The 179,768-nt window shown below is 66.1% G+C and carries 179 protein-coding genes, 1 tRNA gene and 2 pseudogenes; 96 read left to right on the forward strand and 86 right to left on the reverse strand.

Features of this window, described 5'->3' with window-relative positions; translation table 11 throughout:
* Positions 1-188: 188 nt before the first annotated feature.
* The 4 genes from H7J93_RS26250 to H7J93_RS26265 all read right to left on the reverse strand — a co-directional run bounded on the left by H7J93_RS26250 (position 189) and on the right by H7J93_RS26265 (position 6,936).
* A complete protein-coding gene (locus H7J93_RS26250; RefSeq protein WP_267309211.1) occupies positions 189-1,106 on the reverse strand; it encodes an alpha/beta fold hydrolase in 918 nt (305 codons plus the stop codon).
* Positions 1,107-1,238: 132 nt separating this feature from the next.
* Positions 1,239-4,085: an MMPL/RND family transporter gene (locus H7J93_RS26255; RefSeq protein ID WP_267309212.1), complete on the reverse strand. Its 2,847-nt coding sequence runs from the start codon at positions 4,083-4,085 to the stop codon at positions 1,239-1,241.
* Positions 4,086-4,099: 14 nt separating this feature from the next.
* The gene (locus tag H7J93_RS26260; RefSeq protein WP_267309213.1) at positions 4,100-5,467 is read right to left on the reverse strand and encodes a condensation domain-containing protein; all 1,368 of its coding nucleotides are present in this window, start codon (positions 5,465-5,467) and stop codon (positions 4,100-4,102) included.
* A gap of 23 nt (positions 5,468-5,490) precedes the next feature.
* Complete coding sequence (locus H7J93_RS26265; RefSeq protein ID WP_267309214.1) at positions 5,491-6,936, reverse strand: condensation domain-containing protein; 1,446 nt, start codon at positions 6,934-6,936, stop codon at positions 5,491-5,493.
* Between the two features lie 158 nt (positions 6,937-7,094).
* Here H7J93_RS26265 and H7J93_RS26270 point away from each other — a divergent pair, with 158 nt between their 5' ends.
* Entirely contained in the window at positions 7,095-8,783 is a 1,689-nt protein-coding gene (locus tag H7J93_RS26270; protein ID WP_267309215.1) for a sensor histidine kinase, read from the forward strand.
* Positions 8,765-9,463: a response regulator gene (locus H7J93_RS26275; RefSeq protein ID WP_267309216.1), complete on the forward strand. Its 699-nt coding sequence runs from the start codon at positions 8,765-8,767 to the stop codon at positions 9,461-9,463. The genes H7J93_RS26270 and H7J93_RS26275 overlap by 19 nt, the downstream gene beginning before the upstream one ends.
* On the opposite strand, the gene ipdC is transcribed toward H7J93_RS26275, so the two are convergent.
* Genes ipdC through echA20 form a run of 4 tightly spaced genes read right to left on the reverse strand, consistent with a single transcriptional unit; the run spans position 9,426 to position 12,878 of the window.
* Positions 9,426-10,493 (reverse strand): (3aS,4S,5R,7aS)-5-hydroxy-7a-methyl-1-oxo-octahydro-1H-indene-4-carboxyl-CoA dehydrogenase, encoded by a 1,068-nt coding sequence (gene ipdC, locus H7J93_RS26280; protein WP_267309217.1) that lies wholly within the window; start codon positions 10,491-10,493, stop codon positions 9,426-9,428. The genes H7J93_RS26275 and ipdC overlap by 38 nt on opposite strands.
* Positions 10,490-11,236 carry a cholesterol ring-cleaving hydrolase subunit IpdB gene (gene ipdB, locus H7J93_RS26285; RefSeq protein WP_267309218.1) on the reverse strand — a complete coding sequence of 249 codons (747 nt, stop codon included), beginning with the start codon at positions 11,234-11,236 and terminating at the stop codon, positions 10,490-10,492. The genes ipdC and ipdB overlap by 4 nt, the downstream gene beginning before the upstream one ends.
* On the reverse strand, positions 11,236-12,126 hold the full coding sequence (gene ipdA / locus H7J93_RS26290; RefSeq protein ID WP_267309219.1) for a cholesterol ring-cleaving hydrolase subunit IpdA: 891 nt from the start codon (positions 12,124-12,126) through the stop codon (positions 11,236-11,238). Before ipdA ends, ipdB begins: the two co-directional genes overlap by 1 nt.
* Complete coding sequence (echA20, locus tag H7J93_RS26295) at positions 12,123-12,878, reverse strand: (7aS)-7a-methyl-1,5-dioxo-2,3,5,6,7,7a-hexahydro-1H-indene-carboxyl-CoA hydrolase (protein WP_267309220.1); 756 nt, start codon at positions 12,876-12,878, stop codon at positions 12,123-12,125. The genes ipdA and echA20 overlap by 4 nt, the downstream gene beginning before the upstream one ends.
* A gap of 64 nt (positions 12,879-12,942) precedes the next feature.
* Between echA20 and H7J93_RS26300 the strand changes: the two genes are divergently transcribed.
* Positions 12,943-13,716 carry an SDR family oxidoreductase gene (locus tag H7J93_RS26300; RefSeq protein ID WP_267309221.1) on the forward strand — a complete coding sequence of 258 codons (774 nt, stop codon included), beginning with the start codon at positions 12,943-12,945 and terminating at the stop codon, positions 13,714-13,716.
* Between the two features lie 33 nt (positions 13,717-13,749).
* Positions 13,750-14,655 (forward strand): SDR family oxidoreductase, encoded by a 906-nt coding sequence (locus H7J93_RS26305; protein ID WP_267309222.1) that lies wholly within the window; start codon positions 13,750-13,752, stop codon positions 14,653-14,655.
* 3 nt (positions 14,656-14,658) lie between these two features.
* On the opposite strand, the gene H7J93_RS26310 is transcribed toward H7J93_RS26305, so the two are convergent.
* From H7J93_RS26310 to H7J93_RS26325, 4 genes are read right to left on the reverse strand one after another with little or no spacing between them, the layout of a single operon-like run.
* On the reverse strand, positions 14,659-15,102 hold the full coding sequence (locus tag H7J93_RS26310) for a nitroreductase family deazaflavin-dependent oxidoreductase (RefSeq protein ID WP_267309223.1): 444 nt from the start codon (positions 15,100-15,102) through the stop codon (positions 14,659-14,661).
* Between the two features lie 38 nt (positions 15,103-15,140).
* Positions 15,141-15,593, reverse strand: a complete 453-nt coding sequence (locus H7J93_RS26315; RefSeq protein WP_267309224.1) for a nitroreductase family deazaflavin-dependent oxidoreductase — start codon at positions 15,591-15,593, stop codon at positions 15,141-15,143.
* A 10-nt stretch (positions 15,594-15,603) separates the two neighbouring features.
* Complete coding sequence (locus tag H7J93_RS26320) at positions 15,604-15,990, reverse strand: DUF8021 domain-containing protein (RefSeq protein ID WP_267309225.1); 387 nt, start codon at positions 15,988-15,990, stop codon at positions 15,604-15,606.
* Positions 15,990-17,153: a steroid 3-ketoacyl-CoA thiolase gene (locus H7J93_RS26325; protein ID WP_267309226.1), complete on the reverse strand. Its 1,164-nt coding sequence runs from the start codon at positions 17,151-17,153 to the stop codon at positions 15,990-15,992. Before H7J93_RS26325 ends, H7J93_RS26320 begins: the two co-directional genes overlap by 1 nt.
* Before the next feature lie 132 nt (positions 17,154-17,285).
* On the opposite strand from H7J93_RS26325, the gene H7J93_RS26330 reads away from it, so the two are divergent.
* From H7J93_RS26330 to ltp2, 6 genes are read left to right on the forward strand one after another with little or no spacing between them, the layout of a single operon-like run.
* Positions 17,286-18,551 (forward strand): cytochrome P450, encoded by a 1,266-nt coding sequence (locus tag H7J93_RS26330; protein WP_267309227.1) that lies wholly within the window; start codon positions 17,286-17,288, stop codon positions 18,549-18,551.
* 51 nt (positions 18,552-18,602) lie between these two features.
* Positions 18,603-19,601 carry an acyl-CoA dehydrogenase family protein gene (locus H7J93_RS26335; protein WP_267309228.1) on the forward strand — a complete coding sequence of 333 codons (999 nt, stop codon included), beginning with the start codon at positions 18,603-18,605 and terminating at the stop codon, positions 19,599-19,601.
* Positions 19,602-20,765, forward strand: a complete 1,164-nt coding sequence (gene fadE29 / locus H7J93_RS26340) for an acyl-CoA dehydrogenase FadE29 (protein WP_267309229.1) — start codon at positions 19,602-19,604, stop codon at positions 20,763-20,765.
* 27 nt (positions 20,766-20,792) lie between these two features.
* The gene (locus H7J93_RS26345; protein ID WP_267309230.1) at positions 20,793-21,770 is read left to right on the forward strand and encodes a bifunctional MaoC family dehydratase N-terminal/OB-fold nucleic acid binding domain-containing protein; all 978 of its coding nucleotides are present in this window, start codon (positions 20,793-20,795) and stop codon (positions 21,768-21,770) included.
* Positions 21,767-22,168 (forward strand): MaoC family dehydratase, encoded by a 402-nt coding sequence (locus H7J93_RS26350; RefSeq protein ID WP_267309231.1) that lies wholly within the window; start codon positions 21,767-21,769, stop codon positions 22,166-22,168. Before H7J93_RS26345 ends, H7J93_RS26350 begins: the two co-directional genes overlap by 4 nt.
* Complete coding sequence (gene ltp2 / locus H7J93_RS26355; RefSeq protein WP_267309232.1) at positions 22,165-23,328, forward strand: 17-hydroxy-3-oxo-4-pregnene-20-carboxyl-CoA lyase; 1,164 nt, start codon at positions 22,165-22,167, stop codon at positions 23,326-23,328. Before H7J93_RS26350 ends, ltp2 begins: the two co-directional genes overlap by 4 nt.
* A gap of 9 nt (positions 23,329-23,337) precedes the next feature.
* On the opposite strand, the gene chsH3 is transcribed toward ltp2, so the two are convergent.
* Positions 23,338-24,198 carry an enoyl-CoA hydratase ChsH3 gene (chsH3, locus tag H7J93_RS26360; protein ID WP_267309233.1) on the reverse strand — a complete coding sequence of 287 codons (861 nt, stop codon included), beginning with the start codon at positions 24,196-24,198 and terminating at the stop codon, positions 23,338-23,340.
* On the reverse strand, positions 24,198-25,910 hold the full coding sequence (kstD, locus tag H7J93_RS26365; protein ID WP_267309234.1) for a 3-oxosteroid 1-dehydrogenase: 1,713 nt from the start codon (positions 25,908-25,910) through the stop codon (positions 24,198-24,200). Before kstD ends, chsH3 begins: the two co-directional genes overlap by 1 nt.
* Positions 25,911-26,060: 150 nt before the next feature.
* On the opposite strand from kstD, the gene H7J93_RS26370 reads away from it, so the two are divergent.
* The 5 genes from H7J93_RS26370 (at position 26,061) to H7J93_RS26390 (ending at position 31,428) form a co-directional block, all read left to right on the forward strand.
* Positions 26,061-26,846 (forward strand): 2-keto-4-pentenoate hydratase, encoded by a 786-nt coding sequence (locus tag H7J93_RS26370; RefSeq protein ID WP_267309235.1) that lies wholly within the window; start codon positions 26,061-26,063, stop codon positions 26,844-26,846.
* Between the two features lie 13 nt (positions 26,847-26,859).
* Positions 26,860-27,789 carry an acetaldehyde dehydrogenase (acetylating) gene (locus H7J93_RS26375; RefSeq protein WP_267309236.1) on the forward strand — a complete coding sequence of 310 codons (930 nt, stop codon included), beginning with the start codon at positions 26,860-26,862 and terminating at the stop codon, positions 27,787-27,789.
* Complete coding sequence (dmpG, locus tag H7J93_RS26380) at positions 27,786-28,841, forward strand: 4-hydroxy-2-oxovalerate aldolase (protein WP_267309237.1); 1,056 nt, start codon at positions 27,786-27,788, stop codon at positions 28,839-28,841. Before H7J93_RS26375 ends, dmpG begins: the two co-directional genes overlap by 4 nt.
* Positions 28,842-28,872: 31 nt before the next feature.
* Positions 28,873-30,951, forward strand: a complete 2,079-nt coding sequence (locus H7J93_RS26385; RefSeq protein WP_267309238.1) for a RecQ family ATP-dependent DNA helicase — start codon at positions 28,873-28,875, stop codon at positions 30,949-30,951.
* Between the two features lie 84 nt (positions 30,952-31,035).
* Positions 31,036-31,428: a hemophore-related protein gene (locus H7J93_RS26390; RefSeq protein WP_267309239.1), complete on the forward strand. Its 393-nt coding sequence runs from the start codon at positions 31,036-31,038 to the stop codon at positions 31,426-31,428.
* 66 nt (positions 31,429-31,494) lie between these two features.
* Here H7J93_RS26390 and H7J93_RS26395 read toward each other — a convergent pair whose 3' ends face one another.
* Positions 31,495-32,394 carry an IclR family transcriptional regulator gene (locus H7J93_RS26395; RefSeq protein ID WP_267309240.1) on the reverse strand — a complete coding sequence of 300 codons (900 nt, stop codon included), beginning with the start codon at positions 32,392-32,394 and terminating at the stop codon, positions 31,495-31,497.
* Positions 32,395-32,478: 84 nt separating this feature from the next.
* Between H7J93_RS26395 and H7J93_RS26400 the strand changes: the two genes are divergently transcribed.
* From H7J93_RS26400 to H7J93_RS26415, 4 genes are all read left to right on the forward strand, one after another.
* A complete protein-coding gene (locus H7J93_RS26400) occupies positions 32,479-33,606 on the forward strand; it encodes a hypothetical protein (protein ID WP_267309241.1) in 1,128 nt (375 codons plus the stop codon).
* Positions 33,603-34,382 carry an SDR family oxidoreductase gene (locus H7J93_RS26405; RefSeq protein ID WP_267309374.1) on the forward strand — a complete coding sequence of 260 codons (780 nt, stop codon included), beginning with the start codon at positions 33,603-33,605 and terminating at the stop codon, positions 34,380-34,382. The genes H7J93_RS26400 and H7J93_RS26405 overlap by 4 nt, the downstream gene beginning before the upstream one ends.
* Complete coding sequence (locus tag H7J93_RS26410; protein WP_267309242.1) at positions 34,382-35,527, forward strand: sulfotransferase family protein; 1,146 nt, start codon at positions 34,382-34,384, stop codon at positions 35,525-35,527. Before H7J93_RS26405 ends, H7J93_RS26410 begins: the two co-directional genes overlap by 1 nt.
* A gap of 232 nt (positions 35,528-35,759) precedes the next feature.
* On the forward strand, positions 35,760-38,009 hold the full coding sequence (locus tag H7J93_RS26415) for an acyltransferase family protein (protein WP_267309375.1): 2,250 nt from the start codon (positions 35,760-35,762) through the stop codon (positions 38,007-38,009).
* Positions 38,010-38,077: 68 nt separating this feature from the next.
* Here the strand turns inward: H7J93_RS26415 and H7J93_RS26420 are convergent, their stop codons facing one another.
* The 3 genes from H7J93_RS26420 to H7J93_RS26430 are packed head-to-tail and all read right to left on the reverse strand — an operon-like array spanning position 38,078 to position 40,352.
* Positions 38,078-38,719, reverse strand: coding sequence for a sensor domain-containing protein (locus tag H7J93_RS26420; protein ID WP_267309243.1), 642 nt, complete (start codon positions 38,717-38,719; stop codon positions 38,078-38,080).
* 17 nt (positions 38,720-38,736) lie between these two features.
* Complete coding sequence (locus tag H7J93_RS26425; RefSeq protein ID WP_267309244.1) at positions 38,737-39,198, reverse strand: hypothetical protein; 462 nt, start codon at positions 39,196-39,198, stop codon at positions 38,737-38,739.
* Positions 39,195-40,352 carry a 3-ketosteroid-9-alpha-monooxygenase, oxygenase component gene (locus tag H7J93_RS26430; RefSeq protein ID WP_267309245.1) on the reverse strand — a complete coding sequence of 386 codons (1,158 nt, stop codon included), beginning with the start codon at positions 40,350-40,352 and terminating at the stop codon, positions 39,195-39,197. Before H7J93_RS26430 ends, H7J93_RS26425 begins: the two co-directional genes overlap by 4 nt.
* A 127-nt stretch (positions 40,353-40,479) precedes the next feature.
* On the opposite strand from H7J93_RS26430, the gene H7J93_RS26435 reads away from it, so the two are divergent.
* The gene (locus H7J93_RS26435) at positions 40,480-41,013 is read left to right on the forward strand and encodes a gamma carbonic anhydrase family protein (RefSeq protein WP_267309376.1); all 534 of its coding nucleotides are present in this window, start codon (positions 40,480-40,482) and stop codon (positions 41,011-41,013) included.
* A 2-nt stretch (positions 41,014-41,015) separates the two neighbouring features.
* On the opposite strand, the gene H7J93_RS26440 is transcribed toward H7J93_RS26435, so the two are convergent.
* Complete coding sequence (locus H7J93_RS26440; protein WP_267309246.1) at positions 41,016-41,675, reverse strand: hypothetical protein; 660 nt, start codon at positions 41,673-41,675, stop codon at positions 41,016-41,018.
* 104 nt (positions 41,676-41,779) lie between these two features.
* On the opposite strand from H7J93_RS26440, the gene H7J93_RS26445 reads away from it, so the two are divergent.
* Positions 41,780-42,760, forward strand: coding sequence for an MOSC domain-containing protein (locus H7J93_RS26445; protein ID WP_267309247.1), 981 nt, complete (start codon positions 41,780-41,782; stop codon positions 42,758-42,760).
* Here H7J93_RS26445 and H7J93_RS26450 read toward each other — a convergent pair.
* The 5 genes from H7J93_RS26450 to H7J93_RS26470 are packed head-to-tail and all read right to left on the reverse strand — an operon-like array spanning position 42,757 to position 47,324.
* A complete protein-coding gene (locus H7J93_RS26450; protein ID WP_267309248.1) occupies positions 42,757-43,173 on the reverse strand; it encodes a nuclear transport factor 2 family protein in 417 nt (138 codons plus the stop codon). The two genes, H7J93_RS26445 and H7J93_RS26450, sit on opposite strands and share 4 nt — an antisense overlap.
* Before the next feature lie 2 nt (positions 43,174-43,175).
* A complete protein-coding gene (locus H7J93_RS26455; protein ID WP_267309377.1) occupies positions 43,176-44,054 on the reverse strand; it encodes a TIGR03619 family F420-dependent LLM class oxidoreductase in 879 nt (292 codons plus the stop codon).
* A gap of 5 nt (positions 44,055-44,059) precedes the next feature.
* Positions 44,060-45,241: a thiolase family protein gene (locus H7J93_RS26460; RefSeq protein ID WP_267309249.1), complete on the reverse strand. Its 1,182-nt coding sequence runs from the start codon at positions 45,239-45,241 to the stop codon at positions 44,060-44,062.
* Positions 45,241-46,320, reverse strand: coding sequence for a thiolase family protein (locus tag H7J93_RS26465; protein WP_267309250.1), 1,080 nt, complete (start codon positions 46,318-46,320; stop codon positions 45,241-45,243). The genes H7J93_RS26460 and H7J93_RS26465 overlap by 1 nt, the downstream gene beginning before the upstream one ends.
* 11 nt (positions 46,321-46,331) lie before the next feature.
* Positions 46,332-47,324, reverse strand: a complete 993-nt coding sequence (locus tag H7J93_RS26470) for a Zn-ribbon domain-containing OB-fold protein (protein ID WP_267309251.1) — start codon at positions 47,322-47,324, stop codon at positions 46,332-46,334.
* Positions 47,325-47,382: 58 nt separating this feature from the next.
* Here H7J93_RS26470 and H7J93_RS26475 point away from each other — a divergent pair, with 58 nt between their 5' ends.
* Genes H7J93_RS26475 through H7J93_RS26485 form a run of 3 tightly spaced genes read left to right on the forward strand, consistent with a single transcriptional unit; the run spans position 47,383 to position 50,396 of the window.
* Entirely contained in the window at positions 47,383-48,414 is a 1,032-nt protein-coding gene (locus H7J93_RS26475) for an LLM class F420-dependent oxidoreductase (RefSeq protein WP_267309252.1), read from the forward strand.
* 55 nt (positions 48,415-48,469) lie between these two features.
* Positions 48,470-49,189 (forward strand): acetoacetate decarboxylase family protein, encoded by a 720-nt coding sequence (locus tag H7J93_RS26480; protein WP_267309253.1) that lies wholly within the window; start codon positions 48,470-48,472, stop codon positions 49,187-49,189.
* 1 nt (position 49,190) lies between these two features.
* Positions 49,191-50,396: a cytochrome P450 gene (locus H7J93_RS26485; RefSeq protein ID WP_267309254.1), complete on the forward strand. Its 1,206-nt coding sequence runs from the start codon at positions 49,191-49,193 to the stop codon at positions 50,394-50,396.
* Between the two features lie 72 nt (positions 50,397-50,468).
* Here H7J93_RS26485 and H7J93_RS26490 read toward each other — a convergent pair whose 3' ends face one another.
* Positions 50,469-51,278: a crotonase/enoyl-CoA hydratase family protein gene (locus tag H7J93_RS26490; protein WP_267309255.1), complete on the reverse strand. Its 810-nt coding sequence runs from the start codon at positions 51,276-51,278 to the stop codon at positions 50,469-50,471.
* A 71-nt stretch (positions 51,279-51,349) separates the two neighbouring features.
* On the opposite strand from H7J93_RS26490, the gene H7J93_RS26495 reads away from it, so the two are divergent.
* Both H7J93_RS26495 and H7J93_RS26500 read left to right on the forward strand, forming a co-directional pair.
* Positions 51,350-53,011: an acyl-CoA synthetase gene (locus tag H7J93_RS26495; protein ID WP_267309256.1), complete on the forward strand. Its 1,662-nt coding sequence runs from the start codon at positions 51,350-51,352 to the stop codon at positions 53,009-53,011.
* Positions 53,011-54,132 (forward strand): NAD(P)H-dependent flavin oxidoreductase, encoded by a 1,122-nt coding sequence (locus H7J93_RS26500; RefSeq protein ID WP_267309257.1) that lies wholly within the window; start codon positions 53,011-53,013, stop codon positions 54,130-54,132. The genes H7J93_RS26495 and H7J93_RS26500 overlap by 1 nt, the downstream gene beginning before the upstream one ends.
* Before the next feature lie 10 nt (positions 54,133-54,142).
* Here the strand turns inward: H7J93_RS26500 and lpqN are convergent, their stop codons facing one another.
* A complete protein-coding gene (gene lpqN, locus H7J93_RS26505; RefSeq protein WP_267309258.1) occupies positions 54,143-54,862 on the reverse strand; it encodes an envelope biogenesis lipoprotein LpqN in 720 nt (239 codons plus the stop codon).
* Between the two features lie 175 nt (positions 54,863-55,037).
* On the opposite strand from lpqN, the gene H7J93_RS26510 reads away from it, so the two are divergent.
* From H7J93_RS26510 to H7J93_RS26520, 3 genes are all read left to right on the forward strand, one after another.
* Complete coding sequence (locus tag H7J93_RS26510; RefSeq protein WP_267309259.1) at positions 55,038-56,564, forward strand: PucR family transcriptional regulator; 1,527 nt, start codon at positions 55,038-55,040, stop codon at positions 56,562-56,564.
* Between the two features lie 134 nt (positions 56,565-56,698).
* Positions 56,699-57,964 carry an NAD(P)/FAD-dependent oxidoreductase gene (locus H7J93_RS26515; protein WP_267309260.1) on the forward strand — a complete coding sequence of 422 codons (1,266 nt, stop codon included), beginning with the start codon at positions 56,699-56,701 and terminating at the stop codon, positions 57,962-57,964.
* A 96-nt stretch (positions 57,965-58,060) separates the two neighbouring features.
* Positions 58,061-58,531 (forward strand): GreA/GreB family elongation factor, encoded by a 471-nt coding sequence (locus tag H7J93_RS26520; protein WP_267309261.1) that lies wholly within the window; start codon positions 58,061-58,063, stop codon positions 58,529-58,531.
* 55 nt (positions 58,532-58,586) lie between these two features.
* On the opposite strand, the gene H7J93_RS26525 is transcribed toward H7J93_RS26520, so the two are convergent.
* Genes H7J93_RS26525 through H7J93_RS26540 form a run of 4 tightly spaced genes read right to left on the reverse strand, consistent with a single transcriptional unit; the run spans position 58,587 to position 63,404 of the window.
* Complete coding sequence (locus H7J93_RS26525; RefSeq protein WP_267309262.1) at positions 58,587-59,561, reverse strand: NAD-dependent epimerase/dehydratase family protein; 975 nt, start codon at positions 59,559-59,561, stop codon at positions 58,587-58,589.
* A 33-nt stretch (positions 59,562-59,594) separates the two neighbouring features.
* Positions 59,595-61,115: a long-chain-fatty-acid--CoA ligase FadD17 gene (fadD17, locus tag H7J93_RS26530; protein ID WP_267309263.1), complete on the reverse strand. Its 1,521-nt coding sequence runs from the start codon at positions 61,113-61,115 to the stop codon at positions 59,595-59,597.
* Positions 61,112-62,209: an acyl-CoA dehydrogenase family protein gene (locus tag H7J93_RS26535; RefSeq protein ID WP_267309264.1), complete on the reverse strand. Its 1,098-nt coding sequence runs from the start codon at positions 62,207-62,209 to the stop codon at positions 61,112-61,114. The genes fadD17 and H7J93_RS26535 overlap by 4 nt, the downstream gene beginning before the upstream one ends.
* Before the next feature lie 13 nt (positions 62,210-62,222).
* Positions 62,223-63,404, reverse strand: coding sequence for an acyl-CoA dehydrogenase family protein (locus H7J93_RS26540; RefSeq protein WP_267309265.1), 1,182 nt, complete (start codon positions 63,402-63,404; stop codon positions 62,223-62,225).
* 162 nt (positions 63,405-63,566) lie between these two features.
* Here H7J93_RS26540 and H7J93_RS26545 point away from each other — a divergent pair, with 162 nt between their 5' ends.
* The 12 genes from H7J93_RS26545 to H7J93_RS26600 all read left to right on the forward strand — a co-directional run bounded on the left by H7J93_RS26545 (position 63,567) and on the right by H7J93_RS26600 (position 75,392).
* A complete protein-coding gene (locus H7J93_RS26545; protein ID WP_083156720.1) occupies positions 63,567-63,758 on the forward strand; it encodes a ferredoxin in 192 nt (63 codons plus the stop codon).
* 12 nt (positions 63,759-63,770) lie between these two features.
* Complete coding sequence (locus H7J93_RS26550) at positions 63,771-64,679, forward strand: 3-oxoacyl-ACP reductase (protein WP_267309266.1); 909 nt, start codon at positions 63,771-63,773, stop codon at positions 64,677-64,679.
* A 267-nt stretch (positions 64,680-64,946) separates the two neighbouring features.
* Entirely contained in the window at positions 64,947-65,708 is a 762-nt protein-coding gene (locus H7J93_RS26555; protein ID WP_267309267.1) for an MlaE family ABC transporter permease, read from the forward strand.
* Positions 65,705-66,559, forward strand: coding sequence for an MlaE family ABC transporter permease (locus tag H7J93_RS26560; protein WP_267309268.1), 855 nt, complete (start codon positions 65,705-65,707; stop codon positions 66,557-66,559). Before H7J93_RS26555 ends, H7J93_RS26560 begins: the two co-directional genes overlap by 4 nt.
* 11 nt (positions 66,560-66,570) lie before the next feature.
* On the forward strand, positions 66,571-67,761 hold the full coding sequence (locus tag H7J93_RS26565; protein WP_267309269.1) for an MCE family protein: 1,191 nt from the start codon (positions 66,571-66,573) through the stop codon (positions 67,759-67,761).
* Positions 67,761-68,795, forward strand: a complete 1,035-nt coding sequence (locus H7J93_RS26570) for an MCE family protein (RefSeq protein ID WP_267309270.1) — start codon at positions 67,761-67,763, stop codon at positions 68,793-68,795. Before H7J93_RS26565 ends, H7J93_RS26570 begins: the two co-directional genes overlap by 1 nt.
* Entirely contained in the window at positions 68,788-69,834 is a 1,047-nt protein-coding gene (locus H7J93_RS26575; RefSeq protein ID WP_267309271.1) for an MCE family protein, read from the forward strand. Before H7J93_RS26570 ends, H7J93_RS26575 begins: the two co-directional genes overlap by 8 nt.
* Positions 69,831-71,246 carry an MCE family protein gene (locus H7J93_RS26580; RefSeq protein ID WP_267309272.1) on the forward strand — a complete coding sequence of 472 codons (1,416 nt, stop codon included), beginning with the start codon at positions 69,831-69,833 and terminating at the stop codon, positions 71,244-71,246. The genes H7J93_RS26575 and H7J93_RS26580 overlap by 4 nt, the downstream gene beginning before the upstream one ends.
* The gene (locus H7J93_RS26585) at positions 71,243-72,439 is read left to right on the forward strand and encodes an MCE family protein (protein ID WP_267309273.1); all 1,197 of its coding nucleotides are present in this window, start codon (positions 71,243-71,245) and stop codon (positions 72,437-72,439) included. The genes H7J93_RS26580 and H7J93_RS26585 overlap by 4 nt, the downstream gene beginning before the upstream one ends.
* Positions 72,439-74,208 (forward strand): MCE family protein, encoded by a 1,770-nt coding sequence (locus H7J93_RS26590; RefSeq protein WP_267309274.1) that lies wholly within the window; start codon positions 72,439-72,441, stop codon positions 74,206-74,208. Before H7J93_RS26585 ends, H7J93_RS26590 begins: the two co-directional genes overlap by 1 nt.
* Entirely contained in the window at positions 74,209-74,904 is a 696-nt protein-coding gene (locus H7J93_RS26595; protein ID WP_267309275.1) for an Rv1363c family protein, read from the forward strand.
* On the forward strand, positions 74,904-75,392 hold the full coding sequence (locus H7J93_RS26600) for a mammalian cell entry protein (protein WP_267309276.1): 489 nt from the start codon (positions 74,904-74,906) through the stop codon (positions 75,390-75,392). Before H7J93_RS26595 ends, H7J93_RS26600 begins: the two co-directional genes overlap by 1 nt.
* Here the strand turns inward: H7J93_RS26600 and H7J93_RS26605 are convergent.
* From H7J93_RS26605 to H7J93_RS26620, 4 genes are all read right to left on the reverse strand, one after another.
* Positions 75,379-76,845, reverse strand: coding sequence for an alpha,alpha-trehalose-phosphate synthase (UDP-forming) (locus H7J93_RS26605; protein ID WP_267309277.1), 1,467 nt, complete (start codon positions 76,843-76,845; stop codon positions 75,379-75,381). The genes H7J93_RS26600 and H7J93_RS26605 overlap by 14 nt on opposite strands.
* On the reverse strand, positions 76,846-77,010 hold the full coding sequence (locus H7J93_RS26610; RefSeq protein WP_110810588.1) for a hypothetical protein: 165 nt from the start codon (positions 77,008-77,010) through the stop codon (positions 76,846-76,848).
* A gap of 53 nt (positions 77,011-77,063) precedes the next feature.
* Entirely contained in the window at positions 77,064-77,453 is a 390-nt protein-coding gene (locus H7J93_RS26615) for an intersectin-EH binding protein Ibp1 (RefSeq protein ID WP_267309278.1), read from the reverse strand.
* 94 nt (positions 77,454-77,547) lie between these two features.
* Positions 77,548-77,898 carry an intersectin-EH binding protein Ibp1 gene (locus tag H7J93_RS26620; RefSeq protein ID WP_267309279.1) on the reverse strand — a complete coding sequence of 117 codons (351 nt, stop codon included), beginning with the start codon at positions 77,896-77,898 and terminating at the stop codon, positions 77,548-77,550.
* Between the two features lie 525 nt (positions 77,899-78,423).
* On the opposite strand from H7J93_RS26620, the gene H7J93_RS26625 reads away from it, so the two are divergent.
* The 3 genes and pseudogenes from H7J93_RS26625 to H7J93_RS29525 form a co-directional block, all read left to right on the forward strand.
* Positions 78,424-79,398, forward strand: coding sequence for an enoyl-CoA hydratase (locus H7J93_RS26625; protein ID WP_276022468.1), 975 nt, complete (start codon positions 78,424-78,426; stop codon positions 79,396-79,398).
* A gap of 45 nt (positions 79,399-79,443) precedes the next feature.
* Positions 79,444-80,280 (forward strand): SDR family oxidoreductase, encoded by an 837-nt coding sequence (locus tag H7J93_RS26630; RefSeq protein WP_267309281.1) that lies wholly within the window; start codon positions 79,444-79,446, stop codon positions 80,278-80,280.
* 106 nt (positions 80,281-80,386) lie between these two features.
* A pseudogene (locus tag H7J93_RS29525) lies at positions 80,387-81,812 on the forward strand (HNH endonuclease signature motif containing protein); the annotation flags it as partial.
* A gap of 199 nt (positions 81,813-82,011) precedes the next feature.
* On the opposite strand, the gene H7J93_RS26640 reads toward H7J93_RS29525, so the two are convergent.
* The 7 genes from H7J93_RS26640 to H7J93_RS26670 all read right to left on the reverse strand — a co-directional run bounded on the left by H7J93_RS26640 (position 82,012) and on the right by H7J93_RS26670 (position 89,833).
* Positions 82,012-82,938: an NAD(P)-dependent oxidoreductase gene (locus H7J93_RS26640; RefSeq protein ID WP_267309282.1), complete on the reverse strand. Its 927-nt coding sequence runs from the start codon at positions 82,936-82,938 to the stop codon at positions 82,012-82,014.
* Between the two features lie 34 nt (positions 82,939-82,972).
* Positions 82,973-83,443, reverse strand: coding sequence for a (2Fe-2S)-binding protein (locus H7J93_RS26645; protein WP_264073180.1), 471 nt, complete (start codon positions 83,441-83,443; stop codon positions 82,973-82,975).
* Positions 83,436-84,311, reverse strand: coding sequence for an FAD binding domain-containing protein (locus H7J93_RS26650; protein ID WP_267309283.1), 876 nt, complete (start codon positions 84,309-84,311; stop codon positions 83,436-83,438). Before H7J93_RS26650 ends, H7J93_RS26645 begins: the two co-directional genes overlap by 8 nt.
* Positions 84,308-85,036: an SRPBCC family protein gene (locus tag H7J93_RS26655; protein WP_267309284.1), complete on the reverse strand. Its 729-nt coding sequence runs from the start codon at positions 85,034-85,036 to the stop codon at positions 84,308-84,310. Before H7J93_RS26655 ends, H7J93_RS26650 begins: the two co-directional genes overlap by 4 nt.
* Positions 85,036-87,336 carry a xanthine dehydrogenase family protein molybdopterin-binding subunit gene (locus tag H7J93_RS26660; protein ID WP_267309285.1) on the reverse strand — a complete coding sequence of 767 codons (2,301 nt, stop codon included), beginning with the start codon at positions 87,334-87,336 and terminating at the stop codon, positions 85,036-85,038. Before H7J93_RS26660 ends, H7J93_RS26655 begins: the two co-directional genes overlap by 1 nt.
* Before the next feature lie 108 nt (positions 87,337-87,444).
* On the reverse strand, positions 87,445-88,566 hold the full coding sequence (locus H7J93_RS26665; protein ID WP_267309286.1) for an XdhC family protein: 1,122 nt from the start codon (positions 88,564-88,566) through the stop codon (positions 87,445-87,447).
* A 43-nt stretch (positions 88,567-88,609) separates the two neighbouring features.
* A complete protein-coding gene (locus H7J93_RS26670) occupies positions 88,610-89,833 on the reverse strand; it encodes a cytochrome P450 (RefSeq protein WP_267309287.1) in 1,224 nt (407 codons plus the stop codon).
* 100 nt (positions 89,834-89,933) lie between these two features.
* On the opposite strand from H7J93_RS26670, the gene H7J93_RS26675 reads away from it, so the two are divergent.
* Positions 89,934-90,596, forward strand: a complete 663-nt coding sequence (locus tag H7J93_RS26675) for a M15 family metallopeptidase (protein WP_267309288.1) — start codon at positions 89,934-89,936, stop codon at positions 90,594-90,596.
* Positions 90,597-90,820: 224 nt separating this feature from the next.
* Here H7J93_RS26675 and H7J93_RS26680 read toward each other — a convergent pair whose 3' ends face one another.
* Together H7J93_RS26680 and H7J93_RS26685 are read right to left on the reverse strand one after the other, a co-directional pair.
* Positions 90,821-91,291 (reverse strand): hypothetical protein, encoded by a 471-nt coding sequence (locus H7J93_RS26680; protein WP_267309289.1) that lies wholly within the window; start codon positions 91,289-91,291, stop codon positions 90,821-90,823.
* On the reverse strand, positions 91,288-93,384 hold the full coding sequence (locus H7J93_RS26685) for a glycoside hydrolase family 183 protein (RefSeq protein ID WP_267309290.1): 2,097 nt from the start codon (positions 93,382-93,384) through the stop codon (positions 91,288-91,290). The genes H7J93_RS26680 and H7J93_RS26685 overlap by 4 nt, the downstream gene beginning before the upstream one ends.
* Before the next feature lie 25 nt (positions 93,385-93,409).
* Here H7J93_RS26685 and H7J93_RS29335 point away from each other — a divergent pair, with 25 nt between their 5' ends.
* Complete coding sequence (locus tag H7J93_RS29335; protein ID WP_267309291.1) at positions 93,410-93,571, forward strand: hypothetical protein; 162 nt, start codon at positions 93,410-93,412, stop codon at positions 93,569-93,571.
* A gap of 180 nt (positions 93,572-93,751) precedes the next feature.
* On the opposite strand, the gene H7J93_RS26695 is transcribed toward H7J93_RS29335, so the two are convergent.
* Complete coding sequence (locus H7J93_RS26695) at positions 93,752-94,120, reverse strand: hypothetical protein (protein ID WP_267309292.1); 369 nt, start codon at positions 94,118-94,120, stop codon at positions 93,752-93,754.
* A gap of 72 nt (positions 94,121-94,192) precedes the next feature.
* Between H7J93_RS26695 and H7J93_RS26700 the strand changes: the two genes are divergently transcribed.
* The 3 genes from H7J93_RS26700 to H7J93_RS26710 are packed head-to-tail and all read left to right on the forward strand — an operon-like array spanning position 94,193 to position 97,237.
* Entirely contained in the window at positions 94,193-95,461 is a 1,269-nt protein-coding gene (locus H7J93_RS26700; RefSeq protein WP_267309293.1) for a spinster family MFS transporter, read from the forward strand.
* Positions 95,462-95,471: 10 nt separating this feature from the next.
* Positions 95,472-96,494 carry a zinc-binding dehydrogenase gene (locus H7J93_RS26705; RefSeq protein ID WP_499893133.1) on the forward strand — a complete coding sequence of 341 codons (1,023 nt, stop codon included), beginning with the start codon at positions 95,472-95,474 and terminating at the stop codon, positions 96,492-96,494.
* A 38-nt stretch (positions 96,495-96,532) separates the two neighbouring features.
* Complete coding sequence (locus H7J93_RS26710) at positions 96,533-97,237, forward strand: cutinase family protein (protein ID WP_267309294.1); 705 nt, start codon at positions 96,533-96,535, stop codon at positions 97,235-97,237.
* Positions 97,238-97,243: 6 nt separating this feature from the next.
* On the opposite strand, the gene H7J93_RS26715 is transcribed toward H7J93_RS26710, so the two are convergent.
* A complete protein-coding gene (locus H7J93_RS26715) occupies positions 97,244-98,461 on the reverse strand; it encodes a cytochrome P450 (RefSeq protein WP_443677675.1) in 1,218 nt (405 codons plus the stop codon).
* 91 nt (positions 98,462-98,552) lie between these two features.
* Between H7J93_RS26715 and H7J93_RS26720 the strand changes: the two genes are divergently transcribed.
* Positions 98,553-99,179 (forward strand): TetR/AcrR family transcriptional regulator, encoded by a 627-nt coding sequence (locus tag H7J93_RS26720; RefSeq protein ID WP_267309295.1) that lies wholly within the window; start codon positions 98,553-98,555, stop codon positions 99,177-99,179.
* Here H7J93_RS26720 and H7J93_RS26725 read toward each other — a convergent pair.
* Positions 99,176-99,877, reverse strand: coding sequence for a cutinase family protein (locus H7J93_RS26725; protein WP_372508047.1), 702 nt, complete (start codon positions 99,875-99,877; stop codon positions 99,176-99,178). The genes H7J93_RS26720 and H7J93_RS26725 overlap by 4 nt on opposite strands.
* 147 nt (positions 99,878-100,024) lie before the next feature.
* Between H7J93_RS26725 and H7J93_RS26730 the strand changes: the two genes are divergently transcribed.
* Together H7J93_RS26730 and H7J93_RS26735 are read left to right on the forward strand one after the other, a co-directional pair.
* Complete coding sequence (locus H7J93_RS26730) at positions 100,025-100,405, forward strand: carboxymuconolactone decarboxylase family protein (protein WP_267309296.1); 381 nt, start codon at positions 100,025-100,027, stop codon at positions 100,403-100,405.
* 9 nt (positions 100,406-100,414) lie between these two features.
* Entirely contained in the window at positions 100,415-101,299 is an 885-nt protein-coding gene (locus tag H7J93_RS26735; RefSeq protein ID WP_267309297.1) for an NAD(P)-dependent oxidoreductase, read from the forward strand.
* Here the strand turns inward: H7J93_RS26735 and H7J93_RS26740 are convergent.
* The 4 genes from H7J93_RS26740 to H7J93_RS26755 form a co-directional block, all read right to left on the reverse strand.
* Positions 101,277-102,167: a hypothetical protein gene (locus H7J93_RS26740; protein ID WP_267309298.1), complete on the reverse strand. Its 891-nt coding sequence runs from the start codon at positions 102,165-102,167 to the stop codon at positions 101,277-101,279. The two genes, H7J93_RS26735 and H7J93_RS26740, sit on opposite strands and share 23 nt — an antisense overlap.
* An 18-nt stretch (positions 102,168-102,185) precedes the next feature.
* Complete coding sequence (locus tag H7J93_RS26745; RefSeq protein ID WP_267309299.1) at positions 102,186-102,614, reverse strand: cupin domain-containing protein; 429 nt, start codon at positions 102,612-102,614, stop codon at positions 102,186-102,188.
* An 87-nt stretch (positions 102,615-102,701) separates the two neighbouring features.
* The gene (locus H7J93_RS26750; protein WP_267309300.1) at positions 102,702-104,432 is read right to left on the reverse strand and encodes an L-aspartate oxidase; all 1,731 of its coding nucleotides are present in this window, start codon (positions 104,430-104,432) and stop codon (positions 102,702-102,704) included.
* Between the two features lie 42 nt (positions 104,433-104,474).
* On the reverse strand, positions 104,475-106,037 hold the full coding sequence (locus H7J93_RS26755; protein WP_267309301.1) for a phytoene desaturase family protein: 1,563 nt from the start codon (positions 106,035-106,037) through the stop codon (positions 104,475-104,477).
* Positions 106,038-106,145: 108 nt separating this feature from the next.
* Between H7J93_RS26755 and H7J93_RS26760 the strand changes: the two genes are divergently transcribed.
* Entirely contained in the window at positions 106,146-106,745 is a 600-nt protein-coding gene (locus H7J93_RS26760; RefSeq protein ID WP_267309302.1) for a TetR/AcrR family transcriptional regulator, read from the forward strand.
* 294 nt (positions 106,746-107,039) lie between these two features.
* On the forward strand, positions 107,040-107,303 hold the full coding sequence (locus H7J93_RS26765) for a hypothetical protein (RefSeq protein ID WP_267309303.1): 264 nt from the start codon (positions 107,040-107,042) through the stop codon (positions 107,301-107,303).
* Between the two features lie 57 nt (positions 107,304-107,360).
* On the opposite strand, the gene H7J93_RS26770 is transcribed toward H7J93_RS26765, so the two are convergent.
* Entirely contained in the window at positions 107,361-107,762 is a 402-nt protein-coding gene (locus tag H7J93_RS26770) for a hypothetical protein (RefSeq protein WP_267309304.1), read from the reverse strand.
* Between the two features lie 214 nt (positions 107,763-107,976).
* Here H7J93_RS26770 and H7J93_RS26775 point away from each other — a divergent pair, with 214 nt between their 5' ends.
* On the forward strand, positions 107,977-108,672 hold the full coding sequence (locus H7J93_RS26775; RefSeq protein ID WP_267309305.1) for a cupin domain-containing protein: 696 nt from the start codon (positions 107,977-107,979) through the stop codon (positions 108,670-108,672).
* Here the strand turns inward: H7J93_RS26775 and H7J93_RS26780 are convergent.
* The gene (locus tag H7J93_RS26780) at positions 108,669-109,073 is read right to left on the reverse strand and encodes an HNH endonuclease (RefSeq protein WP_267309306.1); all 405 of its coding nucleotides are present in this window, start codon (positions 109,071-109,073) and stop codon (positions 108,669-108,671) included. The genes H7J93_RS26775 and H7J93_RS26780 overlap by 4 nt on opposite strands.
* A gap of 47 nt (positions 109,074-109,120) precedes the next feature.
* Positions 109,121-109,195, reverse strand: a tRNA-Thr gene (locus H7J93_RS26785).
* A 50-nt stretch (positions 109,196-109,245) separates the two neighbouring features.
* On the opposite strand from H7J93_RS26785, the gene H7J93_RS26790 reads away from it, so the two are divergent.
* Positions 109,246-109,566 carry a hypothetical protein gene (locus tag H7J93_RS26790; RefSeq protein WP_267309307.1) on the forward strand — a complete coding sequence of 107 codons (321 nt, stop codon included), beginning with the start codon at positions 109,246-109,248 and terminating at the stop codon, positions 109,564-109,566.
* A 2-nt stretch (positions 109,567-109,568) separates the two neighbouring features.
* Here the strand turns inward: H7J93_RS26790 and H7J93_RS26795 are convergent, their stop codons facing one another.
* Positions 109,569-110,402 (reverse strand): hypothetical protein, encoded by an 834-nt coding sequence (locus tag H7J93_RS26795; RefSeq protein WP_267309308.1) that lies wholly within the window; start codon positions 110,400-110,402, stop codon positions 109,569-109,571.
* 94 nt (positions 110,403-110,496) lie between these two features.
* Between H7J93_RS26795 and H7J93_RS26800 the strand changes: the two genes are divergently transcribed.
* Together H7J93_RS26800 and H7J93_RS26805 are read left to right on the forward strand one after the other, a co-directional pair.
* Positions 110,497-111,219 carry a response regulator transcription factor gene (locus H7J93_RS26800; RefSeq protein ID WP_267309309.1) on the forward strand — a complete coding sequence of 241 codons (723 nt, stop codon included), beginning with the start codon at positions 110,497-110,499 and terminating at the stop codon, positions 111,217-111,219.
* The gene (locus H7J93_RS26805; protein WP_267309310.1) at positions 111,197-112,696 is read left to right on the forward strand and encodes a sensor histidine kinase; all 1,500 of its coding nucleotides are present in this window, start codon (positions 111,197-111,199) and stop codon (positions 112,694-112,696) included. Before H7J93_RS26800 ends, H7J93_RS26805 begins: the two co-directional genes overlap by 23 nt.
* Positions 112,697-112,699: 3 nt before the next feature.
* Here H7J93_RS26805 and H7J93_RS26810 read toward each other — a convergent pair whose 3' ends face one another.
* The 11 genes from H7J93_RS26810 to H7J93_RS26860 all read right to left on the reverse strand — a co-directional run bounded on the left by H7J93_RS26810 (position 112,700) and on the right by H7J93_RS26860 (position 122,434).
* The gene (locus H7J93_RS26810) at positions 112,700-113,104 is read right to left on the reverse strand and encodes an HIT family protein (protein WP_267309311.1); all 405 of its coding nucleotides are present in this window, start codon (positions 113,102-113,104) and stop codon (positions 112,700-112,702) included.
* Between the two features lie 36 nt (positions 113,105-113,140).
* Positions 113,141-113,959 (reverse strand): SDR family NAD(P)-dependent oxidoreductase, encoded by an 819-nt coding sequence (locus H7J93_RS26815; protein WP_267309312.1) that lies wholly within the window; start codon positions 113,957-113,959, stop codon positions 113,141-113,143.
* Positions 113,960-113,996: 37 nt separating this feature from the next.
* Positions 113,997-114,440 (reverse strand): nuclear transport factor 2 family protein, encoded by a 444-nt coding sequence (locus tag H7J93_RS26820; RefSeq protein WP_267309313.1) that lies wholly within the window; start codon positions 114,438-114,440, stop codon positions 113,997-113,999.
* A gap of 17 nt (positions 114,441-114,457) precedes the next feature.
* Positions 114,458-116,362, reverse strand: a complete 1,905-nt coding sequence (locus H7J93_RS26825; protein ID WP_372508048.1) for an FAD-dependent oxidoreductase — start codon at positions 116,360-116,362, stop codon at positions 114,458-114,460.
* 51 nt (positions 116,363-116,413) lie between these two features.
* Positions 116,414-117,544, reverse strand: a complete 1,131-nt coding sequence (locus tag H7J93_RS26830) for an NDMA-dependent alcohol dehydrogenase (protein WP_267309381.1) — start codon at positions 117,542-117,544, stop codon at positions 116,414-116,416.
* 96 nt (positions 117,545-117,640) lie between these two features.
* Positions 117,641-118,180, reverse strand: coding sequence for a nuclear transport factor 2-like protein (locus tag H7J93_RS26835; protein ID WP_267309315.1), 540 nt, complete (start codon positions 118,178-118,180; stop codon positions 117,641-117,643).
* 2 nt (positions 118,181-118,182) lie between these two features.
* Positions 118,183-118,398, reverse strand: coding sequence for a ferredoxin (locus tag H7J93_RS26840; RefSeq protein ID WP_267309316.1), 216 nt, complete (start codon positions 118,396-118,398; stop codon positions 118,183-118,185).
* A 2-nt stretch (positions 118,399-118,400) separates the two neighbouring features.
* Positions 118,401-119,759 carry a lanosterol 14-alpha demethylase gene (gene cyp51 / locus H7J93_RS26845; RefSeq protein WP_267309317.1) on the reverse strand — a complete coding sequence of 453 codons (1,359 nt, stop codon included), beginning with the start codon at positions 119,757-119,759 and terminating at the stop codon, positions 118,401-118,403.
* The gene (locus tag H7J93_RS26850; protein WP_267309318.1) at positions 119,756-120,580 is read right to left on the reverse strand and encodes an SDR family oxidoreductase; all 825 of its coding nucleotides are present in this window, start codon (positions 120,578-120,580) and stop codon (positions 119,756-119,758) included. Before H7J93_RS26850 ends, cyp51 begins: the two co-directional genes overlap by 4 nt.
* Positions 120,581-120,614: 34 nt before the next feature.
* A complete protein-coding gene (locus H7J93_RS26855; RefSeq protein ID WP_267309319.1) occupies positions 120,615-121,829 on the reverse strand; it encodes a cytochrome P450 in 1,215 nt (404 codons plus the stop codon).
* The gene (locus tag H7J93_RS26860) at positions 121,826-122,434 is read right to left on the reverse strand and encodes a TetR/AcrR family transcriptional regulator (RefSeq protein ID WP_267309320.1); all 609 of its coding nucleotides are present in this window, start codon (positions 122,432-122,434) and stop codon (positions 121,826-121,828) included. Before H7J93_RS26860 ends, H7J93_RS26855 begins: the two co-directional genes overlap by 4 nt.
* 142 nt (positions 122,435-122,576) lie before the next feature.
* Here H7J93_RS26860 and H7J93_RS26865 point away from each other — a divergent pair, with 142 nt between their 5' ends.
* From H7J93_RS26865 to H7J93_RS26885, 5 genes are read left to right on the forward strand one after another with little or no spacing between them, the layout of a single operon-like run.
* Positions 122,577-124,046 (forward strand): aldehyde dehydrogenase, encoded by a 1,470-nt coding sequence (locus H7J93_RS26865; protein WP_267309321.1) that lies wholly within the window; start codon positions 122,577-122,579, stop codon positions 124,044-124,046.
* Positions 124,047-124,056: 10 nt separating this feature from the next.
* Positions 124,057-124,821: an SDR family oxidoreductase gene (locus H7J93_RS26870; protein WP_267309322.1), complete on the forward strand. Its 765-nt coding sequence runs from the start codon at positions 124,057-124,059 to the stop codon at positions 124,819-124,821.
* Positions 124,818-125,672: an NAD(P)-dependent oxidoreductase gene (locus tag H7J93_RS26875; protein ID WP_267309323.1), complete on the forward strand. Its 855-nt coding sequence runs from the start codon at positions 124,818-124,820 to the stop codon at positions 125,670-125,672. The genes H7J93_RS26870 and H7J93_RS26875 overlap by 4 nt, the downstream gene beginning before the upstream one ends.
* Before the next feature lie 2 nt (positions 125,673-125,674).
* Positions 125,675-126,127 (forward strand): carboxymuconolactone decarboxylase family protein, encoded by a 453-nt coding sequence (locus H7J93_RS26880; protein WP_267309324.1) that lies wholly within the window; start codon positions 125,675-125,677, stop codon positions 126,125-126,127.
* Positions 126,117-127,343 carry a hypothetical protein gene (locus H7J93_RS26885; protein ID WP_267309325.1) on the forward strand — a complete coding sequence of 409 codons (1,227 nt, stop codon included), beginning with the start codon at positions 126,117-126,119 and terminating at the stop codon, positions 127,341-127,343. Before H7J93_RS26880 ends, H7J93_RS26885 begins: the two co-directional genes overlap by 11 nt.
* On the opposite strand, the gene H7J93_RS26890 is transcribed toward H7J93_RS26885, so the two are convergent.
* Both H7J93_RS26890 and H7J93_RS26895 read right to left on the reverse strand, forming a co-directional pair.
* Positions 127,282-127,950, reverse strand: a complete 669-nt coding sequence (locus H7J93_RS26890; protein ID WP_267309326.1) for a TetR/AcrR family transcriptional regulator — start codon at positions 127,948-127,950, stop codon at positions 127,282-127,284. The two genes, H7J93_RS26885 and H7J93_RS26890, sit on opposite strands and share 62 nt — an antisense overlap.
* A 13-nt stretch (positions 127,951-127,963) precedes the next feature.
* Positions 127,964-129,193: a cytochrome P450 gene (locus H7J93_RS26895; RefSeq protein ID WP_267309327.1), complete on the reverse strand. Its 1,230-nt coding sequence runs from the start codon at positions 129,191-129,193 to the stop codon at positions 127,964-127,966.
* Between the two features lie 86 nt (positions 129,194-129,279).
* Between H7J93_RS26895 and purD the strand changes: the two genes are divergently transcribed.
* Complete coding sequence (gene purD, locus H7J93_RS26900; RefSeq protein WP_267309328.1) at positions 129,280-130,548, forward strand: phosphoribosylamine--glycine ligase; 1,269 nt, start codon at positions 129,280-129,282, stop codon at positions 130,546-130,548.
* Positions 130,549-130,562: 14 nt separating this feature from the next.
* Here purD and H7J93_RS26905 read toward each other — a convergent pair whose 3' ends face one another.
* On the reverse strand, positions 130,563-131,378 hold the full coding sequence (locus H7J93_RS26905) for an alpha/beta hydrolase (protein ID WP_267309329.1): 816 nt from the start codon (positions 131,376-131,378) through the stop codon (positions 130,563-130,565).
* Positions 131,379-131,475: 97 nt separating this feature from the next.
* On the opposite strand from H7J93_RS26905, the gene H7J93_RS26910 reads away from it, so the two are divergent.
* Genes H7J93_RS26910 through H7J93_RS26920 form a run of 3 tightly spaced genes read left to right on the forward strand, consistent with a single transcriptional unit; the run spans position 131,476 to position 134,560 of the window.
* Positions 131,476-132,105: a TetR/AcrR family transcriptional regulator gene (locus H7J93_RS26910; protein ID WP_267309330.1), complete on the forward strand. Its 630-nt coding sequence runs from the start codon at positions 131,476-131,478 to the stop codon at positions 132,103-132,105.
* 42 nt (positions 132,106-132,147) lie between these two features.
* The gene (locus H7J93_RS26915) at positions 132,148-133,140 is read left to right on the forward strand and encodes an SDR family NAD(P)-dependent oxidoreductase (protein WP_267309331.1); all 993 of its coding nucleotides are present in this window, start codon (positions 132,148-132,150) and stop codon (positions 133,138-133,140) included.
* Positions 133,133-134,560 carry an APC family permease gene (locus H7J93_RS26920; protein ID WP_267309332.1) on the forward strand — a complete coding sequence of 476 codons (1,428 nt, stop codon included), beginning with the start codon at positions 133,133-133,135 and terminating at the stop codon, positions 134,558-134,560. The genes H7J93_RS26915 and H7J93_RS26920 overlap by 8 nt, the downstream gene beginning before the upstream one ends.
* Here H7J93_RS26920 and relZ read toward each other — a convergent pair.
* On the reverse strand, positions 134,557-136,302 hold the full coding sequence (gene relZ, locus H7J93_RS26925; RefSeq protein ID WP_267309333.1) for a bifunctional ribonuclease/(p)ppGpp synthase: 1,746 nt from the start codon (positions 136,300-136,302) through the stop codon (positions 134,557-134,559). The genes H7J93_RS26920 and relZ overlap by 4 nt on opposite strands.
* Positions 136,303-136,381: 79 nt before the next feature.
* Here relZ and purB point away from each other — a divergent pair, with 79 nt between their 5' ends.
* From purB to H7J93_RS26940, 3 genes are read left to right on the forward strand one after another with little or no spacing between them, the layout of a single operon-like run.
* Positions 136,382-137,800 carry an adenylosuccinate lyase gene (gene purB, locus H7J93_RS26930; protein ID WP_267309334.1) on the forward strand — a complete coding sequence of 473 codons (1,419 nt, stop codon included), beginning with the start codon at positions 136,382-136,384 and terminating at the stop codon, positions 137,798-137,800.
* A gap of 5 nt (positions 137,801-137,805) precedes the next feature.
* On the forward strand, positions 137,806-139,032 hold the full coding sequence (locus tag H7J93_RS26935) for a cytochrome P450 (RefSeq protein WP_372508049.1): 1,227 nt from the start codon (positions 137,806-137,808) through the stop codon (positions 139,030-139,032).
* Positions 139,029-139,937: a tellurite resistance/C4-dicarboxylate transporter family protein gene (locus H7J93_RS26940; protein ID WP_267309336.1), complete on the forward strand. Its 909-nt coding sequence runs from the start codon at positions 139,029-139,031 to the stop codon at positions 139,935-139,937. Before H7J93_RS26935 ends, H7J93_RS26940 begins: the two co-directional genes overlap by 4 nt.
* Position 139,938: 1 nt before the next feature.
* Here the strand turns inward: H7J93_RS26940 and H7J93_RS26945 are convergent, their stop codons facing one another.
* Positions 139,939-140,799 (reverse strand): type IV toxin-antitoxin system AbiEi family antitoxin domain-containing protein, encoded by an 861-nt coding sequence (locus H7J93_RS26945; protein WP_267309337.1) that lies wholly within the window; start codon positions 140,797-140,799, stop codon positions 139,939-139,941.
* 102 nt (positions 140,800-140,901) lie between these two features.
* Complete coding sequence (locus tag H7J93_RS26950) at positions 140,902-141,513, reverse strand: hypothetical protein (RefSeq protein ID WP_267309338.1); 612 nt, start codon at positions 141,511-141,513, stop codon at positions 140,902-140,904.
* A 30-nt stretch (positions 141,514-141,543) separates the two neighbouring features.
* Here H7J93_RS26950 and H7J93_RS26955 point away from each other — a divergent pair, with 30 nt between their 5' ends.
* Together H7J93_RS26955 and H7J93_RS26960 are read left to right on the forward strand one after the other, a co-directional pair.
* Positions 141,544-142,437: a phosphoribosylaminoimidazolesuccinocarboxamide synthase gene (locus H7J93_RS26955; RefSeq protein ID WP_267309339.1), complete on the forward strand. Its 894-nt coding sequence runs from the start codon at positions 141,544-141,546 to the stop codon at positions 142,435-142,437.
* Between the two features lie 26 nt (positions 142,438-142,463).
* A complete protein-coding gene (locus H7J93_RS26960; RefSeq protein ID WP_267309382.1) occupies positions 142,464-144,581 on the forward strand; it encodes a S9 family peptidase in 2,118 nt (705 codons plus the stop codon).
* Here the strand turns inward: H7J93_RS26960 and H7J93_RS26965 are convergent.
* Positions 144,537-144,989: a DoxX family protein gene (locus H7J93_RS26965; protein ID WP_267309340.1), complete on the reverse strand. Its 453-nt coding sequence runs from the start codon at positions 144,987-144,989 to the stop codon at positions 144,537-144,539. The genes H7J93_RS26960 and H7J93_RS26965 overlap by 45 nt on opposite strands.
* An 82-nt stretch (positions 144,990-145,071) precedes the next feature.
* Between H7J93_RS26965 and H7J93_RS26970 the strand changes: the two genes are divergently transcribed.
* From H7J93_RS26970 to H7J93_RS26985, 4 genes are all read left to right on the forward strand, one after another.
* A complete protein-coding gene (locus H7J93_RS26970; RefSeq protein ID WP_267309341.1) occupies positions 145,072-145,638 on the forward strand; it encodes a TetR/AcrR family transcriptional regulator in 567 nt (188 codons plus the stop codon).
* Positions 145,639-145,648: 10 nt separating this feature from the next.
* On the forward strand, positions 145,649-146,146 hold the full coding sequence (locus tag H7J93_RS26975) for a glutathione peroxidase (protein ID WP_267309342.1): 498 nt from the start codon (positions 145,649-145,651) through the stop codon (positions 146,144-146,146).
* A gap of 67 nt (positions 146,147-146,213) precedes the next feature.
* Positions 146,214-146,918, forward strand: coding sequence for a DUF2334 domain-containing protein (locus H7J93_RS26980; RefSeq protein WP_267309343.1), 705 nt, complete (start codon positions 146,214-146,216; stop codon positions 146,916-146,918).
* Between the two features lie 24 nt (positions 146,919-146,942).
* On the forward strand, positions 146,943-148,586 hold the full coding sequence (locus tag H7J93_RS26985) for an FAD-binding dehydrogenase (RefSeq protein ID WP_267309344.1): 1,644 nt from the start codon (positions 146,943-146,945) through the stop codon (positions 148,584-148,586).
* A gap of 75 nt (positions 148,587-148,661) precedes the next feature.
* Here H7J93_RS26985 and H7J93_RS26990 read toward each other — a convergent pair whose 3' ends face one another.
* Positions 148,662-149,315: an MBL fold metallo-hydrolase gene (locus H7J93_RS26990; RefSeq protein WP_267309345.1), complete on the reverse strand. Its 654-nt coding sequence runs from the start codon at positions 149,313-149,315 to the stop codon at positions 148,662-148,664.
* A gap of 44 nt (positions 149,316-149,359) precedes the next feature.
* On the opposite strand from H7J93_RS26990, the gene H7J93_RS26995 reads away from it, so the two are divergent.
* From H7J93_RS26995 to purQ, 3 genes are read left to right on the forward strand one after another with little or no spacing between them, the layout of a single operon-like run.
* Positions 149,360-150,025, forward strand: coding sequence for an ATPase (locus H7J93_RS26995; RefSeq protein ID WP_267309346.1), 666 nt, complete (start codon positions 149,360-149,362; stop codon positions 150,023-150,025).
* 35 nt (positions 150,026-150,060) lie between these two features.
* Entirely contained in the window at positions 150,061-150,312 is a 252-nt protein-coding gene (gene purS, locus H7J93_RS27000; protein WP_267309347.1) for a phosphoribosylformylglycinamidine synthase subunit PurS, read from the forward strand.
* A complete protein-coding gene (gene purQ / locus H7J93_RS27005) occupies positions 150,309-150,983 on the forward strand; it encodes a phosphoribosylformylglycinamidine synthase subunit PurQ (RefSeq protein WP_267309348.1) in 675 nt (224 codons plus the stop codon). Before purS ends, purQ begins: the two co-directional genes overlap by 4 nt.
* Here purQ and H7J93_RS27010 read toward each other — a convergent pair.
* Genes H7J93_RS27010 through H7J93_RS27020 form a run of 3 tightly spaced genes read right to left on the reverse strand, consistent with a single transcriptional unit; the run spans position 150,980 to position 153,597 of the window.
* Positions 150,980-151,726: an SDR family NAD(P)-dependent oxidoreductase gene (locus H7J93_RS27010; protein ID WP_267309349.1), complete on the reverse strand. Its 747-nt coding sequence runs from the start codon at positions 151,724-151,726 to the stop codon at positions 150,980-150,982. The two genes, purQ and H7J93_RS27010, sit on opposite strands and share 4 nt — an antisense overlap.
* 45 nt (positions 151,727-151,771) lie before the next feature.
* Positions 151,772-152,569 carry a family 1 encapsulin nanocompartment shell protein gene (locus H7J93_RS27015; protein ID WP_267309350.1) on the reverse strand — a complete coding sequence of 266 codons (798 nt, stop codon included), beginning with the start codon at positions 152,567-152,569 and terminating at the stop codon, positions 151,772-151,774.
* Positions 152,569-153,597: a Dyp-type peroxidase gene (locus H7J93_RS27020; RefSeq protein ID WP_267309351.1), complete on the reverse strand. Its 1,029-nt coding sequence runs from the start codon at positions 153,595-153,597 to the stop codon at positions 152,569-152,571. Before H7J93_RS27020 ends, H7J93_RS27015 begins: the two co-directional genes overlap by 1 nt.
* Positions 153,598-153,649: 52 nt before the next feature.
* Between H7J93_RS27020 and H7J93_RS27025 the strand changes: the two are divergent.
* Positions 153,650-154,904 (forward strand): annotated as a pseudogene (locus H7J93_RS27025) (M18 family aminopeptidase).
* On the opposite strand, the gene H7J93_RS27030 reads toward H7J93_RS27025, so the two are convergent.
* Positions 154,865-155,308, reverse strand: coding sequence for a nuclear transport factor 2 family protein (locus H7J93_RS27030; RefSeq protein WP_267309352.1), 444 nt, complete (start codon positions 155,306-155,308; stop codon positions 154,865-154,867). The pseudogene H7J93_RS27025 and the gene H7J93_RS27030 sit on opposite strands and share 40 nt — an antisense overlap.
* Positions 155,309-155,394: 86 nt before the next feature.
* Here H7J93_RS27030 and H7J93_RS27035 point away from each other — a divergent pair, with 86 nt between their 5' ends.
* The 6 genes from H7J93_RS27035 to H7J93_RS27060 all read left to right on the forward strand — a co-directional run bounded on the left by H7J93_RS27035 (position 155,395) and on the right by H7J93_RS27060 (position 162,457).
* Positions 155,395-155,742, forward strand: a complete 348-nt coding sequence (locus tag H7J93_RS27035) for a VOC family protein (RefSeq protein ID WP_267309353.1) — start codon at positions 155,395-155,397, stop codon at positions 155,740-155,742.
* Between the two features lie 63 nt (positions 155,743-155,805).
* Positions 155,806-157,014, forward strand: coding sequence for a cation:proton antiporter (locus tag H7J93_RS27040; RefSeq protein WP_267309354.1), 1,209 nt, complete (start codon positions 155,806-155,808; stop codon positions 157,012-157,014).
* Positions 157,015-157,034: 20 nt separating this feature from the next.
* Positions 157,035-159,329 (forward strand): phosphoribosylformylglycinamidine synthase subunit PurL, encoded by a 2,295-nt coding sequence (gene purL, locus H7J93_RS27045; RefSeq protein WP_267309383.1) that lies wholly within the window; start codon positions 157,035-157,037, stop codon positions 159,327-159,329.
* On the forward strand, positions 159,326-161,050 hold the full coding sequence (locus tag H7J93_RS27050) for an alpha/beta hydrolase (RefSeq protein WP_267309355.1): 1,725 nt from the start codon (positions 159,326-159,328) through the stop codon (positions 161,048-161,050). Before purL ends, H7J93_RS27050 begins: the two co-directional genes overlap by 4 nt.
* The gene (locus H7J93_RS27055) at positions 161,050-161,679 is read left to right on the forward strand and encodes an Rv0804 family intramembrane glutamic endopeptidase (RefSeq protein WP_267309356.1); all 630 of its coding nucleotides are present in this window, start codon (positions 161,050-161,052) and stop codon (positions 161,677-161,679) included. Before H7J93_RS27050 ends, H7J93_RS27055 begins: the two co-directional genes overlap by 1 nt.
* Complete coding sequence (locus tag H7J93_RS27060) at positions 161,666-162,457, forward strand: SDR family NAD(P)-dependent oxidoreductase (RefSeq protein ID WP_267309357.1); 792 nt, start codon at positions 161,666-161,668, stop codon at positions 162,455-162,457. The genes H7J93_RS27055 and H7J93_RS27060 overlap by 14 nt, the downstream gene beginning before the upstream one ends.
* Here H7J93_RS27060 and H7J93_RS27065 read toward each other — a convergent pair.
* The 3 genes from H7J93_RS27065 to H7J93_RS27075 all read right to left on the reverse strand — a co-directional run bounded on the left by H7J93_RS27065 (position 162,432) and on the right by H7J93_RS27075 (position 165,461).
* Positions 162,432-163,679, reverse strand: coding sequence for a hypothetical protein (locus H7J93_RS27065; RefSeq protein WP_267309358.1), 1,248 nt, complete (start codon positions 163,677-163,679; stop codon positions 162,432-162,434). The genes H7J93_RS27060 and H7J93_RS27065 overlap by 26 nt on opposite strands.
* A 113-nt stretch (positions 163,680-163,792) precedes the next feature.
* The gene (locus tag H7J93_RS27070; RefSeq protein WP_267309359.1) at positions 163,793-164,215 is read right to left on the reverse strand and encodes a PPOX class F420-dependent oxidoreductase; all 423 of its coding nucleotides are present in this window, start codon (positions 164,213-164,215) and stop codon (positions 163,793-163,795) included.
* Positions 164,216-164,255: 40 nt separating this feature from the next.
* Positions 164,256-165,461, reverse strand: coding sequence for an MCE family protein (locus tag H7J93_RS27075; RefSeq protein WP_308204972.1), 1,206 nt, complete (start codon positions 165,459-165,461; stop codon positions 164,256-164,258).
* A 16-nt stretch (positions 165,462-165,477) separates the two neighbouring features.
* Between H7J93_RS27075 and H7J93_RS27080 the strand changes: the two genes are divergently transcribed.
* The gene (locus H7J93_RS27080; RefSeq protein WP_267309360.1) at positions 165,478-165,870 is read left to right on the forward strand and encodes a sterol carrier family protein; all 393 of its coding nucleotides are present in this window, start codon (positions 165,478-165,480) and stop codon (positions 165,868-165,870) included.
* A 219-nt stretch (positions 165,871-166,089) separates the two neighbouring features.
* Complete coding sequence (gene purF, locus H7J93_RS27085) at positions 166,090-167,622, forward strand: amidophosphoribosyltransferase (RefSeq protein ID WP_267309361.1); 1,533 nt, start codon at positions 166,090-166,092, stop codon at positions 167,620-167,622.
* On the opposite strand, the gene H7J93_RS27090 is transcribed toward purF, so the two are convergent.
* Positions 167,619-168,602 carry an NADPH:quinone oxidoreductase family protein gene (locus H7J93_RS27090; protein ID WP_267309362.1) on the reverse strand — a complete coding sequence of 328 codons (984 nt, stop codon included), beginning with the start codon at positions 168,600-168,602 and terminating at the stop codon, positions 167,619-167,621. The genes purF and H7J93_RS27090 overlap by 4 nt on opposite strands.
* Positions 168,603-168,695: 93 nt before the next feature.
* Between H7J93_RS27090 and H7J93_RS27095 the strand changes: the two genes are divergently transcribed.
* Genes H7J93_RS27095 through H7J93_RS27115 form a run of 5 tightly spaced genes read left to right on the forward strand, consistent with a single transcriptional unit; the run spans position 168,696 to position 173,228 of the window.
* Complete coding sequence (locus H7J93_RS27095; protein WP_267309363.1) at positions 168,696-169,994, forward strand: acyl-CoA dehydrogenase family protein; 1,299 nt, start codon at positions 168,696-168,698, stop codon at positions 169,992-169,994.
* The gene (locus H7J93_RS27100; RefSeq protein WP_267309364.1) at positions 169,991-171,010 is read left to right on the forward strand and encodes a phosphotransferase family protein; all 1,020 of its coding nucleotides are present in this window, start codon (positions 169,991-169,993) and stop codon (positions 171,008-171,010) included. The genes H7J93_RS27095 and H7J93_RS27100 overlap by 4 nt, the downstream gene beginning before the upstream one ends.
* 1 nt (position 171,011) lies before the next feature.
* Positions 171,012-171,866 carry an SDR family NAD(P)-dependent oxidoreductase gene (locus H7J93_RS27105; RefSeq protein WP_267309365.1) on the forward strand — a complete coding sequence of 285 codons (855 nt, stop codon included), beginning with the start codon at positions 171,012-171,014 and terminating at the stop codon, positions 171,864-171,866.
* Entirely contained in the window at positions 171,866-172,474 is a 609-nt protein-coding gene (locus H7J93_RS27110; RefSeq protein ID WP_267309366.1) for a TetR/AcrR family transcriptional regulator, read from the forward strand. Before H7J93_RS27105 ends, H7J93_RS27110 begins: the two co-directional genes overlap by 1 nt.
* 4 nt (positions 172,475-172,478) lie before the next feature.
* Positions 172,479-173,228: an SDR family NAD(P)-dependent oxidoreductase gene (locus H7J93_RS27115; RefSeq protein ID WP_267309367.1), complete on the forward strand. Its 750-nt coding sequence runs from the start codon at positions 172,479-172,481 to the stop codon at positions 173,226-173,228.
* A gap of 2 nt (positions 173,229-173,230) precedes the next feature.
* On the opposite strand, the gene H7J93_RS27120 is transcribed toward H7J93_RS27115, so the two are convergent.
* A complete protein-coding gene (locus H7J93_RS27120; RefSeq protein ID WP_267309385.1) occupies positions 173,231-174,118 on the reverse strand; it encodes an NAD(P)H-binding protein in 888 nt (295 codons plus the stop codon).
* Positions 174,119-174,249: 131 nt separating this feature from the next.
* Positions 174,250-174,687: a cupin domain-containing protein gene (locus H7J93_RS27125; protein ID WP_267309368.1), complete on the reverse strand. Its 438-nt coding sequence runs from the start codon at positions 174,685-174,687 to the stop codon at positions 174,250-174,252.
* Positions 174,688-174,795: 108 nt separating this feature from the next.
* On the opposite strand from H7J93_RS27125, the gene purM reads away from it, so the two are divergent.
* Positions 174,796-175,866 carry a phosphoribosylformylglycinamidine cyclo-ligase gene (gene purM, locus H7J93_RS27130; protein WP_267309369.1) on the forward strand — a complete coding sequence of 357 codons (1,071 nt, stop codon included), beginning with the start codon at positions 174,796-174,798 and terminating at the stop codon, positions 175,864-175,866.
* Between the two features lie 3 nt (positions 175,867-175,869).
* On the opposite strand, the gene H7J93_RS27135 is transcribed toward purM, so the two are convergent.
* Together H7J93_RS27135 and ygfZ are read right to left on the reverse strand one after the other, a co-directional pair.
* Positions 175,870-176,046 (reverse strand): DUF3073 domain-containing protein, encoded by a 177-nt coding sequence (locus H7J93_RS27135; RefSeq protein ID WP_267309370.1) that lies wholly within the window; start codon positions 176,044-176,046, stop codon positions 175,870-175,872.
* A 164-nt stretch (positions 176,047-176,210) separates the two neighbouring features.
* Entirely contained in the window at positions 176,211-177,284 is a 1,074-nt protein-coding gene (ygfZ, locus tag H7J93_RS27140) for a CAF17-like 4Fe-4S cluster assembly/insertion protein YgfZ (RefSeq protein WP_267309371.1), read from the reverse strand.
* A gap of 32 nt (positions 177,285-177,316) precedes the next feature.
* Here ygfZ and H7J93_RS27145 point away from each other — a divergent pair, with 32 nt between their 5' ends.
* Positions 177,317-178,207 carry an aminodeoxychorismate lyase gene (locus H7J93_RS27145; RefSeq protein WP_267309372.1) on the forward strand — a complete coding sequence of 297 codons (891 nt, stop codon included), beginning with the start codon at positions 177,317-177,319 and terminating at the stop codon, positions 178,205-178,207.
* A 344-nt stretch (positions 178,208-178,551) separates the two neighbouring features.
* Entirely contained in the window at positions 178,552-179,376 is an 825-nt protein-coding gene (locus H7J93_RS27150; RefSeq protein ID WP_267309373.1) for an ABC transporter substrate-binding protein, read from the forward strand.
* Here H7J93_RS27150 and H7J93_RS27155 read toward each other — a convergent pair.
* On the reverse strand, positions 179,373-179,645 hold the full coding sequence (locus H7J93_RS27155; protein WP_267309386.1) for a hypothetical protein: 273 nt from the start codon (positions 179,643-179,645) through the stop codon (positions 179,373-179,375). The genes H7J93_RS27150 and H7J93_RS27155 overlap by 4 nt on opposite strands.
* Positions 179,646-179,768 lie beyond the last annotated feature (123 nt).

Consider the following 179,768-nt stretch of genomic DNA (forward strand, 5'->3'; position numbering starts at 1 on the left):
TTCACACCTGATGCCGACAAAACGCATGCACGCCAACCCGAAGGCGGCAGCGAGCCTATGAGCCAGACACCAGATGATCAGGATCCAACCACCGCAAGAAGCGGTGCCCTCACCCTGACACTGAGCCCGAGCTTAGGAAAAACGGCGGCCGGATTGGGCCGAATCGAAAGCCTTACAGTGAGGCACTGCTACGCCGCGATCAGGAACTCGTCGATGAGGTTCGCCACCTTCTCCGGTTCTTCCGTCGGTGGGTGATGGTGGACGCCGGGCAGCACGTGCAGGCGGCTGTTCGGCAGGGTGGCGTGCGCGGCGTGGGCATGCTCGACGGGGATGACCCGGTCTTGGTCGCCGCTGATGATCAGTGCGGGCAGATCGTCACTGCAGCACAGCCGGTTGATGGCCGACACCGCCTGCCCGTGGTAGTCGACGACGGAGCGCAGCGTGCGCAGGAACGCCCTTCTGTGGTCGCGGTTGGACAGCGCCGGTTTGGTGGCGAAGCGCTCGGCCGACCCGGCCAGCGCCCGCAGCAGATTGCCCGCGGCGACGGCCGGCCTCGAGGCGACCACCGGCAGTACGAACTCGGAGCCGGGTAACGACAGCAGTCGCAGCGCCCGGCCGACGTCGGCGCCGAAGCCGCCGCTGCTGATCAGGACCAGCCGATCGCAGTACTGGCGATGCTGATGGGCGAACTGCATGGCGATGCCACCGCCGAGTGAGTGGCCGACCACCGTGACCTTCTTGATTCCGAGCTCATCCAGCAGGTCACGCAGCACCACGGCGAACGCACCGACCGAATAGTCACCTCGCGGCTTGTCGGATTGCCCGTGGCCCAGCAGATCTAAGGCGATCACGCGGTACCTCTTGGCCAGCAACGGAATCACACCACTCCAGGTCTTCGAACTGCCGCCCATACCGTGGATCAGCAGCACGACCTCGCCGCGGCCCTCGTCGCGGTAGGCGATGCGGTCGCCGTGCAGCGTGATCGTCTTGACGTCCTCGGTGTCGTCCGTGGTGATGCCGCTCGCCGGCGCCGCCGTCAAGACAGGCGCGGCCACGACGGCTGCAGCCGTCGCTGCGCTGACCAACAGGGCCTTCAGGGCTTTCATCTCATCGCTCCGGTGTGTGGTTCAGATGATCTTCTTGATCACTACAACCAGGCTATGTCGAAGGGGGCCAGCACTTCTCGCTTGTGCTCACTAGTCACGCAAGCGACGATTTGCGAGTTTTGCGCATTCTGTTCAGCGCGTTGCCCTCGACGGCCACCAGTTCGCAGTACCGACGAGCGAGGCCAGGGCCGGCACGGTGATGGTTCGGACCACAAAGGTGTCGATCAGGAGCCCCATCCCGATGATGAATCCCGTCTGCACCATCGTGGACAGGGTTCCGAACAGCAGGCCGAACATCGAGCCGGCGAAGATGATCCCGGCCGAGGTGATCACGCCGCCGGTCGAGCGGATGGCCCGGATGATGCCCGAGCGAATGCCGTTGTGGGATTCCTCGCGAATACGGCTGATCAGCAACAGGTTGTAGTCGGCGCCGACGGCGACGAGAACGATGAACGCCATCGCGGGGACGTTCCAGTAGATCTGCTGTTGCAGGATGAACTGGAACAGTACGACACCCAAGCCCAACGCCGACAGGTATGAGATCACCACCGAGGCAATGAGATACAGCGGTGCGACAACGGCCCGCAGCAACGCGACTAGGATGAGGAAGACCACGGACAGGGTGATGATGACGATGAGTCGGAGATCGTGGTCGTAGTCGCTGCGGATGGTGCTGTACATCGGCGTCGTTCCGACCATCGAGATCGTCGCATCAGATAGCGCGGTGTTCGGCTGTGTCGCCCTGGCCGTGTCGAGGATCGGCGCAACCTGATCCATCGCCTCGGTGCTGAACGGATCGAACTTCGACTCGACGAGATAGCGCGCGGAATGACCGTCAGGCGAGATGTACAACTTCGCGGCATTCTTGAAGTCGTTGGTTGTCAGCACTCCCGGCGGTATGTACATGCCCGCCATCGACGGTGTGGACGCACCCTGCTCGATCGAGTTGAGCAGGCTAGCAGCCTGATTCATCCCGACGCCCATCTTCTTGGTCTGGTCGACCAGCGTCTGCACACCGGTGGCGAGTTGCCTGCTACCCTCGGCCAGCTGGTTCGCTCCCTGCTCCATCTGTGCGATCTTCTGTTGTGCGGCAGCGGGATTACCGACACCGGCCGACTGTAGATCGGCGCCCGCCGACTGCAGCAGACCGGCGAGCTGCTCGATCTTGGCCAGCACATCCTGCGCGGGTCCCGCGGCGGCGAGCTGCTGCAGTTTGGCCCGACCGTCGGCGCACGCGGGGTCGGCGTCGCACTGCGGGCTGTTGTTAAGCACGTTGAGCATCGCGGTGGCGTTGTCGGTCAGGCCGTCGTTCGCATATGACCGGATGCTGTCGATGAGTTGGGTGGTCTGCGGGCTGGAGAGCTGCTGTTGGACCTGCTTCAGCGTGTCCGTCATCGCGGTCACCGACGTTGCGGTGGAGCGAATCTGGTCACGAATGTTACCGAGGGTGTCGGCAAGTTTGTTGGCGCCGGCGCTCAACGCATCGAGATCGGTTGTCCTGCTGCTGATCTGTGAGGAGGCATCCGCGAGCTTCGTCCCGACCTGCCCGGCCTGGTAGCTGATCTTGGTCTGGTCGAGTGGCTGCCCCGCCGGACGGGTGATGCCGCGCACCGCTGCGATGTTCGGCAGCTGGGCCACCCGCTGCGCCAGTTGTTCCATATCGGCGAGTGATTGAGGGTTGCGGAGATCGTGCGGCGACTGGATGTAGATGTATTCCGGAAGCAGCGCGCTGGTGGAGAAGTGTGCGGCCATCTCGGAGAAACCTTGATTGCTCTCCGCCGATGCGGGCAACTGCATACGGTCGTTGAAGGTCGGGTGCATCATCAGCGCGCAGGCGCCCAGCCCGATCAGAACGCCCAGGCTCACGAAGAGATGCGACTTGGGCCGACGGACCAGATTGATCGCCGAGCGTTGCCAGAGCCGACTCGTCAGCGGCGCCCTTGGCGCGATCCATTTGCGCCGACCGGCCAGCACGAGGACGGCTGGCAGCAAGGTGATCGCCGCGAAGAACGCGATTGAGATCGAAATCGCGAGCGCCGGACCGACACTGGTGAATGCGGGCAGGCGGGTGAAGATCATGCCGAGGAACGTGATGGCCACCGTAGCCGCGGAACCCGCGATCACCTTGCCGATGGACGTCATCGCCTTTGCCACCGCCACGTCGGAGTCGACGCCGGCCCGCAGGTATTCGTGGTATCGGCTGATGAGGAAGACCGCGTAATCGGTGCCCGCGCCGACGATCATGGCCGTCATCAGCACCACGGTCATCGCCGTGACATGCAGCCCGACGTGGGTCAGTGCGGACACCACTCCCTGTGCGGCCGCCACGGAGATGCCGATGGTGAGCAGTGGCAGCAGCGCCGTGACCGGTCGTCGGTAGATCACCATCAGGATGACCATGACCAGGATCGCCGTCGCGATGCCGATCAGTTGCATGTCGCGGGCGCTGACGATCGACATGTCGCCGATCACCGCGGCTTCCCCCGTCACGTGGGTCTCCAGATCGGATCCCGCCGTGGCTTGGGTGATGATCTGGCCGACCCGCTTGTAGGCCTCCGACGATTCCGGTGATCCGGCAGGCGCCTTGAGCGTCACCGCCATGTAGAAGGCCTTGTTGTCCTTGCTGACCATGAGCTGACGCAACGCCGGAGTGCTGACGAAGTCCTCGACCGCCCCGACGTCCCCGCTGTCGGCGCGCAACTTGTCGGCCAGCGTGCGGTAGGTGTCGTTGTCGGAGGGCTGCAGCCCGCGGTCGTTGGCCATGACGACCACCACGATGTTCTGCTCCGACTCGCCGAAGTCGGCCGCCATGTGCTCGGTGGCCGACATCGCCTGCGGCGGCAGCACCTGCAGAGTCTGGTTCGCCACGATCTTCGTCAGAGGTGCGAACGCGATCGACAGCACCACGACAAGCGCCACCCACGCGGCGATCACGAGCCAGGGGACCCGCACCACGATGCGGCCCAACGTGTTCAGCACCCGATCACCTTCTGCTATGCGGCGATCGCTATGCGGCGATCGTCGTCCAGCTGAGAATCCCACTGCACGGTCGCGGTGAGCGAGAATTCAGCGAGAGTGCTGAAAATTGCCTCGCGCAGCTGCTCATTGGTGCGTGGCCGAGCCGGGTCGTAGGCCAGGACGGAGACGAAGACCTGCCCGTTGACGCGGCCGGAGAGCATCCCCATCAAGCCGCCGGCGCGGTGCATCATCCCCCGGGTCACGCGGGGATACAACGAGCGCATCGAGAAGGAGTCGGCGTCGGTACCGTCCGGACGATTGGCGGCTGCGCGGACGTCACCCAGATTGGACGAGCAGACCGCCGTCGTGCTGCCCGCGGCGACGCTGACCATCCGCTTGATGAGCCGTTTCGGCAGGAAGGGAACGACCGGCAGTAGCGCGAAGCGTTCGTCGGGAATCTCGTTCGCCCGGATCAGCGCTGCCTTGACGGCGGCGCGGACCTCGCGAAGATCGGTCGTCACCTTCGTCGGATCGATCGTCAGGTCGGCGTTGTCCACCGCATTGGCGCGGGTGTCGCCGTCGAAGCGTCGGTTGATGGGCATCGCCAAGGTGGCCAGCCCGCTTCCGGCCGTCATCCGGCCGGCGCGTGCCGCGAATCGCGCGGCCAACCCGGCGAGCAGTGAGTTGGGTGTCCCGCCGAGTGCCTTGGCGACGGCGTCCCACTGGTCCATGTCGACGTACACGGTGGCGGCGGGCAGGTCGATCTGTTCGTCCGGGGCGACGATGGGTGCCGACATGGGCGCGGAGGCGACGGCCTCCCGCCGGGCACGCCGGGCCATCCGCGCGCCGGCGACGATCGCCCGTCCGACCGACGGCATGTCGCGCGCGGTCTGCCGGGCATCCTGGCGCAACGCACGCCACCGACGTCGCGATCCTGCGGCCGGCCAGACGATGGAATCGTCACGACCAGAGGCGGCGTCGGCGATCGCGGTGCTGAGCCCGACCCCGTCGGCCAGGCCGTGGGAGATGATCAGGCTCAGTCCGGTACCGCCGTCGGTGAACGGCAGCACTGCGAGATGCCAAGCGGGGCCGTGCTCGTAGTCCAGTTCAATGGCGGTCTGCTCGCGCAGCCAGTCACCGAACTCCGCGCGGGGCCGCGCCACCGCGATCTCGATGGCGGGTCCGTCATCCGGCGCCACCCACCGATGACGCCCGAACGGCAACGGTGACCGCTCGACGTGACGGGACAACCGGCCCCGCAGCAGATGGTGGTGAAAGCGCCGCAGCCCGTCCATGTCGATGGCGCCGTTGTACGTCCAGACGCACTGCAGCAGATTGGTCGCCCCCGTCGCGCGTTCACCCTGGAACACGACCTGGTCGGCCAGATCGAGCATCGTGTTCATCTCAACTCTTCCTTTCATGTCGATCACAGGCTCTGCTGGTGCACGGCGGTGGAATTGGCATGGCGGGCAACCTCTTCGATCCAGTCCTCGGTGGTGGTCTTCGCGACATCGGTGAAGGCTTCGCTCAATGCGGCGATGTAGCGGTGCACCGAATCCCGCGCGACGGAGTTGTCGGGGAAGGAGACCGTGACAGTGGTACGGCCGGCGTGCCGGTTGATCCACATGTTGATCCCGCCGTGCGAGAGGGTGTCGCCGTAGGTGCCGAAGTTGGTCTCTTCCCACATCGACGCCAGCGGGATCTTGCGGAAGTCCAGGTAGGAAACCATCATCGTCGGCTTGTTCGGCAGCTTGATGCCGAGCTGGTCGACGGGCGCCACCTCCAGCACCCGATCCAGGGGCACGTTCGCCAGATTCCTGTTGGAGTCGAACGATTTCTGCGCCGCGCGGGCCGCCTCGCCGAAGCAGCCGTCACCGATCGGCACCGTGACGGGGAACAGGCCGGCGAACCACCCGACCGACAACGTCTCACCCGGCATCCGGGTGTCGGACGGAGTGAAACCGTGGTACGTGGTGTTGCCGGTCAGCTGGTGCTCCGCCAGCGCCGCGCAGGCCATCACGCCGCCGGAGAAGCGGGCGCCGACATTACGGCACGCGGCGTCGAACGCCTCCGTCTCTTCACCGTTGAGCAGTTCCACGGTGATGAAGTCACCCTTGTTGTGCGACCAGGTGTTGCCCAGCTCCAACGGGAAACTCGGCCAGTCGCCGTCGGTGTCCTGGGCGAAGGTGATCCAGTCCCGGATCTCGGGGGAGGACAGATCCATCGCGGCGACTTGCTCGCTCTGCCGAGCGGTATAGCCGCGGTACCCGTCGACCTCTGTCTGGGTGACCGGCCGCCCCGCGATCAGATCCTGATACGCCAGATGGATGTCGAGGAAGATGATCCCCGCGGACATTCCGTCGATGTGCAGATGATCGGCGCTGGCATAGAACGTGAAATGGTCGGGCTTGGCGATGACGCCGAACGTGATGCAGTCCCAATTCAACGTATCCGGCGTGGACGTCAATGCGTGTTCGCGAATGTCGTCTGCGCCCATTTCGCCGTAGGAAAAAGGCACGAATTCGATCTGTTCCGGATCGGCGACCGTCCGGCGGAAGATGTTGCCGTTCTCGAACCCGAACGAGCTGTGATAGGTGTCGTGGCGGCGGACGTGCATGTTGATCGCGGTGGTCATCGCGACGATGTCGCACGTGCCGGGGATATCCCAGGACACCACCATCAGTCGAGGTAGTTGGCGTCCCAGGGCCCGGCTGTAGAAAGCTGCGCGCAGATGCGACGCCTGCTGGAAGCTCGGGGGCAGCGGATCACGATCGGCCTTCGCCATGATTTCGCGCGACGCGTCCGATGCGGTCCAGGTGGTAACTGGGCCCTCTGCCGGCTGCCATGAATTGATGGGGCCCAGTGCGACCATTTCGGTAACTCCTTTTGTCCTCGATGACTTTTCGTCATCCCGATGCATTCGAAGCTACGGAGCCACTAACCCGATGGCTCGCTTGTGCGCACTAGTCGCGAAGTGAGCGATTTATCGCTTTTGCGCATTCTGCTCACGCGCGGGTCTACGCTCTGCGCATGCCGTTCATGCCCCGCTTTGACCTGCGGCTGGCCACCCAGGTGCTGCTGCTGCAAGTCGCCGTTGTGGTGCTCACGCTCGGTATCGCGGGCGGCCTACTGGCATTCCTCAGCCATGAGCGGATTCACTACCAAGTCGGTCAGCGAGCGCTCGACGTCGCGCGCGTACTCGCGTACGCACCCGCCGTGCGCGCGGACGTCGCGCACTACGACGACACCGGAGTACCGCAGGGGGAGGCCGCCGCCGACGAACTGGCCAATGGGCAGCTGCAGTTGATCGCGTCGGAGGTGCAGAAGCGGACCGACGTGTTGTTCGTGGTCATCACCAACAACCACGGCATCAGACTCGCGCACCCGAACAGGGACGAGCTCGGAAAGCCGGTGAGCACGGATCCGGACGAGGCACTCGCGGGACACGAGACGGTGGTCGCGCAGTCCGGCACACTGGGTCCGTCAGTACGCGCCAAAGTGCCTGTCCTGCGGCCGAATTCGGAACAGGTGGTGGGCGAGGTCAGCGTGGGCATCTCGACCGCGGCGGTGCACAAGCAGCTGTGGACAGATGTCCGGACCGCGGCTCTGCTTGTCGGAGTGGCGCTGCTGATCGGTGTCGTCGGCTCGCTGCTGCTGGCCCGACGTTGGCGCGCACTGACATTGGGGCTGCAGCCCGCCGAGCTCGCTGAGATGGTCCGCGGTCAGGCGGCGATTCTGCACGGAATCGGCGAGGGCGTCCTAGCCGCCGACACTTCGTGGAAGACGACGTTCGTCAACGATGAAGCGTGCCGACTGCTCGAGATCGACGACCAGCATGGCCGCCCGATTCAGGAGACCGGTTTGACGCCACGGGTTCTCGACGTGTTCTTTTCGGCGGATCCGACTCCGACCATCGCCACCGTCGGCGACCGCATCGTCGTGGTGTCCGCCAGGAAAGTGTCGCGCGACGGACACGACCTCGGCACGGTGCTCATCGTGCGGGATCGCACCGATGTCGAGTCACTGACCCGCCAACTCGATGCCGTCCAGTTGATGAGCACCGCGCTGCGCGCGCAGCGTCACGAGTTCGCCAATCGGCTCCATCTGCTCAACGGGTTGTTGCAGAGCGGCCATGTCGACGAGGCCGAGGAGTTCTTGGGGGAGCTACTCGGTTCGGGGCCGCTCGGCTCGGCGCTGCCCGGCATGGACGCCATCCGCGACCCGTTCCTGCAGGCTTTCTTGGCGGCGAAGGCCGCCACCGCCCGCGAGGCCGGGGTGACGTTGCGGATCGGCGAGAACACCTGGGTGTCGGGCCGCCTTGCGCTGCCCGTCGATGTGACCACGGTGCTCGGCAATCTGATCGACAACGCGATCGACGCCGCACGCACGGGCACCGCCGACACGAAGATGGTGGAAGTTGAGCTGCTGCAGGATGGTTCGACACTGCACATCACCGTTGCCGACAGCGGCGACGGCGTCGCGCCAGACTTCGTCGACCATGTGTTCACCGAAGGCAAGTCAACGAAACCCCAGTCGGGAATTCCCGGCGGCCGCGGGATCGGCATGGCGCTGTCCCGTCAGATCAGCCGTGCCCTCGGGGGAGACGTGCGACTGTCGAGCACGGGCAACCCCGATGCGGAGTTGCGTGGTGCGGAGTTCATCGCCCGGTTGCCGGGTGTGATGGTCGAGGAGGAAGCCCAATGGGTGACGCAGAACTGACGGTGTTGGTGGTCGACGACGACTTCCGTGTCGCCAACATGCACGCCGGCATCGTCGAGGCGCTGCCAGGTTTCACCGTGTCGGCCACGGTGAACAGTCTCGCGGCCGCACGGGAGGCCGCCCCCGTGGACCTCGCACTGGTCGACGTCTACCTACCCGACGGGTCGGGGGTGGACTTCGTCCGTGAACTACATTGCGACAGCTTCATTCTGAGCGCAGCGACCGAGGCGGACACCATCCGGGCTGCGGTCGCCGCCGGTGCGCTGAGCTATCTGGTGAAGCCGTTCGTCCCCGCTGATCTGGCCGCCAGGCTGGCCGGCTATGCGCGCTACCGCAAGATTCTGTCCGGCCCGAACCTGAGTGCGCAGGACGTCGACGCCGCACTCGATGCGCTTCGACCGAGAGTCGCCGAACAGAAGACCTCGGTCACCGCCACATCACCCACCAAACAGCTTGTCCTGCAGGCGTTGCGCGCCGCAAACGGACCGATGTCGTCGGCGGAGGTTGCCACGGCGATCGGGGTGTCACGGGCGACGGCGCAACGGTACCTGGCGACGCTGGCCGCCGCCGGTGAGGTCAAGACTCGGCTGCGTTACGGCAGCACCGGGCGTCCGGAACAGGAATTCATTGCCGCCGAACGGCCTACTCGATCAGGGCAGCCGCGGCCTGCAGGTGCTTGACCGCATCGTTGACGATGGTGTCGATCAACTCCGCGCACGACGGCAGATCCTGGAGGATGCCTGCGACCTGGCCCGACGCCAGCACGCCCGCGTCCGTGTTGCCCTCGACCAGACCCGCCTTCAGCAGCATGGGGGTGTTGGCCGCCATGACGACCTGAGACCAGGTCAGTTCCTTACCGTGCCGCATCTCCATGCCGTCGCGGATCATCGAGCGCCACGTCATACCGGACATCTTCTTGAACTTCTGGGCGTTGCGCACCGCGGCCGTGAATCCGCGTAGCCGCGAACCGCTCTCGAGCTTCTCGACCAGCCCGGTACGCAGCACTCGATGCGGCATGCCATCGACACGTGTGGATACCACGGTGCCGTCCAGCCCGGCCTCGAGGTACCGCCGCTTTACCGCATCGGGCACGGTGGAATCCGAGGTCAGCAGGAAGCGGGTGCCCATCGCGACACCCGCCGCGCCGTAGGACAGTGCCGCCGCGAGTCCGCGGCCGTCGAAGAATCCGCCCGCCGCCACGACGGGGATGTCTTCCCCCTTCAAAGCATCCAGGACCGACGGCAGCAGCAGCGTCGTGGCGATCGGACCGGTGTGGCCACCGCCCTCGCCACCCTGGACGATCACCGCGTCGGCACCCCACCCGGCGACCTTCTTGGCGTGCTTGGCCAGCCCGACCGACGGAATCACCACCACGCCCGCGTCTTTGAGCTTCGCGATCAGGTCGGGTTTGGGCGCCAGCGCGAACGACGCCACCCTGACTCCCTCGCGGATCAGCAGGTCGATGCGCTCGTTGGCGTCGCCGGCGTCGGCGCGGATGTTGATGCCGAATGGCTTGTCCGTGGCGGCCTTCACCTTCGTGACGGCCGTCTGCAGTTCCTCGAGTGTCATCGTGGCCGACGCGAGGATCCCGAGACCGCCGGCGTTCGAGGTTGCCGCCACCAGGCGCGCACCCGCCACCCAGCCCATCCCGGTCTGTACCACCGGGTGTTCGATGCCGACCAGTTCGGTCAGCGGTGTGCGGAGACTCATTGCCGAATTTCCTTATCCCGCAGACCCTTAGGATCGATCACCTCGCGAATCAGCTTCTGCTCTTCCTCGGTGGGCAGCCGCGTCGTCTCGGCGGAGTCGAGGCCGTGCACTTCGAACGACGTGTTCTCCGCGACCTGGTCGGCCTCGACGCCCGGATGCAGCGACACCGCGCGCATCTGATGGTCGGGGCCGTTGAAGTCGAACACGCCGAGGTTGGACACCACCCGGAAGACGTTGACGAAACGGAAGGCCGGGTTTTTCGGATCGACCTTGTCCCATCCGATTCCGGAGACCACGTCCACCGAATCTCCGAACACCCGCTTGGAGTGATTGCCGACCCAGTAGCTCGTCGCGTGGTTGATGGTGTTGCCGGGCGCGCCGCGCACGCCGAACATCTGCCGGGTGGGATGCTGCAGAGGCCCGAATGCCGAAAGGTTCTGATTGCCGTACCGGTCAATCTGATTCGCGCCCATGACCACGTGGCGGCGGCCCCACGCCAGTGTCTCGAAGACGCGGCCGAACGGCATCCACCCCTCGATCGCTCCGGCCGCTCCGAGGGCGGGTGTGTCGGCCAGCAGCCGGGCTTCACCGTCGGTCAACAGGATGTCGGGGGAGAAGGTCAGACGGGCCAGCCTGGCGCCGATCGACACCATGTTCGCCATTGGGTTGACCATGATCTCGCCGGCATCGCGGAACAGTTCGGCGCAGGCGACGGCGCACACCTCGGCACGGGTCACTGACATCACTTCGCCGCCTCCTTCGCCGCTTCTGTGAATTTCCGCACCGCCGCTTGATAGTCCGCTTCGCTGCCGGACAGGTATGTCTTCACGAATTCGGCCCAGGTCTCCTCGGACGCCGCGGCCTCGGCGTAGTGCCGCTGGAACTTCTCGTCGCGGCGGTAATCCGGTTCGGCCGTGGTGAAGTGTGCGCCGTTGGGTGCCTCCACCACCTTGTCGACCATCATCCGGTTCACCAGCAGCGCCTGCGGCGGCACGGCTTTCACCAATTCGTCTGTGGGCACCACCCGTTCGACGGACAGGTAGCGTCGTTGCGCCGCCATCAGGAACAGGTCGTCGAAGTACGGATCGATGCCGGTGTAGGCCGCATTGCCCGCAGCATCACCGAGATTCATGTGGACGAACGCCGCATCGAGCGTCAGCGCAGGCATGGCAATCAGTTCCTCGTAGCCGTCGCCGGTGGGGTAGGGCGACGTCACGGTCTTGAGTTCGTCGCCCCAGAACGTGCGCACATCGCTGCCCAGCCCCGCGCGGATCGGCAGGAACGGCAGGCGTTGCGCCGCGGCTTGCAGCCCACAGCGCAGCATGCCCTCGTCCATCTCACGGGCCTCGATGGAGCCGCTGGTGCGGGCCTTGGCGAACCACGGGTCGTAGAACGGCGGCGAATCGAGCGATACGAAACCGTAGTAGACGCGTTTGACCTTGCCCGCCGAGCACAGCAGTCCGAGGTCGGGACCGCCGTAGGTGACGACGGTCAGATCCTTGACATCGGTGCGCAGCAGGGCCCGCACGAACGCCATCGGTTTGCGCCGCGATCCCCAGCCGCCGATGCCGATGGTCATGCCGCTCTCGATGCCGGCGACGGCGTCGGCCAAAGTTGTTCTCTTGTCGGTCATTTCCCGCCCTTGTTCGTCCCCGCGAACGCGTCCCGATGCTCGTCGGCCACGCCTGCGAGGTTGAGCTCGAACGTGAAACCCTGCTCCATGCGGTAGCTCGAGTTCACCCGTTGCACGTCGATGAAGTTCAGCGCCTCCTTGGCCGCCCGAATGACCCGGGTGTCCTTTGCGGCGATATCGCGCGCCACCCGGAGTGCAGCCTCGTCGAGTTCGGCCCGCGGCACGACCTCGTGCACCGAGCCGAAGTGGTGCAGGGTGGCCGCGTCGACGGTGGCGGCGGTGAAGAACAGTCGCCGCATCATGTGCTGGGGCACCAACCTCGACAGGTGCGTTGCGGCACCAAGAGCGCCACGCTCGACCTCGGGCAGGCCGAACGTCGCATCGTCGGAGGCGACGATGACGTCGGAGTTACCGACCAGGCCGATCCCTCCGCCGACGCAGAACCCGTTGACCGCGGCGATGACGGGCACCTCGCACTCGTAGACGGCGCGGAACGCATGGAAGCAGCCGCGGTTCGCGTCGATGAGCGCGGTGAAGCCCTCGGTGTTCTGCATCTCTTTGATGTCAACGCCTGCGTTGAACCCGCGGCCCTCCGCGCGCAGGATCACCACGTGGGTGTCCATGTCCCTGCCGGCGGCGGTGATGGCATCGCCGAGCTCGAACCAGCCGCGCGACGGAATCGCGTTGACCTTCGGATAGTCGACGGTGACCGAGACGATGCCCGGTTCGACCGTCTTGGTGGTGATCGTCATGCGGATACCTCGGTTACTCTGGGGGTCGCTACCTAAGCAAGCACTTGCTTGGTACGCTAGCACAGTGACTGACCGCCCAGAGATAGTCCTCGGACTGCACGGCAGGGTCGTCCTGGTGACCGGTGGAGTGCGGGGCGTCGGGGCCGGCATCAGCTCCGTATTCGCAGCGCAGGGCGCAACCGTGGTGACGTGTGCGCGACGACCGGTCGAGGGCCTGCCCTACGAGTTCCACAGCTGCGACGTACGCGACGACGACGCGGTGGCCGCGCTAATCGAGACGGTCGCCGACAAGCACGGACGCCTGGACGTCGTCGTCAACAACGCGGGCGGATCGCCCTACGTCCTGGCCGCCGAGTCGTCGGCGAAGTTCAACACCAAGATCGTCGAGCTCAACCTGCTTGGACCGCTGTCGGTCTCGATCCACGCGAACGCGGTGATGCAGGCGCAGCCCCACGGCGGCTCGATCATCAACATCGCCAGTGTGAGCGGCCGTCGGCCGACGCCGGGCACGGCGCCGTACGGTGCGGCCAAGGCGGGCATGGAGAGCATCACGAGCACGCTGGCCGTCGAGTGGGCACCGAAGGTGCGGGTGAACTCGGTGGTCGTCGGGATGGTGGAGACCGAACAGTCCGAATTGTTCTACGGCGACGCCGATTCCATCGCAGCCATCTCCAAGAACGTTCCGCTGGGGCGGCTGGCCAAACCGGACGACGTCGGCTGGGCGGCGGCGTTCCTGGCGTCCGACGCCGCGTCTTACATCAGCGGCGCCTCGCTCGAGGTGCACGGCGGCGGCGAACCGCCGCACTACCTGGCGACCACGACCGCCGACATCAAGTAGCGCATACACCGAACAACGTAGGAGATAAGAGATATGGGACTGCTCGACGGCCGTGTTGTCATCGTGACGGGTGCAGGCGGGGGCATCGGCCGCGCACATGCGCTGGCGTTCGCCGCCGAGGGCGCGCGGGTGGTGGTCAATGACATCGGCGTCGGGCTGGACGGCTCACCCGCGGGAGGCGGCAGCGCGGCCCAGGCAGTGGTCGACGAGATCACCGCTGCCGGAGGCGAAGCCGTCACCAGCGGCGCCAACGTCGCGGACTGGGCGCAGGCCGAGGGGCTGATCCAGACCGCGGTCGACGAGTTCGGCGGCCTCGATGTGCTGGTCAACAACGCAGGCATCGTCCGCGACCGGATGTTCGCGAACACCAGCGAGGAGGAGTTCGACGCCGTTGTTGCCGTCCACCTCAAGGGCCACTTCGCGACCATGCGCCACGCGGCCTCGTACTGGCGCGCACAGTCCAAGGCCGGCAACACCGTCGACGCGCGCATCATCAACACCAGTTCGGGCGCGGGTCTGCAAGGCAGTGTGGGACAGGCCAATTACAGTGCGGCCAAAGCGGGAATCGCGGCCTTGACCCTGGTTGCCGCGGCCGAGATGGGCCGCTACGGGGTCACCGTCAACGCCATCGCGCCGTCGGCCAGAACGCGGATGACCGAGACGGTGTTCGCGGAGATGATGGCCACCCAGGACAAGGACTTCGACGCGATGGCGCCGGAAAACATCTCCCCGCTGGTGGTTTGGCTCGGCAGCGTCGAATCCAAGGATGTCACCGGAACGATGTTCGAGGTCGAGGGCGGCATCATCCGGGTGGCCGAGGGTTGGGCGCACGGACCCCAGGTCGACAAGGGCGCCCGCTGGGATCCAGCCGAACTCGGACGCGTCGTGAGAGATCTGCTGGCCAAGGCACGTCCGGCGGTGCCCGTCTACGGCGCCTGACAGTTACGGTTCGCAGACGACCATCGGAATCACCCGGTCAGCCGCCTGACGATAGCCCCGGTACGGCGGATACATCCTGATCAGCTTGGGCCAGTAGCGCTTTCGCTCTTCCTCAGTCGCATCGCGGGCGATCAGGTCGAGATGCCGGTCCCGGATCTGAAGGTGTATCTGCGGATTCGACTCGATGTTGAGGTACCAGGCGGGATCGGAGTCCCGCCCACCGAACGACGCCGGCAGGATTACCCGATCGCCGTCATCCAGATACAGCGTCGGCGTGGTACGCGGGCGGCCGGACTTGCGTCCCGTGGTGGTGACCAGCGCCGCCGGGAACCAGAGCAGTTTGGCGCCGATGCGGCCATCGGTGCGCCGATATGCCCAGATGTGTGCGCGGGCGAAGTACTTCATCGCCAGCCGAAGCGGCCGCGAGTTGCGGATTACGCCTGCCATGCCGCATGACTAGCCGCCCGCCAGTCCTGGCAAACCGGTCATGGTTCGCAGATCACGAGCGGGATCTTGCGGTCGGTCCAGGACTGATAGTCCTCGTACGTGGGATACATCTCGACCAGCTTCGGCCAGTACTTTTCGCGTTCCTCTTCAGTCGCGTCCCGCGCGGTCAGGTCGAGGATCTCTTTCTTGATCTGAACCTGGACCTTCGGATCGGCCTTGAGGTTCAGGTACCACATCGGGTGCTTGTCGCTGCCGCCCTTGGACGCCGCGAAGACGACGGTGTCGCCGTCGCGGTAGAAGTACAGCGGGCTGACCCGTGGCTCGCCGGTCTTGCGCCCGGTCGTGGTCAGCAGTGCCACCGGAATGCCCTGGAACTTGCCGCCGAGGCCTTCACCGCCGCCGCGACGGTATGCCCACGTGTTGAGCTTCGACATCCACTTGATGAAGGTGTCGGACGCCTTCGTATCTATGAAGCGCGGGCGATTGGCCATACACGCGATCCTAGGCCGCGGTGACGAACGGGCGAATCCCCGCGCGAATATGGTGGATCAGGCCGTCGGAGGCGGGGATGTGGAATGTCTCATCGATATGGGCACCGACCTTGCGGCCCAGTAGCGACGGCTTCGTCACAAGGTCGAACTTCGCGCGGACGGTATCGCCGTCGACCCTGAACTCAGGCACCGTCGTCGCCTGGATGACCCGGTACTGCAACCCGCCATTCAGACTGCGGCGCAAGTGGTTTCCGGAGAACCCGGTCTTCAGCCCGACCTCGATGCGGGTGCATCCCGGCGCGAACGGAACCTTGTCCGCGTTATGGGACACCAGCGCGTCGATGTAGGCCTGCGCGGCGGCGATGCGCTCGGCATCAGAGACCGGGGACGCCGGCATCAGATTCGCTCGATGATCGTTCCGGTGGACAGCGCGCCGCCGGCGCACATGGTGATCAGCGCGGTGGTTTGATCGGTCCGCTCCAGCTCGTGCAGCGCGGTGGTGATCAGGCGGCTGCCGGTGCTGCCGACCGGGTGGCCGAGCGCGATCGCGCCGCCGTTGACGTTCACCTTGTCCATGTCCGGGTTGTGCACCCGTGCCCACGACAACACGACCGACGCGAACGCCTCGTTGATCTCGGTGATGTCGATGTCGCCCATCTTCATCCCGGCCTTCTCGAGCACCCTGGCGGTGGACTGGACCGGACCATCGAGGTGGTAGTAGGGCTCGGCGCCGACGAGCGCCTGGCTGACGATCCGCGCCCGCGGCTTCAGCCCGAGGGCCTTCGCCTTGTCCTCGTCCATCCACAGCACCGCGGCGGCGCCGTCGGAGATCTGCGATGACGTGCCTGCGGTGTGGATGCCGCCCTCGATCACCGGCTTGAGCGAGCCCAGGCCCTCCAGGGTGGTTTCACGCAGGCCTTGGTCGCGGGTCACGACGTGCCGCTCGCTCGTCGGTTGCTTGTTCTCGTCGAGCACCGGGGCCTCGATACCGCTGATCTCCCGGTCGAACCGGCCCTCCGCCCAGGCCTGCTGGGCTTTGCGCTGGGAGTCGAAGCCGAACTGGTCGATCTCCTCGCGCGTGATACCGCGGCGCTGCGCGATGCGCTCGGCGGCGGTGAACTGGTCCGGCAGATCGATGTCCCACGACTCGGGCCGCAGGATCCCGCGGTCGGGGCCGGCATTGGCGCCGAGCCCGACGCGGCTCATCGCCTCGATGCCGCACGCGATGCCGATGTCGATGGCGCCCGCGGCGATCAGGCCGGCGATCAGGCCGTTCGCCTGCTGGCTGCTGCCGCACTGGCAGTCCACCGTCGTCGCGCCGACGTGCTCGGGCAGCCCGGCGACCAGCCAGCTGACCCGGGTGATGTTGTTGGACTGCTCGCCGAACTGCGTGACGCAGCCGCCGATGACCTGCTCTACATCGCCGGCATCGATGCCGGCTTTCTCCACCAACGCCTTCTGCGTCGCGCCCAGGAGCTCGGTTGCATGAAGGCCGGACAGCCACCCCATGCGCTTGCCGATCGGGCTGCGGGTGGCTTCAACGATGACAGGGTTACCCATTCCGTCAGGCTAGAACACGTTTCATTACTCTGACAAGCGAGGATGGTGACCTGCCTTTTATCTGCGGAGAAGGCATGTTTTACTGGCACTAGAACACGTTGCAATTAGCGGTTTTCAAGGAGCGCACCGTACATGGCACCCCTCAACAAAGATCTGAGTATTCCCTCAGACTTCGACTTCCTCGACCCCGACATCAACCTCGCCGGACTGCCCGTCAAGGAGCTCGCCGAGCTGCGCAAGGCAGAGCCCGTTCACTGGGTCGACGTCCCTGGCATCACCGGCGGCTTCGAGGACAAGGGCTACTGGCTCGTGACCAGGCACGCTGACGTCAAGGAGGTGTCGCGGCGCAGCGACGTCTTCTCCAGCTGGCAGAACGGGGCGATCCCGGTCTGGCCGAAGGAGATGACGCGTGAGCAGGTGGAGCTGCAGCGCAGCGTCATGCTCAACATGGACGCGCCGCACCACACCCGGCTGCGCAAGATCATCTCCCGCGGTTTCACCCCGCGCGCCATCGGCAGGCTGGAGGACGAACTCGCGCAGCGCGCCCAGAACATCGTCAAGACCGCGGCGGCAGACGGCTCAGGCGACTTCGTCGAACAGGTCTCGTGCGAGCTGCCCTTGCAGGCCATCGCCGGACTGCTCGGGGTGCCCCAGGACGACCGCGACAAGCTTTTCCGCTGGTCCAACGAAATGACCGGCGGCGAGGACCCGGAGTTCGCCGACGTCGATCCGGCGCAATCGTCGATGGAACTGATCATGTACGCGATGGCGATGGCCGACGAGCGGGGCAAGAACCCGACCGACGACATCGTCACGACGCTGATCCAGGCCGACATCGACGGCGAGAAGCTCTCCGATGACGAGTTCGGCTTCTTCGTGGTCATGCTCGCCGTCGCGGGCAACGAGACGACCCGGAATTCGATCACTCACGGCATGATCGGGTTCTCGCAGCATCCCGACCAGTGGGAGCTGTTCAAGAAGGATCGCCCGTCGACCGCGGCTGACGAGATCATCCGTTGGGCCACACCGGTTTCGGCGTTCCAGCGGACTGCGCTCGAGGACGTCGAGCTGGGCGGCGTGACGATCAAGAAGGGTCAGCGCGTCGTGATGTCCTACCGGTCAGCCAATTTCGACGAAGAGGTATTCGAAGAACCGCATCGGTTCAACATTCTGCGCGATCCGAATCCGCACGTCGGGTTCGGTGGCACCGGCGCTCACTACTGCATCGGCGCGAACCTGGCCAGGATGACGATCAACCTCATCTTCAATGCGGTCGCCGACCACATGCCCGACATCAAGCCGATCAGCGAACCCGAGCGGCTGCGATCTGGTTGGCTCAACGGCATCAAGCATTGGCAGGTCGACTACACCGGCAAGAGCGCGGTCGCCGCGGAGTAGCGCCAACGGATCACCGCACGCGGGGCGTGCAATCGGATCGAGGAGGATTCGGTGGACTTCAGTCCGGACGAAGGGCAGCAGGCTGTCGCCGATGTGGTGACATCGGCGCTGGGGCGGGAGAACAGTTGGGAGGCGCTCGTCGGCGGCGGGATCGTCGCATTCGGCGTGCCCGAACGCCTCGGTGGCGACGGCCTGGGGTTGGCCGAGGTGAGCACCGCGCTGACCGAGATCGGTCGGCACGGCACCGTCAGCCCCGCGTTGGCCACGCTGGGCTTCGGCCTGTTGCCGTTGCTCGATCTGGCCTCTGACGAGCAGCAGGACCGCTACCTCGCAGGCGTGGCCAAGGGGGCGGTGCTGACGGCGGCGTTCAACGAGCCGGGTGCACCCCTTCCGGATCGGCCCAGAACCTCACTGGTTGACGGCAAGCTCAACGGCACCAAGATCGCCGTTCCCTATGCGGAGCAAGCGGATTGGATCGTCGTCACGGTGGAGAACGCCGTCGCCGTCATCTCACCCAAGGCTGCCGGCGTGCAGATCACCAAGACCCCGACCTCCAACCATTCGGACGAGTACACGGCGACGTTCACCGACGCAGAGGTCGACGGTGTGCTCGACGGCGCTGTGCCACATCGTGTCAACCAGTTGGCGCTGGCCGCGATCGGCGCCTTCGCCGCCGGCCTGGTCGCCGGTGCACTGCGCCTGACGGCGGACTATGTCGCAAACCGCGAACAGTTCGGCAAACCGCTGTCGACGTTCCAGACGGTGGCCGCGCAGCTCGCCGAGGTCTATATCGCCTCTCGCACACTGACATTGGTGTCGACGTCGGTGGCATGGCGACTGTCGCAGGGGCTGGACGCCGACGACGATCTCGCGGTGCTCGGCTACTGGCTGGCCTCGCAGGCGCCGCCGGTGATGCAGCTCTGCCATCACATGCACGGCGGGATGGGAATGGACATCGACTACCCGATGGACCGCTACTACTCGAGCATCAAGGATCTGACCCGGCTGCTGGGCGGGCCGTCGCACCGACTCGATCTGGTGGGAGCGTAAATGTACATCGAACTGACTCCCGAACAGCGACAGCTGCAAGCCGAACTGCGGGAATACTTTTCGAACCTCATCTCCCCCGAAGAAGCCAAGGAGATGGAGAAGGACCGCCACGGCAAGGCCTACCGCGCGGTGATCAAGCGCATGGGTTCGGACGGCAAGCTGGGTGTCGGCTGGCCAAAGGAGTTCGGCGGGTTGGGGTTCGGCCCCATCGAGCAGTCGATCTTCGTCAACGAGGCGCAGCGCGCCGACGTGCCCCTGCCCGCTGTCACGCTGCAGACCGTCGGGCCGACCTTGCAGGTATTCGGAACCGAACTGCAGAAGAAGAAGTTCCTGCCGGCCATCCTGGCGGGTGAGGTCCACTTCGCGATCGGCTACACGGAGCCGGAAGCGGGAACCGACCTCGCGTCGTTGCGGACCACCGCGGTGCGTCACGGTGACGAGTACATCGTCAACGGCCAGAAGGTGTTCACGACCGGCGGCCATGACGCCGACTACATCTGGTTGGCATGCCGTACCGATCCGGAAGCCGCCAAACACAAGGGCATCTCGATTCTGATCGTCGACACCAAGGATCCCGGCTACTCCTGGACGCCGATGATCCTGTCCGACGGCGCCCACCACACGAACGCGACCTACTACAACGACGTCCGCGTTCCCGCCGACATGCTGGTCGGTGAGGAGAACGGGGGCTGGCGACTGATCACGACTCAGCTGAACAACGAGCGTGTGATGCTCGGTCCGGCAGGACGTTTCGCCTCTCTGTACGACCGGGTGCACGCGTGGGCGTCGAAACCCGGCAGCAACGGCGACACTCCGCTGGACCACGACGACGTGACGCGTTCGCTCGGCGAGCTCAAGGCGTTGTGGCGGATCAACGAGTTGCTGAACTGGCAGGTCGCCGCGTCGGGAGAAACCATCGACGTCGCGGACGCCGCGGCGACGAAGGTGTTCGGCACCGAGAGGATCCAGTACGCCGGACGGCTCGCCGAGGCGATCGTCGGTAAGTACGGCAACCCGGCCGATGAGGAAACCGCCGAGCTGCTCGAGTGGTTGGATTCGCAGACCAAGCGCAATCTGGTGATCACGTTCGGTGGAGGTGTGAACGAAGTGATGCGGGAGATGATCGCGGCGTCAGGTTTGAAGGTCCCGAGGGTGCCGCGATGAGCGCCTGCGAAAGAGCCGAGGACTGAGATGAGTGCCATTGAGGACATCCAGAAGGCCGCCGAGCGGGTCAAGGCCGAGGGCAAGAGCAAGCCGCGGGTCGGCCGTCATCCGGTGAACCAGCCGATGATCGACCACTGGCTCGATGCGATGGGGGATCGCAACCCCATCTATGTCGACGAGGCGGCAGCCAAGGCGGCCGGCCATCCCGGCATTGTCGCTCCGCCCGCGATGATCCAGGTGTGGACCATGATGGGCTTGGGCGGCAACCGGCCCGACGACGACCCGCTGGGCAAGATCATCGGATTGTTCGACGACGCAGGCTATATCGGCGTCGTCGCCACCAACTGCGAGCAGACCTACCACCGCTACCTCCGGCCCGGCGAGGAGGTCAGCGTCTCCGCAGAGCTGACCGACGTCGTCGGCCCCAAGCGGACCGCGCTCGGCGAGGGCTTCTTCATCACGCAGAAGATCTCCTGGCAGGTCGGCGACGAGGACGTCGCCGAGATGATGTGGCGCATCATGAAATTCCGGCCCGCCGAGGCCGACAAACCGGCCGCTTCACAGGTGCCCGAGGACCTGGACGCGAATTCGATGATGCGGCCAGCGTCGTCGCGCGACACAAAGTTCTTCTGGGACGGCGTAAACGCACATGAGCTGCGAATCCAGAAGCGGCCCGACGGCACCCTGGTGCATCCGCCGGTGCCCGCCCTCTGGCAGGACAAGGAAGCGCCGATCGACTACGTCGTCGCCTCCGGTAAGGGCACCGTGTTCAGCTTCGTGGTGCACCACGCGCCGAAGGTGCCCGGCCGCACGTTGCCGTTTGTCATCGCGCTGGTCGAGCTCGAGGAGGGGGTGCGGATGCTCGGTGAGCTCCGCAACATCGACCCCGCCAAGGTGAAGATCGGATTGCCTGTCCGGGCAACGTATATCGACTTCCCCGAGGGGGATACGGGTCCGGCCTGGACCCTCTACGCGTGGGAGCCCAGCGAGGAGGCCACCGCATGAGTGCACCGACTGTCGAGGTCGGCACGAAACTGCCGGAGCTGTCGCTGTACGGCGATCCGACGTTCATCGTGTCGACCGCGATCGCCACGCGCGACTATCAGGATGTCCACCACGACCGGGACAAGGCGCAGGCCAAGGGATCCAAGGACATCTTCGTCAACATCCTCACCGACACCGGTCTCGTTCAGCGCTACATCACCGACTGGGCCGGCCCCACCGCGATCATCAAATCGATCGGGTTGCGATTGGGAGTGCCGTGGTACGCCTACGACACCGTGACTTTCAGAGGTGAGGTGACGGCTGTCGAGGACGGCCTGATCTCGCTGAAAGTGACTGGCAGCAACAGCCTCGGCGACCACGTGATCGCCACGGCGACACTGACGATCGGAGATGCATGAGCGGCCTGTCCGGTAAGGCGGCGATCGTGGGGATCGGCGCCACCGACTTCTCCAAGAACTCCGGCCGAAGCGAACTGCGGCTGGCGTCCGAAGCGGTGCTGGATGCACTCGACGATGCGGGACTGACGCCTGCCGATGTGGACGGCATGGTCACGTTCACCATGGACTCCAACACCGAGGTGGCGATCGCTCGCGCCACCGGCATCGGCGACCTGACGTTCTTCTCCAAGATCCACCACGGTGGCGGCGCGGCCTGCGCGACGGTTCAGCAGGCGGCGATCGCGGTGGCCACAGGTGTCGCGGATTGCGTTGTGGCATACCGGGCTTTCAACGAGCGGTCGGGAATGCGATTCGGCCAGGTGCAGATGCGGTTGGTGGAGAACGCCGACAGCACCGGGGTGGACAACTCGTTCTCGTATCCGCACGGTCTGTCGACGCCTGCCGCACAGGTGGCGATGATCGCCCAGCGGTACATGCACTACTCCGGTGCGACGAGCCGGGACTTCGGTGTCGTGTCGGTGGCCGACCGTAAGCACGCGGCGAAGAACCCGAAGGCGTACTTCTACGAGAAGCCGATCACCATCGAGGATCACCAGAACTCGCGGTGGATCGCCGAGCCGCTGCGGTTGCTCGACTGCTGCCAGGAGACCGACGGCGGTGTGGCGCTGGTGATCACCTCCGTCGAGCGCGCCAAGGACCTCAAGCATCGACCCGCTGTCATCGAGGCGGCCTCTCAGGGCTCCAGTCCGAATCAGTACTCGATGACGAGCTACTACCGGCCGGAGCTCGGTCTGCCGGAGATGGGGCTGGTCGGCAGGCAGCTGTGGGATCAGTCCGGTCTGACGCCGGAGGACATCCAGACCGCGATCCTCTACGACCACTTCACGCCGTTCACCCTGATTCAGTTGGAGGAGTTGGGATTCTGCGGTCGCGGCGAGGCCAAGGAATACATCGCCGACGGCGCCATCGAGATCGGCGGCAGACTGCCGATCAACACTCACGGCGGTCAGCTCGGTGAGGCGTACATCCACGGCATGAACGGCATCGCGGAAGGTGTCCGGCAGCTGCGGGGAACGTCGGTGAACCCGGTGCCCGACGTCGAGCACGTCCTCGTCACGGCCGGAACCGGGGTGCCTACCTCAGGACTCATCCTGGGCTGAGCACGGCTGTCAGGCCGGAACGAGCTCCACACCGGCCAGCGCGACGGCGTTGTCACGCTCGGGTGCGGTGACGACGGCAGCGAAGCCGTCGCCCTCCTTCCAGATGCTGGCCTTCAGCGTTTCGCCGGGGAACACAACGCCTGCGAAACGCGCTCCGTAACTGGCGATCCGGGCGGTATCGCCGTCGAGGAGGGTGTCGACCATCGCCTTGCACGTCATGCCGTAGGTGCACAGTCCGTGCAGGATCGGCTTCGGGAAGCCGGCCGCGGCGGCGAAGTCGGGATCCGAGTGCAACGGGTTGCGGTCGCCGCACATGCGATACAGCAACGCCTGCTGCGGTGACACCGCGATGTCCACCTCGAAATCCGGTGCGCGCTGCGGCGGTTCGGATGACGTCGACGGGCCGCGCTCGCCGCCGAAGCCACCCTCGCCGCGCGCGAAGATCGACCGCTTCTGCTTCCAGAGCAGGGTGCCGTCGGGCGCGGAAACCGTGGTCTCCGACCAGATCACCGCGGCCTTGCCCTTGTCCCAGATATCGGTGAAGCGGGTGACCGCGATGCCGGTGCCCGACGGTGGGATCGGCCCGGGCACCGAGACCGCCTCGCTGGCGTGCAGCACCTTCGACAGCTCGATGTCGATACCGGGGAACTGGACCGTCGGCGGCTTGGTGTCGTGAAACGTCGCCGCGACATTGCCGAACGTCGGCAGCACCTGCGGAGTGTCGTCGGTCAGGTAACGCAGCTCGCGCTTGTCCATCGGGTCGGCGCCCGCACCGAGGCCCAGGTGGTAGAGCTGGATGTCGCTGCTGCTCCACGAGAATTCGTTGGGCGGCAGTTCGGCGCCGAGCGCCTCGTCCAGATTGATGGGCATCAGTTCTTCCCCGTGCTCGATGTCGTCGTCTTCGCGGCTTCGGCGATGTGCAGTGCGGCGAGGTATCCGAAGGTCATCGCCGGGCCGATCGTTCCACCAGGACCGGGATAGGTGTGGCCCATCACCGGTGAGCTGACATTACCCGCCGCGTAGAGCCCCTCGATGACCGAGCCGTCGTCCCGCAGCGCGCGGCCGTGAACGTCGGTGCGCACGCCGCCCTTGGTGCCCAGGTCGCCGGGCACCATCTTCGCCGCGTAGTACGGGGCCTGGTTGATCTCACCGAGGTTGGGGTTCGGTTTGTTCGTCGGGTCTCCGTAATAGCGGTCGTAGGCGCTCTCGCCGCGCTTGAAGTCCTCGTCGACACCGGATCGCGCGAACCCGTTGAAACGTTCGACGGTCGCAGACAGCGTATCGGCGGGCACGCCCGTCTTCTCCGCCAATTCCGCGATCGTGTCGGCCTTGACGATGACACCGGACTCGAGCCACTTCGTCGGAATCCGTTGTCCGGGCTGCAAACCCGCGAAGATGTAGCGATCTCGGTACCTCTGGTCGAAGATCAGCCACGCTGGAATGTTCTCGCCGGGGCCCGGGCCCTGACCGTACTGACCGCCGTACATGTGGTGGCAGGCCTCGACGTAGGGCATCGACTCGTTCATGAACCGTTTACCCGACATGTTCACGATGATCGACCCGGGGGAGTTGCGTTCGGAGAGCGCGAACCACGGAGCGCCGACGAGGGGGACAGTCGGTCCCCACCAGGCGTCCTCCATGACCTCCAGTGCGGCGCCGAGCTTTTCGGCGGCGATGATGCCGTCGCCGGTGTTGGCCCTGGCGCCCACCGTCCACTCGGTGGTGATGGGTGCGCGCTGGTACTTCACCCGCATCTGCTCGTTGTGCTCGAAGCCGCCGCAGCCCAGAATCACGCCGCGGCGGGCCCGGATCAGTTCGGGCTCAGCGCTTTCCGGTGCATTGGTATCGCGGACATAGATGCCGCACACCCTGCCGTCCTCGACGTAAAGATCGGTCAGCGCGGTGTTGAGCCGCACCGGCACGCCCGCCTTCTGCAAACCGATGCGCAAAGGTGCGATCAGCGCGCGGCCCATGCCGACGAGGTTCTTGCGAGTCGCGTTGGCCCATACCGAACGGATGCCGACCTTCACGCTGCGCAGCACTCCGCGGGGGTGGCGCTTGAGCTGGTTCAGCCGGACGTAGTCCTGCTGCATGACGACCATGTTCAGCGGCACCTTGCCGTACGGCGGCTCCAGACCCTTCTCGTCGGGCCCCAGCTTGCGCGCGTTGAACGGCTTCGGCTCGATCGAGCGGCCGCCAGGCCTGCCGCCGGGTGTCTCGGGGTAATAGTCGGAGTAGCCGGGCACCCAGCACATCTTCAGCGGTGAGTTCTTCAGGACGAACGAAAGCATCTCCGGCCCGCGTTCGAGATACGTGTCGATCTTCTCGGCGGGCACCACATCGCCGATGATCGCGTGCAGGTACTGGCGTGCGGCCTCGGGGGTGTCCGTGACGCCGTCCCGCTTGAGCACTTCGTTATTCGGAATCCACACGCCGCCGCCGGACCGCGCCGTCGATCCGCCGTAGTGCGGCGCCTTCTCCACGACGATCGCCGATAATCCCTGGTGAGCCGCCGTAAGAGCGGCGACCATCCCGGCGGCGCCGCTTCCGACGACCACGACGTCGTATGCCTCATTCCTCATAACTAGAACACGTTATAGAATTGCACTGTCCGGGCGCCACTGACCCCGCATTTCGGTCAGCGGAACGCTTAGTTCACCGAGGCCCAGACCGCACTACTATTTCGTTAACCGGGCCTCATTCGCCCCGGTAAACAGAGGGAGATACCCGGAATGTTGAGCGTCGAGACGCGCGAGAAGTTGGCCGCTGACCTGGCCGAGGCTGAGCGCAGCCGGGTTCCGATCGCCCCGCTGACGGACGTTCATCCGGACATCGATGTCGTCGACGCCTACGAAATCCAGCTGATCAACATCCGGCGACGGGTGGCCGAGGGCGCCCGCGTGATCGGGCACAAGGTCGGCCTCTCGTCGGAGGCCATGCAGAAGATGATGAACGTCGACGAGCCCGACTACGGGCATCTGCTCGACGATATGGCCGTCTTCGAGAACGTGCCGGTGCAGACCGACAAGTACCTCTATCCGCGCGTGGAGGTGGAGGTCGGCTTCATCCTGGCCGACGACCTGCCCGGCGCCGGGTGCACGGAGGACGACGTGCTGGCGGCGACCGCCGCGTTCGTCCCGGCGCTGGAGTTGATCGACACCCGCATCACGGAATGGAAGATCTCGATCTGCGACACCATCGCCGACAACGCGTCGTCGGCGGGCTGGGTGCTCGGCGAGGCGCGGGTGTCGCCCAAGGACGTCGACATCCGCAACATCGGCGCCGTGCTGTCCCGCAATGGCGAGGTGGTCGCGAAGGGCCGCAGCGATGCGGTGCTGGGAAACCCGGTCACGGCGGTGGCGTGGCTGGCCCGCAAGGTGGACGGCTTCGGCGTCCGGCTGAAGGCCGGCGACATCGTGTTGCCCGGGTCGTGCACCAAAGCCTTCGACGCCAACCCCGGCGATGACTTCGTCGCCGACTTCGAGGGATTGGGCGCCGTCCACTTGAGTTTCGAGTAACGAGGAGCACACCATGCCGCACAAGGCATCCGTCGCGATCGTCGGATCGGGAAACATCAGCACCGACCTGCTCTACAAACTGCTGCGCTCGGAGTGGTTGGAGCCTCGGTGGATGATCGGAATCGACCCCGAGAGCGAAGGCCTGGCGCGGGCACGCAAGCTCGGTCTGGAGACCTCACACGAGGGGGTGGACTGGCTGCTCGCGCAGAGCGAGAAGCCCGACATGGTCTTCGAGGCCACCAGTGCCTACGTCCATCGCGATGCGGCACCGCGATACGCCGAGGCCGGCATCCGCGCGATCGACCTCACCCCGGCCGCCGTCGGGCCCGGCGTGATCCCGCCCGCCAACCTGCGCGCCCATCTCGACGCGCCGAACGTCAACATGGTCACCTGCGGCGGTCAGGCCACCATTCCGATCGTCTACGCGGTCTCGCGGGCGGTAGAGGTGCCGTATGCCGAGATCGTGGCGTCGGTGTCGTCGGCGTCGGCCGGGCCGGGCACCCGCGCCAACATCGACGAGTTCACCAAGACCACCAGTGCGGGTGTGCAGAACATCGGCGGCGCCAAGCGGGGTAAGGCGATCATCATCCTCAACCCCGCCGAACCGCCGATGATCATGCGCGACACCATTTTCTGTGCCATCCCCGAGGATGCCGACCACGACGCGATCACCCAGTCGATCAAGGACGTCGTCGCCGAGGTGCAGACCTACGTGCCGGGCTATCGCCTGCTCAACGAGCCACAGTTCGACGAACCGTCGGTGGTCAACGGTGGTCAGCACGTGGTGACCACCTTCATCGAAGTGGAGGGTGCGGGCGACTATCTGCCGCCCTACGCTGGAAATCTGGACATCATGACCGCAGCGGCGGCCAAGGTCGGCGAGGAGATCGCGAAGGAAATGGCCGGGGCATCCCTCGCCTCATCAAAGGGAGGCCAGGCATGAGCACCGACGGCATCTATTTCAACCCGATCTGGGACGTCCGGATGACGGACACGTCGCTGCGCGACGGCAGTCACCACAAACGGCACCAGTTCACCAAGGAGGAAGTGCACGCCATCGTCGCGGCACTCGACGCCGCGGGTGTGCCGGTCATCGAGGTCACCCACGGTGACGGTCTGGGCGGGTCGAGCTTCAACTACGGCTTCTCCAAGACGCCCGAGCAGGAACTGATCAAGCTCGCGGCCGAAACCGCCAAGGAGTCGAAGATCGCGTTCCTCATGCTGCCCGGTGTGGGCACCAAGGAGGACATCAAGGAGGCGCAGAACAACGGCGGCGTGATCTGCCGGATCGCCACCCACTGCACCGAGGCCGACGTGTCGATCCAGCACTTCGGGCTGGCCCGAGAACTCGGTTTGGAGACGGTCGGCTTCCTGATGATGAGCCACACCATTCCGCCGGAGGCGCTGGCCAAGCAGGCGCGCATCATGGCCGACGCCGGCTGCCAGTGCGTGTACGTGGTGGACTCCGCGGGCGCGCTGGTGCTCGAGGGGGTGCGTGACCGCGTCGCCGCGCTGGTCGCCGAGCTGGGCGACGACGCGCAGGTGGGCTTTCATGGCCATGAGAACCTCGGGCTCGGCGTGGCCAACTCCATCGAGGCGGTACGGGCGGGCGCCAAGCAGATCGACGGATCGTGCCGCCGCTTCGGCGCAGGTGCGGGCAATGCGCCGGTCGAAGCCCTGATCGGCGTGTTCGACAAGATCGGCGTCAAGACCGGTATCGACTTCTTCGACATCGCCGACGCCGCAGAAGAGGTGGTCGCGCCCGCGATGCCGGCCGAGTGCCTGCTCGACCGCAACGCGCTGATCATGGGATATTCGGGCGTCTACTCCAGCTTCCTCAAGCACGCGATCCGCCAGTCCGAGCGCTATGGCGTGCCCGCGCACCAGTTGCTGCACCGCGCCGGCCAGCGCAAGCTGATCGGCGGCCAGGAGGACCAGCTCATCGACATCGCGCTGGAGATCAAGCGCGAACAAGAAGCGGCTGCCGTCAAATAGCTTGTCGGGCGCGCCGGGCACGATGGGGCGCATGACAACTCGCGACGAGGCGCAGGCCCTGCTCGAAAAGCTGGCGGGCCCGACGGCCAGCCTGCGCGACGACCAGTGGACGGCCATCGAGGCGCTGGTTGTCGCGCGTCGACGGGCCCTCGTCGTACAGCGCACCGGCTGGGGCAAGTCGGCGGTGTACTTCATCGCCGCCAAGCTGCTGCGGGACGCCGGGCGTGGCCCGACGGTGATCGTGTCGCCGCTGCTGGCGCTGATGCGCAACCAGGTGGCCGCCGCGGATCGGGCGGGGGTGCACGCCGCCACCATCAACTCGAGCAATGTCGCGGAGTGGGACGAGATCAACGCGCGTGTGCACCGTGGCGACCTCGACGTCCTGTTGGTCAGCCCAGAACGATTGAACAATCCCGACTTTCGCGATCAGGTGCTGCCCGCTCTGGCGCACGACGCCGGTCTTGTCGTGGTCGACGAGGCGCACTGTGTATCCGACTGGGGTCACGACTTCCGGCCCGACTATCGACGCATCCGCACCCTGATCGCCGAACTGGGTGCCGACGTCCCGGTGCTGGCCACCACGGCGACGGCCAACGACAGGGTCGTCGACGACGTCGCCGCCCAATTGGGCGTCGGAGGGCAGGACACCCTGGTGTTGCGGGGCGGGTTGGATCGCGAGTCGTTGCGGCTGTCGGTGGTCGACGCCGGAAACCCGGCGCAACGCGCGGCTTGGCTTGCAGCGCATATCGATTCGCTGCCAGGCTCCGGGATCGTCTATACGCTCACAGTTGCCCAGGCGCATGACGTCGCATCGCTGTTGCGTGAGCAAGGCCATCAGGTTGCCGCCTACACCGGTGCTACCGAAGCCGCGGAGCGTGAGCAACTCGAGGCGGATCTGCTGGCCAACAACGTCAAGGCCCTGGTGGCCACGTCGGCGCTCGGTATGGGTTTCGACAAACCCGATCTCGGTTTCGTCGTGCATCTCGGTGCGCCGTCGTCACCCATCGCCTACTACCAGCAGGTCGGCCGCGCCGGGCGGTCGACCGAGAGTGCGGAGGTCATCCTGCTGCCCGGTCGCGAGGACCAGGATGTCTGGCGGTACTTCGCGTCGGTGGCGTTTCCGTCGGAAACCATGGTGCGCAACGTGATTCGTGCACTGGATCCCGACCGGCCACAATCGACACCCGCGCTGGAACCGCTCGTCGACCTGGGCCGGTCCCGGTTGGAGATGGTGCTCAAGGTGCTCGACGTGGACGGTGCGGTGCGGCGGGTCAAGGGTGGTTGGGTCAGTACCGGCGCGGAATGGGAGTACGACGAGCCGCGCTACCGCAAGCTCAACGAGGCGCGCAAGCGTGAACAGCAGGCGATGCTCGACTACCAGGTGACGAGCGAGTGTCGGATGGCGTTTCTGCGGCGCCAACTCGACGACCCCGCGCTGCGGGACGGTGAGCGGTGCGGTCGGTGCGACAACTGCACGGGCATTCGGTTGAACGCCGACGTCGATGCGAGCGCCGCCGAGTCCACCAGGCAACGGTTGATGCGCCCGGGGGTGGAACTGGTTCCGCGCAAGCAATGGCCGTCCGGGTTGACCAAGCTCGGCGTCGAGCTGTCGGGCCGCATCACCGACGGTCCGTCCTCCGGACGTGCGATCGGCAGGCTTACCGACTTGGGCTGGGGTGCGCGATTGCGCCGGCTGCTCGACGAACCCGACGACGAGGTGCCCGAGGACCTGGTCGATGCTGCGGTGAAAGTGCTGGCGTCATGGGATTGGGCGGTTCGGCCGACGGCGGTGATGGCGCTGGACTCCGACCGCCACCCGCGGCTGATCTCGTCGCTGGCCCGCGAGCTGGCCCGGCTCGGCAGGCTGGCGGACCTCGGCACCCTGCAGTACGCACCGACGCGGCGGCCGGTCACCGCGGCGAACTCTGCCTACCGTGTTGCCGCGCTGGACGGGGCATGGACTGCGCCGGATCGAGACGTCGCGGGAGGTCCGGTGCTGCTCGTCGACGACCTGGTCGACAGCGGGTGGACGGTGACCATGGCGGCCAGGGTCGTCCGTGCCGCGGGGGCGCCGGACGTGCTGCCGTTCGCGCTGGCCAGCACCAGCTGACCTGCGGTTTGTTTAGGCCCGCCCCCACATCGGTTACGCCTTTGGGGAGCGGCTGACAGGCCGCAGATGACAAGGAGTGATTCGATGAAGATGTCCGAGAAGACCGTGCGACGCGGCCTCTACGGCATGTTCGCCGGGGGTCTACTTGCGTTTGGTTCCGCCGCGATCGTCATGCCGGTCGCGAACGCGCAGCCGGCCGAAAACTGCAGCGTCAGCGCCATTGCCGACACGTCGCGCACCGTGTCTGAGTCCACGAGCACGTACCTCGAGCACAACTCCGACGCCAATGACGAGCTCACGGACATCATGAACTCGACGCCGTCCGACGTGACGCAGGCGTTCCGCGTGTACTTCGCGGAGAACCCGCAGGTCGAAACCGAGCTGAGGGCGATCAATCAGCCGGCCATCGATTTGGCCAGCCAGTGTGGCGTCGAGGTGGCACCCACCCCGATCACCGAGGCGCTGACCGACCTCTAAACAGTTCGCGATAGTTTCCGCACCGCTCACCGCGCCGGTACTCCACGCCGGCGCGGTGAGTGCGTTCTAGGGTTTCGCCCCGCCCAGCTGTGCCGTCACCGCGTCCGCAGTCGCGACCAATGCGCGTGCTCGCTCGGAAATCTCGTTGTCGGTCAATGCTTTCCCGATATGCATCGACGCCACCATGATTTGTCTCTGATAGTGGTCGTACACCGGCGCCGAGATCACGCTGATGTCATGACGTTTGCGGCCGGTGCCGTTCTCGCTGCGCAGGTAAACCCGCTCGCCGATGTCCGACACCAGCTCGCCGAGCAATGCGCGTAACTCGTCGGGCAGCTCCGTCGACATCCCCGCCATCAACGCATACAGACGCCGACCGCCGGGCGTCAGCCGCTCGACCAGATAGCCGTCCGCTCGGCATTCGGCGATCACGCGGTTCAGCCGCTCGGTGTCAGTGCGCAGCGGAAGCGTCGGCTCCTTCGCCAACCAGTCGCGCTCCGCCTCGTCGTCCCAGAGCACGAACATCAGCCCGACCGGGGGTGCGAAGGGATAGCTCTGCCCGACCTCGACCCCCGGCCTCGCGCCTGGCGGAGACACGATGTCGAGCAGCGTGATCCGATCATCGACGACACCGGACAACGCCGCGGTGACCCCGAACCGGGCGGACAGCCGCCTGAGCTCCTCACGTGCCGCAGGACTGACTCGCAGCGACTCCTGCGCCCGATGACCCAGGGTGATCAGCGAAGGGCCCAGGCGGTACGTCTTGTCAGCGGCATCGCGCACGAGGTAACCCGCGTCGGCGAGCGAGGTGAGGATGCCCAGGCACGTCGGCTTACTCAGGCCGACCCGGCGGGCCAGCTCCGACACCCCTAAGCGGTCCTGGGGATGACCCGCGAGGTAGTCGAGTATCCGCACGACGCGATCGGTCGGCGGCGAGGCGCGGCCGGAAGACTCGGGGGCGGACACGCCTGCAGCCTACCCTTCGTTCCATATATGTACCGCCGCGGTCGATATATTGACTCTTGCTAGAACGCGTTCTAGTTTCGCAGTGTGTACTCACAGCCGCTGATCGACGCGATCGCCGAAGCCGAGCACCTCGTGTCCACTGCGCCCTTCATCGAATCCGAGGCCGACCTGCTCGAGGGATTGCAGTACCTGGCCGGATGCATCTCCGCCTGCACTCACCTGGCGTTCGACTACGACCGCGATCATCCGTTCATGCAGTCGGGAACGGGGCCGTTCACCAAGATGGGCCTCGACAACCCGGACGCCATGTACTTCGGAACCCGGGTACAGCCTTGCCACGAATACGTCGTCACCGGCAAGCGCGGCACCACGACCGACCTGGCATTCCAGCTGCTGGGCGGGGAGTACACCGATGACAACGTCCCCCCCAGCCAGGCCGCGTTCGACGACCGCGAGCTGACCATCGCCGAGGACGGTACGTACGAGTGGCGGTTCACGCCGACCAGCCCGTCGCAGTTGGTGGTCCGCGAGGTGTACAACGACTGGTCGGCACAGCGCGGCTACATCAGCATCGCGAGAACCGATACGGCGGGCACGGCGCCGCCGCCGCTGACCAAGGAGCTGATCGAGAAGCGATACGCGGTGGCCGGCAAGCAACTGGTTCAGCGGGTCAAGACCTGGCTGCAGTTCCCGCAGTGGTTCTACAACAATCTGCCGGTCAATACGATGGTCGCGCCGCGGCTGACCCCGGGCGGTCTGGCGACGCAGTATTCGTCGGTCGGCCACTTCGATCTCGCGCCGGATCAGGCGATGATCATCACGCTTCCCGTTCCCGATGCCCCGTACCTCGGTTTCCAGCTGGGCAGCCTGTGGTACATCTCGCTGGACTACATCAACCATCAGACATCGCTGAATGGCACTCAGGCACAGGCGGATCCGGATGGCAAGATCCGGTACGTGGTGTCGGACGCGAACCCCGGGGTGACGAACTGGGTCGAGACGCTGGGGCACCGCAAGGGGTATCTGCAGTTCCGGTGGCAGCGGTTGTCTCGCGAACTCACCGAGGCCGACGGGCCCACGGTCGAGGTCGTCGACATCGACAAGGTGGCGGCGGCCCTGCCGTTCTACGAAACGAACAAGATCTCGGATGAGGACTGGCGCGCGCGGATCGCACTGCGCCAGAAGCAGATCGGCGACAGGATGGTGGGATAGCAGTGCTCGACAACAAAATAGTGGTGATCAGTGGCGTCGGTCCGGCGCTGGGAACCACGCTCGCCAAACGATGCGCCGAGGCGGGAGCCGATCTGGTGCTGGCCGCCCGCACCGTGGAACGGCTCGAGGACGTCGCCAAGCAGATCACCGACATCGGCAGGCGAGCGGTGACGGTAGGCACCGACATCACGGACGAGGCTCAGGTGGCCAATCTCGTCGAGCAGACGCTCGAGGCGTACGGCCGGGTCGACGTGTTGATCAACAATGCGTTCCGCGTGCCGTCCATGAAACCGTTCGCCAACACCACGTTCGAGCACATGAGGGATGCCATCGAGCTGACGGTGTTCGGCGCGCTGCGGATGATTCAGGGTTTCACGCCTGCACTGGCGGAATCGAAGGGCTCCGTTGTCAACGTGAACTCGATGGTGGTGCGCCACTCACAGGCCAAGTACGGCGCCTACAAGATGGCCAAGTCGGCACTCTTGGCGATGTCGCAGACGCTCGCCACCGAACTGGGTGAGCAGGGCATCCGGGTGAACTCCGTTCTGCCCGGCTATATCTGGGGCGGAACCCTGAAGGGCTACTTCGAGCACCAGGCCGGCAAGTACGGCACCAGCGTCGAAGAAATCTACAACGCCGCCGCCGCAGGATCCGATCTGAAACGCCTGCCCACCGAGGATGAGGTCGCCTCGGCGATACTCTTCATGGCCAGCGACCTGTCCAGCGGAATCACCGGACAGGCGCTCGACGTCAACTGCGGGGAGTACAAGGCCTGATGACCGCGCGTACCGATGTGGGTACCGTCGAGGACTTGCACGCTTCGGCGACGAAGGCATGCGGACTCGACGATTTCGGCGTCGACGACGACAACTACCGCGAGGCCCTGAGCGTGCTGCTGGAGTCGTTCCGGCGCGACGCCAACCTGACCGAACTCGGAAGCAAGATGAACCGGTTCTTCGTGCGCAACGCGCTGGTGGCGCGGCTGGTATCCGAGGCGGCCTGGAAGCAGTACCCCGAACACGCCGACGTCGCCATCGAGCGGCCGATCTTCGTCACCGGACTGCCCCGCACAGGGACGACCGTCATTCACCGGCTTTTGGCCGCCGATCCACGGCACCAGGGCCTGGAACTGTGGCTTGCCGAATTTCCGCAACCGCGCCCACCGCGCGAGAGATGGTCGGACAACCCGGTTTTCGCTCAGCTGGATGCCCAGTTCGCCAAGGCGCACGCGGAGGACCCGGACTACACGGGCCTGCACTACATGACCGCCGACGAGGTGGAGGAGTGCTGGCAGCTGTTGCGGCAGTCGCTGCACTCAGTCTCCTACGAGACACTCGCGCATCTGCCGACCTACTCACAGTGGCTGGCGAAACAGGACTGGATCAAGCCGTACCAGCGGCATCGCAAGAACCTGCAGCTGATCGGCCTCAATGACGCTGAGAAGCGTTGGGTGCTCAAGAATCCGAGCCATCTGTTCGCGCTTGATGCGCTGCTGGATATCTATCCCGATGCGCTGATCGTGCAGTGCCATCGGCCTGCCGAGACCATCATGGCCTCGATGTGCTCGTTGGCGCAGCACACGACCGCAGGGTGGTCGGAGACGTTCGTCGGTGCGCAGATCGGCGAGGATGCCATGGAAACGTGGTCGCGGGGACTGCGGCGCTTCAACGCGGTTCGGGCCGATCACGATCAGGCGCAGTTCTGCGATGTCGACTACTTCGAGTTCGTCAAGGATCCGGTCGCTGCGGTACAGGGGATCTACGAGCACTTCGGCATCGAGTTCACCGACGAGGCGCGCGCGGCGATTGTGGAGAGCCACGCCGAGAGCCAGAAGGGTCCCCGTGCGCCGAAGCACACCTACTCCCTGGCCGATTACGGCCTGACCGACGAACAGGTCAAGGAGCGCTTCAAGGGGCTCTGACCTTACATTGACGAGCCCGTTCGCAGCGCCGTCAGTTCCAGCCAGATGCGATCTGGATGCCTTGTTCAGGTCACCTTGATGGCGGTCTCATGAGAAACTTCGCGAATGTGCCTCCTCAGCGAAGGTTGGTCCCGTTGCAGATCGCGGCTTACAGGGTCAGTGTCATCAGTCGTATCGACCTGGGCGCAATAACGTCACCGAGTCGTGAAGAAGTGAGTCCCCGTTGACGGAAATGTCGGGCACCCTCAACAACCGAGTCAGGGAACGGTTTCGTTTTCGACGCACGCCATCGGCGGCGCAAGCCTCCAGTGAGGACGGCGCTGCCGATGCCGGCACCGGCGGATCGCGAAAAGGGTTTCGCGAGGATATCGAGGGATTGCGTGCTGTTGCAGTCATCGGCGTCATCCTTTTTCACGCCGGTGTGCCGGGTGTGGGCGGTGGATATGCCGGTGTGGACGTTTTCTTCGTTATCTCGGGTTTCCTTATCACCGGGCTCCTTTGGCGTGAGGTAAGCGAAAGCGGCACGATTCGGTTACGCCGGTTCTACGCTGCCAGGGCCCGACGGCTCCTTCCGGCGTCGGCGACGGTGGGCGTGATAATCGCGATAGGCGCGATCCTCGTGGTAGGCCCGTTGCAGTCCAAGAACATCCTTCTGGACGGGGTCGCCAGTGCGCTCTATGTCGGGAACTACCGGTTTGCGCTTGAAGGCATCGACTATCTGGGCGCCAACGCGCCGCCTTCGCCATTCCAGCATTACTGGTCACTAGGTGTAGAGGAGCAGTTCTACCTCCTGTGGCCCGCGATAATCATCGGGACCGCCTGGTTCATCCGTCGTGCGTGGCGGCGGTCCGAGCCTCGCGACTCGAGCTCGATACGGCCGTACCTGTGGGTGCTCGGCCTTATCGCAGCCATATCGTTTGTGGTCTCGTTGGTGGCCACTGAGGCATTGCCGTCCGTGGCGTTCTTTTCACTGCCGACCCGAGCTTGGGAATTGTCCGTTGGCGGTCTGTTGGCTCTGACCGTCGCCTGGTGGCGCAAAATCCCGCCGCTATTGAGCACGATCCTGGGTTGGGGAGGGATGCTACTCATCATCGTGGCGTTCCTCGAATTGGGCAGGGCGACACCCTATCCCGGCACGGCGGCACTATTGCCTGTGGTCGGCACAGCTCTGGTGATCGGCGCTGGATGCGTTGCGGCGCCCGGTGGGTGCGGTCGCGTTCTCGAACTGCGTCCGATGCGGGCGGGCGGTCGTCTGTCGTATTCGTGGTATCTCTGGCATTGGCCAGTGTTGTTGGTACTGCTGTTCTTTCCGCCGTTCTTAGGCCGTCCAGTTTTACTGGCGCTGGTCCTGATGTTGGTCTCCGGCGGTTTAGCCTGGGTCACATTGCGCCTGATCGAGAACCCCTTCCGATTTGCCCCACGCTTGCGGCGGTCGCCTGCCCGCAGCCTGATCGTCGGCGGAGGGTTCACTGCCGTGGCAGCCTGTGTGTGCGTGGCCCTGCTGGTATGGCTGCCCTCGCCTGTGGGCAAGGGACCGCCAGCCCCCACACTGACTGTAACCAGCGGCCCCGCCCCCACTGGACCGAACGTAGAGCCGTATGAAGCAGCGGTGCGAGACGCATACGCCCAGGTGCAGGCGGCGGTCACGGCTTCCGCCGACGTCAAGGAAGTGCCGTCGAACCTGGAGCCGACACTCGCCAGCACAACGGAAACAGTGAGAACCGCGCCCGGTCCTTTGGACGGCTGCGTACGCGGCTTCTTCGAAACCGACCACCCTGAATGCGTGGTGGGCGACACTACCTCGGCGACAACTGTTGCGCTGGTTGGTGACTCCAATGCTGGAATGTGGACGCCACCGCTCAGGGAAGTCGCCGAGCAGCGCAAATGGCGGTTGGAATTGCTGGCCAAGGCCGGCTGCCCGATGCTGGACATGACCATCTTCAACGGCACCCTTCGCCGCGATTACACCGAGTGCGAAGAATGGCGTAAGCATATTGTCGACCGGTTGAAGGCAGAGCGCCCGAAACTGATCGTGCTCGCCATATCTCGGCAATATGGTGCGAACTACGACCACACGTCGACCTACAACTCATACGACGCGGTGTGGACCGACAAGCTGACCGACGCGGTGCGGCAGTTCCGCGACACTGGTGCGAAAGTGCTTGTACTGGGCCCGATCCCGGACACACGCATGTGGGTACCGAACTGTCTATCCGTAAACCTCTCCGACGCCACGGCATGCTCGCCGCCAACGTCTGCGGCGGTCAACCGGAAAGGCATTGAGGCTGAAGCTGACGCCACTCGAGCGGGCGGCGGACATTACGCGGATGTCACCGATCTGTTCTGTACCGCCAAACGATGCCCCGCGATTGTGGGCAACACCCTCGTCTACCACGACTTCAACCATGCAACCGGTCAATACACGCGGTTGTTAGGGCCTGTAATTGGGGCGTTGGCCGACCTCACGCTGGTCGGTGGCTGAGCCGAGCAGACGCAAAAGCCCCCGACACGCCGTCAGATTGGGCCCCTTTGCGTCTGCTCGGCGGCAGATCAGGCGGTCGTATTGGCCAGTGCCTCAATGCGATCCAACGCTTCGGTGGCGAGGATGTGCACCGGGTAGCCGCCGACGGGTCCGCATGTCGAGATCTCGATCGCCGCGTTGTGCGCCGCCACGAACGTGCTGTCGCAGGCCCAGTCGCTGGCCGTGAAGGACCACAGCAGGATGTTGGGAGAGCTCGACGGCACCGGCGGCAGCAACGCGAAGTCATACGTGCGCCCCTTCATGTCGGTGACTTCGAACGGCGTATCCTGGCACGACTGCAGTGTTTGCTTCGCCTGTGACAGTGCGTTTTTCGCGTCGTAGTTCGCCCGATAGACGGCGACCATCTCCTCGATGTAGGTCTCACGGCCGAGCTTGTCGACCATCCAGTGCCCGCCGTCCGTCGCCGCCGGGTCGAAATCGAAGATGAACGGCGGATCCACTTCCTTGGCGACGCCGCTGCACTCCTCGGGTGTGATGGTCGTGAAGAGGTTGCCGTCGTACTTCTCGACGCTGGGGCTCAGCAGGTCAACAACCTGACCCGCGGTGATCGGCGCCACCGGAGGCGGTTTCGGTTGCGTGCTGTCGATCACCTGTGTGCAGCCGCTCACGGCGACAGCGAGCAAGAGCCCACACCATCGCGCCGCCACCATGGCTGCCAGTGTAAAAGCTAGCCGTCGCCTGGTGCGGGCGCCGACGACATCTCCTCCAGGCAGCCTTCGGCGACAGCGTGTTTGATGCTGTCCGCGAGCCGCGGGCACGACGGCACTCGCGCGGGATCACCGCCGGCTTCCCGGATTTCGGCGAAGTAGGCGCACCGCCGTGTCGCTTCGGTGTTCCACTGCACCGAGGTGTGTGCGGGGCCGAGTTTCTTCACGTCGACCGCGACGTGGCAGAACCTGCAGTCGATGGACACCAGGCCCGATCTCAGGTAGCGCTCACGGTCGCGCGCGGTGGCTTCCTGGATAGCCTTGGCGCGATCATCACCGAAAGTCGGTGCCTTGGACCACAATCGGGGTCCATCGGTGGGTTGGCCGGCTGCCGCGTGCTCGTCGTCGTCATGGACGCCGTGCAGAAGCAGCATCGACCGTGCGAGTTGGTCGACGTCCGGGGCGTCCTTGCGAGGGGTCATGAGCTGGCTTGCTCGGCTCTTTCTTTCTCTTCCGCCTGAGCTTTCAGGTTCTCCTCCACCTCGACGTGCCACTTCTCGACGGCCGCCGTGGTGTCCACCTCGATCTCGAAGCGGTCGGTCATGTCCGGCGTCACGTCGGCCACGTCGACGTAGAACTGCTGATACCACCGGCGCATTTGGTAGACCGCGCCGTCCTCCTCGACCAACAGCGGGTTCTCGATGCGCGTCTTGTGCTTCCAGATCTCCACGTCCTGCAGGAAGCCCTTGCTGACGCCTTCGGTGAACACCTCGGCAAGCCGATCGGTGGTCTTCTCGTCGAGGCCTTTTGGCTTTTCAACGATGACACCCCACTGCAGCACGAAGGAGTCCTGCGTGACGGGGTAGTGGCAGTTGATCAGGATCGACTCGGCCTTGTAGCCGGCGTAGGTGTTGTGCAGCCAGTTGATCATGAACGACGGCCCGAAGTAGGACGCCTCGGAGTCGAGGTGCGCTTCGCCGTAGGTCGTGCCCATATCGCTGACGTCCGGCCGTCCGACGTTGTGCAGGTACTGCGAGGCGATATGACCCTCGAAGACGTTCTTGAAGTACGTCGGCAGGCCGTAATGGATGTAGAAGAAGTGCGCCATGTCGGTGACGTTGTCGATGATCTCGCGGCAGTTGCTGCCCTCGATGAGCATCGTGTTCCACCGCCATTCGGTCCACTCGTCGCTGGCGGCCTCGGGGATGTCGGGGATACGCACCTCGGGTTGCGGCGGGTTGCCCTCATGGTCATGCCAGACGAAAAGCAGTCCGCCGCGGACGTCGGTGTGCCATGCCCTGGTGCGGGCGAGTCTCGGGGTGCGCTTGGCGTAGGGCACCAGCTTGCACTTGCCGTCGCCGCCCCAGCGCCAGTCGTGGAACGGGCAGGCGACCTCGTCGCCCTTGATGGTGCCCTGCGCCAGGTTGCCGCCCATGTGACGGCAATAGCCGTCGAGGATCTTGATGTCGCCCTTGGAGTCGGCGAAGACCACCAGCATGGTGCCGAAGATCTCCACGCCGTGCGGCTTGCCGTCCAGGTAGTTGTTCACCGGGCCCAGGCAGTGCCAGCCGCGCGCGAATCGGTCCGGAAGTGTTCCGGTGTCGATCTCGCGAACGCCTGCTGTTTCGGTAGTCACGGTGGGCCTCCCGTTTCTGTGTCTCTAACTAGAACACGTTACAGTTTTTCCCGGGCGGGGCGCAATCTAAACCCATCTACCTGCCTCTTCGCGCAGGGTTCATCACGAACTGCGGTATATCTAGATGATGCCGCTGTACTCGTTCGAGGGTCGATCGCCGGTCGTCGACCCCAGTGCTTTCATCGCTCCGACCGCGACCTTGGTCGGTGACGTGCACGTCGAGGCGGGTGCGTCGGTCTGGTTCAACGCGGTGCTGCGAGGTGACTACGCCCCGATCGTGGTCCGGGAGGGGGCGAACGTGCAGGACTGCTGCGTCCTGCACGCCCCGCCCGGTATCCCGGTCGACGTCGGCCCCGGAGCCACGGTCGCGCACGGATGCGTCGTGCACGGTGTGCACATCGGCGCGCAGGCGGTGCTGGCCAACCACTGCACCGTCCTCGACGGCGCAGTCATCGGAGCGCGCAGCCTCATCGCCGCCCATTCGCTGGTCATCGGCGGCACCAAGATCCCCGACGAGGTCGTCGTGACCGGCGTCCCCGCGAAGGTCCGAGGACCCGTCGCAGGCACGGGTGCTCAGATGTGGGTGGACAGCAATCCCGGTGCCTATCAGGATCTGGCCCGGCGCTACCTCGCAGGCCTGCAGCCCGTCGAGGAGGGCTGACGCTACTGCGGCTGAGGCAGCCCGGTCCGTAACGCGATCTGCTGCATCTTGCCGACCTGGATGACGAAATCATCCGTAGTCGCGTCCCCGAGGGCGCTCTGGAACTCCAGGCGCACCAAGGCGGGGCCCTGCGTGAACAGCAGTAGCGTCGCGGACTTGGTGCCGTCCGCCGACGTGCCGACGGCCATGGTGCCGTCGGTACCGACCGGTGCCGGCTTTGGCGTCGCACCGGCAACCACCTTGTCGATGCCGGGCAACGCTTCGCGCAGCGTGGTCGACGCCGTCGCGGCATCGGGATAGATCACCACGGTGTCGGCGATGGCGCGGGTGTCCTCCTCGTTGACAAACAGGGCGCTTGCGCCAGGAAACCCGCCCGGGTCGGTGGACGTCGAGCGCACCGCGAAGGTGTCCTCGGTGTCGCTGAGGTCGCCGGGCTGAAGAAGTAGACGGCTGTAGTCGACGTCCTTGCCATCGGCGTCGTCGGCCTGGCTTGTGGTCGGCGCGGCCTGCGCCGACGAGGTGGTCGACGCAGGCAGGCTCGGGAAGCCCGTGGCCGGCTGGTTGCCGGTCGGTTGACAGCCCGCGACGGCGACGCATATCAATGCCGCGACCGCGGCGGCCGACATCGACTTCAAACGTGTGTGTTGGCGATGGTCAGTCATTGCGATCGGATTTCGTTTCGTGGCTGTGCTGGATGAGTTCAGGTCACCATCGAAGGTACCGACTCCGGCACCTGGGGCCGACTTGGGCCGAGTACGGTGGCGGCATGACGATCGGGCAGGTCGCGCAACTGTGGCGGTATCCGGTCAAGTCGCTGGGCGGCGAGCGTATCGAAGTCGCGGACATCGGTCGACGCGGCGTGCGCGGCGACCGCCTATGGGCCGTGCGTGACGTGGAGCGCGACGTCACCGCGACGGCGCGGCGGGTGCCCGGCCTGCTGGGCGCGACCGCCCGCTACGTCGATCCCGTGCCCGCCGATGCGGGGCCGGGTAATGCGCCCGAGGTCGCGATCACCTTTCCCGACGGCACCGTCCTGTCCAGCAGCGACCCCGGTGTGCACGCCAAGCTGTCCGAGCTCGCGGGCCGTGAGATGCGGCTGACGTCGCTGCCGCCCGCCGACGACACCAGCCTGCACAAGCTGAGCCGCGACGAGCGCGAGAACATGTCGACCGCGGCCCTGCGCAAGGACTTCGGGGTCGGCGACGACGAGAAGTTCCCGGACATGTCGATGTTCCGGGTCACCGATCTCGCGACGCTGTCCCGATACTCGACGCCGCCGGGGATGTTCGTCGACCTGGCCCCCGTCCACGTCATGACCCAGACCAGCCTGGACACCGTCGGCGCCGAACTGGGCGGTGACGACGTCGATGTCCGCCGCTTCCGCCCCAATATCCTGTTGGCGCTTGATAATCCGAACGACGGGCTGCCCGAGTCGCAGTGGACCGGCGGGCAGCTCTGGATCGGCGGGGCCGTGCTCGAGGTCACGATGCCGACGATCCGGTGCGTCGTGCCGAGTCGCGCTCAGCCCGGCTTCGACGTGGACCGGCGCATCACCAAGGCCGTCGCCGGCCGGGCCAACCGTTGCCTGGGCAGCTACTGCTGGGTGAAGACCGACGGAGCGGTGCGTATCGGCGATGAGGCGGCGCTGCAGGAGAGCAAACGTCGCGGATTCGCCGATGCGGCCCGGCGCACCAAGCGATTCGCATTCGGCCTCGCGACGTCCGCGATGGATCGCCTCGGACGCTAGATCTTGCGCGCGCTCGCAGTCGCCTTGTCGAGCTCCCAGAATGCCCGCAGCGCAACGATCTTGCCCTCGTCGTTCACGCGATAGGTGAACACACCCTCGGCCTTGACCTCGTAACCGGATGCCCTGATCACGATGTGGCCGACGTTGGCTTCCTCGTTGCCACACTGATAGGTCTTCTCGAAGTTGAAAGTCAGTTCGCTGGGCGCGATCGCCATGTCGTAGAACTTGGCGATCGCCTCCTTACCGCGGTGGCCTCTGCCTTCGGGATCGAAATGCGACGGTCCGATCGGGTCCTCGACCACGGCGTCGTCGGCGAAGTTGGCCAGCCACGCGTCCTTGTCGTGGGCGATCGCCGCCTCACGAGAGCGCTTGCCCGCCAGGTGAACCGGTGCCTCCGGGTCGGTGACGGTCATGGTCAGTCTTGCCAACCTGAGTGGATGAAGGTGTCGGCATAGCGCTTGAGCGAGTCCTTCTTCACCTCGATCGGCGCGTCGAAGCCGTGACCTTCAAGAACCCATGGGATGACGATGTTGTCGGTGACACCCGCCGCCACCAGTTCACGGTGCCCGTCGACGTCGAACTTGTCGATGCACACCGCTTGGCTTTCGAACGGATCGTCCGCGCGGCCGTTCTCGGCAAGCAGCTTCTTGAGCTTGCCGATGATCTCGGCCAGCTGATCACATGTCAGCATCGCGCTGGTCCAGCCGTCGCCCACGCGTGCCGCCCGCTTCAACGCCACATCTGTGTGGCCGCCCACGTAGAAGGGCACCGGCGCCGACGGCGCCGGGCTCATCTGCAACCTGTCGAAATCGTAGAATTCGCCGTGGAATTCGACCATGCCGCCCGCGAGCACGAGTCTGATGACCTCGATCATCTCGTCGACGCGCTTACCGCGTTTGGCATACGGCTGTCCGCACCACTCGAATTCCTCCGGTGCCCAGCCGATTCCCACGCCGAACCCGAACCGGTTGTTGGTAAGGTTCGCCACCGAACCCACCTGACGAGCGAGTAGCAGAGGGTTGCGAGAGCCGAGCTTCATCACGTTGGTGTAGAACCGCAGCTTCGAGGTCACCGCGCCCATCGCGCCCGCCAGAATCAGCGGGTCGACCCACGGAGTGTTCTCGTCCCACATCCGTGAACCGTCGGCGGTATAGGGATAATCCGCGGACTGCTTTTCCATGAAGAAGATCGAGTCCGGGAGCGCGATGTTGTCGAAGCCGAGTTCCTCAGCCGTCTTCGCGATCTCGATGAGCTGATCGAGCGGGCTCATCGCCACGCTGACGGTGTACTGCATGCGAGTCATGACTTGGCCGCCGGCTTCTCAGAGCTGACCACCCACATCGAGAAGTACTGCGAGCCACCGCCGTACGCGTGCCCCAGCGCCTTACGAGCTCCCTCGACCTGATGCTCACCCGCCTTACCCATCACCTGGATCGCGGACTCGGCGAACCGGATCATGCCCGATGCGCCAATGGGATTGCTCGACAGCACGCCGCCGGACGGGTTGAACGGGATACGCCCGCCAATCGCCGTCTCGCCAGCTTCGGTGAGCTTCCAGCCCTCGCCCTCCTTGGCGAAGCCAAGATTCTCCAGCCACATCGGCTCGAACCACGAGAACGGCACGTAGACCTCAGCGACGTCGATCTCATCGATCGGTGAGGTGATGCCCGCATCGCGCCACAGTGCCGCCGCGGCGTCCCGGCCCGCCTGTGGGTTCACCTGATCGCGGCCGGAGTAGGCCAGCGGTTCGGTGCGCAGCGCGGTGGCGTGTATCCACGCGACGGGATGCCCCTCGGCCACGCGGGTGTCGGCGATCTCTTCGTTGCCGATCACCATGGCGCAGGCACCGTCGGAGGAGGGGCAGGTCTCGTCGAAACGAATGGGGTCCCACAGCATCTGCGACTGCATCACCTTCTCCAGCGTGATGTCGGGCTGATGCAGGTGGGCCAACGGGTTCTTCGCGCCGTTGAGCCGGTCCTTGACCGCGACCATGGCGCCGATGTGCGTCGGTGCGCCCGAGCGCCGGATGTAAGACCGGACGTGCGGGGCGAAATACCCGCCGGCGCCGGCACCGACCGGTTTGGTGAACGGTACCGGGATACTCAACGCCCACATGGCGTTCGACTCGGACTGCTTTTCCCAGGCCATCGTCAGCACACGCTTGTACTTGCCGGACTGGACGAGGCTGGCCGCCACGATCGCGGTCGACCCACCCACCGAGCCCGCGGTGTGTACCCGGATCAGCGGCTTGTCGGTGGCGCCCATGGCATCGGCCATGAAGAGTTCGGGCATCATGACGCCCTCGAAGAAGTCAGGCGCCTTGCCGACCACCACGGCCTCGATGTCGTCGAACGTCGAGCCCGAGTCCGCGAGCGCCTTGTCGATGGCCTCGCGAACCAGGCCGTTCATCGAGACGTCCTTGCGCTTGGCGACGTACTTCGTCTGCCCGGTGCCGAGCACCGCCGCGTTCTGACCTGCCATCAGTTTCCGCTCCTCTTGGGATCCCCATCGAGAACCGCGACCAGATTCTGTTGCAGCGCAGCACCACTGGTGGCATGCGCCAGCACCCGCTGCGCGGAACCGTCGAAGATGTGCCGGGCCGCAAAGCCGATGCGCTCCAAGCCCGCCGAGAACATCGGGTTGGCGGCCAGCGCGCCGCCGGACGGGTTGATCTTCGTCGAGTCACCAAGACCGATGGCCTCGGTGAGGATCAGATGTTGGTGGGTGAACGGTGCGTGGAGTTCGGCGACATCGATCGACCCGGGGTCGCCACCCGTGGCGGCCTTGGCCGACGCCGCGGTGGATGCCGAGGTGGTCAGGTCGCGGGCGCCAAGCACCGGAGTCTCGATGCGATGCTCGAGACCGGTGATCCACGCGGGACGCTCCCGCAGCTCGCGCGCGCGGTCACCCGCGGCCAGCACAATTGCCGACGCGCCGTCGGTGATCGGCGCAATGTCGTGGCGCCGCAACGGATCCGCGAAATACGGGCGGGCGAGCAGCTCATCGATGCTCTTCCCAGGTTTCTCCGAGTCCGTGCGCTCCGCGACGGCGAAGGAGTCCAGCGCCACCTGGGCCATCTGCTCGGCGGTCCACTTACCCGCGTCCAGGCCGAGCCGGGCCTGCAGGCCTGCGGTCGACACGGAATCGGGGACCAGCGGCGCCATGGTGTACGGGTCGGTCTGCATCGCCAGGATGCGACGCAGCACACCTGCACTGGACTTACCGAAGCCGTAGACGAGTGCGGTGTCCACCGAGCCGGTCAGGATCTTGATGTAGGCCTCGTACAGCGCCCACGCCGCGTCCATCTCCACGTGCGATTCGTTGATCGGCGGGACCGCACCAATCGAGTCGATCGCCGACAGGAACGAGAATGCGCGTCCGGCAAGGTAATCCGAGGAACCCGAACACCAGAACCCGATGTCGGTCTGCTTGATGCCCAGCTCCTCGTAGAGCTCGGCGAAGCACGGCATCAACATCTCGACGCCATTGGTGGTGCCTTCGGTGCGGCGCACATGCGGAGCATGCGCGAAGCCGACGACGGCAACGTCACGAGAAGTCATGTGGGCAGCCCTTACTGGTGGTGCTTGTAGGTTTCGTAGTCGGCGTCGGGTTCACCCGTCGGCCGGAAGTAGTCGATGTTGTCGATGCCGAGCCCCCACTCCTCGCGGGGCTTCCACACCGCCTCGACCCGCATGCCCATCCGCACGTCGGCGGCGTCCACTTCGGTGACGAGATGCAGGAACGGGATGTCCGCGCCGTCGAGCAATATGTATGCGGCGACGTACGGCGGCTTGATGCGCTGGCCCGCGAAGGGGATGTTGATGATCGCGAACGTCGTCACCGTGCCCTTGTCGGGAAGCTCGACGAACTGGTCCAGCTGCTTGCCCGTCGCCGGATCGGCCTCGCGCGCAGGGAAATAGACCTTCCCATCCTTGCCGGTGCGGGCGCCGAGCAGCTTGCCCTCCTCGAGGGCACGCAGGAACGCGCTCTCGGGAAGCGATGCGCTGTGCTGGATTTCGATCGACGTGGGAACGACGAGCATCGTCACCGGGTCCCGGTCGTCGGCCACATCGGGAACATCCTCGGGCTGGTCACCAAGCGCGAAATAGGCGATGTCGGTGATCGCACCGACGGGCTCGTCGACCCAGTGCGCATGCACCCGGGCGCCGGTGCTGATCTGATCGGCCGAGCCGGCGTCGACAGCATGGAGCATCGGCGTGTCGGCGCCGTCGAGCTTCACCAGCGCCCACGCGAACGGGCGGTCCAGCGGCTGACCTTCGAGCGGCTCCGGCTGCCAGGTCCAAGACACCACCGTTCCGACGCTGCTCACCGGTACGATCTCGGTCAATTCCTCATAGGTGACCGGGTCGTACTCGGCAGGGGGCACCAGCACCCGACCGTCCGAACCGCGCACGCCGACGATGCGTCGCTCGCGCAGCGCAGTGAAGAACTGGGACAGGAGTGGACCGACTGAACGGGTGTAGTCGAATGAAAGTCTCAACGGTGCCGAAAGTGGCGGCTCATGCTGATCGATCTGCACCGGGCTGCTTTGGCTGGTGGTCACGGCATCGAGTAGAACAGGTTCTAAGAATGGTTTCAACCACGGGTCGGAAGGCGATCTAATGAAGCTGGGACTTCAGCTGGGATATTGGGGCGCCAAGCCGCCCACCAACGACGCGGAATTGGTCGCCGCGGCCGAGGAGGCCGGGTTCGACACCGTGTTCACCGCCGAGGCCTGGGGCTCCGACGCCTTCACGCCACTGGCCTGGTGGGGCCGGGAAACGACGAGGATGCGGCTGGGCACGTCGGTCGTCCAGCTGTCGGCCAGGACGCCGACGGCATGCGCGATGGCGGCGCTGACGCTCGACCACCTCTCCGGCGGCAGGCACATCCTCGGGCTGGGAGTGTCCGGACCGCAGGTGGTCGAGGGTTGGTACGGCCAGAAGTTCCCGAAGCCACTGGCCCGCACCCGTGAGTACATCGACATCCTGCGCCAGGTGTGGGCCCGCGAGGCCCCGGTGCGCAGCGACGGCCCGCACTACCCGTTGCCGTTGACCGGTGAGGGCACCACGGGGCTGGGCAAGAACCTCAAGCCGATCACCCACCCGTTGCGGGCGGACATCCCGGTGATGCTGGGCGCCGAAGGGCCGAAGAACGTCGCACTGGCCGCCGAGATCTGCGACGGCTGGCTGCCCATCTTCTACTCGCCGCGGATCGCGGGCATGTACAACGAGTGGCTGGACGAGGGCTTTGCGCGGCCGGGGGCCCGGCACACCCGGGAGACCTTCGAGATCTGCGCGACGGCTCAGGTCGTCGTCACCGACGACCGTCCGGCGGTGATGGAGCTGATGAAGCCGCACCTGGCGCTCTACATGGGCGGAATGGGCGCCGAGGACACCAACTTCCACGCCGACGTCTACCGCCGGATGGGCTACGCCGAGGTGGTGGACGACGTCACCAAGCTGTTCCGCAGTGACCGCAAGGACGAGGCTGCCAAGATCATCCCCGACGAGCTGGTCGACGACTCCGCGATCGTTGGCGACCTCGGCTACGTGCAGGAACAGATCAAGGCGTGGGAGGCCTCGGGCGTCACCATGATGGTCGTCGGTGCCCGGTCCGTCGAGCAGATCCGGGATCTCGCTGCGCTGGTGTGAAACTCGGGTAGACACTTCCTTGCTACTTGTCTAGTCCGCGTTCTAGATTGACCCGATGACTGCTTCGCAGTACACGATCGCCGGCACGGTGCTCACCATGCCGGTACGGGTTCGCAAAGCGACCCAGCACATGGCGATGTTCTCCGTCGACGCCGACGCGGCGCAGGCGATGATCGACTACAGCGGACTGACGGTCTGCCGGTACCGGCAGAACCGCGCGATCGTCGTTCTGATGCTGATGCGTTACATCGACACCGATCTCGGCGAATACTACGAGTACGGGACCAACGTGATGGTCAACCCGCCGGGATCGGACGCCAAGGGTCTCCGCGCCCTGCAGTCGGCCGGAGCGTTCGTCCATCACCTGCCCGTCGATCAGCCGTTCACTCTCGAGGCGGGGTGCACGATCTGGGGCTACCCGAAGGTGATGGCGGATTTCACGATTCGCGATGGCAACTCCTACTCGTTCGACGTCACCATCGACGGCCAGTTCGCCGTCGGCATGGACTTCAAGCCCGGACTGCGGGTGCCGTCGGCGTTCACGTCCCGCCCGCAGTCGCACCCCACCTACTCGTACCGCGACGGCGTGCGCCGTCAGACCCTCGGCGAGATGGCGATGACCGATGTGCGTTACCGCCCGGGTGGTGCGACCGTCCGGCTCGGCGAACATCCCTACGCGAAAGAACTCGCCTCGCTGGGTTTCCCCAAACGTGCGTTGGTCTCCAGTTCGGCTGGCAACGTGGAGATGTCGTTCGCAGACGCGCAGGAGGTGTGACATGGCAGCACCAACATCGACGAAGCCGGATGTCGATCTGACCGACGGTGCCTTCTACGCCGGTGACTCACGGTCGGTCTACAAGTGGATGCGCGAGCACGAACCCGTCTTTCGCGACCGCAACGGATTGGCCGCCGCCGCAACGTATGCCGCGGTGATCGAGGCCGAGCGCCAGCCGGAGTTGTTCTCCAACGCCGGCGGTATCCGGCCCGATCAGCCGGGCGTCGAGATGATGATCGAGATGGACGATCCGCAGCATCTGTTGCGGCGCAAACTCGTCAACTCAGGCTTCACCCGTAAGCGGGTCAAAGACCTCGAGGGGTCGATCGAGCACCTGTGCGACACGCTGATCGACGCGGTCTGCGAACGCGGCGAATGCGATTTCGTCTGGGACCTCTCAGCTCCGCTGCCGATGGCGGTCATCGGCGACATGCTCGGCGTGCGTCCGGAAGAGCGCGAGATGTTCCTCAAGTGGTCCGACGACCTCGTCAGCTCGTTGAGCAGCACCGCGGCCGAAGCGGACATCCAGGTCACGATGGATGCGTTCGCGACCTACAGCAATTACATGATGGGCATGATCGAGGCCCGCAAGAAGGAGCCGACCGACGATCTGGTCAGCGTCCTCGTGCACGCCGAGGTCGAGGGGTCCAAGCTGGAGGACCACCAGATCGTCACCGAGGTGCTCCTGCTGCTGATCGGCGGCGACGAGACCACCCGTCACACGCTGTCGGGTGGGACCCGTCAGCTGCTACTCCACCCGGAGGCGCACCGGCGGCTGATCAACGATCTCGACCTGCTGCCTAATGCGATCGAAGAGATGCTGCGGTGGACGGCGCCGGTGAAGAACATGGCGCGAACCATCACCCGCGACACCGAGTTTCACGGCGCCTCCCTCAAAGAGGGCGAGAAGATGATCCTGCTCTTCGAGTCGGCCAACTTCGACGAGAAGGTGTTCGAGAACCCCGAAGAGTTCAACATCGACCGCCATCCGAACAACCACCTCGCGTTCGGCTTCGGCACCCACTTCTGCCTGGGCAACCAGCTCGCCCGCCTCGAGCTTTCGATCATGCAGACGAAGCTGCTGCAGCGGCTGCCGGATCTGCGGCTGGCCTCCGACGAGGAGCTTCCGCTCCGGCCGGCCAACTTCGTCAGCGGCCTCGAGAAGATGCCGGTGAAGTTCACGCCCACCAAACCCGTCCTGCGGTAACGCGAGCAGACGCAAAACCCCCCAAAATCAGTCCAAATTGGGGGGTTTCGCGTCTGCTCGCGGGAGCCGCGGTTACTTCATTTTGAAGTTCGGCGCGCGCTTCTCCTTGAACGCCAGCGGGCCCTCCTTGGCGTCGTCGGACAGGAACACCTCGATGCCGATCTTCGTGTCGATCTTGAAGGCTTCGTTCTCGTGCATGCCCTCGGTCTCGCGGATCGTCTTCAAGATGGCCTGAACGGCAAGTGGCCCGTTGTTGTTGATCACCTCGGCGATCTCCAACGCCTTCTCCAGCGCGGTGCCGTCCGGCACGACATAGCCGATGAGTCCCATCTCCTTGGCCTCGGCGGCGGTGAGGTGACGTCCGGTCAGCAGGATGTCGCACGCGAGCGTGTAGGGGATCTGGCGGACCAGTCGCACCGCCGAGCCGCCCATCGGGTACAGGCTCCACTTGGCCTCCGACACCCCGAATTTGGCGCTTTCGCCCGCGATGCGGATGTCGGTGCCCTGCAGGATCTCGGTGCCACCGGCGATGGCCGGGCCCTCGACGGCGGCGATCAACGGCTTGGTGAGCCTGCGGCCCTTGAGTAGCGCGTCGATGCGCGACGGGTCGTAGCTGCCGTCCTTGAAGGAGTCGCCCGGCGGCTTGGCCGTCGCGGCCTTGAGGTCCATGCCGGCACAGAAGTAGCCGCCCGCGCCCGTCAGGATGCAGGAGCGGATTTCGGGATCGTTGTCGACGCGGTCCCACGCCTCGACCATGATCGAGAGCATTTCGGTGGACAACGCATTGCGCGCTTCCGGCCGGTTCAGCGTCAGGATCAGGGTGTGTCCGCGCTGCTCAATGAGGGCGTCGGGCCCTTTTGCCGGTTTTTCTTCGTCGCTCACGAACTAGTCCGCCTTCCAGCGTCGATGCCACAGACTTGTCTCGAAATGTAACACGTTCTAGTTTAGGTCTCGTGGCCCTGAACATCGCTGATCTCGCCGAGCACGCCATCGACGCCGTGCCAGACCGTGTCGCCCTCATCTGCGAGGACGAACAGCTCACCTACGCACAACTCGAGGACAAGGCGAACCGCCTGGCGCACTATCTGCTCGACCAGGGCGTCAAGAAGGACGACAAGGTCGGGTTGTACTGCCGGAACCGCATCGAGATCGTGATCGCGATGCTGGGCATCGTGAAGGCGGGCGCCATCCTGGTCAACGTCAACTTCCGCTACGTCGAGGGTGAGCTCAAGTACCTGTTCGACAACTCCGACATGGTCGCCCTGGTGCACGAGCGCCGTTACGCCGACCGGGTGGCCAACGTGCTGCCCGAGACGCCCAACGTGAAGACCATCCTGTCGGTGGAGGACGGTAGCGACCCAGAAGATGGGGACTACGAGCGCTACGGGGGTGTCGAGTTCTACGCCGCGCTCGAACAGGGTTCGCCCGAGCGCGATTTCGGCGAGCGCAGCGCCGACGACATCTACCTGCTGTACACCGGCGGCACCACCGGGTTCCCCAAGGGCGTGATGTGGCGTCACGAGGACATCTACCGGGTGTTGTTCGGCGGCACCGACTTTGCGACGGGCGAATTCGTCAAGGACGAGTACGACCTGGCCAAGGCCGCCGCGGAGAATCCGCCGATGGTCCGTTACCCGATCCCGCCGATGATCCACGGCGCCACCCAGTCAGCGACCTGGATGTCGATCTTCTCGGGCCAAACCACAGTTCTGGCACCGGAATTCGACGCCGACGAGGTGTGGCAGACGATCGAGAAGCACAAGGTGAACCTGCTGTTCTTCACCGGCGACGCGATGGCCCGGCCGCTTCTCGATGCGCTGACCAAGTTGCACGACGCCGGCAAGGAGCCCGATCTCTCCAGCCTGTTCCTGTTGGCCAGCACCGCCGCACTGTTCTCGACGAGCATCAAGGAGAAGTTCCTCGAACTGCTGCCCAACCGGGTGATCACCGACTCGATCGGCTCGTCGGAGACGGGCTTCGGCGGCACCAGCATCGTGGCGAAGGGGCAGTCGCACACGGGCGGCCCGCGGGTGTCCATCGACCACCGCACGGTCGTGCTCGACGAGGATGGCAACGAGGTGAAGCCGGGCTCCGGTGTGCGCGGGATGATCGCCAAGAAGGGCAACATCCCGATCGGCTACTACAAGGACGAAGAAAAAACCCGGCAGACCTTCCGAATTTACAACGGCATCCGCTACGCGATTCCCGGTGACTACGCGGAGGTCGAGGCCGACGGCAGCGTGACGATGCTCGGCCGCGGTTCGCAGTCGATCAACAGCGGCGGCGAGAAGATCTACCCCGAAGAGGTGGAGGCTGCACTCAAGGGCCATCCGGACGTGTTCGACGCGTTGGTTGTCGGCGTTCCCGACGAGCGTTTCGGCAACTGCGTCGCCGCCGTCGTGCACCGCAGGCCGGGTACGAATCCGACGTTCGCCGAACTCGACACGTTCGTGCGCCAGGAGATCGCGGGATACAAAGTGCCGCGCAAGATCTGGTGGGTCGACGAGATTCACCGGACTCCGGCGGGCAAGCCCGACTACCGGTGGGCAAAGGACATCACCGAGGAGCGGGCCGCCGACGCAGTGCACGCCAACCATGTGGGGTCGTCCAGCTGATGCGTACGGATCTGTGTGACCGCTTCGGCATCGACTATCCGATATTCGTCTTCACGCCATCGGAGAAGGTCGCCGCTGCGGTCAGCAAGGCCGGCGGGCTCGGTGTGCTCGGCTGCGTGCGGTTCAACGACGCCGATGATCTCGAGCGCGTCCTGTGCTGGATGGACGAGAACACCGACGGCAAACCGTACGGCGTCGACGTCGTGATGCCCGCCAAGGTGCCGCAGGAGGGCACCGTCAGCGACATCGACAAGCTGATCCCGCAGAGTCACCGCGACTTCGTCGCCAAAACCCTTGCCGATCTGGGTGTTCCGCCGCTGCCAGAGGACGAGGAGCGCAACTCCGGCGTGCTCGGCTGGCTGCACTCGGTGGCCCGCTCGCACGTCGAGGTGGCGCTGAAGCATCCGATCAAGTTGATCGCCAACGCGCTCGGCTCACCGCCGAAGGACGTCATCGACCAGGTGCACGCGGCGGGTGTACCGGTGGCCGCCCTGGCGGGCAGCGCCAAGCATGCGCAACGCCACGTCGACAACGGCGTGGACATCGTCGTGGCGCAGGGCCACGAGGCGGGTGGGCACACCGGCGAGATCGGCTCCATGGTGCTCTGGCCGGAAATCGTTGACGCACTTGATGGTAAGGCGCCGGTACTGGCCGCCGGCGGTATCGGGACCGGACGACAGGTGGCCGCCGCTCTCGCGCTCGGCGCACAGGGCGTGTGGATGGGTTCGGCGTTCCTGACATCGGCCGAATACGATCTCGGCCACCGCAAGCCGTCCGGTGTCTCGACGATCCAGGAGGCGCTGCTGCGGGCCAACTCCAGCGATACGGTGCGCCGCCGCATCTACACGGGTAAACCTGCACGGCTGCTGAAGTCGCGGTGGACCGATGCATGGGACGAGCCGGACGCGCCTGAGCCGCTGCCGATGCCGCTGCAGAACATCCTCGTCAGCGAGGCCCATCAGCGGATGAACGAGTCGGACAATCCCGACACCGTCGCGATGCCGGTAGGTCAGATCGTCGGCCGGATGAACGAGATCCGGCCCGTCGCAGACATCATCGCCGAACTCGTCGCCGGATTCGAAGAGGCCACGAAACGGCTCGACGGTATCCGAGACTCCTGACCCGCCGCTGTCAGAAACCGATCTTGGTCTGTTCGTCGATGACGTTGGTCGCCGCGCCCACGATCTCGCCCTGGTCCTCCAGACCGTCGGCGTTGAGCTGCAGCACGTAAAGGCCGTCCGGGCCGGGGATCACAACGGTCTTCTGGGCGACGATCTTGGTCAGGCCCTCTGACTTCCAGGTGCCACCGAGCTGGTAGGCGGGATAGTCGCCCAGGGTGCTCGCCTCGCCCTCGTTCGACGCGACCCAACCCGGCAGGTTCTGCAGTTCGCCGGGCGCCAGGTCGATGATTGCCTGGGGATCGACATTGCCGGTCAGCTTCGAAAGCAACGCGACGATGCTCGGCGAGTACTCGGCGGCTTCGGGCCCGGTGTAGATGATCGCGCCGTAGGCCCAGTCCGGGGTGTTCTCACCGGCCGGCTCCCAGCCTTCGGGGATCGGCAAGTCGATCGTGGGTGCGCCGGCATCGCCCTGCTTGACCTGAGTCTCCTGGATTTTGTTCTCGACGATGTAGCTGGCGATCGTCGGGTTCGGGCCTTCGGCATCCTCCTCGCGCGGCGCCACCTTGGCCGTCGTCTTTGGCGCGGCCTTCGCGCTCGTCGTCGTGGTGGTGGTCGTCGTCTCCGATTCGGACGTGCTCGGTTCGGTTTTGGTATCCGAGCCGCAGCCCGACAACACGAGCGCCAGTGCGGCGGCCAGGCTGGCCACCCCGGTGATCGCAGTGCGCCTCATCAGTCAACTCCTGTCGTCGGGACGTCCAAAAGACCTAGCGAAGCGTAATCCAAAAGGAGCCTTGTCAAGGCCGAGTAGATTTACTCAATCTGAACTTCTGTACACCGCCGACGGCACCACGATTCGCCTGGGCACCGAGTTACAGACAATAGACTCGGCGTGGGAGGAGACGCGTGTGGTCACGTTAGACCGATTGGTGAACGTGCTCGGGGGTTATGGCGTCCAGCTGCGCTTCTGCCCGATACCGCGCTCCAGAGAACTCGGCAGTGTCGTGATGCACGAGGTTGCTGGGGGTCGCACGGTGATCGGTGACGTACTCCTGGCCGTCGGCGCGCGTTCCGTGGACGAAGCCCTGCAGTGGGCGACATCGGCACACGCGGTCGTCGTACTCCTGAGGAACCCCGACGACGACACCACCTTCGCCGGGATGGCCGAGGGTATTGCGGTGATGGTCGTCGATGACGCGGTGTCCTGGAGTGAGCTCAGCGCTGTCGTCTATGGATTGGTGCTGGAAGGTCGTGAAACCGAATCCGGCCGCGGCCCAACCGATCTGTTCGCACTCGCCGACAGCCTGGCCGAGGTGACAAGAGGCGCGGTGACCATCGAGGACCCGTTGTCACGGGTCCTTGCGTATTCCAGCATGCAGCAGAACGCCGACCCGGCGCGAGTCGCAACCATCATGGACAGGCAATCACCGGAAAGCCTGCGCGAATTCTTCGAGAACCGAGGGGTTTTCGCGCACCTCGCGACTTCTGACGAACCCCTCTTCGTCGATCCGGACGCCGAACACGGAATGTCGGGCCGCATGGTTGTCGCGGTGCGGTCGGGGCGAGAACTCATGGGGTCGGTGTGGGTTGCGTGCGAGAAGCCACTGAAGGAACCGGAACGGACCAGGTTGGCAGACGGTGCGCGCACAGTCGCCCTGCATCTGTTGCGGTCCCGTGCCAGTGCAGATTTGGAGCGTCAGGTCGAGTCCGACTTGGTGCTCCGGCTGTTGAACGGAAGCCCTGATGCGGCGGCGTCCGCCAGTAGGCTCGGCCTGCCCCAGGATTTGATGCGAGTCATCGCGGTGCAGGCATTCATCGACGCCGATCGCGACGCGGGTCTGCTACTCGCGTTCGAGCGGGCAACCACCGGATTCGGGTGGTCGCGCCCCGGCCGAAGTGCGCTCTCCGGCAACACGGTTTACACGCTGTTGCCCGGCGAGGAGGCGGCCGCGGCGCGGAGCTGGGTCGCGGCCTTGCAGGCGTCCCTGCCCGATCGGTTAACCGTATTGGCCGGCATCAGCAAGGCGGCTACGGCAACCGATCTGCCCGCAGCGCGCCAAGAAGCCGACGAGTGTCTCGCGTTACACGAGGCCAAGCCATCCGATGCTCTTCCACCGGCGTACGACGAGTCATGGGACGAGATTCTGTTGCAACGCCTTCGGACCGCGGCCGGCTCGGGCCGGACTCCAGATCGGGGGCCGGTAGCAGAGCTGCGACGCCACGACGCCGAACACGGCACGGAGTACGTGGCGACATTGCGGGCGTGGCTGGAGGCGCTGGGAGATCCGGCCGGTGCGGGCAACCGTCTTGGGGTGCACGAGAACACCGTGAGGTATCGACTGCGCAAGATGGGTGAGATCACCGATCTACAGCTGAGCGACGCCAGCAAACGGCTGGCAATGATGATCGAACTCGCCGCCACCGAAAGCGCCTGAACAGCCCCTTTGTCGATTCACCACAACGGCAGCGCCGGGGGTTGTCCCGTCACGGCAACCACTTAGGCCACCGGCTGGGCCACCGTGGAGTTGTTGAGTCAATCGTGCGTGTGATCACCAGGTGGAGGTAGGCAATGGTCGGCGGGGAGCGTTTCGACGGCGGTCCGCGGTCGGCGGTCGTGGTCGGCGCGGGCATCGTCGGATTGTCGACGGCATGGTTCCTGCAGGAGAGGGGAGTCGACGTCACCGTCGTCGACCGCACCGGCGTGGCCGCAGGAGCTTCCTGGGGCAACGCCGGCTGGATCGCACCCGCACTGACGTTGCCACTGAACTCTCCGAAGCTGCTCCGGTACGGTCTGCGCTCGCTGCTGGACCGGAACGCCCCGCTGCACATCCCGTTGGCCGCAGACAGTTCGCGGTGGCTGTTCCTGCTGCAGTTCGCCGCCAATTGCCGCTCGTCGACTTGGCAGAGGGCGGTGCGAGCCAACGTGCCGCTCAACGAGGAATGCATCGAAGCGTTCGACGTGCTGATCGCGAACGGGGTCGACGCACCGGTGACCGATGCTCCGATCACCGCGCTGTTCCGTTCGACGCGCGACGCAGAAAAGATGATGGCCGAACTTCGGGCGATCCAAGGCGCCGGTCAGTCCTTGTTCGTCACGGGACTGTCCGGTGAGGCGCTGCGCGAGCAGGTCCCGCTGGCGTCGCCGCAGATCACCGCGGCGATCAACATCAACGGTCAGCGCTACGTCGACCCCGGACGGTTCGTCACAGCTCTCGGAAGCGCGGTCCGACAACGTGGGGCCGCCATCGTCACGCAAGAGGTGCGCGGTGTCTTCAGTTCCGGTAACGGGGCAAGGGTGGTGCTGCACAGCGGTGAGCCGCTGGTCGCCGACGCAGCGGTGATCGCCACGGGCGCCTGGTTGTCTCGTTTGGCGGGCTCTCGACTGCGGGTACCGGTGGCGGCGGGCCGCGGCTACTCGTTCACCGTGCCCGTGGACCGGCCCATACCCGGGCCCATCTATCTGCCAGATGTACGGGTGGCGTGTACTCCCCACCACGGTGCACTGAGGGTCGCGGGCACGATGGAGTTCCGCCATCCCCATGAACCGGTGATGGCCGAACGTGTGGGTGCGATCGTTGCCTCTGCGAGTCCGCTGCTGGAAGCGGTGCGGTGGGCCGAGCGCAGCGACATCTGGGTCGGTCCGCGTCCGATCACTCCCGACGGCCTGCCATTGATCGGTGAGATGTCGCGCAACGTGTACGTCGCAGGCGGGCACGGCATGTGGGGTCTTGCGCACGGGCCCATCACCGGCCGACTGCTCACCGAACAGATCACGACCGGCAAGCAACCCGAGGCGCTGCAGCCATTCGATCCGCTGCGACGCGCTGTCACCTGACCAAGGATCTCGCCCGTCACGGGCAACGCGAGTCGTCAGGGGCGGCGCAGAGCCGCAGCCCGCCCCTGACGACAACCCTATTCGAAAGGAACGAATATGACCACTGCACAACGTGTTTGGATTTCCTCGGAGGCCTACGAGAATCTGCAGCAGGAGTTGGCGACTCTGCGTCGATTGTGCGCGACCGCCGCTGCAGATGGGGACACCGGCGAGAACGCCACCGCGATCCAGCGTGCCCGACAAGCGCGTATCCAACAGATTCATGACCTACTCGTGTACGCCGTTGTCGGCGAGGACCCGCCCAACGACGGGATCGCCGAACCGGGTATGGTCGTGACCGTTCGCTACGACGACACCGGGGACACCGAATCATTCCTCCTCGGTGTCCGCGGTGCTGAACAGGGCGATATCGAGGTCTACTCCGTCCAGTCGCCACTCGGTGAGGCCATCCTCGGCGCACGGCCTGGCGAGCAGCGCACCTTCAAACTGCCAAGTGGGGCTGAGCTTTCCGTCACAATGTTGGCAGCCGTTCCCTACGGTTTACACAACGCGGAGGTGACGGCATGATCCAGCTCGCATTGGAGCGGTGGGAGTCCGACGGGGGTGCGGTTCCGGGGACGCGTTACACCCCGCGGAACGATGCCACGATGGCATCCGTCGGTGAACGCCACGTGATACCCAGATCCCGGAGCATGGCCGAATCGTCGGTCGGTGTCGCCGCGGTCAGCAGTAGCGCCGCCTCGTAGCTCAAGCCGTCACCCATCGCGATGACAGACGACATCGCGTCGCCGATCCTGCTCACGCCACGGAAAACACGCTGGTTCAGCGGGATTCGGGTGATCGTCCGGCCCGCGCCGCGCTCGAGAGCGGTGATCATGTCGTCGAATTCGACCAGGACGCCGCCGCACACGTAGCGTCGGGGTCCCTTGCCCGGCGTGAAGATGGCTGCGTGGACATCGGCGACGTCGCGCACATCGATCATCTGCATACCGCCGCGCATCCGCGGTGCCACACGCCAGCGCACGATGGGTGCCCAGCCGCGCTCGGTGACACCCGGCTCGGTGTGGAAGGCAGGTCCCACGACGCTGGAGGGATAGGTGACGACGACGGGCGCACCCTCGCTCTGCAGGCGCCGTGCCACCCGATCGGCGTGGCCCTTCGTCTTGGCATAGGGACTTCGCCCCGCGGCGGTGGGGGTGTCGGGCCCGATCAGGCCGTTCGGCGGCGGAAACAACGCGCTGTAACTGCTGACCGACACCACCGGATCGAGTCCGGCTGCCACCGCACGAGTCAGGATCGATTCGGTTGCGTGCGCGTTGATCTGCCACATCAGCTCCGCGCGGCGCTTGTCGGTGCCCACCACCCCGGCGGCGTGCAGCAGTGCGTCGCATCCGTCGAGCAGGGCGTCGACGGTGGCGGTGTCGCGGATGTCGCCCACCATTGTGTCGATGTCGCCGATCTCGGCGAACTTCTGCAACACCGGTGCATCCACCGCATCGGGCGCCACCAGCAGGCGCACCCTCTCGCCGCGAGCGAGCAGGGCGCGTACCGAATGTGCGCCGAGGTAGCCGGTACCCCCGGTGACTGCGACCAGCATGGTTCTCCTCGAAATCGATTGTGTACGTGGGTGTCAGCGCTGGATCGGGTAGACCGGATCGGCGCAGTCGGTCCCTTCGGCCTGCAGCTGACGCTTGATCACCTTGAAGGTCTCGGTGCGTGGCAATGAGGTACCGACCCGCACGAACGACGGCCACTGCTTGGGACCCAGGTCGGCTTGTTCGGCGAGGAAGGCGCCAAACTGCTCGGGGTCGAACGACGCCCCATCGGTGAGCACGACGGCCGCCATCACCTGGTCGCCTACGTCAGGCGCGGGTATTCCGTACACCGCCACCTCGACCACGTCGGGATGGCGCAGCAGCACCCGCTCGATCGGCGCGGAGCCGAGGTTCTCGCCGTCGACGCGCATCCAGTCGCCGAGCCGGCCGGCGAAGTATGCGTAGCCGTTCTCGTCGCGGTAGGCCAGGTCGCCACTGTGGTAGACCCCGCCCCGCATGCGTTCGGCGTCGGCTTCGGGATCGTTGTAGTAACCCTCGAAACGCCCTGCGTCAGACGTGTTCACCAGCTCGCCGGTGACGCCGGGCGGGCAGGGCTCACCGGTGTCGACGTCGACGATCTCGGTACCGGGCGGCAGCGGGCCGAGCGCTCCCGGCGGGGTGTCCGGAGTGCGACCGATCGCAATCCCGCCTTCGGTCGAGCCGAAGCCGTCCATCACCAGCGTGTTGAACCGCTTGGCAAATCGCTCGACGTCGGCCGGCGCGCCCTCGTTGCCGTAGACCGCGCGCAGTGGGTTGTCGGCATCGTCGGGTTGCTCGGGGGTGGCGAGCACGTACGACAACGGCTTGCCGACGTAGTTGGCGTAGGTCGCACCGAACTTGCGTACGTCCGGCAGGAACTGCGAAGCGGAGAACTTGCGCCGCAATGCAAGTGAGCTGCGCGACGCGAACGCGACTGACCAGCCCACCAGCACCGCGTTGGAATGGAACAGCGGCATGGACACATAGCAGATGTCGCTGGGCCCGAGGCTGAAACGCTCCGTCATCATCGCCCCCGCGATGGCCACCTTGCCCTGGCTGCACTTGACCGCCTTGGGATCACCGCTGGTGCCCGACGTATAGATCAACATGAACAGATCGCGTGGGTCGGCGTCGTACGCGACGACGGGTTCGTCGCCGTACGCCGCAACCTCGGCCGCCCATTCGGGGGAGTCGACGTCGATGTGGTCGATATCGCCGACGACGGCCGCCGAGGCCGAATCCGCCAGCACCACTTGACAGTCCGCGTGGTTGATGTCGCGCTGCAGTGCGGCTCCGCGGCGGACGGGATTGAGCCCGACCGGCACGATGCCCGTCAACCCCGCCGCCACCAGGACCGACGAGAAGAACGGCGTGTTCTGGAGCAGCACACCGACATGCGGCGGTCGGTCCGGGTCCATGCGGGCCCGCAGCGCGGCCGCCACCGCGGCACCGTGCCGGATGTGCTCACGCCACGGAATGAAGGCGTCCTCGAAGTAGACCCCACGGTCGTCGACGTCGACCAGCGGGGTGATCAGCGAGGTGACGGTGGGCAGCTCGGTTCCGGTCGCGGGATTCAAGCTGGGGTTTCGGCCAGCTCACGACCGATACGCAGCAACTGCCCGGTCGCGCCGCCGACCGCGAACTCGGTCTGCTTGGCCGCCAGGAAGTACCGGTGCACCGGGTGATCGGTGTCGATCCCGACGCCGCCGTGCACATGCACCGTCGTGTGGGCCACCCGATGCCCGGCCTCGGCCGCCCAGAACGCCGCGGTGTTGACGTCGATATCGGCCGGTAGATCCTCGGACAGCCGCCATGCCGCCTGCGTGACCGTCAACCGCAGCGCCTTGACGTCGATATAACCGTCGGCGAGCCGGGACGACACCGCCTGGAAGCTGCCGATCGGCCGGTCGAACTGCTCACGCTCACGGGCGTATTCGGCGGTCAGCTCGAGCGCCCGTTCCAGCACCCCGAGCTGAAATGCGCTGCGTCCCAACGAACCGTGGGTGGTCAACCAATCCACCACCTCGGCGCCGCCGACTACGCGGTCAGCGCCCAATTCGACGCCCTGCAGTCCGAGATGTCCGACGCTGCCGTGCCCCGTCGTGTTCAGCGATTCCACGGTCACGCCGGAATCCGCCGCGGCCACCACGAATACCTTGGTGCCCGAATCGGTTTCGGCGGGGACCAGGAAGGCATCGGCGATCGGGCCGTAGCTGACCTGAGTGCGCGTGCCGGTCAGCCGGAACCCGTCGCCGTTCGCATTGGCCTGCACCGGGCCCTCGCCCATCTCGCCGTCCAGCGCGACCGTGAGGATCTTCGAACCGTTGATCGCGGGCACCGCCCACCCCTGCTGCAGCGCCTGCGACCCGAATTTGGCCAGCGCGCCGGCGGCGAGCACGGCCGACTCCAGATACGGCACCGCGGCCATCTGCCTGCCGAGCGCCACCAGGACCGCAACCTGCTCCAGCACGCCGAATCCGCCTCCGCCGAGGGATTCCGGCGCGGCGGTGGACAGAATGTCGGCCTCGACCAGCTTGCGCCACAAGGTGTCGTCGAACCGCTCTTCCAGACCGTCGAGCTCGCGCTGACGCTCGGGGGTGCTCACCGATTCGGTGATGGTGCGGGCCAACCCGCCGAGGTCCTCGGCCGCTTCCGTCGTCTTGAAATCCATTGTCGATCAGTCCTTACCGGTTAACCCTTGGCAGGCCGAGCGCGACCATGCCGATGATGTCGCGCTGGATCTCGTTCGTGCCACCACCAAAGGTGAGGATGAGGCACGAGCGGTGCATGCGTTCGATACGTCCCCGTAGGAGCGCACCTTGCGTGTTCGTGCGCAGCGTGGCGGCGGTGCCGAGCACCTCCATCAGCAGTCGGTAGGCCTCGGTCGCCAGCTCTGTGCCGTACACCTTCGCCGCCGACGCGTCGGCAGGCGACGGCGCGGCGTCGTCCGCAGATGCCAGCTCCCAGTTGATGAGCTTGAGTACCTCGGCCTTGGCGTGCACGCGGGCCAGGTTGAGCTGGACCCACTCCGAGTCGATCAGCCGGTTGCCGTGCACGTCCTTGGTGTTCTGCGCCCACTCCCGAACACCATTGAGCGCCACGAAGATCGGCTGCGCGGACACCAGCGCGACGCGTTCATGGTTGAGCTGATTGGTGACGAGCTTCCAGCCGCCGTTCTCCTCACCGACGAGGCTGGTCGCGGGTACCCGCACGTCCTGGTAATAGGTGGCGCTGGTGTCGACACCGGCCATGGTGTGCACCGGTGTCCACGAGAAGCCTTCTGCAGTGGTCGGCACGATGAGCATGGAGATGCCGCGGTGCTTCTTGGCCTCCGGATTGGTGCGCACCGCCAGCCATACGTAGTCGGCGTAGGCGATCAGGCTGGTCCACATCTTCTGGCCGTTGATCACGTATTCGTCGCCGTCGCGCACCGCGGTGGTCCGCAGCGCGGCGAGGTCGGTGCCTGCGCCGGGTTCGGAGTAGCCGATCGAGTAGTGCAGTTCGCCCGCGGCGATCTTGGGCAGGAAGAACTTCTTCTGTTCGTCGCTGCCGAAGTGCATGATCGTCGGCGCGACGCTGTTGATGGTCAGGAACGGGACGGGGACGTTCGCGATGGCGGCCTCGTCGTTGAAGATCAGGCCGTCCATCGGACTGCGCTCCTGACCGCCGTACTCCTTGGGCCACGAGAGCGTCAGCCAGCCGTCCTTACCCATCTGGGCGACGGTTTCGCGGTAGACGTTTCCCCGCCCCATCTCGCCGTCGCTGGCGGCCAACGCCTCGGCGCGCTCAGGGGTCATCAGCTTGGTGAAGTACGCCCGCAGCTCGCGGCGCAACTCCTCCTGCTCTGGGGTGTAGCCGATCCGCATCGCCGTGTCCTAACTTCTCTATGAGGCACCGGTGCAAGTGCACCCGGGCTAGAACCGAAGTCCAGCCCGACTTCACCCCCGGTTGTAACACGTTCTAGTCTTGGGGTCCAGGCCGGTGCCACACTGGCTGCCCAAAGCAGCCCTGAGCGCGAGGAGTGCGTGATGAGAGTGGAAGTGGACCGGGACCGGTGCGAGGGCAATGCCGTCTGCGTGGGAATTGCCCCCGACCTGTTCGATCTCGATGACGACGATTACGCCGTCGTGAAGGCGGACCCCGTACCGGCCGACCAGGAGGACTTGGCGGAGCAAGCCATCGCCGAGTGTCCGCGAGCAGCATTGATCCGAAGAGACTAGAGGTATTCATAAATGACCGCAGATGCGACTGATCTTTCCGGCCGGGTCGCCGTGGTGACCGGGGCGGCCGCGGGGCTGGGCCGCGCCGAGGCCATCGGTCTTGCGCGGGCGGGCGCCACGGTGGTGGTCAACGACATCGGAGCTGCCCTGGACCGCTCCGACGTGATCGACGAGATCGTCGCTGCGGGATCGAAGGCGGTCGCGGTCGCCGGTGACATCAGCGAGCGGTCGACGGCTGATGAGCTGGTGACCACCGCCGACGGTCTCGGCGGATTGAGCATCGTCGTGAACAACGCAGGCATCACCCGCGACCGCATGTTGTTCAACATGTCCGACGAGGACTGGGACGCGGTGATCGCCGTTCATCTGCGTGGGCACTTCCTGCTGACCCGCAATGCGGCGACGTACTGGCGCGCCAAGGCCAAGGAGGGTGACGGCCAGGTCTATGGCCGCGTCATCAACACGTCGTCGGAGGCGGGCCTGGTGGGGCCGGTCGGTCAGGCCAATTACGGGGCAGCCAAAGCCGGTATCACCGCACTCACGCTGACGATGGCGCGCGCGCTCGAGCGGTACGGCGTCCGCGCCAACGCGATCGCGCCGCGAGCCCGCACCGCGATGACCGCCGACGTGTTCGGCGAAGCGCCCGAGCTGGCCGAGGGTGAGATCGACAGCCTGTCGCCCGAGCATGTCGTGACGTTGGTGAGGTTCCTGGCCTCGCCCGCCGCGCACGACGTCAACGGACAGCTCTTCATCGTTTACGGGCCGACGGTGACTCTGGTGGCGGCGCCGACCGTGGCGGCTCAGTTCAATGCGTCAGGCGATGCGTGGGATCCGGGGGACCTGTCTGATCTTTTGCGGAACTACTTTGCCAGCCGAGAATCCGACGCGAATTTCGCTGCGACGGGACTCATGAGTTCGTAGGATTCACAGTCTCGGGCACGGGTGAGAACAGCACTAGAACACGTTCTAACATGACCTGGGTCACACCCCGTCTGACCAGCACGAATATGACAATTTTGACTAGTTTTGTCGTTCTTTGACACTGCGAACTTGTTCTAGTTAATATGATCCGGCTCACTAAGAGCAGTGCTTAAACCAGGGCTGAAAGCCTGCCGCCGCGGCGATAAACGACGCCTTCGCCAAACGCGCGCATGCCGGAGGCCCCCGCCCCGAGAACGGAGCCCGAGGTTGATCGAACAGCTCGCGGCGCCGACCCGGGCCGTGGGCGGATTCTTCGAAATGTCGATGGACACTTTCGTCAAGATCTTCCGGCGGCCCTTTCAATTTCGCGAGTACCTCGAACAGACATGGATGATCGCGAAGGTCTCGCTCATTCCGACGCTGCTGATCTCGATTCCGTTCACGGTGCTGGTGGCGTTCACCCTCAACATCCTGCTGCGTGAAATCGGTGCCGCGGACCTGTCCGGTTCCGGTACCGCGTTCGGCACGGTGACTCAGCTCGGTCCGATCTCCACCGTGCTCGTCATCGCCGGTGCCGGCGCGACGGCGATCTGCGCCGATCTCGGTGCACGCACCATCCGTGAGGAGATCGATGCGATGCGCGTGCTCGGCATCGATCCCATTCAACGGCTCGTCGTGCCGCGCGTGCTGGCATCGACCACGGTGGCGCTTCTGCTCAACGGCCTGGTCATCGCGATCGGCCTGATCGGCGGCTATGTGTTCTCCGTACTGCTGCAGGGCGTGAACCCAGGCGCGTTCATCAACGGTCTGACGATCCTCACCGGGTTGGGCGAGTTGGTGATCTCAGAGGTCAAGGCGCTGTTGTTCGGTGTGATGGCCGGCCTCGTCGGCTGCTATCGCGGCCTCACGGTCAAGGGCGGACCCAAAGGTGTCGGAGAGGCCGTCAACGAGACCGTAATCTATGCGTTCATATGTCTGTTCGTGATCAACGTCCTGATGACGGCGATCGGCGTCCGGGTCCTCGGATGAGCGAACTGGGGAATTACGATCTCACGCTGCGGATGCGGCGGGCCTTCCAATGGCTGCCGCGCGCCGTCGACTCGTTCGGCGAGCAGGCGCTGTTCTACGCCGAGTCGCTCCGATACATCCCAAACGCGTTGCGGCGCTACCACAAGGAGACGTTGCGGCTGATCGCGGAGATGACGCTGGGTACCGGAGCGCTCATCCTCATCGGTGGCACGGTCGGCGTCGCGGCCTTCCTCACGCTCGCCTCCGGCGGCGTCATCGCGGTGCAGGGTTACGAGTCGCTGGGCAACATCGGTATCGAAGCGCTGACCGGGTTCCTGTCCGCGTATCTCAACGTCCGCATCGTCGCGCCCATCATCGCGGGCATTGCGCTTGCCGCCACCATCGGCGCCGGCACTACCGCCCAGCTTGGCGCGATGCGTATCGCCGAGGAGATCGACGCCGTCGAATCGATGGCCGTGCACTCTGTGTCCTACATGGTGTCCACCCGCATCGTCGCCGGCCTGGTCGCGATCATTCCGCTGTACTCGTTGGCGACGTTGGCCGCGTTCTTTTCTGCGCGCACCATCACCGTGTACGTCAACGGACAGTCCGCCGGACTCTACGACCACTACTTCAACACGTTCCTGATTCCGAACGACCTACTGTGGTCGTTCGCTCAGGCCATCGTGATGGCGGTCGCGGTGATGCTGGTGCATACGTACTACGGCTTCAACGCATCTGGCGGACCTGTCGGCGTCGGCATCGCCGTCGGTAAAGCGGTCCGGACGTCGCTGATCGTGGTCGTCATCATCACCCTGTTCATTTCCCTCGGCGTCTACGGCGCCACCGGCAACTTCAACCTTTCGGGCTAGCGGGAGAGAACGTGTCGAGGACTGTCGCGATAAGGATCGCCGCCCTGGTGCTGGCGGCGATCATCGTGGCGTTCACGGTGTTCACCTATCTCGCCTACAGCGCCGCGTTCACACCGACCGAAACCGTGACGGTGAACTCGTCACGAGCCGGTCTGGTGATGGACAAGGAAGCCAAGGTCAAGTACCGCGGCATCCAGATCGGCAAGGTCGAAGACATCAGCTATTCCGGTGATCATGCGACGTTGACGCTCGCCATCAACCGTGACCAGATGCGCTACGTCCCGTCGAACGCGCCCGTACGTATCGGCAGCACAACGGTGTTCGGTGCGAAGTCGGTGGAGTTCCTCGCGCCGCCGCAGCCGTCCGGTACGTCACTGCGCCCAGGAGCCGTCGTCCAGGCCGAGTCGGTGCAGCTGGAAGCCAACACGTTGTTCCAGACGCTGATCGACGTGCTCAACAAGATCAATCCGATACACCTGAACGCGACCATGTCGGCCCTCGCCGAGGGTTTGCGTGGTCACGGTGATGACTTCGGCTCCACCATGGCGGGCCTGAATCAATATCTCGCAGAGTTGAACCCGAAGCTGCCGACGGTTGAGACTCTTCTCTCACAGACAGCGACGGTGGCGAACATCTACGGCGATGCCGGCCCCGATCTGGTCACCGTGATCAACAATGCGCCCATCATCAGCAAGACGATCGTCGATGAGAAAGAGAACCTGAACGCGACGTTGCTCGCGACAATCGGGTTGGCGGAAGAGGGATCCGCGACGCTGGAGCCGGGGGCAGATGACTACATCGCCGCGATCCAGCGGTTGCGGGCGCCCTTGAAGGTGCTCGGCGACTACTCACCCGAATTCGGCTGCATAATCCAAGGCGTTGCCATCGGTAACCAGCGAGGCGCATCCATCCTCGGCGGCATGAAGCCCGGCGCGATGGTCAGTTCCAGCTTCGTGCTGGGTGTTCCGTCCTACACCTACCCCGAGAGCCTGCCGATCGTGAACGCGACGGGTGGTCCGAACTGCCGCGGTCTTCCCAACATCCCCAGCCTGCAGTACGGCGGTACGTTCTTCAGGTCACCGTTCCTGGTCACCGACAACGCGTACATCCCTTACGAGCCGTTCACCGAGGTGCAGGTCGACGCCCCATCGACGTTCCAGTTCCTGTTCAACGGTGCATTCGCAGAACGGGATGATTTCTGATGAGCCACCGGGGAGTCCTCATCAAGGTGAGCATCTTCGTGGTGGTCATGTTGGTGGTCGCCGCCGGTTTGGTGGTGATCTTCGGCGAGTTCCGCTTCTCTGCCACGAATCGCTATCACGCCACGTTCACCGACGCCTCGCACCTCGAAGGCGGCAACGACGTGCGGATCGCCGGCGTTCCGGTGGGCACCGTCGAGGATGTGAAGCTGAATCCCGACAACACTGTCGACGTGGCCTTCACGCTCGACAAGAAGTATCAGGTGTACACGTCGACGCGAGCGATGATCCGCTATGAAAACCTGGTCGGCGACCGATTCATGGAGATCACCTCTGGTCCTGGCGAACTTCGTAAACTCCCCAAAGGCAGCACCATTCCGAAGCAGAACACGCAGCCGGCACTCGATCTCGACGCGCTGCTCGGTGGCCTGCGTCCGGTGGTGAAGGGGCTCAATGGTGAGCAGGTCGGCCAGATCAGCAATGCGATCCTCGAGTTGCTGCAGGGCGAGGGGGGTGCGCTGTCTCGACTGCTTTCGGAGACAGGAACATTCAGCCAGACCCTGGGTGATCGCTATGAAGTGATTTCAGGGGTGATCCAGAATCTCAACCAGGTGTTGGGCACCATCGACGAGAAGAGCGTGGAGTTCGACGCCAGCATCGACGAGCTTCAGAAGCTGGTCACCGGACTGTCGGAAGGCCGGGATCCGATCGCGGGGGCCATTCCGCCGCTGGCGTCGGCCGAAAATGACCTGACCGACATGCTGGTCAATTCACGGCGGCCGCTGCAGGGTGTGCTCGAGAACCTGCGCCCGCTGTCGACCGAGCTCGACACCCGCAAGGCCGAGGTCAATCGGGTCCTCGAACCATTGGCCGAGAACTACCTACGGCTCAATTCGCTTGGTGCGTACGGGTCGTACTTCAACTACTACATCTGCGAAGCGAAACTGAAATTCAACGGACCGGCAGGCAGCGACATCTTCCTACCGATCGGTGGCGTCCCCGATCCGTCGAAGGGCAGGTGCTCTGAAAATGGATAAGACGATTCGGGCAGGCATTTTCGGCATCGCCGTGGTGGTGTGTGTTCTGCTGGTCGCGTTCGGCTACAACACGCTCCCGTTCTATCCGCAGGGCAAGTCCTACGAGGCCTTCTTCGCCGATGCCGGTGGCATCTCGCCAGGCAACGACGTCAACATCTCCGGCATCACGGTGGGCAAGGTGACCGACGTCGGCCTGGCCGGCGAGACCGCAAAGGTGACATTTACCGTCGACCGCAAGATCAGGTTGGGGGATCAGACGCTCGTCTCGATCCGGACCGACACCGTCTTGGGGGAGCGGTCGCTTGGCGTCGTCCCACAGGGCAGCGGGTCGGTGGATTCGATTCCGTTGGCCCGCACCACAGTTCCGTACACCTTGAACATGGCACTGCAGGATCTCGGCCAGAACTCCGCTTCGCTCAACAAGGACCAGCTGACGCAGGCGTTGCGCGTGCTGACCGACTCCTTCCGCGACGCGACGCCTGAGCTTCGTCGCACGCTCGACGGGGTCGCGGAGTTGTCGCGCAGCATCAACGCCAATGATGAAGCGCTGGGCCAGCTGCTCGCCCGCGCGAAGTCGGTGACCGCAGTGGTCGCCGACCGGGCCACTCAGGTGAATCAGCTCGTCAACGACGGCAACCTGCTCTTCGCCGCGCTCGACGAACGGCGCACCGCGCTGAGCAATCTGATCGCCGGCATCGACGATGTGTCACAGCAGATTTCGGGATTTGTGGCCGACAACCGCCGCGAGTTCGGCCCGGCACTGAAGAAACTCAATCTGGTGCTGGACAACCTGCTTGAACGACGTGAGCACATCAGCGAAGCACTGAAGCGGTTGCCGCCGTACGCGACCGCCCTCGGCGAGTCGGTCGGCTCGGCCCCGGGCTTCATGGTCAACCTGCCCAACGCGATACCGAACAACACGCAGGAGGCCCTACTGCTGGACCTCTACTTCCAGCCGGGCAAGATTCCCGACAGCCTCTCTGACCTGCTGCGCGGCTTCCTGTCCGAGCGCATCATCATAAGGCCGAAGAACCCATGAGCCGCCTGCTGCGTTTCGGGATCATCGGCGCACTTGTGGTGGCGCTGATCGGTGGCGTGTCCGTGATCTGGCCACGGGTGTCCACCTACCGGGTGGACGGATACTTCACCTCCGCTTCGGGCCTGTACCCGGGTGACGAAGTCCGCGTCGTCGGCGTTCCGATCGGCACGATCGAATCGATCGAACCGCAGGCCGACGCCGTCAAGGTCACCATGAGGCTGAAGGACGGCGTCAAAGTCCCTGCCGACGCGCGCGCGGTGATCATGGCGCCGAACCTGGTGTCCGCGCGGTTCATCCAGCTGACTCCTGTTTACCAACAGGGCGCCGAGATGCAGGACGGCGGCAGAATCGACCTCAACCGCACGGCGGTGCCCGTGGAGTGGGACGAGGTCAAGACCGAGCTGACCAGGCTCAGCCAGCAACTCGGACCCTCGTCGGGTCAGGTTCAGGGGCCGCTGAGCGAGTTCGTCAATCAGGCCGCCGATACGTTCGACGGCAACGGTGATTCGTTCCGGCAGGCCTTGCGGGAACTGTCACAGACGGCGGGGCGGCTCGGTGACTCGAGCACCGACCTGTTCGACACGGTGAAGAACCTGCAGATACTGGTCGACGCGCTGTCGAAGAGCAACGAGCAGATCGTCCAATTCAGTGGACATCTGGCCTCGGTCTCTCAGGTGCTGGCCGACAGCTCGGTGGGCTTGAACGACACCCTGGGCAGTCTCAACCAGGCGCTGTCGGACGTGCGTGGATTCCTCGACGAGAACAACGAGGTTCTGGTCGCCAACATCGACCGGTTGACCGACTTCACCAGCATTCTGACCAACCAGACCGACGACGTCGAGCAGATACTGCACGTACTGCCGAACGCGATGGCGAACTTCTACAACATCTACAACCCCGCACAGGGCACGGCCAACGGCGTTCTCGGTCTGCCGGAGTTCGCCAACCCGGTGCAGTTCATCTGCGGGAACTTCGACGGCGCGGGAACGCCCGACTACGATAAGCGTGCCGAGATCTGCCGCCAGCGGATGGCGCCGGTGCTGAAGCGCCTCGCGATGAACTACCCGCCCTTCATGGAGCACGGGATCAACACGATCACCGCCTACAAGGGGCAGGTCATCTACGACACCCCGGCGACCGAAGCCAAGGCGAAAACCTATATCCCGTACCTGGAGTGGATTCCCGCCGACGGCCGGTTCCCGCCGCGTGCAGGCAACGAAGGCGACCCCAGCGCGTTGCTGCTGCCCCAGAGCCCGGCTCCCGGACCGCCGCCGCCGGCGCAGCCGTACACGCTCGGGCCAGTGATACTGCCGCCGGGACCCGCGCCTGCCGGTCCGCCACCCGGCCCGGCTCCCGGTCCGCCCCCTGGTCCGCTTCCGGCCGAGGCCGCTGCCCCGGGAGGTGGGGGATGACCCGAAAGTCGTTGAGAGTCAACGCTGGACGAGTGACCCGGCGGACCCTTGTCATCGGTTCCGGCGCGATGCTGCTCGCAGGCTGTTCGTTCGGCGGCTTGAACTCGCTGAACATGCCGGGCACCGCAGGCCACGGCAAGGGTTCGTTCTCCATCACGGTGGAAGTGCCCGATGTGGCGACGCTGCCGCAGAACTCGCCCGTGATGGTCGACAACGTCACGGTCGGCAGCGTGTCGGGGATCGAGGCCGTACAGCGCTCGGACGGCTCGTTCTACGCGGCGGTGGAGCTCTCGCTGGACGAGAACGTCAAGTTGCCCGCCAATGCCACCGTGATGGTCGCGCAGACGTCGCTGTTGGGCTCGCAGCACATCGCGCTGGCGCCGCCGGTCGGCCAACCACCGGTCGGTGAATTGCGTGACGGGGCCAAGCTCCCGCTGGACCAGGGCAGCCGCTATCCGACGACCGAGGAAGTGCTTTCGGCGTTGGGTGTGGTGGTCAACAAGGGCAATCTCGGTGCGCTGCAAGACATCACGCAGGAGGTCTACAACGCGGTGGCCGGCCGTGAAGGCCAGTTCGCCGGTTTGATCCCGCGACTTGCCGAGCTGGCCGCGTCGTTGAATCGGCAGACCGAGGACATCATCGCCACGGCAGAGGGCCTGAACCGATTCGCCGGTGTCCTCGCACGAAGCAGGGACAGCCTGGGTCGGGCGCTCGACACGCTTCCCGGGGCATTGCGGGTGCTCAACGAGAACCGGGCCGACATCATCGACGCGTTCGCCGCACTGCAGCGGTTGGGCACAGTAGCGTCGCGCATCCTGTCCGAAACGAAAGACGACTTCGCCCAGGACATCATCGATGTGTACAAGATGATCAAGCCGGTCAACGATGTCCGTGCGGATCTGGTGACCAGTCTGGACAGCTTCGCAACCTTTCCGTTCCCCGGTAAGAACCTGAAGCGGGTGGCCAGGGGCGATTACTTCAACATCTTCTCCGTGTTCGATCTGACCATTCGCCGGCTCGGGGAAACCATCTTCACGACGTCGTTCTTCGACCCGAACATGAAGCGCCTCGCCGAAGTCGTGAACCCGCCGGAATTTCTCACCGGGCAGATGGCGAATCTGTCTGGGCAGGCTGCGGATCCGTTCACGATCCCGGCCGGCACCGCATCCGGTCAGGAGGTGCCGCCGAACTGATGTTCAATCGAACTGCACGAATCCAGCTGTGGGTCTTCGTCGTCGTGACGGTGTTCTCCGTCGGCGCGATCGCCCTCTTCTACGTGCGGATTCCGGCTCGGCTGGGCCTCGGTACGTATGAAGTGACCGCGAATTTCGTGGCCGGTGGTGGGTTGTACGAGAACTCGAATGTCACCTACCGCGGTGTGCAGGCCGGCCGAGTCGAGTCGGTGAAGCTGACTGACGGCGGTGTGGTCGCACACATGCGGATCAACAGTGATGTCAAGATCCCGGCGAACTCGACCGCCACCGTCAAGAGTGTGTCCGCGATCGGTGAACAGTACGTGGATTTCGTTCCACCCTCCGATCCTTCGCCGGAGGTGTTGCGCAACGGTGCAAGCATCCCGAAGGACCAGACGGCGATACCGCAGGATGTCGCAGAGTTGCTGCGCGAGGCCGACCAGTTGGTGAGCAGCCTCGATAACACCCGGCTACAGGACCTGCTGCGTGACACGTTCGAGGCGTTCAACGGTTCGGGGCCCGAACTTGCGCGGCTCCTCGATTCGGCACGGGCCCTGATCGACCAGGCCAACGCGAGTTGGCCGGAGACCTCCGCGCTGATCGACCAGTCCGGACCGCTCTTGGAAGCGCAGATACGCAGCGGCGACGACATCCGGTCGCTGTCCGACGGTCTCGCGCGCTTCACCAGCGAGGTGGCCGGGGCCGATCCGCAGCTGCGCTCGCTGCTCGCGAACGCACCGAGTGCAGCCGCCGAAGCCAGCGAGACGTTCGCGGGCATTCGTCCGTCGTTCCCGGTACTCGCGGCGAATCTGGCCAATTTCGGGCGCGTCGGCGTGATCTATCACAGGTCGATCGAACAGGCGCTGGTCATCTTCCCTGCGCTGCAGGCGTCGCTGTTGACGATCGGCGGTCAGCTTCCCGCCGACGAGGGCGGCAAGCAGGACTTCAAGATCTCGATCAATGATCCGCCGCCCTGCAACACGGGCTTCTTGCCGCCGTCGGAAATTCGCACGCCGGGCGACACGACGCTGCGCGAACTGCCGACGGACATGTATTGCAAGGTCGCGCAGAACGATCCGATGGTGGTCCGTGGCGCGAGGAACTACCCCTGTCAGGAGTTTCCAGGGAAGCGCGCGCCGACCATTCAGTTGTGCCGCGACCCGAAGGGATACGTCCCGATTGGCAACAGCCCGTGGCGGGGCCCGCCGGTGCCGATCGGCACACCGGTGGACGTGATGGAGGACGACACGCCTGAGGACGGGCGAAACGTCCTGCCGCCCAACAAGTTCCCCTATATTCCACCGGAGGCCGATCCGGACCCGGGCTATCCCGTTCCGCCGGGTGCGGTGCCGCCCGGCGTGCAGCCCGGTCCTGGGCCTGCGCCCCATCAGCCGTGGCCGTACATCCCGCCGCCGAACCAGGGGCCTCCGCCGCCGCCCTACACGGCGTGGATACCGCCTGCGCCGTATCCAAATGCGTGGCCGCCGCCTGCGTTCCCGCCGGGGTGGGCGACCAATCCGCCGCTGTTCGCCGGACCGTATTACGAAGGTCCGCAAGCCCCGCCGGCTCCGCCGGCACCCGCTCCGCCGCCCCCGCCTGCGCCGGCGAACCCACCGCAGGCCAGTGGCGCTGCCTATGGGACGTACGATCAGCACACGGGAGTTTTCGTGGACCCGGCCGGCGGTACCGGTGTGTATGCCCCGGGTGCCGCTGATCTGCGGCCGCAAGAGAATTGGGTAGACCTCATGCTGTATCCGGACCAGGTGTAAATGGCATCCACTCCGACCACTCAGAAGAAACCTGTACGTCGCCGCGCGACCCGCCCTGCCGGTCCGACCGGCGGTACGGCCGCGACGGCCACCGGCACCACCGCCGTGCCCGTTTCGGCGGCGGACACGAAGGGCGTGATCACCAAAGTCCGCAAGACTGCGCCCCCGCCGCGCCGGCAGCCGCATCGACGCCTGGTCGCCGTCGTCGCCTTGGTATGCGGGGTCATCGCGACGGCTGTCCTCGGCGCTGGTGTCGTGGCACTGAACGTCCAGAAGCAGCACGCAGAAGCCGCCCAGGCACGCAACCAGCGTTTCGTCGACACCGCGACACAGACCGTGGTGAACATGTTCAGCTTCAAGCAGGACACGATCGATGAGACCGTCGACCGGTTCTACGACAGCACCAGCGGGCCGTTGCGCGACATGTTCAGCCAGAACAACAACGTGGAGAATCTCAAGGCCATTTTCCGCGAGACCGGCGGCAGCTCGGAGACCGTGATCAACGGCGCCGCATTGGAAAACGTCGACGAGGTCAGCAAGAAGGCATCGGTGTTGGTGTCGGCGCGAGTCACCGCCGCCGATATGAACGGCAACAACCGGCCGTCGCAGCCCTACCGCCTGAGAATCATCGTCCAGGAGGATGACGAGGGTCGGATGACGGCATACGACCTCAACTACCCCAACGGCGGCAACTGATGCGACGGATCCTCACTGGCGTCGCCTGCCTGCTGGCCGTTGCGTTCGTCGGCCTGGCCGCGGTGGGCGGCGCGCTTTATTGGCAGCGAGTGGAGACGCGCGGTGAGCAAGCAGCCCGCGACGAGCTCGGGCCGTTGGCGAAGAAGCAGATTCCGGCCGTCTTCACCTACGACTACAAGACCGTGGAGAGCAATCTCACCGAGGCGTACAGCATGCTTACGCCCACGTACCGCAAGGAATTCGAGGATCGGGCGAACTCCGACATCATTCCGCAGGCGCGGGCCCGCGAGTTGGTCAGCCAAACCAACGTGGTCGGCGTCGGAGTGTTGGAAGCCCAGCGCAATTCGGCCGCGGTGATGGTCTACATCAATCGGACGGTCTCGGAGAAGTCGAACCGCGATCAGCCGATATATGACGGTGCGCGACTCCGCGTCGATTATCAGCGCATCGACGGCAAGTGGTTGATCAACTACATCAAACCGATCTAGGCGAGTCTTCTCGCGTTGCGGTCAACGCCTCGAGGAACGACCGCGCCCACAGGTCGACGTCGTGCACCAGCACCTGACGGCGTAGCGCCCTCATGCGCCGCCTGCCCTCCTCCGGCGTCTGATTCAACGCGGCCTCGATGGCGTCCTTGACACCTTCGAGGTGATGGGGGTTGGCCAGGTAGGCCTGGCGGAGTTCGGCTGCGGCACCGGTGAATTCGCTGAGTACCAGCGCGCCGCCGAGGTCGCTGCGACACGCGACGTACTCCTTGGCGACCAGGTTCATCCCGTCCCGCAGCGGGGTCACCAGCATGACGTCGGCTGCGACAAAGAATGCGATCAACTCTTCGCGGGGAATCGGGCGGTGCAGGTAGTGCACGATCGGATGACCGATATCGCCGTGTTCGCCGTTGATGTGGCCGACCTGACGCTCGATGCTCTCACGCATCGCGATGTAGCTCTCGACGCGTTCCCGGCTTGGCGTCGCGAGCTGAACCAACACTGTGTCATCACGTTTCGCACGATGCTCGTCGAGCAGCTCCGAGAACGCCTTCAGCCGGACGTCGATGCCCTTGGTGTAGTCCAGTCGATCGACCCCGAGCAGGATCTTGCGCGGATTGCCGAGTTCGGTGCGAATCTCACGCGCCCGCTGCCGGATCGCTCGTGAGCGAGACTGTTGGTCGAGTGCCGTGGAGTCGATGGAGATCGGGAAGGCGCCGACTTTGACCGTGCGGAAACCGACCTCGATCTCGCCGAATCGGGATCGCACACCGACAGTTGCGCGAGAGGCGTTGGCGCCCACGAGGCGTCGCGCCAGGATCAGGAAATTCTGTGCGCCGCCGGGCAAGTGGAAACCGACGAGGTCGGCGCCGAGCAGACCCTCGATGATCTCGGTGCGCCATGGCATTTGCAGGAACAGCTCGACCGGTGGGAACGGGATGTGCAGGAAGAAGCCGATGGTGAGATCGGGTCGCAGCTGGCGCAGCATCTTCGGAACCAACTGCAGCTGGTAGTCCTGAACCCAGACCGTGGCCCCCTCGGCCGCGGTTTTGGCCGTCGTCTCCGCGAAGCGCCGGTTCACCTCGACGTATCGGTCCCACCATTCACGGTGATAGATCGGCTTGACGATCACATCGTGATACAGCGGCCACAGCGCTGCGTTCGAGAAGCCCTCGTAGTACTCGGCGACGTCCTGCGCGGATAAATTGACCGGGCACAGCAGCATGTCGTCCTGCTGGATCGGCTCGTCGCCTGCATCGGGAATGCCCGGCCAACCGATCCACGCCCCGCGTCGCTTACGCAGTAGCGGCTCCAACGCGGTCACGAGGCCGCCGGGGCTCCGCTTCCATGTCGTGGTGCCGTCGGGCAGCCGCTCCATGTCGATCGGCAGCCGGTTGGCCACCACGACAAAGTCGGAATCCCCGGAGCTGACCTTGCGGCCGCGCCCCGGACTCACTTACGCCTCGAGCTTCGAGGGACCAATGCCGAGCATCGAAAGGAACACCCGGCACTCCTCCGCGTCGTTCGCGTACGCGGCGACGACGCGCCTGGCCTGGCGCGCGGTGCTGTCGGCAAGCGGTTCGACGTCGCCAATATCGGCGGGATCAGATTTCGCAGGCATACGTCAACTCTAGGCGATGAGGCCATCGCCCCTGTTCGGCGGCTTCCGGACAGTTAGTTGGTCACCGTCGGGCTGTGGCCGACCGTGGACTGCGGCACCGGCTGCGGCCCAGCAGCCTGTCCCTGCTCGGCAAGGCCGATGCACTCGCCGGAGTTGTGTCCGGTGCAGGGGATCGCGCCGCCGCCGCCGGGGAGATTCACGACCGGCATGTCCGGGTTGCCCGCGGACGTCGAGAACGGCGACGGGCCGGAGTTCGGAACGGTGTGCGGGACACAGTTGCCGGTGAACTGATCGGCTTCTTCACCGCCGGGGCATCCCTGCGCAACCGGTGCGGCGTCGATGGTCGGCACCGTGAATACGGCGATCGCGGGAGCCGCAGCAACCGCGACCGCAAACCCGCCGGCAAGGATCAGTCGTCGAGCTGAGAGCTGTAAGGTCGCCATGGTCACGCTTTCTGTAGTTAGGCCGGTCGTCGGCATGGATTGTATGGAAGCTGAAAGGTTTCTGCACAGCTTCGGGGAGTTCCCGCGTATTCGGTCATGGGCTGGAGCTGATGGTCGAACGCGGGGTCACGTTCGGTAGGAGGGCCTGATCCTCCGAAAGTCCGATGCACTCGCCTGCGTTGCCGCCGGTGCACGGAATCCCGTCGATCTCGGGAACATCCGGGTTGGCCGCGGTCGTGGTGAAACCCTGAGGGCCGCTGTTCGGCACCATGTAGGGGACGCAGGTGGTCGTGAAGACGTCTGCCTCTTCACCGCCCGTGCATTGGGCCTGCGCGATACCGGGCTCAGGCGCCGAGTACGCGGCTATCGCAGGGGCCGCGGCGGCTGCGAGAACGAAGGCACCCATGACCAGGTGCCGCCGGATCGCGAATGTGGGAGTTGCCATTCCACAATTCTACTGATTCGTCCGAGTTTCTGCGTGGAGGCGACGCACAGCTACGGGCCGAAGCTCACGCTGGTGTGCGGCCGAACCATGGAATCTGCGCCTGCTGTTTCTAGGCACTCCCCTGAATTGTTGCCGCTGCAGGGGATCCCGTCGATTGAGGGGGGGGCCGGGCTCCGGGGATACGGGGGTTCGGCTACGAAGTCCGGGTTGCACGTCGTCGCACAGATCGGCCGATTCGCCTGCGGGGCAGGCTGCTAGCCCAGTCGCAGGGGTATGGGACGTCGACAGTGCCGTCAGGGCGGCAACGTCACGGCGGCGAGCGCGAATCCGGGCTATCGTCATGTCCCAACGGCTCCGTGTTTGCTGAGAATCGACAGAACCCGTCCCAGCGCTTCGCATCGAAAAGTTGAAGTCGATTTGCAGCAAACAGAATAGCGATGGCTTCGCGGTGAGGACATGTGCAGCTGTGAGTTGGCTGCATAGTTGCTGTGGTACCGCTGAGCAGTCGCTTGGCGGGGCACCGTAATGTGCAAGCTGTCTTACTACGCGAGCGAGGTGGTCGGTGTGGCTAGCCCTGATCTGACAAGTTCCGGACCTGCCGGAGGCGAAGCGCCCCAACAGGTCACTTACGAGACGTTGGACGACGGACGTATCGCGCGGATCTGGCTCAACCGTCCCGATGCCCAGAACGCTCAGTCCCGAACATTGTTGGTGCAGCTGGACGAGGCCTTCGGCCGAGCTGAGGCCGATGACGAGGTCCGGGTGGTGATTCTGGCGGCGCGCGGCAAAAACTTCTCGGCCGGACATGACCTCGGTTCGGAAGCGGCGCTGGCGGAGCGCGCACCAGGACCCAACCAGCACCCGACGTTCACCATCAACGGTGCGACGCGGAACGCCGTCGCCGAGAAGACATACCTGCAGGAATGGCACTACTTCTTCGAGAACACCCGCCGCTGGCGGGATCTGCGCAAGATCACCATCGCGCAGGTGCAGGGCAACGCGATCTCGGCCGCGCTGATGCTGATCTGGGCGTGCGATCTGATCGTTGCTGCCGACGACGCAAAATTCAGCGACGTCGTCGCCGTACGTATGGGTATGCCCGGTGTGGAGTATTACGCGCACCCTTGGGAATTCGGTGCCCGCAAGGCGAAAGAGCTTCTGCTGACCGGTGATTCGATTGACGCGGATGAGGCCTACCGGCTGGGGATGGTGTCGAAGATCTTCAAGCGTGATGAGCTCGAGGACAAGACACTCGAGTTCGCCCGGCGTATCGCCGAGCGGCCCACCATGGCCGCGCTGCTGGTCAAGGACTCGGTCAATGCCGCAGCCGACGCGATGGGTTTCACCGAAGCGCTTCGGCACGCGTTCCACATCCACGAGCTCGGGCATGCGCACTGGGCGGCGGCGAACGAGAACCGCTACCCGGTGGGCCTGCCGCCCGATGTGCCGGACTGGCGCACGCTGGGAGCGCCCAAGCTCGCACGCCACGACGAGCCGTGACGTATAACTAGAACCTGTTCTAGTCGGCGGACGAAGGGGTCTGTGGTGCAGCTGTCATTGACGGGGCAAACGGTACTGGTCACCGGTGGTGGGAGTGGCATCGGCAAGGGCGTTGCCGCCGCGGTGGTGGCCGCCGGAGGCAATGCGATGCTCGTGGGCCGGAATGCCGACCGACTCTCCGCAGCGGCCGATGAGATCGGCGCTCAGGGCGGTCCGGGTTCGGTGCTCTACGAGCCCGCAGACGTCACCAACGAGGACGAGGTCGCGCGTGCGGTGGAGGCGGCCACTGCCTGGACAGGCAGGCTGTACGGCGTCGTGCACTGTGCCGGCGGCAGCGAGACGATCGGACCGGTCACGCAGATCGATTCCGAGGCGTGGCGGCGCACTGTCGACTTGAACATCAACGGCACCATGTATGTGCTCAAGCATTCCGCTCGGGAGATGGTTCGCGGAGGCGGTGGATCGTTCATCGGCATTTCGTCGATCGCGGCCAGCAATACGCACCGATGGTTCGGTGCCTACGGGGTCTCCAAGGCGGGAATCGACCATCTGATGCAGCTGGCCGCAGACGAACTCGGCGCATCGTGGGTGCGGGTGAACTGCATCCGGCCGGGCCTTATTCGCACCGAACTCGTTGCGCCGGTACTCGATTCGCCTGAGCTCAGCGCCGACTACGCGGCCTGCACTCCGTTGCCGCGGCCGGGCGAGGTCGAGGACATCGCGAACTGTGCGCTGTTCCTGCTAAGCGACGCCGCGAGCTACATCACCGGACAGGTGATCAACGTCGACGGGGGAGTGCTGGTTCGCCGCGGTCCCGATTACTCCTCGATGCTCGAGCCGCTGTTCGGGGCGGACGGTCTGCGCGGAGTCGTTGCGCAGTAGTTCGTCAGGAAGACCGGGCCCGCGGGTTATCCCCAATTGCGGTTTTGTCCACAGGCTGGGGTTTGGTTGGTGGTGGGGCGTCGANGGGCTGGTTAGTGTCGAATGTATGTTCGATGCGTTGGTGGAGGAGGCGATCCGGAGCCGGGCNCCGGCCGCGGTGGGGGCCTGGGCCCGGTTGGAGAACGCCGCCTGCGCCCACCGGCTGTTGGCCTGCGCTGATGAGCTGGACCGNATGTATGCCGCCTCGGGGTCGGTCGAGCGTGAGCAGTGGTGTTTTGACAACTGGAGCGCGGTCGCGGCGTCGATCGCCGCCGCCCAACACGTGTCCTTGGGGGTGGCCTCGCATCAACTGTCGATCGCGCGCGGCCTGCGCGAGCGCCTGCCCCGCGTGGCGCAGGTGTTCGCCACCGGCGCGGTGAACTACCGGCTGGTGTCGACGGTGGTGGCGCGCACCCGGCTGATCAACGACCCCGCCGTGATGGCCCAGGTGGACACCGCGATCGCCACACGGCTGCGATGACCCCGAGGCGGTGCGGCGCACCGAATACGCCGCCCAGGGCCTCAAAGTCGATATCCATGATTCCGACGACGGCTCGGGCGCGGTGATCGTGATCGGCCGGCTGATCGTCACCGACGGTGATGCCCTGGATCAGCGGTTGGACGCGATGGCGCGTGCGGTCTGCGACAACGATCCCCGCACCCTGGATCAGCGCCGCTCGGCGGCCCTGGGCGCCATCGGCCACGGCGCCGACCGGCTCACCTGNGGCTGCGGTAATCCTGACTGCCCGGGCGNCGATGCTCAGCCCAGCGCGGTGGTGGTCCATGTCATCGCCCACGAAGACTCGCTGACCGATGACACCCCCGCCCAGCTCGACGGGCAGTTCCCGCTGGCCCCGGCCGACAAGCCGCTACGCGAGATGACCCTCGCCGAGGCGCTGGATAGGCTGCCCGCNCCACCGGCGGCGCCGGCGGCCACNCCGCCGGCGGTGTTGTTGACCGGGGCGATGCTGCCCGCCCCGTTGTTGGCGGCCAAGGTCGCCGGCACCGCCAAACTGGTCCCGATCCGCCACCCCGGCAACACCGCACCCGAGCGGCGCTACATCCCCTCGGCGGTGTTGGCGACGTTTGTGCGCTGCCGCGATATGACGTGTCGGTTCCCCGGCTGTGATGAGCCCGCCCATCACTGCGACATCGACCACACCATCGCCTACCCCACCGGGCCCACCCAAGCCTCCAACCTCAAATGTTTGTGCCGAAAACACCACTTACTGAAAACGTTTTGGGGCTGGCAAGACCAACAGTTCCCCGACGGCACCGTGGTGTGGACCAGCCCAGACGGGCAGCGCTACACCACCCATCCAGGCAGCCGATTACTGTTTCCCACCCTGTGTCGCCCCACCGCACCCGTGGTCCTGCACTCCGCCGCGCCGGTCACCAGCGACGCCCATCGTGGGTTGGCCATGCCGCGCCGCGCCAGCACCCGCGCGCAGAACCGCGCCAAAGCCATCGACGACGAACGCGCCCACAACCAANGGTCCTGCACTCCGCCGCGCCGGTCACCAGCGACGCCCATCGTGGGTTGGCCATGCCGCGCCGCGCCAGCACCCGCGCGCAGAACCGCGCCAAAGCCATCGACGACGAACGCGCCCACAACCAAACCGCCCGCCACGCCGAAGCCGAACACCAAGCCCGCGAACCAGTCAACAAACCCCAACCCCAATGGGTCAACGACTACTTCCCACCCACACCACCCCCACCCAACGACAACGACCCCCCACCCTTCTGACCGCCGGCCTCCCACGATGCGACCATGCTGAGTGCGGACCAGTCGAGCTGTGCTCCACCGTTGGCGAGCAGCGTGAGGAAGCGATCGCGGATGAGGCTGGCCACCGGAAGTGGCACCTGTAGCGATTCACCCGCAGCGAGCGCGAGGCGAACATCCTTCAACCCCAGTGAGGCGGCGAAACCGGCGGGCTCGAACTCCTCGCGGGCCATCAGTCCGCCGTACGTCTTGTAGACCGGCGCATTGAAGAGCGTCGACGTCAGCAACTCGATGTACTCCTGCTTGTCGACACCGGCCTTCTCCACCAGCGCCATCGCCTCACCGAGCGATTCGATGACAGAGGCGATCAGGAAATTCCCGCTCAGCTTGACAAGGCTTGCGGCCTTCGGCTTCTCGCCCACCATGAACGTCCGCTGACCGATTGCGTCGAACACCGACGAAAGCGCCTGCACGGCAGCGGGTTCACCGGCAGCGACGACAAACAGCTTCGCGGCCGCGGCCGCCTCGGGCCGTCCGAACACCGGAGCCGCCACGAAACGGTGACCCGCCGCGGCATGCGCTTCCGTCAGTCGCTCCGCCAGCGCGACGCTGATCGTGCTCGACGATACGTGCGTCGCGCCCGACGGCAGCGACGCGAGGATGCCGTCGTCTCCAAATGTCACCGCCTCGACCGCATTGTCGTCGGCCAACATCGTGATGACGACATCGCCGCCGCATGCGTCCGCGACCGTCCGCGCCGCCTTGGCGCCCTTCTGCGCGAACGCGGCCACCTTGTCCTGCGAGCGGTTGTAGGCCGTTACGTCGTGCCCGGCATTGAGCAGATTGGCCGCCATCCCGGCGCCCATGTTTCCCAGCCCTACGAACCCGATCTTCACGGCATCCACCATGCCGGGTCCAACCGCGAAGCGCCTAGCTCAATTCCGCCGCGCGATGCACCGCGTTCACGATGCCTTGGTAACCGGTGCACCGGCAGAAGTTCCCGGATAGGCCCTCGCGGATTTCTTCATCCGTCGGCTCGGGGTTGTCGCGCAACAGCGCGGTGATCGAGACGACGAAACCCGGCGTACAGAAGCCGCACTGGAGGCCATGGCACTCGCGCATCGCCGCCTGTACCGGCGACAGCTGACCGTCCTCGCCCGCAATACCCTCGACCGTGGTGACCTCGCTGCCATCGGCCTGAACAGCGAACATCAGGCATGCGCGCACCACCTGCCCGTCGACCAGTACCGTGCACGCCCCGCAGGCACCGTGTTCGCATCCCAGATGTGTCCCGGTCAGCCCACAGTTCTCCCGCAGGTAGTCCGCCAACGTCAGGCGTGGCTCAACGGTCGCCTCGGTAGGCACCCCGTTGACGGAAACCCGCACTGGCCACTCATGCATTGCTTGCCCCTGTGATCGCAGATGCCCAGGCCCGGGCCACCATCGTGGCGCCGACCTTGGCTCGGTAGGCGGCCGACCCCTGCAGGTCGGCCGGAATGTCATCCAGGCCGCTGATCGCGAGTTGGCCGACCTCCTCGGCGGCGATGTCACCGACCGGGCGGCCGACCACGGCGTCCTCTGCGAGGCCGCCGCGCAACGGCGTCGAACCCAGCCCGAGCAGACCGATACCGCAGCGCGCAATCCGATCGTCGTCGTCCAACTCGACGGCGACGGCCGTCCCCGCAATCGCGAAATCACCGTGCCTGCGGGCGAACTCCTCGACCGCGAAACCGCACCGGCCGCCCCACACCGGGAAGCTCACCGCGGTGAGAATCTCGCCCGGCTCCAACGAGGTCTCCCAAAGCCCTGTGAAGAAGTCCACCGCCGAGATGGTCCGCGTGCCCTTCGACGACACCGCCTCCATCTTCGCGTCGAGAGCCAACGCGACGGCCGCATACTCCGCGGCGGGGTCCGCATGTGCGATCGCCCCGCCGAGCGTGCCCCTCGTGCGGATCTGAAAATGCCCGATATATGGCGTCGCCAAGGTCAGCAACGGCACCGAATCGGCGACCTCATCGTCCATTCCGACAAATGCGTGCGGCGTGCCCGCGCCGATGCGCACCTCGTCACCGCACAGATCGATACCCTGCAGTTCGGCGATGCGCGAGATGTCGATCAGGTTCTCGAAATGCGTCAGCCGCATCGCGAGCATGGGGACCAGGCTCTGCCCGCCGGCCAGAATCTTCGCGTCGTCGCCGAACTCATCGAGCAGATCGGCGGCCTCCTTGACGGACTCAGGCCGGTGATAGGCGAAGGGCGCTGCCTTCACGGCAGCCGCCGATCGGCCGGCGACAGGTTGTCGAGCAGCCGCAACAACGCGGCCTGCAGATCGTCGGCGACCACCGCCGCGGGTGACTTCTGCTTACGTCGCCCCAGCAGGAACCCGACCACCACACCCGCTCCGACGGCGGCCACCACCGGTCCGTAACGCTTGGCTAGCGACGGCGCCACCGCCTTCGCCAGGGTCAGGGAGTTGATGGCGTTGTCCTGCGGTGCGGTGGGTTGCGCTGCGGCGGCAGGGGTTTCGGCGGTGGAGGCGCCAGGTGCGGATCCGCCTAGCAGATCGGCCTCCAGGTTCTTGGCGAACTGCCCGATCAAGCTACTGGACACATCTGCGAGCACGCCCCGGCCGAACTGTGCCGCCTTGCCGGAGATCGTCAGGTCCGTGGTGATGAGGACAGTGGTGGAGTCACCCTCGTCCTTGAGCGCGGCGGTGACGACGGCCGCGGCGTTGCCACTTCCACGGGTCTCCTTGCCGTTGGCCTTGATCACGACGCGCTGCGCGGCCGCATCCTTTTCCTGGAAGGCCGCTTCACCCTTGTAGGACACCGTGATCGGGCCGACCTTGACCTTCACTGCGCCGGTGAACTGGTCGCCGTCGACGGACAGCAGCTGCGCGCCGGGAATGCACGGGGCGACCCGCTCGACGTCGGTGAGCACCTCCCACGCCTTGGCCGCGGGCACCGCGACGCGAAATTCGTTGTTGAGTTCCACTATTGGGCCTCCTCGATGAGGGCAACGACGGCTGATGGACTGGCCGGCAAGCGGGTCAGCGTGACACCGAGCGGCGCGAGAGCATCATTGATGGCGTTGACGACAGCAGCCGTCGACCCAATGGCGCCGCCTTCGCCGCAACCCTTGTATCCGCCGACGCCGGGGCCCGGAATCTCGACGTGCCCGAACTCGATCGGCGGTACCTCGGTGGCGGTCGGCAACAGATAGTCGACAAACGTTGATGACAACGGGTTTCCGTCGTCGTCGTAGACCATGTCCTCCAAGAGCGCACCGCCGATGCCCTGCACGGTGCCGCCCGCGATCTGCCCCTCGACGACGTTGGGGTTGATCATCGGGCCCACATCCTCACTGACGATGTAGCGCGTCAGCTTCACATGACCGGTCTCGATGTCGACCTCACACGTGCACGCGTGGGTCGCATTGGCCCAGTGGATCATCGCTTCCGGCGGTGACACGAACCGTGCGGTCGCCTCCAGCGTCGGCGATACGCCGCCCAGTTGCGCGGGCTCGTAGTACGAGCGATTGGCGATGTCGGCGAACGTCACGCTCTTCGAAGAGTCTTCCCGCGCAGTCGCTTTCGATCCGCCGAGCTCGATGTCGTCGGCGTCGATGCCCAACATCTGCGCGGCGATGGCGAGGATCTGCTTGCGCAGTATGGTCCCCGCTTCGTTGACGGCACCCGCCGTCATCGGTCCGGACCGGCTGCCCTGCGTGCCTGCGCCGTAGGGCGTCACGGCGGTGTCGCCCTGAATCGTCGACACATCTTCGATTTTGGCGCCCAACACATCGGCCGTCAGCTGGACGACGGTGGTCTCGATACTGTTGCCCGTCGACCCGCCGTTGACGTAGACGTTGATCTTGCCCGTGGGCTCGATGCGGATGGTGCAGCCCTCGGTTCCGAGGTGGCCCGTCGCGGCGCCGGTCGGCTCGATGTAGGCCGCGAAGCCGAGGCCGACGTAGCGGCCCTGGGCCAACGCGTCGGCCTGCTCTTTCCTAAAGCCCTCGTGGTCAAGGATTTTCACGGCCTGCTCGAACGTCTCCACCGGCGCCACATGGTCATAGGGCATACCGTTGGCGTTGAAGTACGGCATCTCGTCGCGGCGCAGCAGATTCTTGCGCCGCAGGTCTACCGGATCGACGTTCATCTTCCGCGCAGCCACATCGAGCAGGATCTCGCGCGCGAGAGTCTCGTACTGCCACGGACCGCGATACGCCGCGAGGCCTGCCGTGTTCGAGAACACCGTCTTGTAGTTGAAGCTGGCCTTCGGTACCCGGTACGGGCCAGGGAAGAACATGCCGACGGCGGCGGTGGTCAGCACCGGGTACGGCGTCGGGTACGCGCCGATGTCGTACGTGAAGTCGACGTCGACGGCGAGAATGTTGCCGTCCTCGTCGAGGGCCATCCGCGCTTTGCCGTCGACGTGGCGGGCTTGCCCGGCGGCCATCAGGTTCTCGCGACGGTCCTCGATCCACTTGAGCGCCGCGGGCACCTTGCGCGCGGCCAGCATGATGCACATGTCCTCGCGCATCGGCACGACCTTCTGGCCGAACCCGCCGCCGGTGTCGCGCATGATGACGCGCACGCCCTGCGCGGGAATGCCGAGCAGGCGTGCGCAGAACGCGCGCAGTTCGTGGGGGGTCTGAGTCGACGCCCATACCGTCAGCTCGGAGGTGGCCGCCGTCCACTCGACCACGAGGCCGCGCGTCTCGATCGGCACCGGCGCATAGATCTGCTGATAGACGTTCGCCGAAGCGACGTGTGCGGCCGACGAGAAGGTTTCCTCGTCCGGCGGTGCGCCGCCCATGCCGCCGGCCACGTTGTCGGGGTAGGCCTCGTGCACCACCACATCGCTGCCGATGGCCTTGGTGAAGTCGGCGATCGCAGGCAGCTGTTCGTAGTCGACGTCCACCAACTCGACGGCGTCCTCGGCGATATAGCGGCTCTCCGCGACGACGAGCGCGACTGGATCCCCGACGAACTTCGCTTCGCCCTCGGCCAGCGGGGGACGGGGCGTGTCGGGAACGTCCTTCCCGGCGACCGCGTGCCAGGCCTCCTTCACCTCGGGGTTCAGGTCGGCGGCGGTGAACACGGCGCGCACACCGGGCAACTGCAGCGCGGCCGAGGCGTCGATGCCGTTGATTCGAGCGCGGGCGAACGGGCTACGCACGAAGCAGGCGTGCAGCATGCCGGGGCGGGTGATGTCGTCGACGAACGTGCCGTGGCCCGTGAGCAGCCTGGTGTCCTCGACGCGAGCGACTCGGGTGCCTGCGTAAGCCACGTCTATCGCTCCAATCCGAAGGGCTGGATGACGGTCAGAGAGTCGAATTATCGTACTGCGATAAACATAGTGCCGGAAGTAGAGAGCGACATTACCGCATGATTTGTCTCATGCATCGTGGTGGATCCGTCCGTCGGTTTCGGTGAGCGGCGAGCCTCGTCCTCCCCAGCGGCGCGCGATGATCTCGGCCGCGATCGACACCGCGGTTTCCTCCGGGGTGCGGGCGCCGAGATCGAGACCGATGGGGCTCGCCAGCCTGGCCAGTTCCGCCTCGGTGAGACCGGACTCGCGCAACCGCGCCATCCGGTCGTCGTGGGTGCGCCGAGAGCCCATCACCCCCACATAGCCGACCTGCGGCAGTCGCAGCGCGACCTGCAGCACGGGCACGTCGAACTTGGCATCGTGGGTGAGCACGCAGATCGCGGTGCGGGAATCGATGGCGCCGGCCGCCGCCTGATCGGCGAGGTAGCGGTCCGGCCAGTCGACGACCACCTCCTCGGCGCCGGGGAAGCGCGCGGGCGTGGCGAACACCGGGCGCGCGTCGCACACCGTCACGCGGTAACCGAGAAACGTCGCCTGCCGGGCCAGTGCCGACGCGAAGTCGATCGCACCGAAGATGAGCATCCGCGGACGCGGGGCATGGCTGGCGACGAACACCTCCATGCCCGTCTCCTGGCGCTGACCATCGGGACCGTAGGACAGCACGGTGGACAGCCCGGCCGCCAGCAGCCCTCGCGCGTCGTCGGTGACCGCGGCGTCGGTGCGGGCAGAGCCGAGGGAGCCGTCGATGGCGTCCGGCCCGATGACGAGCCTGCGGCCGACCCGCACCGGATCGGGGTGTGCGATCACGGTGGCGACGGCGGTCGGGCGATGCGCCGCGATGTCGTCGGCAACCGCTTCCAATTGCGGGAACGTGTCGCGCGACATCGGTTCGGCGAAGATGTCGATGATGCCGCCGCAGGTGAGGCCGACGGCGAAGGCGTCCTCGTCGGTCACGCCGTACCGCTGTAGCTCCGGCCGTCCGGATGCGACGACCTCGTTGGCCAGTTCGTACACCGCCGCCTCGACGCAGCCGCCGGACACCGAGCCGGCCACCGTGCCGTCGGGAGCGACGAACATCGTGGCGCCGGGCTGCCGCGGCGCGGATCGGATCGTCCTCACGACGGTGGCGACGCCGGCCGTGCCGCCGGTCCGCCATACCGACAGCAACTCCTCGAGGACGTCGCGCACGGTCGAAGTGTAAGCCCGCGCCGCGCCGCGGCTGTGCAGATGCTCAGCAGCTGCCCCGGAAGCCGGACCGTTCGTCGAACTCGACGGGAAGCACTGCCGGTCCGGTGATGCCGACCAGCGGCTTCCACTGCGACGGCGCCGTCCGGCGCAGGTTCGTCATCCGGCGGGTCATGACCACCAGCGCCTCGGCCAGTTCGCGGCGAGCAAGGTTGGCGCCGAGGCAGTAGTGCGCGCCTGCGCCGAACGTCTGCATGGGCGGGGCGCCCGTCCTGGTGATGTCCAGGCGGTCGGGGTCCTCGAACACCTCGGGGTCCCTGTTGCCGGCGGCCGTATTGACCAGAACGAAGGTGCCCGCTGGGATCCTCACACCCGCGTACTCGACGTCCTCGATCGTCATCCGCATCGCGCCGAAGACGACCGGATAGAAGCGCATCAACTCCTCCACCGCGTTCATCGCCAGTTCCGGGTGCTCGGCAAGCAGCTCCCACTGATCGGGGTGGTCGCACAGGACGTCGATCGCTGCCGCGAGCTGGTTGCGGGTGGTGTCGGTACCTGCCACGAGGATTCCGGCCGCCAGCATGCGCAACTCTGGAGTCGTCAGCCGGTCACCGTCGTCCTCGGCGCGGATCAGCTCGGAGATGAGGTCGTCGGTCAGCGATTGCCTACGCTCGGCGACCATGCCGTCGACGTAGTCGTCCAGCTCGCTCCAGGCCGTCAGGATCGCATTCTCGTGTTCCGCCACGTTCCAGCTGAACAGCTTGAAGAAGTCGTCGGCCCACTCGGAGAACAGCTTCCAGTCCTGACTCGGGGCGCCTAGCAGCTCCGCGATCACGGGAACGGGGTACGGACGGGCGACGTTCTCGACGATCTCGCAGCGGCCCGTAGGTAGCAGCGGTTCGACCAATCGCGTGATGATGTCGGTGATCACGGTGTCCAGCCGACCGACCGCGCGCGGCGTGAACGCCTTCGACACGAGCCGGCGCAGCCTTGAGTGGTGTTCACCGTTGATGCTGAGCAGGGTCGAGCTCGCGCGGTCCCACAGGGGGCCCGACGTGATGCCCTGCGTCTCGAGGCCGAGACCTTCCGGCACGCACAACCGGTTGTCCCGAAGCACTGCGCGGGCCAACTCGTAGCTCAGGATCTCGGGGCCGTGCGCCCCCATCGCGATCGGCGAGCGCCGTACGGCCTCACCGAGCCGACGATGGGCTTCGTGCGGATCAGGAGCGTTCTCGTAGTCGACGGTGGGTAGGTCAAGTGCGGTGGTCATCGGGCCCTCCTCGCGTCTGACTGGACGCCCTGATCGTCGATCGGAGGCGAGGAAGCGGACTAGCGTAGGCGACTACCCCATTGGAGGAACGAGGTCACGCGTGCGCCACGTCATCGCCCCTCTGCTCGTCGCCTGCGGACTGGCCGGCGCCGCCAACGGCGTCGCGGCGGCATCGCCGGACCAGCCGATTCCGCCGGTCTCGGATGCGGCGCGCGCCGCCGGTCTGGTCGACGTCCGCACCGTCGTCCCCGACGCGATCATCGACCTGCGGTATGCGACGCCGAACAACTTCGTCGGGGTGCAGATGTATCCCGCCGACGCACGGTGCCTGGTCGACGAATCGATGGCAGCAGGCCTGGCGACCGCGGCTGACACCCTGCGGCCCGGTGGCGACGTGCTCGTCTTCTGGGACTGCTACCGGCCGCACGATGTCCAGGTCCAGATGTATGAGGTGGTCTCCGAACCGGGCTGGGTGTCGCGGCCGGGGCCGTACGCGCGCAGCCACGAAGCGGGGTTGTCTGTCGACGTCACGCTGGCCCGCGACGGCGAGTTGGTGGACATGGGAACGGGATTCGATGAGTTCACCCCGCGCGCGAACGCGTACGCCACCGAAGGAGTCAGTTCGGCGGCGCAGGAGAACCGGGCGAGGTTGCGCGACGCGATGGCCGCGGGCGGGTTCACCGTCTACAAGGGGGAGTGGTGGCACTTCGACGCACCGGGTGCCTATACCAACCACCCGATTCTCGATGTACCTGTGAATTAGGTGATTGATTCCCCTGTGCGCGGACTGACCGCGGCGGTCTCGCTGTTCGCGGGCTGAGCCGAGCGGCTACGCGGCAGGCTGTGCGGTCACCGGTTGGGTCTCTGCCAGGCAGTAGGCGCAGACCTGGGTCCCGAGCGTCGGATAACCGCATCCTCCGCACACATTGATGACAGCGGTTTCGTTCGCTTCAGGCATGACGCTCTATTACCCCGTTCAACACCAGCTCAACCTTTTCGAGTCCACAGACAATCGCCGCTCAGCTGCAGGTTGAACAGCCTCGGCGCAAACGTGACCTCGAGTGGTTCGCCCGCCGCCCCCTCGGCGACTTCCGGCGCAGAGAGAATACCTGGTTCGAGAACCGTCAGCTGCTCGGCGCGGCATCGGGTGTCCGCACTTCGCGGCGTCGCGATCCAGTCACCGGACTGAACGTCGGAGTTACGAAGGCCCTCCCCGTGCAGCAGGATCGGCGGGCCGACGCTCAGCCAGCGGTCATTCGGTGACTGCGGGGTTGTTTCAGCCTGCCAGGTGCCGCCGGTGCAGAGCAGTGGCATTTTCGCGTCGGCGGGCCGCGTCGCCGCGCCGGTGGCATCCGGCGGGCACGGTGTGCCGGGGGCGGGGTCGGCAGCGGCGGTGCCGGTCGAGAGCGCGACGGCCAGGGCTGCGGCGGCGATTGCGACCGGGCGGTAAGCGGTCATTTCACTTTGTCGAGGTCTGTCTTCATCAACATCACGTTGTACTCGGACCACAGCGACAGGTTCCAGTACAGCTCGGAGCCGGTCCCCTTGGTCGACGGCGACCACGGATGCATCATGGGCGCATAGATTCCGCCGTTCTGCTGTTTCATCAAGACCTTGGGCCCCGACCAGCCGCCCTCCGGGCGGTCGGATGTCCGCATGATGATGCTGTTGTTCCGATCGGCGTGGAGCACAACGAACTTCTCGAGATGCTGGTTGTACTGAACCGACATCTCGCTGACTCCGCTGCCCGGGTTGACGTTCACGGCTCCGCACGCGCCGGGTGTCGTCGTCGTCTGGCCGAAGATCGCCGTCGCGGCCGCCGGATTGCCCTTCACCCACCGGGCTGGGGTGGCGCCGACGCCGTACCACCCGCCGGCGGTGCCGCCATTCCAATACTCGTACTTCGACAGATCGAGGATGTCGCGTTCTGGGACGCGGGCGACGTAGGCCGAACCCAGCCGACCGTTGGGTGTCCCGTACGCGTAGACGTAACCGTCGCCGGGCCTGACGAACGCCATCTGCTGGAAATTCTGGTTACCGCTCCCCGGGGTGTTGTAGCGAACCGTCTGGGGCGCAACCGTCCATGTTTCGCCGTTGTCCTCGGAGTACGCGATCGCCGAGTAGTTTGTCGTCCATTGGCCTGGGGCGCCCCACTTGGTTACCGACATGAAGCTGATGTACTGCGTCACCTCGTACTGGGTTCCCGGTGTCGGCACGGAGATGCCTGCGGTCGGAATCAACGTGATCCCCGCGGGTAGGCCGCTGGGGAAGATGATTTGCCGCGCCATGTACTGATAGGGCGCGTTCGGCGGGACATACGTCAGCGGTGATCCGCCAAAATCATTGCCGGTGAACCATTCTGGGTCGGTGAAGTCCAAGCCGTCGAAGAGGTCGGCGTCCACACTGCGGAACAGGACGTTCGGTCGCCAGTGGGTGCCTGCCGCCATGCCGCCGACGCCGAAGGTGTCACCGAAGGCGATCAGAATCTGGTGTTCGTTGTACGGGGTGCTCAGATCGTCGACCATGCCGTTGTCCCACATGATGCCGAGATCGGTGCCCGTGACGCCGTAGTAGAACTGAGTATTGTTCGCCGGATTGTTCCCTGTGATCCAGTCCACGAATTGTGTTGAGACGCTGAGCCATTGGCCTGGCTGTGGGAAGACGGGCCGCACGGTTGGCGGAGGCGTCGCGAGCGCGAGGCTCATGGTCTGCGCGGAGGCGAGCGTCATCTCCTCCTCGGCGCCACCGGCGAGCGCATCGATGAAGGTGTCCAACTCGCGCCGGGCCACGGCGAGCAACGTCCAGGCGAGCGGGGCGGAGGGATCGATCGGTGTGTTGCCCGCAAGCGGGTTGAGCAGTGCGTCGACCACATCGGACACGACTTCCACTGCGGCCGTCAACAGATCGGGCTCGTCGGTGGCGTCTTCGGTTTCGGTGACCTCGACGAGGTCTTCCGTCGTCTGCGCGGCCATCTCCGGTGACAGATTCAGCGGACCCGATGCGGCGAGAGTGCGGGCGTCGACGAATACCGCGACGTCCTTGACGTCCTGGTTGACCGAGCCGGGGTCGGTCGACGACTGGACGGTCAGCGCTGTCGTGGTGCTGCCCGGCTGTGTCGTCGGTGACGTAGCGGGATCATGGTCCGAACCCTTGGTATCGACAGGCTTGGTGTCGACGGGCGGGACCGTTTCGTTCTCGGTCTCGTCGTCCTGCTTGGTCTCGTCCTCGACGACGGGCTGTGTGGCTGTTTCTTCCTCGGTTTCTTTCTCGACTTCTTCCTGGCCGCTCGCAAGCTCGGTCTGCTTGCCGGGCTCCTCGGTCTTGGACGGCTCGGATTCCTTTTCGTCCTTCTTGACTTCGTCGTTTACGTCGGATGTCTTCGATCCGGAGCTACTCAGCGTGCCGGTATTGGTCTGGGCGCTCACCTGCCCCGGTTCGGCGGCCCGCCGCGTCTCGTTCTGCGTCCCGGTGGCACCTGCGCCGTCGTCGCTCTTGTCCGTCTTGTCGCTCTTGTCGGTCGCATCGGAAGTAGTGACCGGCGACGTATCCACCTTCGATTCATTGGAGGTGGTCGTCGTGCCGGTTGACGCGCCCGTCGTCGACCCGGTGCTGGTCGAGGAATCCGTCGACGATGTCGACGATGAATCCGTGGTGTCCGCGGTGGCAACCCCGGGGCTCATGGCGATCGCCGTGCCGACGCCTAACGCAAAGGCCAGCCCTCCGACGCGCCCGATATAGCTGGCAGGTCCCATGCCATCCCTTTCAAAACATGGTCCCCCGACCCGTGAAGCAATTAGATAGCACAGCGGCCGCTTGCGCAGCAAAATGAGGCAAACGTCCCAAAATTCACATTGGCCCCTGTGGGCTTGATCTTGGTGGCGTTTTGTCGAGGAGCTCAGACGTCGTGCTTTGTCCTGGCTAAGGCATCAAGCCCGCGTCACGCAGGGCATCCTCATACAGGCCGAACGCGTATTGCAGCCCGTCTCCGACCCACGCCTCGACGATCCCCACGTTGTCGGCGATAGCTTGGACCTGGAACGCGTACGACTCGAACTGCTTGTCCTGATGCAGGCTTTCTATCTGCTGCCGGGTGCCCTGGATGAGAACGAATCCCCCTAGTTCGTTGCTCTGCGGCTTGAGCACCGCGGCGTCGAATCGCTCGATCCTGCCCTCGCGCACGAGGTCCTGCAGGTAGCCGGTCAGCTTGTCCTTCAGGAATTCGAGGGCTTGCGTTTCACGGCCCCGCGTGGGGATCCCCCACACCACCCAGACGCCCGCTTCTGCCATGGCTCTCCTTCTACACCCCGACGTTGCATTCAGTCGCGTGACATGCGGAACGCAATCTGTGAAGCTTCCGCGGTGACGCTTGTCGATGACACGCTGACGCCCCACAGCACGCGTCGGGCCTGGGCGGCCGTCGTGCTGCTCGCGGTCGTCGGCACGCTCAACTACGCCGACCGCTTTCTGCCGGCGGTGCTGGCCGAGCCGATCAAGAACGACCTGGCGTTGTCGGACACCGCAATCGGCGTCATCAACGGGTTCTGGTTTCTGGCCGTCTACGCGGTGCTCGGCCTGGTGATCGCGCGGCTCGCGGACCGTGGCGCCTTCGGCCTGGTGATCTCGAGCTGTCTGACCCTGTGGGGCACCATGACGATGCTCGGCGGGGCGGTCCAGTCGGCATTCCAACTCGCGCTCACCAGGATTGGCGTCGCGGTGGGAGAAGCGGGCAGCACGCCGGCGGCGCACGCCTACGTGGCGCGAAATTTCGCACCGGAGCGCCGCGCCGCCCCGCTGGCCGTCATCACCCTCGCGATTCCGTTGGCCAGCGCCGCCAGCCTGCTTGGTGGCGGGCTGCTCGCGCAGACGCTGGGGTGGCGAACGGCGTTCGTGTTGATGGGTGCGATCAGTGTCGTGTTCGCACCGCTGGTGCTCGTTGTCCTCGGACGCCGTCAGTCGATGCCGGTGGTCGAGCCCGCCGACAGTGTGGTGCAGACGCGCAAGGCGTTGGATCTCCTTAAGAAGTCGAGCTTCCTGGCCGTCGTCCTCGGCGCCGCATTCATCTCGTTCGCGGGCTACTCGCTGACCACCTTCGCCCCTGCCTACCTGATGCGAACGCGCGGGATGTCACTCGGCGACATGGGTCTGCAATACGGTCTCGCCAGCGGCCTGACCGGGATCGCCAGCCTCCTGATCGTGGGACGTGTCGCGGACCGCCTTTCCGCCAGGGATCCTCGATGGTCGCTGTGGCTGGTGGCCGCGATGACCGCTGCGATGATCCCGTTCTCGGTTCTGGCGTTCCTGGTGGAAAGCCGGGTGCTGTGTATCTGGTTCATCGCGTTGAGCTACGTCGTCGGCACGGCGTACATGGCACCGTCGATCGCCGCGATACAGCGGCTGGCGCGTGTGGAGGAGCGCGCGACGGCGTCGGCGATCTTCCTGTTCTTCGGCGCCATGGTCGGATCGGCGGGGCCGTATCTCACCGGGGTCATCAGCGACGCGCTCAAGGCCGACCTCGGCGCCATGTCTCTGGGGCGCGCGCTGTTGATCGTTCCGGTGGCGCAGGTGGTCGCAATCGTCTGCTATCTCGTGGCGAGCCAACGCTTCTTGCGCGAGATCGTCGACAGGTAGTTTCACGGACGTGGCTGAGCTGATGAACCGTCAGATCCTGTTGCGACGCCGACCGACCGGATTGGTCGCACCCGGGGACACGGAGTTGGTCACCGCCCCCGCGCCCGAGCCCGCTGAAGGGGAGGCGCTTGTCCGCACCACCTATGTGGGCATCGACGCGGCCGCGCGCACCTGGCTGAACGACCAGCCGGGTTATCTGCCACCGGTGCAGATCGGCGAGGTCATCCGCGCGGCGGGCATCGGGGAGGTCGTGGCATCGCGCTGCGACGCGTATGCCGTCGGCGACATCGTCACGACGCTGACCGGGTTTCAGGAGTACGTCATCTGCCGCGACGACATCTTCACCACACCGGTGCCAGGGCCCCGGGACGAGGTCGACCAGCTCGCGGTGATGTCGGTGTACGGGCCGACGGGTGCCACGGCGTACTTCGGGATGGTCGGCATCGGCAAGCCGAAGGAGGGCGAGACCGTGGTGGTCTCCGCCGCCGCGGGAGCGACGGGGTCGGTGGCCGGACAGATCGCCAAGATCGCGGGCGCACGCGTGGTGGGGATCGCGGGCGGTCCTGAGAAGTGCAAGGCGGTGGTCGAGGACTTTGGTTTCGATGCGTGCATCGACTACCGCGCGGACGACATCAAGGCCGCTCTGAAAAAGCACTGCCCCCGCGGAGTCGACGTCTATTTCGACAACGTCGGCGGGCCGATACTGGACGCCGTGCTCGGCCGTCTCGCCCCGAAGGCGCGGGTGGTGTTGTGCGGCGTCATATCCAGTTATCTGACCGGTGAGCATCCCGGTCCCGCGAATTACGTGAATTTGCTGGCGAAGACGGCGACGATGCAGGGTTTCAACGCGCTCGACGAGTGGGGCAGGTTCGAGGAGGCGTTCGGCCCGCTGCGCCAGTGGGAGGCCGAAGGCAAGCTCGTGCATCGGCAAACGATCTATGAAGGCATCGAATCATGCGTCGACGCGATGAACGGGTTGTTCACCGGTGCGAACATCGGCAAGATGCTCGTGAAGATCAGCGATCCGACCTAGACCTGAATACCCACGGACGAAAGGGGGTACAGAGGATCATGATCTCCAGCGTCCTACGTTTGCTCGGCGTGGCCGTCACCTCCGTTGCGGCTGCGTTCATCGCACCGGTCCCGTTCGCCGCCGCACAGGGCTGTCCCGATGTCGAAGTGATCTTCGCCCGGGGCACCGCCGAGCCACCCGGCGTGGGCGGAGTGGGTCAGGCCTTCGTCGACGCACTACGAGCGCAGGCCGCGCCGCGGTCGGTCAACGTCTATCCGGTCAACTACGCCGCGAGCAGTGACTTCGGCGATCGCATCGCGTTCGCCAGGACGGTCGTGGACGGCATCCGCGACGCCGGTCTGCACGTCGAATCCACGGCGGCGAACTGTCCCGACACCAGGATCGTGCTGGGCGGGTTCTCCCAGGGCGCTGCCCTGGCCGGCTATGTGACGTCGGCGGAGATCCCCGACGAGGTGCCCGCCGAGTATCGCGAGTTCATACCCAATCCGATGCCGTCCGACGTGGCCGAGCACGTGGCTGCAGTGGTCCTGATCGGCCTGCCGTCACCCGAGTTCATGAGCAGCGTCGGCGCACCGCCCATCACGATCGGACCCTCCTACGCCGACAAGACGTTGAAGCTGTGCGCGCCGGACGACACCATCTGCAACGGCGCCGCCCCCGGACCGCCCAGCTGGGCCCACGCGATGTACGGCGTCAACGGCAGCACGAACGAGGCAGCGGCGTACGCAGTGCAACGCCTCTAGGCGGGGTCACCAGGTGACGGGCAGCTCCTGCATGCCGTAGATGCCGGCCTCGCCCTTGAACCTCAGTTCGTCGACGGCGACCGCCAGGCACAACCCGGGCACCCGGCGAGCCAGCGTCGCGAATGCGATCTGCATCTCGACGCGGGCGAGGTTCGCGCCGATGCACTGGTGCACGCCGTAACCGAAACCCAAGTGCCCGCGCGCGTTTCGATCGCCGTCGAGCACGTCAGGACTCTCGACGAAGGCCGGGTCCCAGTTGCCTGCCGGGATGTTCATCACCAGAAAGTCACCCGCTCGGATGTGCTGACCGCCGAGGACGAGGTCTTCGGTGGCGACCCGGTCCACCTGACTGTGGACGATGGCGAGATAGCGCATCAGTTCTTCGATGATGTTGGCGATGACGGACGGGTCGTCGGTGTGGCCGAGCCGCTTGAACAACTCCGGATGTTCCAGCAACGCAAGCGTTCCCAGCGCGATCATGTTCGCGGTGGTCTCATGCCCGGCCTGCATCATGATCGCCCCGGTGACCGTCGCGGTCTCGGCGCTGATGTCGCCGGTGAGCACGTGGTCGATGACGAGGCGGCCGAGCAGGTCGTCGCCCGGTTCCCGCTTCTTGCGCTCGACCAACTCGCCGATGTAAGCGAACATCGCCCCGAACGCCTGCGCCTTCTCCTCATCTGAGGCATGGACGTCCAACCCCACCGTCGTGTGGTGGTGGAACAGTCCCAGGTCGTCGTCGGGCACCCCGAGCAGATGTGCGATGACCAGTGACGGCACCGGTAACGCGAAGGTGCGCACCAGATCGGCAGGCGGTCCGGCATCGAGCATCCGGTCGAGATAGGAGTCGACAATCTGCTGGATCTGCGGCCGCATACCGTCGACCCGCCGAAAGGTGAAGTCTCGGGTGAGCATTCGCCGAATGCGATGGTGCTCGGGATCGTCCACGCGCGCAAACATCACGGGGGTGTTGTTGTCGCTGTCCTTCGGCAACATCCCCGCCGGAATGGTTTCAGCCGAGAGCCGCGGGTCGACCAGTGCGGCCCTGATGTCCTCGTACCGGCTGACCACCCAGGTCGGCTTGCCCTGATACATCGCCCGGCGCAGACCCGGTTCCTCGCGCCACTGCGTGAACTCCGCAGGCGGATGCAATGGGCACGACGCCGAGCGGGCCGCGGGGATGGCGGGGAGGTCGGACTCCGTCGCCTCGGAAGTCGTTGTTGTCACCGGCGTTTCCCATTAAATGTCAGAAGCCTGCCAATTAGCCAGAGCGTAAATCGCAAGGGAGTGTCAGTCAACTGTCAGTTAGACTGGGCCGATGCCTGCGGTAGCCGACCGGCCGCTGCGCGCCGACGCAGCGCGCAATGCCGAGCGCATCCTCCGCGCGGCGCGTGACGTCTATGCCGAACTGGGAGCCGACGCGCCGCTGGAGGCCATCGCCCGTCGGGCAGGCGTCGGCGAGCGGACGCTGTATCGACGGTTCCCGACGAAAGGCGACTTGATCAGCGCCGCGCTGGACCAGAGCATCGCCGAAGACCTCACGCCTGTGATCGAGAAGGCCCGTGCCGACAAGGACGCGATGCGGGGACTCGTCACGTTGATCGAGGCGGCGATCTCTCTCGGCGCCCGCGAACACCATCTGCTGACCGCGGCGCGGCGGGCCGGCTCGCTGCGGTCCGACGTCTCCGCCGAGCTGAACGACGCGCTGGCCGAACTCACCGCCCGTGGCCGAGACGCGGGGGTGATCCGCCCCGACGTGGTCAGCGACGACCTGCCCCGCTTCATCGCGATGCTCTACACCGTGCTGCTGACGATGGATTCCGACGGCGACGGCTGGCGACGCTACGTCGCCCTGCTCATCGACTCAATATCCACCGGTCCGCGGCGGAGGCTGCCGCGAGCGGTGCCGCTGCGGTTCGAGCCCTCGTCGACCACGTGGCTTTAATGTGAGCTCGCGCCTTCCGAGACGCGGGCCGCGGCGAACGTTGCGGCCTCGTCGGTCATGCCGTTGACCGGATAGAGGTTGTGCGCGGCGCCGTCGCCACCGCCGGGCGAGCAGATCGGATCGGCGGGGACACACATATCGAGGGTCTTACCCGAGTACAGGCTGCCCACCGTGATCGGTGGGGCGGCGGTGTTGATCGTCTGCAGGAAACCGTTCGACGGCTTCCCGAAGAGCGCCACCGCAGCGACGTGGTCGGCGACGTCCGCGGGCATCGGACCGGTGATTCCCTGCGGCAAAGTGAAGCCGGCCGGCACCGCGTCGGCGGTGATGTACCCGGCCACGGCGGCACCCTGCGAGAAGCCGCCGAGCACGATCTCCGTTTCGGGGCACATGTTGGCGACGTCCTGAACCTTGTTCCTGGCGTCGATGACGCCGTCCGCGGCGGTAGCGAAATCCAGTGACGCGGGGTAGTTCACCGGGTAGACGTCCATCGTCTTGTCACCGATCTTCGAACGCAGCGAATCGACGAACGACTGTCCGACCCCACCCACTCCGGGCGCTTCAAATGTGCCGCGCGCGAAGACAACCTCGACGTCTGGACATGCAGCGGCTGATGCCGACGGTGCTGGCGCCGACGCCGCCAGCAACGCCGCAACCGCTACACCCGTGAGAATGACCAACCGATTCATGACCCGCATACCGACGCACCCGCCTGTGATAGTTCCTGATTTGTCTGGGGCTCAACGCTGCGCTCCGCGTACGCGGAGTTCCCGACATGGATGGGAGTAAAACTCGAAAAATCGTTCTCGGGGATACTCGAGGCTCGCTCGAAGAAAAGAGGCCATGTGGACCAAGAGGCATACGACAAGGGCCGGGAAATCAGAACCGAGGTTCTCGGCGAGGCCTATGTCGCGCAGGCGGCGGGAAACGTCGACGAATTCACAGGGCCCTTTCAGGATCTGGTGACGGAGTATTGCTGGGGTGCGGTGTGGGGCCGCGAAGGTCTGTCCCGCAGGACCCGCAGCATGCTCAACCTGGCGATGCTCGCGGTGCTGAATCGGCCGAACGAATTGCGGACGCACATCAAGGGCGCGCTCACCAACGGTGTCACTTCAGATGAGATTCGCGAAATCTTCATGCAGGTAGCGGTTTACGGCGGGGTGCCGGCGGCCGTCGACAGTTTCCGGGTCGCGCGGGCCGCCTTCGACGAGCTCGAGCAGGGCTAGGAGCTGCGCATGGACATCGGCTTCATCGGTCTGGGCAACATGGGCTTCCCGATCGCTTGTCGGCTGTTGGCCGCAGGGCATCGTGTCGTGGTGTTCGACACCCGCTCATCCGTCGTCGATGAGGCCGTCCGGCAGGGCGCCGAGGCCGCGACATCTGCAGGCGACGTCGCCGACCGCGTCGAGACCGTCATGGCGAGCCTGCCGACACCGCAGGTGTCCCTGGAGGTCGCGGAGGCCGTCGCGGGTGGTTCGGCGATCCGCCGCTTCGTCGATTTCTCCACCGTGGGAAGTCAGACGGCGCAACGCAATAGCGCAGTTCTGGCCGCCCACGGTGTGGCCGCGCTCGACAGCCCGGTGAGCGGGGGTGTGCACGGTGCGCAGGCGGGCACTCTTGCGGTGATGGTGTCGGGCCCGCGGGACGAGTTCGACGAAATCCTGCCGGCCTTCGAAGCAATCGGCCGCGTCACCTTCGTCAGCCCGAAACCCGGTGCCGCGCAGACGATGAAGCTCGTCAACAACCTGATCGCCGCTTCATCGCTTGCGGTGACCGCCGAAGCTGTCGCGATGGGGGTCAAGGCGGGCCTGGACGCCCAGGTGATGATCGATGTGCTCAACTCCGGGTCCGGTGGCACCCACGCGAGCCGCGACAAGTTTCCGCGAGCGGTGCTGCCACGCACATTCGACTACGGTTTTGCGACCGGCCTCATGGTCAAGGACATCCGGCTGTACCTGGAGGAGGCCAAGGCGCTGGGGCTGCCGACGGAGCTGGCCGACACGGTCGCCCGGATGTGGGAGAGCATGCTGTCCGCAGAGGGGCCGGACTCTGATTTCACGTCGATCGTCAAACCGATCGAGGCCGCCGCCGGTGTGGTCATCGCGGCTCGGACGCCATGACCGGCTCGCGGCTGCCCCTTTCGGAGGTCGCCGGGTGCAACCACGCGGCGATGTTGCGCACATAGTCCTTGAAGGCCACCAGCCGCGACGGGTCCGCCTTGATCTCGTTGCCCTCGGCTTCGGTGACAAAGGTGGGCGCGCCGCAGTCGAGATCCCAGTTGTAGTCGGCGAAGTGGTGAAACGTCGACGCCGCCAGCGCCCGACCCATCGGCCTGCCGGCCGGGGACGTCTCACCGTCCAGCACGACGGCGAGGCCGAAGCGTCGACCCGACGCGGTGCTGCGGCCCTCCGCGAGCACCTTCGCGTTGGGCACACACGCGGACACCGCACCCTCATGTGGGTGGGCCGGGAACCACTCGATCCGGCCGCTGTCGGTGTGGTCGGTGCGCAGCAACGCGTGCACCGGCTCGACCGCGAACACGGGCTGATAGTCGCCGTTGGCCCCGGAGTGATAGTTCGGCCACGAGATCGTCGGGGTGTCCTGGTCGTCGCGCATCCGCGCCGGATCCGGGTTCTTCACATGAAAATGGTTGACGTCACCCAAAGATCCGAGCCCGGTCAGGCAGCTGCCGAGATCCTGATGGTCGCGGGCGGTGAGCACCCCGCCGCCGTTCTCCCGGAACCGCACGATGGCCTGGGATTCCGCGTCGGTGAGACCGTCGCCGACATCGACGGCCAGCAGCCACAGCTGGTCGAAATCGAGCTCGTCCAGCCGACTCAGGATCGGGTCGTTGGTTGCGCCGGCCCGGTTACGCGCGGTCACCTCGTGTCCCGCGGCGCGCAGTTCCTCGGCCAACAGCGAGAACCGGCTGATGTCCCAATCGTCGGGGTGTGCGGCGATCGTGGTCTGCAACAAGATCTTGGACATCGGAATCCCTTCGCTTGCTCAGGCTTTCGCGGGATCGCGGCGGTCCCGACGGGCGAGTAGTTCGTCTTCGTCGACGAAGGTGAGCATCTGTTGGCCGGGGGCGCAGAACATCGTCACGAGGAAGCGGACCCTGACGTCGTCGCGCGCGTTTCCGTCGGAGTAGTGAATGGTGTCGCCACCGGGCTCCCAGAAGGTTTCACCGGCCTTGACGACTCGCGGTGGCTCACCCTCGAGTTCGAACAGCATCTCGCCTTCCAGCACATAGCCGAAGGCGGGCCCGCTGTGCCGATGGGGCGGGGTTCCCGGATCGCCCGGAGGGAACTCGACGACGATGGTCATCGCATGCGAACCGGGGGCCACGTCGGGCGGCATGGCCTCCTGTAGCACGGTCACCGCCGTCTGCCATGCGGTGCTGTGGGGATTCGGTGCTACCGATTCGCTTGTCATGTCCGGCTCCTTCGGATGTGCTGGCGGGGGTATACCTCTCGGACCGGGCAGGGCCGGGATTTGTGACAGGGCGCTGTTCGATGTCCGCTATTCGACGAGCTTCCCGTCGGCCGACACGTCATGCATCAACGTGTCGATCTCGGACGGGATCGCAGGTATGGGCTCGCGTTCCAGTTGACCCGGACCCGACCAGACCAGGTTCACCTGCAGTGATTCGTCGATTGCGGGGAAGTCGGACCGGTTGTGGCACCCCCGGGACTCCCGTCGTTCGATGGCCGCCTCCAGCGTTGCGCGCGCCGCCATCAGGCTGGATCTCAGGTCGAAGGCGTGCGCCAGGTCCTGGTATCCGGCGATGTCGGGGTGCACGCCGAGCTGGGCGGCGTGCTCGTCGAGGGCATCGAGCTCATCCAGTCCGGCTCGCAGCCCGCTCTCGTCGCGCACCACGCCGCAGTGTTCGGTCATGGTGTTTCGGACACCGCGCTGCAGGAACCGGACGTTCTCGCCGCCTTCGGCCGACAGCAGTGCGTCGATCTCGTCGCGGGCCGTCGAAACCGCTGCGGGCGAACGATGTTGGGCGCGCAGGGCCGTCGAATAGGTCGCGGCCGCGGCTCCGACGATTCGGCCGTAGACCAGTAGCTCGATCAGCGAGTTGCCGCCGAGCCGGTTAGCGCCGTGCAGACCGCTGGAGGCTTCGCCGATCGCATATAGGCCCTCGACATCGGTGGTGTGGTCCTCCGGCCGCACCCAGACGCCTCCCATCGAGTAGTGGGCCGTCGGTGCGATCTCGATCGGTGTGGTGGTGATGTCGAGCAGCTGCAGTTCCATCAGGGTCTGATAGACCCGCGGCAGGCGCTCCATGATCTGTTCGCGCGGTAGGTGCGACACGTCGAGCCAGACGCCGCCACGCGGCGTGCCGCGGCCCTCCTTGATCTCCGTGTACGCGGCGAGCGCGACGCGGTCGCGCGTCGACAGCTCCATCCGGTCGGGGTCGTACCGCTTCATGAAGCGCTCGCCGAGATCGTTGCGCAGGATTCCGCCCTCGCCGCGGGCGGCCTCGGAGACCAGCGTGCCCGCCGAGTCCTCGGGTTCGATGAGACCCGAGGGATGGAACTGCACGAGTTCGGGATCGCGAATCCGGCCACCGGCCTCGACGGCGAGACGGAAAGAGTCGCCGGTGTTTTCGTCGCGGCGCGACGAGGTGCGCCGCCAGATGCGGGTGTGGCCGCCGGCGGCGAGAATGACGGCGTCCGCCCGGATGACATAGCGGGTGCCGTCACCTAAGTCGAACCCATACGCGCCGAAGACGACGTTGTCCCGAACCAGAAGCCTGGTGATGTATACCGTGTCGAGGATCGGGATATCAAGTTGCGCAGCGCGTTTGACGAGCGTGCGCTGGATCTCCAAGCCGGTGTAGTCGCCGGCGAAGGCCGTGCGGCGGTAGGTGTGCGCACCGAAGAACCGTTGGGAGATCCTGCCGTCCCGCTCTCGCGCGAAGTGCATGCCATACCGTTCGAGGTCGCGTATGCCCTCGGCCGCGCCTTCGGTGACGATCTGAACGGTGTGGGGATTTGCCAGTAGATAGCTTTCTTTCAGCGTGTCCGCGGCGTGCTGTGCGGGGCTGTCCTGTGCGTCCATGGTGGCCAGCGCGGCGTTGATACCGCCTGCCGCCAAAGTGGTGTGGGGATCGGCCTTGGGACGCTTTCCGACTGCGAGCACGTCGATTCCACGTTCTGCCAGTTCGATCGCCGCGCGCAGACCCGACCCACCGGTGCCGATGACGAGTACGGATGTCGCGATCTGCTGCTCAAAGGTCGTCATACCCTTAAGACACCGCGGGCGACCGTTCTGTGACAGGGACGCCTAGCTGAGGTCGTCGATCACCTGGTGGCCGGCGTTGTACCCCGGGATGAACGTGATGCCCGGCCCGCCGTGGCACCCCGCCCCGCCCAGGTAGAGACCGTCGACCGGGATCGGCATGTCGAGAAAGCCCTTGGGTCCCGGTCGATTCGGGCCCATCAGGTCCGGATGCAGCAGGCCGTGACAAAAATCACCTGCGGGTGCGGCGAACATCGTCTGCATGTGGTACGGCGCGAAGGTGATGTGACGGATCAGGATGTCGCGGAAGTTGGGGGCGTAACGGGTGATCTTGTCGATGACCTTCTCGGCCATCTCGTTCTTCAGGTGACCGTGCTGATCACGGCTGGTCTCCACTGGGAATGCGTACGCGAACGCACTGGCCGCGTGCTTGCCGGGCGGCGCCATGGCGGGGTCGTGCACCGACGGAATCTGCATGCCCATCGACGGGTTGTCCGGCACGACGCCGCGCCTGCACTCGTCCCATTGGCGCTGTTGTTCCTCGGGTGAGTTGAAGATGCCGATGGACCCTTGCATGCCGGGCTCGTTGAGGAACTCGTACGGGGGAGCGAATTCGGGTAGGCCGTCGAGCGCGAAGTGGAGCTGGACGAACGATGCTCGGTGGTCGCGGCCGCCCAGCCGCGTCACGAGGTCGGCCGGAAGGTGTTCCGCACCGATCAGGTCGACGAGCGTGTGGTCCGGCGACACATTTGAAATGACTACCGGCGCACTGATTTCGGAGCCATCGCGCAATAGCACACCGGTCACACGGTCGTTGGCGACGAGAATCTTCTCGACCTTGGCTCGGTATCTGATTTCTCCACCGCTGGAGATGAACCGCTCGAGCAGGCGGTCGCAGAGCGCGCCGATTCCGCCCTCCAGCTTCGTCATCATCGCGGTGGTGTCATCGGGTACGGCGAGCGCGAACGCCAAACATGTTGCGCTGCCGGGGGTGTAGGGACCGCGGTACGTCGAGTTGATGGCCAGGAAGGCGAGCATGCCGCGCATCACCGCATGCTTCTGCCGGTCGGGCAGGAAGCGGTCGATGGCGTCCATCGCGGTGCCGAACAGGACGTCGTGGATGGCCTGGCGCTCGGCTTCGTTGGCGGCGCACGCGTACATCTCATCGATGGTTTTCGGCGGGGTGCGAACGTCGAAGCGGCCGAGCGCCTTTGACGGGCCCTGACTCCAACCGATCAACCCCGCCATGCCGGTGACGGCGTCGACGCCGTGCTTCTCGGTGAGGTGGGTCATGAGTTTCATCGGATCGCGATAGAAAATCATCGCCTCGTCACCGTCGTCGCCGAGATTGACCGACATCACCTCGGAGTCGACGGTCGGCAGTGTGTCCAGCCCGAGTTCCTTCGCGATCTGCGGCGGCATGGGGAACTGGACCGAGCCGGCGATCTCGTAGCGGAACCCATCGATGAGCTCGACCGTGGCCGCCATCCCCCCGGCGTAGGTGTTGGCCTCAAGGCACACGGTCCGCATGCCCGCCTGCTGCAGGAGGGCAGCGGCAGTCAGTCCGTTGTGGCCGGCACCGACGACGATCGCGTCGTAGTCGCTCATGACAACTCCTTCTCGGTCGACAGGGTCGCGGTCAGAATATGTCAGTACTGACGCAAAATATGTCAGTACTGACAAATTTGGTCGGTGGTGGGATACGATCGCCGCGCTATGACCGCCTCGCCGAACCTGCATGAGCTGCGGAGACTGTCCACGCGCGAAGCGTTGCGGAAGGCCGCACTGGCGAGCTTCGCTGCCAAAGGTTTTTCGAATGTGACGGTGACCGAACTCGCCCGCGAGGCCGGGGTCACCGAGCGCACGTTCTTCCGGCACTTTCCGACCAAGGAAGCCGTGCTGTTCCAGGACTACGAAACGCAGGTCGAGTGGTTGGCGGACGCTTTGGAACGGCGGCCTGATTCGGAGTCGGTGTTCGACGCCGTGCTGGCGGCCATCGCGAGCTTCCCGTATGACCTGGAAGTGGTGCGCCAAGCGGCAAGTGCTCGCGCGGAATTGATCAGCGCCGAGCGGATCGCCTCTCACCTGAGGGTGGTGCAGGCGTCATTCGCCGGCGTGATCACGAACTTCGTCGCCCGCCGGTATGCCGGCACTCCGGAGATCGAGCTGCTTGCCGAGGTCGCCGGTGCGACGCTGGCGGCGGCGCTGGTGACTGCCGTGGAGAACTGGGGGCGCAACGGGTGCACGGGCGATCTGAACGAGATCACGGCTACCTGTGTGAATCTGGTCAGGTCCGGTTTGGCGCCGCTGTCCTGACGCCAATCCGGTTGCGCCGCAAGGTTTTCGCGGGCCGACCGTCGCCTGCCGCTCGGCAAGTCGCTAGGTGATGTGCTGCATCGACGTCGCTCGCGGCCGGCCCGCTAACCCAAGTTACCACATCATCTGAACAGTTGGACAGATACAGCGAATCGACGCGAAGATAGCTGGGCTGTCCATTTTCACTGCGTTGAGGCGAGTCGCGCGGTTCGGGATCGGAGGTGCTGCGGACACATCTCTGGTGCGGCGCTCCAACGCCACTACCGATCGCCAGTACGCGCGTACCCTGCAGATATGCGGTTACGCGGACTGCTCCTCGCCTGCGCGTGCGTCGTTGCGATCGCTGCCGCGCCGGCTGCGGTTGCCGAGCCGTCCACGTACCCGGCCACCGACGCCAACGGCGTCCCGACGAATCGGTCCGGTGGGCCGGTCACGACGATCAACGGCATCCCCTGCACGGCCGGGCACTACGGCACGTGCTTCTCCTTTGCGCAGAACCAGCCGGGACGGCAGCCGCCGCGTGCGCGGGTGGGCGGCAGTCCGACCGTCCGCAACTAGTCCAACAGGGATCGGCCCGCCACCTGAGAAGCTCTGATGGCGGGCCGACGCGTGCTGCTAGCGCAGCGAGCCTGGCGGCCAGTCGTAACCGATCTCGTCGCAGATGGGCGGAATGATGATCAGGGATCCGCGCGGAGAGCAGAACGGCATTCCCGGCGGGGGTGTCAGCGGCGCGGGGGGTGTACCGACCGGGGCCGGCGGTGGCGCCGCCGGATGCGGTGAACCGGACCACGGATACATGGTGTTGGTCGTGACGTCCACGATGCCCTCGGAGTTCCAGTACCAATCGTGGGGGACGTTCCAGTCCCAACTCAGCACCTGACCGCCAGGCGGCGCAGGCTCACCCGGAAACCAATGGGTGCACGTGACACCGGCTGGACAGTTGCCGCCTTGGTAGCTGGGACCCTGCGCGGACGCGGTAGCCAACCCCAATCCGGCCAGCGCCAGACCGCTCGACACCGCGGCCGCCGTCGCAAGCTTCGAGATTCGGTTGATGATCGTTCTCCTTCGTCGGGCGGCGCCCGAGTGGCGTCGCCAGTGCGGCCCAGTACAGACCGCGGAGTTAGCTACCGATCCCAAATATGATGCCCTAGCAAACACATCCTCGGAGCGGTTCTGCGCAAAGTCGCTGGATTTCTCTTGCACGCTGGGGGTCGCCGCTAGGCTCCCGAACGTGACGGTGAATCGCCGCAAAGTCCTGGGTGCAACGGGTCTGGCGGGCGCTGCCGCCGCGACCGGGGTGGGCGTCGACCGCCTCATCATCTCCAGCGGCACCGGCAACGGCTCCGAGAAGGAAGCACCGATTTCTATGGCTGACGACGCTGCGCGCTTCGGCGATCCCCGCATACCCGCCGAGACGATCACCTCGCAATCTCATCTCTTCCGGCTCGGCGAGCAGCCCCGCAGCGAGCATGACGGCGGCTGGTTCCAGCAAGCCAACGAGGACACCTTTCCGATCCTCAAGGGACAAGAAGCGAGCATCTTGCTGCTCACGCTGAAGCCCGGGGGCATTCGCGAGCCGCACTGGCATCCGAGTGCGTGGGAACTGAACATCGTCACCAGCGGAGTGGCGACGTGGATCGTCATCGACGGAAACGGCAACTACGAGGCCTTCGACCAAAAGGTCAACGACGTCGTATTCGCGCCTCAGGGGTCGTTTCACTACTTCGAGAACCGCGGCCAGGATGACCTGTCGGTCATCATCATTCAGAACACCAGCGCACCCGAGGACAAGGACAACATCGGGATCGGGGAGTCACTCAGCAGGCTGCCACCGCGGGTACTGTCCGCCATCTTCGGTGCGCCGGAAGAGACGTTCGAATCCTTCAAGAAGATCGACAACTCGATCGTCATCCTGCGCTCGCCCTAGTACGACTGCCCGTCGGCGTACCGCTGCCGACGGTAGTGGCGACCCTTGCCGCGGTTGCGACTCTTGTACGTCGCGAGCTGTGAGTCGCAGTTCGGACAGACCAGCCGCAGGTTCTCCCGCCGGTTGTTGGTCGGGTCCCCGTCGATGTGGTCCAACACCAACGCGAGCGGCAGGCCCAACCACACGCTCGCCCCGCCGCAGATTGCACAGCAACGCGACTGCGCTTCGGCGAGATACTCGCGGATGTAGTGACCGCGGCCGGTACCGACCCGCGCGTTACCGGATTCGAGCCAAAGCTCCGTACTGGCTTGACGCCGGGCCACCGCTTGGCATGCGTTACCGCAGTAGATCTTTTGGCTGCGCTTCGTGAGTGCTGAACCGCAGCAGCGACACTGTCTCATGTCCGAAAGTTACGGCGCGCTACCGACAAGCAGTCCGCGGCCAAACGTGGAGCCCCCTATCGGGATTGAACCGATGACATTCCGCTTACAAGGCGAACGCTCTACCACTGAGCTAAGGGGGCCTGCGGGGACAGAGTTTATCGGGTCGGTCATTCGGGGAACTCGGTGCGGTGTGACTGTCAAGGACGATCTGCTCGAGGACCTGCCGCACGTCTACCCCCGACTGGAGCGGCCCGACATCGAGCGGCTGCTGAGCCTGCTCGACCAGAGCGCCAGCACCGAGGCCACCATGAGGCTGTCGATTGCCACCGCGTTGCGGCCGTTGGTGCCTCAGGTCGCGGACCGCATCGAGTCGTACGGTGCGGAGGACGTCGACGAGTACGTGCGCATTCTGCGCGGGGCGGTCGTCCCGCTGCTACAGGAGTGGCAACCCGAAAGCGAAGCCCCGGCGGCAGGTGATGTCGCCGATCGTGTCGCCGCTTTGGAGAGCTGACGTCACTCGTCGGCGTCGATGACCCGCTGCGACGTCACCGGTCGCGTGGTCGCCGCCCGGGTGCGCGCCCTAGGACGCCTGCCCGGCAGCGGAATTCGATCGGCGATGTTGCTCAGCGGGTTGACCACCTGGCTCAAGGTGATGACGGCTTCGTGCAGCGCATCGATCGTCGGCCCCAATGCCTCCAACCCCGGCGTCAACCGGTTCAAGGTGTCGGCGACATCGGCCAGCTTCAGTAGCGGTCCGTTCTCGTCGGTCAGCGTGTCGAGCAGCCCGCCCTCGGCCAGCAGCCGGTCGGCCACCCCGTCTTCGCGCAGCACGCGTTCGACCAGGCCGTCGTGGGCCAGCAGCTGATCGGCCAGCCCTCCAGGGGCGATGACCCGCGATATCGCGCCGTCGTCGGTGGTCATCCGGTCCAACAGTCCGCCTTCGGCGGTCACCTGGTCGATGATCCCGCCAGGTGCGAGCGCTCGGGAGATCGCACCGTTCTCTGCGGTGAGCCGGTCGAGAAGCCCGCCTTCCGCGGTCACCTGATCCACGATTCCGCCAGGGCGCAGCAGCCGGTCGAGCGGACCGTTGGGCGCCAGCGCCCGGCCCAGGGGCGCGTCGTCATCCATCAGCCGCGCCAGGCGGTTGGCTCGTTCGACGGCATCGTCGAGACCCAGCAAGTGCGCGAAGGATGCTGACCCGTCGCCGGCCGCCGAATCCGAGTCACCGAGGGTGCGCTGCGCGATGCCGAGGGCGCCGCTGGCCATCGCAAGACCTGTTTCAGCCATGGCCAGACCGACTCGTACCGGTGCGCTGGCCAGGTCCGTCACGGCTTTGCCCAGGTTCATTTCCCCAGTCTATGGACCGCGCAAGATCAAACTCACAGGAAGTACACAGTCTTTCGCAAGGAACATCGCAAGCAATTGGGCGGAAAGTGGATGAATGGCGATGGCTCCTGCACAAGAACACACCCCGGAGGCCACGGTTCTCGTGGTCGACGATGAGACCAACATCGTCGAGCTGCTGTCGGTGAGCCTCAAGTTCCAGGGCTTCGACGTCTATACGGCGTCCAACGGTTCGGCCGCACTGGACAAGGCCCGCGAGGTGAAACCGGACGCGGTCATCCTCGACGTGATGATGCCCGGCATGGACGGCTTCGGCGTACTGCGCCGACTGCGTGCCGACGGTATCGACGCTCCCGCGCTGTTCCTCACCGCCCGCGATTCGCTGCAAGACAAGATCGCCGGACTCACGCTCGGCGGCGACGACTACGTGACCAAGCCGTTCAGCCTCGAAGAGGTGGTCGCCCGGCTGCGGGTGATCCTGCGCCGGTCGGGCCGCGGTGCCGTCGAAGAAACCCGCAGTTCCCGGCTGACCTTCGCCGACATCGAACTCGACGAGGACACCCATGAGGTGTGGAAGGCCGGCGAGCCGGTCTCGCTTTCGCCAACGGAGTTCACCCTGCTCCGCTACTTCATCATCAACGCCGGCACGGTGCTGTCGAAGCCGAAGATCCTCGACCACGTCTGGCGCTACGACTTCGGCGGTGACGTCAACGTCGTCGAGTCCTACGTGTCGTACCTTCGCCGCAAGATCGACACCGGCGAACAACGCCTGCTGCACACGCTGCGCGGGGTCGGCTATGTCCTCCGCGAGCCGCGATGAGCGCTTGCGAGACGGGCCGAGCGCCGACCTGAACAATGGGCGTGTGCGTGCACTGAGCGGTCGGGGAATCCCGCTGCGGGTCGGACTCGTGGCCGCCACTTTGGTGTTGGTGGCGTGCGGCCTGCTCGCCGCCGATGTGGCCGTCACGTCGATCCTGCGTCACAGCCTGAGCAACCGGGTGGACGAGGAACTGCTCGACGCCTCCCGCAGTTGGGCGCAAGCTCCGCGACAGGTGCCTGCGGGGCCGATGGAGGGTCCCAATCCCGCACGCCCGCCGTCGGACTTCTACGTCCGGGGCATCGGTCCCGACGGCCGCATCTGGATGGCGGTCAACGACCGTGACGCCGAACCGGCGCTGCCTGACTCCAACGATGTCGGTCCTGAGCCGGTGACCATCGGCTCGGTCGGCGACTCGCGCGTCCAGTGGCGCGCGATGACGGTGCGTGGCCCCCAGGGCGAGCTCACCACCGTGGCCATCGACCTGTCCGACGTCGAGACGACGCTGCGCGCTCTGACCTATGCGCAGCTCGGCATCGGCTTGGCGGTGCTGCTGGTGGTCGGCGTGGCGGGGTACTGGGTCGTGCACCGCAGCCTCCGGCCGCTGGTCGAAGTGGAACGGACCGCCGCGGCGATCGCGGCGGGCCAGTTGGACCGACGGGTGCCGGCGCGTGATCCCCGGACGGAGGTCGGCCGATTGTCGCTGGCGCTGAACGGCATGCTCGCCCAGATCCAGACGGCGATGGCGGCGTCGGAGTCATCTGCGGAGCAGGCGCGTAGCTCCGAGGAACGGATGCGCCGATTCATCACCGACGCCAGCCACGAGCTGCGCACGCCGCTGACCACCATTCGCGGTTTCGCCGAGCTGTACCGCCAGGGCGCAGCCAGCGACATCGAGATGCTGATGAGCCGCATCGAGAGTGAGTCGAGCCGGATGGGTCTGCTGGTGGAAGATCTGTTGCTGCTGGCGCGGCTTGATGCTCAGCGCCCGCTGGATCATCGCAGGGTCGACCTTCTCGTGCTGGCCAGCGATGCCGTGCATGACGCGCGCTCGATCGCGCCGAAGCGCACGATCACGATGGAGGTCTTCGACGGGCCCGGCACCCCCGAGGTGCTCGGCGACGAGCCGCGGCTCCGTCAGGTGCTTTCGAACCTGATGACCAATGCGCTGCAGCACACGCCCGAAACCGCGGACGTGACGGTGCGGGTGGGAACGGAAGACGACACCGCGGTGCTCGAGGTGTGCGATAAGGGGCCGGGGATGAGCGTGGACGACGCCCATCGCGTGTTCGAGCGGTTCTACCGCGCGGATTCGTCGCGTGCGCGGGCCAGCGGCGGCACCGGACTCGGGCTCTCGATCGTCGACTCGCTGGTGCACGCGCACGGCGGCACGGTCACCGTGACGACCGCGCCCGGCCAGGGCTGCCGGTTCACCGTCAAGCTGCCACGGATCGCCGATGTGCCCGCGCAGGTCGGTTGAGCGTCAGCGCAATTCGGCCAGCGCGGCCTTGATCTTGGCCTGCGCGTCGTCGAGGGATTGCGGCGACGGATTGTGGTCGGCGTTCGCGAAACCGAAGTCCGCGAGGTCGTTGGTCGGGAAGACGTGGACGTGGAGGTGCGGCACCTCCAACCCGGCAATGATCACGCCGGCGCGCTCGGCGGGGAAGGCCTTCACGACCGCCTTGCCGATCAACTGCGCCACCTCCATCACCCGGCCGAACACCGCGGGGTCGACGTCCTGCCAGTTGTCGATCTCGGCGCGGGGGACCACCAGCGTGTGGCCGACCGTGATGGGTGCAATCGTCAGGAACGCGACGATCTCGTCGTCTTCATAGACGAACCGACCGGGTAGCTCTCCGTTGATGATCTTGGTGAACACGCTCGCCATGTCCGCCAGCATAGTGAGGGCGCTTCGGCGCGATCCTCAGCGGATGAGGCCGGCCAACTCCTCGACGGTCCATGGCGGTGAATCGGTGTGGTCGCGGTAGCCGATGATCGCCGGTGTCTGACGGTCGAAGCGGCCGACGAAACCGCCTGCGGCGATGAAGATCTGGCCCGTTACTCCCTTGGCGAGATCGCTGGCGAGGTAGGCGTAGATCGGTGCGGCGTACTCGGGCGGCGGCGCGTCCAGCGCGGCCTGCGTACTGGCGTCGTCGAGTAGGCCGCGGCTGTTCAATTCGGCGATGTGGCTTTCGTACGCCGAGCCCGTCGACAGCCGCGTCTTCGCGCCGGGGCACACCACGTTCGCCCGTATCCCGTGTTCCTTGAGCTCCGCGGCGATGGCCATCGTCAGCCCGTTGACCCCGCCCTTGCCCGCCGGATACCCGGTGCCGCCGTAATCGCCGAGGTATGCGAACGAGCTGGTGTTGATGATCGACCCGCCGCCCTGTTCGACCATCCTCGGCGCCGCGGCCCGGCACGTCTCGAACGTGGTCATCAGGTGTGCGTCGATCAGATCGCGGAACAGCGTGCTCGTGACTCGCAGGATCGACTCGGCGGCGAGGCCGGGCGTGCCCGCGCAGTTGACCAGGATGTCGATGCTGCCGAACTCCTCGACGCATCTCTCGATCAATGCATCCGCGACGGCGGGTTCGGACGGTGCGCCGGGATGGGCGATCGCACGGGCCACCCGTTCGGCGGCCTCGTTCGCGGTCGCGGGGTCACGTCCGTTCAGTACGACACCGGCGCCCTGTGCGGCGAGCAGGTCGGCGACCGCGAGCCCGATGCCACGGGTGCCGCCCACGACGACGGCGCCCTTGCCGTGGAGTGGGCCGTGCGAGCTAATCGCCCTCGCCCTCCTGGGCGAACTGCATGGCGTCCATGTTCCAGTAGCCGCGCAGGTTGGTGATCAGACCGGCGTCGTTGACCTTGTAGGTGAACACCCCGCGCACGGTGGCGGTGAAGCCGTTCGGGAATCGGGTGCGCAGCACCAGGATGTACGCGATCTCCGTCGGCGAGCTGGACGGGAACGTCGCCTCGCGGGTGACGGTCAACTGGTTCGGGCCGATGTTCGCGTCGTAGAACGCGCCGACGGCCTCCTTGCCGCGGATCCCGGTGCCGTCCGGGTTGGTGACCGCCTCGCCGATCGGATCCTCGACAAGGACGTCGTCGGCCATCAAGGCCAGCCAGCCCTCCTTGTCACCCGCCTGAACGCATCGCCATGACGCCTCGGACGCGATGACTACCGGTGTCTTCTCGATTGTTTCGGTATTGGTGTCGGACACGGTGTTTCACTCCTTCGTTAGATGGTGCAGGCGGCACGGGCGCCGTCTTCGGTGGCCTTGCGGATGAGTCCAGCACCGGTGCAGTCACCTGCCGCGACGATGTGGGCATCGGGCAGGGCGGCGACGAGCTTCTCGTAAAGCTCGGTGTTCGGTTCGACGGCGCCGGCGATGATGACGGTGTCCGACGGCAGCTGCCGGAAGGTCCCGCCGCGCGGGGTGAAGACGACGCCGTCGGGCGTGATCCGCTCGACGGACACCCGTACGTGCACCGTCACCCCCAGCCGGTCGAGCCGGTCCATGTGTTCGGTCTTGCGCTTGTTGCCCACCAGCGGTGCAATCGTCTTACCCGGCTCGAGGATGGACACCAAACGGCCACGCGCGGCGAGGAATTCGGCGAGTTCGAGTGCGCCGAGGTCGGCGCCGACGATGGCTACGCGACGCCCCTCGGGGATCGAGCCGTGCGATATCGCGCGGACGACCTCGGGTGCGCTGCGCACGTTTGGCAACTCGGATCCTTCGATCGCGGGCGGGACGACCCGCCCGCCGTTGGCCACGATCACGGCATCCGGTCGCAGGTCGACGATATCGTCAGCCGAAAGGTTTTGTCCGAGTTCGACGTTGACTGAACTCCTGTCGATCTCCTGCCGCAGATAGTCGAGGTACGGCTTGTTCCCGGGATGCAACAGCGTCGCCCACCGCAGCGCCCCTCCGGTCTGGTCGTCGCGGTCGAAGAGCGCCACCCGATGACCGCGCTCGGCGGCCACGCGTGCGGCCTCCATCCCTGCGGGGCCGCCACCGATCACGACCACCCGCTTCGCGCGGGCGGCGGGCAGCACTGCCAGTTCGCGTTCCTTGCCGGTGCGCGGGTTGACCGCACAGTCCACCGAAAAGCGTTGTTCCATCGCGTCGATGCAGTTCTCGCACGAGATGCAGCCGCGGATTCGGTGCGCCTGCCCGGCCGCCACCTTGGCGGGCAGCTCCGGATCGGCCAGCATGGGCCGGCCCATCGCGATGAAGTCCGCCCTGCCGTCGGCGAGAATCTGCTCGGCGCGCCGGGGATCGTGGATACGCCCGACGGCGATCACCGGGACATCGACGACCTCCTTGACCGCCGCGGCGGCGCCTACGTTGAGCGCATCACCGTCGTCGGCCGCGTTGACCATGCCCGTCACCAGTCGATCGATAACCCCACCGCTGACATGGAACGCGTCGACGCCGGCAGTCACCAGTTCGGGTGCCACCAGGGCGGTTTCGAACATCGGCCGGCCGCCGGCCACCCGCTCATAGCCAGAGATGCGAAGCGTGATGGGTAGTGCGTCGCCGATTTCGGATCGGATCGCGGCAAGCGCGTCGAGCACCACGCGGATACGGCCCGACACCGAGTCGCCGCGGTAGTCGTCGGTGCGCCGGTTGCGTTGCGGGGCGAGGAACGAGCCGAGGAACATGTAGCCGTGGGCGGCGTGCACTTCGATGCCGTCGTACCCGGCCTCGGCGGCGCGCCGGACTGCCGCCTTGAACAGATCGAAAACCTCGACCAGCTGTTCGCGCGTGACCTCCGCAGAGGGACGGCCGGTCAGGTACGACGGAATCACCGACGGCCCGATCGACGTCACGCCGTACATCTCCGGCCCGAGCCCGTCGGGTCCGGCATGCACGATCTGCGGCTGGATCTTGGCACCGTGTTCGTGCACCACATCGACCAGTGCGCGATGCGCGTCGACCGCCTCGTCGGTGGCCAGGTGCAGCCCGCCCGGTGTCTCAGGGTGCCGATGATCGATGCCGGTCGCGCCGACGGTGATCAATCCGACGCCGCCCGCAGCCCGCGCGGCGAAGTAGTCGCGGGTGCGCGCCGACGGCAGCCCTTCGGGGGTGCCGTACAGGGTCTCCATCGGCGACATCACCATGCGATTGCGCAGCGACATCGCGCCGATCCTGCCCGGCGCCAACAGGTTTGGATACCCGCTTATCGCGGGCTACCGATCCTCGTCGGTATAGCGGATGACACCGCGGATGTTGCGGCCCTGCAGCATGTCCTGGTAGCCGTCGTTGATCTGCTCCAGCTTGTACTGCCGGGTCACCATGTCGTCGAGGTTGAGCTTGCCCGCCTTGTACATCGACAGCAGCTGCGGGATGTCGAAGTGCGGGTTACCGCCACCGAAGATGGTGCCCTGCAGGTTCTTCTGCATCAGGGTCAGCAGCGACAGGTTCAGCTTCACGTCCGTCTCGGCCATGTTGGCGACGGCGGTCACCACGCAGGTGCCGCCCTTGGACGTGCAGTTGAGGTAGTTGTCGATGTCCTCGCCCTTGAGCTCGCCGGTGGTGATGATCGTCTTCCTCGCCATCAGGCCTGCGGTGACCTCGGCGATGCCGGCCATTGCGGCGAACACGTCGGGATAGACGTGGGTGGCGCCGAACTTCAGCGCCTGATCGCGCTTCCACTCGACGGGGTCGATGGCGAAGATGTGGCGGGCGCCCGCGTTCACCGCACCCTGCAGCGCACCCATGCCCACGCCGCCGATGCCGAAGATCGCGACGTCCTCACCCGGGCGGATGTCCGCGCTGCGCACGGCCGAGCCGTAGCCGGTGGTCACACCGCAGCCGACGAGGCAGGCCACCTCGAACGGGATGGACGGGTCGATCTTCACCACCGAGCTCTTGTGCACGACCATGTACGGGCTGAACGTGCCGAGCAGCGTCATCGGAATGACCGGCTTGCCGTCGGCGGTGTGCACCCGGTTGGTGCCGTCGGACACCGCGGTGCCGGTGAGCAGCAGCGCGCCCAGGTCGCAGAGGTTGCGCTGGCCGCTCTGACAGGTCGGACACTCACCGCAGGACGGGATGAACGAGAGCACCACGTGATCGCCGGGTGCGACGTTCTCGACGCCGGGGCCGACCTCGAGCACGATGCCCGCGCCCTCGTGTCCGCCCAGCACCGGGAAGCCGGCCATCGGGATGTCCCCGGTGACCAGGTGATGGTCGGAGTGGCACATGCCAGACGCTTCCATCTGGATCTTGACCTCGTCTTTCACGGGGTCGCCGATCTCGATTTCCTCGATTGACCACGGCTGGTTGAAGTCGTAGATCAGAGCGCCTTTTGTCTTCATCCGCATGTGCCTTCCGCTAGAGCTAGTGAGGCCAGACTAGAGCCATTAGTTAGATAGGTCACGGCCACCCCCAATCAACTGCTTGGTGGCCGCAAATCACCAGATGGGAACGGGTGCCTGTCCCAGCGGGTAGTAGCCGGGCAGCTTCTCGCCCGACAGGGAACGTTCGATGCGCTTCTGCATGGCAGGGGTCAGGTCGCCGGACTCGATGAGCTTCGCGTAGCCCTTCGCCACGTGGCCGAAGTCGAAGAAGTCGCGCTGCCACTCGATCAGCAGTTGGTCGTTGAGCCGGAACCAGCTGCCGCCGATCCCGTAGATCTCGGCGGTGGTGCCGTCGCTCTTGTTGGCGATCTGCTTCCAGAAGCCGACGATCTCGTTCTGTTTCTCGTCGATCAGGGTGCGCTGGTACTCGTAGTACCAGTTCTCCAAGCCCTGCATCTCCAGCCCGAGGGCGATGTCGCGGATCTCCTGCTTGCCCACGCACATGACGTCTTCCTTGGGGCCGATGTTCCAGCCGTAGGTGGCGTCGTCGGTGTAGAACTCGGCCAGATTCGTCCAGTCGCCGGCTGCCTCGGAGTCCTTGTTGGCCTGCAGCCAGCGCTGGACCCAATCTTCCAGTTGTTCTCTTGACGCCATTGTCATTCCTTTTCTGTGATGGATAGTGCGCGGGTGGGACACATTTCGACAGCCATTTCGACGGCTTCACGAAGCTCGTCGGGGGGTTCGGGGTCGACGATTTCGACGACGCCGCGTTTGGGCACTTTGAAGACGTCCGGGGCCTCCAGCTCGCACATCGCGTGGCCCTGGCACAGGTCCTCGTCGAGATGGATTCTGTAGCTGCGATTTCCGCCCATTTTCAGTCCTTTACGCGCCTGCGGTAGCGAACCTTTGACGGCCGCGCCAGCTGGACGACCATCTTGGAATGGTCGTTGCGGTAGGTCTCCGGCGGCTGGGCCATCTCAAATTCGTACTCGCGCAACAACACCGAGAAGATCGCCTTGATCTGCATCTGCGCGAACGCGGCGCCGACACAGCGGTGCTTGCCCGCGCCGAACGGAATCCACGTCCACCGGTTGATCAGATCCTCTTGCCTCGGTTTGTTGTATCGGTCGGGATCGAAGGCATCCGGGTTCGGGAAATCCTCCGGGATGCGGTTGGAGATCGCGGGGGAGGCGGCGACCATCTGGCCCTTGTGAATCGGGTGGCCGGCCACCTCGAAGTCGTCCTTGGCCACCCGCATCAGGATGATCAGCGGCGGGTGTAGCCGGAGCGTCTCCTTGACCGCGTTGTCCAGAAGCGGAATCTGGCGCAGCGCATGGAAACTCACCTCCTGGCCATCGGCGTACAGGTCGTCGAGTTCCTGCTGGACCTTGGCGTAGTAGTCCGGGTTGCGCAGCAGTTCGATCAGCGTCCAGCTCGATGTGCCCGAGCTGGTGTGGTGGCCGGCGAACATCAGCGAGATGAACATGCCGGTGATCTCGTTGGCTGAGAATCGCGGATTGCCGTCGTCGTCCTTGATCGACACCAGCACATCCAGCAGGTCGCGGTCGCTCTTGTCCTTGGGCGGGTTGGCGATTCGCCCGCTCATGAGCTCCTGCACCAGTTCCACCAGGCTGGCCCGGGCCTCGTCGCGCACCCGGAAGCTCTCGATGTCGAGATACGGGTCGACGTAGCACAGCGGATCGGTGCCGCGTTCGAGCAGATGGAAGTAGTGGGCGAACCGCGAGTCCAACTGGCTGCGGAACTTCGGCCCGATGAGGCAGGCCGTCGAGGTGTAGATGGTCAGTTCGGCGAAGAAGTCGAGCAATTCGATCTCGCCTTCGTCGCCCCAGTCGGCGATCATGCCGTTGACCTGGTCCTCGATGGTGGCGGCATGGCCTTTCATCTGCTCACCGCGCAGTGCGGTGTTGTGCAGCATCTCGGCCCGGCGCTCCGGGTCGGCGTCGAACACCACGCCCTCGCCGAAGACCGGCGTCATGAACGGGTAGGCCTCGGCCTGGTTGAGCTCACTGTCGGTGGAGCGGAAGAAGAACTCGTTGGCCTCGGCGCCGGACAGCATGACGACCTGCTTGCCGGCGAGCTGGAACCAGCCGACGTCGCCGCACTCGTCTCGGACCCGCTGCATCAGGCCGATGGGATCGGTGCGGAACTCCTCCAGATGGCCGTGTTCCTCGTCTTCACCGCCGGAGACCCGGGGCACCACTGCTGTGGTCATGACGGCATTCCCTCCTCACCGAGAGCGAGCTTCTGTCGGTCTGTGATTTCGGCCAACGGGGCTTCGGGCTGCAGCTCCATATTCGCGATGAACCCGCCGCGCGGTGTCTCGGCGACGAATGTGATGGCGCGGGCCAGGTCGTCGGCGCGCAGGAAGTAGTCGTGCCGGGCCTGACCCCACTTCGCCCAGTCCTCCAGCGCCGGGCCGACCAGCTCGGCGGGCAGGCTCCATCCCATCGACGTCTTCGTCGGGCCGGGGTGCACGATCGATGCGCGCACGCCGGTGCCCTCGAGCTCCATCTGGTAGTTGGTGACCATTGCGACCAGGCCCGCCTTGGCGGCGCCGTAGGCGCCCATGTGCGGCCGTTGCCGCAGTGCCACATCGGATCCGACGAAGATCAGATCGCCGCGCCGGCGTTCGATCATGCCGGGCAGCACCGCGGTGGCCACCCGGTTCGCGCCGATCAGATGGATCTGGATCTGCGACTCGAAATCCTCGGTGCTGATGTCGGCGAGCTTGCCGAAGTAGGTGTCGCCTGCGCCGGCGACCAGCACCTCGATCTCACCGAGTTCCGAGATGGTCTGTTCGACAGCGGACTTCACGGAGTCCGGGTCGGTGACGTCGAGGTGTACGGGGATCGCCTCGCCGCCGTCGGCGCGGATCTTGGCGACGATCTCCTCGAGTTTCTCCACCCGGCGGGCGCCGAGCGCGACGGGGAAGCCATTGCGGGCCAGCCGGATCGCGGTCGCCTCACCGATTCCGGAGGAGGCGCCTGCGACGAGCGCCGGACGACGGTCGGGCAGCGGGTCAAAGCGTGGCATGCCTAAGCCTTTCGGTTCTCACAGCCTTTCGGTCTCACCGGACCTGAACGGAGACGGGGAGGTGAGCGAACCCGCGGACATTGCTCGAGTGGACGCGGACGGCGCTGGCCTCGTCGACCTCGTATCCGCGGATTCGCTTGAACAACTCGGCCAGTGCCACTCGGGCCTCCATCCGTGCGAGATGGGCACCGAGGCAGAAATGGGCACCGCTGCCGAAACTCATGAGCTTCGAACCGATTTCCCGCCCGATGACGAAGTCGTCGGGATTATCGAAGACCCGCTCATCGCGGTGCGCCGAGCCGGGGAGCAGCAACAGTACGTCACCGTCGGGAATGACGGTGTCGTAAAGCTCCAGCTCGCCGGCGACCGTGCGGGCGAGGATCTGGCTGGAGGTGTCGAACCGCAGCGTCTCCTCCACCCACAGCGGAATGCGCTCCAGATCCTCGAACACCGGGCCGATCTGGTCGGGGTTACGGTGCCCCCAGAACGCGGCATTGGCAAGCAGTTTGGTGGTGGTCTCGTTGCCCGCGATCACCATGAGGAACATGAAGCCGATGATCTCGTCGTCGGTGAGGCGGTCACCGTCGATCTCGGCTTCCAGCAACGCTGTCGTCAGGTCGTCGGTCGCCTTCTTCCGGCGTTCCTTGACCATGTCCTGGTAGTAGACGATGAGATTGAGCGACGCCTCGATCGCCGACTCCGGCACATCGGTGACGCCGTCGTCGCGGTGCATCACCGCGTCGGCCCATGCACGCACCTGCGTCCGATCGGCCTCGGGCACACCCATCAGCTCCGAGATGACGTCCATCGGCAGCTTTCCCGCGAATTCGTCGACGTAGTCGACGATGCCGCTGTCGCGGGCGATGGCCAGCATGTTGTCGAGGTGCTGGACTGCGATCTCGGTGACGCGCGGCTCGAGCTCGCGGATGCGTCGCGGCGTGAAACCCTTTGACACCAAGGTCCGCAACCGCAGGTGCGCCGGATCGTCCATCGCCAGAAACGACATGGTCTTCGACGCGTGCGGACCGCGCGAAGCCGGATCCAGTGACACCCCGAACTTGTTGGACAGAGTGGTGCTGTTGCGGAATCCCTGCAGCACGTCCGCATGTCGTGACAACGCCCAGAAGCCGAGCTTCTCGTTGTGGTAGAGCGGAGCCTCGTCACGCAGCCGCTTGTAGTACGGGTACGGATCCTCGTGGAAGTCGTAGTCGTATGGATCGAGGAGCAGTTCGCCGGTCGCAGCGCTCATTTGTCCTCTCCGAGGATGAGGCCGACCACATAGCTGAGGCGATCGGCGATCTGGTGATAGGTGAAGGCACCGCTTCCGGCGTTGACCAATGCGCCGAAGAAGGTCATCTCCAACGCGGCCAGGGTGCGAGGGTCGGCATCGGGGCCGAGGGCCGAGCGGATGCGGCGGTGGATCTCCGCGCCGATGCGGTCGCGGACCGCCCGCACCGCGTCGTCGTTCCCACCCAGCAGAGCGGTTGTGCAGGCCGCGGCCACCTCGGGTTCGTCGGCGACCGTCAGCGCCATGCTGCGCAGTGTCTTCTCGACACGCTCAACTCTGCTGTCGTTGACGTCGGTGAAGTAGGGCACCCGGCGGATCAGGTTCAGGTAGACCTCGGCGATCAGGTGGTTCTTCGATGAGAAATAGGTGTAGGCGGTGGCCGGTGCGACCTTGGCCCGTGCCGCAACCGCCCGCACCGTGAGGTCCGCATACGAGGACTCGCGCAGCATCTCCACGCCGGCGGCGAGCACCTTGTTGAAGGTCTCCTCCTGCCGACGGTTGCGCGGCGTTTCCCCTGGCTGCGGGGAAGGTGGCGAGGTGATCGCGACCACGGGATCACTGGACACATGTCCAACGTATCGGACAAGGGTCTGATGAGGCAAGTGTGCAGCTAAAACGCCGCATCCTTGCTTAAGGCGGCGAAGTGAGGCTAAGGTTCGACCTAGCAGCATCGGACAGTTGTCCAGCAACGCGAACACAGGAGTTCGGATGGGAATCCTCGCCGATCGCGAGAGTCGTCTGCTCATCGACGGCGAGCTCGTCGCCGGCAGCGCGGGCACGTTTGAGACGGTCAACCCGGCTACCGAGGAGGTGCTCGGCGTCGCTGCCGATGCGAGCGCCGACGACATGGGCCGCGCGATCGAGGCGGCGCGACGCGCATTCGACGAGACCGGGTGGTCAACCGACACCGAGCTGCGCGTGCGCAGCATCCGCCAACTCCAGCAGGCGATGCGCGACCACATCGAGGAACTGCGCGAGTTGACGATCGCCGAAGTGGGCGCCCCGCGGATGCTGACCGGCGCCGCACAGCTCGAAGGTCCGGTCGAGGACTTGAGCTTCGGTGCCGAGACGGCCGAGTCATACGCTTGGACAACAGATCTCGGCGTGGCATCGCCGATGGGTATCAAGACCCACCGCACCATCGCACGCGAGGCGATCGGCGTCGTCGGCGCCATCACGCCGTGGAACTTTCCCCACCAGATCAACCTCGCCAAACTGGGTCCCGCGCTGGCGGCGGGCAACACGGTGGTGCTCAAGCCCGCACCCGACACACCCTGGTGCGCAGCGGTTCTGGGTGAACTGATTCGCGAGCACACCGACATCCCGCCTGGGGTGGTCAACATCGTCACCTCCAGCGATCACGGTGTCGGTGCGCTGCTGTCGAAAGATCCCCGGGTGGACATGGTTTCGTTCACCGGGTCGACGAACACCGGCCGCGCGGTGATGGCCGACGGTGCGCCCACGCTGAAGAAGGTGTTCCTGGAACTCGGCGGCAAGTCCGCGTTACTGGTGCTCGACGACGCCGACCTGGCGGGTGCCTGTTCGATGTCGGCCTTCACGGCGTCAATGCACGCGGGACAAGGGTGTGCGATCACGACCCGACTGGTGGTGCCGAGGGCTCGTTACGACGAAGCTGTCGAGGCGGCCGCGGCCACGATGGCAGGGCTGCGGCCGGGGGACCCCAACGATGCGGGAACCATCTGCGGGCCGCTGATCTCCGAACGGCAGCGTGAACGCGTACAGGGCTATCTGGACTCGGCCTCCGACGAAGGCGGCAAGTTCGCCTGCGGCGGAGGGCGTCCCGCCGATCGTGACACCGGCTTCTTCATCGAGCCGACGGTCATCGCGGGTCTGGACAACAACGCCAAGGTGGCCCGCGAGGAGATCTTCGGGCCGGTGCTGACGGTCATCGCGCACGACGGCGACGACGATGCCGTGCGCATCGCCAACGACTCGCCCTACGGCCTGTCGGGCACGGTGTTCAGCTCCGACCCCGACCGTGCGGCCGCCATCGCCGCCCGGCTGCGCGTCGGCACCGTCAACGTCAACGGCGGCGTCTGGTATTCGGCAGACATGCCGTTCGGCGGCTACAAGCAGTCCGGTATCGGCCGGGAGATGGGGCTCGCGGGATTCGAGGAGTACCTCGAGATCAAAGCCATTGCGACAGCGGTCAGTTAGGAGACATCGGGTGGGACTTTACGGAGATCAGTTCACCGACAAGGTGGCGATCGTCACCGGTGCCGGTGGCGGCATCGGGCAGGCGTACGCCGAAGCGCTGGCCCGGGAGGGCGCGGCGGTCGTGGTCGCCGACATCAACGTCGAAGGCGCGCAGAAGGTCGCCGACGGCATCAAAGGGGAGGGCGGTAACGCGTTGGCAGTGCGCGTCGACGTGTCCGATCCCGATTCGGCCAAAGAGATGGCGGCGCAGACGCTTTCGGAGTTCGGTGGTATCGACTACCTGGTCAACAACGCCGCGATCTTCGGCGGCATGAAGCTCGACTTCCTCATCACTGTCGACTGGGACTACTACAAGAAGTTCATGAGCGTGAACATGGACGGCGCACTGCTGTGCACCCGCGCGGTCTACAAGAAGATGGCCAAGCGCGGCGGCGGTGCGATCATCAACCAGTCGTCCACCGCGGCGTGGCTCTACTCGAACTTCTACGGGCTGGCCAAGGTCGGCATCAACGGCCTCACACAGCAGCTCGCGACCGAACTGGGCGGGCAGAACATCCGCGTCAACGCCATCGCGCCGGGGCCAATCGACACCGAGGCCAACCGGACCACCACTCCGCAGGAGATGGTCGCCGACATCGTCAAGAACATTCCGCTGTCGCGGATGGGGCAGCCTGAGGATCTGGTCGGCATGTGCCTGTTCCTGCTGTCGGACCAGGCCAAGTGGATCACCGGGCAGATCTTCAATGTCGACGGCGGACAGATAATTCGGTCATGAGCACTGACGACATCAAGCTCGGCTATATCGGCCTCGGCAACATGGGGGCGCCGATGGCCAAGCGACTGGTCGACTGGCCGGGCGGCGTGATCGTGTACGACGTGCGCGCCGAGGCGATGACGCCGCTCGCAGAGGCGGGCGCCACGCTGGCCGACAGTGTGGCCGATGTCGCCGCCGCCGAAATCATCAGTGTGACGGTGCTGAACGACGCGCAGGTGCGTGAGGTCGTCACCGAGCTCGCAGGCAATGCCAAACCCGGCACCGTCATCGCCATCCACTCGACGATCAGCCCCGATACCGCGGTGGAGCTGGCGGAGCAGTTGCGGCCGCAGGGAATTCACATCGTGGACGCGCCGGTCAGCGGCGGCGGCGGCGCGGCGGAGAAAGGCGAGCTCGCTGTGATGGTGGGCGCCGATCGCGACGTCTACGAGCGGATCAAACCGGCATTCAAGCAATGGGCGTCGCTGGTGATCCACGCAGGCGAACCGGGTGCGGGAACCCGAATGAAGTTGGCCCGCAACATGTTGACGTTCACCTCCTACGCCGCGGCGTGCGAGGCGATGAAACTCGCCGAAGCGGCAGGACTGAATCTGGGTGCGCTCGGCCGGGTGGTACGTCACAGTGACGCGCAGAGCGGCGGTCCCGGCGCCATCATCGTCCGCGAGGACATGAGAGAGCTGACACCCGACCATTGGTTGTTCGACGCCTTCACCCACACCCGGGGTCTCGGCGAAAAGGATTTGAGCTTGGCCTTGGAGCTCGGCGATGCCAACAACGTCGAACTCCCGCTGGCCCAGATCGCACTGCAGCGGCTCGCCGAGGGGCTCGGCGTTCCGCACCCGAAGGAGTGAGCATGGACGAACAGCGCCGCAAGGGCCTCGAGAAGATGAACGAGGTCTACGGCTGGGAGATGCCCAACATCGAAGGGGACCCCTACTTCGATCTCACCGTCGACCATCTGTTCGGCAGCATCTGGACGCGGCCGGGACTGTCGATGCGGGACAAACGGATCATGACGCTCACTGTGGTCACCGCGGTCGGAAACGCCGACCTCGCCGAGATCCAGGCGAATGCGGCGCTGGCCAACGGCGAGCTGACCGAGACCGAGCTCAAGGAGATGGCGATCTTCCTCACGCACTACCTCGGCTTCCCGCTCGGGTCCAAGCTCGACGGCGTCGTCTCCTCGGTGATCAAGAAGCGCCAGAAAGCCGCGGAGCGGGGCGAGGGCGAGGACAAGAAGGCGAACGTCAACGCCGCGGTCCACATGCACTCCGGGGGCAAGGTCCATGACAAGCATGACAAGTAGGTACGCCGCGCTGTCGCGCGACCAACTCGCGACGCTGGTGCCGGAGCTGCTGCTCATCGGCCAGTTGATCGACCGGTCCGGAATGGCATGGGTGATCTCGGAATTCGGCCGGGAGGAGATGCTTCAGGTCGCCATCGAGGAGTGGATGGGTGCGAGCCCGATCTACACCAAGCGCATGCAGAAGGCGTTGAACTACGAGGGTGACGACGTCATCACGATCTTCAAGGGCCTGCAGCTCGATATCGGAGCGCCGCCGCAGTTCATGGACTTCCGCTACACCGTGCACGATCGCTGGCACGGTGAGTTCCATCTCGACCACTGCGGGGCCCTGCTCGATGTCGAGCCGATGGGCGAGGACTACGTGCGCGGAATGTGCCACGACATCGAGGATCCGACCTTCGACGCCACCGCCGTCGCCACCAACCGCAGGGCGCAGATCCGCCCGATCCACCGGCCGCCGCGCACACCGGCCGATCGTCATCCCCATTGCGCATGGACGGTGATCATCGACGAGTCCCACCCCGAGGTCGACGACCATCCCGCGATGGACGTCATCCGCCGCACGCGGGCCGCCCAGACCGAGCTGGACCCGATCGACCCGAATGGCGAAGGACAGTCCGAGTATTCGGGTGAACTGCTGTCCGACTTCGACTTCGGCGCCTTCTCCCATTCGGCGCTGGTCCGGATGGCCGACGAGGTGTGGCTACAGATGCACCTGCTGAACCTGTCGTATGTGCTTTCCGTCGGAAAGCGGTGTGGCACGAATGTCGAACTGGCCAAGTCGATTTGCACGAAGCAGCTGATCGGGGTGGCTGGTGTGGCCGCCGAGCGCATCCACCGCGCTCTCGGTCTTCCCGGCGGGGTCGACGGGGCCGTCGAGACACTCCGCCTGCATCCGCTGTTGAACCCGGCCGCCTATGTCAATGCCGAATTCGGCCCGGACGTTGTGCACGTCGGTCGGTCGCCGGCGCACGAGGACGGGGCGTGGGTGTCGCTGGTGACGCCGGACGAGACCCGCCCGCTGCAGGCGATCGTGCGGGCCATCGACCCGCACCTCGATGTGGAGGTCGGAGGCACGGACGAGGACTGGACGGCACGCATCATCGAAACCGGCACGGCGGCCAAGGAATTCGGCGAGGTTGCGGTCGTAAAGGTCAGCGGTGGGTCGTCGTGGGTGTTCGAACCTCGGCGCTCGCTGCCGCTGACGGTTGTTTGATTGTCGGCTCGGCCGACGGCCGTATAGCACCGCCCACCCACCTCCGTAGATACGCCCTCAATTCGGCGCCCCGCCGCGGGGGCCGACCAGGGTCGAGAACGAACGACTGGATGGTCCGCAGCAGATGCTCGACCAACTCGGTGAGGTCGGCGTCCGTGTAGCCGAGCCCCTCCCAATCGACGTCGAACCTGCGCACCAGCGAGTGACCGAAATCCATCGCCACGTCCGACGTCACCCCCTCGGTGTGGGGATTCGGCTGGTCGGGGTTGATGAGCAAGCTGATGTGTTTGTCCTCGGGCAACCATTCGAGGGCCGTCGCGACGCCCTCCGTGATGGCTTCTGCGGGATCGGTGATCCCGCTCAGATGCGCGGCCAGCCGGTCGAGGAAGCCGCTGGCTGCATGCACGGCGGCGGCGATCAACAGCGCGTCTGTGCTGGGAAAGTAGCGATACACCGTCTGTCGGGTGACGCCCAGCGTGCGGGCGACGTCGCTGATGGAGAAGTCGGCACCGCGCGCGTCGATCACCTTGCTTGCCGCCGCGAGGATGCGGCTGATGGCCTCCTCGTCGGATGCGGGCGCGGATCCGGCCCAGCCGTGGGTGCGCATCCCCGGATAGTACTCAGCCCCGGTACGAAACGGGCAGCGACTTGACTCCGTTGAGCCAGCCCGAGCGAAGCCGTTGCGGTTCGGACAGTTTGGCGATGTTCGGGATCTGATCGGCGATCTCGTTGAAGATCAGCTTGATCTCCATCCGGGCGAGGTTCGCGCCGATGCAGTAATGCGCGCCGTTGCCGCCGAACCCGAGGTGCGGATTCGGGTTGCGCAGAATGTTGAACTCGAACGGCCGGTCGAACACGGCCTCGTCGTAATTGGCGGAGCTGTAAAAGAGGCCGACACGCTGTCCTTCGCGGATGGTCACACCGCCGATCTCGGTGTCGGTGAGCGCGGTTCGCTGGAAGCAGTGCACCGGCGTCGCCCACCGCACGATCTCGTCGGCGGTGGTCTCCGGCCGGTCGCGCTTGAAAATCTCCCACTGGTCGGGGTTGTCGAAGAAGGCGTTCATACCGTGCGTCATCGCGTTGCGAGTCGTCTCGTTGCCCGCCACCGCGAGCAGGATGACGAAGAAGGCGAACTCCACGTCGTCGAGTGACTCTCCGTCGATGTCGGCCTCGATGAGGCGCGTCACGATGTCGTCAGCCGGACACCGCCGGCGCTCCTCGGCCATGCTGTAGGCGTAGCCCATGAGTTCTGCGTTGGCCGCCGCGTAGTCGGTCTCGAAATCGGGATCGTCGGTGTTCATGATCGAGTTGGTCCAGTGGAACAACTTCTCTCGGTCGGCTTCCGGCACGCCGAGCAGGTCGGCGATCGCCAGCAGCGGCAGCGCCATCGCGATGTCGTCGACGAAGTTCCCGGACTCTTTCTCCGCAGCGGCGCTGACGATTTCGCGGGCGGCGACGGCGAGCTTCTCCTCCAGCGTGGCGACGGCGCGGGGCGTGAAGAGCCGGGAGACAAGCTTGCGCAACCGGGTGTGCGCGGGGGCGTCGTGGTTGATCAGCAGCGCCTTGGTCAGGTCGAGCTGTTCCGGCGTGGTGCCGTCGGGCATCCGCATGACCGCACCCTTGCGGTTGGTCGACCACAGGTCGCCGTCGCGGGAGATCGCCTTGATGTCCTCGTGGCGGCTGATCACCCAGTACCCGCCGTCGTCGAAGATCGACTCCTTCTGCTCGTTCCACCACACCGGCGCCGTCTTGCGCAGTTCGGCGAACTCCCTGACGGGGATGCCCTGAAGCAGGACGTCCGGGTCGGTGAAGTCGAAACCGGTCCCGAAGGGGCATGTGCTCTGCGTCATAGCTCGACCATACACCGTTGAGTCAAGTGTATGGCCGAGGCTGCATAGCGCCTGCGCGTCGAAGCAACCCATTAAGGTGTGCGGTTGTGCGCGTCCTGGTGATCGGATCCGGTGCCCGAGAACATGCGTTGTTGCTTGCACTGCGCCGAGACCCCGACGTCGAGGCACTGGCCGTCGCGCCGGGCAACGCCGGGACCGCGATCATCGCCGACCAGTACGACGTCGACATCACCTCCGGCGACGCCGTGGTCGACCTCGCTCGGCGCATCGGCGCCGACCTTGTCGTGGTCGGACCCGAGGTGCCGCTCGTGCTGGGCGTCGCCGATGCGGTGCGCAGCGCGGGAATCGCCTGCTTCGGCCCGACGAAGGACGCCGCGCGCATCGAAGGGTCGAAGTCGTTCGCCAAGGACGTGATGGCCGCGGCGGGGGTGCGGACGGCGACCAGCGAGATCGTCGACAACCCCGCCAACCTCGACGCCGCGCTCGACCGCTTCGGCCCGCCGAGCGGTGACCCGTCGTGGGTGGTCAAGGACGACGGACTGGCCGCCGGCAAGGGCGTGGTGGTGACCGCCGATCGCGACACGGCGCGCGCACATGCCGCCAGCCTGCTCGATTCCGGACACCCCGTGCTCCTGGAGTCTTTCCTCGACGGCCCCGAGGTGTCGCTGTTCTGCGTCGTCGACGGCGAGACCGTCGTACCCCTGTTGGCCGCCCAGGACTTCAAGCGCGTCGGGGATGGTGACACCGGCCCCAACACCGGCGGGATGGGTGCCTATGCGCCGCTGCCGTGGCTGCCCGACGAGGTGGTCACGTCGATCGTCGACGATGTCGTGAAACCCGTTGCGGCCGAACTGGTCAAGCGCGGCAGCGCATTCTCCGGTCTGCTTTACGCGGGACTGGCGATCACCTCGCGGGGTCCCGCGGTGGTCGAATTCAACTGTCGCTTCGGGGATCCGGAGACTCAGGCGGTGCTGGCGCTGCTGGACAGCCCGCTGGGGCAGCTGCTGTATGCGGCGGCCACCGGAAGTCTCGCCGACCAGCCGCCGCTGCGGTGGCGTGACGAGGCCGCGGTGACGGTCGTGGTGGCCGCCGAGAACTATCCCGGGCGACCGCGCGTCGGCGACGTCATCACCGGTGCGGAGGCCGACGGTGTGCTGCACGCCGGTACGGCCCGTCGCGACGACGGCGCGATCGTGTCATCCGGCGGCAGGGTGCTCTCGGTGGTCGGCACCGGTGCCGACCTGACCGCGGCCCGCGACGCGGCCTACTCGCTGATCAAGTCGATTCGCCTGCCGGGCAGCCACTTTCGCAGCGACATCGGGCTGACCGCGGCCGAGGGCCGGATCTCGCTTTAGCCTCGCCGGAGGGTCTAGGCGGTGAGCAGCGGTGCCATCCACGCCACCTCGGCGGGCAGCTGCGAGCTCCAGTACGCGCCGTCGTGTCCGCCGGGGGAGAAGCCGCCCGCGGGCGGGGTGGCCAGCTGCGCGACGAACTGCTTCGTCGCCGAGTAGAACGGATCGCTGGTGCCGCAGTCGATCCGGATCGGAATCGAGTTCAGTGCGGGCAGACCCCAGACGCTGTTGGCCTCGTAATCTTCGGCGCTGTCGAACGCGCCGGGCGCCGCCGCACCGGGGGACGTCCACAACGCGGGGCTGACCGCGGTGATCGCCGCCGTGCGGGCCTGCCCGAGACGTGCACCGAGCAACAGCGCGCCGTAGCCGCCCATCGACCACCCCATGAACGCGACCCGCGACGTGTCGAGACCCTGGTCGCCGAGCATCGGGATGAGCTCGTCGAGAACCATCGCGCCGGAGTCCTCACCGGACGCCCGCTTGTGCCAGTAACCGCCGCCGCCGTCCACCGCCACGACCGCGATCGGTGGGATTCCTGCGGCGACCGCTTGCGCCAGACCCTGTTCCACACCGCCGGCCATCACGCCCGCGGCGTCCTGACCCTTGCCGTGCAACGCGATGATCGGCCGCAGCGGCGCCGTCTGACCCGGCGGGCGCGCGATCGCCCAGTTGGTCGCCACGCCACCACGGGCCGCCGAGATGAACGAACCATCGACGTAGGTGGGGGCCGCGGCCGCCGGTGCCGACAGCCGAAGCGCCGCCGCCCCCGCCGCCGCGCCGACACCGAGGCGCAGCAGGGCGCGTCGACTCATTTCAGGCATGGCGGACATCATGCCATCGCCGCGAGTGGTGGCGCGGAGGTGCCAACTTCCCTGAGTAAAGGCTGATGATTGGGCGAAAGCCCGATGCCGCGTCGTCCTGACTGGCAGCATGCTATTCGTGACGGCCGCGGTCACTCCAAAGGGGGAACGAAGGCGCTATGCACTGGTCAGCGCCGCCGCCGACCTGCTCTGTGAAGGCGGGTTCGACGCGGTGCGGCACCGGGCGGTGGCCCGTCGCGCCGGCCTGCCCCTGGCCTCCACGACGTACTATTTCTCCTCGCTCGAGGATCTGATCGCCAAGGCCGTCGAGTACGCCGGTGCGCGTGAGGCCGAGCAGTTGCGGATGCGGGTGGCGGCGTTGTCGCGGCGGCGCCGAGGCGCGGAGGCGACGGCCGACATCCTGGTCGACCTTCTGGTCGGTGAGGCGAACGGGCTGCGGGTCACCGAGCAGTTGATCTCGCGCTACGAGCGCTACATCGCGTGTGCGCGCCAGCCCGGCCTCCGTGACATCGAGCGACGCATCCTGCAGCAGCGCACCGACGCGGTCGTCGAGGTCGTCGAGCGGTCCGGAAGGTCGGTGCGGGTGGAACTGCTCACCGCGTTGGTGTGCGCGGTCGACGGTGCCGTCGTCGCTGCCCTGGTGGGCGACGGTGACGGCCCGCGTGCGACGGCCCGCGCGACGTTGATCGACGTGATTGATGTGTTGGCGCCCATCGACGAGCACGTGGCCCAAGTCTGACGGGACGTTTGCGCGCTTCGCGCCGTGGATAACTAGCTCTGGGTGACTGTCACCGAGGTGCTCGACGCTGCGTTGGACCGCTCGGTCGTTCTTGGCTACACCAAGATCGGCTCGCGGATTCGACGGATGTGGTGGCCCGCCGACCCGGGCCCGAAGGCGATGGCGGGTAAGCGGGTCGTCGTCACGGGCGCGACCGCGGGAATCGGGGAGGCAATCGCCCGCTCGTTCGCCGAACTCGATGCGACGGTGCACCTGCTCGGTCGTAACGCGGACAAGGTCAGGCATTCCGCGGGTGCCATCCGTCGCGCCGTTCCCGGCGCGATGGTGGTCGACGAGGTCTGCGACGTCTCCGACCTGGACGCTGTGCGCGCGTGGTGCGACGACCTGTCCGGACGCATCGAAGAACTGCACGCGGTGGTCCATAACGCGGGTGTGATGCCGAAGCATCGGGCAGTGACGCCGCAGGGGCACGAGGTTCAACTCGCCTGCCACGTCCTGGGTCCGCATCTGATGACGGATCGACTGTTGCCGTTGCTTCGTGACGCGGACGGTGCGTCGGTGGTGTTCATGTCGTCGGGCGGTATGTACACCACGCCCTTGTCGGTGGACGACCTGGAGTCGAAATCCGGTGACTACAACGGTGTTCGGGTGTACGCACGGACGAAACGCATGCAGGTGGTCCTGGCCGATGCGTGGGCGCAGCGACTATCCGGCGACGACATCCGCGTCGAGAGCATGCATCCGGGGTGGGTGGAGACGCCCGGTGTCGCCGGCGCGTTGCCGCTTTTCCGGAAGGTGACGCGGCCGCTGCTGCGCGATACCGCGGACGGTGCAGACACCGCGGTGTGGCTGGTCGCCACCAGGCCCGAGTCGGCCTCGAGACACTTCTGGCACGACAGGGCCCAGCGGCCAACGACGTTCGGGTGGCAGCGTTCCGAGGATCCTGAAGTCGTTGGGCGATTCCTCGACGCGGTGTCGTCGATGACGGGAACAATGCGGTTCATGGCCGATTGGCAGGAGACGCATCGTGACTAACGCGGAGACCTCGGAGCAGCAGCCCGAACTCAAGCGGGTGATGGGTCCCGGCCTGCTGCTGTTGTTCGTCGTCGGCGACATTCTCGGAACCGGCGTCTATGCGCTTACCGGACAGGTGGCCGGTGAGGTCGGTGGTGCGGCGTGGTTGCCGTTCCTGCTGGCGTTCGCCATCGCGACCATCACCGCGTTCTCCTATCTCGAACTGGTCACCAAGTATCCGCAGGCCGCAGGCGCAGCGCTCTACGCGCACAAAGCATTCGGCATCCACTTCTTCACTTTCCTCGTCGCCTTCGTGGTCATGTGCTCGGGCATCACCTCGGCCTCGACGGCGTCGCAGGCGTTCGCGTCCAACCTCGTCAAGGGATTCGCGCTGGACTGGGGAAAGATCGGCATCGCGATCACCGCGCTGATCTTCATGGGTGGGCTCGCGGCGATCAATCTCCGCGGTGTCAGCGAAAGCGTGAAGCTCAACGTCGGTTTGACGATCATCGAGATCACCGGCCTGTTGCTGGTCATCGTGGTCGGCCTGTGGGCGTTCACCCAAGGCGGCGACAACATCGACTTCTCCCGCGTCATCCTCTTCGAAAACGAAGGCGAACGAAGCACTTTCGTCGCTGTGACGGCGGCGACCTCGCTGGCTTTCTTCGCGATGGTCGGCTTCGAGGATTCGGTCAACATGGCCGAAGAGACCAAGGACCCGGTGCGGATCTTTCCGAAGGTTCTCTTGAGTGGTTTGACCATCGCGGGCATCGTCTATGTGCTGGTGTCCATCATCGCGGTGTCGCTGGTGCCGATCGGCGAGTTGACCGCAAGCAAAACACCGTTGGTCGACGTGGTCGAAGCCGCGGCCCCCGGTTTGCCGATCGGCACGCTGTTCCCGTTCATCACGATGTTCGCGGTGTCGAACACCGCGCTGATCAACATGCTGATGGCGAGCAGGCTGATCTACGGCATGGCCCGCCAGCACGTGCTGCCCCCGGTGCTGGGCTCGGTCCACAAGACCCGGCGCACTCCGTGGGTCGCCATCCTGTTCACGACGGCTGTCGCATTCGGGTTGATCTTCTACGTCTCCGCATTCGCCAGTGACAAGGCCATTTCGGTGCTCGGCGGCACGACGTCACTGCTGCTGTTGGCGGTGTTCGCGATGGTCAACGTCGCGGTTCTGGTGCTGCGTCGCGACGTGAAACAGACCGGAGGCCATTTCAAGACCCCGACCGCGCTGCCGATCATCGGATTCATCGCGTCGCTCTACCTCGTGACGCCGCTGTCGGGTCGGCCCGGAACGCAATACCTGCTTGCGGGGATCCTGTTACTGATCGGGGTCGTGCTGTTCGGCATCACCGTGCTGATCAACAAGCAGCTCGGCATCAAGACCAAGGGCATCATCGACCCCACGCACCTGGCCGAGACGCCGGACTAGTTGCGGCTGTTGAGTTTCTTGAGGCGTTCCTGCAAAAGGCCCACCCGATGGGCGTTGCCGTGCAGGCCTAAATAGCGATCCCCGAAGACCGCCAGCAGCGCGTCGTCGAGGCGGCGCACCGCGCCTGGCGGATAGCGATATCCCATCGTCTCGTTGACGGCGTCCGCATCGACACCGTCGAGCGCGGCGCTCAATTCGTCGAGTGAGGTGATGCCCAGTTCCAGCAGAAGCCCTGAGATCCAGGCGTAGTGATCCGTGCGCGACCACCCGGCGTCGGCGTAGCGATTGCCCAGATACGTTGCCAGCACCGGGGTTGCGATCCGCGGATCGTCGGACTCCTCGGTCCTGGTGCCCTCGGTCATCTCCTCGCCGGAGACCGTCACCCGCAGCCGCTCACGGATGGCGGTGAACTCGCGATCGGCGAGTTCGAGCAGGCCCGCCGCGAGCGTGAACCGGCGATCGAGGTCCGGAACGTGTTCGGCGGGAATCGAACCCTTGTAGCGGACGTCGTGCTCGAACTCCGCCCACGCATGCTGCAGCACCGTGCGCACCTGGATGGACGCGGGTTGCTGTTCACCCTCGACGCCGACGAGCACGTGCCTGCTCGCGTAGCCCCAGCGGCCCTCGCGCGCAGTCTCAAGACCCATGTCGCGGTCGTCGAGCAGCCGCATCTCGTCGGCGAGCAGCGTGACGACGGCATCGACGTCCTCACGCAGGTATGTGATGACCCGCAGCCCGATCTGATCGGTGATTTCGACCAGCGGGTCGCTGTACAGGCGTTTGCCGTCGACGATGCGTTCGGCCTTGGCCGCGAACGACTCCACGCTCTTGGTGCGCGCCGCGATGCTGAGGTAGTTGATGCCGGCGTCGTCCAGCAGTCCCGTCACCAACTTGAGGTAGTTGTCGGTGGCGGTCAGCAGGGCGGGCCGTCTGGCCTCGTAGTCGGCGACAGCGGCACGGACGGGAGCCGGGATCTGTTCCGGCGGTTGTGCTTTGGCCTCGAAGGGTGCGGCGGCGCGGCGAGCCTCGGGCAGCGTCGGCGTGACGATGAAGCCCGACTCGTAGTCCCCGTAGGTGGTCACGTCGTCGGGCCGGTGGTAGCGGAAGAGCGCGACGTAGGCGCACAGCACCGCGTCGACGGGATCCTCGTCCCTGTCGAGCTGTCCCGGCCTGGTCGCCGCCTCGACCCTCTTGCGGAGCTCCACCCAGGTGACGCTGCGGTTCACCCGCAGCCGAGGTGTGGCGTCGTCAAGCGCTTCGATATGCGTCATCAGCTCGAGCAACGCACGCTTGCGCACGTCGAACTTGCCGCGTTTGTACTTCAGCGTCTTGGGCAGATTGAACAGCACGACGCTGGCCGGATGGGGAAAGACTTCGATCGCGAGACGCTTGGCGTGCGAGGCGGGATTGAGCTCCAGGCCGAGGCGGGCGGCGAGGACCTCGCCGCGGGGCGGGTTGAACTCCGGTCGCCCCCGGAACGCGGGCCGCGCACCCGCCTCGAACCTGGCGAAGTCGCGATTCAGCGCCAGCTCGCAGGGGCGTGCGCTGTTCTCGGTCTTCACGATCAGGGGCGCGTCGATGGCGACGACGCATTCGTCGCGGGTACACGGGGCGATCGCGGCGGCGATGCTCTCGTCGTCCCCGGCCGTGCCGATGTGCAGCAGGCGGCCGTCGGCGTCGACGACCGCGACACCCGTCTGGTTTCTCTCACCCCAGGCCAGATCGAGCCCAACGAAGTGCATACCGCTAGCTTTCCCTATTTGGGTCCCTGCTCGTGCTGCCTTGTCTGCGCGCCTGCCCGCCGACGTAAGCTCTGTCTTTGTGACGATCCCGAATGTGCTGGCCAACCGCTACGCCAGCGATGAAATGGTGGCCATCTGGTCGCCGGAGGCCAAGGTCGTCGCGGAGCGTCGGCTGTGGCTGGCAGTGTTGCGGGCCCAAGCCGAGCTGGGCGTCGACGTGCCCCCCGGCGTCGTCGAGGACTACGAGCGGGTGCTCGAGGACGTCGACCTGTCCTCCATCGCGGCACGTGAGCGGGTGCTGCGCCACGACGTCAAGGCGCGCATCGAGGAGTTCAACGCGCTGGCGGGCCACGAGCACGTGCACAAGGGCATGACGTCTCGTGACCTGACCGAGAACGTGGAGCAGTTGCAGATCCGCCGGTCGCTGGAGCTGGTCTTCTCGCACGGGGTCGCAGTGGTGGCGCGGCTGGCCGAGCGGGCTGTCGTGTACCGCGACCTGGTGATGGCCGGGCGTAGCCACAACGTCGCCGCGCAGGCCACCACGTTGGGGAAGCGGTTCGCCTCGGCAGCCGAAGAGCTTCTGGTCGCGTTGAACCGGCTGCGCTCGTTGATCGATCGCTACCCGTTGCGTGGCATCAAGGGTCCGATGGGCACCGCGCAGGACATGCTCGACCTGTTCGACGGCGACACCGCGAAGCTCGCCCAGCTGGAGGCGCGGATCGCCGAATTCCTCGGTTTCACAGAGATTTTCACCAGCGTCGGACAGGTCTATCCGCGGTCGCTGGACCACGATGTCGTGTCCGCTCTTGTACAGGTCGGTGCGGGACCGTCGTCGATGGCGCACACGATCCGGCTGATGGCGGGTCATGAACTGGTGACCGAGGGCTTCGCTCCCGGTCAGGTCGGCTCGTCGGCGATGCCGCACAAGATGAACACCCGGTCGTGCGAGCGGGTCAACGGCCTGCAGGTGGTGCTCCGCGGGTATGCGTCGATGGCGGCCGAGCTCGCAGGGGCGCAGTGGAACGAGGGCGACGTGTTCTGCTCGGTGGTGCGACGGGTCGCGTTGCCCGATGCGTTCTTCGCGATCGACGGGCAGACCGAGACTTTCCTGACGGTGCTCGACGAGTTCGGTGCGTATCCAGCTGTGATCCAGCGGGAGCTGGACCGCTACCTGCCCTTCCTGGCGACGACTCGGATCCTGATCGCCGCGGTGCGTGCCGGCGTGGGTCGGGAGACCGCGCACGAGGTGATCAAGGAACACGCCGTCGCGGTGGCGCTGGCGATGCGCGAGAAGGGTGCCGAGCCCGATCTGCTGGACCGGTTGGCCGCCGACTCGCGACTGCCGCTGGACCGCGTCGCGCTGGACGCGGCGCTTGCCGACAAGCAGGCGTTCACGGGCGCGGCGGGGGACCAGGTTGACCGGGTGGTGGACGCCGTCGAAGAGTTGGTCGGGCGTTATCCGGAGGCCGCGAAGTACACCTCGGGCGCAATCCTGTGACCTCGGTGGCGGGAGCACTCGCCGAGATCGACTTCACCGATCTCGACAATTTCGCCAACGGCTTCCCGCACGAACTGTTCGCGGTCCACCGTCGCAAGGCCCCCGTCTACTGGCACGAGCCGACCGCCAACACCCCCGACGGCGAGGGCTTCTGGTCGGTCGCGACACACGCCGAAACCCTTGCGGTGTTTCGAGATCCGGAGACGTATTCGTCGGTGACGGGCGGTACACGTCCATTCGGCGGCACCCTGCTGCAGGATCTGGCCGTCGCGGGCCAAGTTCTCAACATGATGGACGACCCGCGGCATTCGCACATCCGCCGGCTCGTCAGTTCCGGGCTGACGCCGCGGATGATCGCGCGCGTCGAAGACGATCTGCGCACCCGCGCCCGTCGGCTGCTTGATTCTGTGACTCCGGGGGAGCCGTTTGACTTTCTGGTCGACGTGGCCGCCGAGCTGCCGATGCAGATGATCTGCATTCTCCTGGGTGTCCCTGAGTCCGAACGACATTGGCTGTTCGAGGCGATCGAGCCGCAGTTCGACTTCGGTGGTTCGCGGAAGGCCTCCGTAGGGCAGTTGACGCCCGAGGAGGCGGGCTCGCGGATGTACACGTACGGCCAGGAGCTGATCGCGTCGAAACGCGCCGAGCCGACCGACGACATGCTGTCGGTGGTCGCGAACGCGACGGTGGAGGACGAAAGCCTCTCGGAGATCGAGCTTTATCTGTTCTTCAGTCTGCTGTTCAGCGCGGGCGCGGAGACGACGCGGAACTCCGTCGCAGGCGGGCTGTTGGCGCTGATCGAGAACCCGGATCAAATGCACGCGCTGCGCGGTGATCTGGAGCAGCTGCCGACTGCGATCGAGGAGATGGTGCGGTGGACGTCGCCGTCACCGTCGAAGCGGCGCACCGCGACACGTGACGTCGAGCTGGCCGGCTGCCAGATCAACGCCGGCGACAAGGTGCAGATCTGGGAGGGTTCGGCCAATCGGGACCCGGCGACGTTCGAGAATCCGGATACGTTCGACATCACGCGTAAACCGAATCCGCACTTGGGTTTCGGTCATGGCGTGCACTACTGCCTCGGCGCGAACCTGGCGCGCCTCGAGCTGCGCGTGCTCTACGAGGAGCTGCTGACGCGGTTCGGGTCCGCGCGGTTGGTCAAACCCGTGGAGTGGACGCGTAGTAACCGGCACACGGGGATGCGTCATCTGGTGGTCGAACTACGGCCGTGAGACCCGACGTATTCGCGGCGGTCATGGCGACCGGAATCGTGTCGATCGCGGCCGCGGACCACGGAATCGTCGTCATCAGTGTCATCCTCATCGCCGTTGCGGCGGTGGCACTTCCGGTGTTGATGGTGATGACGGCCAAGGCGTGGCGGTCATTCGACATGCGCGATCCCAACGTCACATTGCCGCTGTTCAGCTACGTCGCAGCGTGCGCGGTGGTGGGGGCACGGCTGGCCGAGCATCGCATCGTGCTGTGGGTGTTGGCGGGACTGGCGTTGCAGGCCTGGGTGTCGTTGGTGCCGTTGGCGGTGCGGTCGATGTGGCGGCACCGGTGGACCGGTCTGCGCGACCGGGCTCACGGGGGGTGGGAGCTCGCGGCGGTCGCGACGTCCGGTTTGGCGATCGTCTCGGCGCAACTCAACGTCTTGTTCTGGGCCGTGGTGTTCTGGGTGCTCGGGCTGTTCGTGTACTTGGTGATGACGACGCTGGTGCTGTGGCGGGTACGGCACGACGCGTCGTCGCCGGAGCTGGTGCAGCCGGATGTCTGGATTCTGATGGGTGGCATAGCGATTGCGACGTTGGCCGGTGATCATCTGCATCGCATCCTGATACCTGGGCCGATCGCCGACGGTGTGCGTGCGGTGACGATAGTGACGTGGATCGTGGCGACGGTGTGGATCCCGGTGCTTCTTGTTGTCGTTGTGCGACGATCGGTGGGTTTGGGTTGGCCCGCGGTCTTTCCGCTCGGGATGTACTCGTCGGCGACGTATGCGATGGCGGTGGAAACCGGTTGGCGGTGGTTCGTCGCGGTGTCGCTGACGTTCTTCGGGATCGCGTTGGCGGCGTGGCTCGTCGTCGCCGGGGACGCTTTTTTGCGATTTCGGCGTGCTAGGTCTCGCTCAGCGTGACTTAACACGCCGAAATCGCCGTACGAATGATGCTGAGCACTCGTTGGGGATGCTCGGTGAGGTCCAGCCAGGTGAACCGCAACACCTGCCAGCCCAGTAGCGCGATGTCGTTCTGCCGCTCGCGGTCGATCTGAAAGTCGGCGGCCTGGCTGTGATATGCCCACCCATCGACTTCGATCGCGACCCGGTGCGCCGCGAAGGCCACGTCGATCGTGTACCCGCCGACGCGGTAGTTCGCCTGCCAGCCGTCGATGCGTGCGGCGCGCAGGAGCTTCAGGAGAAGGCGTTCGGCTTGCGACCGGGCGCCGTCGGCGGCGGCCTGAAGCATTCGTCGTGCTGCCGGTGAGCCGTAGCGGCCCTTGTTGCGGAGATGTGCGCGCCAGAGGTCGCGTAGTTCGGCGTCGCGCTGCAGCGCTGCGTCCATCAGCTTGGCGCCACCACCCCGTCGGACGGCCGCCTCGACGATCGTCAGTGCCGGTGCGGTCACCCGCAGTCCGTTGTGCACGACGACGTCTGCAGGATTGAGGTCGCGGCGGCGAACGACCGAGCCGTCGTGGCAGCGGCCGTTGCTATCGCGTGGCACCGTCACCTCGACGATGTCGGGTGCGAACCGGGTGAGGCCGTGCCACCACGCTGCGGCCAAGCCGCTGCCTACGGCGCGGTCGCCGTAACCCCAGACGGCTGCGCGTATTCGCGCCGCGTTGGTGAAGTCCCTGTCGTCGGCGAAGTACACCCGGCGAGAGCACCGCACCCACTTACCGGCCGTCACGCGACGGCTCACAGCCTGTTTGGTGAGGCCCGCCGACCTCGCTTGCGCCAGCGTGATGACGCCGTCGTGGCGGCGTAGGTATTCCTCGAGCATGCGTAAAGGACGTCGACCGCGGGGTCGTCGGTTCCCTCGATTGCGGATTCGGCGTGCAGAGTCACGCTCAGCGAGACTTAGCACGCCGAAATCGCAGAGAAACTAGCGGCGCACCCCCGCCGCGCGTAACTCCAGCGCCGCAAGTCCGCGTATTGCCGTCGCATCGTGACCGCGCCACGCGCCGACGGGGTCGGGATGGATCGCCACCAGCTTGCCGAGTGGTCGGTTGGCGAGTGCCCGCATCGCGAGCAGCTGCTCGCCGGCGGGTGTCCGGGCCAGCGTGATCGCAATCCACTTACGGCGGAAGAACCGGATGCGAAGGAAGAGCCACGGCATCGCGACGAACAGAATCGGCGGCGCGGCCACCGCCAACGCCAGCACCCACGCCAGCCACGACGCCGTCGAATCCAGGCTCTGCCCGGCGCCGGCGATGTCCAGCGCGGCTTCCGCCGCCGCGCGCAGCGGCCTGGCCAGCGAGTCGCCGACGAGCGGGAAGTCGTCAGTGCTGTCGCCTGCCGAGTTGAGGTTGTCGGCGACGCCGTTGGCGCCGGTCTGCACCCGACGGCCCACTTCGGCGATCGTCGAGACCGCGGCATGCACCGCCATCCCGACCAACACCCAGATCGCCGTCCAGGTGATCACGACGGCATCGCTGATCAACTGGGCCAACAGACGGGACGGCGTGGTGGCATAAGGGAGAAACCGCGAACTCATGGACCAGATGCTGCCCGATAAGCTGGCCCGATGCGCCCAGCTCTGTCCGACTACCAACATCTGGCCAGTGGCAAGGTCCGCGAGCTGTACCGGATCGACGACGGACACCTGCTGTTCGTCGCCACCGATCGCATCTCGGCCTTCGACTACATCCTCGACAGCCAGATTCCCGACAAGGGTCGCATTCTGACCGCCATGAGCGTGTTCTTCTTCGACTATGTCGAGGCGCCCAACCACCTGGCTGGCCCACCCGACGACCCGCGCATCCCCGAGGAAGTGCTGGGTCGCGCGCTGGTGGTGGAGGAACTCGAGATGATGCCCGTCGAGGCGGTCGCGCGCGGCTACCTCACCGGCTCCGGGCTGATCGACTACCAGAAGACGGGCAAGGTGTGCGGCATCGCGCTGCCGCCCGGCCTGGTCGAGGCCAGCAAGTTCGACGAGCCGTTGTTCACCCCGGCGACCAAAGCCGAACTAGGCGCCCACGACGAGAACATCTCGTTCGACGACGTGATCGAGATGGTGGGCGCGGTGCGGGCCAACCAACTGCGCGAGCTCACCCTGAAGACCTACATCCAGGGCGCCGACCACGCGCTGACCAAAGGCATCATCGTTGCCGACACCAAGTTCGAGTTCGGCGTCGACAAGGACGGCAACCTTCGACTCGCCGACGAGATCTTCACACCGGACTCCAGCAGGTACTGGCGCGCCGACGACTATCAGGAAGGCGTCGTGCAGAACAGCTTCGACAAACAGTTCGTCCGCAACTGGTTGATCGGCCAGGAGTCCGGCTGGGACCGCAACGGGGACACCCCGCCACCGCCGCTGCCCGCCGACATCATCGAAGCGACTCGGGCGCGTTATATCGAGGCCTACGAACGCATCTCGGGCCTGAAGTTCGAGAACTGGATCGGAGCGAGTGCGTGAAGTCGCCTGGATCGAATGTCGGCGCAGTGGCGCCTCCGGTCGCCAAGCGGGTTGACCATCGCCGGGAGTATCACGGCGACGTCTTCGTCGACCCCTACGAATGGCTACGCGACAAATCCGACCCCGACGTGATCGCGTACCTCGAGGCCGAGAACGCCTACACCGAGAACGCCACCGCGGCACTTGCACCATTGCGGCAGAAGATCTTCGACGAGATCAAGGCGCGCACCAAGGAGACCGACCTGTCGGTGCCGACCCGTCGCGGCGACTGGTGGTATTACGGCCGCAGCTTCGAGGGCAAGCAGTACAACGTGCATTGCCGTTGCCCTGTCGCCGATGTCGGCGATTGGGTGCCACCGAAATTCGACGAGCAGACCGAGATTCCGGGCGAGCAGATCCTCATCGACGAGAACGCCGAGGCCGAGGGCCACGACTTCTTCGCGTTGGGCGCCGCGTCGGTGAGTCTGGACGGGAACATCATCGCCTTCTCGGTCGACACCAAGGGTGACGAGCGATACACCCTGCGGTTCAAGGACTTACGTACCGACCAGATGTACGACGACGAGATCGTCGGCATCGCCGCTGGTGTGACGTGGGCCGCCGACAACCGCACCGTCTACTACACGACGGTGGACGACGCGTGGCGCCCCGACACCGTCTGGCGGCATCGCATCGGCTCCGGTCTACCCGCCCAGCAGGTGTACCACGAACCCGACGAGAAATTCTGGTTGGCGGTGGGGCGCACCCGCAGCGACAAGTTCATCCTGATCGCGGCGGGTTCCGCCGTCACCTCCGAGGTCCGCTACGGCGACGCCGCCGACGCGCAAGCGGAGTTCACCCCGGTGTGGCCACGACGCGAACTCGTCGAGTACTCGGTGGAACACGCCATCGTCGGCGGTGAGGACCGATTCCTGATCCTGCACAACGACGGCGCCGAGAACTTCACGCTCGTCGAGGCGCCGGTGGCCGACCCGACCTCCTTCCGCACCCTGATCGAGCACCGCGACGACGTGCGGCTCGACTCCGTCGACGCATTCGAAGGGCATCTGGTCGTCGGCTATCGCAGTGAGGCGCTGCCCAAGATCCAGCTCTGGCCCGTCGTGAATACGGGGGCCAACGGCACCTACGGCCATCCCGAGGACCTCACCTTCGAATCCGAACTGATGTCGGCGGGCCTGGCCGGAAACCCGAACTGGAGCTCACCGAAGCTGCGGATCGGCGCCACCTCGTTCGTCATTCCGGTGCGGATCTACGACGTCGACCTGGCCTCGGGTGAGCGCACACTGCTGCGCGAACAACCGGTGCTCGGCGACTACCGGCCCGAGGACTATGTGGAGCGTCGCGACTGGGCTGTCGCCTCCGACGGCGCCCGCGTGCCGATTTCGATCGTCCACCGCATCGGCCTGCAGTACCCGGCCCCGCTGATGTTGTACGGCTACGGGGCCTACGAGTCGTGTGAGGACCCGCGGTTCTCCATCGCGCGGTTGTCGCTGCTCGACCGCGGCGTGGTGTTCGCGGTCGCCCATGTCCGTGGCGGCGGGGAGCTCGGCAGGCCCTGGTACGAACACGGGAAGCTACTCGAGAAGAAGAACACCTTCACCGACTTCATCGCCGTCGCACAGCATCTCGTCGACACCGACATCACACGGCCGGAGAACATGGTCGCCTACGGCGGCAGCGCCGGTGGTCTGCTCGTCGGGGCCGTCACCAACATGGCCCCGGAGCTCTTCGCGGGTGTGCTGGCCCTGGTGCCCTTCGTCGATCCCCTGACCACCATCCTCGACCCGTCATTGCCCCTGACGGTCACCGAGTGGGACGAGTGGGGAAACCCCCTGCAGGACAAGGACGTCTACGACTACATGAAGTCCTACTCGCCGTACGAGAACGTCGAAGCGAAGAACTACCCGCCGATCCTTGCCATGACGTCGTTGAACGACACCCGGGTGCTGTACGTCGAACCGGCGAAATGGGTTGCCGCGCTGAGGCACACCACGGGCGGCGCACCCTCGGTGCTGCTCAAGACCGAGATGAACGCCGGCCATGGTGGCATCAGCGGACGCTACGAACGGTGGAAAGAGACGGCGTTCCAGTACGCGTGGTTACTGGATGCCGCCAAAGCCGACCACGAGGGCGGCGGCGCCTAGGTAGACGACCTCCTCGACCGCGCGTCGATCGAGCCGCGTGGTCATGGATTTCGGCGGGTTGGGCATCCGCGCCGCATACACGTTCGCCGGGAACATGGCGAGCATCAACACGAACAGGTACACCGCCGCGGCGACCCGTGTCGGCGGATAGAGCAGCCCCGCCGCGCCCGCCAGTTCCAGTACGCCGGTGATGCTGACGAGCAGACCGCGGGCCGGCAGCTGCGGCGGGACGATCGCGATCATGTCGCGTCGCAGCGGATTGACGAAGTGCGCGACACCGGTCAGCACGAACATCGCTGCGAGACCGACCGCGATCGCGGACGGCCAGCTGTTGCTGTAGTCCACGCCGAGCCAACCGGCCAGGCGTGCGGCGAGCGTGCCGAGCACGAGAGTGACGATGACTGCCATGACAACTCCAATCTAGACAGTGACAAGATGGAACGTAGGTAACAATCTAGCCACTGTCAAGATTCCCGGTTATGATGGCCACATGAGCAGGGCTTCCTATCACCACGGCGACCTGAAGGCCGTCATCCTGGCGCAGGCCGCCGAACTCGTGGCCCAGCGCGGCGCCGACGGCATCTCGCTACGGGAATTGGCCAGGGAAGCCGGGGTGTCTCACGCGGCGCCTGCGCATCACTTCACCGATCGTCGCGGCCTCTTCACCGCGCTGTCGACCCAGGGCTGGCGACTACTGGCCGAGGCCCTGAAAGGGGCCAGACCGGATTTCGTCGAGGCGGCTCTGGCGTACGTCCGGTTCGCGCTCGACCATCCCGGGCACTACGCCGTGATGTTCGACCGTTCGCTCGTCGATCCCGACGACCCCGAGCTGATCGCGGCGCAGGAGGCGGCGGGTGCAGAACTGAGACAGGGCGTCGGCACTTTGAACGACGCGCGCGCGGAGAAGGATCCTCAAGCCGCGGCGCTGGCGGCGTGGTCTCTGGTGCACGGCTTTTCGCTGCTGTGGCTGAACGGCAACATTCCAGCGATCGACACCGACGGCGACCCGATGGGGACTGTGCACCGTGTCGCGGGGATGCTGTTCAAGACGCGGTAGCGTGCCACCTATGACCGATACTTCCCTCACCGATATCCCACTGACCACTCTCGACGGTCAACCGACCACGCTCGGCCAACTCGCCGACGGCGCCGCACTGGTGGTCAACGTCGCCTCGAAATGTGGTCTCACGCCGCAGTACACCGCGCTGGAGAAGTTGGCCAAGGACTACCGGGACCGCGGTCTGACGGTCATCGGTGTGCCATGCAATCAGTTCATGGGGCAGGAGCCGGGTTCGGCCGAGGAGATCGCCGAGTTCTGCTCGACCACGTACGGGGTGACGTTCCCGCTGCTGGAAAAGACCGATGTCAACGGTGAGAACCGGCACCCCCTCTATGCCGAGTTGACCAAGACGGCCGATGACGCGGGCGAAGCCGGCGACATCCAGTGGAACTTCGAGAAGTTTCTGTTGGCGCCGGGCGGCAAGGTGGTCAAGCGGATCCGGCCGCGGACCGAGCCGGATGCCCCCGAAATGATCGCGGCCATCGAAGAAGTCCTGCCGCGATAGCCGAAAAGACAACTGCAGTACCGGTGTTGGACATCGTCTCGACACCTGACGTTGCCACCATGAGGGTGTGGCTGGACAACTGATCGTCTCGGTCTCCGGCATCAGCGACCGCACCATGCCCGAGGTCGAGGACTTCTGCGGCCAGCTCCGCGTGCGCGGGGTGCCGGTGTCGTTTCTGGTGGCGCCGAGGATCAAGGGCGGGTACCGACTCGACGGGGATGCCGCGACGGTCGGATGGCTTGCCGCTCGCCGCGACGCGGGCGACGCCATTGTGCTGCACGGTTTCGACGAGGCGGCCACCAAGAAGCGACGTGGCGAGTTCGCGACTCTGCCTGCGCACGAGGCCAATCTGCGGCTGATGGCCGCGGACCGGGTGATGGAACATGTGGGGCTGCGCACGCGCTTGTTCGCCGCACCGGGGTGGACGCTGTCGCCGGGAACGGTCACGGCGCTGCCCCGCAACGGCTTTCGGGTAGCGGCGGCACTGACCGAGATCATGGACCTGGTGCGCCATACGGCGGTCCGCGCCAGGGTGCTCGGCATCGGCGAGGGGTTTCTCAGTGAGCCCTGGTGGTGCCGCACGCTCGTGCTCTCAGCCGAACGAACAGCTCGACGCGGCGGCATCGTGCGCGTCGCCGTCGCGGCCCGTCACCTGCGCAGGCCCGGACCCCGCCAGGCGATGCTCGACGCCGTCGACCTTGCGCTGATGCGCCGGTGCACACCAGCGGTGTACCGATGGACCCCTTCCAGCGCATTGACAGACGCCGCATAGGCGCCGCCCGCTAACGTGGCGGCCATGGCAGACGCTGATGTCATTGTCGTGGGGGCGGGTCTGGCCGGACTGGTCGCCGCATGTGAACTCGCCGAACGCGGGCGGAAGGTTCTGATCGTCGACCAGGAGAACGCCAACAACGTCGGAGGCCAGGCGTACTGGTCGTTCGGGGGGCTGTTCTTCGTCGACAGCCCCGAACAGCGTCGGCTGGGTATCCGCGACAGCCACGAACTGGCGCTGCAGGACTGGCTCGGCTCGGCGGGATTCGACCGGCCCGAGGACCACTGGCCGAAGCAGTGGGCGCATGCCTACGTCGACTTCGCGGCGGGGGAGAAGCGCGGTTGGCTGCACGAGCGGGGGCTCAAGACCTTCCCGGTGGTCGGATGGGCCGAGCGCGGCGGCTACGACGCGCGCGGACACGGCAACTCGGTGCCGCGGTTCCACATCAGTTGGGGCACCGGCCCCGCGATCGTCGAGGTCTTCGCCCGTCGCCTGCGTGACAACGCCAAGGTCCGGTTCGAACACCGCCGTCGTGTCGACGAGCTGATCGCCGAGGACGGCGCCGCCGTCGGGGTCCGCGGCGCGGTGCTGGAGCCGTCGAACGAGCCGCGGGGTGTGGCGTCATCGCGAAACACCGTCGGCGAGTTCGAGTTCCGGGCGCAAGCGGTGATCGTCGCCAGCGGGGGGATCGGTGGTAACCACGACGTCGTCCGGCAGAACTGGCCCAAGCGGATGGGCCGGGTGCCCGAACAGCTGCTGAGCGGAGTGCCCGCACACGTCGACGGACGGATGATCGGTATCACCGAGTCGGCGGGGGCGCGGGTGATCAACAGCGACCGGATGTGGCATTACACCGAGGGCATCACCAACTACGACCCGATCTGGCCGCTGCATGGCATTCGGATCATTCCGGGCCCGTCGTCGATGTGGCTCGACGCCACCGGAAAACGCTTGCCGCCACCGCTTTATCCCGGTTTCGACACGCTCGGGACATTGGAGTACATCGCCCAGACAGGTCATGACTACACGTGGTATGTGCTCAACGCGCGCATCATCGAGAAGGAGTTCGGCCTTTCGGGGCAGGAGCAGAACCCGGATCTGACGGAGCGCAGCGTGCGTCAGGTGCTGGCCCGCGTCCGGCCGGGCCCGCCGCCGCCCGTGCAGGCGTTCATCGACAAGGGTGTCGACTTCGTGACGGCGAACTCCTTGCGCGAGTTGGTATCCAAGATGAACGCGGTGCCCGACGTCGAGCCTCTCGACTACGACCAAGTCGAAGCCGAGGTCACCGCCCGCGACCGTGAGGTCGTCAACAAGTACACCAAGGACAGCCAGATCACCGCCATCCGCGGGGCGCGGGCATTCCTGTCAGACAGGATCAGCCGCGTCGTGGCTCCGCACCCGATCACCGACCCAAAGGCCGGCCCGCTGATCGCGGTCAAGTTGCACATCCTCACCCGGAAGTCGTTGGGCGGCTTGGAAACCGACCTCGAGTCGAGAGCGCTGCGGCGTGACGGATCGGTGTTCAGCGGACTGTATGCCGCGGGGGAGGCCGCCGGGTTCGGCGGCGGCGGCGTGCACGGTTACCGCTCGCTGGAGGGCACATTCCTGGGTGGGTGCGTGTTCTCGGGGCGCGCGGCGGGTCGGGCGGCGGCACGGGATACCGCATAGGCACGGGGTGGGCTCAACAGACGCAAAGGGTCCCGACACGCCGGAGAAACAAAGAACTTTGCGTCTGGTCGCGGATTAGAAGTCCGTGCCGTTCTCTTCCTCGAGCACCTGGAAGTCGGTATCGGTCATCTCTTCCAGTCGGCCGTAGAAGATTCCGCGCGCATCGGGATTGACGAAGCCCTGATGGATGGGAACCGCATGCGTCGGAGCCACCGCGCGCAGATAGTCCACCGCCTCCGAGACTTTCATCCACGGTGCGGCGGCAGGCGTCGCGAGCACATCGACCGGCTCGGCGGGAACGAAGAGGGCATCACCGGGATGCATGAGTCGCGCAGCATGGCTGCCGTCGCCGACGAGATACGAAATGTTGTCTATCACAGGGATTTCGGGGTGAATCACCGCGTGACGACCGCCCGTTCCCCGCACCGTGAGGTGTCCGACGCTGAATTCGTCGCCGGCGTGCACCGCCTGCCATGAACCGCCGAGTTGCGCCGCGGTCTGCGGATCGGCATAAAGCGCCGCCTGCGGATTGCCGTCCAGGAGAGCGGGTAGGCGCGACGTATCGGCGTGGTCGGGATGCTGATGGGTGATCAGGATGGCGGACAAGCCGGTGATGCCCTCGAATCCGTGGGAGAACACACCAGGATCGAACAGAATCGTGGTCTCGTTGGCGGAATCGTCACGAAAGTTCGCGAGTAGGCAGGAATGGCCGAAATGCGTCAATTGCATGCCTATATTGTGCGCGCAGGGATTCCCCAGGGGGTACTTCGGACGTGCGATTGTTGCTGGCGCTGGCCGTCGCCACATACGGGTTGGTCATCGCCCCAGGCACGTCGGCCACGGCCGTGCCCGGTGTCTGCCCGCCGATCTGCGACGCGGTCCCCGACGGAGCGTGGATCGAGCCCACCGCGGTGCCGCTCTACGACGTCTACCACTGGCCGGGCCTGGCCGGTCTCGCCGTCAGTGCGCCCGCGCCGCGGTTCACCTTCGAGGAGATCTGCATATCGCCGCCGATCATCGGCGACGCCAGGAACTATGCCGTCGCCGCGCAGGCGACAGTGCCCAAACCGCCCGGCCAGTGGCAGCTGCGGGCACAGATCGTGCACTGGCGCGGGGATACGGCGCATTTCGGACCGACCGCAGCGGCGACCGTCGAACAGGCCAGGACCCGGCTGCGGGACTGCCAGCTCACCGCGCCGCTGGCGTCCCCGTCGATCACCACCAGCGATCCGTTGCGCCTGGCCGCGGTGATCAGCATCCCCGGTCAGCGGGTGATCCACCAGTACCTGCTGGCCGACCCGTCCAGCAGCACCGTCGTCGAACTGGCGATGTGGTCTACGCTGCCGCCGCTGGTGCCCTGGCCTGCGGTGCCCGACCGGCAGGTGCTCGACGCGATGGCCGCCCCGCTCTGCGATGTGTATCTCGGTTCGTGCCGGTGAGGCGTGCCGGTCGAACCCGCAGGTAGAGTGATCGCGTGGCAAGGGTGGTGGTGAATGTAATGCCCAAGGCCGAGATCCTCGATCCGCAGGGGCAGGCGATCGTCGGCGCACTGGGACGTCTCGGCTTCGGAGGCGTCTCAGATGTGCGGCAGGGTAAGCGATTTGAGCTCGAGGTCGACGACAGCATCGACGACGACCAGCTCGCCGAAATTGCCGAATCGCTGTTGGCGAACACCGTCATCGAGGACTGGAGCGTGAGCCGGGAGCCGGCGGAGAACGAGTCATGAGCGCCCGAGTGGGCGTCATCACATTTCCTGGCACACTCGACGACGTCGACGCCGCCAGGGCGGTCCGATTGGCGGGCGGGGAAGCCGTCAGCCTCTGGCACGCCGACGCCGACCTCAAGCGGGTTGACGCGGTCGTGGTGCCCGGCGGGTTCTCCTACGGCGATTACCTGCGCACCGGGGCCATCGCGAAATTCGCTCCGGTGATGGGCGAGGTCATCCGCGCCGCCGCACAGGGGCTGCCGGTGTTGGGTATTTGCAACGGTTTTCAGATCCTGTGTGAGGCGGGCCTGCTGCCGGGCGCGCTGACGCGTAACGCCGGCCTGCACTTCGTCTGCCGGGATCTGTGGCTGGAGGTGGTGTCGAACTCGAGCGCGTGGACCTCGCGCTACGAGGTGGGTGCCGACCTGCTGGTGCCGTTGAAATCGGGCGAGGGCCGGTACGTCGCCAGCGAGGCCGTGCTCGACAAGCTCGAGGGTGAGGGCCGGGTGGTCTTCCGGTACCGCGACAACCCCAACGGTTCGATGCGCGACATCGCGGGAATCGCGTCAGCCAACGGCCGGGTGGTCGGTCTCATGCCACACCCCGAGCACGCCACCGAAGCGCTGACCGGCCCGTCGGACGATGGGCTCGGCCTGTTCTACTCCGCCCTCGACCTGGTGCTGGCCGCCTAGGCCACGGGTCGGATCGCCGGCGCTCCGCCACCGACCTGCAGCACGGCGCCGTTGATGTAGCTGGCCGCGGGTGAGGCGAGGAACGCCACGGCTCGCGCGATCTCCTCGGGTTCGCCGAGCCGCTTCATCGCCGTCGTGCGGGCAACACCGTCGATGAAGTCACCGAGCTCCGCCGTCCCTTCCGTCCGCACCGGCCCCGGAGCAACGGCGTTGACCCGGACCCCGGTTTCGCCGAACTCGTCGGCCCAGTGCTTGGTCAGCAGATCGAGCGACGCCTTGCTGGCGCCGTAGATGCCCGCGCCGGCGGCGGGGGTGGTGGCGGCCAGGGTGCTGACGTTGACGACCGCACCGTGGCCGCGCTCGATCATGCCCGGAACCAGCTGCTGAACCAGGATGTACGGGGCACGCACGTTGGTGTCGAAGTGGAAGTCGAAGTCGGTGTCCACCGTCTCGAACGTCGGAGCCATCGTGTACACGCCGGCGTTGTTGACCAGGACGTCCACCGGCCCGGCCTCGGCCGCCAGCCGCCGGACGTCGCCGGGATCGCCCAGATCCGCGCCGACGAATCGCGCCTTGCCGCCGTTGTTCTCGATCTCCGTGACGACCTTGGCGCCGCGCTCGGCGTTGCGGCCGTGCACGATCACCTCGGCTCCCTCACGCGCGAGTTCGACCGCGATCGCGCGGCCGATGCCTGCGGTCGCCCCGGTCACCAGTGCGGTGCTGCCTGTGAAGACGTTGCTCATACACCGCAAAAGTCCTATTCCAGACTGTTTATTCCATAACGTGACTTACGGGGTCAGTGCGACCGACGCCTCCGCGGTGTAGCACAGGAACGTCAACGTCTCCTGCAGGTACAGCTGGACGGTTCCGGCGTCGTGGGAGAGATAGCCGATCGACACATCGGTGCCCAGCTGCAGGTCGAAATCGCCGCCGCGGGTGGACAACACGAACGCGCCGTCGATGGCGGGCGCCCAGATGATGTCGCCGTCCACCAGCCGGTTGAGGTGCTCGCGGATCGGATAGCCGTGCTGGGTGGTCTCGCTGACCTTGGTGTACACGTCGGCCGACAGCAGCACCGAATACGGACCGGCGACACCGGCGAGCCGCAGCTCCGACAGTGCCTGGGAGATGACGTCGGGGATGTCGCGGGCGTCGTCGGGTAATGCCAGCGAAGGATTGTTGCTGCAGGCGCGGATGCCCTCGATGGACGCGGCATCGTAGCCCTCGAAGATCGCCCGGTCCTCGACGAACGCCAGCTTCTTGGCGGCATCCTTGACGGGATCCCAGTCGGAGTCCTGCGAGCCCCGCTCGACGTCGTCGATGTCGGTGCGGTTCAGCGTGAACGGAACCCGCAGCCGGACCAACGGCTTGCTTTCGCGCAGATGAGCCACGACGCCGTCGGCCGGCGGTGCGGTATCGCGCAGGTGGCCGGTGCTGATGGCCGCGGTCACCGGGCCCCCCGGCTCGCTGACATCGACGACGCGACGTCCGGCAATGTGCCGCTTGAACGTGCGCGTCGCCTCCAACTCGATTTCTTCCCAAGCGGATTCGGTGATCGGAGCGAGCTCGCGATACAGGTTGTTCATCAACGGATTCCTTTCAGGCTGCCGATGCGCAACGAACCGTCCCGGATGGGCACGTCGGCGGGCTGGTCATCTTCGTCGTCTGCTGCCGGTTCTGTATCCGGCAGCGGTGGCGGGTTGTTGAGGAAATCGACGATCGGCGTGAAGAACTTGCCGCCGGTCACCGCGGTGGAGAACTCGAGGATGTGGTCGGTGTTGCCCGGCGGGTCGCCGATGAACATGTTGGACAGCATCTTCTCGGTGACCGCCGCTGTGCGGGAGTAGCCGATGAAATACGTTCCGTACACGCCCTTTCCGACCTCGCCGAACGGCATGTTGTGCCGCACGATCTTGAGTTCGGTGCCGTCCTCGTCCTCGATGACGTTCAGCGCGATGTGGGAGTTCGCCGGTTTGACGTCGTCGGCCATCTCGATGTCCTCGAGCTTGGTTCGGCCGATCACCAGTTCCTGCTCGGTCACCGTCAGCGCGTCCCACGCCGACATGTCATGCAGGTACTTCTGCACGTGGACGTAGCAGCCGCCGGCGAAATCGGGGTCCTCGTCGCCGATCTCGGTGGCGGACACCGCAAGTGGGCCGTCGGGGTTCTCCGTACCGTCGACGAAGCCGAGCAGGTCGCGGTTGTCGAAGAAGCGGAAGCCGTGGGTTTCGTCGACGACGGTGACCGCGCCGAGCGCCTTGACGATGCGGCCCGCCAATTCGAAGCACATGTCCAGCGAGTTGGCCTTGATGTGGAACAACAAATCGCCGGGGGTCGACGGCGCGTGATGACGTCCGCCCTTCAACTCGATGAAAGGCGTCAGCTCTGCAGGCTTCGGGCCTGAGAACAGCCGGTCCCAGGCGTCGGAGCCGATCGACGTCACTACCGACAGCTTCTTGTCGGGGTCGCGAAACCCGACCGCGCGCACCAGGCCGGCGATGTCGGGCAGCCCGTCGTGCACGGCCGCATCGCCGCCCTCGTCGATGGTCACCACCAGGAAGATGGCTGCAGGTGTGAGCGGCGCTGTCACCGGCTGTGGCAGTGGGGCGGGCACCGTTCGACCCTAATTCAAGATCCTGGGCGATGATCGGAGAAGATGAAGAACCATGTCGGCAAGTCCAGCGGGCCTGTGTGAGTTCATCGATGCGTCGCCGTCGCCGTTTCACGTCTGCGAGACCGCGTCAGACCGGTTGCGCGCGGTGGGTTTCACGGAGCTCTCGGAGGGCGAGGCGTGGCCCGGTCAGGGTCGGTTCTTCACCGTGCGCGCGGGCTCGCTGGTCGCCTGGCAGTCCGCCGACCCCGACAGTCCGTTCCGGATCGTCGGTGCCCACACCGACAGTCCGAACCTGCGCGTCAAACAACACCCGGACCGGTTCGTGTCGGGCTGGCAGGTGGTCGCGCTGCAGCCCTACGGCGGGGCTTGGCTCAACTCGTGGCTGGACCGCGACCTCGGCATCAGCGGACGGCTGTCCGTCAGGACGGGGAACGCGATCGACCACCGGCTGATCCGCATCGACGACCCGATCCTGCGTGTGCCGCAGCTGGCGATCCATCTCGCCGAGGACCGCAAGTCGGTGTCGCTGGACCCGCAGCGCCACGTCAACGCCGTGTGGGGCGTCGGCAGCGGGACCCGGTCCTTCCTCGGCTACGTGGCCGAGCGGGCCGGGGTGGACGTCGCCGATGTGCTCGGCGCGGACCTGATGACCCACGACCTCGCGCCGTCGCGGCTCACGGGGGCCGGACAGGAACTGCTCAGTGCGCCGCGGTTGGACAACCAGGCGACCTGCTACGCAGGTCTGGAGGGTTTCCTGGCGGCCGAGCCGGGTCGCTATACCCCGGTGCTGGCGTTGTTCGATCACGAGGAGGTCGGTTCGCAGTCCGATCACGGTGCGCAGTCCGAACTGTTGCTCACTGTGCTGGAGCGCATCACGCTGGCCGCGGGGGGCGGCCGGGAGGAGTTTCTGCGACGGCTTCCCGGATCGATGGTGGCGTCGGGAGATATGGCCCATGCCACGCACCCGAACTTACCCCGAGCGCCACGAACCGGGCCACCTCATCGAGGTGAACGCCGGCCCGGTGCTGAAGGTGCAGCCGAACCTGCGCTACGCCACCGACGGCCGGACCGCGGCCGCGTTCGCGCTGGCGTGCGACCAGGCGGGTGTCGCGCTGCAGCGCTACGAGCACCGGGCCGATCTGCCGTGCGGGTCCACCATCGGCCCGATGACCTCGGCGCGCACCGGCATTCCGACAGTCGATGTCGGTGCGGCCCAACTGGCCATGCATTCGGCGCGTGAGGTCATGGGTGCCGACGACGTCGCGGCCTACTCGGCAGCGTTGGGCGCGTTCCTGGCGCCGGCCTGATTCACTCCAGGGTCGACTCCTGAATCGACACGGTCGTAACGGATGACGTTCTCCACGACGATGCCGTCGCGGCTGCGCACCCGGTCGAGACCACGGATCGCAATCGGACCGTCCGGTCCGGTGCCGCGGCCGACGTAGTGCAGGTACACGAGCTGTTCGCCGGGGGTTTGGCCGTCGACGGTGGCGCTGTCGACGAGCTGCAGCCGCAGGTCGGGTACCTTGGTGATGAGTTCGACGATCTTCGCGGTGTACGCGTCGCGGCCGCGCACCGGCGTCGGCTCGCCCTGCCAGTAGCCGACGATGTCGTCGGCCAGGATGTCGCCGATACGTGACTCGGCGGGCGCGGCCCAGAAGGCCGCCCACATCTCGGCGCTGAACTTGAGTGGGGTTTGGGTTTCGGTCATGGCCCAAGCCTGCGGGCGATTGCGGGGCCGCTCAATTACGTGCGACGTAAGCGCATTTGTCACCGGACCGGCCTAGGGTCAGCGGCATGGCACTCAAGGTGGAGATGATCACGTTCGATTGCGTCGACCCTGACGCCCTCGCCGACTGGTGGGCGCGCGCCGCGGGTGGCGACGTGAATGCCGTCGCACCAGGCGAATTCGTCATGGTCTCCAGTGAAGGGCGACCCGCGCTGGGCTTCCAGCGGGTACCCGATCCGACGCCGGGGAAGAACAAGGTCCATCTGGACTTCCACGCCGCCGACAAGGAGGCGGAAGTGGCCCGGCTGGTCGGCCTCGGTGCACGGGAGACCGGGCGGAACAGTTTCGGAGAGGACTTCGAGTGGGTCGTGATGGCCGACCCCGAGGGCAACGCGTTCTGCGTCGCAGGGGGCTGACCTCGACGGCGAGAAACGTGCTTCGGCCCGAGTGAGGGCTGTTTCGCTGGAAAGATCGCTCGCGTGCTGGTCTCGCTGATCGCCGTGTCGGTCGTGGTGGCCGCCTGGGCGCTCGGCGCCAAGCGACTGGAGCGGTGGCGGGTGACCGCGCCGATGATTCTGGTGCTCGCGGGCGTGGCCGTCGGCTTCCCCCTCCGCGACGGGCTGGAGTCCTCACTCGATGCCGAAGTCGCCGAGCACATTGCCGAAATCATTCTCGCGGTGCTGCTGTTCCTCGATGCCACCGATGTCCGGGGCGGCCTCTTCGGCACCGAACGGCGCGGCGCGGTGCGGCTGCTGTTCGTCGCGATGCCGCTGAGCCTCGTGGCGTCGGTCCTGCTGGGCGAATGGTTGCTGCCGGGCCTGGACTGGGCGGTGCTGCTCGTCATCGCCTGTGTCGTGGTGCCCATCGATTTCGCGCCGGCGGCGTCCATCCTGCGCGACGGCCGGGTACCCGAGCGGATCCGCAGCGTCCTGAAGGTCGAGAGCGGCTACAACGACGGAATCGTCTCGCCGGTGTTCATCTTCGCGCTCGTGCTCGCCGGCGACGACTCGCGCGGTGTGACGCCACTGCAAGCGCTGAGTTCGGCGCTGCCGCAAGCGATCAAGGCCATCATCGTCGGTCTCGTGGTCGGCGCGGTGCTGGCTGTCGTGGCCAACGCCGCCGAGCGGCGCGATCTGATGACCGACCAGTCGAAGCGGCTCATCCTGGTCACCGCACCGCTGATGTCGTACGGGCTGAGCGTGGCGGTGTCCGGCAGCGGGTTCGTCTCCGCGTTCGTCTGCGGTATCGCGCTCAACTATCTGCGGCGCTCGCCGAGCTTCCGCCGCGACCTCGAACTCGTCGACGACGTCGGTGCGCTGCTCACCGCGGCGATGTGGTTCGTCTTCGGCGGCGTGACCGTCCTGGCGCTGTCGTCCGGCGTCCCGGTCGGCATGCTGGTCTTCTGCCTGATGGCCCTGACACTGGTTCGGATGGTGCCGATCCTGGTGGCGCTGATCGGTACGGGATTCTCCTGGCGCGACCGGCTGCTGATCGGCTGGCTGGGCCCGCGCGGCACGACCTCGATCGTGTTCGGTCTGTTGGCGTTCAACGTGCTGGCGGGCGATGCCGCCGACCAAGCGCTTCTGGCCACCGTGGTCGTGGTTCTGGGCAGCGTGGTGCTGCATGGAATCGGCGCGCCCGCGGCTGCGCACGCCCGCGGCGACTCGCAAACTAGACTGACCGCGTGACGTCGGAGCTAACCCACGGCTTGAATGTTCCTGACACCGTCGAACGAGCCGCTGCCACTCCGGACCAACCGCAGCCGCACCGCGAACTGGGCCTCAAGGACGACGAGTACCAGCGCATCCGCGAGATCCTCGGCCGCAGGCCCACCGACGCCGAACTGGCGATGTATTCGGTGATGTGGAGTGAGCACTGCTCTTACAAGTCCTCGAAGGTGCACCTGCGGTACTTCGGTGAGACCACCACCGAGGCGATGCGCGCGGGGATGCTCGCCGGTATCGGTGAGAACGCCGGCGTGGTGGACATCGGCGACGGGTGGGCGGCCACCTTCAAGGTCGAGTCCCACAACCACCCGTCCTACATCGAGCCCTACCAGGGCGCGGCCACCGGTGTCGGCGGCATCGTGCGCGACATCATGGCCATGGGCGCCCGCCCGGTGGCGGTGATGGACCAGCTGCGCTTCGGTGCGGCGGACGCACCCGACACCCGCCGCGTCGTCGACGGCGTCGTGCGCGGCATCGGCGGCTACGGCAACTCGCTCGGGCTGCCCAACATCGGCGGTGAGACGGTGTTCGACGCCTCCTATGCCGGCAATCCGTTGGTCAACGCACTCTGCGTCGGGGTGCTGCGCAGAGAGGATCTGCACCTGGCGTTCGCGTCGGGCACCGGCAACAAGATCATCCTGTTCGGGGCGCGTACCGGGCTCGACGGCATCGGCGGCGTGTCGGTGCTGGCGTCGGACACCTTCGGGGGCGACGAGAGCGGGGCCCCGGGGCGCAAGAAGCTGCCTTCGGTGCAGGTCGGTGACCCGTTCATGGAGAAGGTGCTCATCGAGTGCTGCCTCGAGCTGTACGCCAAGAAGCTGGTCGTCGGCATCCAGGACCTCGGCGGTGCCGGATTGTCCTGCGCCACATCCGAACTCGCATCGGCGGGCGACGGCGGTATGCGGATCGAGCTGGATGCCGTGCCGCTGCGTGCGGAGAACATGACGCCGGCGGAGATCCTGTCGAGCGAATCGCAGGAACGCATGTGCGCCGTCGTCACACCGGAGAACGTCGAAGCGTTCATGGAGGTGTGCCGCAAGTGGGACGTGCTGGCCACCGTCATCGGTGAGGTCACCGACGGCGACCGACTCGAAATCACCTGGCACGGCGAAACGGTCGTCGACGTACCGCCGCGCACCGTCGCGCACGAGGGCCCCGTTTACGAGCGCCCCGTGGAGCGGCCAGACACCCAGGACGCGCTGAACGCCGACACCTCCGCGAAGCTACCGCGGCCCTCGACCGGCGACGAACTGCGCGCGACTTTGTTTGCGATGCTTGGCAGTCCGCATCTGTGCAGCCGCGCGTTCATCACCGAGCAGTACGACCGCTACGTCCGCGGCAACACGGTCCTGGCCGAGCATGCCGACGGCGGCGTGCTGCGCGTGGACGAGGAAACCGGGCGGGGCATCGCGATCTCGACCGATGCGTCCGGCCGCTACACCGCACTCGACCCGTATGCGGGTGCGCAGCTGGCACTGGCCGAGGCGTACCGAAACGTCGCCGTCACCGGCGCCACCCCGGTCGCGGTCACCAACTGCCTCAACTTCGGCTCGCCGGAGGACCCCGGTGTGATGTGGCAGTTCAGCCAGGCGGTGCGCGGGCTCGCCGATGGTTGTGCCGCACTTGGCATTCCGGTCACCGGCGGCAACGTCAGCTTCTATAACCAGACCGGGACCACGCCGATTCTCCCGACGCCGGTCGTCGGTGTGCTGGGTGTCATCGACGACGTGCGACGCCGCATCCCGACCGGACTGGGCACCGAAGCGGGGGAGACGCTGATCCTGCTCGGGGACACGTATGACGAGTTCGACGGTTCGATCTGGGCGCAGGTCACCGCAGACCACCTGGGCGGACTCCCGCCGAAGGTCGATCTGGAACGGGAGAAGCTGCTCGCCGAGGTGTTGACGGCCGCATCGCGGGACGGGTTGGTTTCGGCCGCACACGATCTGTCCGAGGGCGGGCTCATCCAGGCGGTCGTCGAGGCCGCGTTGGCCGGCGAAACCGGTTGCCGCATCGTCATTCCCGAGAACGCCGATCCCTTTGTCACGTTGTTCTCGGAGTCGACGGGCCGCGTTCTGGTCGCGGTGCCGCGGACGGAGGAGAGCCGGTTCGTGGCGATGTGTGAGGCGCGCGGTCTGCCCGCGACCCGCATCGGTGTGGTCGATCCCGGGCCGGAGGCGGGGCAGGCGGCCGTCGAGGTGCAGGGTCTGTTCACCGCCAGTCTGGAGGACCTGCGAAGCACGTCGGAGGGCGTGCTTCCCGGGTTGTTCGGGTGAGTGCGCAGACTCGCAAACGACACCCGCTTTATGTCTGGGCATGGAGCCTGGTCCGCCTCGATTTCGTCGGCGTCGCGTTCGGCGCGCTGTTCTTCTGCCTGTCGCTGACGCCGTCCCTGTTGCCGAGGGACTGGCTGTTCCAGGGGCTCATCGGCGGGCTGAACGCCGCGATCGGCTACGGCATCGGCGTGTTCTCCTGGCGGATGTTCCGCCGCTTCGTGATTGGCCGACGTCGCTGGTGGCCGCCGTCGAAGCGGGTGCAGTACGCGATGAAGACCGTGACGGTGGTGCTGGCGGTCGGGGCATGTGTGCTGATGCTGATCCCCGCCGCCGGATGGCAGCGCCAGGTGTCGGCGGTGGTGGGTATCGAAGGACCGACCACCCTCGGATACCTGCGGACGCTGATCATCGCGGCACTCGTCGGCGCGGCGTGCGTGGGCACCACCCGGGTGCTGATCGACCTGATCAAGCTGATGGCCCGGTACTTGATCCGACGCTGGCGGCTGAACGACGAGGTGGCCCTGTTCATCGGCACGGCGATCGTCGTGGTGCTGGCCATCACGCTGATCAACGGCGTCCTGGTGCGTGGCTTCCTCGCCGGCGCGAACCGAGTGTTCCAGCCGCAGAACTTCACCACGCGGCCCGGCATCGTTCAGCCGCTCGCGCCCGAAAGATCGGGCAGCCCAATGTCTTTCGCACCATGGGACACCCTGGGATATCAAGGCCGCAATTTCGTCGCGACCGGCCCGGACGCCGAGGAGCTGACGCGCATCAACGGCAGGCCCGCCAAGGAGCCCATCCGCGCGTACGTCGGACTGCAGACCGCGGACACCGACGAACAGCGGATGGCGGTGCTGCTCAGCGAACTCGAGCGCACCGGGGCCTTCGACCGCAAGCTGCTGGTGATCATCCCGACCACCGGCACCGGGTGGATCAACCCGGTGGCGGCGCGGTCGCTGGAGATGATGTACAACGGCGACACCGCGCTGGTCGGCTCGCAGTATTCGTATCTGCCGAGTTGGATCTCGTTCCTGGGTGATCAGGAGAAGTCGATGCAGTCCGGCCGGATGATGATCGACGCGATCCACGAACGGTGGGCGAAGCTGCCTCCGGACAAGCGGCCGAAGCTGGTGCTCTACGGCGAGAGTCTCGGGTCGATGGCCGGCCAGGGGGCGTTCGCGTGGCTGCCCGACATCTCCGAGATGGGCTTCTCGTCGGTGCTGTGGGTGGGCCCGCCGAACGCGAGTCCGTTGTGGCGGGCCATCACGGCGCGCCGCGACCCCGGCACCCCGGAGGTCAGGCCGCGCTACGACAACGGCCGGACCGTGCGCTTCTCCGAGGCGACCGACGCGGATGAGATCGAGGCCGCGGCGGCACCACCGTGGGAGGGCACCCGCGTGATGTTCCTGCAGCATCCTTCCGATCCGGTGGTGTGGTGGTCGCCGGACCTGCTGTTCACCAGACCCGACTGGCTGAAGGAACCGCCCGGACGCGACCGCACCGCGACGATGCGGTGGTATCCGATCATCACGTTCTGGCAGGTCGCCGTCGACATGACCAACGCCAGCTCCGTACCGGCTGGGCACGGCCACAACTACGGCGACTACATTCTCGACGGCTGGGTCGCCGTCGCACCGCCCGACGGCTGGACGCGCGAGGACACCGAGCGGATCCGCATTGCGATGCAGAAGACGGAATCCGAAGACGGTCCCGAATACTAGTGAACGCCAGGAGGATTCGGGCTCTCGGTCTGGCAGCGGCGCTCGTCGCGTGGAGTCTGGTCGTGCCCCGGTTGCCGTCGCGGTGGCACCCGGTCCCGCACGCCGTCGTCGGCACCGCGCTGGCCGCGCTCACCCGTGGTCCCCTCGGAATTCGGCACCCGGCAGCAGGCGCCCGAATCGGGCTTGTCGCTGCCATCCCTATCGTGCTGGTCGTCGCACTCAGCGCGGCGTTGCCGCGGGTGCGTACGGAGATGGCCGGCCGCGAGTTGCCCGATGGTGCGCTGCAGTGGCTGCTGCTCGGCATCCCGCTCGGAACCGTCTGGTCGGAGGAGGCGGCCTTCCGCGGTGCGCTGGGCACCGTCGCCGCCGACGCGTTCGGGCCGACGGGTGGCCGGTTGGTGCAGGCGGCGGCGTTCGGGTTGTCGCACATCGCCGATGCGCGCAGCACCGGCGAGCCCGTCGTGCCGACGGTGCTCGTCACCGGGCTCGCAGGGTGGGCGTTCGGCTGGCTCTACGACCGTTCGGGAGGTCTGATCGCCCCGATGCTGGCGCATCTGGCCGTCAATGAGTCGGGCGCAGTCGCGGCACTTGCCGTGCAACGCATAAGGTCTGCCCATGGTCAGCGCTGACAGAGCCACGTCCCGAACCTTCGTCGTCACCGGTGCGTCGTCAGGCATCGGCCTGGCCACCGCACGGCGGTTGCTGGCCGAGGGCGGTGAGGTGGTCGGCACGGACCTGGCCGCCCCCGCAGAGGATCTCGGCGCGCGGTTCCGATTCGTCGCGGCCGATGTCGCCGACGAAGACGCGGTCGCCGCTGTTTTCGCCGCGGCGCCGGGTCGCGTCGACGGCGTAGTGCACTCGGCAGGCGTCGCCGGTGGTGGGCCGGTTCACCTGCTCCCCAAGGAGGAGTGGGAGCGGGTCATCTCGATCAACCTCACCGGCACGTTCGTCGTCGCGAAGGCGGCGCTGGCCAGGATGATCGAACAGCCGCGGATCGACGGAGAGCGCGGCTCGATCGTGACCCTCGCCAGCGTCGAAGGCCTCGAAGGCACGGCGGGCGGCAGCGCGTACAACGCGTCGAAGGGCGGCGTCGTGCTACTCACCAAGAACATCGCGCTGGACTACGGTCCGAGCGGTATCCGCGCCAACGCCATCTGCCCCGGTTTCATCGACACCCCGATGCTGGAGAGCGTCATGGGGTTCGAGGGAATGGCGGAACCGTTGCAGTCGATCACTGAAGAGCATGCGCTGCACCGCAGAGGCCGGCCCGATGAGATCGCTGCGATGGCAGCGTTTTTGGTATCGCCGGATGCGTCGTTCGTCACCGGGCAGGCGATCGCGGTCGACGGCGGTTACACCGCGGGCCGCGATCACGGCGTCGTCAAGATGTTCGGTTTCCCCGACTGAGACGCTCGGACTTCGATTGGGGCCTGGCCTTCGCGGCGGGCGGTGTCGTTCCCGGTGTCTTCCCGGATTGAATGGCCCACGCCGACGCGGCCGCGACGACGACGATGGCGACCAGGACGGGCCACCAACCCCGGCTGGCCCCCGTCAGGACGGCGGCCACCGCCAATACGATCGTCGTCAGTACCAGCCACGCCCACGCGGTGGTGCTGGAGTCGTCCAGACGTGAATTCGCATGAGCTGCAGCGACATAGAGGACCAGCAGTAGCAGGCCCGCGACTGCCCACAGGTCGACCTCCGCGTCGCCGAATCCGATCGCCAGTGTGCACGCCAACACGCCGGTGACCACCGCCGTCGTCACCAGCGGCACGGGAGTGCCTCCGGTGGCGGGGCGGATGACACGCGCGGCACCCCACATCAACACGAGTATTGCGGCCACCGTCAGCGCGACCGTCGCAATCAACAACGGCAACGTTATCGACTGGCCGAACATGTCCGCGGCGATGATGACGAGATCGGTTGCCTCGTACCGGAAATCACCCGCGGTGGCCATATTGGAGGCCACCCAAGCCGTCGTTGCGCAGACCGCGACGAGCGCGATCGCCAGTCCTAAGGGACGGCGCACCGACGTCAGCCGGTGATTGGCCGTCGTCGGGATCTCGAACCCGGCGAACACGATGGCGAGCGCGACCAGGGTGGCGGCAGGGCCCCACCCGCTCAACCCAGAGGACGCCTCGACGTCCATGGTCGGTGCCGCGAGCGCAGCCCCCGACGCGGTCTTGGCGACCACGGCCAGTGCGACATAGAAGTACGACAGCAGGGCGATTGCCGCCAGCACCGTCGCCACCAGTGCGAGAAGCCTGGTCGGCAGCGTCGCCACCACCGCGGCGGCCAATCCGACGACGAGGATGCACAGGACCGGCACGGACCAGTCAGGGATTGTCGCGGCCGGATCGGCGGACCAGTTCAGCGCCAGCCTCACGATGTCGGTCGTGCTGTACGCCGTGATCAGCGCATAGGCGCTGAACTGAACGATTTGGACGGCGCGCGCGGGCACCGCCCCCGGTGCCGACGAGATGAGGTCCGCCGTCGTCCGCGCGCCTGGTGCGTTCCCACGCAACCGGTGCAGCGTCCAGATCACTCCGACCGACAGCAGCCCGAACACCAACGCTCCGGCTCCGTTCAACACGTGGCCGACCAGGACCGCTAGCGATAGTCCCGTCACTTGCCACGTAGCCAGTGTGCTTTCAGTGACTGTGCTTTTACCTGTGCCTGTGCCGACCTGACCGCCGGCCGTATTCCTGGGCATCTAACCCAGTGTGCCCCAATTCGAAGTGACTACACGTCACGAATATCGGGCACCAGCTCATGGGGTGCGATGTCCGGATCGTCGATGCCGAAACTGATGATGCGCCGCGGAGTGATGCGGATGATCGCGGTGTCCATCGCATCGCCCGACGGCCCCTGCGATGGTGCGCTCTCGGCCTGCTCTGCGGTGCCGCGGATCTCGAGGCAGCGCACCCGCCAGGGATCGCGAGATGCGATGTCGTCCACCACGAATGCGACGCGAGGGTGGTGCGCGATGTTGCGGAACTTCTGGCTCTTCGACATCCGATAGCCCGCAATGTCGATGGTGCCCAGCTGCTCGTTGTAGGTGAATCCCACGGGACTGTTCTGCGGCGTGCCGTCGCGCTGAACGGTGGCCAGGCGCCCGAGATCGGCCTTACGCAGATATTCGATTTCGTGCGGTTTGAAGGTCATACCGCCAACGTAGAACCTCAACAATTGTTGATGTCAACGCTCAGGGGTTGATGGTCAACTCGCCGACCTGGCGACCCCACACGTACTCGATGAGGATCGGCTGACCGAGTTCGGCGTGGTTGTAGGGCGCGATGCTGGCGCCGGTGTCCATCACCAGGTACGGCGCGGGCCACAACTCGCGTGAGATCTTCTGCCAGCAACCCGGACGGCCCTCGGGACCGCCCCGGGCGTTCACCCGCGGCAGGTTATCGGGGTAGATGTACGGGTTGCCGGCGCCCGCGAACGTGCCCGACGACGTGGCCAGCGAGTAGCCGTTGCCGCCCAGCGTCCTGGCGACCCGCTCCTCGATCTCGGCGTAGTTGCGAAGCGTGCAGAACAGTTGCGGGCTGTAGTAGTCGAACAGCTTGGACGTCGGCACCAGATCCGCCGCGGCGCGGACGAAGTACGGTCCGCCGCGATTGAACGTGTCAGCTGCCGAGTCGGCGAAGCCCAATGCGCTCATCAGCGCGGCGTCGATGTCAGCTCGGTGTGCGTTGAGCGTGTGCGCCGTGGTCACCGCGTTGGTGAGGCCGTCCCACAGATTCGGTGACGCATCGGCGTACACGTCGACGAGGTCCGCGAGCAGTCGGGTGTCCTCGCGGATCTGCGGCATCCGCGCGTTGAGGTCGTCGATGATGGCGTTGCCGTTGATCAAGGATTCACCGAACCGATCGCCAAGACCCGTCAACGCGTCGGCTGTCGCGGTCAGCGTCTGGTTCAACTTGATGGGGTCGACCTGCTCAGCCAGTGCCAGCACGGTCTCGAACAGCGTGTTGAACTCCGTGCTCACCGAGCTCACATCGATCACCTGCTCGGCCGAAATGTGTTGTGGTGACGGTTTATCCGGTGAGCTCAGCGATATGTACTTGTTGCCGAACACGGTCGTGGCCTGGATATCGGCGATCACATTGGCCGGAATGATCCTGAGGTAGTCCGGGTCGACGTCGAGCGACAGTCGCGCCTTCGCGGTGCCGTTCACGTCGACGACACCGATCCGGCCGACGCGGCCGATCTCCACCCCGTTGTAGGTCACCTTGGCGCCCGACTCCACGACCAGACCGGCGCGCGGCGACAGGATGGTGAGTTCGGTGGACCGGATGAAGTCGCCGCGGAACTGCAGGTAGAGCAGCCCCGCCAGCACCGCGGCGATCACCAGCAGTACCGCACCCGCCGTCCGGTAGGGCGGATTGTGGCGGTCGACAGACACTTTCAGAATCTAAGGTATGGCCACGTCTCGTAGGGCAGATCCGGCAAGGACGCGTGCGGCGGTTTCGGCGATCGCCGACTGGTTGCGCGACGACAGTGCTCCCGCACCCGCGCGTGCCGAACTCGCAGAGGCGGTGAGGTTGACCGCACGCACGCTCGCTGCTGTCGCACCGGGTTCATCCGTCGAGGTCCGCGTCCCACCGTTTGTTGCGGTGCAATGTATTTCGGGACCCGCGCACCGGCGCGGCAACCCGCCCAACGTGGTGGAGACCGACCCGCGCACCTGGCTGCTGCTCGTGACCGGCCTGCTCGAAGTGGCCGATGCGGCGGCGGGCGGTGCGCTGCAGCTGTCGGGCTCACGCGCCGACGAGGTGGCCGCGTGGCTGCCGCTGGTCCGCCTCGACGGTTAACTTCGCCACACCTGCGTCGGCTCAGTGAACGAGAGCACTCGCCTCGCGCGGCACCCGTGACCTGGAAAATCGCCGACGATGCCCTTGCGAGCTGGGAATTGCGGGCGCCGCAAACGGTGTTGTTTTCGTCGCAAGACACCCGCGGTCTATTCCGTGTTTGACCAGTGTTGACCGTAGACTGAGCACGTCTACCCACCCCGCCCTGGGAGCAGCCATATCGTGACCGGCCCGCAGCCCGATCCAGAACCCCGCGAAGAGTGTGGCGTATTCGGCGTTTGGGCGCCGGGCGAAGAAGTCGCCAAGCTCACCTACTACGGCCTCTACGCGCTACAGCACCGCGGCCAGGAAGCGGCGGGCATGGCCGTCGCCGACGGTTCGCAGGTGTTGGTCTTCAAGGATCTAGGCCTGGTCAGCCAGGTCTTCGACGAGCAGACCCTGGCGGCCATGGAAGGCCACGTCGCCATCGGGCACTGCCGCTACTCGACCAGCGGATCCACCACCTGGGAGAACGCGCAGCCGGTATTCCGTAACACCGCCGCAGGCACCGGCGTCGCGCTGGGGCACAACGGCAACCTGGTCAACGCCGCCGACCTCGCCACCCGTGCGCGCGAGGCGGGTCTGCTCGACACCCGTGGCGGGCCAACGGCCACCACCGACTCCGACATCCTGGGCGCGCTGCTGGCCCACGGTGCCGCCGACTCGACGTTGGAGCAGGCCGCACTCGAACTGCTGCCGACCGTGCGCGGCGCGTTCTGCCTGACCTTCATGGACGAGACCACCCTCTATGCGGCCCGCGACCCCTATGGCGTGCGGCCGCTTTCGTTGGGGCGGCTGGACCGCGGCTGGGTCGTCGCCTCGGAGACCGCCGCGCTCGACATCGTCGGCGCCTCGTTCGTGCGCGATATCGAGCCCGGTGAGCTGTTGGCCATCGACGCCGATGGCGTCCGCTCCACCCGCTTCGCCAATCCCGAGCCCAAGGGCTGCGTCTTCGAGTACGTGTACCTGGCACGGCCCGACAGCACCATCGCGGGCCGTTCCGTCCACGCCGCCCGCGTGGACATCGGCCGTCGGCTGGCCCGCGAGAAGCCCGTCGAGGCCGATCTCGTGATCGGTGTGCCGGAGTCGGGGACACCCGCCGCCGTCGGCTACGCCCAGGAGTCCGGTATCCCCTACGGGCAGGGCCTGATGAAGAACGCCTATGTCGGGCGGACGTTCATCCAGCCGTCGCAGACGATCCGCCAACTCGGTATCCGGCTCAAGCTCAATCCACTCAAGGAAGTGATCCGCGGTAAGCGGCTGATCGTCGTCGACGACTCCATCGTGCGCGGTAATACGCAGCGGGCGCTGGTGCGGATGCTGCGGGAGGCCGGCGCCGTCGAGGTGCACGTGCGCATCGCATCGCCACCGGTGAAGTGGCCGTGCTTCTACGGCATCGACTTCGCCACTCCTGCCGAGCTGATCGCCAACGCCGCCAGCACCGAAGACGATCCCAGCGAGATGCTCGAGGGTGTGCGGCACGCCATCGGCGCCGACACGCTGGGCTATATCTCGCAGCGGGGCATGATCGCGGCCACCGAGCAGCCCGCGTCGCGGCTGTGCTCGGCGTGCTTCGACGGCAACTATCCGATCGAGCTGCCGGGCGAAACGGCGTTGGGCAAGAACGTGATCGAGCACATGTTGGCCACCGCGGCCCGTACCGGGGTCCCGATTCAGGCCGACAACGACAACGTCTCGGCGTTGCGCAGGCCCTAGCAGGGCGCGTCCAGCACCAGCTTTCCGATCACCTCGCGGTTGGCCAACCGCTGCAGTGCCTTGGGCAATTCGTCGAACGCGACTCGCTCGGTGACTGCGCACCGTAGCCGCCCCGCGGTCACGAGTTCGGACAGTTTGGCGTGCACCGCCTCGAGTTCGTGGCGGGCGTAGCCGCCTGCGAACACACCGACCACCGACGTGCCGGTCATGACGAGCAGTTGAGTGTCGACGGCGGGCCAGCGGCCGCTGGCGAATCCGACGGCGAGCAGTCGCCCGCCCCGTGCCAGCGCACCGTGTGCCTGCTCGGCGGGCTCGCCGCCGACGGGGTCGTAGATGAGGTCGACGCCACGCCCGCCGGTCGCGGCACGCAGGTCTTCCGCGAGTCCACCGCCGCGGTTCACGATGACCGCCTCGGCGCCCAGACCGCGACAGAACTCCACCTTCTGCTCATCGCCGACGACGGCGATCACCCTGGCCCCCAGCGCGTTGCCGAGCTGGACGGCCGCGATGCCGCTGCCGCCTGCCGCGCCGAGCACTGCCAGCCAATCGCCGGCCGCGATCTGACCCCGATCCACCAGCGCCAGCCAGCCGGTCATGTGCGGAATCCAGAATCCCGCGGCGGCCGCGTCATCGAGCGCGTCGGGCACCGGGAACGCCTGTTCCGCGGCCACGACGGTGTATTCGGCGAATGAACCATGGCCCTCGATGAATCCGCTGGTGGACATCACCCGGGTGCCGATCGGGGTTGCGACACCGTCGCCGACGGCCGTCACGACTCCGGCGAGTTCCTGTCCGGGTGTGAACGGCAGCGGCGGGGTCAGCGGGTACGTGCCGCGCGCCATCAGGACGTCGGGCAACCCGATGCCCGCGGCGGTGACCCGCACCTGCAACTGGCCGGGACCGGGCGGCGGGGTCGGTACCTCGGTCAGCCGCAGGACGTCGACCGGATCGCCCTTGCCGTGCACCTGCCAGGCGCGCATCTGACACCTCCAGACTGTGCGCCGGGTGCCCTCGACAGTCGGCGAACGATGTGATTACAGTGTAATTCACACGATACCCGGGACGGTGACCGAGTGGCATGGGATTTCGAAACAGATCCTGAGTTCGAGCGGCAACTGGCGTGGATGCGCGAGTTCATCGACACGCAGATCGTGCCGCTGGAGCCCATCCTCGACGAGAAGATGGCGACCGACGAATGGGTCGCGATCAAACGGCACCTGCAGGATCAGGTGAAGGCGCGCGGGCTGTGGGCGGCGTTCCTCGACCCGGAACTCGGCGGGACCGGCTTCGGTCAGCTGAAGCTCGCGCTGATGTCGGAGATCATCGGCCGCAGCATGGTCTCGATGGTGGTGTTCGGGGTGCAGGCGCCCGACAGCGGCAACATGGAACTGCTGGCGCACGGCGCCACCGAGGAGCAGAAGCAGCGCTGGCTGTGGCCCAACCTCCGCGGCGATATCACCAGTGCATTCGCGCTTACCGAGCCGTTCCTCGCGGGTGCCGACCCGACGGTGATCGGTACCACCGCCACCCTCGACGACGGACACTGGATCATCAACGGCCACAAGTGGTTCACCACCAACGCGTCCACCGCGGACATCATCCTCGTGGTAGCCGAGACCAACCCGGAAGGCCGGCCACATCGGCACGCATCGATCTTCGTCGTGCCCACAGGCACCCCGGGGATGACGATCGTGCGCGACATTCCGACAATGGCTCACCCCGACACCGAATACGGGAGGGTAGGCAACCATGCGGAGATCGTGTTCACCGACTGCCGGGTGCCGGCCGATCACCTGATCGGCGCACCGGGTGAGGGCTTCCAGCTGGCGCAGCAGCGGCTCGGCGGCGGACGCATCCACCACTCGATGCGCTGGCTCGGGCAGGCTCAGCGCTCGCTCGACATCATGTGTGAGAGGGCCGTTTCTCGATCGTCACACGGCAGGCGCCTGGCTGATCACCAGATGATCCAGGACTATATTGCGCTGTCGCACATGGAAATCCAGGCGGCGCGCCTGCTCACATTCCAGACCGCCTGGAAGATGGACAAGTTCGGTGCGGCGGCTGTTCGTGCCGAACTCGGGATGATCAAGGCGCACGTGTCCAAGGTCGTGCTCGGTGTGCTCGACCGGACCATTCAGGTGTGTGGCGCGCTCGGCTACTCCGCCGACCTTCCAGTCGAATCCTGGTATCGCACCACCAGGTTCGGACCGATCGGCGACGGTCCCGACGAACTGCACAAGTCGGTGCTGGCGCGCACGATCCTGCGGACCTACCAACCGGTGGAAGGCTGGCCGACCGAACACATCCCCAGCCGCCGGCCCGCCGCCGAGAAGAAGTGGGCGTCGTTGTGTGCGGAGGCCGGGCTCGCATGAGCGAGCTTGCGGCCCTTCAGCATTACCTCGACGAGGCACTTGGAGATCGTGTGCCGCTGACCGTCACACCGATGCCCGGTGGCGGTTCGTGCGAGATCTTCGCCGTCGACCGCGGTAACGACTGCTGGGTGCTGCGCCGGGCGCCGCGCCACGCCAGTTCCTCGACCGCGCACGACGTGCTGCGGGAGTTCCGCATCCTCGACGCCATCAGGGACGAGCCCGTGCGCATCGCGCGGCCGGTGCTCAGCTGCGATGACCCCGCCGTGTTCGGCTCCCCGTTTTACTTGATGGCTCGCGTCGACGGGGTTCCGGTGCGCAAAGTCATCCCGTCGGCGTGGGCATCCGCACCGGACACTCACGGCCAGGCCCTCGAACAGCTGATCGACGCTTTGGTGGAAATCCATTCGGTCGACTGGAAGCGTTGCGGGCTCGGCGATTTCGCACACTCGGGCCAGTATTTGTCGCGCCAGGTCGCACGGTGGCTGGCTCAGCTGGACTCGTACAGAGGCCGGGAACTGCCTGCGGCGCGGCGCATCGGCGAATGGCTGGATTCCCGGCGTCCCTCCGATCAACCGCCGGCGCTCGCGCACGGGGACTACAAGCTGGACAACGTGTTGTTCGCAGCGGATGCGCCGCCGCGGCTGCTGGCCGTCGTCGACTGGGAGATGGCCTCGATCGGCGATCCGCTGGTCGACCTCGCATGGGCGTTGATCTTTCACCCCGGTCCCGGCGGCACCATGCCTCTCGGCATGGCCGGCGAGCCGCGGTTTGCGCTCGACCATCTGCCCGACGTGCCCGCGCTCGTCGACCGTTACGCGCGGCGATCGGGCCGCGATGTGTCCGAATTCGTTTGGTACGAAGTGTTTTCGCGCTGGAAGTTGGCGATCGTCCTCGAGGGAAGTTACGCGAAGTTCGTGCGGGGGCAGTCGGACAAGCCGGTGCACGAATTGTTCGGCGCCCAGGCCGACCTGCTGTTGGAGGGCGCGGCTGCTCTGATCGAACGAGAGGACGCGTGACATGACGCGAGGCATCGCACCGCCCGTGCTGTCGCTGGCGGGACGCAGCGCGCTGGTGACCGGTGGTGGCACCGGAATCGGCAAGGCGTGCGCGACGGCGTTGGCCGAAGCCGGCGCCACGGTTGTGATCTGCGGACCCGACCGTGCCGTCCTCGACGCGGCGGCCGGACAGATGCCCGGCACCGTGCGCAGCATCGTCGCCGACGTCACCGATGAGGCACAGGTGCAGGCGGCGGTCGACGCGGCGTGCGTCGACGGGGCACTGGACATCGCCGTCGCGAACGCGGGCATCCCGATGCCGGGTTCGGTGTTGCACATGACCGACGAACACTGGATGGGGCCCGTCGGGGTGAACCTTCTCGGTACCGCGCACACCATCAAGCACGCAGCGAGGCGGATGATGCCCAAGGGCGGTTCGATCGTCGCGATCTCGTCGATCGCCAGCCTGCGGCCCGCGTCGTTCATGGCCACCTACAACGTCACCAAGGCCGCCGTCGATGAGTTGGTCCGCACGTGCGCCGCCGAGCTCGGCCGCTTCGGGATCCGGGTCAACGGGGTGCGGCCAGGTTGGGTCGCCACCGAAACCGTCGCCACGACAACCACTCCGGAGAACATGGCGATCATCCGTGACGGCACACCGCTGGCGGGCCCGAGTGCGCACGACGGCCTCGGGCGCCCGGAAGACGTCGCCCGAGCGGTCGTGTACTTCGCATCCGACTACTCCGGATGGGTCACCGGCCAGCTGCTCGGCGTGTGCGGCGGATCGTCACTGCCGCCGCCCTCGGGCGACTTCTCCTACGTCGCGAGGATGCTGTTCCCCGACGATATGGGACGCGATTTCGGCGAGGTGGGCTGATGCCGAAGGCCAACGACTTCGAGCTGGCCCCCGACGAGATCGTCGCGGCCGCGGTGGAGATCTTCCTCGAACAGGGACTCGATGCGGTGAGCATGCGCAGCGTGGCGGCGCGTCTCGGAGTGTCGCCTGCGCCGCTGTACAGCCGCGTCGGCAACAAGGACGCGTTGGTCGATGCGATCGCCGACCACCTGCTGTCGGATCTGGCCCCGCCCCACGCCGATGACGAGCCGTGGACCGACTACGCAATGCGCTGGGCACTCGAGCTGCGTACCCGGCTGCGACGCGCTCACGACAGCCGCCTGATTCTCGTCACGGATCGCGACGCCTACGTCGAGGCGTCGCGCCCCCTGGTGTCGGTGATGCGCGCCAGTGGTTTTGCCGCCGACGCGGCGGTGCAGGCCTGCCGTCTGGTGATGTGGGCGACCGTCGGGTTCGTGGCGATGGAGACCGCCGCAAAAGCGCCGCCTGCCCGCGCGACCAGACGCGGCCGTTCCGGCAGCAACCCGCACGGCGTGACACCCGAAGACGCCGACGAGCTGTTCAGCCTGCAGATTCGATATGTGATCGACGGCATCGCGCGCGATGCACAAGGGGCACAAGGAGATTGAGCCGATGACGATTCCGGATCTGCGTGCCGACGGCAAGGTGGTCGTCATCACCGGAGCCAGCAAGGGGCTCGGCCGCGCGATGGCTCTCGGGTTCGCCGAGGCAGGCGCCGACATCGTGGTGGCCAGCCGCAAGCTGGACGGCTGCCGGCGGGTGGCCGACGAGGTGCGCGCGGCCGGCCGCAGGGCGCTGCCCGTCAGCTGTCACGTCGGCGACTGGGATCAGTGCCAACGCCTCGTCGACGACACCGTTGCCGAGTTCGGTCGCATCGACGTCCTGATCAACAACGCGGGCATCGCTCCCGTGCCGCCCGCGCTCAAAGACGTCACCGCGGACCTCTTCGACAAGACACTTGGTGTGAACTTGAAGGGCCCGCTGCGCTTGACGGCCCTTGCCGCCGAGCACATGCATGCCGGGGGTGCGGTGATCAACATCAGCTCGAAGGCGTCGCACTATCCGAGTCCGACCACGGTCGTGTACGCGGCAGCGAAGGCCGGGCTGAACGTGCTGACGAAGGCGGCGGGGCAGGAGTTCGGGCCGCGCGGCATCCGGGTCAACGCCATCGTGTGCGGCACGTTCCACACCGACAGCCTGCACAAGTCGATGCCGACCGAGGAAGCCAGAGACTTCATGGCGTCGAATGTGAGCCTCGGCCGTATCGCGTCAGCCGACGAGATCGTCGGCACCGCATTGTATTTGGCCAGTGATGCCAGCTCGTACCTCAACGGCGCGCTCATCGAGCTCGACGGCGGCTAGGGTCACCGACCGGCCTTGGCCCACTGTGGATCGCTGGGCAGCGGCCCGTTCTTCAGTGCGTCGGCGATCGCGTCGCGGTAACCGGTGGCACCGCGAGGCGGCGGTCCGATCACGGTGTCGATGTCGTGCTCGTTGCGCACCGCGTCGACCTCCAACGATTCGATCAGCGGCCGGGCGAGACCTGGGGGCATCGGCGTGACGAGACCGATCCACAGGCTGGCGATCGTCGGCGTCAGAAATGGGATCGCGACGATCAGCCGCCTGCGCAGGCCGGCCACCTGCGCGTAGACCTGCATCGCGTCGCCGTATTCGAGCACGTCGGGGCCGCCGATGTCCCAGGTGCGCGACGCGGGCATCTCCGCCGTGGCGGCTTCGGCGAGGTAGTGCAGCACGTCGTGGATCGCGATCGGCTGGATCTTGTTGTGCACCCACTTCGGCGTCGTCATCGCAGGGAGCCGGTTGGTGAGGTGGCGCATCATCTCGAATGATGCTGAGCCGGAACCGATCACGATCCCCGCCTGCAGCACGACCGTCTCGATGCCGGAGTCCAGCAGGATCTCACCGACCGCGACCCGCGACCGCAGATGCGGCGACAACTCCACCCCCGACGGGTGCAGCCCACCGAGATACACCAGCCGTTTCACGCCCGCGCGGTTGGCCGCGGCGACGACGTTGCGGGCCGACTCCGCCTCCGCGGCGACGAAATCCGCCGAACTGCCCATCGAGTGCACCAGGTAGTACACGACGTCGGTGCCCTCGAACGCCGCGCTCAGCGAATCGGGATCGGCGAGGTCGCCGCGGGCGACCTCGACGCCGTCACGCCACGGCACGTCCGCGAGTTTGTCGGGGTTGCGCGCCAATGCCCGCACCGAATAGCCGCGATCGAGCAGTCACGGCACCAACCGGCCACCGATGTAGCCGGTCGCGCCGGTCACCAGGCAACGGTTTCGGGCGGGGCTCCGGTCAGGGGTCCTGTCAGCCGACATTCACCCTTGATCGCCGTTCTGGGCGTCAGGCAAACCTAGACCGGGCAACCAGGCGGCGGCGGGACGTCAAAGGTGGTGGGCGTTCCGGCAGGCAGGATGTAGTCCACCCACAGCACCACCGGAACGGTGCCGAGGTTGCGGCCGTTGTGCGGATGGTCGGGCCCACTGCCCTCGGTGACCGCAGCTCCCGTCGGGTCGACGATCTCCGTGCAGTCGGGCATGGTGCGGGTCAGCGTGCCTTCGCGGACGACGCCGAACGTCCGTCCTTCGTGGTAGTGCCAGCCCGTGCTGCCGCCGGGCTGGATCGTGATCCTCTTGGTGATGTAGTCGATGCCGTCGACGGTGGACTGATTGATGACCACCGCGTCGACGTTGACCGGCGGGGTCGCGACCGCGCTGGTGGGTGCCAGCACGGCCGAGGCGGCGGTCAGGGCGACGGGCAGGACGGGTGCGAACCAGCGAACAAGTTTCATGGTCGGTCACGTTCCCATACCTGGCAGGCCCTTGGCGAGTGATCGGACTCAATACGATCCGGGAGGAGCGATTACCTCACGCCGCGTTCACCGGTAGCCTTGTGCCCGATGACCGAACGCGCCGAACCTTCCGGCATCTCCTACGCCTCGGCCGGGGTCGACATCGAAGCCGGAGACCGTGCCGTCGAACTCCTGAAGCCGCTGGCCAAGAAGGCCACCCGTCCCGAAGTGCGGGGAGGTCTCGGCGGATTCGCCGGGCTGTTCGCGCTGCGCAGCTACCGGGAACCGGTGCTGGCGTCCTCGACCGACGGCGTCGGCACGAAACTGGCCGTCGCCCAGGCGATGGACAAGCACGACACCGTCGGCATCGACCTCGTCGCGATGGTCGTCGACGACCTGGTGGTGTGCGGTGCCGAACCGCTGTTCCTGCAGGACTACATCGCCGTGGGGCGCACCGTGCCCGAGCGGATCTCCGAGCTGGTGGCGGGTATCGCCAACGGGTGCGTGATGGCCGGCTGTGCGCTGTTGGGCGGGGAGACCGCCGAGCACCCCGGCCTGATGGCGCCCGATCACTACGACATCTCGGCCACCGGGGTCGGCGTCGTGGAAGCCGACGACGTGCTCGGTCCGGACCGGGTGAAGCCCGGTGACGTGCTCATCGGAATGGCCTCGACGGGTCTGCACTCCAACGGATACTCGCTGGCCCGCAAGGTGCTGCTGGAGATCGACCGGATGAACCTCGCCGGCCACGTCGAGGAGTTCGGCCGCACCCTCGGCGAAGAGCTGCTCGAGCCCACCCGTATCTACGCCAAGGACTGCCTGGCGTTGATCGCCGAAACCCAGGTCCGCACCTTCTGCCACGTCACCGGCGGTGGTTTGGCGGGCAATCTCGAGCGGGTCGTCCCGCCCGGCCTGACTGCCGAAATCGACCGTGGAACCTGGACCCCTGCGCCGGTGTTCGCGATGATCGCGCAGCGTGGCCGTGTCGAGCGCGCCGAGATGGAGAAGACCTTCAACCTAGGTGTCGGAATGGTCGCCGTCGTCGCACCGGAGGACACCGATCGCGCACTGGCCGTCCTCACGGCACGTCATCTGGACTGCTGGACCCTGGGGACCGTCACCAAGGGCGGTAAGGACAGCCCACGAGCCAAACTCGTGGGCCAGCACCCGCGCTTCTAGGGGTTAACGACGCCAGTCGTCGTCGTCGGCCAGGTCGTCGTCGGCCAACCTGTCGGTGCCGTTGAGACCGTCAGCGCCCGCCAGTTCGCGCTGAAGCCGCTCGAAATCGGTCTGCGGTGAGCTGTACTTGAGCTCACGCGCAACCTTGGTCTGCTTTGCCTTTGCCCGGCCGCGGCCCATTGGGGGTACCCCCTCGCGCAATAACGGAGCGGCCCAAATTTCAGGCGGCTCCGATCTGAGTGTCATTTATCGTCCTGCCAACACTTTACCGTGCCTCGGGGCGGCGTGCTGGCAGGCCCGTCCCGGAGGGCCCGCTAGCCCGGAGCCCGGCGGGATGTCGCGTCCTAGCGCGCGCCGCCGCGCAGCCGCTCCACCGCGAGGCGTCCGGCGCCCGTGGCGTCGGGTGGTGGCATCGAGTCGACGTCGATCACGGCGGCCACCGCCGATTCCCCGCCGGTGGTCAGTTCGGTGTCCGCGGGCAGGCCCCGCTTGAGCAGCGCCAGCGCGATCGGCCCCTCGTCGACGTGGTCGATGACGGTACCGAGACGACCGACGGCGCGTCCGCCCGCCAGTACGGGATCACCGGTCGCGGGCCGATCCACCGACCCGTCGAGATGCAGAAGAACCAGCATGCGCGGTGGTTTGCCCAGGTTATGGACGCGCGCGACGGTCTCCTGGCCGCGATAGCAGCCCTTGTCCAGGTGCACGGCGGGGCCGATCCAGCCGACCTCGTGCGGGATCGTGCGCTCGTCTGTGTCGACCCCGAGCCGGGGCCGCAACCTGCTCACCCGGTGCGCCTCGTAGGCCCAGATGCCGGCCGGGCGTACGCCGGCCGCGGTGAGGCGATCGCGCCACGAGGCGAGCTGATCGCGGGGAACGACCAGGTCGAACTCGACATCGGGACCGCTCATCCTGCGTACGAAGCCACCGTCGGGAAGCGGGACGGCGGTCAGTTCAGCCGGTGGCGAAGCAACCCCGAACGCCTCACGCACGGATGGGTCGAGCAGTCTCGGGCCGAGCAGCGATACGACCGCCAGATCGACGGGTTCGACCACCACGTCCGCCCAGAACACCATCTTGCGCAGATATGCCAGCAGCGGTTCCCCGCGCGCGGCTTCCGTGTCGAGATACGTGACGTTGTCAAGGTGCGTCTCGATCCAGTGATCTTCCACACGACCCTGGCCGTCGAGGCTCAGATTCTCGGTCACGGCGCCGTCGGGAAGGTCGCTCACGTGCTGGCTGGAGATGCTGTGCAGCCAGGTGTTGCGCTCACCGCCGGTAAGAGAGATCACGGCTCGATGCGAACGGTCCACCATGACGGCGCCACCGGCTGCTGCGCGCTGTTCTCCCAGCGGATCGCCGTGATGCCAGACCGCGCCGGCGTCGGGTCCGGTATCGGGGGCGGGCACTGCTGACATGCCTCAACTCTACGGCGCTACGCTTCTTGCCCATGGTGAGTCGGGCCGGGGGCCAAAACGGTGTGGTGGTCACGCTCGACGGTGAACTCCACGATCCGGCGGTTCCCCTGCTGTACGCGGACGACCTTGCCGCCGTCCGCGGCGACGGCATCTTCGAGACACTGCTGATTCGCGAGGCGCGGCCGTGTCTGCTGGAAGCCCATCTGGACCGGCTGACGCAGTCGGCTTCGATGATGGACCTCCCCGCACCGGATCTGCCCCGGTGGCGTGCGGCCATCGGGGTGGCGGTCGACCGCTGGTGCGCCGACGGCGGGGGAGAGGGCGTTCTGCGCCTGGTGTACAGCCGGGGCCGCGAGAGCGGTTCACCGCCGACAGCGTTCGCGACGATCGGCGCGGTGCCTGCCAGGGTGGCCGACGCGCGCAGGGCTGGGGTCGCCGCGGTGACACTGGCCCGCGGGCTGTCGGCCGAAGGCACCACCGAGATGCCGTGGCTCCTCGCGGGTGCCAAGACGCTGTCCTACGCGGTGAACATGGCCGCGCTGCGGCATGCGGACCGCCAAGGGGCCGGCGACGTGATCTTCGTCGGCTCCGACGGTCTGATCTTGGAAGGGCCGCGTTCGACAGTGGTGATCGCCACCGAGGTCGACGGCGCCCCAACGTTGTTGACGCCACCGCCGTGGTATCCGATCCTGCGCGGAACCACGCAACAGGCGCTGTTCGAAGTGGCGCGCAACAACGGCTACAAGTGCGACTATCAAGCGCTGCGACCCGCTGATTTGTTTGCGGCACAAGGGGTTTGGCTTGTGTCGAGTATCACACTCGCGGCACGGGTGCACACCTTGGACGGGAAGCCGTTGCAAAAGTCGCCGTCGGCGGCGAGCATCGCCGAACTCGTCGACGCCGCGATCGTCAGCGATCGCTGAGCGCTGAACCGGCGAAAATTGGTTGTCGCCTTCTTGGTGCGCGGGTAGCGTCGCTTGTACACAGGGAAGGAGGTGGTCCGACAAATTGATTGACTTATGGACTTGTGAGGTGGCTGCGAGCTAGCAGCGCCAGGGGTTGAGCTGACGCTTCGAACTGTGCGCGCCGGCGAATTCCCCGCAGTCACCCGGCCCCCGAGCCTCTTGGTTTTGTCCGACCAGATACACCCGGCTCGGGGGCCGCTTCATGTCTGGGGATGTCTGGGTCCCTCTCGCGTTAGCTGTGGCGCATACCCGAAGGAATGCGCGATGATCCGGCTATGGGGAATGCGTGGCGGCGTGCAGCGATGACCGCCATTGCCTTCGCGGTTACCTTTGCGACGGCGTGCGCGCCGATCGTCGCCAACGACGCGGCTGCGCCGCAGAACTGCAACAAGCAATCGCTGGCGACGTTGTATCCGGGCATCTTCACCATCGGCACCGACCAACCCGCCTACCCGCCCTGGTACATGGGTGACGATCCGACCAACGGCGAGGGTTTCGAGAGTGCGCTCGCCTACACCGTCGCCGACCACCTCGGCTACAGCCGCGAGGAGGTGCGCTGGGTGCGCGTGCCGTTCAACGGTGCGCTGGAGCCGGGCCCGAAGACGTTCGACGCCAACCTTTCTCAGTTCTCGATCACGGATCAGCGCAAGGCCGCCGTCGACTTCTCCTCCCCGTACTTCGACGTCACGCAGGTCGTCGTCACGACGAAGACGTCTCCGGCGGCACGGGTGCGAAGCATGGTCGATCTCAAGAACGCGCAACTCGGAGTGCAGGTCGGCACGACCAGTCACACCGCGGCGATCGAGATCGTGGGCGAGGATCCCATCGAGGTGTACAGGACCACCGCCGACGCGAAGGTGGCGTTGACCACAGGTGAGGTCGAAGCGTTGGTCGCAGACCTGCCGACGGCGTTCGCGGTGGCCGGCGAGTTGCGCGGCGGGATGATCGTCGGGCAGCTGCCCGTCCGTTCGGAGGAGGTCGAGCAGTTCGGGATCGTGCTGGACAAGAACAGCCCGCTGACCCGCTGTGTGTCGGCGGTCGTCGACGCGTTGCGTGCGGACGGGACGCTGGCGCGCCTGGAACGTGAATGGCTGGCCGACGCCGGTGAGGCGCGGGTGCTGAACTAGCCCGCGGGTCCTGGCGCCAGCGACGCGCAGGACTGCATGGCCTGCTGCCAGGTGTTGGCGTCCACTCCGGGTGGCGGACCCCCGCCGGGGCCGGGTGCTGCGGGCACCCCGTGGTCACTCAGGCACTGCGCCAACGAGCCGTGGCCCGTCGGCGCATCGGTTTCAGCGGTCGTTTCAGCGGTGCTGGGCTTTTCGGCGGGGGGCTGCGACGAACACCCGGCCAGAATTCCCGCCGTGGCGACGCCCGCGGCCAACCATGACAGGCGCACTAGCTGTAGCTCTTTGACAGGTTGTGAACGGCGTGGTGAGCGCGAATAGGTGAGGACCTCCGGTATCGGTGTGGTTACCACACGCACATCGATTACCGAGAGGTCCTCATGGTCCACGCTAAT

Source organism: Mycobacterium barrassiae, from assembly GCF_025822765.1.
Classification (GTDB): Bacteria; Actinomycetota; Actinomycetes; order Mycobacteriales; family Mycobacteriaceae; genus Mycobacterium; species Mycobacterium barrassiae.

Bases quoted from the DNA above. Each gene is read 5' to 3' on its own strand.
- H7J93_RS26270 (WP_267309215.1), top strand. From the start codon at position 7,095: ATGCCGTTCATGCCCCGCTTTGACCTGCGGCTGGCCACCCAGGTGCTG.
- H7J93_RS26735 (WP_267309297.1), top strand. From the start codon at position 100,415: ATGGACATCGGCTTCATCGGTCTGGGCAACATGGGCTTCCCGATCGCT.
- H7J93_RS27015 (WP_267309350.1), bottom strand. From the start codon at position 152,569: ATGAACAACCTGTATCGCGAGCTCGCTCCGATCACCGAATCCGCTTGG.
- H7J93_RS27030 (WP_267309352.1), bottom strand. From the start codon at position 155,308: ATGACCGAAACCCAAACCCCACTCAAGTTCAGCGCCGAGATGTGGGCG.
- H7J93_RS26850 (WP_267309318.1), bottom strand. From the start codon at position 120,580: ATGCCACGCTTTGACCCGCTGCCCGACCGTCGTCCGGCGCTCGTCGCA.
- fadE29 (WP_267309229.1), top strand. From the start codon at position 19,602: ATGTACATCGAACTGACTCCCGAACAGCGACAGCTGCAAGCCGAACTG.
- H7J93_RS26670 (WP_267309287.1), bottom strand. From the start codon at position 89,833: ATGACCACCGCACTTGACCTACCCACCGTCGACTACGAGAACGCTCCT.
- H7J93_RS27125 (WP_267309368.1), bottom strand. From the start codon at position 174,687: ATGAAACTTGTTCGCTGGTTCGCACCCGTCCTGCCCGTCGCCCTGACC.
- H7J93_RS26950 (WP_267309338.1), bottom strand. From the start codon at position 141,513: ATGAGTTCGCGGTTTCTCCCTTATGCCACCACGCCGTCCCGTCTGTTG.
- H7J93_RS26680 (WP_267309289.1), bottom strand. From the start codon at position 91,291: ATGACCGCTTACCGCCCGGTCGCAATCGCCGCCGCAGCCCTGGCCGTC.
- H7J93_RS26460 (WP_267309249.1), bottom strand. From the start codon at position 45,241: ATGGCAGGTCAGAACGCGGCGGTGCTCGGCACCGGGCAGACGAAGTAC.
- H7J93_RS26840 (WP_267309316.1), bottom strand. From the start codon at position 118,398: ATGGGCGGAAATCGCAGCTACAGAATCCATCTCGACGAGGACCTGTGC.
- H7J93_RS26330 (WP_267309227.1), top strand. From the start codon at position 17,286: ATGGCACCCCTCAACAAAGATCTGAGTATTCCCTCAGACTTCGACTTC.
- H7J93_RS26315 (WP_267309224.1), bottom strand. From the start codon at position 15,593: ATGGCCAATCGCCCGCGCTTCATAGATACGAAGGCGTCCGACACCTTC.
- H7J93_RS26610 (WP_110810588.1), bottom strand. From the start codon at position 77,010: ATGCCTGCGAAATCTGATCCCGCCGATATTGGCGACGTCGAACCGCTT.
- H7J93_RS26760 (WP_267309302.1), top strand. From the start codon at position 106,146: ATGACCGCCTCGCCGAACCTGCATGAGCTGCGGAGACTGTCCACGCGC.
- chsH3 (WP_267309233.1), bottom strand. From the start codon at position 24,198: ATGCCCATCAATCTGGACGAGGCGCTCGGCGCCGAACTGCCGCCCAAC.
- H7J93_RS26865 (WP_267309321.1), top strand. From the start codon at position 122,577: ATGGGAATCCTCGCCGATCGCGAGAGTCGTCTGCTCATCGACGGCGAG.
- H7J93_RS27060 (WP_267309357.1), top strand. From the start codon at position 161,666: ATGGTCAGCGCTGACAGAGCCACGTCCCGAACCTTCGTCGTCACCGGT.
- H7J93_RS26795 (WP_267309308.1), bottom strand. From the start codon at position 110,402: ATGAACCTGGGCAAAGCCGTGACGGACCTGGCCAGCGCACCGGTACGA.
- H7J93_RS26825 (WP_372508048.1), bottom strand. From the start codon at position 116,362: ATGTCGCTGCGCAATCGCATGGTGATGTCGCCGATGGAGACCCTGTAC.
- H7J93_RS26830 (WP_267309381.1), bottom strand. From the start codon at position 117,544: ATGAAGACAAAAGGCGCTCTGATCTACGACTTCAACCAGCCGTGGTCA.
- H7J93_RS27035 (WP_267309353.1), top strand. From the start codon at position 155,395: ATGGCACTCAAGGTGGAGATGATCACGTTCGATTGCGTCGACCCTGAC.
- purM (WP_267309369.1), top strand. From the start codon at position 174,796: ATGACCGAACGCGCCGAACCTTCCGGCATCTCCTACGCCTCGGCCGGG.
- H7J93_RS26520 (WP_267309261.1), top strand. From the start codon at position 58,061: ATGACCACTGCACAACGTGTTTGGATTTCCTCGGAGGCCTACGAGAAT.
- H7J93_RS26570 (WP_267309270.1), top strand. From the start codon at position 67,761: ATGAGCCACCGGGGAGTCCTCATCAAGGTGAGCATCTTCGTGGTGGTC.
- cyp51 (WP_267309317.1), bottom strand. From the start codon at position 119,759: ATGACCACAGCAGTGGTGCCCCGGGTCTCCGGCGGTGAAGACGAGGAA.
- H7J93_RS26420 (WP_267309243.1), bottom strand. From the start codon at position 38,719: ATGGTGGCGGCGCGATGGTGTGGGCTCTTGCTCGCTGTCGCCGTGAGC.
- H7J93_RS26370 (WP_267309235.1), top strand. From the start codon at position 26,061: ATGTTGAGCGTCGAGACGCGCGAGAAGTTGGCCGCTGACCTGGCCGAG.
- H7J93_RS26695 (WP_267309292.1), bottom strand. From the start codon at position 94,120: ATGGCAGAAGCGGGCGTCTGGGTGGTGTGGGGGATCCCCACGCGGGGC.
- H7J93_RS26725 (WP_372508047.1), bottom strand. From the start codon at position 99,877: ATGCGGGTCATGAATCGGTTGGTCATTCTCACGGGTGTAGCGGTTGCG.
- H7J93_RS26325 (WP_267309226.1), bottom strand. From the start codon at position 17,153: ATGGGTAACCCTGTCATCGTTGAAGCCACCCGCAGCCCGATCGGCAAG.
- H7J93_RS26425 (WP_267309244.1), bottom strand. From the start codon at position 39,198: ATGACCCCTCGCAAGGACGCCCCGGACGTCGACCAACTCGCACGGTCG.
- H7J93_RS26875 (WP_267309323.1), top strand. From the start codon at position 124,818: ATGAGCACTGACGACATCAAGCTCGGCTATATCGGCCTCGGCAACATG.
- H7J93_RS26265 (WP_267309214.1), bottom strand. From the start codon at position 6,936: ATGGTCGCACTGGGCCCCATCAATTCATGGCAGCCGGCAGAGGGCCCA.
- H7J93_RS26855 (WP_267309319.1), bottom strand. From the start codon at position 121,829: ATGAGCGCTGCGACCGGCGAACTGCTCCTCGATCCATACGACTACGAC.
- H7J93_RS26540 (WP_267309265.1), bottom strand. From the start codon at position 63,404: ATGCGGATCGGCTACACCCCAGAGCAGGAGGAGTTGCGCCGCGAGCTG.
- H7J93_RS27100 (WP_267309364.1), top strand. From the start codon at position 169,991: ATGAGCGAGCTTGCGGCCCTTCAGCATTACCTCGACGAGGCACTTGGA.
- H7J93_RS26545 (WP_083156720.1), top strand. From the start codon at position 63,567: ATGAGAGTGGAAGTGGACCGGGACCGGTGCGAGGGCAATGCCGTCTGC.
- H7J93_RS26740 (WP_267309298.1), bottom strand. From the start codon at position 102,167: ATGTCCAAGATCTTGTTGCAGACCACGATCGCCGCACACCCCGACGAT.
- H7J93_RS26390 (WP_267309239.1), top strand. From the start codon at position 31,036: ATGAAGATGTCCGAGAAGACCGTGCGACGCGGCCTCTACGGCATGTTC.
- H7J93_RS26955 (WP_267309339.1), top strand. From the start codon at position 141,544: ATGCGCCCAGCTCTGTCCGACTACCAACATCTGGCCAGTGGCAAGGTC.
- H7J93_RS26885 (WP_267309325.1), top strand. From the start codon at position 126,117: ATGACAAGTAGGTACGCCGCGCTGTCGCGCGACCAACTCGCGACGCTG.
- H7J93_RS26905 (WP_267309329.1), bottom strand. From the start codon at position 131,378: ATGATGTCCGCCATGCCTGAAATGAGTCGACGCGCCCTGCTGCGCCTC.
- echA20 (WP_267309220.1), bottom strand. From the start codon at position 12,878: ATGACGATCACCACCAAGACGGTCGAACCGGGCATCGTCTCGGTCACC.
- H7J93_RS26440 (WP_267309246.1), bottom strand. From the start codon at position 41,675: ATGACTGACCATCGCCAACACACACGTTTGAAGTCGATGTCGGCCGCC.
- H7J93_RS26990 (WP_267309345.1), bottom strand. From the start codon at position 149,315: ATGCAATTGACGCATTTCGGCCATTCCTGCCTACTCGCGAACTTTCGT.
- H7J93_RS26550 (WP_267309266.1), top strand. From the start codon at position 63,771: ATGACCGCAGATGCGACTGATCTTTCCGGCCGGGTCGCCGTGGTGACC.
- H7J93_RS26515 (WP_267309260.1), top strand. From the start codon at position 56,699: ATGGTCGGCGGGGAGCGTTTCGACGGCGGTCCGCGGTCGGCGGTCGTG.
- H7J93_RS26800 (WP_267309309.1), top strand. From the start codon at position 110,497: ATGGCGATGGCTCCTGCACAAGAACACACCCCGGAGGCCACGGTTCTC.
- H7J93_RS27070 (WP_267309359.1), bottom strand. From the start codon at position 164,215: ATGACCTTCAAACCGCACGAAATCGAATATCTGCGTAAGGCCGATCTC.
- H7J93_RS26260 (WP_267309213.1), bottom strand. From the start codon at position 5,467: ATGAACACGATGCTCGATCTGGCCGACCAGGTCGTGTTCCAGGGTGAA.
- H7J93_RS26710 (WP_267309294.1), top strand. From the start codon at position 96,533: ATGATCTCCAGCGTCCTACGTTTGCTCGGCGTGGCCGTCACCTCCGTT.
- ygfZ (WP_267309371.1), bottom strand. From the start codon at position 177,284: ATGTCAGCAGTGCCCGCCCCCGATACCGGACCCGACGCCGGCGCGGTC.
- H7J93_RS26970 (WP_267309341.1), top strand. From the start codon at position 145,072: ATGAGCAGGGCTTCCTATCACCACGGCGACCTGAAGGCCGTCATCCTG.
- H7J93_RS26345 (WP_267309230.1), top strand. From the start codon at position 20,793: ATGAGTGCCATTGAGGACATCCAGAAGGCCGCCGAGCGGGTCAAGGCC.
- H7J93_RS26745 (WP_267309299.1), bottom strand. From the start codon at position 102,614: ATGACAAGCGAATCGGTAGCACCGAATCCCCACAGCACCGCATGGCAG.
- H7J93_RS26415 (WP_267309375.1), top strand. From the start codon at position 35,760: ATGTCGGGCACCCTCAACAACCGAGTCAGGGAACGGTTTCGTTTTCGA.
- ipdA (WP_267309219.1), bottom strand. From the start codon at position 12,126: ATGACCGACAAGAGAACAACTTTGGCCGACGCCGTCGCCGGCATCGAG.
- H7J93_RS27010 (WP_267309349.1), bottom strand. From the start codon at position 151,726: ATGAGCAACGTCTTCACAGGCAGCACCGCACTGGTGACCGGGGCGACC.
- H7J93_RS26590 (WP_267309274.1), top strand. From the start codon at position 72,439: ATGTTCAATCGAACTGCACGAATCCAGCTGTGGGTCTTCGTCGTCGTG.
- H7J93_RS27150 (WP_267309373.1), top strand. From the start codon at position 178,552: ATGACCGCCATTGCCTTCGCGGTTACCTTTGCGACGGCGTGCGCGCCG.
- H7J93_RS26305 (WP_267309222.1), top strand. From the start codon at position 13,750: ATGGGACTGCTCGACGGCCGTGTTGTCATCGTGACGGGTGCAGGCGGG.
- H7J93_RS27135 (WP_267309370.1), bottom strand. From the start codon at position 176,046: ATGGGCCGCGGCCGGGCAAAGGCAAAGCAGACCAAGGTTGCGCGTGAG.
- H7J93_RS26585 (WP_267309273.1), top strand. From the start codon at position 71,243: ATGACCCGAAAGTCGTTGAGAGTCAACGCTGGACGAGTGACCCGGCGG.
- H7J93_RS26765 (WP_267309303.1), top strand. From the start codon at position 107,040: ATGCGGTTACGCGGACTGCTCCTCGCCTGCGCGTGCGTCGTTGCGATC.
- H7J93_RS27145 (WP_267309372.1), top strand. From the start codon at position 177,317: ATGGTGAGTCGGGCCGGGGGCCAAAACGGTGTGGTGGTCACGCTCGAC.
- H7J93_RS27105 (WP_267309365.1), top strand. From the start codon at position 171,012: ATGACGCGAGGCATCGCACCGCCCGTGCTGTCGCTGGCGGGACGCAGC.
- purQ (WP_267309348.1), top strand. From the start codon at position 150,309: ATGAGCGCCCGAGTGGGCGTCATCACATTTCCTGGCACACTCGACGAC.
- H7J93_RS26615 (WP_267309278.1), bottom strand. From the start codon at position 77,453: ATGGCGACCTTACAGCTCTCAGCTCGACGACTGATCCTTGCCGGCGGG.
- H7J93_RS26755 (WP_267309301.1), bottom strand. From the start codon at position 106,037: ATGAGCGACTACGACGCGATCGTCGTCGGTGCCGGCCACAACGGACTG.
- H7J93_RS27110 (WP_267309366.1), top strand. From the start codon at position 171,866: ATGCCGAAGGCCAACGACTTCGAGCTGGCCCCCGACGAGATCGTCGCG.
- H7J93_RS26965 (WP_267309340.1), bottom strand. From the start codon at position 144,989: ATGGCAGTCATCGTCACTCTCGTGCTCGGCACGCTCGCCGCACGCCTG.
- H7J93_RS26535 (WP_267309264.1), bottom strand. From the start codon at position 62,209: ATGGATTTCAAGACGACGGAAGCGGCCGAGGACCTCGGCGGGTTGGCC.
- H7J93_RS26910 (WP_267309330.1), top strand. From the start codon at position 131,476: ATGCTATTCGTGACGGCCGCGGTCACTCCAAAGGGGGAACGAAGGCGC.
- lpqN (WP_267309258.1), bottom strand. From the start codon at position 54,862: ATGAGGCGCACTGCGATCACCGGGGTGGCCAGCCTGGCCGCCGCACTG.
- H7J93_RS26560 (WP_267309268.1), top strand. From the start codon at position 65,705: ATGAGCGAACTGGGGAATTACGATCTCACGCTGCGGATGCGGCGGGCC.
- H7J93_RS26275 (WP_267309216.1), top strand. From the start codon at position 8,765: ATGGGTGACGCAGAACTGACGGTGTTGGTGGTCGACGACGACTTCCGT.
- H7J93_RS26485 (WP_267309254.1), top strand. From the start codon at position 49,191: ATGGCAGCACCAACATCGACGAAGCCGGATGTCGATCTGACCGACGGT.
- H7J93_RS27115 (WP_267309367.1), top strand. From the start codon at position 172,479: ATGACGATTCCGGATCTGCGTGCCGACGGCAAGGTGGTCGTCATCACC.
- H7J93_RS26575 (WP_267309271.1), top strand. From the start codon at position 68,788: ATGGATAAGACGATTCGGGCAGGCATTTTCGGCATCGCCGTGGTGGTG.
- H7J93_RS26455 (WP_267309377.1), bottom strand. From the start codon at position 44,054: ATGCAGTACACCGTCAGCGTGGCGATGAGCCCGCTCGATCAGCTCATC.
- H7J93_RS26890 (WP_267309326.1), bottom strand. From the start codon at position 127,950: ATGCGCACCCACGGCTGGGCCGGATCCGCGCCCGCATCCGACGAGGAG.
- H7J93_RS26500 (WP_267309257.1), top strand. From the start codon at position 53,011: ATGCGTACGGATCTGTGTGACCGCTTCGGCATCGACTATCCGATATTC.
- H7J93_RS26985 (WP_267309344.1), top strand. From the start codon at position 146,943: ATGGCAGACGCTGATGTCATTGTCGTGGGGGCGGGTCTGGCCGGACTG.
- H7J93_RS26620 (WP_267309279.1), bottom strand. From the start codon at position 77,898: ATGGCAACTCCCACATTCGCGATCCGGCGGCACCTGGTCATGGGTGCC.
- H7J93_RS26880 (WP_267309324.1), top strand. From the start codon at position 125,675: ATGGACGAACAGCGCCGCAAGGGCCTCGAGAAGATGAACGAGGTCTAC.
- dmpG (WP_267309237.1), top strand. From the start codon at position 27,786: ATGAGCACCGACGGCATCTATTTCAACCCGATCTGGGACGTCCGGATG.
- H7J93_RS26375 (WP_267309236.1), top strand. From the start codon at position 26,860: ATGCCGCACAAGGCATCCGTCGCGATCGTCGGATCGGGAAACATCAGC.
- H7J93_RS26750 (WP_267309300.1), bottom strand. From the start codon at position 104,432: ATGACGACCTTTGAGCAGCAGATCGCGACATCCGTACTCGTCATCGGC.
- H7J93_RS26320 (WP_267309225.1), bottom strand. From the start codon at position 15,990: ATGCCGGCGTCCCCGGTCTCTGATGCCGAGCGCATCGCCGCCGCGCAG.
- H7J93_RS26410 (WP_267309242.1), top strand. From the start codon at position 34,382: ATGACCGCGCGTACCGATGTGGGTACCGTCGAGGACTTGCACGCTTCG.
- ipdC (WP_267309217.1), bottom strand. From the start codon at position 10,493: ATGAGTCTCCGCACACCGCTGACCGAACTGGTCGGCATCGAACACCCG.
- H7J93_RS26720 (WP_267309295.1), top strand. From the start codon at position 98,553: ATGCCTGCGGTAGCCGACCGGCCGCTGCGCGCCGACGCAGCGCGCAAT.
- H7J93_RS26580 (WP_267309272.1), top strand. From the start codon at position 69,831: ATGAGCCGCCTGCTGCGTTTCGGGATCATCGGCGCACTTGTGGTGGCG.
- H7J93_RS26975 (WP_267309342.1), top strand. From the start codon at position 145,649: ATGACCGATACTTCCCTCACCGATATCCCACTGACCACTCTCGACGGT.
- H7J93_RS26350 (WP_267309231.1), top strand. From the start codon at position 21,767: ATGAGTGCACCGACTGTCGAGGTCGGCACGAAACTGCCGGAGCTGTCG.
- H7J93_RS26480 (WP_267309253.1), top strand. From the start codon at position 48,470: ATGACTGCTTCGCAGTACACGATCGCCGGCACGGTGCTCACCATGCCG.
- ipdB (WP_267309218.1), bottom strand. From the start codon at position 11,236: ATGTCAGTGACCCGTGCCGAGGTGTGCGCCGTCGCCTGCGCCGAACTG.
- H7J93_RS26310 (WP_267309223.1), bottom strand. From the start codon at position 15,102: ATGGCAGGCGTAATCCGCAACTCGCGGCCGCTTCGGCTGGCGATGAAG.
- H7J93_RS26445 (WP_267309247.1), top strand. From the start codon at position 41,780: ATGACGATCGGGCAGGTCGCGCAACTGTGGCGGTATCCGGTCAAGTCG.
- kstD (WP_267309234.1), bottom strand. From the start codon at position 25,910: ATGAGGAATGAGGCATACGACGTCGTGGTCGTCGGAAGCGGCGCCGCC.
- H7J93_RS26435 (WP_267309376.1), top strand. From the start codon at position 40,480: ATGCCGCTGTACTCGTTCGAGGGTCGATCGCCGGTCGTCGACCCCAGT.
- H7J93_RS26895 (WP_267309327.1), bottom strand. From the start codon at position 129,193: ATGACGCAGAGCACATGCCCCTTCGGGACCGGTTTCGACTTCACCGAC.
- H7J93_RS26625 (WP_276022468.1), top strand. From the start codon at position 78,424: ATGTGCAAGCTGTCTTACTACGCGAGCGAGGTGGTCGGTGTGGCTAGC.
- H7J93_RS26250 (WP_267309211.1), bottom strand. From the start codon at position 1,106: ATGAAAGCCCTGAAGGCCCTGTTGGTCAGCGCAGCGACGGCTGCAGCC.
- H7J93_RS26810 (WP_267309311.1), bottom strand. From the start codon at position 113,104: ATGGCGAGCGTGTTCACCAAGATCATCAACGGAGAGCTACCCGGTCGG.
- H7J93_RS26645 (WP_264073180.1), bottom strand. From the start codon at position 83,443: ATGCATGAGTGGCCAGTGCGGGTTTCCGTCAACGGGGTGCCTACCGAG.
- H7J93_RS26595 (WP_267309275.1), top strand. From the start codon at position 74,209: ATGGCATCCACTCCGACCACTCAGAAGAAACCTGTACGTCGCCGCGCG.
- H7J93_RS26465 (WP_267309250.1), bottom strand. From the start codon at position 46,320: ATGACTTCTCGTGACGTTGCCGTCGTCGGCTTCGCGCATGCTCCGCAT.
- H7J93_RS26475 (WP_267309252.1), top strand. From the start codon at position 47,383: ATGAAGCTGGGACTTCAGCTGGGATATTGGGGCGCCAAGCCGCCCACC.
- H7J93_RS26600 (WP_267309276.1), top strand. From the start codon at position 74,904: ATGCGACGGATCCTCACTGGCGTCGCCTGCCTGCTGGCCGTTGCGTTC.
- H7J93_RS26450 (WP_267309248.1), bottom strand. From the start codon at position 43,173: ATGACCGTCACCGACCCGGAGGCACCGGTTCACCTGGCGGGCAAGCGC.
- H7J93_RS27080 (WP_267309360.1), top strand. From the start codon at position 165,478: ATGGCCACGTCTCGTAGGGCAGATCCGGCAAGGACGCGTGCGGCGGTT.
- ltp2 (WP_267309232.1), top strand. From the start codon at position 22,165: ATGAGCGGCCTGTCCGGTAAGGCGGCGATCGTGGGGATCGGCGCCACC.
- H7J93_RS26805 (WP_267309310.1), top strand. From the start codon at position 111,197: ATGTCCTCCGCGAGCCGCGATGAGCGCTTGCGAGACGGGCCGAGCGCC.
- H7J93_RS26780 (WP_267309306.1), bottom strand. From the start codon at position 109,073: ATGAGACAGTGTCGCTGCTGCGGTTCAGCACTCACGAAGCGCAGCCAA.
- H7J93_RS26945 (WP_267309337.1), bottom strand. From the start codon at position 140,799: ATGCTCGAGGAATACCTACGCCGCCACGACGGCGTCATCACGCTGGCG.
- H7J93_RS27090 (WP_267309362.1), bottom strand. From the start codon at position 168,602: ATGCGCGCCTGGCAGGTGCACGGCAAGGGCGATCCGGTCGACGTCCTG.
- H7J93_RS26525 (WP_267309262.1), bottom strand. From the start codon at position 59,561: ATGCTGGTCGCAGTCACCGGGGGTACCGGCTACCTCGGCGCACATTCG.
- relZ (WP_267309333.1), bottom strand. From the start codon at position 136,302: ATGCACTTCGTTGGGCTCGATCTGGCCTGGGGTGAGAGAAACCAGACG.
- H7J93_RS26385 (WP_267309238.1), top strand. From the start codon at position 28,873: ATGACAACTCGCGACGAGGCGCAGGCCCTGCTCGAAAAGCTGGCGGGC.
- H7J93_RS26835 (WP_267309315.1), bottom strand. From the start codon at position 118,180: ATGGCGTCAAGAGAACAACTGGAAGATTGGGTCCAGCGCTGGCTGCAG.